The sequence below is a fragment of the Xanthomonas sp. F4 genome (assembly GCF_011761895.1).
On sequence record NZ_JAASQX010000005.1, the window covers coordinates 55,726 to 286,411 of the forward strand.

Here is a 230,686-nt window from a genome sequence, read left to right on the forward strand (position 1 = left end):
CTGCGCACCCGAGCGGAATGCGGCCGGCGGATACTTCGGCGGATTCATGTTCTTCGACGAGATATCGACGCTGGCGCCGATGTCGGTCGGCTGCGACGGCGGCGCGGGCGGCGACGGCGGGGTGGCCACGTCGTTCGGACGCGGTTCCGGCACGTCGATCACCGGGGCTTCCGGCGGCGGCGGCAGCGGGGTCGGCTTCGGCGGCGCCAGGTTCTTCACCGGCGGCGGCGGCGTTTCCGGCGGCTTCGGCGGCGGCGGCGGCGGCGGGGGAGGCGGCGGCGGTGCGTCCACCAGGGTGACCATGATGTTGCGTTCCTTCTCCGCCACTGCCTTGGGCGCAACGGCTGGAATCAGCAGCAACATCAGCGCTGCAAGGTGCAGCGCGATTACGAAGGCAATACCGATGATGCGCGGCCAGCTGAGGCCGGAGGCGTCATCTTTGTCGTAATGCCGATGGATGACCAGTTGTTCCGTCATGCGCCAATGACTCGATTAATGGGGGGCGGATTTCGCTGTGGAGCGGAACCCAAGTTCACGCGGGGATGACACCGCAGGAACCTCCAAGCTTATACCAATCCCTGTTACCTGCACTACTTTCAGCACTGGTCGTCGGGGGCTTTTTTTGCGTGCTACTTCAGGTTGATGATCTTCTTGGCGTCTTCCGGCTTTTTGACGCCCTTGGCCAGTGCCTGCTGCGCGGCCTGCTTGGCTTCGGCAATGCGGCCTTCCGAATGCAGCACCTTGGCCAGGTTCAGATAGGTTTCGCCGTCCTTGGACAGCGGCGCGGCCTTCTGCCAGTTCTCGATCGCCTGCGGCAGCTGGTCGGTGTAGTAGTACGACTGCGCCAGGGCGAGGTAGGTCTGGTAGTCCGGCTTCAGAATGCCCTTCTGCATGCCTTCGTTGATGACCCCGATGACGTCCTTTTCGTGGCCCTCAGTGTTGGCGTAGATCGAGTACAGCTGCTTGTATTCCTTCTCGTCGGTCAGCTGACCGGCGGCACGCAGCTTGTCCATCACCGCTGCGGCCTTGTCCATCTGGTCGGCCTGCATGTACATGCTGGCCAGGTTGAGCTGGGTCTTCTTGTCGTTGGGCGACTTGGCGGCCAGCGCCTCGGCGGCCTTGACCGCCTCACCGGTCTGGCCGGCTTCGGCGTAGGACGCCATCAGCAGCTGGTTCCAGCTGTCCTTCGGCTCCGGCGAGGCGGCGATCGCCTGCTTCAGCACGGGGATCGCTTCCTGGTAGCGCTGCGCCTGGTACAGGGCCTGGCCCTTGAGGATCAGGTCCTCCGGACGGGTCGACTTGGACTCGGCGAGGAACTTGTCCAGCGAGGCCAGGCCTTCGGCGGTCTGGTCGTCCTGCAGCTGCAACTGCGCCAGCATCAGCATCGACTGGAAGTGGCCGTTGTTGTCCAGGCCGTTGAACTGGATCGCCTGCTTCAGGTACGCCTGCGCCGCCTTGCTGTCGTCGAGGTTGTAGGCGGCCTGCGCGGCCAGCTGCGCGGCCAGCGACTTGTCGTACTCGTTGGCGCCGCTGTTGGCCAGGATCTCATCGGCCTGGGTGCGCACCGATGCGTAGTCCTCGCCCTTGTTGTAGGTGTCGATCAGCTTCTGCAGCTTGCTGCCGAGCTTGGACGACGGCTTGCCGTTGGGCTCCTTGCGCTCGGCGTTGGGGAACAGCACCGCCGCCTTCTCGGTCTTCGCGTTGCGCGAGGAGCGGTGGTCGGAGCGATCGCTCTGCGCTGCGGCATCGGTCACCACCGCGCCACCGAGGGCACCTGCGATCACCAGGGACAACAACGCTTGCTTGCGGATGCGGAATTTCATGGGTCACCTCGGTGGAAACCGCCCGGAGCGGCACGGAAGACGGAGCGGCCATTCCTCGGCCGAGCCAGCAAACCTATCAGAAACCTGTACGCCGTGAAAACGTTTTTAGATGCGTTTTCCGTGACAGGCGCGGGGACGACGACCGACTCAGCCGCACTTGGGCGTCCTGCCGGCGCTGCGCGCCTGCGCATACACCGGCTCGAGCGCGGCGACGTCGCGCTGCAGCTCGCCGATGCGTGCACTGGGATCGGGGTGGGTGGAGAGCCATTGCGGCGGACGGTCGCCGCCGGCGGCCATCATGTTCTTCCACAGATCCACCGCTTGCGCCGGATCGAACCCGGCCTGCGCCATCAGGCGCTGGCCGACGATGTCCGCCTCGGTTTCCTGCTGGCGCGAGCCCGGCAGCAGGAACAGCGTCTGTGCCGTCATGCCGCCGACCTGGCCGACGGTGTCGGCCGCGCCCTGGCCGTAGCGCGCGCCGGCCAGCGCGCCGATCACGCTCAGGCCCGCCTGCGCGCCGAGCTGGCGGGTGATGCGTTCTTCGTGGTGGCGCGAGATGACGTGGCCGATCTCGTGGCCGAGCACGGCGGCGAGCTGGTCCTGGTTCTTGGCCACGCTGAAGATGCCGCTGTTGACCCCGACCTTGCCGCCGGGCAGGGCGAACGCGTTGGGTTCCTTGTCGTTGAACAGCGCGGTTTCCCAGCCGGTGCCACGCCATTCGGCGGGCAACTGCGCGACCAGCGTGTTGACCACGCAGCGCACGTAGGCGTTGCGCTTGGGATCGGTGTCCAGCTGTTCCTTGGCCTTGGCTTCGGCGAACGCCTGCGCGCCCATCTGGTCGAGTTGTTGTTGCGAGATGCCGCCCACGACCTGGGTCCGCCCGGTTGGCGATGTCGTCGTCGCACACGCTGCCAGCAGCATCGCAAGCGACGCGCCAAGTACCACTTGCTTCATACGGTCCCCCCTCCTAACACGCGTCGCAGTGTGGGGGCCCGTGTCTTAACATTTCGTCAAACAAACCTTCAGGTTGCGCCAAACCAATAGAGGCCGGCGACCGCGAGGGCGTTGTTGAGCCCGTGCGCGGCGATCGGCGCCCACAAGGTGCCGGTGCGCTTGTACAGCCAGGCGAACGCCGCGCCCATGCCGCCATAGACCAGCCACAGCTGTGCGGTTGCGGCCAGGCTGTTGCCGGTGGTCCCCGGCACCTCGTGCACCAGGGCGAAGGCGGCGCCGCTGAGCAGCATGCCCAGCCGCGGCCGGCCGGCATCCCACAGCCGCCCGAACAGCACGCGACGGAACAGCAGTTCTTCGTAGGCTGGAGCGATCACCACCGCGAACACGATCAGGAACAACGGCATCTGCGCCATCGCCTCCTGCATCAGCGGCAGGTTGGTCGGCACCGGCTTGATGCCGATCTGCGCGGCCAGCGCGGAGATCACCGCGCTGCCGAAGAACACCCCGGCCGCGACCAGCAGCACCCAGCCCCAGGTCGACGGGAGGCGCGCGGCCTGCCACGAGGCGCGACGCTCGGCGGCGTTGGCCGGCCGCCGCAGGAAGTACAGCAGCAGCGCCGCGGACAGGGTGCTGACCAGGGCGATCAACAGCTGCGCCAGCGCGCCCGGCTGGCCGACCTGCTGCGCCACCAGCGCAGCCAGGCGATCGGCAGGGATGCCCTGCGCCTTCAACTCCATGGCCAGCTGGGCGCCGCGGATCACGCCCCACACCAGGCCGCACAGCACGCTCACCGCCAGCAGCACCACCGCCGCCAGCAGCACGTCGAGGAAAAAACCGAGAATCGGCCGGCGCGGGCGGGCCGGCGGCGTGGAAGGCAACGGCAGCGGGGGGACGGGCAACGGCGGTGCGGTCATCGCGATCCAGGGCGGAAGCGGGCGGAAGGCACAACGGGACGCCCGCCCCGGCGCAGGCCAGGGGCGGGAACCGCCGCGGTCAGATGTCGAGGTTGGCGACCTTCAGCGCGTTTTCCTCGATGAAGTCGCGGCGCGGTTCGACCACATCGCCCATCAAGGTGCTGAAGATCTGGTCGGCGGCGACCGCGTCCTCGATGCGCACCTGCAGCAGGCGGCGCGTGTCGGGGTTCACCGTGGTCTCCCACAGCTGCTCGGCGTTCATTTCGCCCAGGCCCTTGAAGCGCTGGATCTGGCGGCCCTTCTTGGCTTCTTCGAACAGCCAGGCATGCGCCTGGGCGAAGCTGCTGATGGCCTGGGCCTTGTTGCCGCGCACGATCTGCGCGCCCTCGCGCACCAGCCCATGTAGGGCCAGCGCGACCTCGCGCAGAGCCCGCAGTTCGCCGCTCTCGAAGGCGGCCATCGGCACCCAGCTGGTGAGTTCTTCGCCCATGTGGCGACGGATCACCTTCAACATCGCCGGCTTCTGCTCGTTGCCGCGTTCGAAGTGCAGCGCGTAGCGCGCCGAGCCCAGGCTGCCGCGGTTGAGCACCGCCTGCAGCGCGTCCAGGCTCGGATGCGCCTCGCCCTCGGCCTCAAGCTGGGCCACGTCCAGCGGCGGCAGGTCGATCAGCGCGGTCAGCAGCGCCGGGTCGTAGCGGTGCGCATTGCGCGCCACCGCTTCGTTGGCGCTGGCGAACAGCAGCAGCAACTTTTCCAGCGCCGCACCGGTGATCGGCGGCTCGTTGTTGGCCGGGACCAGCGCCGCGCCTTCGACCGCACTGCTGGCCAGATAGGCGTTGAGCGCGTTGTCGTCCTTCAGGTACAGCTCCTGCTTGCCCTGCTTGAGCCGGTACAGCGGCGGCAGGCCGATGTAGACGTAGCCGCGCTCGATCAGCTCCGGCATCTGCCGGTAGAAGAAGGTCAGCAGCAGGGTGCGGATGTGTGCGCCGTCGACGTCGGCGTCGGTCATGATGATGATGCGGTGGTAGCGCAGCTTGTCCGGGTTGTACTCGTCGCGGCCGATGCCGGTGCCCAGCGCGGTGATCAGCGTGCCGACCTGGTCGGAGGACAGCATGCGGTCGAAGCGCGCGCGCTCGACGTTGAGGATCTTGCCGCGCAGCGGCAGCACCGCCTGGTTCTTGCGGTTGCGGCCCTGCTTGGCCGAGCCGCCTGCCGAGTCGCCCTCGACGATGAACAGCTCCGACAGCGCCGGATCCTTTTCCTGGCAGTCGGCCAGCTTGCCGGGCAGGCCGGCGATGTCCAGCGCGCCCTTGCGACGGGTGAGGTCTCTTGCCTTGCGCGCGGCCTCGCGGGCGCGGGCGGCATCGACGATCTTGCCGGCGATGGCCTTGGCCTCGTTGGGGTTCTCCTGCAGGAACTCCTCCAGACGCGCACCGAAGGCGTTTTCCACCGCCGGGCGCACGTCGGAGCTGACCAGCTTTTCCTTGGTCTGGCTGGAGAAGCTCGGATCCGGCACCTTCACCGACAGCACCGCGATCATGCCTTCGCGCATGTCGTCGCCGGTCAGGTTGATCTTGGCCTGCTTGGCGATGCCGTTCTGCTCGATGTAGGTGTTGAGCACGCGGGTCAGCGCGCCGCGGAAGCCGGCCAGGTGGGTACCGCCGTCCTTCTGCGGGATGTTGTTGGTGAAGCAGTACATCGTCTCCTGGTAGGAGTCGGTCCACTGCAGCGCCACGTCCACGGTGATGCCGTTGTGCTCGCCGGTGACCGAGATCACGTTCGGGTGCAGCGGGGTCTTCAGCTGCGCCAGGTGCTCGACGAAACTGCGGATGCCGCCCTCGTAGTGGAAATCGTCGCGGCGGCCCTCTCCGCGCTCGTCGGCGAGCACGATCTTGACCCCGGAATTGAGGAAGGACAGCTCGCGCAGGCGCCGGGCCAGGATGTCGTAGTGGTACTCCACGTTGTTGTGGAAGGCCACCACCGAGGGCCAGAAGCGCACGGTGGTGCCGCGCTTGCTGGTTTCGCCCAGTTTCGCCAGCGGGGCCACGGCCGCGCCGTTGCTGAATTCCTGCTGGTAGTGGAAGCCACCCTGGAACACGTCCAACAGCAGCTTCTCCGACAGCGCATTGACCACGCTGACGCCCACGCCGTGCAGGCCGCCGGACACCTTGTAGCTGTTGTCGTCGAACTTGCCGCCGGCGTGCAGGACAGTCATCACCACCTCGGCGGCGGAGACCTCGCGGCCGAGCTTGGCGCTCATCTGCGCGTGCTTGCCGACCGGGATGCCGCGGCCATTGTCGGACACCGACACCGAACCGTCGGCGTGGATGGTCACCGCGACATGGTCGGCATGCCCGGCCAGGGCTTCGTCGATCGAGTTGTCGACGACCTCGAACACCATGTGATGCAGACCGGTGCCGTCATGGACGTCGCCGATGTACATGCCGGGCCGCTTGCGGACCGCCTCCAGGCCTTCCAGGGCGGTGATGCTGTTGGCGTCGTAGTTGCCGTTGCTGGGCGGGGTGTTCTGTTCGTCGGTCATGCGGGTGCCGTAGGCTCCACGAGGCGGCGAAGAGAGGCCGGGGCCGGTTCGCGCCGCTGGATAGGGGATTGGTGGAAATTATAGCAGCCCGGGCGGCTGCCCCCGTGGCGGCCTAGGAGGGAACCAGGATTTGTCCATGTTCCACGTGGAACCGCGCAATCGGCAGTCCGGCATCGGCCAGCGCTTGCGGGGTTTCGGTGGCGGTGACGAAGACCTGGGCGGGTCCGGCCCGCAGACGCTCCAGCACACGCCCCTGGTGGTGCCGGTCCAGTTCCGAAGCCAGATCGTCCAGGGCGATCACCGGCCATTCGCCGCGTTGCGCGGCATAGTCCTCGGCCTGCGCCAGCAGGCAGGCCAGCGCGGTGAGCTTGGCCTGGCCGCGGGAGAGGGCGTCGCGGCCGGGGATCTCGGAGAAGCTCAGACTCCAGTCGGCGCGGTGCGGGCCGGCCGAGGTGTAGCCGAGCTGCCGGTCGCGCTCGCGGTTGAGCAGCAGGGCATCGGCAAGCGAGACGTCCTGGCGGCGCCAGCCGGGCGCGAACTGCAGATGTGCGATTCCCAGCGTCGGCGCCAGCTCAGGGGCGAGGGCGAGCAGGCGCTGCAGCAGCCGGTCCAGGTAGTCCTGGCGGCGCGAGGTCAGCGGCTCGCCCGACTCGGCCAGTTCGTGGTCCCAGGCATCGAGCGCCGCGCCGCTGCCGCCGCTCTTGAGCAGGGCGTTGCGCTGCTTGAGCGCTCGCGCGTAGCGCCGCCACAGCGACAGGAAGTCAGGTTCCACGTGGAACAAGCCCCAATCGACGAAGCGGCGCCGCGGCTCGCCCCCCCCGCTGACCAGCAGATGGCTGCCCGGCTCGAAGGTGACCACCGCCAGCGCTGCGCACAACGTGCCGAGGTGGGCGATGTCCTGGCCGTCGAGGCGGCCACGCCACTCCTGACCGCTGTGACGCAGTCCGGCGCGGCGCCGACGTGTCGCACCGGCCTCGCCCGACTGCTCCTGCCATTCGACGAAGACGTCCAGCGCTTCCTGGCCTTGGCTGACCAGTCCGTCGCGCACCCGGCCACGGAAGCTCCGCCCATAGGCCATCAGGTGCATCGCCTCGAGAACCGTGGTCTTGCCGGCGCCGTTGTCGCCGGTGATCAGGTTCAGCCCGGGCGCAGGCGCCAGCTCGAGCGTCGCGAACCTGCGCAGATGGTGAAAATCGAGGCGGGAGACGTGCATGCGGGAATGGAGGCGAAAGCGCTCGCGCCGGGCGCACGCAGATCGGGGTCAGGGGGAGGGCGGCAGCATACCCAAAACGGCTGGTTGGCGTTGTGCAGCCGGTGCGCCGGGCACCAGCTCGCAGTGCGATGGACCGGAATGCTTCGGGCTGACGCCGGAGACTTGTCGGCCGAACTGCGGAAGGGAGATCGAGCAGGGCGCAATTGGAGCAGGCGAAAACGTCGCTATTCGCTCTGTTTGCCGGCGGACCGACAAAGGAGCTTGCTTCCCATGTCGGCGCAGTTGGTCCTGAGCTCGCGCAGCCAGGCGTAGCAGCGCCTCCGTACCTGCCGCCACGATGAGGGGGCCGCACGTCAGGTTGCGTCGATGTGTGATCTCGGCGCTCGGACCCATCCGCCCACAGAAAAAGAAAACCCGGCACAAGGCCGGGTCGCTTTCCGCGCGTGTTCCACGTGGAACACGAAGCGAAACGTCAGAGACGCAGCGGCATCACCACGTGACGCGAGCGGGCACTGCTGGCTTCGCGCACCAGCGCGGACGAGTTGGCGTCGCGCAGCTGGATCACCACGAACTCCTCGCGCAGTGCGGACAGGGCATCGAGCAGGTAGTTCACGTTGAAGCCGATCGCCAGGTCGCTGACCTTGGTGTCGGCTTCGACTTCTTCCTGCGCTTCTTCCTGTTCGGGGTTATGCGCGCTGATCTTCAGCTGGCCCGGCGAGACTTCCACGCGCACGCCGCGGTACTTCTCGTTGGACAGGATCGCCGCACGCTGCAGCGCCGCGCGCAGGATCTCGCGATCCAGCTTGACCTCGCGGTCGGCACCGATCGGAATCACCGCTTCGTAATCGGGGAAGCGGCCGTCGATCAGCTTGGAGGTGAACGTGACATCGTCGCGCTTGACCCGTACGTGTGCGCGGCCGACTTCCAGCTCGACTTCGCGCTCGCCGCCTTCCAGCAGGCGCTGCAGTTCGGTCACGCCCTTGCGCGGCACGATGATCTGGCGCTTGGCGCCGCCGGCGTTCTCCAGTTCGGTCTCGCACAGCGCCAGGCGATGGCCATCGGTGGCCACACAGCGCAGGGTCTGGTTGTGCAGGTCGAACAGTAGGCCGTTGAGGTAGTAGCGCACGTCCTGCTGCGCCATCGCGAACGCGGTGCGCTCGATCAGTTCCTTCAACGCCGCTTCCGGCACCACCACTCGTTCGGTGGCTTCCACTTCGTCGACCGACGGGAAGTCGTTGGCAGGCAGCGTGGCCAGGGTGAAGCGGCTACGCCCGGCCTGCACGGTGATCTTGTCGCCGGATTGGGACACGGTGACCTTACTGCCGTCGGGCAGGGCGCGCACGATCTCGAACAGCTTGCGCGCCGGGATCGTGGTTTCGCCGTCCTGGGCATCGTCGACCGCAATGCGCGAGACCATTTCCACTTCCAGATCGGTACCGGTCAGCGACAGCTGCCCGCCCTGCACCTGCACCAGGAAGTTGGCCAGAACCGGCAAGGTCTGGCGGCGTTCGACCACATTGACGACTTGCGCCAATGGCTTGAGGAAGGCTTCGCGCTGCAGTGTGAAACGCATGTGGTTCCGTGCCCCTATGCTTTAAAAGATGTGGAATAAATCAAAAGCTTGGTGGTGATGGTAGAGCGAAATTCGGTGCAAATGTAGCTCAACCCACTGAAAACAAAAGATTTTTCACGCCCTCAATCCCGTGTACTACTGCCCCGGAACTGGTGGGGAAACCTGTGGGTAGTTTTGCCGTCGCCGCCGCGTCGCGCTTTATCCACAGTTTCTCCCGGATTTGTCGCGAAGTCATGCACCGATTTATCAAGCGGCCCCCCGGTAGTCCCGCCTGGGCTCACTCGCTGAGCTTGCGGATCAGCTTGTCCCAGTCCTCGCGCAGCTTGCCGTCGGTCTCCATCAGGTGCTTGATCTGCCGGCAGGCGTGCAGCACGGTGGTGTGGTCGCGCCCGGCGAACGCGTCGCCGATCTCCGGCAGGCTGTGTTCGGTCAGTTCCTTGGTCAGCGCCATCGCCACCTGCCGCGGCCGCGCCAGCGAGCGCGTGCGCCGCTTGGACAGCAGATCCTTGATCTGCAGGCCGTAGTAGTCGGCCACGGTCTTCTGGATGTTGGGGATGCCGATCGCATGCTGCTGCGCGCGCAGCAGGTCGCGCAGGGTCTCCTGGGCGAACTCGGTGGTGATCGCGCGGCCAGTGAAATTGGCGCGCGCCGCCAGCGTGTTGAGCGCGCCTTCCAGATCGCGCACGTTCGAGCGCATCTTCTTGGCGATCAGGAACGCCACGTCGTCGGGGATCTCCGCGCCGCGCTCGCGCGCCTTGGCCAGCACGATCGCCGCGCGGGTCTCGAAATCGGGCGGATCGATCGCCACCGACAGGCCCCAGGCCAGGCGCGACTTCAGCCGCGGCTCCAGCCCTTCGACCTCGCGCGGATAGCGGTCGCAGGTCAGGATGATCTGCTGGCGGCCATCGAACAACGCGTTGAAGGTGTGGAAGAACTCTTCCTGGGTGCGGTCCTTGCCGGCGAAGAACTGGATGTCGTCGATCAGCAGCGCGTCCACCTGCTGGAACTGGCGCTTGAACTGGTCCATGGTCTTGTCCTGCAGCGCGCGGATCATCGCGCTGAAGAACTGTTCCGAGCGCAGGTACATCACCCGCGCATTCGGATTCTGCTCGCGCATGGCGTTGCCGGCGGCGAACATCAGGTGGGTCTTGCCCAGGCCGGTGCCGCCGTACAGCAGCAGCGGGTTGTGTGCGCGGTCGCCGGGCTTCTGCGCGGCCTGCACCGCCGCGGCCAGGCCGAGCTGGTTGCTGCGCCCTTCGACGAAGTTGGCGAAGGTGTAGTGCGAATCGAGGTTGCCGGCGAACGGCTCCAGCAACGGAGGTGCCGGCGTGCGTGCGGCCGCGCTCTCGCTGGGCGGTGCGGCAGCCGGTTCCGGCGCGCGCGGGCGCGAACCGACCTGCAACAGCACCTCGCCGCTGCCGGCGAAATAGGTCAGCAGCTCGCGGATGCGCGGCAGGTAGCGCTCGCGCACCTGCTCGACGATGAAGGCGTTCGGGGCGTACAGCACCATGCTGTTGTCATGGCGCTGTTCGGCTTGCAGCGGTTTCAACCAAGTGTGAACGTCCTCGGCTGGAAATTCGGCTTCCAGACGTTCCAGGCAACGGGGCCAAGCATCCATCAGATCTAAATTCGTCGATAGACCGGGCATGAAGGGCGCGCTCGGGCGCGGCGCATTCGGCCGGTGGGAGAGGAAAGCGGATGGATCAGACTACCACCGGCGCGCAGGGTCGGGAATGGTTTTCCCACGGCTATTCACAGATCCATCCACAGGCCGGGTGCTGCCGTCCTCTCCCGCGGTCAATACAGGGAGTTGACCGCGGCGTGAGTGGTCCTATAGAATTTCCGGTTCTTTCCGCCCCATTCAGATCAGAGCGCCCCGATGGCCACCAAGCGCACCTTCCAGCCCAGCAACCTCAAGCGCAAGCGCGACCACGGCTTCCGTGCCCGTATGGCCACCGCCGACGGCCGCAAGATCCTGGCCCGTCGCCGCGCCAAGGGCCGCAAGCGCCTGAGCGCTTGATTGCTTCGCCGCCCCAGGCGGCGCCTGCAATCCGGACCGTGAATCATCCCGACCCGCGTAGGCGATTTCCTCGCTCTGCGCGGGTTCGCACGTCTGCGGAATACCGCGTCGTGTTCGATGCCGCGCGCCGCTGTTCCGAGCCGCTGATGAGCCTGCACTGGCGCAGTGCGCCGCACCCGGCGCGGCTGGGTCTTGCAGTGTCGCGCAAGGTCGACAAGCGCGCGGTCGTGCGCAATCGCATCAAGCGCGTGCTGCGCGAGGCCACGCGGCAGCTGTTGCCGTGGCTGGCGCCTGGCGATTACGTGGTGGTGGCGCGCAGCGCCGCCGCCCAGGCCAGCGGCGATCAACTGCGCCAGGCCTATCTCCGCCTGCTGCGTCGCGCCGGCGCATTGCCGGCCCCGGCCGCGGACGGCACAATGCCGCCGCCCGATCGTCCTTCTTCCCCCACATCCACGTCAGAACCTGCTTCTGGCTGAGCCGAGCTTGCCTGTCCGATGAACCAGACCCGCCTTTTCCTGATTTTCGCCTGGCTGATGGTCGCGGCGCTGTTGTGGATGGAATGGAACAAGGAACACGCGCCGAACGCCAACGCGGCGACGGTCGCGGCGGCGACCACGGTGCCGCCGGCGCAGGACGCCGATGCCGGCGCCACGCATGCGCCGGCCGTTCCGCAGGCCACGGTGCCCGGCACCGCGCCGGCCAGCACCACGCCCGAGACCGCTGCCGCCAGCGCCGCGCCGCGGGTCACCGTCACCACCGACGTGCTGCGTCTGACCCTGGACGGCCGCAGCGTGTTCGACGCCGACCTGCTGCTGTTCCCGCAGACCAAGCAGCCCGGCAGCCCGCCGGTGCAGCTGCTGACCGAGGATGCGGCGCATCCGTACACCGCCACCAGCGGCTGGGTCGGCGAGCGCAATTCGCCGTCGCCGGGCCCGGGCGGTTTCCGCCCCGAGCAGCCGGGCAAGGACTACGTGCTGGCCAAGGGCCAGGACAGCCTGCAGGTGCCGTTCGTGTGGAACGGCCCGGACGGCGTCACGATCCGTCGCATCTACACCCTGCAGCGCGGCCACTACGCCGTGCAGGTGCGCGACGAGGTCGTCAACCACGGCAGCAAGCCCTGGCAGGGCTACGTGTTCCGCAAGCTGAGCCGGGTGCCGACCATCGTCAGCCGCGGCATGACCAATCCGGATTCCTTCAGCTTCAACGGCGCCACCTGGTTCAGCCCGGCTGATGGCTACCAGCGTCGTGCGTTCAAGGACTACCTGGAAGACGGCCCGCTCAACCAGACCATCTCCGGTGGCTGGATCGCGCTGCTGCAGCACCACTTCTTCACCGGCTGGATTCCGCAGGCCGACCAGCAGGCGCTGTACGTGCTGTCCAACGACGGCCCGCGGCATGTGATCGAAGCGCGCGGCCCGGGCTTCACCGTGGCGCCGGGCGCCACCGCCAGCACCGAGGCGCGGCTGTGGGTCGGCCCGAAGCTGGTCAGCCAGATCGCCAAGGAGAACGTGCGCGGCCTCGACCGCGTGGTCGACTACAGCCGTTTCTCGCTGATGGCGCTGCTCGGCCAGGGTCTGTTCTGGATCCTCAGCCACCTGCACAACCTGCTCGGCAACTGGGGCTGGTCGATCGTCGGTCTGGTGGTGCTGCTGAAGCTGATGCTGTACCCGCTGTCGGCCGCGCAGTACAAGAGCATGGCCAAGATGCGCAAGTTCCAGCCGCGCATCCAGCAGCTCAAGGAGCGCTACGGCGACGACAAGCAGAAGTTCCAGACGGCGATGATGGAGCTGTACAAGAAGGAGAAGATCAACCCGATGGGCGGCTGCCTGCCGGTGCTGATCCAGATGCCGATCTTCTTCGCGCTGTACTGGGTGCTGGTGGAGTCGGTGGAACTGCGTCAGGCGCCGTGGTTCGCCTGGATCCAGGACCTGACCGCGCGCGATCCGTACTTCATCCTGCCGGTGATCAACGTGGCGGTGATGTGGCTGACGCAGAAGCTGACGCCGTCGCCGGGCATGGATCCGGTGCAGGCCAAGATGATGCAGTTCATGCCGCTGGTGTTCGGCGTGATGATGGCCTTCGTGCCGTCGGGTCTGGTGCTGTACTGGGTCACCAACGGTTCGCTGGGTCTGCTGCAGCAGTGGTGGATGACCAAGCGCCACGGCGAACCGGCGACCGCCGGCGGTGGTGGCGGTGGCGGCGGTGGCGGCAAGCCAACGGTCAAGACGAAGAAGTAAACACGACAACGCCCGCCTTCCGGCGGGCGTTGCGCATGCGGCCGGGGAAGGCGCCGGCACATGCGTTTTCCGCATCGCCTTGCTCGCGAGTCCGTGGTCATGCGCAAGCGCCGTCGTCCGTTGTCGCCGTCCATGGCCGTGATCGGCCTGCTCGTGTTGGCCCTGGCCGCCTGCCAGCGCCAGCCTGCGAGCAGCGAGGCCACTGCCGCCAAGCCCGCGGCGCCCGCCCCGACGATCGCCATCCCCGGCTCGCCGGCGTTGCAGTCCCAGGCGACGGCGCTGCTGCAAGGCCTGCAGGCGCAGCTGGCGGCGCAGCGCAAGATCATCGTGCTGCTGGCCGACGAGGCCAAGCAGTCGCCGGCCGACCGGCAAACCTCCAGCAGCGTCGGCCAGCAGCTGTTCCACGAGGGCCTGGAGCGCCGCGAGGCGCTGGCCAAGCAGTTCGATGCGCTGCTGGCGCTGCCGAACCCGCAGCGCTTCGCCGCGGTCGGCAGCCTGCTGGACTACGTCGAATCGGCGCCGGACCTGTACGACGCCGACCGCCTGGCGTTCCGCGAGGTCCTCGCCGACTGGCAGCTGCGCATCGGCAAGGACTCCTCGCTGCCGGCGATCAAGCTGCACCAGCGCATCGGCGAGGACCTGGAAGCGCTCGACGAGATCGAGCGCACCTACAACCGCGAGATCACCGCGATCTTCAGCCGCTTCGACCGCACCCGCGCGATCGTGCAGAAGCGCGAGAAGTGGGAGGACTACGTCGCCCACCTCGGCACGCTGTACACGCGCGAGGCGATCCTGCGCGACTACGGCGTGATCACCCCGTATCCGATGTCGATGAAGGACAGCGACCGCGAGGTGTTCGGCCGCGACCTGCCGCCCAAGACCGTGGTGCTGAGTTTCGACGACGGCCCGCATCGCGAGTACACCGACGAGATCGTGGCCATCCTCAAGCGCTACGACGTGCCGGCCACGTTCTTCGAAGTCGGCCGCAACCTGGGCAAGCTCGAAGCGGACGGCAAGGTCGATCTGTCGCCGCTGGCCAGCGTCAGCCGCAGCCTGATGGAGCAGGGCTACACCGTCGGCAACCACAGCCTGACCCACGCGCAACTGTCCAAGGAAACCGGCGCCGCGCTGCGCAGCCAGATCCTCGACACCGACCGCATGCTGCGCGCGGTCGACGCCAAGCGTGCGCCGCTGTTCCGCTTCCCCTACGGCGCGCGCAACGCCGAGGGCATGCAGATCCTCGGCGAGGCCGGCCTGAAGTCGGTGATGTGGAACGTGGATTCGCTGGACTGGGCCGATCCGGTGCCCGAATCCATCGTGCAGCGCGTGCTCGAGCAGGTCGGTCGCGAGCAGCGCGGCATCCTGCTGTTCCACGACATCCACGAACGCACGGTCAAGGCGCTGCCGCAGATCCTGGACCGGCTCAGCGCCGACGGCTACCAGTTCGCCGCCTGGAACGGGCGCGACTTCAGCGTGGCGCGCGCGGCCAGCAACGCCGCCGCACCGGCGGTGACCAGCGGCTACGACAAGTCCTGGGCCATCGTGATCGGCATCGACGACTACGCGCACTGGCCCAAGCTGCAATACGCGGCCAACGACGCGCAGGCCATCGCGCAGACGCTGACCGGCAGCTTCGGTTTCCCGTCGTCGCAGGTGATCGTGCTGAAGAACCAGGAGGCCACCCGCAACAACATCCTGGCCGCCTTCCATGACCGCCTGGCGCATGGCGGCGTTGGCAAGAACGACCGCGTGTTCGTGTTCTTCGCCGGCCATGGCGCAACGCGCAAGCTGGCCTCCGGACGCGACCTCGGCTACATCGTGCCCGCCGACTCGGATCCGGCGCAGTTCGCCACCGACGCGATTCCGATGACCGAGATCCAGGACATCGCCGAAAGCCTGGAAGCCAAGCACGTGCTGTTCGTGATGGACGCGTGCTACAGCGGCCTGGGCCTGACCCGCGGCGGTGGCACCAGCGCCTACCTGCGCGAGAACGCGCGGCGCATCGCCCGGCAGATGCTCACCGCCGGCGGCGCCGACCAGCAGGTCGCCGATAGCGGCCCCAACGGCCATTCGGTGTTCACCTGGGTGCTGCTGCAGGCGCTGTCGGGCAAGGCCGACCTCAACGGCGATGGCCTGATCACCGGCACCGAACTGGCCGCGTACGTGGCGCCGGCGGTGTCGAGCATCTCGCAGCAGACGCCCGCGTTCGGCAGCCTGCCCGGTTCGCAGGGCGGCGAGTTCGTGCTGCAGGTGCCGGAGGGCGAAGAGTTCCTCACCTCCAGCACGCAGCAACTGTCCTCGGCGGCGATCGCGATGAACGATCGCGTCGATGCGGCCGCGCCGGCGTCGACCGCGACGCCGAACGCCAGCACCAGCAGCGCCGCCGCGCCGGCCGCCCCGTCCAAGCCGGCAGTGGTGGTCAAGGACCTGCAGGGCGGCGAACGGCCGCTGGCGGTGCCGGTGGCGGCCGGTCCAGTGTCAGATCGGCAGCGTGCGCAGCGCGCCAACGACCGCGGCCTGCAGCTGTACAAGGAGAAGCGCTACGACGAGGCCGAAGCGCAGTTCACCGAGGCGCTGAAGCTGCGCCCGGACTTCGCGCTGGCGGCCAACAATCTCGGCTTCATCTACTATCGCCAGGGCAAGTTCGCGCAGGCCGTGCGCTGGCTGGAGAACACGCTGAAGATCGATCCCTCGCGCGCGGTGGCCTACGTCAACCTGGGCGACGCCTACCGCCAGTTGGGCGATGCGACCAAGGCCAAGCGCGCCTTCGAGACCTACCTGGAACTGCAACCCAACGGCGCGTCGGCGGCTTACGTGCGCGGCCAGTTGCAGACGCTGTAATCCACCGCGCTATCGACCTGCTGCCTCCGCCATGCCGTCTCCCGCCATCGCCACCATCGCCGCCATCGCCACCGCTCCTGGTGCGGGCGGTGTCGGCGTGGTCCGCGTGTCCGGTCCGGCGGCCGCGGCCATCGCCGATGGGCTTGGCCTGGGCGCCTTGATGCCACGCAGCGCGCGCTACGCGCGCTTTCGCGACGCGCACGGCGAGATCGTGGACGACGGCATCGCGCTGTGGTTTCCGGGGCCGCGCAGCTTCACCGGCGAAGACGTGCTGGAACTGCAGGCGCACGGCAGCCCGGTGCTGCTGCGGCACCTGGTGGCGCGCTGCTGCGAACTCGGCGCGCGGCCAGCGCGCCCAGGCGAGTTCAGCGAGCGCGCCTTCCTCAACCGCAAGCTCGACCTGGCCCAGGCCGAGGCGATCGCCGACCTGATCGCTGCCGGCGACCTGCGTGCGGCACGCGCGGCACGACGCTCGCTGGACGGGGTGTTCTCGCGTCGCGTCGACGAGCTGGCCGAACAGCTGATCCGCCTGCGTATCCACATCGAGGCGGCGATCGATTTCGCCGACGAGGCGCTGGACACGCTGGGCGGCGAGCAGGTCCGCGCCGGCCTGGCGCAGGCGCGCGCGGACCTGGCGCAACTGCGTGCCGACGCCGAACGCGGCCGGCGCCTGCGCGATGGCCTGCACGCGGTGCTGGTCGGCCCGCCGAACGCCGGCAAGAGTTCCCTGCTCAACGCGCTGGCCGGCAGCGATCGCGCCATCGTCACCGACATCGCCGGCACGACCCGCGACACCTTGCACGAGACCGTGCGCCTGGACGGCGTGGAACTGACCCTGGTCGACACCGCCGGCCTGCGCGAGGGTGGCGATGCGATCGAGCGCGAGGGCATGCGCCGCGCGCGCCAGGAACTGCAGCGCGCCGACCTGGCGCTGATCGTGCTCGATGCGCGCGAGGCCGAGGCCGGCCATGCGGCGATCGCCGACGCCATCGCCGACGTGCCGCAGCGCCTGTGGATCCACAACAAGAGCGACCTGCTCGCCACCGTGCCCGTGGCCAGCGCCGAGCGCGTCTATGTCTCCGCCGCGACCGGGAGCGGCCTGGAGCAACTGCATGCGCAGCTGCGTGCGATCGCCGGCGCCGTGGCCGGCGAGGGCAGCGACGGCGAGTTCTCCGCGCGCGCCCGCCACGTCGATGCGCTGCAGCGTGCCGCGACTCATGCCGATGCGGCGGCGGCCGAACTGCAGCACGAACGCCTGGAACTGGCCGCCGAGGAACTGCGCCTGGCCCATGCCGCGCTCGGCGAGATCGTCGGCACGCTCAGCGCCGACGACCTGCTCGGGCGGATCTTCTCCAGCTTCTGCATCGGCAAGTAGCGCGCACCTGCGTGCGCGCGCCGCCGAATTCGCTTACGGCTTCAACGCCGCCAATTGCGTCCGCTGATCCTGCAGCCACTGTTCGAACGGCAGCGGCGCCTGCCCGGTCAGCGCCTGGTAGTCGCCGGTGACGGTGGCGACGCGACCGGCGGCGGTGTTGGTGTCGAACGAGGCATAGATGCGTGCGACCGGCTCGGGCAGGCCGGCGCCGACCATGCCCTGCACCAGGCCCTCGACCGGTACCGGCACCACCTGGATCTGTACGTCCAGCACCTGCGCGACCAGCGCGGCGATGTCGGCGGTGGTGTAGGCGCGCGCACCGCTGAGGGTGAGCGTGCGCTTGCCGTCGCCGCTGGCCAGGGCGACCGCGGCGGCGCGGGCCAGGTCGTCGCGGGCGATGTGGGCGATGCCGCCGTCGCCGGCCGCGCTGTACCAGTGGCCCGAGGCCAGCACCGGCGGCAGGCTCATGAACAGGTTCTCGAAGTACCAGTGGTTGCGCAGTACGGTCCAGGCGGGCAGGGCGCTGGCGGCCAGGCTGTCCTCGGTGCCGGCGTGATCGGCAGCCAGCAGCAGCGGCGAGTCGTGCGGTTCCGGGCACGACGTGTAGACCAGGTGGCCGACGCCGGCGCGTTCGGCGGCGGCGATCGCGGCCTGGTGCTGCTGCAGGCGGTGGCCGGCGCGGTCGAGCGCGTCGGTGCTGATCAGCAACACACGGCCGGCGCCACGGAACGCGGTGTCGAGCGAGGTGGCGTCGTCGAAATCGCCGTGGCGCACGTCGACGCCGCGCGCGGCCCAGGCGGCCAGGCGTTCGGGCTGGCGGGTCATCGCCACGACCCGCGACGGCGCCACCTTGAGGGTGTCGAGCAGGTGCGCGAGCACGCGCTGGCCGAACTGGCCGCCAGCGCCGGTGACGAGCAGGGAATCGGAAGATGCGGACATGACAGGTCTCCTGAGGAAAGGGAGGCGTCGCAGGACGCCATGGTCTGGAAAAGGAACCTGGTCTATCCTAGAGACCTTGGCCGGGCTGTAAAGACGGCACTTTTTCCGCCCCTGATTACCTCGAGGTAACCACCATGGATCGCGTCTTGCCGTCGGTCGCCGCCGTCGACGGATTGATGAGCCAGCAACTGCAGGACCACCAGCGCGCCGGCATGGCCATCGACCAGTGCCCGGTGCGCGACGTGCTGGCGCAGATCGGCGACAAGTGGAGCACCCTGTTCGTGATGCTGCTGGCCGAACGCCCGCACCGCTTTGGCGAACTGCGCCGCGCGGTGCCGGACATCTCCCAGCGCATGCTCACTCAGACCCTGCGCGACCTGCAGCGCGAAGGGCTGGTCGCTCGCGAGGTGCTGCCGACGGTGCCGCCTGGGGTGGAGTATCGGCTTACCCCGCTAGGGCAGTCGCTGAGCGTGGTGCTGGCGCCGCTGGTGCGTTGGGCCGCCGACCATCACGCGCAGATCCGCGGCGCGCGCGCCGCGTTCGAAGCAGACGCACCGGCGCGAGGATCGAGCGCGGCGTTTGCCTGAGCGCATTCGGCACGGTTACCGGAACTCCCGATGACGGTGGACGTCCCGCGTGTGGAAGCGGCTTCGGGGCGGCTCTAACCAACGACGAAAGGCCATCTGTAGGAGCGGCTTCAGCCGCGACGGGCATTCCCGGTAACGCCTGTCGCGGCTGAAGCCGCTCCTACAGACATTCCCGCATCACCTGCGACATTGCGCAGACCGCAAGCCCGCGGCCCCGAGGGTTCGTGGGCTTGCGCGGATCAGCCCTCCGCAACCACCCGCGCGCTATAGCTGTCGCCATCGCGCTGCACCCGCACCGGTCCGCCGAACACCGCCGACAGCGGCGCATCGGCCAGAAGTTCCTCGCGCGTGCCGTCGGCGTACACCTGGCCCTCGCGCAGCAGGATCACCCGCGCGATCTCCGGCACGATCTCCTCGATGTGGTGGGTGACCAGCACCAGGGTGATGCCCTGGCGGGCGAGGTCGCGCATCGTTGCCAGCAGGTGCTCGCGTGCGATCAGATCCAGGCCGGTGCTGGGTTCGTCCAGCAGCAACGCCTGCGGCCGGTTGACCAGGGCGCGCGCGATCAGCACGCGGCGGGTCTCGCCGGCCGACAGCTCGGCGTAGGCGCGCCGCAACAGCGGCAGCGCGTGCGCGGCCTGCAGCGCCTCGCGCGCCCGCGCCCGCATCGCGTCGGTCACCTCGCGGTGCGGCGGCACCACATAGCTGGCGAAGAATCCGGACAGCACCGCACTTTCTACGTCCAACCCGGGCATGTCGGCGAGATTGACGCTGAGGTCGCCGCTGACGATGCCCAACTGGCTGCGCAGCCGATCCACCTGCCAGCGGCTCTGCCCGAGCACCCGCACCGCCGGTTCTTCGCCGGCGCGGGCTAGCGGGTACAGCTCGCGGGTGATCAGTTTGATGAACGAGGATTTGCCGCAGCCGTTCGGGCCGAGGATGGCGGTGTGCTGGCCGAGCGCGATGCGCAGGCTCAGCGCGTGCAGCACGCGGACCTGGCCGCGGATCACGCTGGCGCGGTCCAGTTCGATCAACGGCGCGGCCGCTGGCACGGGGGTTGCTTGGGAAGAGGCGGCTGACATGGAACCGACACCGTTCTGTGACCGGAAGCGCTTGGCGGCTGAATACCATACGCGAGCGCCGGGTGAAGTTTGCCCGCACAACCCCCATCATGTCGTCATCCCCTCACGCCGTCTTACGCTCTGGAGCTTCTGGCAATGTTCGACGCGATCCTCGACTTCCTTGGCAACGGCCTGCTCGGCGTCGGCTGGTGGGGCATGCTCGCCGTGCTGCTGCTGTTCACCCAGCTCACCATCTTCGCGGTGACCCTGTACCTGCACCGCAGCCAGGCGCATCGCGGCGTGGATTTCCATCCGCTGCTGTCGCACTTCTTCCGCTTCTGGACCTGGTTCACCACCTCGATGATCACCAAGGAGTGGGTGGCGATCCATCGCAAGCACCACGCCAAGGTCGAGACCGAGGAAGACCCGCACAGCCCGCAGACCAAGGGCATCGCCCGCGTGTTCTGGCGCGGCGTGGAGCTGTACCGCGAAGCGCGCACCCAGCGCGGCGACATCGAGCAGTACGGCAAGGGCGCGCCGGACGACTGGATCGAGCGGCACCTGTACACCCCGTACGCCAATCTGGGGCCGGTGGCGCTGTTCGCGTTCAACTTCGCGCTGTTCGGCCTGCCCGGCATCGCGCTGTGGGCGCTGCAGATGGCCTGGATTCCGTTCTGGGCCGCTGGCGTGATCAATGGCCTGGGCCACTGGTGGGGCTACCGCAACTTCGAGTCCGCCGACACCTCGACCAATCTCACGCCGTGGGCGCTGTGGATCGGCGGCGAAGAACTGCACAACAACCACCATGCCTTCCCGAGCTCGGCGCGCTTCTCGATGCGTCGCTGGGAACTGGACATCGGCTGGATCGCGATCCGCGCACTGGCCGCCTTGCGCCTGGCCAAGATCCTGCGCGTGGCGCCGACCCTGGACGTGCGCCCGAACATCGCCGTGCCCGACGCCGACACCCTGCGCGCGCTGCTGTCGCACCGCTTCCAGGCGATGACCGATTACCAGCGCAACGTGTTCACCCCCGCGCTGAAGGAAGAAGCCGCGCAGGCCGGCGCCAAGCTGCGCAAGCTGCTGCCGCGGCGCCTGCGCAAGGGCCTGGTCGACGACGGCCGCTGGCTCAAGCCCGACGCCCGCGAACAACTGCAGCACTGGGTGGCGCAGCGCCCGCGCATGCGCACGCTGGTCGAGCACCGCGCACGCCTGGCGGCCCTGCTGGAAGCCCGCACCCACGACGCCAGCGAACGCCTCAAGCACTTGCAGGCTTGGTGCCACGACGCCGAAGCCAGCGGCATCGCCGCGCTGCAGGCGTACGCGGCGCGACTGAAGGGCTACGCCCTGGCATGAGTCGCGGCGCAATGCCTACTCAGCCGAACGAACGCCGCCTCGCGCGGCGTTCGTCGTTGAGGGCCGGGCTGGCGGCGGGCATCGCCTGCGTCCTCTTCGCCGGCAGCGTCGCCAACGCCGAGGCGCAGGCCATCGACAGTACCGCCAGCTACCTGCAGCGCATGGACCGTGACGGCGACGGCCGCGTCAGCCTGGACGAATACCTGGCCTGGATGAGCTACGCCTTCGACGCGCGCGACCTCGACCACGACGGCGTGCTCAGCCCCGCCGAACTGCCCGGCGGCCGCGGCCCGCCGATCACCCGCGCGCAACACATCGCCACCCTGACCGCCCGTTTCCGCAAGCAGGACACCAACGGCGATGGCTACCTCAGCGCGCGGGAGCTGGCGGCGCCGCCGCAGTGAGCAAGGCCGTGTCGCCACACGCGCTGTGCGTTCCGTCGCGCAGCGCGCGGAGTGTCTGCTCAACAATCCCCAGCTTCAGCAGAAGCGCACCTCGCGCCCGCTAAGCTTGTCCATCTACCTGCGACATTCGACGAACCCATGCCCGAACTCCCCGAAGTCGAAACCACCCGGCGCGGCCTGGAGCCGCATCTGTCGGGGCGGCGCATCCATGGGGTGATCCTGCGGCGGCCGGATCTGCGCTGGCCGATTCCACCGGAGGTGGCGGAGCAGTTGCCGGGGCAGCGCATCGACGGCATTCGCCGGCGTGCCAAGTATCTGTTGCTGGATACCGCGGTCGGCAGTGCGCTGCTGCATCTGGGCATGTCCGGCAGCCTGCGCGTGCTGCCCGGCGACACGCCACCGCGGGCGCACGACCACGTCGACATCAGCCTGGAAGACGGCCGCGTGCTGCGCTTCAACGACCCGCGCCGGTTCGGCTGCCTGCTGTGGCAGGCGCCGGGCGAGACCCATCCCTTGCTCGCCGAACTGGGGCCGGAGCCGCTGTCGGATGCGTTCGACGGCGATCATCTGTTCCGGCTCAGCCGCGGCCGCACCGCGCCGGTCAAGACCTTCCTGATGGATCAGCGCATCGTGGTCGGGGTGGGCAACATCTACGCCGCCGAGAGCCTGTTCCAGGCCGGCATCAGTCCGCTGCGCGAAGCCGGCGAGGTCTCGCGTGCCCGCTATGCGCGTCTTGCCGAGGCCGCCAAGGCGATCCTGGGCTATGCGATCCAGCGCGGCGGCACCACCCTGCGCGATTTCATCAGCCCGGACGGGGCGCCGGGCTACTTCGAGCAGGAACTGTCGGTCTATGGCCGCGAGGGCGAGGCCTGCAAGCGCTGCGGGCGCACGCTGCGCCATGCCAGCATCGGTCAGCGCGCCAGTGTCTGGTGCAGCCACTGCCAGCGCTGAGCGATGAGCCTGACGCAGGCGGTTCGGCGCCTGCGGAGCACCTCCAACAACGCGGTTTTGTGGCGGCGCAGCGAGCCATGCCGTCGCGACCGTGAGGGCGATTTCGGCCACGACATACATTCGCGGTAACGCGTCGGCTCAAGCGCCTCTATCAGTGGCTTTCTCGCGTTAGTAGACGCTCCCCTAGACGCCTTGCCCGCTCCCCGCGTTGTCGCCGCCGACGCGGTTGGGTGGGAAAGCTATATCGCCAGCAGCAGTGCGTCGGCTCCGGCGCGTCTGCGCCTGGGATGCATCCGGTGAGCCCATCACCGCCGCCTTCGGCGCCGCTTGTCTATCATGGGCATCCTCTTTCGTTTCGGTCCGGCCATGCAACGACGCGATTTCCTCAAGAACGCCGCCGCCGCCTTCGCCGCCATGGGCTTGCCGGCGATGCCGATGCTCGGCCAGGCCGCTCCTGCGGTGGGCCTGCGCCGCCTGGGCAAGCCGCAACCGTTCGACTACGCCTGGCTCAAGGGCCACGCGCGGGCCATGGCCGATGCGCCGTACCAGAGCCACAAGCGGGTGCTGCCGGCGCCGGTGGAGGCGTTGACCTGGGACCAGTACCAGTCGATCCGCTACCGCCAGGACCACGCGCTGTGGGCGGCCGACCAAGGCCCGAAGTTCCAGGCCAAGTTCTTCCACCTGGGGCTTTACTTCAAGACGCCGGTGCACATGTTCGACCTGGTCGACGGGCAGGCGCAGGAACTGGCCTACGACAGCGCGGCGTTCGACTACGGCAGCAGCGGGCTGAAGGGCGCGCACCTGCCCAAGGAACTGGGCTTCGCCGGTTTCCGCCTCAACACCAAGCAGGACACCGAGCGCGACTTCGCCGCGTTCCTCGGCGCCAGCTACTTCCGCGCGGTGGGCAAGGAGGGCCAGTACGGGCAGTCGGCGCGCGGGCTGGCGATCGATACCGGTACCGGCGGCCCGGAGGAATTCCCGGATTTCATCGCCTACTGGCTCGAGCAGCCCCAGGCCGGGTCGGACACGGTGGTGGTGTACGCGCTGCTGGATTCGCCCAGCGTCGCCGGCGCCTACCGCTTCGCCATCACCAACGGCGACGTGCTGCTGATGGACATCGACAGCGCGCTGTATCCGCGCAAGACCATCGAGCGCCTGGGCCTGGGTCCGTGCACCAGCATGTACCAGGTCGGCGAGAACGACCGCCGCATGGATTGGGACTGGCGCCCGGAGATCCACGACACCGATGGCCTGGCGATGTGGACCGGCGGCGGCGAGTGGATCTGGCGGCCGCTGTGCAATCCGCCGCACCTGCGCTTCAACATGTTCGTCGACGACAATCCACGCGGCTTCGGCCTGCTGCAGCGCGACCGCAACTTCGATCACTACCAGGACGACGGCGTGTTCTACGAGAAGCGCCCGTGTCTGTGGGTGGAGCCGAAGCAGGGTTGGGGCAAGGGTTCGGTGCAACTGGTGGAGATCCCCACCGTCGACGAGACCTTCGACAACATCGTCGCGTTCTGGAATCCGCAGGACAAGCCGCAACCGGGCCAGGAGCTGCTGTTCGGCTACCGCCTGTACTGGGGCGCGCAGCCGCCGGCGTCCTCGCCGCTGGCGCATTGCGTGGCCACCCGCACCGGCCTGGGCGGCGTGGTCGGGCAGAAGCGCCACTACTTCTCCTGGCGCTTCGCGGTGGATTTCGCCGGTGGCGAACTGGCCAAGCTGGGCAAGGAGAAGGACGCCAAGGTCGAGGTGGTGCTGCAGCTCAACCGCGGTCGCACCGAAATCGTCTCGGCCCGGCCGCTGCATGAGATTGCCGGCTACCGCGCGATGTTCGACGTGGTGCCGCCGGACGACGGCAGCGAGCAGATCGACATTCGCCTGTACCTGCGCAGCGGCGAGCGCCCGCTGACCGAGACCTGGCTGTATCAGTGGACGCCGCCGCCGGTGGCCGAGCGCAAGTTGTACTGAGGAGGCGCGCGTACGTGGTGCCGAGGCTTGGCATCGGCGCGTGGACGTTCATCCCGGGAGGCGCGGCGATGCGATGTCGTCGCGCTTTGCTCGTCGGGACTGAAGTCCCTCCCACAAGGGGGATTGCACTCGGTCGAGAGAAACGCGCAGCCGCGCCTGCAAAGCAGGGCGATACACCGAACGCCTCCCGTGGGAGGGACTTCGGTCCCGACGCTGTCCGCCTCGCACTCAGTGCTTGGCCGGTTCCTGCGGCGGTGGCGGCGCGCCTTGCGTGCTGATGTCCTCGACATCGCCGATGTCGACCCGGCCCGGTGTGCGGCCGTCCCACACCTGGTCCTGCAGCTTCCAGTACGCGCTCGGTTCCCAGAACTGCTTGGCGTAGAACACTTCCGGATCGATGCTGCCGCCGCGCGGGCCGTTGATCGACAGCGGGCCGGCCGCGCCGGAGTGGCCGAGCAGGCCGCCGGTGCTGCGCATCGCTTCGCGCCGCAGCACCGCTTCCTGGCGCGGCTTGGCGACCTGGTCGCCGTACTCGGCCAGCATCGACTTGTCGAGCTTGGCCGCGCGCTTGCGCTCGTCCGGGGTCAGCTGATTCCAGTACTCCATCTTGCGCGCGCCGAACTGGTCGTAGCCGCGCTCGGCGGCCAGCGCCATCCACAGGAAGCCCATCGTGTGGTCGGCGGCGCCGCCCTGGCCTTCCCAGTACATCTCGCCCAGCCGTGCCTGCGACGGCTTGTCGGCATAGCGCGCGGCCAACTGGTACTGCTTCCTGGCCTCGGCGTAGTCGCCCTTCTTGTCGGCGCGGATGCCGGCGCGACGATAGAACAGATCCAGGTGCGCCTCGAGGAAGCCGTCGGTCAGCACCTGCGCCGGGATGTCCTGGAAGGTGTGGTCGCCCGGGGCCGCTGCGGCCTGGCCGGGCAGGGCGAGCAGCAGGGCACAGGCCAATGCGGTGCCGCTGCCGGCAAAAAATCCTTTCAACGAAAGCATATTCCTCATCCCATGAGTGCGATCGGCGCGATTCTAGGCATGCCGCCGGGGCGCGCTCCATAGACTGATGGCATAGGAACAGAAGCGGGTACGGTACGCGTCAGCCACGGTTCATTGCATGCGGACGCGATGCACCAGCGCGGTGCGTCAGTGGTGACATTCGGGTTACAGCGGCAGGGCGATCTGCAGCGGATCGATGCGGCCTTCGCCGCGCATGATCTTCTTGAACTCGGGGCGGCTGACCGACACGTAGCGCTCGTTGCCGCCGATCTCCACCTGCGGGCCGTCCTGCACCGCATGGCCGTTCTCGTCCACGCGCACGGTCATCGTCGCCTTGCTGCCGGTGTGGCAGATGGTCTTGATCTCCTGCAATTCGTCGGCCCAGGCCAGCAGGTACTGGCTGCCCTCGAACAGCTCGCCGCGGAAATCGGTGCGCAGGCCGTAGCACAGCACCGGGATGCGCAGCCGGTCGACCACTTCGCTGAGCTGCCAGACCTGCGCGCGGCTGAGGAACTGCGCCTCGTCCACCAGCACGCAATGCAGCGGGCCGTGGCTGGCGATGTCGGCTTCGATGGTGGCCAGCAGATCGGTCTCGGCGCCGAAGCCCATGCCGTCGGCGCGCAGGCCGATGCGCGAGGCGACCACGCCGGTGCCGGCGCGGTGGTCCAGCCGCGGCGTCAGGATCGCCGTGCGCATGCCGCGCTCGCGGTAGTTGTGCGCCGACTGCAGCAGCGTGGTGGTCTTGCCGGCGTTCATCGCCGAATAGTAGAAGTACAGTTTCGCCATGCCACAGATTCTAGCGCGGCGGCCGCGCACCCCGGCCGCCAGGCGGATCGCGAACCGGTTCAGCGCCGGCGCGGCGGTGGGGCGTCGGCGCCGGCCGGCGCCCGTTACAATGCGCGGCCAAGGGAAGTCTTCATGCACGGTCTCAATCCTCCCCAACGCGCCGCGGTCCTGCATTGCGAGGGTCCGTTGCTGGTGCTGGCCGGCGCCGGCAGCGGCAAGACCCGCGTGATCGTGGAAAAGATCGCGCATCTGATCGCCAGCGGCCGCTATCCGGCCAAGCGCATCGCCGCCATCACCTTCACCAACAAGTCGGCCAAGGAAATGCGCGAACGCGTGGCCAAGCGCATCCGCAGCGAGGCCGCCGACGGCCTGACCATCTGCACCTTCCACGCCCTGGGGCTGAAGTTCCTGCAGATCGAACACGCCGCGGTGGGGTTGAAGCGCGGCTTCTCGATCTTCGACGCCGACGATGCCGCCGCGCAGATCAAGGACCTGATGCCGGGGGCCAAGCCCGATGCCATCGAGGACGCCAAGAACCTGATCTCGCGCGCCAAGAACGCCGGGCTGTCGCCGGAGCAGGCAATGGCGGCGGCGCGCAGCAACCGCGAGCAGGAAGCGGCCAGCCTGTACGAGCGCTACCAGGCGCGGTTGAGCACCTTCAACGCGGTGGACTTCGACGACCTGATCCGCCTGCCGGTGCAGGTGCTGGAGGAGAACGAGGACATCGTGATGGCCTGGCGAGAACGCATCGGCTACCTGCTGGTGGACGAAAGCCAGGACACCAATGACGCGCAGTACCGGCTGCTGAAGATGCTGGCCGGCCCGCGCGGCAACTTCACCTGCGTGGGCGACGATGACCAGAGCATCTACGCCTGGCGCGGCGCCAACCCGGAAAACCTGATGCAGATGGGCCGCGACTATCCGGCCCTGCAGATCATCAAGCTGGAACAGAACTACCGCTGCTCCAACCGCGTGCTGCGCGCGGCCAATGCGTTGATCGCGCACAACCCGCACGAGCACCTGAAGACGCTATGGAGCGACCAGGCCGACGGCGAGCGCATCCGCGTGTGGGAGTGCCGCGACAGCGAGCACGAGGCGGAGAAGGTGGCCGCCGAGATCGCCTACCTGGGCACCGCCAAGCAGGTGCCGTGGAGCGACTTCTGCATCCTGTTCCGCGGCAATTTCCAGTCGCGGCCGCTGGAAAAGGCGCTGCAGATCGCCGGCGTGCCGTACCACATCACCGGCGGCACCGCGTTCCTGGAGCGGCAGGAGGTCAAGGACGTGCTGTCCTGGCTGCGCCTGTTGGTCAATCCCGACGACGACGCGGCGTTCCTGCGCGCGGTGCAGGCGCCCAAGCGCGAGGTCGGCGCGACTTCGCTGGCCAAGCTGGCCGAGCTGGCCTCGGCCAAGCACCTGCCGATGTCGCGCGCGGCCGAGTCGGTGGGCGCGCTGCAGCAGTTGCCGCCGCGCGCGGCCAACGGCCTGAGCGATTTCGTCGACATCCTGCACGAATTGCGCGCGGCCTCGACCACGCTGTCCTCGGCCGACGTGGTGCGCCAGCTCGCCGAGCAATCCGGGCTGATCCGCGAACTGCGCCATCAGTGCAAGGACGAAGCGAGTTTCCAACGCCGCCGCGGCAACCTGGAGGAACTGGCCAAGTGGTTCGAGGGCGGCCCGCGCGGCGCCACCGTCGGCGACCTGGCCGCGCAGCTAGCGCTGCTGTCGCGCAACGACAAGGACGACGGCGGCAACCAGGTGCGGATGATGACCATGCACGCGTCCAAGGGCCTGGAGTTCCGCTACGTGTTCATCGTCGGCTGCGAGGACGGCGTGCTGCCGCACGAGGTCAGCCTCGAAGAGGGCAACCTGCAGGAAGAGCGACGCCTGCTGTACGTGGGCATCACCCGCGCCAAGGAGCAGCTGTGGATGAGCTACAGCAAGCTCACCCGCAAGTTCGGCGAGCACATCCGGCTCAAGCCCAGCCGCTTCTTCGACGAGATCCCGGCCGAGGAAATGCAGCGCGACGGCGCCGACCCGGTGGCCGATGCGGCGCGCAAGAAGGAGCGCGCCAATGCGGGGTTGGCGGCGATCCAGGCGTTGTTTGATTGAGAGCCGGGATTGGGGAATCGGGATTGGGGATTCGTAACGGCGGTGTTGCGTTGCGCTGCGGCCGCCGCGGTTGGAATGTGCTCCGCGGGTAGGACACCCTGTTGCCTTCTCCCACTGGGACCACGGCCCCCTTTTCGGGGGAAGGTGCCCCGCAGGGGCGGATGAGGGTACGGGCGAAGCCTCGTGCACTCGCACGCTGCGGGTCGCTTCGCGACGTACCCTCACCCCAACCCCTCTCCCGGGGGGAGAGGGGCTCGATTGCGGGCGCTCGCATACTGTCCGTGGTGTGCAGGGTTGCGGGCCTCCTGCCAAGCGCGTTCTCCCTGCCGTGGGATTGCTTGTTTCTTTCGTCGCGGCAGAAACACGCGCGGCTCCTGCCGAGGCTTGCGGAGCACATGGTCAACCCACTTGTGGGAGGGACTTCAGTCCCGACGCAGTGCGGTGTGCCGTAGCCAGTCGCGCCGCATCGCGGCGGCAGCCATCTCGATGAAACGAGAACGGGCCGCGCTAGGCGGCCCGTCTCTCGTTACGGCGGCGCTGACGCTTACGCCGACAGGTGTTCGATCGCCGCGACGCTGCCGAGGCGGTCGCCCAGACGCTTGAGCAGGGCCAGGCGGTTGCGGCGTAGCGCCGGGTCGTCGGCGTTGACCATCACGCCGTCGAAGAACGCGTCCACCTGCGGACGCAGCCGCGCCAGGAAGTTCAGTACGGTGACGTAGTCGTGTTGGCGCAGCGCGCCGTCCGTCTCCACGATCGCCGCTTCCACCGCCTCGGCCAGCGCGCTTTCGGCCGGCTCGCGCAGCAGGGTCGGGTCGATCTGCCCCGGAATCTCGCCCTCGGCCTTGCGCAGGATGTTGCGGATGCGCTTGTTGGCCGCGGCCAGCGCCTCGGCTTCCGGCAAGGCGGCGAAGGTGCCGATCGCGTCGATGCGGCGGTCGAAGTCGTAGAGCGAACCGAACGCCGCGGTTGCGGTTGCTCCTGCAGCGCCCGCAGTGCCACCTGTAGGAGCGGCTTCAGCCGCGACCGAGAACAACGCGGCCACTGCATTGAACTGCGTCGCCGGCACGCCCTTGTCGGCGTAGTAGCCACGCAGGCGGTCGAGGATGAAGTCGAAGACCTCCTCGATCTCCGCAAGCGAGGTACCACCCGACTGCGGAACAGCGTGAGCGTCGGCACCCACGGCGCGCGCTTTCGCTGCGGCACTTTCGGCTTGCTTGGTCTTTTGCTCAGTCTTTGCGAAAGCAACTGCGTCCTGCGCTTTATCGAGCAGTTTCCGCAGATCTAGATCAAACCCACTCTCAATCACCGTCCGCGCCAACCCCAGCGCATTGCGCCGCAGCGCGAACGGATCCTTGTTGCCGGTGGGCTTCAAGCCGGCGGCGAACCCACCGGCCAGCGTGTCCAGGCGCTCGGCAATCGCCAGCACCTTGCCCAGCGGCGACAGGGCGATGTCGTCGCCGGCGAAACGCGGCTGGTAGGCCTCGTCGATCGCCAGGGCGATCTCGCTGGGCTCGCCGGCGGCGACGGCGTAGTGGCGGCCGGCGATACCCTGCAGTTCCGGGAACTCGTTGACCATGCGCGACTGCAGGTCGTTCTTGCTCAGTTCGGCGGCGCGGCGCGCCTGCGCCGGGTCCACGCCGACCTGCGCGGCGATCGCTTCGGCCAGCGCGGCCACGCGCTGCACCTTGTCGGCGATGCTGCCGAGCTTGGCCTGGTAGGTGACGCTGGCCAGGCCGGCGCCCATCGCTTCCAGGCCCTGCTTGAGGTCTTCGTCGAAGAAGAACTTGGCGTCGGCGAAGCGCGGACGGATCACCCGCTCGTAGCCCTTGGCCACTTCGGCGACGTCGCGCGAGACGATGTTGGCGATGCCGATGAAATGCTCGGTGAGCTTGCCGCCGTCATCCAGCACCGGGAAGAATTTCTGGTTGCTCTCCATGGTCTCGATCAGTGCTTCCTGCGGCACCGCCAGGAACGCCGGCTCGAACTTGCAAAGCACCGCCGACGGCCATTCGACCAGGTTCACCACCTGCTCCAGGTTGTCCTCGGCGATGCGCGCGCTGCCGCCGGCCTCGCGCGCTGCCTGCTCGACCTCGGCGACGATGCGCGCGCGGCGCACGTCCGGGTCCACCAGCACCTGCGCGGCCTGCAGGGCGGCCACGTAGTCGCCCGGCTGCGCCAGCGGCACCGGCGCGTCGTGCAGGAAGCGGTGGCCGCGGCTGTCGCGGCCCGCCTCCACGCCGAACAGCGGCATGGGCACCACCTCGCTGCCGAACAGCAGTACCAGCCACTGCACCGGCCGCGCGAAGCCGTAGTCGTGATCGCCCCAGCGCATCGGCTTGGGGATCGGCATCGCCGCGATCGCCTCGCGCAGGATCTCTGGCAGCAGCGTCGCGGTGCGCGCACCCGGGTTCACCGCACGGTGCACGAAGCGCTCGCCCTTGGCGTCGCTGGCGCGCTCCAGCGCGGTCCAGTCGATCCCGGCCTTGGCGGCGAAGCCCTGCAGCGCCTTGGTCGGCTGGCCATCCGCGTCCAGCGCGATGTTGACGTAGGGACCGAGCACTTCCGCGCGCTGCTCCGGTTGCTCGACGGCCACGCCCGGCAGCAGCACCGCCAGCCGGCGCGGCGTGGACAGCGGCTTGGCGTCGCCGCGCTCGACTGCGATGCCGCGCTTCTCCAGCCCGGCGATCACGCCGTCGAACAGCGCCTGGGCCAGGCCCGGCAATGCCTTGACAGGCAGTTCCTCGGTGCCCAGTTCGATCAGCAGGGGAAGGTGTTGGCTCATGTGTCAGACCTTGCTTAGCGGTTCCTTCTCCCTGTGGGAGAAGGTGCCCCGAAGGGGCGGATGAGGGTGCGGGCGCCTGGGGGGCGGAGTAGCCGGCCTTGCGTGCCGGCGTACCCTCACCCCAACCCCTCTCCCGGGGGGAGAGGGGCTTGCATCACTTCTTGACGCCGGGGAAGCCCAGCTTCTCGCGCTGCGCGTAGTAGGCCTTGGCCACCGCTTGTGCCAGCGCGCGCACGCGCAGGATGTAGCGCTGGCGCTCGGTCACCGAGATCGCGCGGCGTGCGTCGAGCAGGTTGAAGGCGTGGCTGGCCTTGGTCACCTGTTCGTAGGCCGGCAGCGGCAGCCCGACCTCGACCAGCGCCTGCGCTTCCTGCTCGCACGCGTCGAAGCGGTGGAACAGTTCGGCCACGTTGGCGTGTTCGAAGTTGTACGCGCTCTGCTCCACCTCGTTCTGGTGGTAGACGTCGCCATAGGTGACCGGCGTGCCATCGGGGCCGTAGGTCCACACCAGGTCGTAGACGTTGTCGCAGTTCTGCAGATACATGCACAGGCGCTCGAGACCGTAGGTGATCTCGCCCAGCACCGGCTTGCACTCCAGGCCGCCGGCCTGCTGGAAGTAGGTGAACTGGGTGACTTCCATGCCGTTGAGCCACACTTCCCAGCCCAGGCCCCAGGCACCGAGCGTAGGCGATTCCCAGTTGTCCTCGACGAAGCGCAGGTCGTGCACCAGCGGATCGATGCCCAGCGCCTTGAGCGAATCCAGGTACAACTGCTGGATGTTGTCCGGGTTCGGCTTCATCGCCACCTGGTACTGGTAGTAGCGCTGCAGGCGGTTCGGATTCTCGCCGTAGCGGCCGTCGGTGGGGCGGCGGCTGGGCTGCACGTAGGCCGCATTCCACGGCTCCGGTCCGAGCGCACGCAGGAACGTGGACGGATGGAAGGTGCCGGCGCCCACTTCCAGGTCCAGCGATTGGATCAGCACGCAGCCGTGCTGCGCCCAGAACTGGTTGAGGGTCTGGATCAGACCCTGGAACGTGATCGGTACGGACCGGATGACGGACATCTAGCAGGGGCCGGTTGAGGGGTGCGCTAGTATAGCGACCGACTCGCGGGGACTTCCGCGCACCGGACCTGGACCATGGATTCGCGCCCTGCCGCGCCCCCCGCGTCGTTGCCCGCCGAGCCCGCCGTGGCATTGCCGCCGGGCCGGTTGAGCTTCGAGCGCGTGGCCGCCGCACTGCTCGCCGACGGCCTGGTCGCGCCGGCCGAACGTGGTCGCGTGCAGTTCTCGGCGCAGACCGCGCGCACCGTCAGCGACGTGCATCCGCTGGTGCTGCTGTCCAATCTGAAACTGGCCGCGACCCGTCCGCCGGGCAGCGAGCTGAGCCTGGAACGGCTGACCGAATGGCTGGCGCAGCGCTGCGGCCTGCGCTACCTGCGCATCGATCCCACCCGGGTCGACGTGGCCGCGGTCACCGGCGTGGTCTCGCACGCCTACGCGCGCCGCCACCGCATCCTGCCGCTGGCCCTGCAGCCCGAGCGCCTGCTGGTGGCGACCAGCGAACCGCTGGCGCTGGACTGGCTGGGCGACGTGCAGCACCTGGCGCGGCGCCGCATCGAAGTGGTGGTGGTCAACCCGCTGGACCTGCATCGCTACACGATGGAGTTCTTCGGTGTGACCCGCTCGGTGCGCGGCGCCAAGGACGGGCGCACCGAACAGAGCAGCGGCCTGCCCAGTTTCGAGCAACTGGTGGAACTGGGCCGCGGCGGCGACGTCAACGCCGACGACCACCACATCGTGCACATCGTCGACTGGCTGCTGCAGTACGCCTACGAGCAGCGGGCCAGCGACATCCACCTGGAGCCGCGGCGCGAAGCCGGGCGCATGCGCTTCCGCATCGACGGCGTGCTGCACAAGGTGCTGGAAGTGCCGCCGGCGGTGATGACCGCCATCGTCAGCCGCATCAAGGTGCTCGGGCGCATGGACCTGGCCGAGCGGCGGCGGCCGCAGGACGGCCGCATCAAGACCCGCTCGCCGGGCGGGCGCGAGACCGAGATGCGCCTGTCGACCATGCCCACCGCCTTCGGCGAGAAGTGCGTGATGCGCATCTTCGATCCTGATGCCGCGTTCAAGAGCGTGGACCAGCTCGGCTTCAGTCCGCAGGAAGCGGCCGGCTGGAACGCGCTGGTGGAACGCCCGCACGGCATCGTGCTGGTCACCGGCCCCACCGGCTCGGGCAAGACCACCACGCTGTACTCCACGCTCAAGCGCCTGGCCACGCCGGACGTGAACGTGTGCAGCGTGGAGGACCCGATCGAGATGATCGCCACCGAGTTCAACCAGATGCAGGTGCAGACCAACATCGACCTGGATTTCGCTAGCGGCGTGCGCACCCTGCTGCGGCAGGACCCGGACATCATCATGATCGGCGAGATCCGCGACCTGGAAACCGCACAGATGGCGGTGCAGGCCTCGCTGACCGGACACCTGGTGCTGTCGACCCTGCACACCAACGATGCGCCCTCGGCAATCACCCGCCTGCTCGACCTGGGCGTGCCGCACTACCTGGTCGCCTCCACCCTCAACGGCGTGCTGGCGCAGCGCCTGGTGCGCACCCTGTGCGGCCACTGCAAGCGCCCGCACACGCTGGAGCCGCACGAGTGGGACGCGCTGCGCGAGCCGGGCGAGGCCTTGCCCGAGCCGCTGCAACCCTACGCCCCGGTCGGCTGCCTGGAGTGCCGCCGCACCGGCTACCTGGGCCGGGTGGGCCTGTACGAACTGCTGCCGGTGACCCCGCGCCTGCGCACCCTGATCCGCGCCGACATGGACCTGGCCGGCTTCAGCCGCGCCGCCCAGGACGAGGGCGTGCGCACGTTGCGCCGCGCCGGCCTGGAAAAAGTGGCTGCAGGGCTGACCACCATCGAGGAAGTGCTGTCGGTGTTGCCGCCGCGGGAGTGAGCGGGCGGGGCGGCGTGGTCGGCATGGGTCTCCTCGCGCGCTGGTCTGCCGCACACGATGCGCTTGCGGGAGCGCCTCGCCAAGCCGCGACCAAAGAGAGTGAGGCGCGCCGCCCACATGTCGGATGAGACGCCGTCCGCAGCGCCGTGATTCGTGCCGCCGTTATTTCTTCCCGGCCATCGGCGTGAGGCCGCTCTCCGCGATGGCCTTGGCCGCCGCAGGAGACGCCAGGTAATCCAGCAGCGCCTGCGCCGCCTGCGGCTGCGTGCTGGCGGTGGCGACGGCGCCGGAGTACAGCGTCATCTGCTGTGCCTGCTTGGGGATCAGGCCGACGATGGCGATGCCCGGAACCGGCTTGAGTTCGCTCAGTTGCTGGAAACCGAGTTGCGCTTCGCCGCGCGCGACCACTGCGCCGACCGGCTCGGCGGGAATCATCCGCGCCTTGGCGGCGAAGCCGGCGCCGAGCCGCATCCGCGGGAACAGCGTGCGCGACAGATAGACGCCGCTGGCGCTGTCGGAATAGGCCACCGATTGGCTGTCGAGCAAGGTCTTGCGGAAGGCCTCCATCGTGGAGATGTCCGGTTTCGGTGCGCCCTGTTTGACTGCCATGGCGATGTAGGACTCGCCCAGGTCCACGCGGCTGGCGGGGCGCGCCTGGCCGTTGGCCACCAACTTGTCGAGCGCCGCGCCGACCATCAGCAGCACGTCCGCCGGCTCGTGCCGGGCGAGGCGGTTGGGAATGGCCTGCCGCGTGTCGCCCATCGACGGCGCCGCCTCGATGTGCAGCGTGACGCCCGTGGCGCATTCGTAATCGGGCGCGACGGCGCGGATCGCGCCCATGATGCCGCCGGAACTGAGCACCGTCAGCGTCGTGGGCTGGGCGGGACGGCCGGACTCCGGCGCCGCCGCCACCGATGCGGACACGCTCAGCAGCGTGGCCAGGACCAAGGAAATCAGCGGACTGCGCATATCGAACCTGCCAGGAAGGAAGAGCGACAGCCTGCGCGCGCCGCGCTGAAGCGGATGGGAAGCCGTGGCCGCGCACCGACCCGACCGCATGCCCCGCCGGATCGCTTGTGCGCCACCGCGCTGCCATCCCACCGCGGCTCCGTCATGCCGGGGATCAGGCCCGGCCGCGTCGCGGCCGCCTCCCCTTGCTCGCAGTTATATGCTTATGCCATCGGCTGCATCGGTGCTTGAAAAAAGCCGCGCGCTGCCGTCTAGAATCCCACCATGCCGTTGGCTTCTCCCGTCCGTCGCCGTGCTGCGCCCTTCCTGATCCTCGAAACCGGCGAACCGGTGGCGACGATGCGGCGCTACGGCCGCTTTCCGCACTGGATTCGTGTCGCCGCCGGCCTGGCCGAGCGCGAGACGGTGGTGGCCAATGTCGCCGCCGGGGAGGACTTGCCGGCGCGGGGCGACTTCGCTGGGGTGATCGTCACCGGCTCGGCGGCGTTCGTCACCGACCGGGCCGACTGGAGCGAGCGCTCGGCGGCCTGGCTGCGCGAGGCCGCCGAGGACGGCACGCCGCTGCTGGGCATCTGCTACGGCCACCAGCTGCTGGCGCACGCGCTGGGCGGGGAGGTCGCCTACAACCCGGCCGGGCGCGAATCGGGCACGGTGCACATCGAACTGCATCCCCCCGCCGCCGAGGATCCGTTGTTCGCCGGCCTGCCGGCGCGGTTCCCTGCGCATGCCACGCATCTGCAGACGGTGTTGCGCGCGCCGGCCGGCGCCACGGTGCTGGCGCGCTCGGCGCAGGACCAGTGCCACGCCTTCCGCTGGGGCGAGGCGACCTGGGGCCTGCAGTTCCATCCGGAGTTCGCCACCCACCACATGCGCGGCTACGTGCAGGCGCGTGCCGACTGTCTACGCAGCGCCGGACGCTGCGCCCGTACCATCGCCCGCGAGGTCAGCGCCGCACCGCTGGCACGCAAACTGTTGCGGCGCTTCGTTCAGCACGCACGCGGGCAGCACAGCAGCGGCCAGGCAAAACCGCGATAATCTGTGCAGTCGCCGCGCTGTACGGCGTCCCCCACTTCGGATTGGCAATGATCGAGATTCGCAAGCTGCCGGCCTCGGCCGGCGCGGAATGGCTGTTGGCCGGCATGTCCCTGCTGCGACGGGCGCCGTGGGCGTTGGGCCGGCTCGGACTGGTCTGGGGCCTGGCGGCGCTGATCGCGCTGTTCCTGGGCGTGCTCAACCCCACCCTGGGCATGTTGGCGCAACTGCTGATGGGCTTGGCCGGGCCGCTGCTGTTCGGCGGGCTGGTGTGGGCCGTGCGCGAGGTCGACCAGGGCCGCAGCGCCGAGCCGGCGCACCTGCTGCAGGGCCTGCAGGGCGGGCGCACGCCGAACCTGCTGGTGGCGCTGCTGCCGCAGGTGGTGGTCGGGCTGGCGCTGGCGCTGCTGGCCGTGGTGGTGATCGGTCCAGGCGGGCTCGAACAGCTGACCACGGTGATGAACAAGCTCAACGAGTTGGGCCAGTCCGGCGCGCAGCCGGATCCGCTGCAGGTGGAGCAACTGGTCGCGACCCTGCCGGCGCTGCGCATCCTGCTGTGGCTGATGCTGGTGGCGGTCGGCTTCGTGGCGGTGGCGCTGACCCTGTTCCTGTTCGCGCCGCAGGTGATGTTCGACGGCCGCAACGGCATCGCCGCGATCGGTCACGGCCTGCGCGCCTGCCTGCACAACCTGCCGGCGATGCTGGTGTTCTTCGTCCTCGCCTTCCTGGCCATGTTCGCGTTCTATTTCGCGCTGACCGTGGTGATGCTGGTGCTGCAGTTCCTGGTTGGCACCGCGGTGGCGGCCCTGGTCGCGCAGTTGCTGCTGATGGCGCTGCTGATGCCGGTCCTGGCCGGGATCGTGTACGCGGCCTGGAAGCAGATGTTCGTGCACGCCGGCGATGCCGCGCCGGCGGTGCCGCCGCCGCCTTCGAACGTCTTTGTGGCTTGAGGGCTGGGATTCGGGAGTGGGGATTCGGGATTCGTAGAGCGACAGCAACAGCAAAAACGGCCCCTCGGGGCCGTTTTGCTGTGTGCAGGCGAGCGCTATCTGGTCCTAGGATGCGTCAGACGCAGCGAACCGCTCCTACGAATCCCTACTCCCGAATCTCCACTCCCGGCTTCTTGGTCACCGCCGCCGCGGCGATGATGCCCAGCTCGTACAGCAGGCACATCGGGATCGCCAGCATCAGCTGCGAGACCACGTCCGGCGGGGTCAGGATCGCCGCCAGGACGAAGATGCCGACCACCGCGTAGCCGCGGCCCTCGCGCAGTTGCTGCGGGGTCACCCAGCCGAGCAGGGCCAGGATCACCAGCGCCACCGGCAGTTCGAAGCTGGCGCCGAAGGCGAAGAAGATCGCCAGGACGAAGTCCAGGTAGGCGCCGGCATCGGGAGTGAGCTGGATCACGTCCGGCTTGAACGTGGTCAGGAAGTGGAACACCGCCGGCAGCACCAGGAAGTAGGCGAAGCCGCAGCCGAGGTAGAACAGCAGCACCGCCGAGGCCAGCAGCGGCAGCGCCAGGCGCTTCTCGCGCTGGTACAGGCCAGGGGCGACGAAGGCCCAGGCCTGGTACAGCAGCCACGGCGCGGACACGAACAGGGCCAGGAAGAACGCCAGCTTGAGCGGGGCGATGACCGCGCCGGCCGGGTGCGTGGCGATCACGCTCTGGCCCACCGGCAACTGCGCCAGCATCGGCTCGGCCAGCCAGGAGTACAGGCGCTTGGAGAAGGGCAGCACCACCACCACCACCACGCCCAGGCCGATCAGCGCGCGCATCAGCCGCGCGCGCAGTTCGATCAGGTGTTCGATCAGGCTGCTTTCGGCTTCGACGTTCATCGTGGTGCCTCCGGCTCACTGGAGGGCGGCTGGACGCTGCCCGTCGCCGTGGCGGAGGGCGCCGGATGTGGCGCGGCGGCACCGCGCGCGGCGGCCGGCACGGCGGACGCTGCTGGTGCCGTCGACGGTGGCAGTGGCGTGGCCGAATCGACAACGCGCGGCGTCGAAGTGTCGGTTGCGGCGGCAGCCGCTGGCGGCACGGCCGCCGAAGCGCTGTCGGCAGGCGGCACCGGCGGGTGCGGGTCGATCTCGCGGCGCAGCGCCTCGGTCTGCCGCTGCAGTTCCTCGCTGCCGTCGCGAAACTGGGTCTCGGCCTGGCGCAGCGAACTGTGCACGTCGTGCAGGCTGCGCTTGAGTTCCTCGGCTTCCAGTTCGCGTTCCAGTTCCTGCTTCACCGAGTCCCACTGCGCGCGGGCACGGCGCACCCACAACCCGGCGAAGCGCGCGGCCTTGGGCAGGCGCTCGGGGCCGAGCACCACCAGGGCCACCACCGCGATCACCAGCAGTTCGCTGAATCCGATATCGAACACGCCGGCGGTGTCCCGTCAGTGCGCGTCGCGGTCGCGCTCGGCCTGGGTCTGGCGGGACGGCTCGCTGCTGCTGCGCGTCTCGTCGCCGAGCTGGCCGGCGGGCTTGTCCTCGTCGCGCATGCCTTTCTTGAATTCCTTGACCGCGTTGCCCAGATCCTTGGCGCCGCTCGTCAGCCGCTTGGTGCCGAACACCAGCAGCACGATCACCAGCACGACCAGCCAGTGCCAGATGCTAAGACTGCCCATGATCCGCTCGCAGAAAAGTCGTAAGGAACCCGCAGGATAACGCACCGCGCCGTGCCGCGTTACCTTTCCCGGCCGTGCAGGCATGCCTGCACGGCGGGATGGACAGGTGGCGTTGGGAACGACGCTCAGCGATCGCCGTCGAGCTTCTCGGTACGGATCTCGCCGTCGGACACCGGCTGGAAGCCCTGCTGCGCCGGTTGTGCCTGGCCCTGCAGGGGGACGGTGCTGGCGGCGGCGTCGGGTGCGGCGGTCGGTTCCGGCGCGGCCTGCGGTGCCGGCATGGCCGGTGCCGGGGCTGCGGTCGAATCGCCGCTGCTGTCGGTGCCGCGGCTCTGCCGCGCGGCGTAGGTGGCTTCCTCGAGCTTGTCGCGGAAGGCGACGATGTCGTTGGACGGCCGGTTCGTGGTGCGGCCTTCGAAGATCATCCGCGGGGTGGTGTTGGGGCCGTAGGCGTTGAGGTCGGCGGCATCGTCGATCTGCAGCGCGGCGCCGTCGAGGGCGACGCCGGCGAACAGGCCGCGGGCGCGCGACCACGACCAGATCTCGGCCTTGAGCTGGCCGTCGGTGGCCGCGGCGGCGTTGCGCCCGACCGGGCCGGCGGCGACGCCGGCATCGGCGCCGAGGGTGAACTTGCCGTTGACGATGTTGTCCAGGCTGCGGTCGTTGCGGAACACCAGCACCACGTCGGAGGACTGCACGCCGACCTGGAAGCCGATGCTGCCGCCGGTGAGCTTGACGAACACCGGATTGGACCAGGTGCCATCGGGGCGCTTGACCGACATCAGGCCATGGCCGCGACGCCCGCCGATCACCAGGCCGGCCTTGAGCGTGTCCGGGATCACCACGATGGCGCGGCCCTCGTCGAGCAGCTTGTCGGGGATGGACTGTTCGGGGATCTTCTGGATGTCGGTCAGCACGCGCAGCGCATTGCGGGCGCGCTCGTCCTCTTCCGGACCGGCCACGGCGTGGCCAGCGAACAACACGGTGCTCATCAACAGGGCGAGGCGCGGCAGGAGGGGCATGGCGGGCTCCGAAGTAGGTCCGCAGCAAGATACTGCAAGTGCTTGAACTTAGTCACAGGGCAATGAATCGGCAATGAGTGGTGCCGGCGCCATGCACAGGCGCCATCGATCGCCGCGATCGAGCGGATCGACACGCCGCGACGCGCGCGCTCTGCCACAATGCGCGCATGTCCGACGCACCCGAGACCGCCATCCTGGTGGTGAATCTAGGCACGCCCGAGGCGCCGACCGCGCCTGCGGTCGCCCGTTATCTGGCCGAGTTCCTCGGCGACAAGCGCGTAGTCGCGATCCCGCGGCTGTTCTGGTGGCCGCTGCTGCACTGGGTGATCCTGCCGCGGCGCTCGCCCAAGTCGGCGGAGAAGTACGCGCAGGTGTGGCTGGCCGACGGCTCGCCGCTGGCGGTGTACACCCGGCGCCTGGCCGAGGGCATGCAGCGCGAACTGCCCGGGCACCGCGTGGCCTGGGCGATGCGCTACGGCACGCCGGCGTTGGCGCCGGCCCTGGACGCGCTGCGCGAGGCAGGCGCGCGCCGGATCGTGGTGCTGCCGCTGTACCCGCAGTATTCGACCACCACCACCGCCTCGATCGAGGACGTGGTGCAGGCCTGGCAGGCGCGCCATCCGCAGCTGCCGGTGCACCTGATCGAGGACTACCCGACCGATCCGGCCTGGGTCGCCGCGGTGGCGGACAGCGTGCGCGCGCACTGGGCGCAGCACGGCCGCGGCGAGCGCCTGTTCTTCTCGTTCCATGGACTGCCGCAGCGCGTGGCCAACAACGGCGATCCCTACCCGCAGCGCTGCGAAGCCAGCGCGCAGGCGATCGCCACCGCGCTGGGCCTGGAGGCCGGGGAATGGGAGCTCGGCTATCAGTCGCGCTTCGGCGCCGAGCGCTGGCTGCGCCCCTACGCCGAACCGCGGCTGTGGGACCTGGCCGCGCAGGGGGTCAAGCAGGTGGACGTGATCTGTCCCGGCTTCGCCACCGATTGCCTGGAAACCCTGGAAGAAGTGGCGATGGGCTTCGTCGAGACCTGCGCCGAACGCGGCATGCAGGTGCGCTACATCCCCTGCCTCAACGACGCCCCGGCGCACGCGCGCGCACTGGCACAGCTGGCGGCCCGCGCCGCATGAGTTTGCGTCCCTTCGCCTGCCCGTCGCGGGTGGGCGCGCTGGCCGGGCTGCGCAGCGGCAATCCGGATGGACCCAAGGCGCTGGCCTTGCACGGCTGGCTCGACAACGCCGCCAGCTTCGTGCCGCTGAGCCGGCACCTGCCGCAGTTGGACCTGGTGATGCTGGACCTGCCCGGCCATGGCCACAGCAGCGCCTTGCCCGAGGGCGCCGAGTACCTGCTGGCCAGTGCCCTGCATCCGGTGCTGGACGCGGCCGATGCGCTGGGCTGGGAGCGCTTCGTGCTGATCGGCCATTCGATGGGCGCGGCCATCGCCAGCCTGCTGGCCGCCGCGGCGCCGCAGCGCATCGAGAAGCTGGTGGCGATCGAGATGCTGGGCGGCCTGGCCGAGAGCGAGGACGGCGCGGTGGCACGGCTGCGCAACAGCGTCGCCAGCACTCGCCGCGCCAACGCCGCACCGTTGCGCGTCTTCCCCGACCTCGCCGCGCCGGTGCGCGCGCGGATGCTGGCCAACCAGCTCAGCGAGCCGGCGGCACGGTTGCTGGTGGAACGCGGCGTGCGCGCGGTGGACGGCGGCTACGTGTGGCGCAGCGACCGCCGCCTGACCTTGCCGACGGCGATCCGTTCGACCGAGACACAGATGCAGGCGCTGCTGGCCGGCATCGAGTGCCCGACCGCGGTGGTGTTCGCCGATCCGGCGCAGGACATGCTGCCCGAGCCGCTGCGCCTGCAGCGCGCGGCGTGCCTGCGCGACGGCCGCGTGCACACGCTGCCCGGCACCCATCATCTGCACATGGAACAACCGGCGGCGGTGGCCGCGTTGCTGCACGACTTCCTCTGAGGCGGCCGCGGCGGCGCGCGCTCGCCTGGGCACGCGTGGAGCGCCGCGCGCGCTGCACGGCCATGCTGCCGGACAGCGCGCACGCATCCTGCGACGCAGTGACCGCTAGCGCTGCGCAATACGCCGCGGTCGTCCTCCTCCCGGCGTCACAGTTCGGCATGTTGTCGCCGTGCCGTCGCGTTTCGGAAAACTTCGGCGCACAGCGTAGCGGGCACCCTTCGCCCTGACGCCGCACTTCCGATGATCCGCCTCCTTCGCCGCTACCGGGTCGGCCCGCGCCTGACCTTCGCCTTCGCCGCCCTGCTGTCGATCTGCGGCGCCCTGATCGTGGCCAGCCTGGCGTCGATGGCGCTGGCGCGGCATCAGCTCGACGACATCGCCCTGGACAAGATGGAGAAGATCCGCCTGTCCAACGCGATGGTCGCGGCGCAGGCGCGGCTGGAGATCGGCTTGCTCAACGATGTCATCCTGACCAATCCCGACGAGAAGCAGGCGGTGGTACGCGCCATCGGCGCGGCCCAGCAGGACTACGCGCAGGCGCGGCGCAAGTTGTTCGCGATGCGCCTGGACCCGGCCGACCGCACCGGCGCGCAGTTGCGCGCGGCGATCGACAAGGCCTATGCGCAGGTGCAGCCGTTCCAGTCGCAGGTGCTGGCACTGGCCGCCGACAATCAGAACCTGGATGCGCAGACCCTGCACCTGTACACCCTGCAGCCGCTGCTGGCGCAGTGGCAGCACGCGATCCAGCGCAATGCCACGCACCTGCGCACGCTCAGCGACGGTTCCTATGCGCAGGCGGTGACCACCATGGCCCATGCGCGCTGGCTGCTGCTGCTCGGCGGCGGCCTGTTGCTGGCGGTCAGCGCCTGGCTGGGCTGGTGCATCACCCAGAGCCTGGTGCGGCCGCTGCGCGAGGGCACCCGCGTCGCCGCGGCCATCGCCGCCGGCCAGCTCGACGCGGTGGTGCCGGCACAGGGCAACGACGAGGCCGCCGACCTGCTGCGCAGCATGCAGACCATGCAGACGCAGCTGCGCGCGGTGCTGGCCGAGCAGCGGCAGATGGCGCAACAGCATGCCGACGGCGCCATCGCCTGCCGCGGCGACGCGGCGGCGTTCCCCGGCGACTACGGGCAGCTGCTGCGCGACGCCAATGCGCTGGTCGACCTGCACGTGGGCACCGCGCAGTCGATGGTGGCGCTGATGCGGCGCTACGCCATCGGCGATCTCAGCGAGGACATGCCGCGCCTGCCCGGCGAGCAGGCGGCGATCTCCGAGGCGATGGATGCGATCAAGGCCAACCTCGGCACGCTCAGCCGCGACATCTGGCACCTGGCCGAGGCCGCCGCGGCCGGCGACTTCAGCGCACGCGCCGACGTGGGCGCGCACCAGCACGATTTCCGCATCATGCTCGAGAGCCTCAATCAGTTGATGGCGACGGTGGACGGCAACCTGGGCGAGTTGTCCGGGTTGCTGCGCGCCATCGCCAGCGGCGACCTCGGCGTGCGCATGCGCGGCGACTTCCGCGGCGTGTTCGCCGACATGCGCGACGACGCCAACGCCAGCGCCGACCAGCTGGCGGCGATCGTGGCCGGCATCCAGCACGCGGCCGCGGCGATCGACGCCGAAGCCGGCGCCATCGCCGGCGGCCATCAGGACCTGTCGCAGCGCAGCGCCGAACAGGCCGGCACGCTTGAACGCACCGTCCGTGCGGCGGCGCGCCTGACCGAGACCGTCCGCCAGAACGCCGCCCATGCGCACCACGCCAACGAGCTGGCCGACGCGGCAGCGACGGTCGCCGGTCATGGCGGTGCGTCGATCGACGCAGCGGTCGGTGCGATGCAGGGCGTGGAAGTGGCCTCGCGCAAGATCGGCGAGATCATTGGGGTGATCGACGGCATCGCCTTCCAGACCAACATCCTGGCGCTCAACGCCGCGGTCGAAGCCGCACGCGCCGGCGAGCAGGGCCGCGGCTTCGCCGTGGTCGCCAGCGAGGTGCGCGCGCTGGCGCAGCGCTCGGCCGATGCGGCCAAGGAGATCAAGCGCCTGATCGAGGCATCGGTGAACCAGGTCGCGGTGGCGTCGGCGCAGGTGCACGATGCCGGCAGCACCATGGGCCGCGTGCTCGCGTCGGTGAGCGAGGTCAATGCGCTCATGGCGGGCATCGCGGCGGCCTCGCAGGAGCAGGCCGCCGGCATCGACGAAGTCGGCCAGGCGATGGCGCAGATGGACCGCAGCACCCAGCAGAACCTGGCGCTGGTGGAACAGGCCACCGCGGCCTCGCGTGCGTTGGAGCAGCAGGCCGGCAGCCTGAGCGAGGCGGTGGCGGTGTTCCGGTTGGCCGACGCGGCAACGCCGGTGCCGCACGCGGAGGAACCGATGCTGGCGATCCAGCCTGCGCCCGTCGGTTTCGAGTACGCGCGCAGCGCCTGACCGAAGGCGGCTGTCGGGCGGATCGGGCGCCATGCGCGCAGCGCCGGCGGTGCCGTGTGTCTTCCGCCGCCATGCCGAATGCGTGGCTGTCAATGCGTGGCTGTCAGGGGCCTGCGGACAGCGGTGTAGGTGTGCTCCCTACACACTCAAAGTGAAGCTTGTGTGTAGAAAAATTTTCGCTTAAGTTGCGCCCACGCCTGCCGTCAACAGGCGTAGACGCGATACGTCCTGTGTACGCGGCTCGATCCCGGCGTCCTGACATGCCGGCGTAGCGCCGCACGGACCGTACCGCCTCGCTGGCGCCGGAGGACGCGCCTGATTCGCGGTAGGCGGGAGGAGAGGGGGCCTGCCGGGCGCTGCATGGAGTTCTGCTTCCGCAGCGCTGGGGTGACACATCGCGATGCGACCGCATCGGCGCCCACTCGCACGCTCATCCCTCTTGTTCGCATCTCCGCTTGCGCGCCATGTCGTGCCGCAGCGCAGCATGTGTGCCCGATTCGCTCCCCAACCACACCCTCACCGCTCACGCCGATCACATCGCGTTGTTCGGCGTTCAGTCGCGGGCCGGGCGCAACCGCCGCAGCGTCTTCCGTGCCCTTCGAAGAACGTGCTTTCGCCCAAGCCGACGTGTGCAGCCGCTGCTACGGCGCGTTTGCCACCGTTCGTGGATGCGCGCTTCAGTCGCGATCCGGACGCAGCAGCCAGCGCAGATGCGCCTTGAGCTGGCGGCCGTGCTGGTGGAACCAGGTGCGCTCGGCGCGCCAGTCCGGGAAGCGTGTTTCCACCTCGTGCCAGAACGCCGGCGAGTGATTGGCCTGGATCAGGTGACAGAGCTCGTGCACCAGCACGTACTCGAACGCCGAGGGCCGCCCCAGCACCAGCGCCAGGTCCAGCGCCATGCTGCCGTCGGGCGCCAGCGAGCCCCACTGCGAGGACATGACCTTGTAGCGCACCGCGCGCGGGGCGCGCGGCAGCGATGGCAGGTATTGCGGCAACCAGCGGCCGACGTCGGCGCGGGCCTGGGCTTCGTAGAAATCGCGCAGCGCCCGGCGCAGCGCCGCATCGCCGCCGCGCGGCGGCAGGTGCAGGTGGGCCACGCCGTCGGCGACCTCGATGCGCGCGTAGCGCGCGTCGTGCCAGGCTACCGGCAGCGACTGCCCGCGCAGCGGCAGTTCGCCCGCTTCGCCCGGCCGCAGCGGCGTCAGCGTCTCGGCAGCGACATAGCGCGAGAGCTGCTGCGCCAGCCACTGCCGGTTCTCCAGCAGGAAGCGTTCGCCGGCGATCAGGCTGGCGCGCAGCGGCAGGGTCAGCCGCGCGCCGCGTTCGTCCACGCTGAGCTTGATGCGCCGTGCGCGCGGGTCGCGCACGCGCAGCACCTCGACTTCGCGCTCGTCCAGGCGGAAGCGGACGAGGTCGCGTTCGACGGCCGCCGGGGGCGGCGCGATCAGGCGACGGAGCAGATCGGGCATGGGCACAGCATACCGCCGGCGCGGGGGCGCACGGTGACAGCCGCGTGCGGCTGCCTCCGCCGCATCAGTCGGCCTTGCTCAGCTTCAGCGCCTCTTCCAGCAGCAGGAACAGGCGCCGCACCTCGGCGCTCATCAGCGCGAAGCGCGCGTCCAGCTCGGCGCGCACGCCGTCCTGGTCGGCATGCTCGAGCTGGTCCAGCGCGCCGTCGAGGAACTTCAGCTTGCGGATCACCAGATCGTCGCCGAGCACGAAGGACACGTGGTCGTCGAGCACCAGCGCCAGCTTGGTGACCTGCTTGCCGGCTTCCAGGTGCTTGTCGATCTCGTCGCAACGCAGTTCCTGGTGCTGGCACTTGACCACCGCGCCGCCTTCGATCGGGTCCTTCATCTCGCACTCTTCGCCCAGGCTCAGGCCTTCGGGCAAAGGCTCGCCGGCGATCCAGCCGGTGAGGATCGAGCGCGGCGCCACTTCCGCGTTCAGCGGCAGCGCCGGGAAGCTGCCGAGCAGGCCGCGGATCTCCGACATCACGTTTTCGCCGGTCTTGCGGCTGGAGGTGTCCACCGCGACGTAGCCGTGCTGCAGGTCGAGCATGGCGTCGGTGCGCGAGGACTTGACGAAGGCGCGCGGCAGCAGCTCGTGGATCAGGTCGTCCTTGAGGCGCTTGCGCGCGCGGCCGCCGGGGCGCCGGCCTTCCTTCTCCTCGATCTCGGCGACCTTGCGCGCGAGCAGGTCGTTGACCACCGAGCCGGGCAGGATCTTGTCCTCGCCGCCGACGGTCAACCACAGGAAGTCGGCGATGCGGTGCGAGAGCGCTTCCTGCTCGTCGCGACCGAACGGGGAGATGAAGCCGCGCGAACTCATTTCCAGCGGGCCGACCGATTTGAGCTGGGCCTCCGGCAGGAGCTTTTCGACCTCGGAAAAATCGAGCGTGGTGGGGAAGCGGAACAGGGTCAGATTGCGAAAGAACATCGAGCATCCAGCTGAAGGAAACGGAACGGTCCGGCGGCACGCGCCGGGGAGCGGCGGCCATTGTCGCATCGCGCCCGCCCGGGCACCGCATCGGGCGGTTCAGCGAGGGGCCTCAGCCCGGCGCGTCGTCCGCCCAGGCGGCAGCCGGGGCGCTCGCCGCGCCGCCGAGCGCGGCGAAGTCGAACAGTGCACGGTCGGCCAACTGCGCCGGATGCACGTTGCCCAGGGCGCGGGCGATCTGCTCCACCCGCCCCGGATGCTCCCGGTCCCACTGTTGCAACAGTTGCCCGACCTGGCGGCGCTGCAGCGTCTCCTGGCTGCCGCACAGCGTGCAGGGGATCAGCGGGAACGCCTGCGCCTGCGCGTAGGCGGCGATGTCGTCCTCGCGCACATAGGCCAGTGGCCGGATCACCACGTGACGGCCGTCGTCGCTGCGCAGCACCGGCGCCATCGCCGCCAGCTTGGCGTGGAAGAACAGGTTCATGAAGAAGGTGGCGACGATGTCGTCGCGGTGGTGGCCCAGCGCGATCTTGGTGAAGCCCTGCTCGGCGGCGTAGCGGTACAGCGCGCCGCGGCGCAGCCGCGAGCACAGCGAACACAGGGTCTTGCCTTCCGGCACCACCCGGGTGACCACCGAGTAGGTGTCCTGTTCGATCACATGCCAGGGCACGCCGCGCTGGCGCAGGTAGGTCGGCAGCACGTCGGCGGGAAAGCCGGGTTGCTTCTGGTCCAGGTTCACCGCCACCAGTTCGAACGGCACCGGCGCCTTGCGCTGCAGTTGCAGCAGGATGTCCAGCAGGGTGTAGCTGTCCTTGCCGCCGGACAGGCACACCATCACCTTGTCGCCGGCGCCGATCATGCCGAAATCGGCGATGGCCTGGCCGACCTGCCGGCACAGGCGCTTGCCCAGCGCCGCGGCGTTGCGCGCGCTGGGCGGTGCGGGATCGGCGAGCGGTTGCAGCGGCGGCAGGGGCAGGGACGAGGTCATCGGCGGTAGTGTAGTCGGCGCGGCACGCGCGGCGGCGTTGCGGGTCACTCCAGTCCCGCCACCGCGACCGTCCTGAACGTGCCGGTCAGGCCGGCAATGACGGTGCCGAGGCCGCGCAGCTCCTCGCTGTTGTTCGCGCAGAAGGACAGGCCGTCCGCGGTGCATTGCATCACCGCGGACTGTATCGGCCGCGCTGGCGCCGAGGCAGTGCCGTCTTCCGCGAAGGACGCGCATCCGGCGCGGTCCGTCCTCCGCCGTCATGCCGCACCGGGACCGGCCCGCTACACTCGCCGCTGGCCACGCACGCAGGGTCCTCGCATGTTCAAAAACCTCATTCCCAAGATCTTCTACGAGCGCCTGCAGGACGGACTGGCGTTCTTCGTCGATGGCCTGGGCTTCCAGGTGCTGTATCAGGACGAGACGATGGCGGTGATCGCGCGCGACGGCGCCAAGGCCTACCTGGTGGAAAACGCGGAATGGGCGGCGAAGGATCGGCCGGAACTGGGCATCGAAACCGACCGCATCGACGCGATCCATGCGGAGTTGTCCGCACGCGCACCGCAGTGGCTGCATCCCAACGGCCGCACCGTCGCGCTCAAGCCCTGGGGCGCGCGCGAATTCGCGATGCTGGACCCCACCACGGTCTGTGTCGTGTTCCGCGAGTGGCCGGCGCAGGAGTGACGGCGCCAGGTGCGCTCATCGTACGGGCGCGTGATAGACCTCGGAGAGGAAGGTCTTGTACTCGGCGATCGGCGGCAGGCCCATCGTCGCCCGGCGCGCATCCAGGCCATCGACGTCCTGGGTCCGGTCCAGGACCATCGTGCCGTCCGGCTCGGTTCTGAACTGCGTCCCGTAAAGCTGCGGCTTGCCCTGGTGCAGCAGCACGCGATCCTGCAGCATCGCAACGTCGGAAGGATCCGCTTCCTTCTGCGCCAGGGCGGACTGCATCAACGCGAGCACCTGCTCCTGGAAGCCCGGGTCCAGCGTGGCGTGTTGGGCGATCAGGAACGCTGCCTTGGATCCGTCTTCGCCCACCGATGTGCGCGTCGGCCATCCGTTCTTCGTCACCACCGTCTTAAGCCAGGCGGTGTTGGCCCGGTCAACCGCCACCGTCCGTTGCCATGACGCGGGGGTGTTTCCCTCGTCGATGGCCTTCTGTCGGACGGCCTGGTCCTTCTGCACACGTGCCAGCAACTCCTGCCGCAGCGGCTGGTCGACGCGTGCCTGGCGCGTCGCATCGAGCGTCTTGGCACGTGCGAGCAGCGACGGCCACGTCGGCAAGCTGCGCAACCGGTTGAGACCGGGCCGATCCTTGTGCATGAGCTCCTCTACATCGATGCGGCCTTGCGCCAACCGCGTGTCGAGCACCTTCAGGGCCGCCTCGGTCCTGCCGGCGGCGGCCAGGCATTCGACGTAGAACAGATCCGCCCCGCTCGGCAGGCCGGCCGGCGCCCCGTCGATTCGCGCCAAGGTGTCGGCGCAGGTGCCGTAGTCCTTCGCGTCGTACGCCGCAACCGCGTCCGTGATGCGAGCAGGCTCCGCAGCCGAGACCGGCGCCGCGCTCGCGGCCAGCAATGCAACAAACAGCACGTATCCCCGGTGCATAACGGACCCACTCTGTCGTGATCGCGCGGCGCGCAGCGTGGGCGGACAGTAGCGCAGTCCGGTCTCAATGGCGGCATCTGGTCGCCGTTGCGCTCTGCCCGCAGCAGAGTGTCTCGCCAAGGGACAGCGGGGCACACTATGCATACGCCGGTTGTCGGCCCCGGCCACGCCGGTCCATCCCACACCGCCCGGGGACCGAGGATGCGCAAGAAACACGAGTTGCCGGAAAAGCCCTGCCTGCATTGCGGCTGGCCGTTCCGCTGGCGCAAGAAGTGGGAAAAGGTCTGGGACGATGTGAAGTACTGTTCCGACCGCTGCCGTGGCGAGCGCAAGCGCGTGTCCGTGCCGGGGTCGCCATGAGCCGCAGCATGGCGCGCCGCCGCGGTGCGTGGTCGCACGCCGGCCACGCTGCATGAGTCCGATGCAGCCCACCGCCCACACCTTGCGCCTGGTGCTGGGCGACCAGCTCGATCCCGAACACCCGTGGTTCGACGTGCGCGATCCCGGCGTGGTCTACGTGCTGATGGAAGTGCGGCAGGAGACCGACTACGTCCTGCACCATGCACAGAAGATCCTCGCCATCTTCGCCGCCATGCGCGCATTCGCCGCCCAGCTGCGCGCGGCGGGCCACCGCGTGCGCTATGTGGCGATCGACGACGCCAGCAACCGCCAGTCCATCCCCGCCAATCTCGCTGCGCTGATGGCGCACTACGGTGCGCAGCGCCTGCAGTACCAGGACCCCGACGAATGGCGCCTGGACCAGCAACTGCGGCAGTGGGGCGCGACGCAGGCCTTCGCCACCGAAGCGGTGGACAGCGCGCACTTCTACACTCGCCGCGGCGAACTGGCGGAGTTTTTCCGTGGGCGTCCGCAGTGGCTGATGGAGCACTTCTACCGGCACATGCGCAAGCGCCACCGGATCCTGCTGGTGGCCGACGGCACGCCCGAGGGCGGGCAGTGGAACTACGACCACGATAATCGCCAGCCCTGGCCCGGTGATCCGCCGCCGCCGCCGGATGCGCGCCCAGTCCACGATCACAGCGCGCTGTGGGCAACCATCCAGGCGGCCGGCGTGGACAGCTTCGGCCAGCCGCAGGCAGATGCGGTGCGCTGGCCGCTGAACCGCGCCGAGGCGCTGGCCTGCCTCGATCGCTTCATCGCCGACGGCCTGCCGCACTTCGGCCGTTACGAAGATGCGATGAGCACGCGCAGTCCGCGCCTGTTCCATTCGCAGCTCTCCTTCGCCCTCAACACCAAGATGCTGCGGCCGCAGGAAGTGGTGCAGCGCGCGCTGGCGGCCTACGACGCCGGCACCGCGCCACTGGCGGCGGTCGAGGGCTTCGTTCGGCAGATCCTGGGCTGGCGCGAGTACGTGCGCGGCATCTACTGGGCGCACATGCCCGACTACGCCGCACGCAACGCGCTCGGCCACGACACGCCGCTGCCGGCCTGGTTCTGGACCGGCGACACGCACATGCGCTGCCTGCACCACGCCATCGGCCAGTCCCTGCACGACGCCTACGCCCACCATATCCAGCGGCTGATGGTCATTGGCAACTTCGCTTTGCTGGCCGGCCTGGATCCGGCTGCGGTGCACCGCTGGTACCTGGGCGTCTACATCGACGCGTTTGAATGGGTCGAGCTGCCCAACACGGTGGGCATGAGCCAGTTCGCCGACGGCGGCCTGCTCGCGACCAAGCCCTACGTCAGCAGCGCCGCCTACATCGACCGCATGAGCGACTACTGCCAGGGATGCCGCTACGACCGCAAGCAGAAGACCGGCGCGCGTGCATGTCCATACAACGCACTGTACTGGGACTTCTTCGCGCGGCACCAGGACACGCTGGGGCGCAATCGCCGCCTGGACATGGTCTACCGCCAGCTCGGCAAGCTGCCGGCCGCGCAACTGCAGGCCTTGCGCACGCATGCGCAACACCTGCGCGGACGCCTGGACACGCTGTAGCGCGGGCCAGGCGCTTCGCGCGCACGTACAGCAACCGGATGCGCTGCCGGAACGGGCCCTGCAACGCACCCAAACCGTGCCACGCGCCGCGCATCGTCGCGCTGTCGCATGTGGTGTGTGCGCAATCGCGCGATCTGCTACCTGCGTTCTGGTCGATCGACACGCGTTCAAGCACCCTATGCCGCCGGTCGGCCCGGCGGCCGTCCTGCACTCGAGGTGTCAGCGACATGCATGACAGTCGAATGACTGTCGCGTGTCGCGTTGTTCCCCCGCAACCCTATCGAGCACGATCATGACCACGACGCGTTCCCTGAAAGCCAGCGCGCATGCTGCTGGCGTTATCGCCCTGATGACCGCCGCCACGGCGATCGCCGCCGTCCCCGCGGCGCCACAATGCAGCGTGCCGCAGGCTTGGGCGCTCCCGACCGCGGCCACGGTGGTCGGCAACGGCACGCAGGCCAGCTGCACCGCCAGCGCGCTGGCCGCCGCCGTCGCACAAGGCGGCTACATCACCTTCAACTGCGGCACCAAGCCGACCAGCATCGCGATCGACCGCTCGATCACCATCGCGGCGACCACGCCCACCGTGATCGATGGCCAGGGCAAGATCACCCTGGATGGCGGTCAGTCCACCCGAATCCTGCTGGTCAATGCCGGCAGCGCGCTGTCGGTGCGCAACCTGAAACTGCAGAACGGCAGTTCGGTGCAGCCGGCATCGAACCAGGCCTACGACCCGGGCACCTGGGGCGGTGGTGCGATCAAGGTCGGCTACCGCGGCAAGCTGGAAGCCATCAACAGCCAGTTCCTGGCCAACCGCAGCAGCATTGGCGGCGGCGCGATCTTCGCCGGAAGCGACGCCGAGGTGACCATCGTCCGCAGCGGCTTCTACAAGAACACCGCCTGGCTCGGCGGCGCGCTGTATACCCAGCTCAGCCGGCTGACCATCGTCGGCTCGGAGTTCGCCAACAACCAGGCGATCAATGCGCCGCAAGGTTTCCCCGATGCCGGCAACTTCGGTGGCGGCGGGGCGATCGACACCGACGGTGCGTCGCTGGCCGGCTATCTCAAGGGCGGCGTCGGCAGCGGCGGCACGCTGGCGATGTGCGGCACCGTGGTCCGCAACAACGTCGCCGCCAACGGGTCCGGCGGTGCCACGCTGTGGGCGTATGCGCCGGACACCATCGACGTGAAGTACTCCACCTTCGCCAACAACGTCGCCACCGGTGGCCCGGGCGGCGGTGCGCGCATCAGCATGGGCTTCACCGATACCTCGCATGCCGGCACCGCCATCACCACGCCGGGCACCATCAACATTGCCGAGACCAGCTTCCTGTCCAACACCGCCGAACAGGGCAACGCCGGCGCGCTGTACCTGGATTGCTACGGCGCCTGCGATGTCAGCAACAGCACCTTCCACGGCAACTCCGCCAAGGGCGTGGGCGCGGCCATCCAGCATGTCGGCTGGCAGCCGGCCAACGGCGACCAGGGCAGCCCCAGCGTGCGCTTCAACAACGTCACCTTCGCCGAGAACACGCCGTGGGTGACGCTGTTCGGCGACAAGTTCGACATCCGCAACAGCATCCTGTACTCCAAGACCGAGCGCGTGTTCTGCAACAACCAGAGCAACACCGGCAACAATCTCATCGAGTACTCGGCCAAGGGCGCGGTCTGGCCGAACGCCTGCCTGGCGACGGGCAACGTGAAAGCGGCCGATCCGCTGCTGTCCGCCCCTGCGAACAATGGCGGACCGACGCTTACCCAGCTGCCTGCGGCCAACAGCCCCGCGCTGAACGCCGGCGCCGGCTGTACCGCCATCGACCAGCGCGGCAATCCGCGCAATACCGCGGTGTGCGATCTGGGCGCGGTGGAGATCAAGTAAGCCGATCTGCCGTCGTTAGCCGCAGGGCAGTGCGCGGTCGCGCCGGCTTGGCCGATGCGACCGCGCGTCCGTCGCCGGGATGCGGAGAGCGTGCGATGACGCCGCTTCCCGCGCAGATGCGCCGATGCTTAGATCCGGCAATGCGGCACCGGGCGGCGCGACGGTGCCGTGCCGCACCGCGCTGGTGTCGGGTCGCAGACCAGTCCGCTGCATGCGGCCCCCGCGCCGAGCGATCGCGCCGCGACCGTGCGCTCGACATACGCCGCACCCTGTCCGGTGCGCCTGCCAACGTCTGTCAGGCGGCGGCCGACGCCGTGCAGACCTCACCACCGCTGCAGACATGACCGCGCGTTGCAGTGCGCGCCAACAACGCCATTCGAGCCTGCCGCGCGCGCCGCGGGCAATACGGTGGCGTATCTTCTTTCGTGGGCATCGGCGGTGCCGCGCGATGGCGCGGCGCCGGCGACGCCTGTGCCTGCGACTTTCCGGATTTGGGACCTGGGTCGCTCGCAGAGGGTCAAGTTCGCGATGCAGATACCGATAAAGGTACCCCCCTCGCGAGTCCCCCCCGATGCATTTCTTTCACTCCTTCAAGGTGAGTCAGCGCCTTGCGCTGTCGTTCGGCCTGCTGATCGTGCTGCTTGGCGCTTCCTCTACCTTGGCGCTCTACCAGTTCCACAACGTGCGCCAGGCGGTCGACAAGATCGTCCACGAAAACAATCAGAAGACCGGACTGCTGTACACCATGCTGCGCAACAATATGAGCGCGGAGCGCTACCTGCGCGACATGATGCTGTCGCCGGCCGACAAGCGTCCGGCGATCGCCGCCAAGATCCAGGAGATCCGCGCCGACAACGACCGCCTTCGCCAGGCCCTCGACGCCCTGCCAGGCACGGCGGCAGGTCTGGCCATGCGTAAGGAGATTCATGCTGCGCAGGCGGCGGCGCGGTCGGTCAACAGCCGGGTACTGGCGCTGGCCAGTTCCGGCGAGATCGAGGCGGCCAGGCAACTGCTGTACGGTGAAGCCGCGCCGTTGCTGGCGCGGCGCGTGGAGGTGATCCAGAACGCGGTCGATCTGCAGATCCGGCAGAACGCGCTCAGCTCCGAGCAGATCCAGGCGGCCCTGCTCTTCAGCAATCGTGCCTTGATCGGGTTCGGCCTGCTGGCGGCGGTGCTCGGCGCGACCTTGAGCGTGCTGATCACCCGCAGCCTGGCCGGACCGCTCGGGCGCGCGACCGAAATCGCCGAATCCATCGCTCAGGGCCGGCTGGACCATCGCATCCCGCCGCAGCCCAAGGATGAGACCGGCCGCCTGCTGACCAGCATGGACCGCATGCAGGCGCAGCTGCAGGCGGTGATGGCGGCGCAGTCGCAGATGGCCAGGCACCACGAGCGCGGCGACGTCAGCCAGCGCATGGACGAGCACGCGTTTCCCGGCGAGTACGCGCGCATGGTGCGGGAGAGCAATGCGTTGCTCGACATGCACGTGAGCCTCCAGCAGCGCTTGCTCGAGATCATGGGACGCTATGCGATCGGCGACCTGTCGCAGGACATGGATCGCCTGCCCGGCGAGCAGGCCGCGCTCACCGAGACCATGGACCAGGTCAAGCGCAATCTGTCGGCGATGAATGCCGAGATCGGGCAACTGGTCGACGCCGCGGCCGCCGGCGACTTCGCCGTGCGCGGCGACAGCGCGCGCTTCCAGTACGACTTCCGCGACATGGTCGAGGGGTTGAACCAGTTGATGGCGACCACCGACGGCAACCTGCAGGCGTTGTCCAAGCTGCTGCAGGACATCGCGAGCGGCGACCTGACCACGCGCATGGAGGGGCAGTTCCAGGGCGTGTTCGCGCAGATGCGCGAGGATGCCGATGCCACCGTGGCCCAGCTGACCGGGATCGTCGGCCGCATCCAGCATGCGTCCGGGCAGATCACCGGCGCCGCCGGCGAGATCGCCGCCGGCAACGCCGATCTCTCGCGCCGCACGGAGCAGCAGGCCGCCAGCCTGGAGGAAACCGCCGCCTCGATGGAGGAACTGACCTCCACCGTGCGCCAAAATGCCGAACGCGCCAGCCAGGCCAATCAGCTGGCCATCGGCGCGACCGCGGTGGCCTCGCAAGGCGGCGCGGTGGTGGCCCAGGTCATCGACACGATGAACGGCATCCAGACCTCGTCCCGGCGGATCGCCGACATCATCAGCGTGATCGACGGCATCGCCTTCCAGACCAACATCCTGGCGCTCAACGCCGCGGTGGAGGCTGCGCGCGCCGGCGAGCAGGGCCGCGGTTTTGCCGTGGTCGCCAGCGAAGTGCGGGTGCTGGCGCAACGCTCGGCCGAGGCCGCCAAGGAGATCAAGCAGCTGATCGACGACTCGGTGAGCAAGGTGGACGCCGGCTCCCTGCTGGTCAACAGCGCCGGCAGCACCATGCACGAGATCGTCGTCAGCGTGCAGCGCGTGACCGACTTCATGACCGAGATCTCGGTCGCCTCGCAGGAGCAGTCGAGCGGCATCGAGCAGGTCACCCAGACCATCACCCACATGGATCAGGCCACGCAGCAGAACGCCGCCCTGGTGGAAGAAGCGGCGGCGGCGGCCCAGTCAATGGAGGAGCAGGCGATCCAGCTCAGCGACGCGGTGAAGGTGTTCGTCCTGTCCGGCAGCAACGGGGACCTGACGGCGCGGCGCCAGGCCAAGCCCTTGGGCACGGCCGGTACCTCGACCTCCCGGCGTGGTCCGCGTCAGGTGGCGCCGTTGCTGGTCGAACAAGCCTGCTAGGAACGCCGAGATGGCGCGCGCTGCTGGCCGCAGCGCGCTCGCCACGGCTCTTCCCGGTTCCCCCGGGAGAATGGTACACGGCGTGCGTTCGCAGGAGCGCGGCCCATGGTCGCGGATGATGTTCATGGTCCCGCCAGTTTCCGTCGGCTCGGCCGCCTGCTGTTCCGTCGTGGAGCAGCGTTGCGCGTGCGTCAGGCGGACATGCAAGACGAGGCTAGGCAGGCGTCTCGCAGCAGGGACGCGCCGGCGTCAACAGTCAGCCAGTGCGTCGGCTCCCGCTCCTGCCGGCGTCTGCAAAGCAGGGGGGCGATGCGGGGATCTGCTACGACGCAGAGACCTCCTGCGACCCATCCCGAGGCGCTGCAGCGACGGCTGACGTGTGGAATCATGGATGGTCCCGAAAGCCCGCAGGCGCTGCCATGAACGAATCCGATGCCTACGTGTACGACGCGATCCGCAAATGGGTCTGGTCGGGGTTCTACTCCCAGGACGAGATCCAGGAGATGATCGAGGACATCCTCGAAGAGGACTGCGACGAGGCGATGCTGCGCGCCTCGGTCGCCAGCCAGTGGCAGGCCAAGCAGCAGGCCGAGCAGACCTGGCCGGCGCAGACCGATTGCGACCGGCTCGATGCGTTGTTCGAGCGGCTGCACGAGACCGGCATCTGCGCCCTGGCCAATGCCGGCTACACCATGTCCGACGGCCACGTCGAAGTGAACCAGGCGGTGGCCGACACGCCGGACCGGCGCTACCACGGCTACTGCTTCTATCACGGCCAGGACATGGAGCGGGCGATCGACGGCGGCGGGCTGATGCTGGCATTCGGCGATCTGGACGGGCGCGAGGACGCGGACCTGGCGGTCGGCCAGCAGGTCGCCGCAGCGTTGCGCGCGGCAGGCTTCACCGTGGACTGGGACGGCACGCCGCGCAAGCGCATCGACCTGCCCGGCTTCGTCTGGCAGCGCCGCGCCGATTGGGATTGACGCAGCGGCGCAGCCCTGGGCTGCCAGACGTCGACGCCCTGGCTACAATCGCACGCTCATGCCCGACCGCGTCCCGATGCGCGGAAGGCGTTTGACGGAGAGGCGTTTCATGGAGCGGATGTTGTATCGCAATCGCCGCAGCGCGCGGCACGCAGCCGGCACGCGCCCGGCGCTGCGCGCGGCCTTGGTGCTGGCCACCACGTTGCTGGCCGCCTGTGCCGGCGCGCATTCCTCTTCCCCCTCGATCACCCCTGCAGACAAGGAGCGGGCCATGGCGGAGATGTCGCCAGAGCAACTGACACAAGGCGTAGTACGGCTGATCCTGGCGATCGGCGGCAAGCAGGATCTGGTCGCCACCCAGGTCGCCGCGCAGACCGGCGTGCAGGTCGAGGACGAGGGCGGTCACGCGTTCAGCGCGTCCGGCACGCTCGCCGGCGGTGGCGGCTACACCCTGGAATCGGTCGCCGATGCCGACGATGCACCGCCGTCGCGGCTGGACCTGCGCTTCACGCCCGCGCCGGGCGCGGCGCCGGCGCAGTGCGCGCAGTCGCTGGCGGGATATCGCCAGGCGCTGGTCGCCGCGGGCTTCGTCCCGCACTGGATCGCGCCGCCGCGCCAGGGCAGCGCCGGCCGCTGGCATTTCGAACGCGGCGCGGTCGCCGTGTACGCCTTCCTCGGCAAGGACGCTGGCGAACACGACGCGCAGGCGTGCGTGGAGATGCTGCAGATCCTGGTCGACGCATAAGGGAGAGCGGAGATGGCACACGACGACGAACGCCTGAAGGGCATGGTCGACACCTTCGCGCAGGCGCATCCGAGGGAAGGCCAGGCGCTGCGGCAGATGCTGGACAACACGCCGGAGCTGCGCTCGCGCGTGGAACAGGCGATCGGGCAACAGCAGCTGTCCGGCTTCGCGCCCAGCCCCGAGGCGGGCACCGGCTCGTACAGCCCGCGCACCGGGCAGATCGAGCTGCCGATGGACGTGCTGGCCACGGCCAAGATGAACGCGCCGCGCGACGATTCGGCCAACACCGCCCGCATCGTGCTGGGCCACGAGATCGGCCATGCGATCAACAAGGCCGCCATCGACCGCAGCGACGCCGCGTTCGCCGCCAAGGTCGACGGCCTCGCCGCCTCGCCCTCGCCGCACGACTACACCGCCACGCTTCAGGCCTACGGGCAGGAACAGCGCACCCGCGAGGCCAAGGACGAGATCGCCGGGGTCAACACCCTGGCCGACTACGTCACCCGCAACAACCCCAAGGCCACGCTCAAGGACCTGTACAACGCCAGCAGCGAGATGGCGAGCTACATCGACAAGCAGGGCGTGGGCAGCAAGGCCACCTACACCGCCAGGGACGGGCTGAGCTTCGGCAAGGATCTGAAGATCGACGCCGACAACCCCCGCAACGTGGAGGCGATGGGCAAGCTGTTCTACGACGCGCGCGGTTATCCGCAGAACTATGGCGAGCGCGCGCTGGCGCAGATCGCCAACGCCGAGGACCGGGCGCAGGCGCAGCACCCCGAGCGCACGCCGCCGGCGGTGCATGCCGACCTGAAGGCGGTCGGCATCGATGCCGCGCAGGTGCCGCGCGACCTGTTGCCGGCGGGATTTCGCGACGGTCCCGCACCGGCGCCGGCGCCGGCACAGCAGCCCGAGCCGCAAGCGCAACCACCCGCGCCGCGTGCCGGCGAGCCAGCTGGCGCTCCGGGCGCCGCCGACCGCGCCCTGCATGACCGGGTCCGCAGCGGCGTGGCCCAGGCCGAACAGGCGATCGGCAAGGGCTGGGACGACAACAGCGAGCGCATGACCGCCAGCCTGACCTTGCTGGCCAGGCAGAGCGGCTTCAGCGAGCGCGATCAGCTGTCGGTGGGCTTCAACCGGCCCACTGCCTCCCACCAGGGCGGCGAACTGGCGTTCGTGTACCGCAGCGGCGGCGATGTCTCGCCGGATCCCTATGCCAATCGCGCGCACATGCCGACCAGCGAGGCGATCGCGCGGCCGGCGCAGGAGACCTACCAGCAGCTGCAGCAACTGGGGGCGCAGCAGGGCCAGGCACAGCGCCAGGTGCAGGAGCAGGAACAGGCGCTGCAGGCGTTGCAACAAGGCCCGACGCGGACCGAGCCGCCGCAGGTGTTGAGTCGCTGATTGCAGCGGGCGGCGGCGCGCCGCGCCGCATTCCCGGTGCGCCATGGTCGCGGCAGGCCGCGGCCATGGCGCACGGTTCGCGCCGCCTCCGCCGGATCGGGAGCGCGGCGCTATGGCGCGCAGTGACGCGCCGGGATTACGGCTGCCAGACCAGGTTCTGGGTCTTCGGATCGGCGGTGACCTTGTCGACCTTGCCGGCACCGTCGAAGGACACCTGGAACTCGTTGAAGCTGTCGAGCCAGTAGCGCCACAGCGGCGCGTCCAGGCTCGGGTTCTCGCTGCTGATCGGATAGCCCAGCGCCATCAGCACCTGCTCGCGGGTCATGCCCTTGGTCACGCGGTTGGCGGCGATCGCCTCGCGGATCTTCGGCGGGTAGGCGGCCAGCTTCAGCTTGGGATCCTGCGCGACTACGTAGCGCTGGGCGAAGGCCTCGTTGCCCAGGTCGCGGCTGTAGTCGTTGCCGATGGACTGCTTCTTGCCGTCGATCAACACATTGACGCGGTAGCGGCCATAGCCGGTCACCTGCACCGGGGTGCCGGCCGGGATCACCCGCTTGCCGTCTTCGGCGTAGTTGCTGTCGCTGATCCAGCTGCCGTCGCTGCGCATGTTGCAGCACAGGAAGCCGGAGAACTTGGTATCGGCCGCCGCGGCCAGTTGCGGCAGGGCTGCCGCCAGGGCGAGGGCGAGAACGAACGGGGAACGGAACGAACGCATGCTGACTCCTTTCGGCGCGGCGATCCTGCCGCGGGTGGCACGAGGGTGGGAGGGTGCCGCCTCCGCCGCGGCGCCCATGCGCATTGTGCAGGCTGGCCCGCGCCCGGGATAGCGGCGCGCTGCACGGTGACGACGGACCGGTGGCCTGTGTATGCTCGAACCTCGTGGACACCCTGACGCCCCCCGAGATCTCCCTGCGCATCGACGCCCTGCGTCGCGAGCACCGTGCGCTCGACGAACAGCTGCAGCGCATCCCGGCCAATCTGGACGACGAGTTGGAAGCCAAGCGGCTGAAGAAGCGCAAGCTGCAACTGAAGGACTGCATCCTGCGCCTGGAGCATCTGCTGATCCCCGACGAACCGGCGTGAGCGCGGCGACCTTCTTCAGCGTCGGCCATTCCACGCGCAGCCTGGAGACCTTCCTGCAGATCCTGCAGGGCGCGGGCGTCACCCACCTGGCCGACGTGCGCGCGTTTCCGTATTCGCGGCGGTTCCCGCAGTTCGACGGCAGCGCGCTGGCGCCGGCGCTGGCTGCCGCGGGCGTCGCCTACCGGCATTTCCGCGCCCTGGGTGGGCGCCGCGGCAAGCAGCCGGGCGTCGATCCGCAACGCAACGGCTACTGGCGCAGCGTCAGCTTCCACAACTACGCCGACTACGCGCTGGGCAGCGAATTCGCCGAGGCCTTGGCGGAGTTGCAGGCCTTCGGCAATGACGGCGCCTGCGCGGTCATGTGTGCCGAGGCCTACTGGCGCCAGTGCCACCGCCAGATCATCTGCGACCACCTGCTGCACCATGGCCACCCGGTCGTGCATCTGATCGATGTCGGCCGCCAGGAGCCGGCGGTCCCCAACCCGGCCGCACGCGTCGGTGCGCAGGGGCAACTGACGTACCCGCCCGATGCGGCCGATCCCGGGCCGCGCACTGGGGATCTGTTCGAGGCCTGAGCCGCGCCTCGGTAGCAGGGACCAGGGTGTTTGGCACGTCGTTTCAGGAGTCCACCGCGGATCGCGACACGCGCTGCAGCGCCGGACTCACTTCTGTGGGACCGGCGGCACCGCGACCGCGTTGCCGCGCGGCGCATCGATGCTGGTGACGCTGGTGGTGCCGGGCCCGGTCACGCCGTCCTGAGTCGCCACGAGCAGGCGCAGCGGCTGGCCGTGATAGCGGTACTCCAGCGCCTGCTGCAACTGATCCAGGTGCGCGACCCGCGTGCACAGCGCCGCAGCCTTGGCTTCGACGCGCTTGCTGCGCGCATCGAGGCGGGCGTCGACGGTGGCGTCCATGCCGTCGGCGCGCTTGTCGATGGCCTCGGCGCGGCCGGTGACGATCTGCCACATCATGTGGCGGGCGATGCTGCCGGAGAAACTCTCGGCCTGGGTCTGAACATAGCGTTCGAAATTGCTGTCGAATGCGGTCTGGTCCCAACGCCCCATGCCAAGCGTTCCGTCGACGTACGCATTGGCCTGCTTGCGTAACCGCTCGATCTTGCGCGCGTTGCCGGCGCTGCCGGTCAGCACGTCGACGATGACGCCGAGCACGTCGTAGCTGAGGTCGACCGTTTCGTGCGAGAGATCGGCCACTTCCGGCATCAGCGCGCGGGTCTCGCGCTCCATCTCCAGCAGCCGTTGCGCATCGGCCTGGCCGATCTGCTGCACCCGATGATCCACGCTCAGTTCGCCGGCGTGGAAGAAGACCTCGCGCGGCCCCTCGCCGCCGTCGCGGGTGAGCCAGATGCCGCCGCTGTCGGCCAGCACGTTGAACGGCGTGCTTAGGCCGCACTGGCGCGAGGACACCTGCGGCCGATGGTCGTGCTTGCCATCGGGTTCGCCCTGATCGGCCCACGCGGGTCCGCTGGAGGCGGCAAGCAGCAACAGGACGAAGAGGGGAGCTGTGCGCATTGCCGGAATCCGCAGCAGGGAGTCTGGAGCATGCTCGCGGCGGCACCGGCCCGCGGTCGCGTGTCGGAAGTCACTGTGCCGCGCCGCAGCGATAGCGGGTCGCCCTTGTGTTTGACGCGTCGCCACGCGCCGCGCCGCAGTGATAGACGGGCGCCCTCGTGTTTGACGCGTCGCCACTCGCCCGGATCCCACCGCGTCACGACTGGACGTGCGGCAACCGCCGCCTCAGTCCTGCGGCACCGGCGGCTCCTCCACCTTCGCCGCTTCCGGGCTGACCCGCTCGATGGTGTGGCGCAGCTCGCGGCCAAGAATGAACTTCGCATCCTTGGCCCACGCGTCCAGCCGCTCGTCGAACACCAGCTTGCTGTTCTCGTCCGGCCACACCAGCTTCAGTTCGCGCAGCTTCTGGATGAAGCCGCGGAACAGAGTCTTGTCGAAGAACTCCGGCGCGGCCGGTGCGTACAGCAGGCTCAGGCGTTGCGCGGCCTGCTGGCACAGGCTCTCCAGTTCGCCGGCGCCGAGCTTGCCCGGGCCGTTCTTCACCAGCACCGAGATGGCGATGTAATAGCGCTCGAACGCCTGTTGCAGCGAGTGGCCGATGGCGCGCAGACGGAACACCTCGTCGGTCTGGCCGGTGTTGCGCGCCAGCACGCTGCCGTCGTCCTCGTTGAGCTGCAGCAGCAGGCCTTCGCGCACGAACACCTCGATGGTGCGTTCGATGCGCTCGGCGAACTGGTCCTCGCTCCATGGCAGGAACAGTTCCGACTGCAGGAACGGGTATACGGTGCGGCCCAGCCGCAGCAGGCCGGCGCGGCTCATGCGGCGGTTGTTCTGGAAGCAGCATGCCACCCACGAGGAGGCGGTGAACAGGTGCAGCACGTTGTTGCGGAAATAGCTCAGCAACACCGCGTTGTCGCCGTTGACGCTGAGCACGTCGCCGAGCGGATGCGGCGTGCGGGTGAGCACGTTGATCTCTTCGGCGTGGGCGATGATGCGCTCGGGCGAGTGCGGGGTCACCGTGACCCGGTCCGAGTACGGCAGTTCCGCCAGCAGCTTCTTGCACAGTTCGATCTGCGCGATCAGGTCGGCCTCGCCCATGGCGTGCTTGGGCGTGGACAGCAGCGCCAGCGCCAGCAGGTTGACCGGATTGACGTCGGCGGCGGCGTTGATGTGGACCTGGATCTGCTGCGCCAGCGCATCGACGGTGCCGTTCAACCAGGCCGGCTTCTCGTCCTCGCCCAGCGGCCGGCCATCCCATTCCGGCGCGCGCTGCGCCAGCACCTGGCTCAGCGGGATCGGCTCGCCGAAGTTCACCACCACCTGGCCGTAGTTCTGCTTGAGCACCTTGGGGATGCCCCACAGCAGCGCCCAGATCGATTCCTTTTCCTTGGGCCGGCCGCTGAGTTCGTCGAGGTAGCTGTTGCCCTCCATCAGCTTCTCGTAGCCGACGTAGATCGGCTGGAACAGCACCGGCTTGCGCGGCTGGCGCAGGAACGCGCGCAGGGTCATCGCGATCATGCCGCCCTTGGGCTGCAGCAGCCGGCCGGTGCGCGAGCGTCCGCCTTCGACGAAGTATTCGATCGAATAGCCGCCGGCCACCAGCTGCGCCACGTACTCGCTGAGCACCGCCGAGTACAGCGCGTTGCCCTTGATCGAGCGACGGATGAAGAACGCGCCGCCCTTGCGCAGCAGCGTGCCGACCACCGGCAGGTTGAGGTTGATGCCGGCCACGATGTGCGGCGGCACGATGCCGCGTTCGTACAGCAGGTAGCTCAGCAGCAGGTAGTCCATGTGGCTGCGGTGGCTGGGCACGTAGATCACTTCGTGCCCGGGTGCGGCGTCCTTGAGCTTGTCCAGGTGGTGGACCAGCACGCCGGCATAGATGCGGTTCCACACGTGGGTCAGCAGGAAGCTGGCCGAGCGCACTACCGGGCTGGAATAGTCGGCGGCGATCTCCCAGGCGTAGGCGTGGGCCTTGCGCCAGGCATCCACCGGCTTGCTGTTGTCGCGCTTGGCCTGCGAGGCGATCGCCTCGCGCACCGGCTCGGCGGCCAGCACCTGGTCCACCAGCAGGCGCCGGGTCGACAGGTCCGGGCCGATCACCGCCTCGCGGATGCGCCGGAAGTGCGTGCGCAACACGCGCTGCAGCTTGCGCACGGTGCGCTCGGGCGGCAGCCCTTCCTCCACCGTCTGCCGCATCGACACCGGCGGGGCGAAGCGCACGATGGTGCTGCGGCCGTTGAGCAGCACGCCGAGCAGGCGTCGGAAGCTGCCCACCAGCGCCCAGTTTTCCGAGAACAGCACGGCGAACCAGCCGCTCTGTTTGTCCGGGGCGCGGCCGACGAAGATCGACACCGGCACCAAGTGGATGTCCAGGTCCGGGCGCAGGCGGTGCGCCTGCAGCAGCTTGGCCAGCGAATCGGAGTGGGTCTTGGCGCCGCGCTGCTCCGGCAGCAGCGCGTGGTTGCTGCTGCGCCGGGACAGCGCCAGGTAGGCGCGCTTGCGGCCCAGCGGGTCGCCGGGCAGCGGCACCAGCGGCGAGGGCAGGCCGGATTCGCGGCAGGCCTTGTCCAGGATCAGCGCGTTGGACAGGCCGTAGTCCTCCAGCACGTACACCACCGGGCGGCCGTCGTTGTACTGGCCGGGCTCGGCCGGTTCGATCTTCAGCCCCAGCCAGGGGTCGGCCAGGCGGCCGAGCAGGCGCGCCCACAGCGGCCCCTTGGCCTGGCGTGGGGCGGTCGCCGCCACCGGCAGGGCAGCGGCAGTCGAAGCGGGGGAGGCGCCGGGGTCGGCCGGGGAGGCGTCGGCGGGCGCACGTGCCGCGTCGGCCGCGCGTGCAGCCGCGGCGTCGTCGGGGAACGGAAGGGGGTTTTGTTCTGGCATCGGGGCCATTATCGCTTAGCCGGCGGGGCGGGGTCGGCGGCGGGTGCCGTGGCCGTGTCGGCGGTGCCGGCGCTGGCCGCCAGCACTGCATCCGCCTCGCTCAGGGTGTCGCGCAGGTACCAGTGCCCGTCGCGGCGCACCAGCACCGCGGTGGTGTCGATCTGTTCGCCGTCCAGCGGGTACTGGATGCGCACCACGGCCTGGTCGCCCTGCTGGTTCACCAGGCCGGTGCGCAGCGCACCGGCGCTGGCGTCCAGGTCCAGGCCGTAGTCGGCCAGCACCGCCTTGAGGTCGGCCAGGAACGGGCCCAGCCGGCGCAGGCTCTCGTCCATGCCCAGCTGGCGCAGGTCGGCATCGCTGCGCACGCCGGTGCGGCGCGCGGCGGCGCACAGCCGGGCGATCGCCGCCTGGGCGCGCTTGCGCTCGGACAGCGGCGCGCGCGCTGCCCACGCGCTCAGCGCCTGCACCAACTGCACGTAGTGGCCGCGCTGCTCGGGCGTGTAGTGGCCCTGATTGCGCAGGAACTGCACGCCGAACAGGCCCAGCGAGTGCGCCGCCTGCTTCAGGCTCGCCGCCTGGCCGCCGAACTGCGCATCGAAGGCACGTTGCAGCTGGCGCTCGGCGTCCGGCGCGGCGAGCGTGTCGAGCACCTCGGGCAGGCGTTCGGCCAGCGGCAGTTCGGTCAGCGGCCAGCGGCTGCGGTCCTCGCTCCAGGCCTGCTGCAGGCGCTGGTACTGGGCCGGCGGCACCGCGGCCTGGGCGTAACCGAGCAGGTCGTTGCGCTGCAGCGCGTGCGCCAGCGTGCGCACCGCCGCGGCAGGCTCGGCGCTGGCGCCGGGCAGTTCGGCGGGCGTGCGCTTGCATCCGCCCACGGCCAGGGCGAGCATCGCCAGCAGCAGGATGCACAGCGCGCGCGAGGAGATGACCCGGGTCGGGCAGGACGACATACGGTACGGGCTCGTTCCCCAAAACGTCCCGCATCTTGCTGGGCGCGGGCGATTCCGGCAAGCCGGACGGTACGGCAGTGCGGAGGCGACCCGGCAGGCATCCAGGGGGCGGGGCTGTCGCGGCAGGACATTTCATGACCCGGCCTGGGACTGCCGGGACAGACATGTCGGCGGATCGCCCGATGTGCCAGGGGATTGCACATGTTGCAACGCATCATGTAACCGCTTGCAGTTGCTGCTAACGTCCGCCCACCTCGATTGAGGCGGTGCTGGCCGGGGGACCCAGTGCGATATTCGTCAGAGATCATCCGAGTGCTCGGTCACGGTGGCGCGCGCCGCTGCGGCTGGGTGTTGTCTGCAGTCCGGTGCGGACTTGCGATGACGCCCCCAGCGCAGGCGCAGGACTGCCACTTGCCGCCGCGTGCGCAATGGCCGGCGGCACGTTCGTCCCGTGCGCTCAGAGGTACCCATACCGCGTCCGTCGCTCCGCGCCTGTCTGCCGACCTGCGCGTCGCCACGCGCAGGTCCGACCGGACCCTGGAGGCACGCTGGTGAGCCCGCCCCCCGTTCCGGCGCCGGATCCGCGCGCCAACATCACCATCAAGGACGTGGCGCGCCTGGCCAACGTGTCGGTCGCCACCGTGTCGCGCACGATGAACGGCCATCAGCACGTGGCCGAAACCGTGCGCGCGCGGGTGCTGGAAGCCGCGCGCACCCTGCACTACGTGCCGCACCATGCCGCGCGCAGCCTGAGCAGCCGCCGTACCCACACCATCGGCGTGGTGCTGCCAGACCTGCACGGCGAGTTCTTCTCCGAGCTGATTCGCGGCATCGACACGGTGGCGCGAGAGCGCGGCCTGCACCTGCTGGTGTCCAGCTACCACGGCGAACCCGAGCAGCAGCGGCTGGCGGTGCGGCGCATGCCCGGGCGCGTCGATGGCCTGCTGATCATGTCGCCATACCTGGCCAACGATGCCGAGGACCCGGCCGACCTGCTGCCCGGCACGCTGCCGGCGGTGCTGATGAACTGCGCCGAGCGCCTCGGCGAGGCGCAGGTGCTCAACGTCGACAACTACGGTGGCGCGCGCGCCATGACCCGCCATCTGCTGGACGTGGGTCATCGCCGTATCGCCTTCATCGCCGGGCCGGACGACAACTTCGACGCGCGCGAGCGCCTGCGCGGCTACCGCGACGAACTGCGCGAGCGCTGCCCGCAGGAGGCGCCCCTGGTGCTGCCCGGCGCCTTCGACGAGGCCTCCGGCTACCGTGCCGGCGAAGCCCTGCTGCAGGGCCAGCGGCCGGACGTGGTGTTCGCCGCCAACGACATGATGGCGCTGGGCTGCCTGTTCGCCTTCACCCATGCCGGGCTGCGCGTGCCCGAGGACATCGCCCTGGCCGGCTTCGACGACGTGCCGATGGCACGTTACGTGCATCCGGCCCTGACGACCATGCGCGTGGACATCGCCGGCTTCGGCGCCCGCGCCATGCAACTGCTGCTCGCCGCGCTGGAACCGCATGCCGCTCCGGCGGCATCGGCAGCATCGGCCAGCGCGATCGCCCCGCAACTCATCGTTCGTGCTTCCAGTGCTCAGCGAGGGACCGCCATGGACTGACACCGACGCATGCCGCACCGATGTCGTTTTTTGCAGCACCTAGAAGAACACAACAATGATCCCGTTTACCGCCCTGGGAGGGCTTCTGTCATGAAGAAACCGCGTTCCGCTTCCAACCTGCCCGCACGCAGTCTGCTGTGCTGCGCGCTGGCCACCTGCCTGTTCGCCACGATGCCGGCGATGGCCCAGTCCAGCAACGCGACCCTGCGCGGTCAGGTCGCCGCCGCCCAGGCCGGCACCGAAGTCACCGTCACCAACATCGCCACCGGCTCGGTGCGCCGCGCGCCGGTCGCCGCCAATGGCAGCTATACCGTGGTCGGCCTGCAGCCGGGCACCTACAAGGTCGAGGCCAATGGCGTCACCAAGACGGTGACCCTGCAGGTGGCGTCCTCGTCCACCGTCGATCTCGACGCCGGTACCACCGCCGCCGGCGGCAACGCGACCACGCTGGATACCGTCACCGTCAGCGCGCCGCTGCTGAAGGACGTCAAGACCTCGGAAGTGGGCAACGTGGTGTCGCTGCACCAGATCCAGCAGCTGCCGCAGGCCACCCGCAACTTCCTGGAGTTCGCCGACACCGTGCCGGGCATGGTGTTCCAGGTCGATGGCAACGGAAACACCAAGCTGCGCGGCGGTGCGTCCAACGCCAGCGCCGGCAACCTGTACATCGACGGCGTTGGCCAGAAGAGCTACGTCAAGGGCGGCGGCATCGCCGGCCAGAGCGACACCCAGGGCAACCCGTTCCCGCAGCTGGCGATCGGCGAGTACAAGGTCATCACCTCCAACTACAAGGCGGAGTACGGCCAGATCAGCGGCGCGGCTATTACTGCAGCCACCAAGTCGGGCACCAACGAGTTCCACGGCGAGGCCTTCTACCGTTACACCGACCAGGATCTGCGCGACAAGCGTCCTGACGAGGAAAAGAACGGCAAGATCGATTCGCAGACCAAGGAATACGGCTTCGCCCTGGGCGGCCCGATCATCCAGGACCGCATGCACTTCTTCGTCGCCTACGAGGGCAAGGAGAACGTGGTGCCCAAGAGCGTGCAGGCCGACGCCAACGCGCAGCCTTACCTCGGCCTGCTGCCGTCGAATATTTCCAGCCAGTACGGCGCAGCCAACATGCCGTTCAGCGAGGATCTGTATTTCGGCAAGATCGATTTCGAGCCGACCGATCGCGACCGCATCGAACTGAGCGGCCAGTACCGCGACGAGACCCAGACCGGCAATGTGGGCGGTACCAGTGCGCCGGATCACGGCACCAACAAGATCAACAAGGACAAGCGCGCCAACATCCGTTGGCAGCACAGCGCCGACAACTGGTTCAACGAGTTGATCGTCGGCACCGAGGACTCGGAGAACAATCCGAATCCGAAGAGCATCGGCAACGGTGTCGTCTACAAGTACCTCAACTATAACGATCCCAACATCGGCGAATACACGTTCCTGGAAACCGGCTCCGCCGGTGGCCTGAACGTGCAGCGCAAGAGCCAGAAGGGCTGGTTCCTGCAGAACGACCTGACCTTCACCAGCTTCCAGTGGCATGGCGAACACACCATCAAGATGGGCGTCAGCTACAAGGACATCAAGCTGACCTCGCAGGACGCGGCAGCCTTGAATCCGCAGTTCAGCTACTCGATCGATGCCAACGGCATCGCCGCCATTCCCTATCGCGTGGATTTCGTCGCGCCGTATAACACGCCCGGCCAGAAGGCCACGGTGGAGTCGCCGTCCAAGCAGTACGGCATCTACATCCAGGACGATTGGGCGGCGACCGACAAGCTGATGATCAACGTCGGCGTGCGTTGGGACTACGAAGACAGCCCGGCCTACACCGACTTCGTCACCTCGCAGGCCTTCGTCAACGCGCTTTACTCCGACGATCCGGCCAATCCTGGCCAACCGTGGGCCAATCGCCTGCTGCCCAGCGGCATCAATGTTGCCGATTACATCAGTACCGGCCATAACCGCAAGAACTTCAAGGATGGCTGGGCGCCGCGGCTGGGCTTCTCCTATGACTTCTTCGGCGACGAGCGTGCGGTGTTGCATGGTGGCGCCGGTCGGTCCTACGATCGCAACCTGTTCGAGCAATTAGCGCTGGAAACCAGCAAAGCGGCGTTGTCTCCTGTAGCTGTCTACTTCAAGAACTCTCCCACCAGTTCTTGCTACAAGGATGATCGGACCTGTGCTGTTTGGGACCCGCGTTACCTCAATGGCGTAGATCAGTTGAATACGATTCCGGGTGTCAATGGCAGCGCGGAGTTGTTCATGTTCAACAATAAGTTGAAGACTCCGTACAGCGACCAGTACAGCCTCGGCATCACCAATCAAGTAGGGGACTGGCAGACCGACGTGACCTTCCAGCGCGTGCTCAGCTACGATGGCTTCGCCATGTCGTTGATCAATCGCTACCCGAACGGAGCCTATTTCGATTCAGTGGGTAGCGCGCCTTGGGGTCAGCCGGTGCCGGGCTACCAGAACACGATCCTGGGCATGAACGGCCTTGAGCAGCGCAGCAGCCAGGTGCTGCTGTCGGCCGACAAGCCGTACACCAAGGAATCGGGCTGGGGCCTGACCCTGTCCTACACCCACACCAGCGCGCGTCAGAACCGCAACATCGACGAGCCGTACTCGTTCGACAAGGCGACCATCCACGACTATCCGTTCGTGAAGTCCGATGCGGTGTCGGCGCATCGCTTCGTCGCCTCCGGCTCGATCGACGGTCCGTGGGGCCTGACCTTCGGCGCCAAGCTGGTACTGGCCACGCCCGAGCCGGTCAACACCATTGCGTGCTACGGCAAGACCGATCCCGATGGGGCGACCTGCCAGCAGATCGGCTTCGTGCCTCCTGGCAGCGGCAAGTTCCTGGTCGGCGGCAAGATCTGGGGCTACCGTACGGTCGACTTCCAGGCGACGAAGGACTTCACCGTGTACAACGACTTCAAGTTGACGGCGCGCGTGAACCTGCTCAACGCGTTCAACTTCAAGAACTACTCGAGCTACATCTACGGCGGTCCCGACGGCACCGGCAATTACTTCGGTACCGGCGGACGCCTGGATACGAGCTATGTCGGCTTGAACACCACCGGCGACATCAACTACGTGCCGCGCACCGTGACCTTCGAGATCGGCGCCAAGTTCTGATCCACGGCATGACCCACGCGCGTGCCCGACCGGCGCGCGTGGGGTTTCAACGGACGGGGCCAGGTGGCCCCGTCCGCGTTTGCGGTCGCCCCTTTCCTCGGTACAGGACCACGCACGCATGATCGCCGCCCCTCTTCGCAACCTGGTCATCGTCGGCGGCGGTACTGCCGGCTGGATGGCCGCTGCCGCGCTGGCGCGTGTGCTGGGTCCGGACTACCGCATCACCTTGATCGAATCCGAGCAGATCGGCATCGTCGGCGTCGGCGAGGCCACCGTGCCGCACATCAAGGCCTTCAACAACCTGCTCGGCATCAACGAGGCCGAGTTCGTGCGCCACACCCAGGGCAGCTTCAAGCTCGGCATCGAATTCGCCGACTGGCAGCGCCCGGGTACCTCCTACGTGCATGGCTTCGGCACCGAGATCGGGCATCCGCTCGGGCTGCTGCCGTTCCAGCAGTACTGGTTCAAGCAGGCGCTTGCCGGCAAGGCCAGGCCGCTGGGCGCCTACACGCTCAACACCGTCGCCGCCAAGCGCGACCGGTTCATGACCTCGGCCACCGACGTGCCGCCGAATTCGCCGTTGGCCAACATCGCCTACGCCTACCATTTCGACGCGGCGCTGTACGCGGGTTTCCTGCGCCGCTACGCCGAGCAGCGCGGGGTGACCCGGTGCGAGGGCATCGTCGAGGAGGTGCTGCTGCATCCGGAATCGGGCGACGTGAGCGCGGTGCGCCTGGCCTCGGGTGAGGCGATCGCCGGCGACCTGTTCATCGATTGCTCCGGCTTCCGCGGCCTGCTGATCGAGCAGGCGCTGCACACCGGCTACCACGATTTCAGCCATTGGCTGCCCTGCGACCGCGCGCTGGCGGTGCCCTGCGCCAAGGTCGGCCCGCCCACGCCCTACACCCGCGCCACCGCGCGCGCGGCCGGCTGGCAGTGGCGCATCCCGCTGCAGCACCGCACCGGCAACGGCTACGTCTACTGCAGTGCGCACATCAGCGACGACGAGGCTGCGGCCACGCTGCTGGCCAACCTCGACGGCCCGGCCCTGGCCGATCCGCGACCGCTGCGCTTCGTCACCGGCCGCCGCAAGCAGGTGTGGAACCGCAACGTGATCGCGCTGGGCCTGGCCAGTGGCTTCATGGAGCCGCTGGAATCGACCAGCATCCACCTGATCCAGTCCGGCATCTCCAAGCTGCTGGAACTGTTCCCGCGCGAAGGCATCAGCCCGGTGCTGGTGCGGCGCTACAACGAGCGTATCGCCTTCGAGTTCGACCGCATCCGCGACTTCCTGCTGCTGCACTACCACGCCACCGAGCGCGACGACAGCGCGTTCTGGCGGCACTGCCGCAGCATGCCGATCACCCCGGAGCTGCAGGAGACGCTGGACCTGTTCCGCGACAGTGGCCGCTTCTACCGGAACGGCGATGAGATGTTCGCCGAGATCAGCTGGGTGCAGGTGATGGTCGGGCAGGGCATCCTGCCGCGCGCCTATCATCCGCTGGTGGACCAGGTCCCGCAGGCCGACCTGGAGCGCTTCATGGCCAGCGTCGAGCAGACCATTGGCCATTGCGCCGACGCGATGCCACCGCATCAGGCCTTCATCGACCGCTACTGCGCGGCCAAGGCTGCGTAAGCACCGCCCACGCCACGCGGGCACAAAAAAAGAGGCCACGCGCACCAGGCGCGGGCCTCTTCAAATCCGACCGAAGCCGGAGAACGGTATGGCACATCTCCGGCAGAGCCGGACGCTGGGCATGCTACCGGCATGCCGAAGCTAAAGCAATGCTTTAGGATCCGTCATCTAAGTTATTGATTTAAAATCGGTGTTGCTGGCCAGCGTCGCCGCAATCTCCCGCTGGATGGCCTCCGCCGCGGCGCGCGGGTCGCTGGCCTGGCGAATCGGCCGGCCGACCACGATCGCATCGGCGCCGTCGGCAAAGGCCTGGGCCACGCCCACCGTGCGCTGCTGGTCGTCGCCGACCGGGCCGCCGGGGCGGATGCCCGGGCAGACGATGGAGAAACCGGCGCCGGTGGCGCGGCGGATCGGCGCCGCTTCCTGGCCGGAGGCGATCACGCCGTCGATGCCCGCGGCCTGCGCGGCCAGCGCGCGTTCCACCACCACGTCTTCCGGCGCGCGGTCGATGCCCATCGACGCCAGGTCGGCGCGGCCCATCGAGGTCAGCACGGTCACCGCCAGCAGGCGCATGTCGCTGCCGTTGGCCTCGGCCGCGGCCTGCATCATCGGCGGGTGCCAGCCGTGGATGGTGCAGTAGTCCACCGGCCACTGCGACAGCCGCCGGATCACCCCGCCCACGGTGGCCGGGATGTCGAAGAACTTCAGGTCCACGAACACGCGCTTGCCGCGTCCGGCCAGCGTGTCCAGCACGTCGAAGTACTCGCCCGAGGCCAGCAGTTCCATGCCGATCTTGTAGAACGCCACCGCATCGCCGAGCCGCTCGATCCACTCCAGCGCCTCGCTGCGCCCGGGCACGTCGAGGGCGAAGATCAGCCGCTCGTGCGGCGCCAGCGGCAGCGGCGCACGGCTCACTGCGCCAACTCCAGCGCCTGCACCTTGGCCTGGTGGCGCGCCGCCCGCGACTGGGTGAAGTCGTTGTTGAACAGCGCCGGCTCCCAGGAACCGTAGCTGGGGTTGGGCAACATCCACCAGCGCTCGCCGAACCAGTCGTGGTACTGCTGCAGCAACTGCGCGCGGCCTTCCGGGGTATTGGACACCACCTGGGCGAAATCGCCGAGCTGGTCGCCGAACTGCATCAGCACGCGGTACTGCTGGCCGACCAGCTTGCGCCGGCAGTTCTTCTCCGAGCCGTTCTGCTCGCAATCCTTGACCACCGTCCCCAGGCCCAGCAGCACGCTGTTGTCGGCCACCGGCAGGCCGGCGCTGCGCAGGTTGGCCAGGGTCGCGTCGGTCAGGTGCACGGCGCGGTTGGTCACGTACAGCACGGTGATGCCCTTGGCGTCGGCGGCCTTGGCGAAATCGACCACGCCCGGAATCGGCTTGGCCTTCTTCTCGGCCACCCACTGGTCCCAGCTGACCTCGTCGTACTCCTTGCCGTTGCGGATCAGCCGCGCCTGGTACGGCGAGTTGTCCAGCACGGTTTCGTCCACGTCCATCACCACCGCCGGCTTCAATCCGGCGGCGGCGTTGCCGCGCTCCTCCGGCACCAGCGCGTCCCAGTTCGGCTCCTTCAGCGCCGCATCCAGGCGGTCGGCGGCAGCGCGATAGGTCTGCTCGGCCAGGGCCTGGTACTCGGCCGAGCGCTGCATCCACAGCACCGCGTTGAGGTTGTCGTCGGCGGCGCCCGGCGCGGCGGCAGACGCGTCAGCGGATGCAGTGGTGGCCGGCTTGGCGGCCGGGTCGGCGACCTGCGTCTGCGGCTTGCAGGCGGACAGGGCGAGCACGGCGCAGGCCAGTGCGGTGCGGGCGATCGGAGTCATCGGGCGCAGGAACCTAGGCAAATGAACCGAGGATTTTAGCTGGTTGCGATGACAGGTGCGGCGCAACGCAGGCGGGCCGCCACGCTCAGGGCACGAACGTCAGTGCGCGCAGATCCGGGGCGAGCACCGCCTCGACGTGGGCGTCGCTGTCGTGGCCGGCATAGGTGCTGAAGCGGATGCGCAGGCGGCCATCGCGCACGGTGTAGGGCGTCAGGTCATCGAGGTCGGGCGCGTCCAGATCGATGTTGTCCAGGCAACTGGACACCGGCACGCGTGCCAGGATCGTGGGCGTGCCGTGCAGGTCGATCACGGTCAGCGCCATCTCCGCCCCGGCGCCGCAGTAGCCGTGTCCGTCCCCGGGCGAAGACCGGCGCACGGACAGGTACAGCAGGCGGTCGCGCGCCAGATACGGCTGCAACCGGGTCGGCAACAGGCGGATGGCGTGCTCGGTGCCGATCCGTTCCGGTGCGTAGGCGCGCGGGATGGTCTCCAGCACGGTCGGCGCGCGTCCCGGCACCTGCAGCACGACGCGACCGGCACGATAGGCCAGTTGCAGCATGCCGCGGCGTGGATCGCAGACGTCGGCATCGCTCAGGGCGCCCGGCGCAGCGGGGCATTCCGTCGGCGTTGGCGCTGCGGCGGTGTGGGCCGGTGCGGCGCCGAGGGCGGCAGGCGAGGCCAGGGCCAGCAGGAGGGTGAGCGGCAGCATGCGAGGCCCGCGAGGTGGTGGGCCGTGAGTGTGGCAGCGGCTGCGGATCGCGGCCAGATGTGACGAACGTCTTTTCAGAAGGTGACGAAACTCACGTAAATGTTTGTTTTGCAGGGAATTTCCTGACAGCACGTCAGGAGCGTCCGGATGCCGCAGCGCTGTGATTTGCACCACACTTCTCCGTACGGAAAACCGCAAGATGCGGCGCCTCGCGCGCTGCAGCGCGATCGCGCCTGCATATGCAGGCAACCGCCGGAAGCGTCACAGGGGACGTTGCAGTGGATAGTTGGAGAAAAGGAGCTTCTCTCGTCGTACTGGCCGTGTGCGCGCTGGCGGCTGCGCGGTCGGCGCACGCGCAGGAACCCACCACGCTCGACCGCCAGGAACAGTTGCGCCAGGCCGAGCAGGTGCAGCGGCAGCAGGAACAGGACCGGCAGGCGCCGTTCGTGGGTCCGCGCGAGGCCGAAGCGCCGGCGGACATGCGCAGCACCGCCTTGCCGACCGAAGCGCTGTGCTTTCCGATCCGGCGCATCCGCCTCGGTGGCGGCGGCCCCGACGCGGCACGTTTTTCCTGGCTGTGGCAGTCGCTGCGCCGCTACGAGGGCCGCTGCATCGGCACGGCCGGCATCGACCTGATCCGACGCCGCGCGCTGGACCAACTGGTCGCGCGCGGCTTCGTCACCACCCGCCTCGGCGTGCCGGCGCAGGACCTGTCCAGCGGTGAACTGCGCTTCGAACTGTTGCCCGGGCGCCTGCGCCAGGTGCGCGTGCAGTCGGCGGACGGCCGCGTGTTCTGGCGCGGGGCGCTGCCGCTGCGCCCGGGCGACGTGCTCGACCTGCGCGCGATCGAGCAGGGCGTGGAGCAGTTCAAGCGGGTGCCCTCGCAGGACGCCAAGATCGACATCGCCCCGGGCGAGCAGCCGGGCGAGTCGGACCTGCTGATCACCGTGCAGCGCAGCAAGCGCTGGCGCGCGGTGCTCAACGCCGACGACTCGGGCGTGCAGGCGACCGGCCGCTACCAGGGCGGCATCGACTTCGCCCTGGATGCGCCGCTGGGCATCAACGACCTGCTCTCGATCGGCTACAACCACGACCTCGTCGACGACGGCGCCGCCCGCGGCACGCGCGGCAACAGCCTGTCCTATAGCGTGCCGTGGGGCTGGTGGACGGCCTCGCTGTCGCTGTCGTCCTATCGCTACCACCAGCAGGTGGACGGCTTCCGCCAGAGCTTCCAGTCCAGCGGCAGCTCGAACAGCGCGCAACTGGATCTGCAGCGGGTGATCCACCGCACCGGCACCAGCAAGACCACGCTCGGCGTGGTGGTGGCCAAGCGGGCAGCGCGCAGCTACCTGGACGGGGTGGAGATCGGCATCCAGCGCCGCCACACCACCAGCGCCGAGTTCTACCTCAGCCATCGCCACTACCTGGGCAAGCTGCAGCTGGACACGCGCCTGGGTCACCGCCGCGGCACGCCGTGGTTCGACGGGCAGTGGACCGGCTACGACCCGGCGGTGGGCTTCCCCGGCTACCGCTACGGCGTCACCACGCTCGACGTCAGCGCCGGCCTGCCGTTCGCGCTGGGTCCGGTGGCGCTGAGCTGGGACAGCAGCCTGCATGCGCAGACCTCACCGCAGCTGCTGCTGGGGTCGGAATTCATCACTCTGGGCGGGCGCTACAGCGTGCGCGGCTTCGATGGCGAACGCACCCTGGGTGCCGAACGCGGCGCGTATTGGCGCAACACCCTCAACCTGCCGGTGCAGCGCCTGGGCATCACCCCATACCTGGGCGTGGATGCCGGCCGCATCGCCGGGCCGAGCGCTTCGGCGCAGGCCGGGCGCAGCCTGGTCGGCGGCTTCGTCGGCGTGCGCGGTGCGCGCGGCGGGCTCAGCTGGGATGGCTTCGCCGGCTGGGACCTGCACGCGCCGCGCGACTTCCACAGCGCGCAGCCGGCCTATGGCGTGCGCCTGATCTACCAGTTCTGACATCACTGCCGCCATTGGCGGCAGGCAACGCAATGGATTTGCCGCCTTGGGCGGCACGAGAGAGACGACGATGCACATGGACCGTACCGACCGCCGCCACCGCCTGCTCGAGCCGCTCAAGCGCGGCCTCGCCGCCCTGCTGTGCTGCACCGTCACCTGGACCTCGCTGCCGCTGTACGCGCAAGTCGCGCCGGTCGCCAATCCGGACGGGCGCCAGCCCGGGCAGCAGGCCGCGGCCAACGGCGTGCCGGTGGTGGACATCGTCGCTCCCAACGCGCGTGGCGTCTCGCACAATCGCTATTCGCGCTTCGACGTCGGCAGCAACGGCCTGATCCTCAACAACAGCGCGCAGATCTCCAAGACCGAGCTCGGCGGCTACATCGCCGGCAACGACAACCTGAAGAACAGCGGCGCGGCCACGCTGATCCTCAACGAAGTCACCTCCACGACCAGCCGCCTGCAGGGCTATACCGAAATCGCCGGGGCCAAGGCGCAGTTGGTGATCGCCAATCCCAACGGCATCGTCTGCGACGGCTGCGGCTTCCTCAACACCTCGCGCGTCACCCTGGCCACCGGCGTCCCGCTGCTCGGCGCCGATGGCGCCCTGAACGGCTTCTCCATCACCGGCGGCGCGCTGAGCGTCGGCAGCAACGGCCTGGACGCCTACAACGTCGATCGCCTGGACCTGCTGTCGCGACAGTTGAGCGTGGGCGGGTCGGTGTGGGCCAAAGATCTGCTGGCCAGTGCCGGTGCGCAGCGCATCGGCTACGACGGCATGTTGCTGGAGGTGCTGCCGGGCAGCGACGGCGCACCGCCGGCGATCGGCATCGACGTGGCGTACCTGGGCGGCATGTACGCCGACCGCATCCGCCTGATCGCCACCGAGGCCGGTGTGGGCGTGGTCAGCCGCGGCACCCTGTCTGCGCAGAGCGGCAGCCTGCAGATCGACAGCGCCGGGCAGCTCAGTCTCGCCGGCACTGCGGTGGCCCGCGACGATGTCGAGCTGCACGCGGCGGGTGCGCTGAGCCAGCAGGGCGTGCTCGGCTCGCAGCAGGCCGGCGTGCGCCTGCGCGCCGCGCAACTGACGATGAGTGGCGACACCATCGCCCATGGCCTGCTCGATGCGGCCGCCAGTGGCGCGCTGGCGCACAGTGGGCGCAGCAGCGCCGGTGCCATCACCCTGTTCGGTTCGGAACTGGACGCCGGCGGCAGCCTCTACAGCGGCGGCGATCTGTCGCTGAGCGCCAGTGGCGAGTTGCGCAGCAGCGGCAGCGCCTATGCTGGCGGCGCGGCGCAACTGCAGGCCGGAGCGGCCTGGCTGCAGCGCGGCGGTACCGTGCAGAGCGCCGGTCGCCTCGCGGTGCAGGCGGCGCGGATCGATGCCGCCGGCGCGCTCGACGCCGGTGCGGGCCTCAACTTGCGCAGCGATGCCGAGATGCGCCTGTCCGGGTTGGCGCAATCCTGGCAGGACGCCAGCGTGCAGGCCGGCGGACGCCTGGACACGCTCGGTCAGCTCAGCGCCGGCGGGCGCCTGGACCTGGGCGCGGCGGCGATCGGCAATGCGGCCGGTGCGGTGGTCTCGGCCGGCGGCGACATTGCGTTGGCAACGCCAGGCACGCTCGACAACGCCGGCACGCTGTATGCCGGACGCGATCTGCGCATCGACGCGGCCAGCGTCGGCAACAGCGGCGGCAGCTACGCCGGCCGCAACGCGACGCTCGCCACGACTGCGGCGCTGAGCAACAGCGGCAGCCTGGTTGCCGGCGCGGCGCTGAGCGTGGACGCGGCGCAACTGCTCAGCAGCGGCGAACTCGGCAGCCAGGGTGGCGACGTCGCCTTGCGCAGCCGCGGCGACCTGGCCCTGGCCGGGCAGGTGGCGGCGAAAGGCGCGCTGACCGCGCAGGCCGGCGGCATCTTGCTGCAATCGGGCACCTTGCGCGCGGGCAGCGCGCAGCTGCAGACCACCGGCGACGCCGCGCTGGACGGCGTGATCCGCACCGATGGCGACCTGCAGTTGAGCGCCGACGGCCAGTTGCGCAGCAGCGCCACCTTGGCCGCCGGCGGCAACGCCACGCTGCACGCGCAGGGCGCGTTGCTGCAGAGCGGACAGGTGCAGACCGGCGGCGCACTGGCACTGGACGGCGCCAGCATCGCCCAGGCCGGCGTGCTGGATGCCGGCACGACCCTGGCGCTGCGCAGCGCCGGCGACCTGTCGCTGGCCGGCACCGCGCAGTCGCGTAGCGACCTCACCCTGACCGGTGCCGGGGTGCTGCAGAACCAGGCCCAGGTCGTGGCTGGCGGCGCACTCAGCGCCAGCGCCGGCAGTCTCAGCAACGCTGCCGGCGCCAGTCTGTCGGCCCTGGGCGACGCCAGCCTGAGCAGCGCCAGCGCGCTGTCCAACGACGGCCACCTGTACGCCGGTGGCGCGCTCGGCCTACGCGCCGGCAGCCTCGCGCAGACCGGCTCGGCCAATGCCGGCACCACGCTGACCCTGACCGTCGATGGCGCCGTCGCCAACCAGGGCGATCTGGTCGGCGGTAGCGATGTGCAGATCGACGCCGGCAGTCTCGCCAGCAGCGGCCAGCTCGGCAGCCAGCACGGCCAGGTCGTGCTGAACAGCCGCGGCGACGTGCAACTCGATGGCGTGGTCGCGGCCGCCGGTGCCTTGAACGCGCAGGAGCTGGGCGATCTGCAGCAGCGCGGCAGCCTACGTGCGGCCGGCGTGCAGCTCGCTGCCGCGGGCGACCTGGGCGTGGCCGGCACCGTGCAGAGCACCGACACCCTGCAACTGCAGGCGCAACGCGCGCTGCGCGTGGACGGCCAGGCCAGCGCGAACGGCGCGATCGGCGTCAATGCCGCCAGCGTTGCACTCGGCACCGGCGCAATTCTGCAGAGCGCAACCGCCCTGCAGGTGGAGACGGCGGCGCTGGATAGCCAGGGCGCGCTGGACGCGGGCACCGATCTGCGGCTGCACAGTACGGGCGACATCCACCTGGCCGGCATCGCCCAGGCCGGGCGCGACGTTGCGGTGCTGGCCGACGGCAACCTCGACAACCAGTCCAAGGTGTTCGCCGGCCGCGCACTGCAGCTCACCGCCGCCAGTGCCAGCAACCAGGCGCAAGGCCAGTTGCTCGCACAGACGACACTCGACGCCACCGTGCAGGGCAACTTCGACAATGCCGGCCTGGTGCAGGCCGGCCAGGCCGCGAGCTTGCGCGTCGGCAGCCTGCAACAGAGTGGCCGTGCCTACGCCGGCGACACGTTGACCGTGCAGGCGGCGACCGCACTCGGCAACACCGGCGATCTGATCGGCAAGCACGACGTGGCGATCAGCGCCGGCAGCGTCGCCAGCAGTGGCCAGCTCGGCAGTCAGGACGGCCAACTGAGCGTGACCAGCGCCGGCGACCTGCAACTCGCCGGCACCCAGGTCGCCGGTACCGCGCTGCACCTGCAGGCGGCGGGCGATCTGCTGCACGGCGGAACCAGCAAGGCGCAGTCCGTGCAGTTGGATGCCGGGCGCGACCTGACTCTCGCCGGCACCACGCAGAGCGCCAGCACCCTGCAGGCGCAGGCGCAACGCGCGCTGCAACTGGACGGGCAGGCACTGGCTGGCGGCAGCGTGCACCTGCGTGGCGCCAGCGTCGGCACTGGCAGCGCCGCGGTGTTGCAGAGCGTGGCGGACATCGCCGTGGATGGCGGCAGCATCGACAGCCAAGGTGCGCTCGACGCCGGCACCGACCTGACCCTGCATAGCCAGGCCGTGCTGCACCTGGCCGGCATCGCCCAGGGCGGTGGCGACGTGCTGCTGACGGCTGCGGGTGCGTTCGACAGCAGCGCCCGGGTTGTGGCCGGGCGCGATCTGCAGCTGCAGGCGGCGAGTGCGGTCAACCGCGCCGCCGGCACGCTGGCCGCCGGTCGCGGACTGGACCTGCACGTCGATGGACTGCTCGACAACGCCGGCCTGCTGCGCGGCGAACAATCGCTGCAACTGCAGGCCGGCAGCCTGCAGCACAGCGGCACACTCTCCACCGGCCAGGCATTGACCCTGCGCAGCAGCGGCGCGGTGGACAACCGCGGCAACGTGATCGCCGGCGGCGATCTGTTGGTGGACGTGGGCAGCCTCAGCAACAGCGGCCAACTCGGCAGCCAGAACGGCCAGGTCACGCTCACCAGCCAGGGCGACCTGCAACTGGGCGGCAGCGTGATCGCCGCGCAGGCGCTCAGCGCCACCGCGCAGGGCGACCTGCGCCTGGACGGCGTGGCAAAGGCGCGCGCGATCGCCCTGAGCGGGCGCGATGTCGGCCTCGCCGGTGGGTTGCAGAGCGCGACCAACGCGACGCTGCAGGCGCAGCGCGCCCTGAGCGTTGATGGCCAGGCCCTGACCACCGGCGACCTGCATTTGAAGGGTGCAAGCGTCGCCACCGGCAACGCCGCGGTCCTGCAGAGCACGGCGGGCGCGATCACCCTGCAGGGCGGCAGCATCGACAGCCGCGGCACGCTCGACGCCGCCACCGATCTTGGCCTGCGCAGCGACGGCACGTTGGCCGTGGCCGGCGTGGCCCAGGCCGGGCGCGATGTCGTGCTCACCGCCGGCACCCAGTTGACCAATGCCGCGCAGGTGCTGGCCGGGCGCGATCTCACCGTCACCGCTGCCGGCATCGCCAACGCCACCGGCGCCAGCCTCGGCGCGCGCGGTGCGCTGGCCCTGACCACGGGCGGTACCCTCGCCAACGCCGGCACCCTGCAGTCCGGCCAGGCCATGACCTTGCAGGTCGGCAACCTGCAGCACAGCGGCCAGGCCTACGCCGGCGACGCGCTGACCCTGCACGCCACCGGCGCCGTCGACAGCCAGGGCGACCTGATCGCCAAGCGCGACCTGCAACTCGACGCCGCGCGCATCGCCAGCACCGGCCAACTCGGCAGCCAGAGCGGCCAGGTGGCGCTCACCAGCCAGGGCGACCTGCAACTGGGCGGCAGCATCGTCGCTGCACAGGCGTTGAGCGCCACCGCGCTAGGCGATCTGCGGCTGGATGGTGTCGCCAAGGCCGGGGCCGTCGCCCTGACCGGGCGCGACGTCGGCATTGCCGGTGCGTTGCAAAGCGGCTCCACGGCGACGCTGCAGGCGCAGCGCGCCCTGAGCGTCGATGGCCAAGCCCTGACCGTCGGCGACCTGCAGTTGCAGGGTGCCAGCGTGGCCACCGGCAACGCCGCGGTCCTGCAGAGCACGGCCGGCGCGATCACCCTGCAAGGCGGCAGCATCGACAGCCGCGGCACGCTCGACGCCGCCACCGATCTGGGCCTGCGCAGCGACGGCACGCTGGCCGTGGCCGGCGTGGCCCAGGCCGGGCGCGATGTCGTGCTCACCGCCGGCACCCAACTGACCAATGCCGCGCAGGTGCTGGCCGGGCGCGATCTCACCGTCACCGCTGCCGGCATCGCCAACGCCACCGGCGCCAGCCTCGGCGCGCGCGGCGCGCTGGCCCTGACCACGGGCGGCACCCTCGCCAACGCCGGCACCCTGCAGTCCGGCCAGGCCATGACCTTGCAGGTCGGTAACCTGCAGCACAGCGGCCAGGCCTACGCCGGCGATGCGCTGACCCTGCACGCCACCGGCGCCGTCGACAGCCAGGGCGACCTGATCGCCAAGCGCGACCTGCAACTCGACGCCGCGCGCATCGCCAGCACCGGCCAACTCGGCAGCCAGAGCGGCCAGGTGGTGCTGACCAGCCAGGGCGACCTGCAGTTGGGCGGCACCGTCGCCGCCGCCACCCAACTCAGCGCCCAAGCGCAGGGCGATCTGCTGCAGGCCGACACGCTCAGCGCGCAGGCGCTGGATCTGCGCGCCGGCCGCGACCTGACCCTGGGCGGCCAGCTCGCCACCACGCAGGGACTGCAGGCGCAGGCGCAGCGCGACCTGCAAGTGAACGGCAGCCTCAGCGCCGGCCAGGACGCCACGCTGCAAGCCGGCGGCACCCTGCGCAGTGGCAGCCAGAGCGTGCTGCACAGCACCGGCGCACTGCGTCTGAGCGGCGCGGCCATCGACAGTCAGGGCACCGCCGATGCTGGCACCACCCTGGCGATGACCAGCACGGGCGACCTCGCCCTCGGTGGCTTGGTGCAGTCCGCTTCGACGCTCGACCTGCGCGCCACTGGCGCGCTCAACAACGCCGCCCAGGTCGTCGCCGGCACCGATCTGAGCCTCACCGCCGCCAGCGCTACCAACAGCGCCAGCGGCATGCTCGCTGCCCTGGGCAATGGCACGTTCACCGTCAGCGGCCTGCTCAGCAACGCCGGCGCGCTGCGTGCGCGCCAGCGTCTGCAGCTGGACGTGGGCTCGCTGCAGCAGACCGGGCGCAGCTACGGCGTGCAGCGCCTGGCGCTCACCGCCAACGGTGCGGTCGACAACCGCGGCGACCTGATCGGCGGCAACGCCCTGCGCGTGCAGGCCGCCAGCGTCGCCAGCAGCGGCCAGCTCGGCAGCGAGAGCGGCGATGTCGCCTTGGTCAGCCAGGGCGATCTGACTCTGGGCGGCACCCTGGCGTCTGCCGGTGCATTCAGCGCGCAGGCCGGCGGTGCACTGAACCAGAGCGGCGCGCTCAGTGCCGCGACCACCCTGCAACTGCAATCACACGGCGACCTGACCGTGGCCGGCACGCTCAGCGCCAACCAGGTCGTGCTCGGCAGCGACGCCGGCGTGCTCCAGCACGGCACCGTCAACGGCGCCGACATCGCGCTGCAGGGCCAGCGCATCGACAACGCCGGGCAGACCCTGTCCAGCGGCAACCTGCGCCTGAGCGGCGGCGATGTCGCCATCGGCGGCGTGGCCGCGTCTGGCGTGCGCAGCGACGGCAGCCTCGGCAACAGCGGCGCGCTGACCCTGCATGCCGACGGCACGCTCAGCGCCAGCGGCCGCCTGATCGCCGCCGGTAATCTCACCGCAGACGCCACGCAACTCGCGCTGGCCGGCAGCACCACCCGTGTCGGCGGCAACGCCGCGCTGACCGCGAGCGGCGACGTGGACCATCGCGGCGCCGACCTGCTCGCCGGCGGCCAGCTCACCGTGCGTGCCGGTGGCGCGCTGGACAACAGCGCGCTCAACGGCGTCGGTGGCACGCTGCAGGCGGCGGGCCTGGACCTGGGCGCGAGCACGCTGCGCAACGGCAGCGGCAGCCTGGTGCAGAGTGGCACCGGCATCACCCGCATCGCCGTCACCGGCGCGTTCGACAACGGCAGCGGCCGCCTGGTCAGCAACGGCAGCGACCTGCAACTGGGCGCGGCGTCGATCAACAACGCGCAAGGGCGCATCGAACACGCCGGTAGCGGCACCCTCACGGTGAGCAGCGCTGGTGCCCTCGGCAATGCCGGCGGTCGCATCCTCACCCAGGGCCAGCTGCAGCTCAGCGCCGGCAACACGCTCGACAACCAGGGCGGCGCCATTGCCGCGGCCGGCGATGCCAGTGTCACCGCGGCCGGCCTGGGCAACATCGGCGGCAGCGTGTCCGGGCGCGGCTTGAACCTGCAACTGGGCAGCGGTGCGCTCGACAACCGCCTGGGCGTGGTGCAGGCCACCGGCGGCAGCCTGGTACTGCGCGCCGACAGCCTCGAAAACCGCGGCGGCACCATACAGGCGCTGAGCAGTGGCGGTGCCGGTGGCGACCTGCGCGTGGATCTGGCGCATACGTTGAACAACGACTCCGGCGTGATCGGTGCCAGCACCGATCTGACCCTGGGCGCAGAGAACGTCAGTAACAGCGCCGGCACCCTGCAGGCCGGCCGCGACCTGGCACTGACCGCGCGTGGCCAGCTCGACAACCACCAGAGCGGCCGCATCGGCGCCGCGCGCGATCTCACCGTCGCCGTCAATGGTGCGCTGCTCAACAGCGGCGGCCAGCTCGACAGCGGCAACGCCATGACCCTGTCCGGCGGCCGCATCGACAACAGCCAGGGCAGCATCGTCAACAACGGCGGCGGCCTGACCCGGCTCACCACCGGTGGGGACCTGCGCAATGTCGGCGGCAGCCTGGGCGGGCGCGGCAGTGTGGTGCTCGACGCGGCCAGCATCGCCAACGGCAGCGGGCAACTGGTGGCCGGCGGCGATCTGATCGCCAACACCAACGCGCTCGACAACCAGGGCGGCAGCGTCTACGCCGGCGCCAGCATGCTGCTGCAACGCAACGGCGCCACGCTCGACAACCGCAACGGCAAGATCAAGGCCGAACAGGCGGTGCGCCTGGCCCTGCAGAACCTGAGCAACAGCGGCGGCCAGATCGGCGCCGGCAGCAGCGCCGGCGGTGCGGGCGACGTGGTCATCGACACTGTCGGCTTCGACGGCGGCGGCAGCATCCTCGGCCAGAACCTGCTCGACCTGACCATCCGCAGCGACTACACCCATCGCGCCGGTGCCGACATCACCAGCAACGGCGATTTCCGCCTGGCAGTGGGCGGCAACTTCGTCAATGCCTCGGCGCTGCAGGCCGGGCGCAGCCTCGGCATCAACGCCAGCAACATCAGCAACCTTGCCGGCGCCAGCATGCGCTCGGGCAACGTGCAGTTGAACACCGGCGGCAGCGTCGGCAACGCCGGCGACATTTCCGCCAGCGGCAACCTGCAGGTCACTGCTGGGTCGGTGAGCAACACCGGCAGCCTGGTCGGCGGCAACGTGCTGGTGGACACCGGCACCCTGATCAACGGCGCCGATCTGGGCGGCGCCACCGACAACGCCGCCTACGGCAGCGCGCTGATCGGCGCCACCAGCGGCATGACCCTGCTGGTGCGCGACCAGTTGGTCAACCGCGACGCGAAGATCTTCAGCCTCGGCAACATCGCCATCGGCGCCGCGCGCGACAGCAGCGGCACGCTCATCGCACGCACCGGCACGCTGGACAACGTGTCCGGCAGCATCGAGGCCGATGGCAGCATCCTGATCGCAGCCAATCAGATCAATAACCGGCGGCGCGTGGTCAATGCCAGAACCACGCCGTTGTCGGACTCCGAGCGCGAGGCAATCAACGCCACGACGCCTTCTGAAGTGCTGTACGTCGGCCAGCCGATGCCCGAACAGAATGGCCCGAACGTCGGCGACAGGGTCAGCCTTGGTACGACCCGATACTACGATGTCATCAGTCGTGACCAACTCATTTCCGCCAGCGCGGAAGGGCGCATCGCTGCCGGGGGAAACATCGCGATCTCTGGGAGCGTGAACAACAACGCGTCCACGATTGCAGCCGCCGGTCAGCTGTTGGTTAATCGCTTTGGCACCAATGGATTGAGTGACGCTCTCATCAATGGGCGGGAGGTAGTGCAGAACAACGCGCTCGCGTTGAGTCAGAAGACCAAGTACACCGATATCGAGCGCGTCGCAGTCTTGGATGATGGCGACTGTGCTCGAGGAATTCGAGGAACGGGATGTACCTACAGTGTCGAGGAAAACGAAGTCAACTCCGGGACATCGGATAGTGGCTACATCGCCCTCGCCGCCAACATGACCGGCGGGCAGGGCGTGGCGATCAGCGGCGCCACCATCAGCAACGGCGCGGTCGGCAGCGATGGCCGCAGCATCGGCGGCGCTTCCTTCAACGCCACCCAGGGCGGAGGCCTGAACCGGTACGGCACCAAGAGCGCCGACGGTGCTGGCGGTATCGCCGTGCAGGCGCAGACCGCTGCCGCCACGGGCGGCGCCAGTGTCGGCAACCGCATTGCAGCCGCCGGATTCGGCCAGATCCGTGTCGATGACGGTCGCGGCAGCCTCGTCGGCACCACCGACGCGACTGCGGTCGACGTCCATGCGCAGGGGGTCCAGACCGCTCTGAACGGCAGCAGCGCCGTCAATGCCTCCAATGTCCAGGCCACCGGCGTGCAGGCCCAGCTCGGCGGCGCCGGCAACGGCAGCCGCAGTCAGGTTCAGGCCAACGGCGCGCAGGCGGTGCTGACCGGCGGAACGGTGCCCGGCCAGTACCAGCAGATCGACCCGGGCACCGGCCAGGTCCCGCAGGTAGTCGGTGGCGTCGGCGCGCCGCTGGGCAACATCGTGCTGCCGATGGGCGGGCTGTACCGCCTGGTCGGCAGCAACGGCGCCAATCCCAACGCGCTGGGCCGCGCCGCCAACGGCCTGGGCGGGGTCAAGGCCAACAACGGCGCCCCCGGTCGCCGCTACCTGATCGAGACCGATCCGCGCTTCGTCGACTACAACAACTTCATCAGCAGCGACTACCTGCTGGACAAGCTCGGCGTGGATCCGCAGTGGACCCAGACCCGCCTGGGCGATGGTTTCTACGAACAGCGCCTGGTGCTGGACCAGATCACCCAGCTCACCGGCCGCCGCTACCTGGGCAACTACGCCGATGGCGTGGCCCAGTACCGCGCCCTGCTCGATGGCGGCGTGGCCGAGGCCGGCACGCTGCACCTGAGCGTGGGCGTGGCGCTGACCGCCGCGCAGGTCGCCGCGCTGACCCACGACATCGTGTGGATGGTCGAACAGGAGTACCAGGGCCAGAAGGTGCTGGTGCCCGTGGTCTACCTGTCGTCCAAGACCGCGCTGACCCTGCGCAGCGATGGCGCGCTGCTGGCCAGCGACAACGGCGACGTCTCGCTCAACGCCACCGCCGGCCTGAGCAACACCGGCACCATCAGCGGCGCCAACGTCAGCGCCAACGTCGGCAACCTGCTCAACCAGGGCCGGATTGTGTCCAGTGGCACCGTGGCGTTGCAGGCCAATCAGGACCTGCTCAACCTCGGCGGCCAGATCACCGGCCGCGACGTGTTGCTGAGTGCTGGCCGCGACCTGACCAGTACCACCCGCGACGCCGTCGCTGGCGGCGACCTGCGTTCGGGCATCAGCGCCGGCAACAACCTGCTGCTGCAGGCCGGTCGTGACCTCAGCCTCACTGGCACGACCCTGCAGGTCGGCAACAATGCCGCGTTGCAGGCAGGCAGCAACCTGCTGCTGCAACCCACGGCACTGCGTGATGAGTCCGGCCTGATGCGCGGCGGTGACACGTCCAGCCTCATTGTCGGTGGCAATCTGCAATTGGCCGCCGGCAACGACCTCACCATCCGCCAGGCGCAGGTGAAGACCGGCGGCGATCTGATCGCCGCAGCAGGCCACAACCTCGACGTGACTTCGGTGCTAGGCGACAGCCATACCGTTACCGACGAGACCCGACAGGGCAAGACCAAGCTCGTCACCGCCACCACTACCCAGGACCTGGAACAGCAGGCGCTCACCGCTGGCGGCAACCTGGTGCTCAGCGCCGGCCACGACGTCAACCTGACAGCGGCCAAGCTCGACGCCGGCAATGGCCTGGCCGTGGTCGCCGGCAACGACCTCAACAGCACCACGCTGACCACGGTCGACAGCAGCAACACCCTGGAGACGCGCAAGCGCTTCAAGCAGACCACCAGCACCCGCGACGAGACCGTCCACGGCAGCGAGTTCACCGCAGGCGGCGACATCGCCCTGCAGTCCGGCCACGACGTGAACTTGACCGCTGCCCAGGTGTTCACCGACAAGGGCGCTCTCGCCGTGTCCGCTGGCAACGACGTCAACCTGCTCGCCGCACAAGAGCAGCACGACGCCGTGCAGGACATGCAGAAGAAGAAAAAAGGCTTCCTGTCCAGCAAGACCACCACCACGCACGACGAGTGGCACGACAGCACCGCGGTCGCCACCACGCTCAGCGGCGACACCGTGCAGATCGCCGCCGGCCACGACCTGCTGTCGCAGGGCGCGCAGGTCGCCGGCACCGGCAACGTGGTGGTGGCCGCCGGCAACGACCTGACGCTGGAGACGGCGCAGAACACGCATAGCGAAGAGCACGAGAAGAAAACGAAGAAGTCCGGCATGTTCGGCAGCGGCGGTATCGGCGTGACCTTCGGCACGCAGAAGATCCAGAACAATGCCGACACCGCTGATGTCACGCATGTGGGCAGCACGGTCGGCAGCGTGGAGGGCGACGTCACGCTGGTCGCGGGTAATCGTTACGCGCAGACTGGCAGCGATGTTCTGGCGAATGCCGGCGACATCACTGTGAAGGCAAAGGACATCGCCATCACCGAGGTCCACGACACCACCGATGCCGAGCAGCGCAGCAAGTTCAGCCAAGGCGGCCTGTCGATCACGCTTAGCTCTGCGGCGCTGAGCCTGGCCCAGTCCGCTTACGACACGGGCAAGGCCGGCTCGAAGGTCAGTGGCGATGCGCGCATGCAGGCACTGGCGGCCGGTTCTGCGGCCTACAGCGCCTATGGCGCGGCCAGTTCGCTGAGCCAGACGGGAAGCGCGCTGGCCAGTGGCAATGCGGCAAGCGCGGCGCAAGGCGCGAACATCAGCATCGCCGTGACGGTGGGCGGTAGCAAGAGCGAGAGCAAGAGTACCCAGTCGGCGGACCAGGCCAAGGGCTCCAAGCTACAGGCGGGTGGCGACGTCAACCTCATCGCCACTGGAGGCGGCGATGCCAGCAACCTGCTGGTAAGCGGCAGCGACATCACCGCGGGCCGCAACCTGCTGTTGGCGGCTGATCACGATGTCACCATCGAGGCTGCGAAGAACACCGCCGAACAGCACAGCACCAGCAAGAGCAGCAGCGCCGCCGTCGGCGTTGCAGTCACCTACGGTGCGGATGGGTTCGCCGCAGGCGTGACGTTGAGCGCCAGCGGAGCGCGTGGCAAGGCCAATGGCGAGGATGTCAGCTATGCAAACAGCCATGTGACTGCGGGCAACAATGCCACGATCATCAGCGGCAACGACACCACCCTCAAGGGTGCCCAGGTCTCCGCAGACAAGGTGATCGCTGACGTCGGCGGCAACCTCAACATCGAGAGCCTGCAGGACACCAGCACGTATGCCAGCAAGGACAAGTCGGTCGGTGGCAGCGTCACGTTCGGCATGGGGTTCAGTGCCAGCGCCAGCTACAGCAGCAACAAAGTCAATGGCGACTACGCCAGCGTCACCGAGCAGAGCGGCATCCAGGCCGGCAAGGGCGGGTTCGACATCACCGTGGGCGGCAACACCGACCTGAAGGGCGCGGTGATCGCCAGCAGCCAGGAAGCGATCGACCAAGGCAAGAACCGCCTGAGTACCGGCACGCTCACGTACAGCGACATCGCTAACGCCAGTAGCTATGACGCCAAAGGCATCAGCCTGTCGGGCGGCTACAGCGTCGGCACCGGCGACGATCAGGCCAAGGGCAGTGAGGGCCAGACACCTTCCACCACCAACAATGGCAGCAAGTGGTCCTGGCAGAACTACAACACCGGGGCCAACGGCAGCGCGGCCGGCTACGGCCATGAGAGCGGCGATGCGCAATCCACCACGCACAGCGGCATCAGTGGGGGGGCGCTGGTCATCACCGACGAAGCGGGACAGCAAGCCAAGACCGGCAAGAGCGTGGCCGACACGCTGGCGGGCCTGAAGCGGGATGTCGTGACCGGTGATGACGTCAATGGCCTGACCAAGCAATGGGATGGGCAGAAGCTGCAGGAACAGGTGGCGGCGCAGGCACAGATCACGGCGACATTCGGGCAGCAGGCCACGCATGTGATCGGCGACTACGCCGAGAAGAAGATGACGGAGGCGGCAGACCTACGTCGGCAGGCCAATGACACGACCGATCCGGACCAGAAGGCCCAGCTCACCGCACAGGCCGACCAACTGGAAAGCCAGTGGGGCAACAACGGCAGCTTGCGTGTGCTGGCGCACACGGTGGTCGGAGGACTCACAGGTGGGCTAGAGGGTGCGACCGGCGCCGCTGCAGGCACGCTCGCTGCGCCCGCCGTGGCAACCGCGCTGCGGGATGCAGGCGTCACCGGGCCGTTGGCGGACACATTGACCGCCTTGGCGTCGACGGCGGCGGGTGCGGTGGCCGGCGGCACCGCGGGTGCTGCGACGGCCAGCAACGAGGTGGTGAACAACTATCTGAGTCATCCGCAACGCGATGAAAAGGCGCGTGAACTCAGCAAGTGCAAGACAGAAGAATGCCGAGAAAATGTAGAGCGGAAGTGGGATGACGTCAGTCTTGCGCAGAGCCGCGAGATGAAGGATCGGTACTTCGACTACCTGACTCCGGAGCAGCAAGCAGAATTAATGAATCTTAAGCCAGGGACGAAGGAATATGACGCGATACTTGCAGCGGGCGTATCTCAATACGCTTCAAAAACTACGACCGGCGTTGGATCGTCTTACAGTCTTGACTATCAGCTACTGACGGAGAGGGATTGGAATGGGCCGCAAGTTAAAGCGCTGATTGGTGGGAGTTCGCTTGAAGACAGGAACCGGTTAGATACAGCGGTTTTGGGGATCTTTGGGTCTCCAGCGAGATTGACAGCCCTCTTTGGCGGTAGCCCGGAGCAAGTCGCTGCGGCAAATAATTTCGGCGCCAGCATGTACGATGTGATGGGAGCGGTTGAGGTCTTAGCTCCGCGCAGTACGAGGTCAGGCGATGGGCCGCCCGCATTTGAGCTTTTGGTAAAGAAAGACAATGTGGTGGAAGTTGGCTTTAATAAGGGTGAGATTCCGACCTTAGACGCGATTAAAGTCGTAGCTGATAAGCCACGGTCCAACTCAGTTGATGTCACGGAGACATTTAATTATTCATCAAGAACTTCTGCTCCAGACGGATATTCTGTCCCAATATTAAGGGAAATTTTAGCGAGTTCGAAGCAGCTTGACAAAAAGTTTAAACACGCATCCGATTTTGGTGTTGGGACGAGCAAAAAAAATCCTCAAACGCTGGAGCAATTTAAATTAGAATTAGAGAGGCATATGAAAGCCCAAGCTACGGTGGAGCATGGGACTTATGGTTTTGTAAAAGATTCAAGGGTCTTTTTTAACCCGGATACAAATAACGTAGTTGTTGTTGATGCAAAGGGAAATTTTGTAACAGGTTTTAAGCTTGATCCTGGAAGCCTTCAGTTTGAGAATTTCATTAAAAACGGTGTGCTGCGATGAGTATAGTTCTTTTTGATTTTGCAAAATCTTTTGCGTTAGGTCGAATGGATGCGCGCGTTTTTTCTGAAGCTTATATGGAGCTTTGGAAAATAGAGCGCGACAGAGGAATTTTGCGGGAAGATGCGGCTCCGTTAAGTGAGTGTTTATCTAGTATTTTTTGTTCCGCTGACATGTATAGTGAAGATGCTGACGAAAGGCAATATTTCGAATTAGATGAGGCTGGTTTGCTTAGTAAAGTTTGCGAAGAAATAAATAGGGTTGAAAAAGGCTCTCTCTGACCATTTGTTTAATGCTGTGCGATGGCGCAGGCACTAGCGGGCAACAACCTGTCCTGTAGGCCGGCCACGACCTGTCGCTGACCCCGGTCACCGATGTCAACGGCAAGGCCACGGTGAGCACCAGCATCGCCACCGGCGGCAGCCTGCAGCTGGCCGCCGGCAACGACCTCACCATCCGACAGGCGCAGGTCACCGCCGGCGGCAACCTGATCGCCGCGGCCGGACACGATCTCAATGTCACCTCGGTGCTGGGCGACAGCCGCACCGTCACCGACCAGACCCGCCAGGGCAAGACCAAGGTCGTCACGACGACGACCACTCAGGACATCGACCAGCAGGCGCTCACCGCCGGCGGCAACCTGGTGCTCAGCGCCGGCCACGATGTCAACCTGACCGCCGCCAAGCTCGACGCCGGCAATGGCCTGGCGGTTGTTGCTGGCAACGACCTCAACAGCACCACCCTGACCACGGGCGACAGCAGCAATACCCTCGAGACGCGCAAGCGCTTCAAGCAGACCACCAGCACCCGCGACGAGACCGTCCACGGCAGCGAGTTCACCGCCGCCGGCGACATCGCCCTGCAGTCCGGCCACGACGTGAACTTGACCGCGGCCCAGGTGTTCACCGACAAGGGCGCTCTCGCCGTGTCCGCTGGCAACGACGTCAACCTGCTCGCCGCACAAGAGCAGCACGATGCCGTGCAGGACATGCAGAAGAAGAAAAAGGGCTTCCTGTCCAGCAAGACCACGACCACGCACGACGAGTGGCACGACAGCACGGCAGTGGCGACAACGCTCAGCGGCGACACCGTGCAGATCGCCGCCGGCCACGACCTGGTCTCTCAGGGCGCGCAGGTCGCCGGCACCGGCAACGTGGTGGTGGCCGCCGGCAACGACCTGACGCTGGAGACGGCGCAGAACACGCATAGCGAGGAGCACGACAAGAAGGTCAAGAAGACCGGCCTCTACAGCGGCGGCGGCTTCAGCGTCACCCTGGGCGCGAGCAAGCAGACCAACACGCTCGACACCACTGAAGTGAGCCAGAGCGGCAGCCTGGTGGGCAGTACCGACGGGTCGGTCACGCTCACCGCCGGCAATGCCGTGGGCATCACCGGCAGTGACGTGCTGAGCAAGACCGGCACCGCCATCGTCGGCAAGGACGTGACTATCGCTGCGGTCGAGAACCGCGTGGATACAGTGCAGACGTCCAAGCAGCAGAGTGCCGGGATTACCCTGGGCCTGACCGGCGCGGTTGTGCAGGCGGCCGAAGCGGCATATGGCGCCACCAAGCGCGGCAGTGAAGTCGAAGATAGTCGGCTGCAGGCATTGTATGCGGCAAAGGCCGGTTACGCAGTCAAGGACAGCGTCATACGCCGGCAAGGGCAGTGCCAAGGGCAATAGCGAACTGCATACCGAAAGTGTGGTCACGGCCAAGGACACGCTGATCCTGGCCAGTGGCAACGACACAACGATCAAAGGCGCACAGGCGATCGGCGACAAGGTACTGGCCAAGGTCGGCGGCGATCTGCTGATCCAGAGCGAGCAGGATACCAACGACTACAAGAGCAAGCAGCAGCAGGCAGGCGTGCAATTGGTCTACGGCTATAGCACCGGGGGCAACGCCAGCGGCTATTACAGTCAGCAGAAGATCGACAGCAGCTACACCAGCGTCAAGGAGCAGAGCGGCATCCAGGCTGGTAACGGTGGGTTTGACGTTACCGTTGGCGGCGACACGCACCTGATCGGCGGCGCCATCGCCAGCACGGCCGATGCCGAGAAGAACCGCCTGACCACCAATAGCCTGACGGTCCAGGACGTGCAGAACAAGGCGGAGTACCAAGCCAGCAGCGTCGGTGTTAGCTCGGACATGGCGTCCAGTGCGACGAAGGCAGCGCTTGGAGCCGCCCTGAGTCTGGCTGGAGGTCAGAACGGCAACACCACCAGCGTCACCAAGAGCAGCGTCTCCGCAGGGACGATCGAAGTTCGCAACGGAGACGACTCGGCGGTCGCAAACCTGGATCGTAACGCGACTGAGCTGCAGCAGTCGGGTCTGAAGCAGATCTTCGACGAACGTAAAGTCCAAGATCAAATGGAGATGGCCAAGGTCGCGGGGGAGGTTGGCTTCCGCACGGTTGGAGCCATTGGAGATGCGCTGACCAGCAAATACAAGGACGCCGCACTCGTTGCGGATGGCGCTGAAAGGCAATTGAAGCGTGACGATCTGACTCCGGAGCAGCGTGCCCTAATCCAGCAGAACCTGGACACTGCCAAAGCCACCATGGCGGCGTACCAGGAGCAAAACGATCTCTGGAAGGACGGCGGAACCGGCAAGACGCTGATGCACGCCGTGGCGGGTGCGGTCGCTGCGAGCCTTGGTGGCGGAAACGCGATGCAAGGCGCGCTAGGTGCGGGCGCCGCAGAACTTGCGCGCCCTCTTACCGAGGGTGAATCGAAACTTGTGCAGAACCTGGTCAGCGCGTTGGTCGGCGGAGTCGCCGGTGGCGAGACTGGTGCCGGCGTTGCTGTGGATGGCGAGAACTTCAACCGGCAGCTGCATCCGGACGAGCTGAAGAAGATCAATGCCAATGCTGCCACGTTCGCAGCGATGGAATGTGGCGATGCATGCACACCACAACAGGTGGAAGCCGCGCGGCAGCGCCTGATCGTCCAGGCCATGCGTCAAACGGACAGCCGTTGGGACAGTATCCTAGGTATGGGGGGACTAGTCGCCCAGGACGGAAATGCACAGAGTTTCCTGTCATCAATCACACAGACCAAGGGCAATTACACAGACTTTGGCGCCGACTGGGCCCAGTACAACGATCACTCGATGTTCGCCGACGCCTTGCGTGGCACACCAGCGCTTGATCAGGTGTACGGCAGCAGTGCTGCGCACCGCAACGAGTCAGGACGACCAGCGCCACTTGCTGCAGGCGCTGAACCGCACGGATGCTGGCTGGACCGATGACTATGTCCATGGCGTCTTGAACCGAGACGCATGGGCCATCGGGACGACCTTCACTGGCGATGTTGGGTTCGTCGCGGATGTAACGCACAAGCTGGCGACGGGCGATGCGAAGGGTGCTCTCAGTGCGGTCGCTGGTGCCGTGGTGCTGTCCAAGGTCGGTGAGTTGGGGGGAATCGTCGCCGGCAAGGCTGTCACCATCATCAAAGAAGCGTTGAGTTCAACCAAGGGCGCTTCTGATTCAGTGCTGCCGTTGGTGGTGAAGGAGACAGCAACGACTGGCACCGCGGGGGATGTACTCACTGAAGTGCCGTTGTTGAAGCCAGAGGCACCTAACCCGAGCAGTGTGGTTGATGTGCCTAGAGGCAATGAAATCGATACATCTGGCTTGGCGGGCATCCCTGAGATGCCTCCTGGCTATAGCCGGTTGAAGTCGGGAGGAGCATCTGCAAATGAGACAGGTGGGTTGCCAGAGGGATATCGTCGGCTAGTAAGTAACGATGGTGAAAATGTTATCCAGGGGCCTGCGGGAGAGATCTATGGAAGTGAAGAACTGCTCACGCAGGCCTTAAAGTCCGACGTAAAATTTATTCCCTCGAATCAGGTTAAAGTCTCAGATGCCCACAGTGTTAACACGATAACGGAGGACACTAGATTCGGCGGCGGAAATCGTACGGTCCCCAAGACTGTTGCCAAAGGAGACGTGAATCTTCAGATGGACATTGATGAGATTAGTGCAGGCAAAGCGAAGTTGCTTGAAAATGGCGATGTCTTAACATCATCTGGGCGCGTATACGGAACACATCCGGGAAGTTCAACGGTATTTCCTAAGAGCGGCCCCGGATTAATTCAATTATCGCAAGCAGAGTTTGGAATTTACAAAGAGATGCTAAAAAGCGGCGGCTTGCAAAACAGTGCAATCAAGCGTTTGGAGGCCCTTTTGAAAGCTGGGAACAAGGGGGTTGATGAATTTTCTGAAGAAAAGCTTGTTGAATTATTTGGGAGTAAGAAATGAGTATTTCCCTTTTTGAAATTTCCCTAAGAGAAATATTTAATCTTACGGAAGTGGCCTCCGTGGTATTGGACTGCATGGGCGGAAGCGTAAAATCCACGGTCGATTATGATTCTTTTTTTTCTCTTTCCCTGGAGGAGCAGGAAATTTCAGTTGGGCTTGAGATTATATATTCTAGCATTGGTTACAAAACTTTAATTAACGGCGTCTCCTGTGTTGATTTGTACGGCGAGTCACTTGGGGAGTTCGCCTCTCGCATTTCTAGTGCTCTAAAAACAGAAGTCGTAATTGGGGACTACATTATGGATGTTGAAATGGCTACGGGTCGCTATCTCGTATATTATCCGGATGGATCATTTAGGCATGCTTATGAAATAAAAAATGGTGATGGTATATTTGATGTAACTGTCGAAGATTAGGGGCGGTATCTGTAAAGGCCACGGATCCGGGTGTGGCTGATTAACACATCAGTAGATTGGCGTACTTCTCCTCATTTTTGATCGCTTTAGGTCCTGAAGCGATCAAAAATCCATTTTAAATGCGCGCGCACTTTATCGCTGTTATTGATGTCTTCTCGGTTTTAGGTAGCACAGTGCTTTAGAGGTGCTAGACGAAAGCCGCACCGTCGCCGACCAGACCCGCCAGGCAAGACCAAGGTCGTCACGACCACCACGACCCAGGACATCGACCAGCAGACGCTTACCGCCGGCGGCAACCTGGTGCTCAGCGCCGGCCACGACGTCAACTTGCTCGCCGCACAAGAGCAGCACGATGCCGTGCAGGACATGCAGAAGAAGAAAAAGGGCTTCCTGTCCAGCAAGACCACGACCACGCACGATGAGTGGCACTACAGCTTGGCCGTTGGTACTTCGCTCGACGCCGGCAGTGTGCAGATCAAGGCGGGCAACGACATCGCCGTGGTCGGCTCGACCTTGCTGGCGCAGCAGGACGCGCGCCTGGTGGCCGGCAACGATGTGGCCATCGTCGCGGCGCAGGACCAGCAGCGAGGCGCACAGCAGCGCCCAGAAAAAGTCCGGCTTCAGCGCCAGCTTCTCCGGCGGCGTGGCCAGCCTCGGCTATGGCAAGTCGCGCAGCAGCAACGACAGCAGCACCGAGAGCACCACTGAGGTTGCCTCGGCAGTCGGTGCCAAGAACGGCAATCTGCTGATCAATGCCGGCGATCAGCTGACCATCGGTGCATCCGACGTTGCAGCCGGCAAGGACCTGACCCTGGCGGCCAAGGACATCGACCTGCTTGCGGGCCAGGACACCGTGGACAATCAGTCCAACCAGTCGAGCAAGTCCAGCGGCTTCTCCATCGGCGTGACCTACGACCCGGCCGCGGCGTATCGCAGCGCACGCGATTCGGCGACCAGCAACATGCCTGACAGCGGCTCGACCATGGGCAAGCTCAGTCGTCGGGCTGAAGGCGACATGGCCGGCACCGCGGCGGCGCTGACGCCGGTGGTGATCCAGGCCGGGTCGCACCGCTCCACTGCCGGTCAGAACGACAGCACCAGCACCGCGCGGGTTAGCCAGGTCAGCGCCGGCGGCAACCTGACCCTGCTCGCCAGCGACGGCTCGATCACCAGCCCAGTCCAGCGACAACGACAACCGCGGTAAGGGCTGGAGCTTCGCCAACAACAAAAATAAAGTGACCATGGTCGACGGCACAGGCGGTCGGCAAGCGCTGCAAGGACAGTGCACCATGCATGGGTGGCCATCGGCCTTCAGAGTCGAGACTATCAAGCAGTATGCTTCGCCCCTGACCAGCAAGAGCAGCCCACACGATGACCGACACCACCACCGTTCCCGCTCTCTCCGCCATCGAAGCCCGCGCGCTCGGCTGCCTGATAGAGAAGGAGGCGACCACGCCGGATGCGTATCCGCTCACGGTCAATGCGACGGTGGTGGCGGCCAATCAGAAGACGTCGCGCGAGCCGGTGATGACGTTGAGTCCGGGCGATGTGCAACACGCGCTGCGACAACTGGAGGGGCGCGGCCTGGTGCGGCAGCAGTTCTCTTCGCGCGCCGAGCGCTACGAGCATCGGCTGGCGTCGGCGCTGGATCTGACCCAGCAGCAGGTGGCCTTGCTCGGCCTGCTGCTGTTGCGTGGCCCGCAGACGGTCAATGAGTTGCTGACGCGTGCCGAGCGCATGGCGCGCTTCGCCGATGCGGACGACGTGCGCCATCAGTTGGAACGACTAGCGCAGCGCCAGTTGGCGGTGCAGTTGCCGCGTACCAGCGGGCAGCGCGAGGACCGTTACATGCACTTGCTCGCCGGTCCGGTGGACGCGGAGGCGCTGGCGGCCACGTTCAAGGCGCGGCCGACCGCCTCGGGCCAAGACGAGTTGGAAGGCCGGGTGCAGGCGCTGGAGGCCGAGGTGGCGGAGTTGCGCGAGATCGTGGCGCAGTTGCAGGCGCAGCGCGTGCCGGATTGAGGCGTCGCGCGCCTCCGAGAATCTTGAGCCTGCAGTAACAACGGAAGCCTCGCCTGCCTGTAGGAGCAGCTCTTCTCCTTATTGGGATCAGCCGCGACAGGTACTCCAGGTAAAGCCCATCGCGGCTGAAGCCGCTCCTACGAGGGCAATGACGGTCCGGCTGAGCCGCGGCGACGCGAGTGATGAGAGGTGCACCGCATCGTTCACCGATCGTCGCTGGCCTGCGGTTGCACCAGTCAGTCCATCTCCACCTGCGGAATCACCACCAGCATGTCGGTCACACCGACATCGACACCCGCCTGGCTGAGCAGGGTGGTGGCTTGGCCGCGGTGATGCGTTTGGTGGTTGAAGAAGTGCAGCAGCAGGTCGCCGAAGCGCCGGCCGTGCGATTCGCCACGGGTGTTGCGATAGCGCAGCGGCACATCGAGGTCGTCGGCATGCAGTTGCGACATCCACTCGGCGATCGTCGCATCCAGGGACTCGCGTTGTGTCCGCAGGTCCGCCAGGCAGTCGGCCTGCGGCGCATCCAGGGCGGTGGGGATCGGCGTGGCGGCGATGGCCTGCAGCGCCGGATAGCGTGCCGGATGCTGGGCGAAGCGCTGCAGCCAGATCGTGTCGGCCACCACCAGGTGGTTGAGCGTGCCCAACAGCGAACCGAAGAAGGCGCCGCGCGGCTCGGCGATGGCGTCGTCCGGGAGGGTCGCGGCCGCGGCGTAGAGACGCTGGTTCATCCATTGGCTGTAGTTGGCGAACAGCCGCAGTGTGTGCAAGGTATCCATGCTCAGGTGCGCTCCTGGGGCGCATGTAGTTCGCAACGATGCAGTTCGACCTCGGCCGCCTCCGGGCTCAGGCGCACGCGCCCCTGGGCGACGAAGCCCAGCGCGGCGAGCAGGCGCAGCGAGCGCGCATTGCCTGGGGCCACAATGGCGTAGACGCGCGGCAGCGCCAGCACGGTGCGCGCGTAGTCCAGCACCGCGCGCGCCGCTTCGCTGGCGTAGCCCTGGCCCGCGTAGGGTTGCAGCAAGGCATAGCCCAGGTCGGGCGCGGGCAGGGTCGGTCGCAGCACCAGCCCGGCCACGCCGAGCCAGGCGCCATCGTCGCGGCGCTCCACCGCATACAGGCCGAAGCCGTGTTCGGCGTAGCTGCGCACCGAGCCGTCGGCGAGGTAGCGGCTGGCCTGTGTTTCGTCGCGCACGCCGCGGTCGCCGATGTGCGCCAGGAAGTCGGGGTCGTTGAGCAGGGCCAGCATCGGCGCGGCGTCGCGCGCGGGGTCCAGTCGGCGCAGTACGAGGCGCGCGGTCTCGATCACGGTGGACATGCGGCGCTCCTGCGGGTCGGGGGCGCCAGCGTGGCGCCGTCGCCACGGCTTGGCAAGCGGCACCGCCGGACCTGCGTTTCGTGGCGTAGACGCCCCGATGCAGTAGGTCCGGGAAGCGCGAAATCCTCTGTGCAGAGGCCGTCGCGTCCGACATCCCGGTCACGCATAACAAACGTCTAGTTAACAGCTTCACATGGGGTGCCGGTATTCTGACGCCCATGCGACCCATCCCCCGTCTCGCCATCGTCCTGTCCCTGCTCTCCCTGGCCGGTCTCGCCGAGGCCCGCGGCGTCATCGAAAAGGTGCAGATCCAGGGCCTGAACAAGGACGACGACGCGGCGATGATCGAGAACATCCAGGTCTCGCTGTCGCTGTACGACGCCATCGGCAAGGACCAGGGCGAGTCGCGCCTGGAGTACCTGCTGAGCCAGGCCGAACGGCAGACCCGGCAGGCGCTGGAGCCGTTTGGCTACTTCACACCCACCATCACCGTCGAGGCGCCGCGCCAGGACGACAAGCTGACCGTGGTGGTGCACGTGGACAAGGGCGAGCCGATCCGGGTGCGCAATTTCCATGTGGGCATCACCGGCCCGGCCGAGGACGACCGCTACCTGGGCGACGACCTGAAGAACTTCCGTCCGCGCAAGGGAGACATCTTCGTCAGCAGCGTCTATGAGACCAGCAAGGTCACCATCACCCGGCGCCTGGCCGAGCGCGGCTACTTCGATGCCGACTTCACCCAGCGCAAGGTGGAGGTGACCCGCGCCGACCACGCCGCCGACATCGACCTGAGCTGGGACAGCGGCCGCCGCTACAACATGGGCCCGATCCGCTTCCACCAGGACTACTTCAACCAGAAGCTGTTCGATCCGCTGGTGTACTGGAAGGAAGGCAGCTACTACCACGAAGGCAAGCTCGACCGCCTGCGCGAGTCGCTGGTCAAGCTCGACTATTTCAGTGTGATCGACCTCCAGCCCAAGCCGGAAGAAGCCGACGCCAACGGCGACGTGCCGGTGGACGTCAACCTCACCCGCGCCAAGCGCAGCATCTACACCGCCGGCCTCAGCTACGGCAGCGAGAGCGGCGCCGGCGTGCGCCTGGGCGTGGACCGCCGCTACGTCAATGCGCGCGGGCACAAGCTCAGCACGCAGCTGGATTACGCGCAGAAGCGCAAGAGCTTCATCACCAGTTACCGAATCCCGGCGTTCCGCTGGCTCGACGGCTGGTACACCACCTCGCTGCGCGTCTACGACGAGCAGACCGATTACATCGACCTGCGCAACGTCAAGCTCACCGGCAGCCGCAGCGGCCAGATCAACGAGCACTGGACCGCGATCGCCTCGATCAATGCGCTGCGCGAGCGCTGGCGCTACTCGACCGACGAGGTCTTCGACGGCGCGCTGTACCAGACCTCCACGCTGTTCTATCCGCAGATCGAAGCCGATTACGTCGGCGTGGACGACAAGGTGTTTCCGCGCAAGGGCTTCAGCGGCAACATCAGCCTGCGCGGCGGCGCCGAGGGCGTGGGGTCGGACGCCAGCTTCGTGCAGGCGCACATGCGGGTGAACTGGTTCCACGGCATCGGCGACAACGACCGCCTGATCCTGCGCGGCGAAGCCGGCAGCACCTGGACCGACGCGCTGGTGGCGATGCCGCCGAGCTTGCGTTTCTTCGCTGGCGGCGACAACAGCATCCGCGGCTATGCGTTCCGCGAGGTCGGCCCGCGCACGCCGCGGCCGGACCGTTTCGCGCTCGGCGCCAAGCACGTGCTCACCGGCAGCGCCGAGTACGAGCACTACTTCAAGGGCGGGCCATGGGGCGGCGCGGTGTTCGTCGATAGCGGCAGCGCGTTCGACGACACGCCCGACTGGCACACCGGCGTCGGCTTCGGCCTGCGCTGGCGTTCGCCGGTCGGCCCGGTGCGGGTAGACATCGCCCATGGCTTGAACGACCCGGATTCGCAGTTCCAGCTCTATCTCAACATCGGAGCCAATCTGTGAGCGCGCCGCTGGAGCCGACGTCGCCCGCCGCGCCGCCGCCGCCGCGCCCGCGCTTCTACCGGCGCAAGCGCTTCTGGTGGGGTTCGGCGCTGACCATTGCCGGCCTGTTGTTGCTTGCCGTGATCGCGCTGTACTGGCTGCTGCAGACCGTGGCCGGGCGCGACGTGCTGCTGGCGCAGGTAGTGGCGCGGCTGCCGGCCGGCTCGACGCTGACCTGGGAGCGCGCCGAGGGGCCGCTGGCCGGCCCGCTGACCCTGCACAACCTGGATTTCCACTACAACGAGATCCACTTCACCGCCGAGCGCGCCTACCTGGATCCGGACATCCGTCCGCTACTCGGGCGCAAGCTGCAACTGGATGCGCTTGAACTGACCAACGCCACGCTCAACCTGGCCAAGAGCGACGAACCGTTCGAACTGCCGCGCTGGCCGCAGTCGCTGCCGCAGATCGAAGTACCGCTGGCCCTGCAGGCCGACCGCATCGCCATCGACGGCCTGCGCATCACCCAGGCGCAGCAGCCGATGATCGACATCCGCACGCTGCGCGGCGGCGTGGAAGTGGCCAACGGCGAGTTCCGCGCCACCCAGGTGGTGGTCAACAGTGACCGCGGCGATTTCCGCGTCAATGGTGACTACCTGCCGGGCCAGGACTACAAAGCCGACCTCACCGCCAGCGCGGTGCTGCCGGCTGCGCGCGGGCGCACCCCGGCGCGCCTGGGCCTGGTCGCACGCGGCGACCTGGACAAGATGGAAGTGGCCATCGCCGGCAACGCACCGGCGCCGCTGCGCGCCACTTTGGTGTTCACCGGTCGCACCGATCCGGTGTGGCAATTCGCCGCCAGCAGCAAGGCGCTGGATCCGTCGCTGCTGGTACCGCCGGCCGACGACGCGCCGGCGGCCGTGCCGCTGGCCTTCGACCTGCATGCGAACGGCAAGGGCGGCAATGCCGACCTGCAGGGCGAGCTGTCGCGCGACGGGCAAAAGCTCGTGCTCGATCCCTCGCACCTGAGCCTGGACAACCAGGTGCTCACGGTCGCGCCGCTGCAACTGCGTGCGTTCGACGGGCAGCTGCGCCTGCGCGGCACCGCCGATCTGCGCGACCCGAATAACACGCAGCTGCGCTTCGCGGTCAACGCCAGCGGCATGAGCTTCGCCAGCGCGCCGGATCCGTCCACCCCGAACGCGCCGGCCGTGCCGATCAAGCTGGTCGAGGCCAACCTCGGCGTGGCCGGCACGATGAAGCAGTGGGCCACCTACGGCGAGGCCACCGTCGCCCGCGGCAAGGACAGCGCCAAGTTGCAGCTGGACGTGCGCGGCGACGATCGCCAGGCGCAGCTGAAGCAGGTGCGCGCGACCATGCCCAGCGGCACCCTCGACCTGGGCGGCAACGTGGCCTGGGTGCCGGAATTGAACTGGGACGTGCAGGGCACGCTGGCCGGGTTCGACCCGGGCTACTTCGCACCGGGCTGGGACGGCAAGCTGTCCGGCACCTTCGCTTCGCAGGGCAAGCAGTTGCCGGCGCGGCCGGACGGCAGCGCCGCCGGCTACCAGGCCACGCTCGATATTCCACGCGTGAACGGAAACCTGCGCAGTCGTCCTCTCGACGCCAACGCCAAGCTCGCCCTGCAGGGCAGCCAGGGCGAGGGCAAGCTGCAACTGAGCCTGGGCGACAGCCGCCTGCAGGCGCAGGGCAAGGTCGGCGACCAGCTCGACATCGACGCGCAACTGCAGCCGCTGCAACTGGCCGACCTGCTGCCGGGCGGTGCCGGCAGCCTGCGCGGCAGCGTGCAGATCAAGGGACGCCGCGACGCCCCCGACCTCACCGCCGACCTCACCGGCAGCGGCCTGAAGTGGGACAGCTACGGCGCCGACAGCCTCAGCCTGCGCGGGCGCCTGCCGTGGCGCGGCAACGGCGGCGAACTCGCCCTGCGCGGTAGTGCACTCAATGCCGGCGTGCTGCTGCAGACGCTGAGCGTGGATGCGCGCGGCGCGGTCGAGAACCTGCAACTCGACGCCAAGACCCAGAACGACATGGGCGCATTGGCCCTGGCCGGGCAGGTGCGCCGCGACGGCGCGCGCTGGCAGGGCGCCTTGAACACGTTGCGCATCGCCCCGGCCAAGGGCGAACCGTGGCAGCTGCGGCAGGCGGCCAATTTCAGCGTGGCCGGCAGCGCCTTCAGCCTGTCCGAGAGCTGCCTGGCCCCGGGAAGCGGTGGTGCGCTGTGCGTGTCCGCCGACTGGCCGAAGCAGGGCCTGACCTTGCGCGGCGATGCCTTGCCGCTGGCCCTGGTGCAGCCGTGGCTGCCACCCAACAGCGGCCGCAAGATGTACCTGCGCGGCGACCTGTCCATCGACGGCAGCTTCAAGCCGGCCGGCAATGCCTGGCAGGGCTCGCTGCGCCTGGCCTCGCGCGAGGGCGGCCTGCGCCTGGGCGACAATGCCCGCGGCGAACTGCTGCGCTACGACCAGTTCAGTTTCGTCACCGATTTCAGCGCCCAGCACATCCACTCCAAGCTCGGCATCGGCTTCCAGGGCGACGGCTTCGTCGACGCCACCGTCGACACCGGCTGGGACGCGTATGCGCCGTTAAACGGCGAGATCTACATGAACATGTCGAAGCTGTATTGGCTCGAACTGTTCTCGCCCGACCTGGTCCGGCCCAAGGGCCTGGTCGAAGGCCACGTCAGCCTGCGCGGCACCCGCTCGCAGCCGGCGATGGGCGGCGACGCCACGCTTAGCAACTTCACCGGCGAACTGCCGGCGCTGGGCCTGACCCTGAGCGAAGGCAAGGGCCGCTTCGACGCGCAGCCGGACGGCTCGGCGCGCATCGTCGCCTCGGTGAAGTCCGGCGAAGGCACGCTCAATGTCGATGGCGGCTTGTCCTGGTACGGCGACAGCACGCCGCTGCAGTTGAACATCCGCGGCACCAACGTGCTGGTGTCCAACACTGCCGAACTGCGCGCGGTGGCCAATCCCGACCTGCAGTTCGGCATCGCCAACAAGACCATGATGCTGAGCGGCCAGGTCACCGTGCCATCGGCCGACATCGACCTGGAACGGCTGGACCGCGGCACCTCGCTGTCCGAGGACGTGGTGGTGCTCGACCCGGCCGACCCCGAGGCCGCGCCGAGTTCGCCGCTGGAGATGGACCTGCGGGTGACCCTGGGCGATCAGGTCAAGATGGCCGGCTTCGGCCTCAAGGGCGCGCTGACCGGCGCCATGCAGGTGCGCTCGCGGCAGGGCCGCGAAATGACCGCCACCGGCGGGCTGGACGTCAGCGGCAAGTACAAGGCGTACGGGCAGGACCTGACCATCACCCGCGGCCAGCTCACCTGGAGCAACAACATCGTCTCCGACCCGCGCATCAACATCCGCGCGCAGCGTCAGGTCGCCGACGTCACTGCGGGCATCGACGTCACCGGCCGCGCCACCGCCCCGCATGCGGACGTGTGGTCGGACCCGTCGATGTCGCAATCCGAAGCGATGTCTTACCTGGTGCTGGGCCGCAGCCTCAGCAACACCAGCAGCGCCGAAGCCGACCAGGTCACCGCCGCGGCCAGCGCACTGTCGGCCGGCAGCGGCCTGCTCGCCTCGCAGCTCGGCGCCAAGCTCGGCTTCGACGACGCCGGCGTCAGCCAGTCGCGCGCCCTTGGCGGCTCGGTGGTGGGCTTCGGCAAATACCTCTCGCCGAAACTCTATGTCAGCTACGGCGTGTCGCTGATCGGCAGCGGCTCGGTATTGACGCTGAAATACCTGCTCGGCCGCGGCTTCGACGCCGAGGTGGAATCGAGCACGGTGGAGAACCGTGGGTCGGTGAATTGGCGGAAGGAAAAGTAGTGCCACTTCCTTCAACGGATCTATCGACTTCCTGTGAATCCTCAAAGCCGCGCGCATAGAATTTTGCGCACACTAGAAAACTTCGTTATATCGAAGGAAAGTTGTTCTGTCCCCGAAGAGTTCAGAGACGTATCGCTTGGTAACTTTCTCGGGCTCTATGAAAATAGAGCAGAGCATGTTGGAGATATCGCGTTCTTCTCGGAGGGGGTGGCATGGCGCGAAAACATGGAAGTGCTTCAAGTCAAGTATAGGGAAATACTCTCTAACTCGCTTCCTCATGAGAAGAAGAGTCTATGTTTGCTCATTCGACTTTCCTCTGAGAGGGAAGTGCTGATGCCTGTCACAGGCGTCAAGGACGGTAGATTCTTTGACTCACTGCAGGTCACAAGGTTTTTAAACAGAGTTGTAGAGAATCTTCAGAAAAAAAGATGACCTTCTAACAGCGACGAACGCACCGTGTACCTACCAAACGGGCTCCGGTAGCGCTTCGATGGGAGGGAGTTGGTGAGTGTTCCCAGGATGCGACCTGGGCTGGTTGGCACAAGCCGCATGCTAAGGTCTGGTCCTGTCTTGTTCCCGAACCGTTCCATGCCCATTCCTGCCAAGCTCGCCGCCTCACTCACCTTAAGCCTTGCCCTGACCGCCACCGCCCAAGCCGACGAGGGCATGTGGATGCCGTCGCAGATGCCGGAGCTAGCCGAGCCGCTGCACGCGGCTGGCTTCCAGGGCGATCCACAGGCGCTGGCCGAGGTGACGCAACCGCCGTTAAGTGCGGTGGTGAAGGTTGGTGGCGGGACCGGGGCGTTCGTGTCGGGGAATGGGCTGCTGTTGACCAATCACCACGTCGCCCACGGGGTAATCCAATACAACACCTCGGCCAAGGAGAACCTGATCGAGAACGGGTTCATCGCGCTGGATCGCGCCGACGAGCGCGCGGCCAATCCGGATTTCCGGGTGCTGGTGACGGTGGGCTTCGACAAGGTCACCGATCAGGTGCTGGGGCCGGCGAAGGGTAAGACCGGGCGGGCCTACTACGATGCGGTGGATGCCGCGAGCAAGCGCATCGTCGCCGACTGCGAGCGCGAGGCCGGGGTGCGTTGCAGTGTCGCCAACATGTATTACGGCACCGATTTCTACCGGATCCGTCAGTTGGAACTGCGCGATGTGCGACTGGTCTACGCGCCGCCGCGGGCGATCGGCAATTACGGCGACGAGATCGACAACTTCATGTGGCCGCGGCACAGCGGCGATTTCACCTTGCTGCGCGCCTACGTGGGCAAGGACGGTAAGCCGGCGGACTACAGCGCGGACAACGTGCCCTACCAGCCGCTGGCGCATCTGCAGATCGCCACCGAAGGGCCGAAGGCCGGCGATTTTGCGATGCTGGCCGGGTATCCGGGCATCACCTACCGGCATCGCACGGCGGCCGAGTTCGCCGAGCAGGTGGAGGCGACGTTGCCGCAGCGGGTCGCGGTACTGGACCAGTTGATCGGGGTGATCGAGGCGTCGGGCAAGGCTGATGCGGAGGCGCGTACGCGCTACGCGTCGCAGCTGCAGTCGCTGAAGAACAACCGCAAGCGGGCCGCCGGCGAACTGGAAGGGCTGCAGCGCAGCGATGCGGTGCGACTGCGCGCGGAGGATGAGCGCGGCATGCTCGCGGCCACGCATGGCTCCGACGCGCGCGACATCGCCGCGCTGCAGAAGCTGCTCGGCCAGGCTTCGGCGCTGCGCGAGCGCGACCTGTTGCTGGGGTTGGTCGCCACGCAGACCCAGGCGTTGCGTTCGGCATTGACCCTGGAGCAGCTGCGGCTGGAGGCGGCAAAGCCGGACGATCGGCGCGAGAGCGGCTATCAGCAGCGCGACCTGGCGCTGATCGAGGGCATGCTCAAGCAGATGCAGCGTCGTTATTCGCCGGCCGTGGAGAAGGCGCTGCTGACGACGCTGCTGACCCGCTATCAGCAGTTGCCGGAGGCGCAGCGGGTGCCGGAGTTCGATGCGGCGTTCGGGCGAACCCCGGCGCAATTGCAGGCGGCACTCGACAAGGCCTATGCCGACACCGCGCTGGGCACCGAGGCCGAGCGCCTGTCGCGCTTCGCGGCGGCGCGCGCGGGTAAGGTGCCCGCGGCCGATCCGTTGCTGGCGCTGGCCGCCATGCTGGTGCCGGCGCAGTTGCGGCTGGACGACGAGCGCAAGGCGCGCGAGGGCGAGCAGTTGCGGTTGCGCCCGGCCTACATGCATGCGCTGTTCGCCTGGCGCAAGCAGCAGGGCCGTGCGGTGTATCCGGATGCCAACAGCACGCTGCGGATCAGCTATGGCCGCGTCGAGCCGCTGGCGCCGCGCGATGCGGTCAGCTTCGCGCCGCTGACGACGGTGGCCGGCATCGTCGAGAAGAACACCGGCAAGGAGCCGTTCGATGCGCCCAAGCCGCTGCTGGCAGCGATCGCCAAGGGCGACTTCGGCAGCACCGCCGATCCGCAGACGAAAACGCAGCCGGTGAACTTCCTGACCAACCTGGACACCACCGGCGGCAACTCCGGTTCGCCTGTGCTCAATGCGCGAGGCGAACTGATCGGGTTGAACTTCGACAGTAACTGGGAAGCGGTCAGCGCCAGTTGGTGGTACGACCCGCGCTACAAGCGCGCGATCCATGTGGACATGCGCTACCTGCGCTGGTTGATGGCCAAGGTGTATCCGGCACCGCAATTGCTGAAGGAGTTGAACGTTCCGCAGGAGTGAGTGGGCAGGTTGGGCGCGAGTGTCGTTTGGCGTTCCCTGGAGCAAAACGGGGCAGGGCATGCAATGTGCCCTGCGCGCTCGTGCGACGGCGCAGGGTATTGGTGCTGCCCGATCCTTTTGCGACGGCCGAGTACGCCCCGTGACCCAGCCATGCCTCAGAAGATGCAGCCATCACTGATTATCGCGATGCGTTGCGCCATCGGAGAGTAGGAAGACGACCGCGATTCTGGACAGCTCGATGCGTCGGGACTGAAGTCTCTCCCACAAACGGCATGCGATGCGGGTGGATTAGCCGATCGCGCGTTTCGCGAAAAGCCACAGAAAGGATAGCCATCATCATCCACGCGACGCGTTGTGCCATCGGAGAGCGGGAAGAAGATCGCGATCCTGGACGTTCCAGGCGTCGGGACTGAAGTCCCTCCCAAAACGGGCGGCATGCGGTGCGTTGGGAAGACTGATGGACTCGGTTTGAACCGTGGGTCTCGAAGCGCGCCGGTCGTGGCTCACTCTGCGACTTCGATGCAGCACTTAGACTAATCCGATGGACTTTCCTACCGCCATGCCATTGCCGCGCGCGTTCTACGCGCGCGATGCGCGCGAGGTCGCGCCGCAGCTTCTGAATACCTTGCTCATTACGGCCGACGGCCGTTGCGGGCGTATCGTCGAGGTGGAGGCCTACTGCGGTGCAGAGGATCCGGCGGCGCATTCGTTCCGCGGCATGACCCCGCGCACGCGAGTGATGTTCGGTCCGCCCGGGCATCTGTACGTGTACTTCATCTACGGCATGCACTGGGCGCTCAACGCGGTGTGCGGCGGTGCGCCGGGGCATGCGGTGCTGATTCGCGCGCTGGCGCCGGTGGCCGGGATCGAGGCGATGCAGTTGGCACGCGGCGCGGTGCGCGCGGCCGATCTCACCCGTGGGCCGGGGCGCCTGGCCAAGGCGCTGGGTGTATCCGGTGCGGACAATGGGCTGGACCTGACCACGCGACAGTCGCGCCTGTGGCTAGGCCAGGACGGGACGCCGCCGCCGGCCGCGCCGGTCGTCACCAAGCGCGTGGGTATCACCAAGGCGATGGACATGCCGTGGCGCTGGCATGTGCCCGACGAGGCGAACGTGTCGCGCTTCGTGGCAGGTCGGACGAAGCGCCGCGGGTAGTGTGGCGCTTTTAGGCATCGTCGTCCTACAAGCTGCGGGAAGGCCGGCGCCTTGCCAGACGTCACAAGCCAAAGACACGCAATGCGGTTGTGACGGAAGGCGCGTCGGTTCGGCTAGGAAAGCATGTCTCAGGTGCCTTCGCTTCGTTTCGTCGCGGCTGAAGCCACTCCTACGACGGGCAGCTTGCGTCATCACCGCCACAAACCCGGCGTGCATGGTTGAGGATGTACCGACGAGGAACGCGCTAGGCGATGGCGGCGCTTGCATCCAGTTGTGCGATGGCATCGGCCACGACCGTGGCGAACGGTGCGTCCACGTCCACCGAAATGACGTCGGGCTCGTCCAGCGGGAGCTCCAAGGTGTCGAGCTGGCTCTGCAGCAGCGTCGGTGGCATAAAGTGGCCGTGACGCGCGGCCAGGCGCTCGGCGATCACGTGCGCGGCCGCGTGCAGGAACACGAAGCGCATCGGCACGCCTGTATCGCGCAACTGTTGCCGATGCGCTTTGCGCAGCCCGGAGAAGGCCAGCACGACGCTCTGTCCGGCATCGACCGACGCGCGCAGGCGCTGCGCCAGGGCCGCGACCCAGGGCGCGCGTTGCGCGTCGCTGAGCGGGATACCGTGCGCCATCTGCGCCTTGGCGGCGGCGCTGTGGAAATCGTCGGCGTCCAGGAAGGTCAGCCGGTAGTGTGCCGCCAGCGCCTGGGCAACGCTGGTCTTGCCGCTGCCGGACACGCCCATCACGACGATGGCTTCGGCGTGCGGGGGCAGGGACGAGGCGGGTTGGGTCACGTGATGCGGTCCTGTCGGGTCCCACGCATGATGCCAGCGTGGACGTTGTGTCGACGTGCAGCGCAGCTGTCACCAGGTCGTGCGCCTTTCGCGCCCCAACCCTGGCAGCTGCTGTTGGTGGGTGCGCCGCGGAAACCGGATTCTGTCTGGACCTTGGCGTCGGGGCTGAAGCCCCTCCCACAGGCAGTCCAGCCGGCGCTCCTGGTGATGCACCAGCGCATCTTCCGGCCCGGTGTTTACGTCGCCGCACTCGCCGTCTCGACCAGATCATCCCACTGCAGCCGCGTACCGGAGGCGTCGTCGCTGTCCTGCAAGGCACGGCGGACGGCGCGGCGCATGGCGCGGCTGATCCAGTTCTGCAAGTCGCGACCGGAGTGGCCTTCGCTGCGATCGGCGATCCAGGCCGCCGCCGCGTCGGCGTCGAGATCCAGCGGCTTGCCGTGCAGCAGGCGCGCGACGATGGCGGTACGCGCCGCGTGGTCGGGCAAGGCGATGGCGATCTGCCGGTCCAGTCGCGACAGTAGCGCCGGGTCGATCGCGGCGGCATGGTTGCTGGCGGCGAGCAGGAACACCTGGCCTGCGTGGCTGGCGACGCCATCGAGTTCCTGCAGCAACTGGCCGACGATCTCGCGGGTGAAGGCGTCGTCGCCGTCGGCACCGCGCGCCGGCGCGACGATGTCCAGTTCGTCGACGAACACGATGCACGGTGCCTGCGCCCGCGCACGCTCGAACGCGGCCTGCACGCGCTGGCCGGATTGGCCGAGGTAGCCGGCCTTGAGGTCGGCGCTGCTCAGGGCGATGAACGCCAGGCCCGACTGGCTGGCGAGGATGCGCGCGACCTGGGTCTTGCCGGTGCCCGGCGGGCCGACCATCAGGATGCCGCGCGGCACCGGCACGCCGAGCGTGGCCAGGGTCTCGGCATTGCGCAGTTCCTTGCCCAGGCCGACGAACTCCTCGACGGTGGCGGCCGGCAGCACGATGTCGTCCCACCCGAGCGTGGCGACGGCGGTGGAACCCTTGCCACGCAGCGCGCGCAGCTGCGCCAGCAGGGTGGCGTTGTCGAGCGTGCCGTCGACGCACTCGGCGGCGACCCGCGCGACCAGTGTGTGCAGGTCGCGGCCGGAGAGGCCACTGCTGTCGGCGATCACCTGCGTATCCGGCTCCAGGGCGAAACCGGCCCGCCGCAGTTCGGCGCCGAGGATGCGGGCACGCGCCGCGGCGTCGGGCAGGCCGATGGCGATGCTGGCGGTGAAGCGCGACAGGATCGCGTCGTCCAGCAGCGCCGGGCGGTTGGTCGCGCCGATCACCAGCACCTGCCCATGCGCGGCATGGAAGCCGTCCCATTCGGCGAGGAAGGTCTGCACCAGCTCGGCGCCGAAGCTGTCGCTGTCGGCGCCGCCGCGGCGCGCGAACACGCTTTCGCATTCGTCGATGAACAGGATCGCCGGCGCGTGCTCGCGGCAGCGCTGCCAGATCGCCTGCACCTTGGGACCGGTGTGGCCGATGTGCGCGGCCTTCAGGTCGGCCACGCCCAGCGCCTCGAAATGGCAGCCGGCATGGCGCGCCAGCTTGCGTGCGATCAGGGTCTTGCCGGTGCCCGGGGGCCCATGCAGGAGCATGCCTTTCGGCGCCGGGGCGCGTCCGGACACGAACAGGTCCACCAGTTTCAGGATCTGGTCGAGCGTGGCGTCGGGCAGGGCGATGTCGGCCCAGTGTCGCTGCACCGCGTCCAGGCTCTGCAGCCGCTGCTGCAGCGCGCGTTGTTGGCCGCGCGCGGTCTCCCAGGCCTGCACGTGATCGTGCAGCGCGGCGATCGGGGCCGCATCCTCCACGGCGTCCTGCGCGAGCGCGAGCGCCATGGCGTGCAGCGCCTGCGGCGCGGTCTCGGTCGCGGCGTGGTCGAGGACGATGCAAGCCGCGGCGTGGTCGGTGCCGGGCAGTACGATCAAGGCGAGCAGGCGCGGTTCGGCAGCGCCGTCATGCAATGCCAGCAGGCGCGCGCCGGACAGATCGCCATGCAGGGCGGGAATGGACCAGCGGCCATGCAAGGCACGCTGCGGCCATGGTGCGCGGGTGACCGTGTACATGGAGGCCGCATCGCGTTGCGCCGCGTCGACCACCTGCACCAGCGCCAGCGGCATGCGTGCGAACGCGTGCAGCGCGCGCCGCTCGGCATGGCTGTGGTGCCAGGCCAGCAACTGTGCGCCGGCGACGACCAGCAGGCCGTATGCCAGCAGCGAGGGCAGCAGGCTCTGCAGCAGCAGTCCGACATCGCCGTGCAGGCCGACCTGGCGCCACCAGTCCAGGAAGCCGCGCGTCTCGCCCAGCCAGTGCGCGCTCGTCCACGGCAGGACTAGCACCAGTAAGCCGAGCAGGGCAGTGCGCCAACGCCAGTCCGGCAGCAGCGGCCGCAGTAGCAGCGCCGATCCCCAGGCGCGGCGGCGTTCGCGCCGCACCGCCGTCCGCGCCGCCGCCCGGGCATGGGCAATGAAGCGGCGCCGGATCGTGGCCACCGCCTGCTCCACGGCCGGCAGGTGCCGCTCCACTTCCACCTCGGCTTGCGCCTGGCGCGCCTGCGCCTGCTGCACCTGCGTGTGCAGGCGCTGCGTCTGCTGTTGCAGCGACGGCGGGGGCGTCGGCGAGGCGGCCGGGATGCAGGACATCAGCGAGGGCGGGCGCAGGTGGTCACCGCGCGCATCTTAGCCCGAGCGCCGGTCGCGCTGCGGTGGCTGGTGGCGGATGGGATATTGCCTGGGTTGGACACGGCACGCCGGCGCGTGAGGCGAGTGCTGCCATGGGAGGAGCGCATTTTTTGGAGAGGGATAGGGCACAAGGTACGACGTGGCGCGTGGGTCTAGAGACCATCGTGGCTTCGTTCGTCGCGGCGGAAGCCGCTCCTACGCAGGGCTTGCAGCCCATGATGGCTATTGCCGTTGCCGTTGCCGTTGCCGTTGCCGTTGCCGTTGTTTTGGCCGTTGCTTTTGACTTACCGGGTTCCCTTCCGAAGCAGCGGCCAGCCCGGGGAAAAACCCCGAAGGGGCGGCGCACAGGGACGTGCGCCGTCCGCGGCAGGGGCAGGGCTCGCCGGAAAAAGGCGAAGCACTGCTTCGCCCCGGCGGGCGGGCTGGCGCCGTGAGGCGACTGCCCCGGACTTGGCTGCGAAGCAGACAAGCCCCTTCCGCGGATCCCCGGGCTGGACGCGGACCCGGAGCGCGCAGCGTGGAGGGCGCGTAGGCAGGGCGCGCTTGACCAGCCTTCGGCTGTGGTAAAGCGCTTCTTTTGGTTACCTTTTCTTTGCTTGTGCAAAGAAAAGTAACCAAAAGAGCAAAAGGCGATAAGCGCCATGCCTGCGGGAGGGAGCGCGGTCAGGTGTACGGCCGCCACCGCCACACCTGCCTCGGGCCAACCGGCCCGGTGCACGCGCAGCCCGGGCGAAACGCAGCGAGCCGCACACCCGACTACGCCGAAACCCAGCGCACGCTCTAGACTGCACGCATCGTCGTGGGGGCTCGCCTTTGGTTTCCAGTTGGATCCTGCTGCTGGTGTCGGTCGGCTATGCGGCGCTGCTGTTCGCGGTGGCGTGGTGGGGCGACCGCCGTCCGCTGTACCCGGAGCGGCCATGGTTGCGGCCGGCGGTGTACAGCCTGGCGCTGGCCGTGTACTGCTCGTCGTGGACGTTCTACGGCGCAGTCGGCAGCGCAGTGCGCAACGGCGCCGGCTACCTGCCGATCTATCTGGGCCCGCTGCTGATGCTGCTGTTCGGCTGGCGCATCGTCGAGCGCCTGGCGCTGATCGCGCGCAGCGAGAACACGGTGTCCATCGCCGACTTCATCTCCTCGCGCTTCGGCCGCTCGCGGCGCCTGGCCGCGCTGGTGGCGGTGATCGCCCTGGTCGGCGTGGTGCCGTATCTGGCGCTGCAGTACAAGGCGGTGGCGATGAGCCTGCAGGTGCTCAGCGGCCAGTCCAGCGCCGGTGCGGCGTTCTACGCCGACCCGGCGTTGTACGTGGCGTTGGGGATGGCGCTGTTCGCCACCTTGTTCGGCACCCGCCAGGTCGATGCCACCGAGCACCACCACGGCATGATGCTGGCGATCGCGCTGGAGTCGGTGGTGAAGCTGCTGGCGATGGTGGCGGTGGGCGTGTTCGCCTACGTGTGGCTGTCCGCGCGCGACGGCGGCCAGGTGCTGCAGTCGGCGCGCACGCTGTTCCAGAACACCCCGCCGGTGGGCTTCATCTCGCAGACCCTGCTCAGCTTCCTGGCGCTGGTGTGCCTGCCGCGGCAGTTCCACGTGGCGGTGGTGGAGTGCAGCGACGTCGGCGACATCCGCAAGGCGCGCTGGCTGTTCGGCCTGTACCTGGTGCTGATCTCGGCGATGGTGGTGCCGATCGCCGCGGCCGGCATCGCGCTGTTCGGCGGCGGCGACGTGGCCGACGACAGCATCGTGCTGGCGCTGCCGCTGGCCGAAAGCCGCACCGCGCTGGCCCTGGTTGCCTACGTGGGCGGGTTCTCCGCCGCCACCGGCATGGTCATCGTCTCCAGCATCGCGCTGGCGACGATGATCAGCAACGACCTGGTGATGCCGGTGCTGCTGCGCCGCCGCGGGCACCAGGCGGCCGGTGCCGACGTGGCCTCGAAGGTGCTGTGGATCCGCCGCCTGGCGATCCTGCTGCTGGCGCTGATCGCCTACGGCTACTACCGCAGCAGCAGCAACGACACGACGCTGGCCTCGTACGGGCTGATGGCCTTCGCCGCGGTGGCGCAGTTCGCGCCGGGGGTGATCGGCGGCCTGTACTGGCGCGGCGCCAGCCGCAAGGGCGTGGAGACCGGCATGGTGCTGGGCTTCGCTACCTGGATCTACACGCTGCTGCTGCCGGCGCTGACCCAGGCCGGTTGGCTGGCACCGGCCTGGCTGCTGGACGGGCCGTTCGGCATCTCCTGGCTGCGCCCGCAGCAGCTGTTCGGCATGAGCGGCTGGGACCCGCTGGCGCACGGGACGTTCTGGTCGCTGCTGGTCAACGTCGGCACGATGATGCTGGTGTCGGCACGCTGGCGGCCGGGCCTGGACGAGCGCCTGCGCGCGGCGCCGTTCCTGGAGCCGTACTCGCAGCGCCCGGCGGTGGCCGGCGACTGGCTCGGGCAGGTGCGCGTGGTCGATCTGCAGGCGCTGGCCGAGCGCATGGTCGGCGAACGCCACGCCCGCCGCGCCTTCGCCGAGCAGGCGCAACTGCTCGGCCGCGAGCCGCAACCCAATGCCGTGGCCGACCGCGCCTGGGTGCAGTTCACCGAGCGCCTGCTCGCCGCCTCGATCGGCGCGGCCTCCGCGCGCCTGGTGCTGACCAGCCTGCTGCGCGGCTCGGGCATGGATCTGGGCGAGGTGGTGGCGGTGCTCGACGAGGCCGGGCAGGAGCTGCGCTTCAACCGCGAGATCCTCTCCACCACGCTGGAGAACATCAGCGCCGGGGTCAGCGTGGTCGATCCGGCGATGCGCCTGACCGCATGGAACCGCCGCTACCAGCAGATGTTCGGCTACCCCGACGGCATGCTCTACGTCGGCCGGCCGGTCGCCGACCTGATCCGCTACAACGCCGAGCGCGGCGAACTCGGCGGCGGCGAGGTCGAGGACCAGATCGCCCGCCGCATCGCGCACATGCGCGCCGGCACCCCGCACGTGTTCGAACGCACCCGCAGCGACGGCAAGGTGATCGAGATGCGCGGCCAGCCGCTGCCCGGCGGCGGCTACGTCACCAGCTACAACGACATCACCGACTACAAGCGCGCCGAACAGGCGCTGCTCGAAGCCAACGAGACCCTGGAGCAGCGCGTGGCCGACCGTTCGCGCGAGGCCGAGCTGGCGCAGCAGTCCAAGACCCGCTTCCTGGCCGCGATCAGCCACGACGTGTTGCAGCCGCTCAACGCCGCGCGCCTGTTCGCCTCGGCCTTGCGCGATGCGCATCAGAGCGAGGAGCAGCGGCACCTGGCCGAGCGCGTGGACGCCTCGCTGCGCGCGGCCGAGGAACTGCTCGACGGCCTGCTCGACGTGTCGCGGCTGGACGCCGGCGGCCTGCGCCCGACCATCGAGGACGTGGATGCCGGCCTGCTGCTGCGCGAACTGGCGGCGCAGTACAGCCCGATCGCCGCCGGCCGCGGCCTGCGCCTGCACGTATACGCGCGGCCGCTGTGGGTGCGCAGCGATCGCCGGCTGCTGCGCCGGGTGCTGCAGAACTTCCTCGCCAACGCGCTGCGCTACACCCGCCAGGGCCGCATCGTGCTGGGCATGCGCCGCCGCGGCGCGGCGCTGGAACTGCAGGTCTGGGATACCGGCCCCGGCATCCCGCCGCACCACATGCAGCAGATCTTCGACGAGTTCCAGCGCTACCAGCAGCCGTTCGACTGGGGCGAGCAGGGGCTGGGCCTTGGCCTGTCGATCTGCCAGCGCATCTCGCGCCTGCTCGGCCACGACCTGGATGCGCGCAGCCGCGTCGGCCACGGCAGCATGTTCTCCATCAGCGTGCCGCGGGCGGCGCCGCCAGCGCAGGCGCAGCAACGCGCGCCACGCGCGGCGGCCGCGGCCGACTCGCTGACCGGACTGCGCGTGCTGTGCGTGGACAACGACCAGGAGATCCTCGACGGCATGCGCGCGCTGCTCGGCCGCTGGCAGGTGGAGGTGATCTGCGCCAGCACCGTCGACGAGGCGCTGGCGCAGGCTGCGCGCGCGCCGCACGTGATGCTGGTCGATTACCACCTGCACGACCGGCTCGACGGCCTGGAGACGCTGGACGCGCTACGCGCGGCGATGCCCGGGCCGGTGGCCGGCGCGCTGCTCACCGCCGACGGCCGCGACGAACTGAAGCTGCAGGCCCGCGAGCGCGGCTACCGGCTGCTGACCAAGCCGGTCAAGCCGGCCTCGCTGCGTGCCTTCCTCACCGCCTATCACGATCCGATCTAGGGACCGTCGTGTGTTTTGTAACGGCAATGTATGCGCTGTGTGGCAGGTGGCGGCGCGGCCGGCGTGGCGCACGGCGCGGGCCGGCGGCTAAGGTGGTGGACCGCCCATCACCCGCCTGCGCATGACCTCCCTGGACGACACCGCGATGCCTTCGCTCCCGGACCTGCTGGCGGCGCTGGAGGCCGGCCAGGCGCAGACGCTCGAACACGGTGCCCGCGCCTATCTGCGGCAGCGCCCCGACGATGTCCTGGCCAGCAGCCTGCTGGCGATGAGCCTGCAGATGCAGGGCCAGCCGGCGCCGGCCGCCGCCGTGTACCGCGCGCTGGCCGAGCGCGAGCCGCACGAAGTGGCGCACTGGAACAACCTGGGCACGGCGCTGCGCGAGGCCGGCGAACCCGGCCCGGCGCGCGAGGCCTATCTGCGCGCCCGCGCGCTGGCACCGGACGATCCGCTGCCGCACCACAACCTGGGCCTGCTGGCGATGGACGCCGGCGACTACGCCGCTGCCCGCGAACACCTGCTCGATGCGCATGCGCTGGCGCCGCAGGCCCCGCCGCTGTGCGTGCACGCGGCGATGGCCTGCCACGAATGCGGCGACTTCCAGCGCGTGCAGGCGCTGATCGCCGACTGGCGGCAGTGGCCGCCGCTGGGTCCGGACACCACCGTGGAACTGGCCTGGCTGCTGTCGCAGGGCGGCGCGACCGATGTCGCCTGCACGCTGCTGCGCGCCTGCGCCGAAGGACCGATGGCGCAGCCGGCGCGGGCCTGGTCGCGGCTGGTGCTGGTGCTCGAACGCGCCAATCGCCTGCCGCAGGCGCGCGAGGCCGCCGCGCAGCTGCCGCCGCCGGAGCGGATCGACGACCCCGACGTGCGCCAGGACGCTGCCAACGCGCTGGCGGTGCTGGCCATGCGCGAGGGCCACTGGCAACAGGCGCAGGCGCTGCTGCGCGGGCTGCTGGCCGACGGCAGTGCGGTCGACCGGCGCAAGCAGAGCAATCTGTTCTTCGCCCTGGCGCGGGTCTGCGACCGCCTGGGCCTGCATGATGAAGCACTGGACGCCTGCGCGCAGGGCCATGCCGGCCAGGTCGAGGGTCTGGCCGCGCTGGTGCCGGAACTGGCGGCGGCGGATGCGCCGCCGTTGCCGGTCGCGTGTTCTCGCTGGGACCCGGCGCGCCATGCCGCGGCACGGCCGGTGAAGGCGCCGGCGATGGCGGACTCGCCGATCTTCGTGGTCGGCTTCCCGCGCTCGGGTACCACCTTGCTGGAACAGATGCTCGACGCCCATCCGCAGTTGGTCGCGATGGACGAGCGGCCGTTCCTGCAGGGACTGGCCGATCGCCTGGAGGCCCGCGGGGTCGTCTGGCCGGACGGGCTGGGCGAGCTCGACGATGCCGCCTGCGCCGAGTTGCGCGCCGAATACTGGCAGGCGGTGCGCGGGGTGGTGCAGCTGCAGCCGGACCAGCGCCTGGTCGACAAGAACCCGTTGAACCTGCTGCGCCTGCCGCTGATCCGGCGGCTGTTCCCGGAGGCCCCGGTGATCCTGGCGTTGCGCCATCCCTGCGATGTGCTGCTGAGCTGCTACATGCAGGCGTTCCGCTCGCCGGCCTTCGCCCTGCTGTGTTCCAGCCTGCCGCGGTTGGCCCGCGGCTATGCCGATGCGATGGAGTTCTGGCTGTATCACGCCGCCTTGCTGCAGCCGCGCGCGCTGGAACTGCGTTACGAGGACCTGGTGGCCGACCCGCAGGCGCAGGTGGCGCGGTTGGGGCAGTTCCTGCAACTGGAGCAGCCGGAACGCCTGCTGGAGTTCCAGCGGCATGCGCAGGGCAAGGGCTTCATCAGCACGCCGAGCTACGCGCAGGTGGTGGAGGGCATCAACCGCAAGGCCCTGGACCGCTGGCGTGCCTACCAGGATGCCTTCGCCCCGGTGCTGCCGGTACTGCAGCCGTTCCTGCAGCGCTGGGATTACCGCGGCGCTTGAGTCCCACGCGGTTGCCTGAATCGTTCCCGTCTGCCGGTTGAACGGCAAGGACGCCGCGTGCGCTGCAGCCGGTTGCAGTGGCGTTTTTGTCAGGCCCTGGCGCACGTTGGCACACCGAAACAACACCCCTCTTATAAAAAACTAACAAGTGCCTGACGGTCCTGTAATGGACCGCAGGCCCGAGGCATCCATTCCACCCGCCGCGCAGCCGCGCGTTCGGGACGCTTCGCGCCTGCGTGCAGCGCTGGCGCTTGTCGCACATCACATGAGGTCTTCCCGATGTCCGTAGCAAAGAACAGACTCGCCCACGCCGTTTGCCTGGCCATGGCGACGCTTCCCGCCACGCTCTATGCGCAGAGCGCCGCGCCGGCGGCGACCGCGTCCGGCGATGCGCCGGTGACCCTGGACAAGCTCACCGTCACCGGTTCGCTGGTGCGTCGCGTGGACGTGGAGACCGCCAGCCCGGTCGCCGTGGTCGATCGCCAGCAGATCCAGCAGAGCGGCAAGCAGACCCTGGGCGATCTGCTGCAGGCGCTGCCCGGCATCGCCGGTGCCGCCACCAACCCGCAGGTCAACAACGGCGGCGGCGACGGCGCCTCGACCATCTCGCTGCGCGGCCTCGGCGACGAGCGCACGCTGATCCTGATCGACGGCCACCGCATCCAGAACAACGACGTCAACTCGATCCCGGCCAACATGATCGACCACGTCGAAGTGCTGAAGGTCGGCGCCTCGGCGATGTACGGCTCCGACGCCATCGGCGGCGTGGTCAACTTCATCCTGCGCAAGAACTTTGAAGGCGGCGAAGTCTCGGCCAACTATGGCCAGACCAGCCGCGGCGACGGCGCGCGCCAGGGCGGCAGCTTCACCTTCGGCAAGACCTGGGACCGCGGCAACGTCGTGGTCGGCCTGGACTACAACAAGCAGAAGGAGGTCTCCACCGCCAACCGCGCGTTCTCCAAGTACGCGATGTACCTGTCCAGCGGCAGCGTCTACAAGGGCGGTTCCGCGCGCACGCCGACCGGCTACTACAAGCTGCCGGCGGCGACCCTGGCGGCCAACGGCTGCGCCGCCGACGGCGCGCTGACCGGTAACGGCAGCGGTGGCTACAAGTGCTACAGCTCCTCGGCCGATTCCTACAACTACGAGGCGCAGAACCTGCTGCTGACCCCGCAGCAGCGCGTCGGCGGCTTCGTGCTCGGCAGCTTCAACATCACCGACTCGATGCAGGCGTACGTCAACGCCTACCACAACCACACCATGTCCAACTTTGCGATCGCGCCGCTGCCGCTCGACGCGCAGAACGACGGCATCACCATCGCCGCCAACAATCCGTACAACCCGTTCGGTGTGGAGTTCGGCCCCAACGGCTACGAGTATCAGACGCGCTTCACCTCGCTCGGCCAGCGCGAAGGCTTCTACGACACCGCCACCGATCAGGACGTGATCGGCCTGAAGGGCGGCATCGGCGACAGCAGCTGGGTGTGGGACGCCAACTTCAACTACGGCCACTACCGCCAGCGCAACTGGAGCCACGGCTACGTCGATTACGCCGCGCTGCAGAACGCCATCAACGCCGGGCAGGTCAACATCCTCGACCAGGGCAGCCCGACCACGGTCGCCTGGCTGCAGAGCAACGAGTCGATCCCGCGCCAGGAAACCACCACCATCATGCGCCAGTGGGAAGCCAGCGCCAACGGCAGCCTGTGGGACATGCCGGCCGGCGCCGCGCAGCTGGCCGTCGGTGCGCTGTACCGCAAGGAGAGCCTGAGCTCCAGCGTGTCGGCCAACGCGCTGATCAACAGCGACAACACCTGTGCGGTTTCCTCCGAAGCCTGCGCCTCGCCGCTGAGCGGCAGCTTCAACGTCAAGGAAGCCTACGCGCAGTTGTTCATGCCGGTGCTGGAGCAGTCCTCGCCGATCGGCGCGCTCAACCTGACGCTGAGCGACCGCTACTCCGACTACAGCAGCGTGCGGTCGGGCAACAACAGCGCCTCGTTCCAGGTGGAATGGCGGCCGATCCACGACCTGATGGTGCGTGGCACCGCGGCGCAGGTGTTCCGCGCGCCGACCATCACCGACATCTACCAGGGCCCGACCGCCGACGCGCCGAACTTCATCGATCCGTGCGTCGGCTATAGCGGCAGCGGCCATGACAACGCCTGCGCCGGCGTGCCGGCCGGCTTCAGCGGCACGGGCCTTTCGCAGACCAACGCGATCAAGTCCGGTGCCACCTATGTCGGCTACCAGCTCAAGCCGGAGAAGGGCACCTCGTTCGACTACGGCCTGGTCTACAGCCCCGAGTACGTGCCGGGCCTGTCGGTCAACCTCGACTGGTGGAAGGTCAAGCTCAATGATCTGATCCAGCCGATCTCCGCGCAGACCGTGGCCGACCTCTGCTACAACGACAACAACAGCCCGTACTGCAGCTACATCCACCGCTATCCCGCCAGCAGCGTCAGCGCCGGCAACATCGACTACATCCAGACGCCGGTGGTGAACATCGGCAAGCTCAATACCCAGGGCATCGACCTGGGCGCGAGCTACGCGCTGCCCGCCACCGACTACGGCAAGTTCACCGTGACCGTGGACAGCACCTACCTGCACCGCTACGACATCGACACCGGGGACACGGTGGTGCACATGGCCGGCCGCTACAACTCGTCCTACGGCAACTACGCGCACTGGCGCGCGCATGCCCTGCTCGGCTGGAAGCTGGGCAACTGGGATGCGAGCTGGACCACGCGCTGGATCGGCAAGATGCAGGTCGGCAGCGGCGACCTGACCCAGAACATGTCCGCCGACGCGCAGTTCAAGGGCGTGGTGCTGGACTACGGCAGCTACATGTACCACGCGCTGCAGGTGGGTTACGACATGGCCGGGGCGAACCTGCGCCTGGATCTGGGCGTGGACAACCTGACCAACAAGCAGCCGCCGATGATGTATCAGAACAACGTGTTGAACGCGAACACCGACGTGAGCACCTACGACACGCTGGGCCGTTACTACTGGATGCGTGCCACGTACAAGTTCTAATGCGCAGCAAGGTGTTGCGAAGTAAATGGCATCGGCGCCTCTTCATGGGGCGCTGATTCCAAGTGGGTAATGCCTGGTTGTCGGTTTGGTGCTGGTGAGGATTTCCCGAACACGCCATCAATTTCAACGGCAAGTTATGGATTCTTCCCGCAGAACTCATGATGTTGGTCGCGCAGCGCCACCCAACTCCCTGGGTGGCGCTGCGCAGTGCCATCACTGCATCCTGTCCACCTACCTGAACTTCACTGACAGGCCGGCCTGACCGAAGGCGCCGGCATGGCGGGATGGGCGCGCACCGTCGCCGCACATCCCCAATCCCGAATCCCCAATCCCGGCCGAAACAGGCGCCGCGGCGCTCACCCCGCGCCGTGCAGATGCTCGAACAGGATGGTGCTGCCGATCGCGATCAGCAGGGCGCCGCCGACGATCTCCGCCCGCTTGCCGGCCAGCGCGCCGAGCGCGCGGCCGAGCATGATGCCCAGGGTGACCATGGTCAGCGTGCACAGGCCGATGATCGCCGCGACCTCGACGATGTTCACGTCCAGGAAGGCCAGGCCGACGCCGACCGCCATCGCGTCGATGCTGGTGGCGAACCCGGTGGCGGCCAGGCTCCAGAAGCCGTGACGCTTGGGCGCGGCCTCGTCGGGCGCGTCGGACTCCGGCTTGAGGCCGGCGACGATCATGTGCACGCCCAGCGCGCCGAGCAGGCCGAAGGCGATCCAGTGGTCGAAGGCGACCACGTACTTGGACGCGGCCTGGCCCAGCACCCAGCCCAGCGCCGGGGTCAGCGCCTCGATGCAGCCGAAGATCAGGCCGGCGCGCAGCGCGTCGGCCCAGCGCGGACGTTGCATCGCCGCGCCCTTGCCAACCGCGGCGGCGAAGGCGTCGGTCGACATGGCGATGCCGAGCAGGAGAATCGAAAGAAACGACATGGGGAACCGTACCGGGACAGGCGACAACGACGAGCGCGCGCGCCCGGCCTTCGCCTTGCGCACTCGCCGCTGGTCTCGCCAACCGAACTGGCTGCCCGTACCACGGCGCATCGGCCGAGTGTGTTGACACGGGCGCTGTCCGCGCAGGTCGGACAGCAGGCTACTCCCCAAGGGGACGCGCAGTCTAACAGCCGTCAATTGCGGCGAACATACCTGGAACGCACGCGAACCTGCAGCTTCTCTTCTTAGCATCGGCTATAGCGGCGCGTGCAGGCCGGCGTTCCGCGTGGGGTGCTGCGATGGCCCGCAGCGCCCGTGATCACTGCAGCGCATTCGGTTGATCGCTGCAGGGAATCCGGTGTCGCCGCTGCGGCGCTGTGCATGCTGGTGATACGCGCCGCCTGCTGAGGCGAACGCGGCTGTGTGCGGTCGGCAATGGCGGCGCTGCGTGCCGACGCCAACACCGCGCGCTGCGCTGCAGCGTGTTGCCGTCGCCGCGGCGCGACTACACTGGCCACGCTTCAGGTGCCTGGTCGTCGCAAGACGCACCGGGTGAAACGGGAAGCCGGTCCGATGCCGGCGCTGCCCCCGCAACGGTAGGCGAGAACACCCGACAACAGACCACTGCGCAAGCGGGAAGGTGTCGGGGTGATGCGGTCGCGCATTGCTCGCAAGCCCGGAGACCGGCCTGACGTGGACGTCCTGCGACGTTCTTTCTCGGGTGTTGCGGTGGGCAACCTGACGAGCGGAACGACGTCGGGGCCCTTGCGCCGCGCGTTCGCTTGTCCTGTCCATCGCCGCCCGCCCGGTGGTGATGCGATGAGGAGACAGGACCCGTGAACCAGATGACCCGGACCGGCGCCGACGTGGCGACCGTCAAGCTCTTGATCGACGGTGCGTTCGTCGAATCCAGCAGCAGCCAATGGCGCGAGGTCGTCGATCCGGCGACCCAGGACGTGCTCGCGCGCGTGCCGTTCGCCACGGCCGCGGAAGTGGATGCCGCCGTGGCCGCCGCGCAACGCGCGTTCGCGAGTTGGCGCAAGACGCCGATCGGCACCCGCGCGCGGATCTTCCTGGCCTATCAGCAACTGATCCGTGCGCACATGGGCGAGCTGGCGGCGATCCTCACCCGCGAGCAGGGCAAGACCCTGGCGGACGCGGAAGGCGACGTGTTCCGCGGCCTGGAAGTGGTGGAACAGGCCGCGGCGATCGGCAACCTGCAGCTCGGCGAACTGGCCAACAACGTCGCCAACGGCGTGGATACCTACACGCTCTTGCAGCCGTTGGGCGTGTGCGCCGGCATCACCCCGTTCAACTTCCCGGCGATGATCCCGCTGTGGATGTTCCCGATGGCCATCGCCACCGGCAACACCTTCGTGCTCAAGCCATCCGAGCAGGATCCGCTGGTGACCATGCGCCTGGTCGAACTGGCGGTGCAGGCGGGCGTGCCCAAGGGCGTGCTGAACGTCGTGCATGGCGGCGCCGAGGTGGTCGATGCGCTGTGCGACCACGCCGACATCAAGGCGCTGTCGTTCGTCGGCTCCACCAAGGTCGGCACCCACGTCTACCGGCGTGCGGCGCTGGCCGGCAAACGCGTGCAATGCATGATGGGCGCGAAGAACCATGCGGTGGTGTTGCCGGATGCGGCGCGCGAGCAGACCCTCGACGCGTTGGTGGGGGCGGCCTTCGGCGCCGCCGGCCAGCGCTGCATGGCCGCTTCGACGCTGGTGCTGGTCGGCGAGGCGCGGCAGTGGATTCCGGCGCTGGTGGCCAAGGCGCAGACGCTCAAGGTCAACGCCGGCAGCGAACCCGGCACCGATCTGGGGCCGGTGATCTCGCGCAGTGCGCGCGAGCGCATCGAAGCGCTGATCGCCACCGGCATCGCCGAGGGCGCGACGCTGGAACTGGACGGACGCAACCCGACGGTGCCCGGATTCGCTCATGGCAACTTCGTCGGCCCGACGATCTTCTCCGGGGTCGCGCCGGGCATGCGCATCTACGACGAGGAGATCTTCGGCCCGGTGCTGGTGATCCTGGAGGCGGCTACGCTGGAAGATGCGATCGCCCTGGTCAACGTCAATCCGAACGGCAACGGCACGGCGCTGTTCACCCAGTCCGGCGCCGCCGCACGCAAGTTCCAGGAGGAGATCGATGTCGGCCAGGTCGGCATCAACGTGCCGATTCCGGTGCCGGTGCCGCTGTTCTCGTTCACCGGTTCGCGTGCCTCCAAGCTCGGCGACCTCGGCCCCTACGGCAAGCAGGCGGTGCAGTTCTACACGCAGACCAAGACCGTCACTGCGCGCTGGTTCGACGATGCCGGCGCCGGGCAGGGCGTCAACACCACGATCCGCCTGTCGTGATGGCCGCGGCGATGCAGTGGCCGCTGGAGCAGTCGGCCGATGTCGGGCTGGACGAGGCGCAGCGCGCCTATCGCGAGGCCGCGCGCGGCTTCGCCCAGGCCGAACTGGCGCCGCACGCGGCGCGCTGGGACGCGGACGGGATCTTTCCGCGCGAGGCGATCGGCAAGGCCGGCGAACTCGGCTTCTGCGGCCTGTACGTGGACGAGCACGCCGGCGGCAGCGGGCTGTCGCGCCTGGATGCGGCGATCGTGTTCGAGGAACTGGCCGCGGTCGATCCGTCCACCGCGGCCTTCATCAGCATCCACAACATGGCCACCTGGATGCTGACCCGTTTCGCCACGCCGGCCGTGTGCAGGGACTGGGGCGCGGCGTTGGCCAGTGGCGCCAAGCTCGCCTCGTACTGCCTGACCGAACCCGGTGCCGGCTCCGACGCGGCCGCGCTGAAGACCCGGGCGGTGCGCGATGGTGACGGCTACCGCATCGACGGCAGCAAGGCGTTCATTTCCGGCGCCGGCGCGACCGACCTGCTGGTGGTGATGGCGCGCACCGGCGAGGACGGCCCGCGCGGCATCAGCGCGTTCGCTGTGCCGGCCGATGCGGCGGGCATCGCCTATGGGCGCAACGAGGACAAGCTGGGCTGGCACAGCCAGCCGACCCGCGCGGTGAGTTTCGACGGCGTGCGCGTGCCGCTCGCGCATCGCCTGGGCGAAGAGGGCGAGGGCTTCCGCATCGCGATGCGCGGCCTCGATGGCGGCCGCCTCAACATCGCTGCGTGCTCGCTGGGCGCGGGGCAGGGCGCCCTGGACGCGGCGCGGCGCTATCTGGGCGAGCGCCGCCAGTTCGGCAAGAAGCTCGCCGAGTTCCAGGCCCTGCAGTTCACCCTGGCCGACATGGCCACGCAACTGGTCGCCGCGCGGCAGATGGTGCACACCGCCGCACGCAAGCTCGACGCCGGCGCGCGCGATGCGACGGTGTGGTGCGCGATGGCCAAGCGCTTCGCCACCGATGCGGGCTTTTCGATCTGCAACGACGCGCTGCAGTTGCACGGCGGCTACGGCTACATCCGCGAGTACCCGGTCGAACGCCTGCTGCGCGACAGCCGGGTGCATCAGATCCTGGAAGGCACCAACGAAATCATGCGCGTGATCGTCGCGCGCCACCTGTTGAACACCGAAGAGGAATTGCGATGAGCGCCGCCGACACCTCCTACCGCCGCCGGGACTGGACCGGGCTGGCCCTGCAGATCGACGGCCACACTGCCGTGGTCACCCTGTCCAATCCGCCGGCCAACACCTGGACGGTGCACAGCCTGCGTGCGCTGGGCGAACTGGTCGGCGCGCTGGACGCCGATCGCGACATCTATGCGCTGGTGCTCGTGGGCGCCGGCGAGAAGTTCTTCAGCGCGGGTGCCGACCTCAAGCAGTTCGCCGACGGCGACAAGGCGCTCGCGCGCGAAGCGGCACGGCGCTTCGGCGAGGCCTTCGAGGCGCTGAGCCGATTCCGCGGGGTCAGCATCGCCGCGATCAACGGCTATGCGATGGGCGGCGGGCTCGAAGCGGCGCTGGCCTGCGACCTGCGCATCGCCGAGGCGCAGGCGCAGATGGCCTTGCCCGAAGCGACGGTCGGCCTGCTGCCCTGCGCCGGCGGCACCCAGAACCTGCCGCGGCTGGTTGGCGAAGGCTGGGCCAAGCGCATGATCCTGCTCGGCGAACGGGTCGACGCCGAGACCGCGCTGCGGATCGGCCTGGTCGAGGAAATCGTGCCGACCGGGCAGGCGCTGGCGCGCGCGCTGGACTGGGCGGCCAAGGCGGCGCGGCAGAGTCCGATCAGCGTGGCCGCGGCCAAGCGCCTGGTGCAGGCCACCCGCATGCAGTCGCATGCGAGCGCGCTGGTCAGCGAGCGCGAGGCGTTCGTGGATCTGTTCGACAGCGCCGACCAGGCCGAGGGCGTCAACGCCTTCCTCGGCAAGCGTGCGCCTGTATGGAGGAACGCGTGAGCGCGCTCGCCACCGACGCCGCCGCGGTGCTGTTCGAGACGCGTGCCGCTGGCGACGGCCGCCGCATTGGCATCGCCACGCTCAACGCGCCGCGCACCCTCAATGGCCTATCGCTGGAGATGGCGCGCCTGCTGGATGCGCAGCTGACGCAGTGGGCGCAGGACGCGACGGTGGCACTGGTGGTGCTGCAGGGCGCGGGCGAGAAGGCGTTCTGCGCCGGCGGCGATCTGCATGGCCTGTATCGCGGGATGCGCGAGCGCGTGGCGCACGGCGTTGACACGCAGGCGGACCCGCGCGGCGATGCGCATGCCGAGGCCTTTTTCGAAACCGAGTACCGCCTCGACTACCGCATCCATACCTTCCCCAAGCCGGTGCTGTGCTGGGGCCACGGCATCGTGATGGGCGGCGGGATCGGGCTGATGGCGGGCGCCAGCCACCGCGTGGTCGGCGAACGGTCCCGGCTCGCCTTCCCCGAGATCACGGTTGGCCTGTTTCCCGACGTCGGCGGCAGTTGGCTGTTGTCGCGGGTGCCGGCGCATGCGGGCCTGTTCCTGGCCTTGACCGGCGCACCGCTCGGTGCCGGCGATGCGATCTATGCCGGCATGGCCGATGTGCACGTGCCGGAGGCGGCGCGTGCGGAGGTGCTGGCCGCGCTGCAGGCGACGTCCTGGCCGGCTGCCGCGCAAGACACCTCGCGCGCGCTGGACGCGCTGCTGGCCCGTTTCGCCACGCCTGCGCCGGCCGGTCCGTTGCAACGGCACGCCGCGGCGATCGCCAGCGCCTGTGCGCACCCCACGCTGGACGCGGTGGTGGCGGCGATCGCCGGCCTCGATGCCACCGATCCGTGGATGGCGACGGCGCAGGCGACGTTGGCGGCCGGCGCGCCAGGCTCGGCACGGCTGGCCTTCGAGCTGCAGCAGCGCGCCGCATCGCTGTCGTTGGCCGAGGTGTTCCGGCTGGAGTACACCGTCGCCTTGCACTGCGCCGCGCATGGCGATTTCGCCGAAGGCATCCGCGCGCTGCTGATCGACAAGGACCGCGCCCCGCACTGGCAGCCGGCCACCCTCGAGGCCGCGTCCGCCGCGTGGGCGCGCGATTTCTTCCACGCGCCCTGGCCGCCGCAGGCCCACCCCCTGGCCGATCTCGGCCGCCACACGGAGACCCGCGCATGAGCCGGATCGCTTTCATCGGTTTGGGCAACATGGGCGGCCCGATGGCCGTCAACCTGGTCAAGGCCGGGCACGTGGTCCGCGTGTTCGACCTCAACCCCACTGCCCTCGCGGCTGCCGCCGCCGCTGGCGCACATGCCGCCGACAGCGCGGTGGCCGCGGTCGCCGAGGCCGAGGTGGTGATCTCGATGCTGCCGGCCAGCCGTCATGTCGAAGACCTGTTCCTCGGTGCGCAGGGGCTGCTCGCGCACATTCCCGCAGGCGCGCTGCTCATCGACAGCAGCACGATCGCTCCCGCCTCCGCACGCGCGCTGGCCGCTGCGGCCGAGGCCCGCGGCCTGCAGCCGCTGGATGCGCCGGTGTCCGGCGGCACCGCCGGCGCCGCTGCCGGGACCTTGACCTTCATCGTCGGCGGCCCGGCCGCGACCCTGGAGCGCGCGCGGCCGGTACTGGAGGCGATGGGCCGCAATATCTTCCACATGGGCGAGGCCGGCGCCGGGCAGGTGGCCAAGCTGTGCAACAACATGGCGTTGGGGGTGATCATGGCCGCGACCGGCGAAGCGCTCGCGCTGGGCGCCGCGCATGGGCTGGATCCGGCGGCGCTGTCGCGGATGATGGCGGTCAGCACCGGCCGCAGCTGGGCCACCGAGGTCTGCAACCCGTGGCCGGGCGTGCTGGAACAGGCGCCGGCCTCGCGCGGCTACAGCGGCGGCTTCGGCAGCGACCTGATGCTCAAGGACCTGGGCCTGGCCGCGGAGGCGGCGATGGCCACCGGCGCGGCGATCCCGCTCGGCGAACTGGCGCGCAACCTGTACGCGCTGAACCGCCGCCAGGGCCGCGGCGGCCTGGACTTCTCCAGCGTCGTGCAACTGTTGGCGGATTCGCCATGAGCAATGTCCGCGAGCGCCTGACCCTGCCCGGCGACGGTGGACGCCTGCTGCTGCACTCGTGTTGCGCGCCGTGTTCCGGCGAGTTGATGGAGGCCTTCGTCGAGTCCGGTATCGACTACACGGTGTTCTTCTACAACCCCAACATCCACCCGGCCAGGGAATACGAGCTGCGCAAGCAGGAGAACATCCGCTTCGCCGAACAGCATGGCGTGCCTTTCGTCGATGCCGACTACGACACCGACAACTGGTTCGCCCGCGCCCGGGGCATGGAGAACGAGCCCGAACGCGGCATCCGCTGCACGATGTGCTTCGACATGCGCTTCGAGCGCACCGCGCTGTACGCGCACGAGCATGGCTATGCGGTGATGACCAGTTCGCTGGGCATTTCGCGCTGGAAGGACATGCGCCAGATCACCGACAGCGGCATCCGCGCGGCGTCCCCGTACCCGGCGCTGACCTACTGGGACTACAACTGGCGCAAGCACGGCGGCGCCGCGCGCATGGTCGAGATCAGCAAGCGCGAGCGCTTCTACCAGCAGGAATACTGCGGCTGCGTGTATTCGCTGCGCGACACCAATCGCCACCGCCGCGCGCAGGGCCGCGAGCGGATCAAGCTCGGCGTGCTGTTCTATGGCGACGAAGACGGGACATCGGGCTGAGCGTGGCCTGCAGGCCGGGGCGTGCGCGCTCCCGGCGGCGGCTCAGTCCTCTTCCGGCGGCAGCACGATGGCGTCGCTGTCGATGGCCAGCTTGCCGGCCAGCAGCACCGCCTGGGTGCGGTTGGTGACGCCGAGCTTGCGCAGGATCGCGGTGACGTGGGCCTTGATGGTGGCCTCGGACACGCCCAGGTCGTAAGCGATCTGCTTGTTGAGGCTGCCGGCGCCGAGCATCTGCAGCACCCGGAACTGCTGCGGGGTCAGTTCGCGCAGGCGCTGCCCGACCTCGCGCTCGGCGCGGTCGGTGGGCGGCACGTTGTGCGCCTCCGGCGGCGCCCAGTGTTCGCCGTCCAGCACCGTACCCAGGGCCAGGCCGATGGTGTCCGAGTCGGCCGACTTGGGAATGAAGCCGAACGCGCCGTGGTCCAGCGCGCGCCGCATCACCGTCGGCTCCTCGCGTGCGGACACCACCACCACCGGCAACTGCGGATGCAGCGCGCGCATGTGCACCAGCGCGCTGAAGCCCTGCGCGCCGGGCATGTTGAGATCCATCAGCAGCAGATCGGCATCGGCGTGGCGATCGGCCAGCGCGTACAGCGCCTCCACGCTGTCGGCCTCGTACAACTGCACCCCCGGCATCACCCGCTGCACCGCCCCACGCAGCGCCTCGCGGAACAGGGGATGGTCGTCGGCGATCAGCAGGGTGGGCATGGGGCGGGGATTCGGGATTTGGGATTGGGGATTCGTAGAGCAACAGCAACAGCGGAGCGTGACGTCGTCAGGAGATTGGACACGGACAGGGGACCGCTTTGGCGAATCCCCAATCCCGACTCCCGAATCCCGGCGCGCCTCAGCGCGCCAGCCGTTCGTTCACCAACGAATCCACCACCGACGGATCGGCCAAGGTCGAGGTGTCGCCGAGTTGGTCGGGGGCGTTCTCGGCGATCTTGCGCAGGATGCGGCGCATGATCTTGCCCGAGCGGGTCTTGGGCAGGCCCGGCGCCCACTGCAGGTGGTCGGGGGCGGCGATCGGGCCGATCTCCTTGCGTACCCAGGCCACCAGTTCCTTGTGCAGGGCCTCGCTCGGCTGCTCCTCGGCGACCAGGGTCACGTAGGCGTAGATGCCCTGGCCCTTGATGTCGTGCGGGAAGCCGACCACCGCCGCTTCCGCCACCTTGGGGTGGGAGACCAGCGCGCTCTCCACCTCGGCGGTGCCGATGCGGTGGCCGGAGACATTGATGACATCGTCGACGCGGCCGGTGATCCAGTAGTAGCCGTCTTCGTCGCGGCGGCAGCCGTCGCCGGTGAAGTAGCTGCCCGGGTAGGTGCGGAAATAGGTGTCGATGAAGCGCTGGTGGTCGCCGTAGACGGTGCGCATCTGTCCCGGCCAGGAGTCGCGCAGCACCAGGTTGCCCTCGGTGGCGCCTTCCAGGATCTCGCCGTCGGCGCTGACCAGCGCCGGCTGCACGCCGAAGAACGGCAGCGTCGCCGAGCCGGGCTTGAGGTCGATGGCGCCGGCCAGCGGGGTGATCAGGATGCCGCCGGTCTCGGTCTGCCACCAGGTGTCCACGATCGGGCAGCGGCCGTCGCCGACCACGTCGTAGTACCAGCGCCAGGCCTCGGGATTGATCGGCTCGCCGACGCTGCCGAGCAGGCGCAGGCTCGTGCGCGCCGTCTTCTTCACCGGCGCCTCGCCTTCGCGCATCAGCGCGCGGATCGCGGTCGGGGCGGTGTAGAAGATCGTCACCTGGTGCTTGTCGATGACTTCCCAGAAGCGCGACACGCTCGGGTAGTTGGGCACGCCTTCGAACATCAGCGCGGTGGCGCCGTTGGCCAGCGGCCCGTAGACGATGTAGCTGTGGCCGGTGACCCAGCCGACGTCGGCGGTGCACCAGTAGATGTCGTCCTCGCGCAGGTCGAACACGGTCTCGTGGGTGTAGGCGGCGTACAGCAGGTAGCCGGCGGTGGTGTGCAGCACGCCCTTGGGCTTGCCGGTGGAGCCGGAGGTGTAGAGGATGAACAGCGGATCCTCGGCGTTCATGCGTTCCGGCTCGCACTCGGCCGGCTGGGTGTCGACCACGTCGTGGAACCAGCGGTCGCGCGGGGCCTGCATGTCCACCGCACCACCGGTGTGGCGCACCACCAGCACGGTTTCCACGCTGGTGGTGCCGGGCAGCTTCAGCGCCGCGTCCACGTTCGCCTTCAGCGGGATCTTCTTGCCGCCGCGCAGGCCCTCGTCGGCGGTGATGATCAGCTTGCTGCCGCAGTCGATCACGCGGTCGGCGATCGAGTTGGGCGCAAAGCCCCCGAACACCACCGAGTGGATCGCGCCGATGCGCGCGCAGGCCAGCATCGCCACCGCCGCGTCGGGGATCATCGGCAGGTAGATGGTGACGCGGTCGCCCTTCTGTACGCCGAGCGCGCGCAGCGCGTTGCCGAGCCGGCACACGCGTTCGTACAGCTCGCGATAGGTGACGCGGTAGGACGGCGCGTCCGGGCTGTCCGGCTCGAACAGCAGCGCGGTCTTGTCGCCGCGGGTGGCCAGTTGCCGGTCCAGGCAGTTGACGCTGGCGTTGAGTTCGCCGTCGTCGAACCAGCGGATATGGAAGTCGTCCAGGGCGAAGCTGACGTCCTTGATCCGGGTCGGCTTCTTGAACCAGTCCAGGCGCTCGGCCACCTTGCCCCAGAACGCCTCCGGCTGTTCCACCGATGCCTTGTACTGGGTCTGGTACTGGGTCTTGTCGACCCGCGCCCGGGCGGCGAACTGCGGATCGACGGGATAGAGATCGGCCATGGTTCCCTCTGCAATGAACGGGGCGCCGCATGCGGCGGCGCGTCAATGCGAAGTGTGCCGCATCCGGCGTTAAGCGCACACGCGCCGGGCCTTAGACGATGGTCGTAACTCAGCCGACGTTCGACTAATGGCCAATAGGCGCTGCCATCGCGGTCGCGCACGCTGCGGTTCGGCCGCGCCTGTGCGTGCGGCGATCCATTATTCGGGAGGGAGTAATGAGCAACCGCATCGCATCCTTGGCGCGTCGCCCGTTGGCGGCCGCGCTGTTGGTGGCCCTGGTCGCGCCTGGCGCGGCCTTCGCCCAAGGCAAACCCTCGGCGCGCGAACAGGCGCTGGAGACCCGCGTGGCCGAGCTGGAGCGGCAGGTACAGCAACTGCTGTCCGCGCAGCAACAGCAGCAGGGGCAGATCGCGCAGACCCAGACCGAGGTCGCCGCGGTCCGCTCGACCCAGGCCGCGCCGCCGCCGGCACCCCCGGCGCCGTCGGCCGGCAAGGCGCCGATCCAGGTCACCACCATCACCCCGGGGGCCACGCCCGGCACCACCTTCAAGGTCGGTGGCTTCATCAAGGCCGACTTCCTGGCCACCCGCACCGGCGACGGCCAGCTCGCCGACGACGCCACCGGCCGCGCGCTGTACCTGCCCGGGCAGACGCCGGTGGGCGGCGCCAAGTCCGGCACCGACTACAACGCCCACGCCAAGTTCTCGCGGATCAACTTCGGCGTGGACAGCGTCACCGACGGCGGCAACAAGGCCGGCGCGCTGGTGGAGCTGGATTTCTTCGGCAATTCCCTGGGAACCCAGACCGCCACCAACACCTACGGCGCCACCCTGCGCCATGCCTACATGTACTGGAACCACTGGCTGGCCGGCCAGACCTGGTCCAACTTCATGGACCCGGCGGCGCTGCCGGAAGCGGCCGACTTCATCGGCCCCACCGACGGCGTGGTGTTCGTGCGGCAGGCGCAGGTGCGCTACACCAACGGCGGCTTCAGCATCGCCCTGGAGAACCCGGAAACCACCCTGTACACGCGCAGCGTGGCCGGCGTGGTCAGCACCACCAGCTCCGACCGCGGCGCGCTGCCGGACCTGACCGTGCGCTACGGCTGGAAGGGCGACTGGGGTAGCTTCGGCGTCGCCGGCGTGGTCGGCCAGCAGAAGATCGACAACCGCGCCACCGGCGCCGACGCCAGCAAGGCCTCCGGCGGCCTGACCCTGGGCGGCAAGTGGGTGGCCAGCGACAGCGACAGCCTGTTCTACCAGCTTACCGGCGGCGAAGGCATCGGCCGCTACATCGGCCTGGGCATCGCCCAGAACGCGGTGTACGACGCTGCCGACCGCGACCTGGACACGGTCGGGGTGGTCGCCGGCTATGTCGGCTGGCGCCACGCGTTCTCGCCCAAGCTGCGCACCAACCTGATCTATGCGCGCAGCGACTACGACAACGACACCGCGCGCACCGGCCTGGGCGTGACCAAGAGCGTGCAGAGCATCCGCGGCAACGTCTTCTACTCGCCGCTGCCCAAGGTCGATATCGGCGCCGAGCTGATGTACGGCAAGCGCGAGATCGAAAGCGGCGCCAAGGGCGACATCACCCGCCTGCAGTTCACCACCAAATACAGCTTCTGATCCGCGCCGCGGCCACTTTCCGGAGTCACCACATGACCCTCTCCAACGACGCGCTGATCGCCAAGATCGACGCCAATCCGAAGTATCACGCGCTCAAGCGCCAGCGCAACGCACTGGGCTGGACGCTGACCATCCTGATGTTGCTGGCCTACTTCGGCTTCATCGGCCTGATCGCCTTCGACAAGGCGTTCCTGGCCCAGCCGATGGGCAGCGGCGTCACCACCATCGGCATTCCGATCGCGATCGGGGTGATGGTCTTCACCATCGCCATCACCGCGATCTACGTGCGTCGCGCCAACACCGTGTACGACCAGCTGACCGCCGACATCCTCGAGGACGCCCGCCAATGAGCAAGCACCTGCGCTTCCTTCTGCTGCTGCTGGCCGCGCTGCTGCCGGCCGGCGCGGCCCTGGCCGCGGGCGGCGATGTCGGCCAGACCGACAAGCAGCCGACCAACTGGGTGGCGATCGGAATGTTCGCCTTCTTCGTCGCCGGCACGCTGTGGATCACCAAATGGGCGGCGAAGAAGACCCGCTCGGCATCCGACTTCTACACCGCCGGCGGCGGCATCACCGGCTTCCAGAACGGCCTGGCGATCGCCGGCGACTACATGTCGGCGGCCTCGTTCCTGGGCATCACCGCGGCGGTGATGACCAATGGCTACGACGGCCTGATCTACGCCATCGGCTTTTTGGTCGGCTGGCCGATCCTGACCTTCCTGATGGCCGAGCGCCTGCGCAACCTCGGCAAGTACACCTTCGCCGACGTGGCCGGCTACCGCTTCGCGCCGACCGCGATCCGCAGCTTCGCCGCCTCCGGCACGCTGGTGGTGGTGCTGTTCTACCTGATCGCGCAGATGGTCGGCGCCGGCGCGCTGATCAAGCTGCTGTTCGGCCTGGACTACTGGGTGGCGGTGAGCCTGGTCGGCGTGCTGATGATGGTCTACGTGCTGTTCGGCGGCATGACCGCCACCACCTGGGTGCAGATCATCAAGGCGGTGCTGCTGCTGACCGGCGTGACCTTCATGGCCGTGGCGATCATGTGGCACTTCAACTTCAGCTTCGAGGCGCTGTTCGCCGAGGGCGTGCGGGTGAAGTCCGCGGTGGCGGCCAACGGCGGCGCCTCGCCGGAAGAGGCGGCCAGTGCCGGCCTGTCGATCATGGGCCCGGGCGGCTTCGTCAAGGATCCGATCTCGGCGATCTCCTTCGGCATGGCGCTGATGTTCGGCACCGCCGGCCTGCCGCACATCCTGATGCGCTTCTTCACCGTCCCCGACGCCAAGCAGGCGCGCAAGTCGGTGCTGTGGGCCACCACCTGGATCGGCTACTTCTACATCCTGATCTTTATCATCGGCTTCGGCGCCATCGCCCTGGTGCTGACCAACCCGCAGTTCGCCGACGTCGCCACCGGCACCATCCACGGCGGCAAGGGCGCGGCCAACATGGCGGCGGTGCTGGTCGGCAACGCGGTGGGCGGCAACGTGTTCATGGGCTTCATCTCCGCGGTGGCCTTCGCCACCATCCTGGCGGTGGTCGCCGGCCTGACCCTGTCCGGCGCCTCGGCGGTGTCCCACGACCTGTACGCCACGGTGATCAAGAAGGGCAATCCGGCCCCGGGCTCGGAGCTGAAGGTGTCGCGCGTCACCACCATCGCGCTGGGCATCATCGCGGTGTTGCTGGGCATCGTGTTCGAGAAGCAGAACGTGGCCTTCATGGTGTCGCTGGCCTTCGCCATCGCCGCCTCGGCCAACTTCCCGGTGCTGATCCTGTCCTTGCTGTGGAAGGACTGCACCACCCGCGGCGCGGTGATCGGCGGCTTCCTGGGCCTGATCTCCTCGCTGGTGCTGACGGTGCTGTCGCCGTCGGTGTGGGTGGACACGCTGGGCAACCCGACCGGCTCGGCGCCGTTCCCGTACACCTCGCCGGCGTTGTTCTCGGTGACGATCGGCTTCGTCGGCATCTGGCTGTTCTCGGTGCTGGACCGCAGCGCGCAGGCCGGCAAGGAACGCGCCGCGTTCAAGGCGCAGCAGATCCGCGCCGAGACCGGGCTGGGCGCCTCGCGCGGGTCGGGTCACTGAGCCATCGACACGGCGGTCATCGACAGAACGCCGGCCTCGTGCCGGCGTTCTGCGTTGGAGCGACCGTGACTTTTTGGCATCAGCATCTGCGCCTGCTGATCTGAGGCGCTGACCGAGTGCCGGCTCGCGCTGGTCGCCGCACGCTTGCGTCACGGCCATGTGGCCGATGACGAGGCAGAACGATGACACGCCCATTGAATCCGCAGGAATTCCAGGTCGCCGACAAAGCGCTGGCAAACGCCGTGGCCCTCTGCAACCACGTCCTCGGGCTGTCCGATCAGGCGCTCGCCGGCCTGGTCGGCAAGCACTTCGACAGCCGCGGCACCCCCGCACATCTGGACGGCTACCGTCGAGACTACCGACAGATCGTCGAGGCACTGCAGCGGCTGGACCGCAAGGCCGCGTTCGAGTTCGACGAGCACGAGGCCGAGGACACGATCGCGTACGTGTGGCCGAACAATCCGCAGCGGATCTACCTGTGCGCGGCGTACTTCACCCTGGATGCGGTGGAGCAGGCGGGGACCCTGGTTCACGAGGCGTCGCATTGGGCGGTGGTGCGGGGCACCGACGACCATGCCTATGGCGAGCGGCAGGTCCGGGCGCTGTCCTATACGCTCAAGCGCAACACCGCCGATGCCTACGAGTTGCTGGTCGAGGACCTGGCACGGACGGGCGGATGACGGCGCCAGGCGGCAGCGTGGTACTGAGTTGCCGCACACACGACGCCGGCCCTCGGGCCGGCGTCGTCGTCTGCACGGCGGGGCGGCGCTACCATGAGCGCCCGCCGCCTTCGTCGTGCCGCCACATGCGCTACCGCTGGATCCTGTTCGACGCCGACGACACCCTGTTCCACTTCGACGCCTTCGCCGGCCTGCAGCGCATGTTCGCCGGCTACGGCGTGCAGTTCGGCGAAGCCGAGTACGCCGCCTATACCGCCTGCAATCGACCGCTGTGGGTGCAGTACCAGAACGGCGCGATCACCGCGCTGCAATTGCAGCAGCGCCGTTTCGCCGATTGGGCGCAGCGCCTGCAGACTGAGCCGGAGACCTTGAACACGGCGTTCCTGGCGGCGATGGCCGAACTGTGCACGCCGCTGGACGGGGCGGTGGCCTTGCTCGACGCCTTGCGCGGGCGCGCGCGTCTGGGCTTGGTCACCAATGGCTTCGGCGCACTGCAGAACGCGCGCCTGCAACGCACCGGCCTGCACGATCGCTTCGAGGTCATCGCCATTTCCGAGGTGGTGGGCGTGGCCAAGCCGCACCCGGGGATCTTCGCACACGCGCTGGCGCAGCTGGGCGATCCGCCGCCGGCGCAGGTGCTGATGGTCGGCGACAACCCGCAGGCGGACATCGGCGGCGGCCTGGCCGCGGGCCTGCACACCTGCTGGTTCAATGCGCACGGCGCCGCGGCGCCGGAGGGCATCGTGCCGCACCATGAAGTCGCCTCGCTGGCGCAGTTGCAGGCGTGGTTGCTGGAAGAACCGGCGTAGCTGTGTGGATGCGCGGGAGCGCCTGAGTTTATCGGGCCGGGACTGAAGTCCCTCCCACAGGTGGCACTTCAGTCCGCGGCGATGCTGGCGCGCCCCTTGTGGGAGGGACTTCAGTCCCGACGCGACCCGCTGTGAAACCCCAGGGTCTCGGTCGTGCCGCTGCCCTGCGACTGACGCGCACGACACCCGCAACCGCCATCGTATAGTGCGCCCATGCCGACCCCCGTTGCCGATGCCGCTTCCGCCGACACGCCGCTGGCCGCCCTGCCAGTCACCCTGCAGCGCCTGCGCGCGGCCTGGCAATCGGCCAAGCCGGAGCGGACGCAGCGCCGCGAGGACCTGCTGCGGCTGCGCGCGGCGCTGAAGCGGCGGCTGCCGGAGATGGCCGATGCCATCGCCGCCGATTTCGGCCACCGTTCGCGCCACGAATCGCTGCTCGCCGACGGCATGACCGTGCTTGGCGAGATCGACCACCTGCTGCGCCACCTCAAGCGCTGGATGCGCCCGCAGCGGGTCGGCGCCGGCTGGCGGCTGTGGCCGGCACGCGCGGAAGTGCGGCCGGTGCCGGTCGGCGTGGTCGGGGTGATCGCGCCCTGGAACTACCCGGTCAACCTGGCGCTGATCCCGCTGGCCACCGCCATCGCCGCCGGCAACCACGTCTACCTGAAACCCTCCGAACACACCCCGCGCAGCGCGCAGTTCCTGCAGTCGCTGCTGGCCGAGGTGTTCCCGCCGCAGCGGGTGGCGGTGGCTTTGGGCGGCGCCGAGGTGGCATCGGCGTTCGCCGCGCTGCCGCTGGACCATCTGGTGTTCACCGGCTCCACCGCGGTCGGGCGCAAGGTGATGGCCGCCGCCGCCGCCAACCTGACCCCGCTGACCCTGGAACTGGGCGGCAAGTCGCCGGCCATCGTCTGCGCCGACTACCCACTGGAACAGGCCGCCGCGCGCCTGGCCACCGGCAAGTGGTTCAACGCCGGGCAGACCTGCATCGCCCCGGACTACGTGCTGATCGACGCCGGCCGCGAGGCGACGCTGGTGCAGGCGCTGCGTGCGCAGGTGCTGGCGCGCTACGGCGATTTCGCCAGCGCCGAGGACTACACCCGCATCGTCAACGAGGGCCAGTACCGGCGCCTGCGCAACTATCTGGACGATGCCCGTGCGCGCGGTCTGGAGGTCATCGAACTGGCCACGGTGGAGCGCGAACGTGCCGAGCGCGAGCGGTTGATCGTGCCCACGCTGGTGCTGCAGCCGGGCGACGACGCGCTGCTGATGCAGGAGGAGATCTTCGGCCCGATCCTGCCGGTGCGCAGCTACCGCTCCCTGGATGCGGCCATCGCCGAGATCAACAGCCGCGACCGGCCGCTGGCGCTGTATCCCTTCAGCCACGACCGCGCGCGGATCGAGACCATCCTGCACGCCACGATCGCCGGCGGCGTCACCGTCAACGACAGCCTGCTGCATTTCGCCGCCAACGCGCTGCCGTTCGGCGGCATCGGCCCCAGCGGCATGGGCGCCTATCACGGTCGTGCCGGCTTCGACGCCTTCAGCAAGGCGCTGCCGATCCTGTGGCAGTCGCGCCGCGCCGGCAGCGACCTGCTGAAGCCGCCGTATGCGCGGATCGCGCGCATGCTCTCGTTCCTGGTGCGGTGAGCGGGGCGCAGCCGACGTCCAGGTGCGGGTGCAGGGCGGGGCGATAGGGCACGTGCGCGCGGGTTTGGCTTCACCGCGACAGCCTGGCCGGTAACGCCTCGTCACGGCTGAAGCCGCTCCCACAACGTAACCACGTGTCTCGCCATGTCGCGGCAACAGCGGCGATGACTGGAGGCGTGCTTCAGCCGCGACCGGCACGTCCTCGATGCAGCTAGCGCGCTCCCGACGGCAGCGCTCGCCCGCCGCGGCCACAAGGCGGTGTCCGAACTCCCGCCACCAGGGCCCATCGCGCGACCAAAACTGCCCCAAATCGGGGCGCAGTCCACAGTCCCACACCGGGTCGTACCCCGGAAATAAATAATTCACAGTAAGTTATTAGGTTCTCGCCCGACGCCGCCGCCGATCACGGCGGCTCAGGCTCCTGCGCGAGACGTCCGTGCGGAGCGCAACACACGAGATGCCGCCATGCGTCGACCTGACCGGCGCTCGTCCCCCCCGTGTCTCCCCCTTTCCTTCAGAACCGGACGCAGCCCAATGAAGATCGCATTCGTTCCCTCGCCCCTGGCACGCGCCTGCCGCGTGCTCGGCGCCCTGGTGACCCTGGCCGTCGTGCCGCAGCTGGCGATGGCCAACTGCAACGACACCGTCGGTACCAAGATGAGCAACATCCTGTTCGGCGACAGCAGCGGCGACAGCGTCGTGCTGGCCCACCGCGGTCTGTGGGGCAAGTACGGCAACTTCCCCGACATGCCGGAAAACTCGCGCGGTGCGCTGCAGCTGGCCAACGACCAGTGCATGGACGGCGTGGAGCTGGACATCAAGATGACCAGCGACGGCGTGCCGGTGGTGCTGCACGACTGGAACCTCGGTCGCACCACCAACGTGTGGACCAGCCGTGCCGGCGAAACCAAGTACGACCCGATGAGCAACCAGGGCTACAACCCGTCGATCACCGTGACCCCGTGGTCGGTGGTCAGCGGCCTGTTCCTGCTGACCCCCGACCGCCGCACCACTACCGGCTACCACGTGCCGCGCGTGGACGAGCTGTTCTCCTACTTCAAGCAGCACGGCCTGAAGACCCCGATCGTGTTCGACATCAAGGACGCCGCCTCGGTGCGTGCGGTGTCGCGTGCGGCCGATGCCGCGTTCTCGGTGGGTGCGTCCAACTTCGTCGCGGCCAAGGTCAATGCCACCCTGTACCCGAGCCGCTCGGCGTTCCGCGCCGACACCACCAGCATGGTCGGCATTCCGGTGTTCACCACCAACATGCTGACCAAGATCAATGTCGACAACGCCATCTCGGCCTGGAGCGATACCAAGGAGGCGATGGAGATCAACGTCAAGCAGCTCGGCGGCCTGTTGCAGGGCCAGGCCGATCGCGTGCGCGAGCGCGGCGTGCGCGTGGGCGTGTTCCAGGCGATTCCGGACAGCCCGCGCGCCGGGGAGTTCTACCAGAACAGCGGCGCCTGCTGCTATCGCCTGTCGGACCTGTACTTCTCCTACTCCGGCGGCCGCGATACCGCCGACAACCGTGGCGATCTCAACTTCATCGTCAACCAGGAGGCGTTCAGCCTGATCACCACCGACGATCCGAAGGCGGCGATCGCCTACCTCAAGGCGCGCGGCAAGCACGACTGAGTCCTGGCACGTCCTGGCGGCCGACCCTACGTCGGCCGCCTCGTTGCGGCCGCGGCGCTTCGGCGCCACGCGCCCCCCTTTTCCTGGAGAAGCGCATGTCCCTGTCTTTCGCCAAGTCCGTCGCCAGGTCCGCCACCCTGGCCACCTGCGCGCTGGCCGCCTTCGCTGCCCTGGCCGCGCCGGCCGCCGAGACGGCCACCGCCGATCCGGTGGTGCTGCGCGTCGGTGCGCAGCAGTTCACCGCCAGCGAATACCGCGCCCTGGCCGGCGACGCCACGCGCGGCGACGCCGGCATCGACGACGCCTCCGTGGTGCGCCGCTTCGCCGACCGCGCCATCCTGCTCGACCAGGCCCGGCAACAGCATCTGCAGGACGACCCGGTGGTGGCCGCGCGCCTGCGCCGCGCCGCCGACGCGATCCTGGCCGAGGCCGCGCAGGCGCGGCTCAGCGCCGACGCGCACATCGACGAGGCGATGCTGCGCCGGCAGTTCGCCGCGCATCCGGACGACTACACCGAGTACCACCTGCGCCACCTGTTCGTCGCCATGCACCCGCAGGGCGGGCCGCGCAGCGGGCACATCCTGACCGAGGCACAGGCGTTGCAGCGGGCCGAGGCGCTCAAGCGCCAGCTCGATGGCGGCGCCGACTTCGCCACCCTGGCGATGCACGAGTCCGACGACACCGCCACCGCCGGCGAGGGCGGGCAGCTGTCGCCGACCTTCGGCCGCTATCTGGCCGATGCGTTCGATGCGCCGATCCGCCGGCTGGCGGTGGAGCAGGTCTCCGCGCCGGTGCGCGGACCCGACGGCTATCACCTGATCCGCCTGGATGCGAAGACCGCGGCGCGCTTCGAGGCGGTGCGCGGGCAGATCGACCTGCAGTTGCGCGAGCAGGCCGCGGCCGACGCCATGCAGCGCCTGCGCCAGGCGCAGCCGATGGCGTTCGACCGCGACGCCTACACGGCGGCGGCGCACTGAGCATGGCGGCGATGCGGCGTGCGCTGCTTTGGTTCGGCGGCGCGGTGGTGGTGGGGGTGGCCGCGCTCGCGCTCGCGGCGAAGCTGATGCAGCCGACGGCCGCGCCGGCCGTCGCCGCGAACAAGGCGCAAGCGCCGGCGCTGCCGCGGTCTGCAGCATCGTCGCCGCTGCCGACGTCCGCGACCACGCCGCCCGGTACGGCACTGGCGGCCGGCACCAGCGAGGCGCAGCGCCTGTCCGCCATCGCGCTGCTGGCGCTGGATTGCCGGCAACGCGCGCAGGCGCCGCCGTCCCGTCCGGCATTGCTGCCGGGCGCAGACGCCGAGGACGCCGCGGCCGCTGCGGCGAGACGGGCGGCCGAGCGGCAACGTCTCGCCGCCTGCCGTGGCGTTGCCGGGCTCGATGCCGCGCAGGTCGAGGCGATGCTGCGCAGCGCCGCGGCGCGCGGCGATGCCGATGCGCAACGCCAGTTGCTGGCGCAGCGGGTGGCGCAACTGCTCGCGCGCGCCGGCAGCGTCGATGCGGACGGGCACCGCACGCCGCTGTCGGCCGCCGACGAGCACGATGCCGAGGACGTGGTGACGCAACTGGAAGATCGCGCGCTGCATGGCGACCGCACGTCGATCGACGCCTTGGCGCAACTGCTGCGCGCGCCCTGGCTGGCGGTGGCCGATCCGCCGTACGCCGCGGCCTGGCAACTGGCCGCGCGGCAGGCGCCGGAGCGGCCGTTCCCGCCGCCGGACCAGGCGCTCGGCGCCGAAGAACTGCTCGACGGCCTGAACGAGGCGCAGCGCCAGCAGGCCTTGAGCCTGGCGCCGGCGCTGTTCGCCCAGTGCTGCGCACGGCGCTGAACGGCCTGGTGCCCGCGGTTTGGCCGGCGCCGCGGCTACGGTCAGAATAGCGGCCGGCTTCCCCGTCCCGGATTTCCCTTGAAGATCGCCAGCTGGAACGTCAACTCGCTCAACGTGCGCCTGCCGCACCTGCAACAGTGGCTGGCCGCGTTCGCGCCGGACGTGGTCGGGATCCAGGAGACCAAGCTGGAAGACCACAAGTTTCCCGACACCGCGCTGGCCGAGGCCGGCTACCGCAGCGTGTTCGCCGGGCAGAAGACCTACAACGGCGTGGCGATCCTGTCGCGCCTGCCGATCAGCGACATACAGATCGGCGTGCCGGGCCTGGAGGACGAGCAGAAGCGCGCCATCGCCGCCACCGTCGGCGACCTGCGCATCGTCAATCTGTACGTGGTCAACGGCCAGGACGTGGGCACCGACAAGTACGCCTACAAGCTGCGCTGGCTGGAAGCGGTACATGCCTGGCTGGCCGACGAACTGCAGCGGCATCCGCGGCTGGTGGTGCTGGGCGATTTCAACATCGCCCCGGACGCGCGCGACGTGCACGACCCGCTGGTGTGGAGCGACAACCACATCCTCACCTCCACCGCCGAGCGCGGTGCCCTGCACAAGCTGCTCGCGCTCGGCCTGCACGACGGCTTCCGCCTGCACCACCCCGACGGCGGCATCTTCAGCTGGTGGGATTACCGCCAGGCCGGTTTCCGTCGCGACCTGGGCCTGCGCATCGACCTGACCCTGGTGTCCGATTCGCTGAAGGCGCACACCCGTGGCGCTGGCATCGACCGCGAGCCGCGCAGCTGGGACCGTCCCAGCGACCACGCGCCGGCCTGGGTCGAGCTGGAGCCGGCGGCATGAGCGAGCGCCATGTGCGCCGCTGCATCGACAAGGTCGGCGATACCGCGATCGCGCCGCTGCATCGGCTCAGCTGCCACTGCGGTGCGGTGCAGATCGACCTGGAACTGCCGCACGGCATCGTCGACCCGCGCCGCTGCAACTGCTCGCTGTGCCGGCGCCGCGGCGCCATCGTCGCCTCGGTGCCGCTGGCGGCCCTGCATATCCGCCAGGGCGAGCAGGCGCTGCGCCTGTACCAGTTCCACACCCACACCGCGCAGCATTACTTCTGCGGCACCTGCGGGATCTACACGCATCATCGGCGCCGTTCCGATCCCAGCCTGTACGGCTATAACGTCGGCTGCCTGGAGGGCGTGGACCCATACGCGCTGACCATCGCGGTGCCGGTCGAGGACGGCGTGCGGCATCCGGCCGACCGCGCTGCGCCGTGAGCCGGGCCGAAAACGCAAAACGCCCGGCGAACCGGGCGTTTGCGCAAGCGGCGAGGGCGCTGCGTCAGCGCGCGCGGCCGCGGGTGAACAGGTTGACGATCGCCAGCAGGATGATGGCGCCGATCAACGAGTACAGGAACGTCCACAGGGTGATCGCCTGGTTGATGCCGCCGCCGAACAGCCAGCCGGCGATCAGCGCGCCGACGATGCCGACCACGATATTCAGGATGATGCCCTGCTGTGCGTCACGGCGCATGATGATGCTGGCCAGCCAGCCCACGATGCCGCCGACGATCAACCAGATGATGATGCCCATGCGTCAGACTCCTCGGTTCGGTCCGCACCAGAAGCGGTGGGGTGGGCGCCATTTAAGGAGCGCCGCCGTGAAGCGGCCGTATAACGCCGGCAGCACCGCGCAGTGGCCATTACAGTTTGTGGCGACGGCGTGAGCGAGTCCGCACCCCCGCCTGTCGCCGTTGCCGCCGAAGCACCGGACTGGCGTTTCGGCCCGGTGGCGCTGTGGCTGCGTCCGCATCCGCCGCGCACCTCCGGCGAGGCGCAGGCGCGGCGCCTGCTGGCCGGGGAGCTGGCGGTGCCGGCGGCGCAGTTGCCGCTGCGCCGCGACGCCCGCGGCCGGCCCGGGCTGCACGCACCGCTGGCGCACGTGGACACCGGCTGGAGCCACAGCGGCGATTATCTGCTGGTGGCGGTCGCCACGCACGCGCGGCTGGGCGTGGACATCGAGCGCCAGCGGCCGCGGCCGCGCCTGCTGGAACTGGCGCAGCGCTTCTTCCACCCGGAGGAGGTCGCGCTGCTGGCCGCGCTGGCGGCGCCGGCACGCGAGGCGGTGTTTTTCCGCCTGTGGTGCGCCAAGGAGGCGCTGCTCAAGGCGCACGGCCATGGCATCGCCTTCGGCCTGCATCGGCTGCGCTTTGCCGAGGACGCCAGCGGCGCGCTGCGCCTGGTCTGGTGCGACCCGGGGCTGGGCGCGGCCGAGGCCTGGCACCTGTACGAATGGGAGGCCGCGCCCGGCTATCGGGCTGCGCTGGCCTGGTGCGCTGAGGTGCCGGTCGAGACCGCGTCCTAGCGCAGCGCGCGTCTCGGGCAGCGGCGCCACCTGCGATAATCCGCCGATGACCGATGCCCCTCTTCCCGATTCCGTCCGTGTCGCGCTCGAGCAGGGCCTGCACGCGCAAGGCCTGGACGCCGCCGCGCTGGCGCCACCGCTGCTGGCCTACCTGGCGCTGCTGACGCGCTGGAACCGCACCTACAACCTGACCGCGATCCGCGACCCGCACGAGATGGTGACCCGCCATCTGCTGGATTCGCTGGCCATGCAGCCGTTCGCCCAGGAGGGCGCGCTGGCCGACCTGGGTACCGGTCCCGGACTGCCCGGGATCCCGCTGGCGATCGCGCGGCCGCAGCTGCGGGTGACCCTGGTGGAGAGCAACGGCAAGAAGGCGCGGTTCCTGCGCGAGGCGGTGCGCCAGCTGCGCCTGGACAACGCGCGGGTGGCCGAGTCGCGCGCCGAGGCGCTGGACGAGCCCGGCGCCTACGACCTGCTGACCGCGCGCGCGCTGGATACGCTGGCCGGCATCGTCGCCGTCGGCGGCCACCTGCTGCGCCCGGGCGGGCGCCTGCTGGCGATGAAGGGCGTACGCCCGGACGAGGAGATCGCCGCGCTGCCACCGGGCTGGGTGGCGCCGACGGTGCACCCGCTGCAGGTCCCCGGCCTGGGCGCCGACCGCCACCTGGTGGTGGTCGAGCGCGGTTGAGCGGCGGCCGCGGCCGGCCCCGATTTCCGCCATGGGGGGCTGTGACCGCATAATGCCCGGTCCCACCCCATCGCCGACGAGGCTCCCGCATGGCCCGCATCATCGCCATCGCCAACCAGAAGGGCGGCGTCGGCAAGACCACCACCGCGGTCAACCTGGCCGCGTCGCTGGCGCGGCAGTCGCAGCGCGTCCTGCTGGTGGACCTGGACTCGCAGGGCAATGCGACGATGGGCAGCGGCATCGACAAGCGCGAGCTGGCTGCCTCCACCTGCGACGTGCTGCTCGGCGAGAGCAGCGCCGAACAGATCCGGGTGACCGCGCCGGAAGGCTTCGACCTGCTGCCGGGCAACATCGATCTCACCGCCGCCGAGATCCAGCTGATGGACCAGCCGGCGCGCGAGCAGCGGCTGAAGACCGCGCTGGCGCCGCTGCGCGAGGCCTACGACTTCATCCTGATCGACTGCCCGCCGGCGCTGTCGCTGCTGACCCTGAACGCGCTGACCGCCGCCGATTCGGTGATCGTGCCGATGCAGTGCGAGTACTACGCGCTGGAAGGGCTGACCGCGCTGCTGGAAACCATCGAGGCCCTGCGCGCCGAACTGAATCCGGCGCTGGAGATCGAAGGCGTGCTGCGGACCATGTTCGACGTGCGCAACAACCTGGCCAACGCGGTGTCGGCGGAGCTGACCAACCACTTCGGCGACAAGGTGTTCCGCACCATCGTGCCGCGCAACGTGCGCCTGGCCGAGGCGCCCAGCCATGGCCAGAGCATCGTCGGCTACGACCGCACCTCGCGCGGCGGCGTCGCCTACCTGGGACTGGCCGGCGAGATCGTGCGCCGCCGCAACGAACGCAATCGGCCGGTGCCGGCCATGGAGACGTACTGATGAGTGCCAAGCCCCCCGCCCTCGGAGCGAAGAAGCGCGGCCTCGGCCGTGGCCTGGAAGCGCTGCTGGGGCCGAAGGGCGCGGCCGCGCCGGCGCCCACCGCCGAGCTGCAGCCGGGCGAGAGCCTGCGCCGCCTGCCGGTTGGGCAACTGCAGCCGGGCAAGTACCAGCCGCGCCAGGAAATGGACGAGGCCAAGCTGCAGGAGCTGGCCGAGTCGATCAAGGCGCAGGGCGTGATCCAGCCGATCGTCGCCCGCGAACTGGCGCCGGGCAGCTTCGAGATCGTCGCCGGCGAGCGTCGCTGGCGCGCCTCGCAGCTGGCTGGCCTCAGCGACGTGCCGGTGGTGGTGCGCGAGCTCGACGACCGCACCGTCATCGCCATGGCGCTGATCGAGAACATCCAGCGCGAGGACCTCAATCCGCTGGAAGAGGCGCAGGCGCTGCAGCGGCTGATCGACGAATTCTCGCTGACCCACGCCGAGGCCGCCGAGGCCGTCGGCCGCTCGCGCGCCTCGGTGTCCAACCTGCTGCGCCTGCTGGAACTGCCGCCGGCGATCCGCGCGCTGCTGGAAGCGCGGCGCCTGGAGATGGGCCATGCGCGTGCCTTGCTGACGCTGTCGCCGGAGCTGGCCAGTCGCCTGGCCTCCGACGCCGCCGACCAGGGCTGGTCGGTGCGCGAGGTCGAGCACCGCGCGCAGCAGTTCGCCGCCGGCAAGGTGCCGAGCAACCGCAAGGCCAAGCCGGCGCGCACCGCGCCGCAGGCCGACATCGCCTCGCTGGAGACCGAGCTGTCCGAGTCGCTGGGCACCAAGGTGTCCATCGCTCACGGCCGCGGCGGCAAGGGCAAGCTGGTGATCCACTACACCGACCTGGACACGCTGGACGGCGTGCTCGAGAAACTGCGTCCGCGGCAGGCCTGAGCGCCGCCGCCCGCGTCCGCCAGGACCGCCTTCGCCATGCATCCCAGTAAGGTCGACCGCCACCATCTGCTGCGCCTGACCGACCTGCCCAACGTCGGGCCGGCCTGCGAGAAGGACCTGCGCCTGATCGGCATCCGCGTGCCCGCGCACCTGCAGGGCCGCGATCCCTACGATATGTACGCGCAGTTGTGCCTGCGCACCGGCGTGGTCCACGACCACTGCGTGATCGACGTGTTCCTGTCGATCGTGCGCTTCATGCAGGGCGAGACGCCGCGCCCGTGGTGGGAATTCAGCAAGGAGCGCAAGGCGGCGCTGGCCAAAGACGCGCCGCTGACCTTGCGCTGAGGCCGCGCGCCGCGGCGCGGGCCAGCAACCGGAGCATTGCATGAGCAACGAGGATACGCAGATCAGCCCGGGCGGTAGCCCGATCCTGCAGCATCGCGAGGAAAAGCCGTTCGCACCGGCGCGCGGCGACTCCTGCATCGAGCAGATCGGCGCGCACATCGAACGCCACCTGGGGCCGGTCGCCGGTGTGCTGCACGAGATCATCTCCGACACCGTGCACCTGGACGTGCACGTGGTGCCGGCGACGGCGGAAGCGCCGTACCTGCGGCTGGTGACCTCGGGCATGAGCGACCTGCCGATGGTCCTGCCCGAGGGCGTGGAGGCGCCGCGCTTCATGGAGCTGATGCTGACCTTGCCGCCCGACTGGCCGATCACCCAGGACGACTTCCAGGACGAGCGCCACTACTGGCCGGTGCGCCTGCTCAAGACCCTGGCGCGACTGCCGCACAAGTACGACACCTGGCTGGGGTTCGGCCACACCGTGCCCAATGGTGACCCGGCCGAGCCGTACGCGCCCGGCGTCGGCTTCGACGGCGCGATCGTGCTGCCGCCGGTGAGCACCCCGGAGGCGTTTGCGGAGCTGGTCATCGATGCCGACAAGACCATCGCGTTCATGACCCTGGTGCCGCTGTATCCGGAGGAAATGGCGCTCAAGCTGAAGAAGGGCGCCGAGGCGCTGCTGGACCGCTTCGACGCCAAGGGGCTGCAGGACGTGATCGACCCCGCCCGGCCCAATGTCGCGCGCAAGCGCTTCGGGCTGTTCTGACCCGCTGCTCCGCCCCGCGCCCCGCGCACGCCGTTCCACGCTTTCCAGGACCTCCGCCATGCCCATTCTCGTCACCGGCGCTGCCGGCTTCATCGGCGCCCATACCGTTCGCGCGCTGCGTGCCGCCGGGCAACTGGTGGTGGGCCTGGACAACTACAACGACTACTACGACCCGCAGCTCAAGCGCGACCGCGTTGCCGCGCTGTGCGCGAACGCGGACATCCGCACCCTGGACCTGACCGATCGCGACGGCCTGGCCGCGCTGTTCGACGAGGTGCAGCCGACCCGCGTGGTGCACCTGGCCGCGCAGGCCGGAGTGCGCTATTCGCTGCAGAACCCCTACGCCTATGTCGACAGCAATCTGGTCGGCTTCGTCAACATGCTGGAGCTGTGCCGGCATCGTGGTGTGGAGCACCTGGTCTATGCGTCCAGCAGCTCGGTGTACGGCGATTCGGCGACGCCGCCGTTCTCCGAGGACCAGCGCATCGACCAGCCGCGCTCGCTGTACGCGGCGACCAAGGCCGCCAACGAGCTGATGGCGCACACCTATGCGCAGCTGTACGGCCTGCGCGCCACCGGGCTGCGCTTCTTCACCGTGTACGGCCCCTGGGGCCGCCCGGACATGGCGCCGCTGCTGTTCAGCCGTGCGGTACTGGCCGGGCGCCCGATCGAGGTGTTCAACCATGGCCGCATGCGCCGCGACTTCACCTTCGTCGCCGACATCGTCGCCGGCGTGCTCGGCGCCCTCGAACACCCCTCCACCGAGCCGGTGCCGCACCGCGTGTTCAACCTCGGCAATCACACCCCGGTGGAACTGGAGCACTTCATCGCGGTGATCGAGGCCGCCGCCGGGCGCAGCGCCCAAAAACAGTACCGACCGATGCAGCCGGGCGACATGATCGAGACGATGGCCGATACTGCACGGGCCCAGGCCGCGTTCGGCTTCGATCCGAGCACCCCGATCGAGGTCGGCCTGCCGCAGGTGGTGGCCTGGTGCCGGGAGTACTTCGGCGCCGCCGCCTGACGCTTCATCCGCGGATCATCGGTCCGCGGCACAATGCCTGCCGCTTTTTCCCCCACGCGCGCCCCGCGCCCAGCCCTGCCGAATCCATGAGCCAGCTCTCCCTCTCCGTCGTCGTCCCGGTGTTCAACGAGCGCGACAACGTGCCGCCGCTGGTCGCCGAGATCGTCGCCGCGCTGCGTGGCACGATCGATTTCGAGATCGTCTACGTCGACGATCATTCGCGCGACGACACCCTGGCGGTGCTCGAAGGGCTGAAGGCCTCCACGCCGGAGTTGCGCGTGCTGCACCACGTCAGCCAGAGCGGGCAGAGCACGGCGGTGCGCAACGGCGTCAAGGCCGCGCGCGGGCTGTGGATCGCCACCCTCGACGGCGACGGCCAGAACGACCCGGCCGACATTCCCAAGCTGCTGGCCGCGCGCCAGGCAGCCGAGCCGCTGGTCAAGCTGTTCGCCGGCTGGCGGGTGTCGCGGCAGGATTCGGGCAGCAAGCGCTGGGCGTCGAAGTGGGCCAACGCGATCCGCGCACGCATGCTGCGCGACGACACCCCTGACACCGGCTGCGGCATCAAGCTGTTCGAGCGCGAGGCGTTCCTGGACCTGCCGTACTTCGACCACATGCACCGCTACCTGCCGGCACTGATGCAGCGCGCCGGCTGGCAGACCCTGAGCGTGCCGGTGAACCATCGCCACCGCACCTCGGGCGTGTCCAAGTACAACAACCTCAACCGCGCCCTGGTCGGCATCCGCGATCTGCGCGGCGTGGCCTGGCTGATCGCCCGCAGCCGCCGCACCGCAGTGCAGGAGCGCTGAGATGGACGCGCATTTCCTCAACGAACCGATCCAGGCGCTGTACTGGACCGGGCTGCACGTCACCGGCTGGAAGCTGATCGGCTACGTCGGCGCGCTGATGTTCGGCGGCCGCTGGCTGGTGCAGTTCGTCGCCTCCAAGCGCGCCGGCAAGCCGGTGATCCCGCGCCTGTTCTGGTACATGAGCGTGGTCGGCAGCCTGATGACGCTGAGCTACTTCATGTTCTCGGCCAAACAGGACTCGGTCGGCGTGCTGCAGAACCTGTTCCCCGCCTTCACCGCGTTCTACAGCCTGTACCTGGACATCAAGCACCGCGGCTGGCGCCGCGACCGCGCCTCGCATTGAGCGCGGCGCGCCGGCGCGGGATCGCAGACGGCGCGTAACACCTTCCGATCGCGACCTTGCAACTGTGGGAGGGACTTCAGTCCCGACGCATGACTCCTCCACGTCTCGGTAGTCCTGCCCGCCACTGCATCCGGTAGCGAGTACCGGATTTCTGACGCTGCGCCCGCGCGTTTTCCCACGCCTACACCGGTCGATTTCCGATGGTGTGGACTGAGCCACCCTGTAACCCTGGTGCCATGCACACCAGACTTCCAAAAGGCTACCGCGCGCTGCGTGCAGGGCGCTGGAGCGAGACCGGACGCATCTACCTGGTCACCACCGTGACCTGGCAGCGCCAGCGCCTGTTCGAGGACTGGCGCTGCGCCTGGGCGGTCGCATCCTGCCTGGGCCATGCCGATACCTGGGCCGGCGCGCAGCTTCTGTGCTGGGTGTTGATGCCCGATCACTGGCATGGCCTGATCGTGCTCGAGCGCGCTGCCGCGCTGCCGACCGTCATGCGCGACGCCAAGGGCCGCGCCGCGAGGGCGGCCAATCATGCGCGTGGCCGCGGCGGCGCCGTATGGATGGATGGGTTTCACGATCGTGCACTGCGCGACGAGCGGCAGTTGCTGCCGGCAGCGCGCTACATCGTCGCCAACCCGTTGCGCGCCGGTCTGGTGCGCCGGGTCGGCGACTATCCGTATTGGGATGCGGTTTGGCTGTGTTCGCCCGCAAGCGCTGCCGCACCGTGCGCGGCATCCTGTTCTGATGCATGTGCGACGGCTTGATGCCGTGCACACAGGTGTTGAGGACTGCGGTTGCATGGTCGATGTGCGCACTAACAGGACTGCGACCTTTGCAATGGCTGCAGGTTGCTGCTGGGGGCTGTCGCAGGCGGAGCGATCGCGCGTCGGGACTGAAGTCCCTCCCACATGGGAAGCCATTCTGCGCAGCCGCAGCCGACCATAGCTAGAGCTGTCATAGCCTAGCTAGACCAGCACCGCCGTCCCTGCGGCTGCAGCACGGTCCAACTGCGATGAGGCGCATTTCCGTTCCTTGCCTCGCCCACACAGGACTTCCGGCCCACCCGCCAAGCAGGGTGGGGATGCGATGATCGACGATCCGTTCCTGCCGTGTGCCGCCCATGCCGATGTTCGCCAAGACCCCACTGGCCGCTTCCCTGCTGCTCGCGCTCGCCGTCGCTGCGCCCGCGCTGGCCGCACCGCCGGCGTCGCCGACGTCCGGCGCAGCGCCGGCCACGGCTGCTGCCAGCGCCGCCGATGCACGCTTCCAGGCCATCTACGAGAAGGAGTGGGCCTGGCGCCAGGCGCAGCTCGGCCAGGCCGACGAGGACAGCGACAGCAGCGGCGACAACCGTCGTCTGCCCGACGTCGGCGCCGCCGCGCAGGCAGCGCGCTTGCAGGTGTGGGAGGACGTGCTGCGGCAGTTGGACATGCTCGATGCGGCCCAGCTTTCGCCGGAGAACCAGGTGAACCTGGCGGTGTACCGGCCGCAGGTGGAGAACCTGGCCGCCTCGGTGCGGCTGCGCGCCTACGAGATGCCGTTCAACTCCGACAGCGCGTTCTGGTCGGACCTGGCGTTCATGGCCCGGCGCAACCTGCGCACTGCAGACGAGTACCGCGCCTATATCGCGCGGCTGGAGGACGTGCCGCGCTACTTCGCGCAGCAGACCGACAACATGCGCGCCGGGCTCAAGCGCGGCTTCAGCGTGCCGCGTGCGGTGCTCGATGGCCGCGACGGCGCCATCGCCAATGTGGCCGAACTGAAGGATCCGACCGCGGCGGTGCTGTACACGCCGTTCAAGCAGATGCCGGCGCAGATTCCCGCCGCCGAGCAGGCGCAACTGCGCGCGCAGGCGCAGGCGGCGCTGCGCGACAAGGTGATCCCGGCCTACGCGCAGCTGCTGACCTTCTATCGCCAGGAGTACATGCCGCAGGCGCGCACCACGCTGGCCGCCGAAGCCCTGCCCGACGGCAAGGCCTTCTACCGGCAGCAGATCCGCGAGTACACCACGCTGGACATGGATCCCGAGCAGATCCATCAGCTCGGCCTGCGCGAGGTGGCGCGGATCCAGAAGGAGATGGACGCGATCATCCAGCAGGTCGGCTTCCAGGCGCCGGCCGGGCAGAAGACCTTCCCGGCGTTCCTGCAGTTCCTGCGCACCGATCCGCAGTTCTACGTGAAGACCCCGCAGGAGCTGCTCGATCGCGCCGCGTGGATCGCCAAGCGGGTGGATGGCGAGGTCGGCAAGTTCATCGGCACGCTGCCGCGCGGGCGCTTCACCATCGTGCCGGTGCCGGCGGACATCGCGCCGTTCTGGACCGCCGGCCGCGGTGGTGTCGGCACCTACTGGCTCAACACCTACGACCTGCCGTCGCGGCCGCTGTACAACCTGCCGGCGCTGACCCTGCACGAATCCTCGCCGGGCCATTCGCTGCAGGGCGCGCTGGCCGAGGAACAGGGCGCGCAGCCGGCGTTCCGCCGCGAGAACTACATCTCCGCCTACGGCGAGGGCTGGGCGCTGTACACCGAGAAGCTGGGCAAGGAGATGGGCATCTACGCCACGCCCTACGAGGACTTCGGCCGGCTCAGCTACGAGATGTGGCGCGCCTGCCGCCTGGTGATCGATACCGGCGTGCACCACAAGGGCTGGACCCGCGCGCAGGCGCAGGCCTATCTGCGCGAGCGCACCGCGCTCAGCGAGCACGAGGTCACCACCGAGGTCGACCGCTACATCTCCTGGCCGGGCCAGGCGCTGAGCTACAAGCTCGGCGAGCTGACCATCCTCGACCTGCGCGCCGAGGCCGAGCGCGAACTCGGCCCGGACTTCGACATCAAGTCCTTCCACGACGCGGTGCTGCAGCAGGGTTCGGTGCCGCTGCCGGTGTTGCAGCAGCAGATCCGCGCCTACATCGCCGCGCGTAAGAAGAAGGCCTGACGTCCGCCGCACCGGCCGGCGCCGCTTCCCGCGGGAAGCGCGCCGGACTGTGCGGGATCAGCCGGCCACGCGCGGACCGGCGATGCGCGCGGCGAACGTCGGCAGCACCAGCAGGGTCAGCGCGGTGGCGGTGAGCAGCCCGCCGATCACCACCGTTGCCAGCGGTTTCTGCACCTCCGCCCCGGCGCCGCTGGCGATGGCCATCGGCAGGAAGCCGACGATCGCCACCAGCGCGGTGGTCAGCACCGCGCGCAGGCGGCTGGCCGCGCCGTCGATCGCGGCCTGCCACGGCGCCTCGCCAGCCTGGCGGCGCTCGCCGATGGCCTGCATCAACACCAGCCCGTTCAAGGTCGCCACGCCGGACACGGCAATGAAGCCGACCGCCGCCGAGACCGAGAACGGCATGCCGCGCAGCAGCAGGGCGAGGATGCCGCCGACCAGCGCCAGCGGCACGCAGCCGAACACCAGCAACGCTTCCCTGGCGTTGCGCAGGGCCATGAACAGCAGGCTGCCGATCAGCAGGAACACCACCGGCACCACCATCGCCAGGCGCCGTTCGGCACGCTGCAGGTTCTCGAACTGCCCGCCCCAGCGCAGGTAGGCGCCCGGCGGCAGCGCTACTTCGGCCACCGCCGCCTGCGCTGCGGCGACGAAGCCGCCCAGGTCGCGACCGCGCACGTTGGCCTGCACCACCACGCGGCGGCTGCCGTTGTCGCGGCTGATCTGGTTCGGTCCTTCGCTGACGTCGATCCGCGCCACCGAGGACAACGGAATCACCTGCCCGGCCGGCGTGGCGATCGGCAGTGCGGCCAGTTGGTCCGGATCGTTGCGCGCGGCATCGTCCAGCCGCACCACCACGTCGAAGCGGCGGTCGCCCTCGAAGATGCGCCCGGCCGCGGCGCCGCCGATGCCGGTACTCACCGCCTCGCTGACGTCGGCCGCGGTCAGCCCGAGTTGCGCGGCCGCGACGTGGTCGATGCGCACGTTGAGCGTGGGCAGGCCGGCGACCTGTTCCACCCGCACGTCGGCGGCGCCGGGCACCGCGCGCAGTTTCAGCGCCACCTGGTCGGCGGTGGCGCGCAGGCGCTGCATGTCGTCGCCGAACACCATCACCGCCAGGTCGGTACGCACGCCGGAGATCAACTCGTTGAAACGCAGCTCGATCGGTTGGCTGAACTCCACGCCGTTGCCCAGCTGCTGCCCGGCCAGTTGTTCCAGGCGTTCCACCAGCGCTTCCTTGTGCAATGCCGGATCGGGCCACTGCGCGCGTGGCTTCAGCATGATCACGCTGTCGGAGATGTTGGTCGGCATCGGGTCGATCGCCGCCTCGGCGGTGCCGGTGCGCGAGAACACCGCCGCCACCTCAGGCTGCCGGGCGATGGCCGTCTCCAGTGCCAGCTGCATCGCCAGCGACTGCTCCAGCGAGGTCGAGGGCACGCGCAACGCCTGCATCGCCACGTTGCCTTCGTCCAGCGTCGGCATGAACTCGCGGCCCAGCAGCGTGAATGCGCCCACGCCGAGCACGCCCATCAGCGCCACGCCAGCGGCCACCGTGCGCGGACGCGCGACCGCGCCGCCGATCAGCGGTTGCAGGCGCCGCCGCAGCCGGCCGATCAGCCAGGTCTCGTGCTCGCCGGCGTGGTCCGGGGTCGCATCGGCGCGCGGCGCCGGCTCGCGCACCAGTAGCGCGGCCATCGCCGGCACGAAGGTGAAGGAGAACAGGAACGCGCCGACCAGGGCCAGCATGAAGGTCGCCGCCATCGGCTGGAACGTTTTGCCCTCCACACCCTCCAGGGTGAGGATCGGCGCGAACACCAGCAGGATGATCAACTGCCCGAACGCCGCCGGCCGCGCCATCTTGCGTGCCGCCTCGGCCGCCACGCCCAGGCGCTCGGCCGCGGTGAGGGCGCGGCCCAGCGCGGCGCGGCGCTGGCCCAACAGCAGCAGCGTCGACTCGACCACGATCACCGCGCCGTCGACCAGGATGCCGAAGTCCAGCGCGCCCAGGCTCATCAGGTTGCCGCTGATGCCGAAGCGCTGCATGCCGATCACCGCGAACAGGAACGACAACGGGATCACCAGCGCGGCGATCGCCGCCGCGCGCAGGTTGCCCAGCAGCAGGAACAGCACCACCACCACCAGCAACGCGCCTTCGGTGAGGTTCTTGGCCACCGTGCGGATGGTGGCGTTGACCAGCACGCTGCGGTCCAGCACCGGCATGGCGACGATGTCCGGCGGCAGCGTGGCGTTGACCTGCTGCAAGCGTGCGGCCGCGGCCTGCGCCACGGTGCGGCTGTTGTCGCCGGCGAGCATCAGCGCCGTGCCCAGCACCGCCTCGTGACCGTTGCGGCTGGCCGCGCCTAGGCGCGGCGCGCGGCCGGTCGCGACCTCGGCCACGTCGGCCACACGGATCACCACGCCATTGCGGGTGGCCACCGGTGCCTGTGCGAGATCGTCGGCACCCAGCGCCAGGCCGTCGGCACGCACCACCAGGCCTTCGCCGGCGCGCTGCACGAAGCCGGCGCCGGCCTGCACGTTGGCGCGCTGCAGGGCCGTCACCAGATCGGCCAGGCCCAGGCCATGTGCGGCCAGCCGCGCGGTGTCCGGATGCACGGCGTATTCCTTGACGTAGCCGCCGATCGTGTCGACCCCGGCCAGGCCCGGGCTGGAGCGCATCTGTGGCGCGATGATCCAGTCCTGCACGGTGCGCAGGTAGGTGGCGCGTTCCTGTGGCGTACGCAGCAGTTCGCCTTCCGGCGTGCGGTAGACCGCGCCGGCCTGCCAGCCCGCCGCGCCCGGCCGCGCCAGCCGGGCCGGGTCGAACGCGGTGAAGTCCACCGTCCACATCAGCACCTCGCCCAGGCCGGTGGTCACCGGCGACAGCCGCGGCGTCACGCCGTCGGGCAGATCCTCGGCCGCCTCGCGCATGCGCTCGGCCACCTGCTGGCGGGCGAAGTACAGGTCGGTGGCGTCGCTGAAGATCGCGGTGACCTGCGAGAAGCCGTTGCGCGACAGCGAGCGCGTGGTGACCAGGCCGGGAATGCCGGCCAGCGCCGTCTCCAGCGGATAGGTCACCTGGCGTTCGATCTGCTCGGGGGTCAGCGCCGGGGCGACGGTGTTGAGCTGCACCTGGCGGTTGGTGATGTCCGGGACCGCGTCGATCGGCAGCCGGCCCAACTGGTACAGGCCCCAGCCGGCGATCAGCGCGGCCAGGAACAGCACCAGCCAGCGCAGGCGCACCGCGGTGTCGATGATGAGAGTGAACATGGTCGCCTCCTCAGTGGCCGTGCTCGGCGTCGCCCTTGGCCAGTTCGGCCTTGAGCAGGAAGGCGTTGCGGCCGGCGATGCGTTCGCTGCCGCGCAACCCGTCGAGGATCTCGATGCGGTCGCCGGCGCGGCGTCCGGTCAGCACCGGCTGGGCGCGGAAGCCCTCGGCGACGGCGACGAACACCGCGCTGCGGCCTTCCACGGTCTGCACCGCGTCGGCCGGCACGCTCAGCGCGGTGTCCTGGCCTTCGGTGACGACCACCGCCGACACCGGCGACCCGGCCGGCGGCAGCGGCGCGGCGACCGGCATGGCGCGGATCACCGCGGCACCGCCCGGGGCGCGCAGGTCGGCGGTCGCCGCAGTGACCGTGGCGGCGAAACTGGCGCCTGGCGCGCTCACCTCCAGCGTCGTCCCCGGCGCGACCTGCGCCGCCAGTGCCGGCGGCGCGGCGAACACCAGTTCGTTCATGGCCGGATCGGTGACCTCGGCCACCACGCTGCCGGCCGCGACCACGCTGCCCGGGGTGACCTGCACCGCGCCAACCCGCCCGTCCAGCGGGCTGACGATGCGCACGCGGCCGCTGGCGTCGGGCGCGCCGTTGGCCGCAGCCTGCGCCTGTGCCGCCGCGGCCTGCGCACGCGCCGCCACGGCCCGCGCATGCGAGCTTTCCAGCTCCTGGCGGGCGACCACGCCCTGCGCGACCAGGGTCTGGTCGCGCGCATGCGCCAGCCGCGCGGCCTCGGCCTCGGCGCTGGCGGCCAGCGCATTGGCGCGGAACACCGCGGCCTCGCCGCTGACCACGATCGCCAGCGGCTGCCCGCGGCGCACCGTGCTGCCGGGCGCGACCAGCACGCGCTCGACGCGGCCGGTGATGCTCGCGGCCACCGCGGCGCGTGCACCCACCGCCGGTTCGACCCGGCCGGCCAGGCGAGTCGATGCGCCACCGCCGCGGCCGACCGCGACCACCTCGATCCCGGATGCGGCGCGTTGCTGCGGGGTCAGCCGTACCGTGTCGCCGGCATCGGCATCGGTATCGGACGTGTCGGCGCGCTCGCGCATGGCGTCCTCGCGTTCAGTGCCATGGCCGTGGGCATCGTCGGCCGCCGGGGCGGCCTGCTTGTCGCCGGCGCACGCGGCCAGCAGCAGTGCCAGCAGGAGCCCCAGCAGCAGGCAGCCGGCGCGGAAGATCGGACGGGACAGGTTCATTGGACCTCCATGAACGGCGCGCGCCCTTCCAGGCGGGCCAGCTCGATTTCTGCCGTGACCCGCGCCAGGCGGGCGTCCACGGCGATGCTGCGGGCGGCGATGAGCGCAGCACGGGTGCTGCGCAGTTCCAGTTGTGCGATGCGCCCGGCATCGAAGCCGATGCGGGCCAGGCGATAGGCCTCCTCCGCGGCCGCCACGCCGTCGTCGGCCGCGCGCGTGCGGCTACCGGCGGCCTTCAGCGTGGCGAGCGCGGCCAGGCGGTCGGCGGCGCTGGCGCGGCGTTGCTGGTCCAGCCGCGCCTCGGCCGCGCGCTGTTCGGCGCTGGCGGCACGGATGCCGCCGCGGTTGCGGTCGAACAGCGGCACGCTGAGGCTGACGCCGAGCGTGTAGGCGTGGGCGCGGTCCTCGCGGAAGCGGGTCTGCCCGGCGGTCAGGCTCAGGTCGGGCAGGGCGCGCTTGCGCTCCACCTCGACCAGGCGTGCGGCGGCCTCGGCCTCGGCGCTGGCGATGCGCACCGGCAGCGCCGCCGCCTCACGCGCGCGCGGCAGTGGGGGCGCGCGGTCGAGCAGGCCGGCGTCGATGGACTGCACCGGCGTCTCCAGCAGGGCGATCGCGGCCAGGCGCGCCAGCGCCGCGTCGCGGAATGCCTGCGCCTCGTCCACGGCGGCGCTGGCATCGGCCACCTCGCTGCGCGCCTGCACCGCACGCAGTTGCGGCTCGCGGCCCTGCGCGACCATCGCGGCCATCGCCGCCGCATCGTCGCGGGTCAGCGCCAGCGCCTGTTCGGCCAGGGCGGCGCGGCGCAACGCGGCCTCCGCCTGCGCGTAGGCCAGCGCCAGTTCGCCGGCGGCATCGCTGCGGCTCTGCGCGCCGCGCAACGCAGCGCTGTCGGCCTCGGCGCGTGCCGCGCGCACGCGTGCGCCGCGCTGGCCCCAGAGCTCCAGCGGCTGCGACAGGCTGAGCGTGGTTTCGGCCCGGCCCGTGCCGGCATAGGCGCCGGTGCCCCAGGCGTTTTCGGTGGAGTAGGACAGCGACGGGTTGGGCAGCGCACGGGCCTGTTCGGCGCGTGCGTCTGCGGCCTCGGCCAGCGCCGCGCCCACGCGGGTGCCGGGCAACTGGTCGAGGCGTTCGAGCAAGGTGTCGTAGGAAGGGGCGGTCTGCGCCATCGCCAGCGCGGCCGGGGCCAGGCCCAGCAGCACGGCGACGACCCGCCCGGCCGCGCGCGGCGGCCGACGTGTCGGAGTCGACATGAAGAAATTCCAGAGGTGAGGGAAACGGAAACCCGCGATCGCGGGACACGCTCAACTCACGCCCGGGGAGGTCGCTTCAATCCGTCCTGGACGAGACCGTCGGGTGCGGCCTCGCCGGCCTGCATCCAGCGCGCCGGTCGTGGCGCGCCGAGCATGGCGAGGGTGCTCGCCGGCAGGCTCAGATTCGAGTGGTGGCAATGATTGTGGCTGCAGCTGCCGGCGTGCTTGCCGTCGCTGTCGTCGCCATCGGCATGCGCCGCGGCGGGCGTGTGCACGGCGTCGGCGGACTCCGGCTCCAGCGCGCAGGCCAGCGCATCGGCCACCGGCACGACCACGAATGCCGCCAGCAGCAGCATCAGCAGGGAGGTACGCAGTGGTCGGAACAGGCGGCGCATGACCGGGGCAGGCTAGCAAGCCGATTCGGCCGGATACAATAGCAACGCCTGCCTGGTCCAGCGGCCCGGACCCGCACACCGTGCCCGGCCCCTGTGGACAACTTGCACAAGTGCTTGATCGCCTGCATAATGCGCGGCTCGCTGTGCCCGGCTCCGGTCGGAACGGCGGCCGGATGCGCGATCTCCGGCCGGCCTCTTGCAGCGTAACCGCTTGATTTCCCACGTCGCGTGGTGGCCGCAGGGCTGCCGGGGCCGCCGTCTCCCAGGCTATGGGCGACTCAAACTACTATCGAGGTGCGCAATGTCCCGCGTATGCCAAGTGTCCGGCAAGCGTGTGCAGACGGGTAACAACGTCTCCCACGCCAACAACAGAACCCGTCGTCGCTTCCTGCCCAACCTGCACGAGCGCCGCTTCTGGGTCGCCAGCGAGAACCGCTGGGTCAAGCTGAAGGTTTCCGCGCACGCGCTGCGCACCATCGACAAGAACGGCATCGACAGCGTTCTGGCTGAGCTGCGTGCGCGCGGCGAAAAGGTCTGAGGAGTAGAGCATCATGGCAGGCAAGCGCGATAAGGTCCGTATGATTTCCTCGGCCGGTACTGGCCACTTCTACACCACGGACAAGAACAAGAAGAACACCCCGGGGAAGATGGAATTCCTCAAGTACGATCCGGTCGTGCGCAAGCACGTCCTGTACAAGGAAGGCAAGATCAAGTGATCGGCTGATCCTCGGATCGCTGCTCACGCTGGACACGGAACCCGCCGCAAGGCGGGTTCCGTGCGTCTGGGGCATGGAAAACCCCGCCGTTGATGCGGCCATGGTTGCGTTTGTCGGCGCAGTCCGCAGAATCGGGCGACCTGGGTTGCGAGGATCGCGATGCTGCCGGTCTGGTTGGAAGGCACGTGGCTGCTGGCGCTGGACTGGTTGATCCGGCTGGTGGCGCTGTTGTGGATCCCCACCCGCACCACGCCGGGCGCGGCGCGCAGCTGGCTGCTGCTGGTGGGCTTCGTGCCGTTGCTGGGGCTGCCGCTGTACCTGTTGCTCGGCCACCCCTGGCTGTCGCGCGAGCGCATCCGCCGCCAGGCGCTGGCCTCGCAGGTCATCCGCGAGCAGCAGGTGCCGCTGACCGCGCTGCGCTGGGCGCCGCCGGCCGACACCGTGGTCGCCGAGGTGGTGCCGCTGGTCGAGCGCCAGGGCGACTTCATGCCGACCCACGGCAACAGCGTCGAGCTGCTCGACCGCTATGCGTCCTCGCTGCAGGCGCTGATCGACGACATCGACGCGGCGGTCGAGCGCGTGCACCTGCTGTACTACCTGATGTTCGACGACGCGGTCGGCGATGCGGTGAGCGCCGCGTTGCTGCGCGCCGCCGCGCGTGGCGTGCACTGCCGGTTGCTGCTGGATGCGCGCGGCGGCCGTCGTGGCCTGTGCCGCTACCGCAGGCGCCTGCACGCGGCCGGGGTCGAGGTGCAGGCGCTGTTGCCGGGCGGGCTGCGCTGGCGCCGCAGCGGCCGCATGGATCTGCGCAACCATCGCAAGATCGCGGTGATCGACAACCGCGTCGGCTACATCGGTTCGCAGAACCTGGCCGAGCCGCAGTTCGTCCCCGGCCATCCCAATCGCGAACTGGTGGCGCGGGTGCAGGGGCCGGTGGTGGCGCATCTGGAAGCGGTGTTCGCCAGCGACTGGTTCATCGAGACCGGGCAGCGCCTGAGCGTGGTCGCCCCGGCCTCCATCCACGGCGGCGGCGTCGCCACGCAGCTGTTGCCCAGCGGGCCGGCGTACCCGTTCGAGAACGCGCGCGACACGGTCAACGCGCTGATCCACCTGGCGCGGCGGCGCATCGTCATGGTCACGCCGTACTTCGTGCCGGACGAGGCCACGCTCAGCGCGCTGCGCATCGCCGCGCTGTCCGGGGTGGACGTGCAATTGATCGTGTCCGAGAGCAACAACCAGCGGCTCACCGCCTGGGCGCAGGAGGCCTATTACGACGAGTTGCTGCGCAGCGGGGTCAAGATCGCGCTGTACCGGCCGTGCTTCCTGCACGCCAAGCACCTGAGCGTGGACGAGGGCATCGCCCTGGTCGGGTCGATCAACCTGGACATCCGCTCGTTCGCGCTGAACGCCGAGGTCGGCATGCTCTGCTACAGCGCCGCGGTAGTGCAGCGGTTGCGCGCGGTGGAAGCCGACTACCTGGCCGATGCGCGGGTGCTGACGCTGCAGGACTGGCGCAAGCGGCCGGCCTGGCGACGCAGCCGCGAAGGTATCGCGCGCCTGGCCGATGCGCTGATGTGAAGCGCATGCCGATGACAGGCGCATGACGCGCTCATGCGCGATCGGTGCCGGCACATGCGCGACGGTTCTCAGCCACGGGCCGGGCCGGTGGGGGCTTCCCTTACAATCGCCGCATGAATGAGCTTGTGCCCAGCGAACCGGCCGACGCCGACTGCGATATCGCCATCGTCGGCGGCGGCGCGGCCGGTGTACTGGTCGCGTTGCAGTTGCTGCGCCGGGCCGGCACCGCGCTGCGCGTGCAACTGATCGAGTCGCAGCCGGCGCTGGCGCAGGGCGTGGCCTATGCGACGCCCTGCGCCGAGCACCTGCTGAACGTGACGGCCGGGCGCATGAGCGCCTTCGTCGAGGCGCCCGACGATTTCCTCGACTGGCTGCAGCAGCAGGCGCTGTATCCGCAGCTGTCGCGCGCCGCACTGGCCGAGGCCTACGTGCAGCGCCGCCATTACGCCGCCTATCTGCGCGCGCGCCTGCTGCAGGCGCAGGCCGCCGGGCCGGCGCGTCTGCAATGGCGCCAGGCGCGGGTGCTGGCGTTGCACCCGCAGCCGACGGGCGGACAACGCCTGCAGTTGCACGAGGGTGGCCAGTTGCATGCCGGCGCCACCGTGCTGGCGTTGGGCAACAGCCTGCGCCCGCTGCCGGCGCGCGGCGCCCCCAGTCTCGATGCGCCGGCGCGAGTGGAGGCGTGGGATTACGCGCAGTTGCAGGCGATTCCGCGTGAGGCGACGGTGTGCATCGTCGGCTCCGGGCTGAGCATGGCCGACAGCGTGCTGACCCTGCTGGCCAACGCGCACCGTGGCCCGGTGCACGTGGTGTCGCGGCATGCGTTGCTGCCGTTACCGCACGCTGCGCATGGCGCGCCAGCCGACTTCGATGCGCAGGCGCTGCTGGCGATGCCGCTGCGCCAGCGGATGCGCGCGCTGCGCCGCCACGCCGCCGCGGCGCAGGCGCAGTGCCAGCCCTGGCAGAGCGTGATGGACCGGGTGCGGCCGCTGAGCCAGGCGCTGTGGCAGTCGCTGTCGGTGGCCGAGCAGCGCCGCTTCCTGCGCCACGTGGTGCGCTACTGGGACGTGCACCGTCATCGCATCGCCGCACCGGTCTTCGCGCAACTGCAGGCGATGCGCCGGGTCGGCCAGTTGCGCCTGCACCGCGCGCGGCTGGACACGGTGTTCCCGGTCGGCGCCTGCGTGCAGGTCAACGGCACGGGCGCCGATGGCGTGCCGCTGCAGCTCGATGCGCACTGCGTGATCAACGCCACCGGCGTCGAACTGCGCGCGCAGACCATGCGTAATCCGCTGCTGCATCAGTTGCTCGGCTGCGGCCATGCGCAGCCGGGGCCGCACGGCATCGGCGTGGGCAGCGCCGCCGACGGGGCGCTGCTCGACGCCGACGGCCGCGCCACGCCGCGTATCCGCGTGCTCGGCAGCCTGCGCATCGGCAGCCTGTGGGAAAGCCTGGCGATCCCCGAGCTGCGGGCGCAGGCGCAGCAGACCGCGCAAGCCTTGCTGACGTTGGAGTTGCCGGTCGCCGCCGTGCATTGAGCGCCGCGGCGCATGCCGGCCGCGGTTGCGCGCGGCGCAGCCGCGACCTCCTTTTGTAGGAGCGGCTTCAGCCGCGACCCGGGATTTCGGGAAAGCCCGTCGCGGCTGAAGCCGCTCCTACAGGGACAGGACCTTCGCGTCGTTTCTAGCCGCGACCGGCATTGCCGGTCCTGCAGGCGGGGCTCCTATCGCGATCAGCGGCTTCCCTCCACCGCGTCCTGCGGCGTGCGCCCGAGCAGCCCGCAGATCGCGATCGCCGCCAGCGCGGTGATCGCCGCCAGCACCCGGGTGAGCGTGCCGAAGGCCGCGGCGTAGGCCAAGCGCAGTTGCGCTGCGGACAACGCGCCTTCCTGTAAGGATGCCGGTAGATCGCCGGCGACCAGCCGCTGTGCGGTGTCCGCCAGGGCCGCGTGCGGCAGCAGCGGCGCAAGCGCGGCCAGCCGCACGTGCAGCAACGCCGCCAGCAAGGCCGCCACGCTGGCCAGGGCGATGCCTTCGCCGGCCACGCGCAAGGTGCCGAACAGGCCGGCGGCCATGCCGGCGCGTTCGGTCGGCACCACGCTGACCGACAGTGCATCCATCAGGCCCCAGGGCAGGGCGGTGCCGGCACCGATCAACAGCAGCGCCGGCAGCGCCTGCGCCGGTGGCCGCGCGCCCAGCCAGCACAGGCCGGCCGCGGCCACCGCCAACCCGGCCGCGGACAGCCAGGCCGGGGCGATGCGCTGCGCCAGTGCGGCGGCCAGGCTCGGCACCAGCAGCATCGGCGCCGACAGCGCCAACAACGTCAGGCCGGCGCTGGCGGCCGGCGCGCCGTCCACGCCGATCATGCGCAGCGGCAGCAGCACCAACAGCACCACGTAGCTGTAGCAGGTGGCGACCGGCAGCAGCTGCACGCCGACGAAGCGCCGGTAGCGGAACAGGCTCAAGTCCAGCAGCGGATGGCGGCGGCGCCGTTCGATCCGCACGAAAGCGAGCAGCAGCAGCGCGGCGGCACCGAGCAGGGCCAGCGCCGCGGCGCTGCCCCAGCCGCTGTGCGGCCCCTGGATCAGGCCGGCGGTGAACAGCGCCAGCGCCGCGCTGAAACACAGCGCGCCGGCACGGTCCGGCGGGCCCGCGACCGAAGCGCGCGAGGCCGGCAGCCAACGCGCGGCCAGTGCCCACGCCAGCGCCGCGACCGCGGCCACGCCGAAGAAGATCGCGCGCCAGCCCAGCCGTTCGCTCAGGGCGCCGGCGGCCAGCGGGCCGAACGCCAGGCCGGTGCCGAAGGTGGTGCCAAGCAGGCTGAACGCGCGCGTGCGCGCCGCGCCGGTGTACAGCTGCGCCAGCGCCGCGGTGCCGGCGGCGAGCGCGGCGGCGGCACCGACGCCTTGCAGCGCCCGCCACAGGTCGATCGCCGCGACCGAGCCGGCCATGGCCACGCCCAGGCTGGCCGTGGCGAACAGCGCCAGGCCGCCGAGGAACACCCGGCGCCGCCCATGCCGATCGGCGAGCGCGCCGGCGGCCAGCAGCAGGCTGCCGAAGCTGAGCATGAACGCGTTGGTGATCCAGGCCAGGGCCAGCGCGCTGCCGCCCAGGGCCGCGCCGATCGCCGGGGTGGCGACGGCGCCGCCGGAGAAGTTCAGCGGCAGTGCCAGGGCGGCCAGGCACACCGCGGCCAGGGCGGCGCCGCGGCGCGGCATGGGAGTGGAGCGGGAGGTCGAAGCGGAGGCTGAAGCGGAGGTCATCGGAGCGACTCTTGCGACGAGATCGGGACGCCACTAGAGATACCGATGCGGCAATCCGCGAAAAAGGCCGCAATCCTCCGCGCTTTGCGGAATGGAACGCTCTAATATCCCGGCATGGACCGCCTCACCGGCATCGTTGCCTTCGTCCGCACCGCCGAACAGCGCAGTTTCGTCGGCGCCGGCCGCGTGCTCGGCATCTCGGCCTCGGCGGTGGGCAAGAGCGTGGCCGCGCTGGAGCGCGCGCTCGGTGTGCGCCTGCTGCAGCGGACCACCCGACGCATCGCGTTGACCGCCGAGGGCGCGCTGTTCCTGGAGCATTGCCAGCGCGTGCTGGCCGACCTGCGCGAGGCCGAGGATGCGCTGGCGCAGACCCGGCAGGCGCCGCGCGGACGGCTGCGGGTCGGCCTGCCGACCATCGGCTACCGCTTCCTGGTGCCGCTGCTGCCCGAGTTCCGCCAGCGCTATCCGGACGTGGAACTGGACCTGGCGTTCGACGACCGCGTGGTCGACCTGCTCGAACACGGCCTGGACGCGGTGATCCGCAGCGGCGTGCAGGCCGACTCGCGGCTGCTGGCGCGGCGCCTGGGGCCGTTCCGTTTCTGTCTGTGCGCCGCGCCGGACTACCTGCGCCGCCGCGGCGTACCGCAGACCCCGGCGCAGCTGGCCGCGCACGACGGCGTGCTGTTCCGCGTTCCCGGCACCGGCAAGCCGCAGGACTGGCCGCTGGCGGAACCGGCGCCGCTGCCGCCGGCGGTGCTCACCTGCAACAACATGGAAGCGGTGCGCGCGGCGGCGATCGCCGGCATGGGCATCGCCTGCATGCCGGCGTTCCTTGCGCAAGATGCACTGGCCGACGGCCGCCTGCAGTCGGTCCTGGACGCGCACCTGGCCGACGGGGGCGCGTTCTTCGTGGTGTGGCCCTCGAGCCGGCAGCTGTCGCCGAAGCTGCGCGTGTTCGTGGATTTCCTCGCCGATCGGCTGTTCCGCGCCGACTGAGGCGATGCCGCACGCCGATCGGCGCGCGCTGTCGCAGCCGCTGCGCCGCCGCACCGGCTAAAATGCGCGGGTGGATGTCTCTCATTTGCTCGACGATCTGAACCCCGCCCAGCGCGAGGCCGTTTCCGCACCGCCCGGCCATTACCTGGTCCTGGCCGGCGCCGGGTCCGGCAAGACGCGCGTGCTCATTCACCGCATCGCCTGGCTCAACGAAGTCCAGCGCGTGCCGGTGCACGGCATCTTTGCGGTCACCTTCACCAACAAAGCGGCCGGCGAGATGCGCCAGCGCACCGACCTGCAATTGCGCAACGGCAGCCGCGGCATGTGGATCGGCACCTTCCACGGCCTGGCGCACCGGCTGCTGCGCCTGCACTGGCAGGACGCGAAGCTGCCCGAGAGCTTCCAGGTGCTCGATTCGGATGACCAGCTGCGGCTGGTCAAGCGCGTGGTGCAGCAGCTGGAGCTGGACGAGGGCAAGTTCCCGCCCAAGCAGATCGTGTGGTGGATCAACCAGCAGAAGGACGAGGGCCGCCGCGCCCAGCACATCCAGCCGGAGCCGCGCGACGAGTGGGTCACCACCCTGCGCAGCGCCTATGCGCTGTACCAGGAGCGCTGCGACCGCGCCGGCCTGGTCGACTTCGCCGAACTGCTGCTGCGCGCGCACGAACTGCTGCGCGACACCCCGGCGCTGCTGGCGCACTACCGCGCCCGCTTCGGCGAGATCCTGGTCGACGAGTTCCAGGACACCAACGCCATCCAGTACGCGTTCGTGCGCGTGCTCGCCGGCGACAGCGGCCACGTGTTCGTGGTCGGCGACGACGACCAGGCGATCTATGGCTGGCGCGGGGCCAAGGTCGAGAACGTGCAGCGCTTCCTCACCGATTTCCCGAGCGCGCAGACCATCCGCCTGGAGCAGAACTACCGCTCCAGCGCCAACATCCTCAACGCCGCTAACGCGGTGATCGCGCACAACCCCGACCGCATCGGCAAGCAGCTGTGGACCGATTCGGGCGATGGCGAGCCGATCGACCTGTACGCGGCCTACAACGAGGTGGACGAGGCGCGTTACGTGGTCGAGCGCGTGCGCCAGTGGGTACGCGACGGCGGCAGCTACAGCGAGGCGGCGGTGCTCTACCGCAGCAACGCGCAGTCGCGCGCGTTCGAAGAGGCGCTGATCGCCGAACAGGTGCCGTACCGCGTCTATGGCGGCATGCGCTTCTTCGAGCGCGCCGAAATCAAGGACACCCTGGCCTACCTGCGCCTGGTCGCCAACCGTGCCGACGATGCGGCGTTCGAGCGCGCGGTGAACACGCCGGCGCGCGGCATCGGCGATCGCACGCTCGACGAGGTGCGGCGGCTGGCGCGCGCGCAGTCGCTGTCGCTGTGGGCGGCGGCGCAACAGGCCGCGCAGCAGGGCGGCGAACTGGCCGCACGCGCGCGCAACGCGCTGGGCCAGTTCCTGGGCCTGATCGAGCAACTGGCCGCGGAAGTGGCAGGGCTACCGCTGCCCGAGCAGATCGACCAGGTGCTGGCGCGCTCCACCCTGCGCGAGCACTGGAGCAAGGAGAGCCGCGGCGGGCTGGATTCGGAATCGCGCACCGACAACCTCGACGAACTGGTGTCGGTGGCCTCGCGCTTCGTCCGCGCCGACGGCGACGAGGACGCCGACGAAGGCCGCCAGGCGATGACCGAACTGGTCGCGTTCCTGGCCTACGCCTCGCTGGAGGCCGGCGAAGGCCAGGCCCAGGCCGGCGAGGAGGGCGTGCAGCTGATGACCCTGCACTCGGCCAAGGGCCTGGAATTCCCGATCGTGTTCCTGGCCGGCATGGAAGACGGCCTGTTCCCCAGTGCGCGTTCGCTGGAAGAGAGCGGGCGCCTGGAGGAAGAGCGGCGCCTGGCCTACGTCGGCATCACCCGCGCCCGCCACAAGCTGGTGCTGAGCTATGCCGAATCGCGGCGCATCCACGGCCAGGACAACTACAACGTGCCCTCGCGCTTCCTGCGCGAGATCCCGCGCGAGCTGCTGCACGAAGTACGGCCGAAGGTGCAGGTCTCGCGCAGCGCATCGCTGGGCGCGCCGCGCAGCATGGGGCATGGCGTGATCGAGGCGCCGGCGGTCAAGCTCGGTGCCAACGTGCAGCATCCCAAGTTCGGCGGCGGCGTGGTCATCGACTACGAAGGCAGCGGCGCCCACGCCCGCGTGCAGGTGCAGTTCGACGAGGCCGGCGCCAAGTGGCTGGTGATGGCGTACGCCAATCTGACGGTGCTGTAGGCCGCGGCGATGGTGGTATGCCGGGGGGCGGCGTGGTGCGCAGGTCGCCCGCCGACCGCTCCGGCGCGGACTGCATCATCCCAACGTCGCGGCAGCCACCACGAACTGCGGTGCAGTCTCGAACTGCGCGATGTGGTCGGAAAGGTGCAGATGATCGTAATCGGCACCCACGCGCTCCATCTCCGCGGCACAGTCGAGAAGGAACTGCGCGATCGCCTTCAGCTCGCCGGGGCCGCCGCTAACGCGATTGGCCGCAGCCGTGTCAGTCGGTGCCCGCTGCGTGTGGTGGCGCCTGAGCGCCGCGCCGGCGCCGCGCCTCCAGCACCGCATAGCCGGCACAGGCGAGCAGCAACGGGCCGAGGTAGTAGAAGGCGCGGTAGGCCAGCAACGCCGCCAGCAGTTCCGCTTGCGGCGCCTGCGACCCCAGCAGCGGCAGCACCACCGCTTCCAGCACGCCGATACCGGCCGGCACATGCGCGATGGCGGTGGCCACGGCCGCCGCCAGCAGTGCGCCGAGCACCGAGGTATAGCCGACGCCGGCCGGCATCAGCACGTACAGCAGGGCGCCCATCAGCGCCCAGTTGCCGGTGCCCAGACCGAGTTGCAGCAGGGCCAGCGGCAACGGCGGCAGGTGCAGGACATGGCCGCGCACCTGCAGGGTGTGGCCATGCGCACGCTGGCAGCCGATCAGATACGCCAGCACCGCGGCCAGCATCGCCGCGCCGATCCACGGCAGCGCCGCACCACTCAGTGACCACTGCGCTGGCATGCGCAGGCGGCCACTGACTAGCAGCACACCAGTCAGCAGCAGATAGCCCATCCAGTTGGTGGCGATGGCGAAGCCGATGACGCGACTGATCGTCGCCAGGCCCAACCCGGCGCGGCCGTACAGGCGGTAGCGGATCGCGGTGCCGCCGATCAGCGCACCGATGTTCAGGCTGAAGGCGTAGGCGATGTCTGCGATCGCCATGACCCGCGGCGTCGCCACCGCATGCGCCGCGTAGCGACGCGCGGCCAGGTCGTAGCCGCCGTACAGCAGGTAGCTGGCCAGGCTCAGTCCGGCCGCGGCGGCCAGGGTGCCGGTACCGTAGCCGGCCAGGGTGGTGCCGACTTGCGCCCAGTCCACGGTGCGCGCCGCGCGGACCAGCAATACCGTCACCAGCACCAGGAAGGCCAGATAGGCGAAGCGGCGCAGCATGCGCCAGCGCGGACGCGCACGGCTCATGGTGCGTGCCGATTGCGTCGCAGCACCGCGGTGCGCGGCGTGCGTGCCGGCAAGCGGCTGGCCCACTGCGGCACGTTGCGCAGCACGTGGAACAGCAGCGGCCGCAGCAGCGGTTGCCAGAAGCGCCCGCGCGGTACCTGTGCCGGCACGACTTGCCGGCAATGCCGCTGCATCAGCCGCTGCAGGCGCCCATGCAGGTCGCGCGCAAAGGTGGCGTCGCGGATCACCAGGTTGGCTTCCAGGTTCAGCGCCAGGCTCAGCGGATCCAGGTTGCTCGATCCCACCGTGCTCCAGTGGCCGTCGATCACCGCGACCTTGCCGTGGAACGGGCGCTCGCAGTATTCGAAGATCTGCACGCCGGCGTCGACCAGATGCCGGTACAGCGCGCGTGCGGCGAACAGCGCCAGCGGCGTGTCCGGTTGTCCCTGGAAGATCAGCTTCACCGCCACCCCGCGGCGCGCGGCGGCGCACAGGTCGCGCAGGAAGCCGTAGCCGGGGAAGAAGTACGCATTGGCGACCACGATCTCCTGCCGGGCGCCGCGGAACGCCTGCCGGTAGGCGCGCTCGATGCTGCGCGAGCGGCCGGCATTGTCGCGCGGCAGGAAGCACACTTCGGCCTCGCCAGCGGGCGGCACATCGACCTGCGCCTGCGGCACCCAGCCCGCGCCGGTGCCGTGCGTGTCCTGGGTCCGGCGCACGAACGCGACCATGTCCGCCACCACCGGGCCGTGCACCTCCACCGCGTAGTCCTGCTTGGCCTCCGGTCCGAAATCGGCCAGGTGATCGGCCGACCAGTTGATGCCGCCGATCATGCCGATCCGCCCGTCCACCACCAGCAGCTTGCGGTGCATGCGCCGGAACACATTCAGGCGCACGCCGAGCAGGGTCGGCTGATGGTCGAACAGGCGCAGCTCGGCGCCGGCTTCGGTCAGTTCGCGCACGAACCCGGGCGAGAGATCCGGCGAGCCGAACGCGTCCACCAGCAGGTGCACGCGCACGCCGCGGCGTGCGGCGGCGACCAGGTGGTCCTTCAGCGCCAGGCCGACCTTGTCCTCGAACCAGATGAAGGTCTCCAGCAACACCTCGCGCCGGGCCGCGTCGATCGCGGCGAAGGCGCGCGGGAAATACGCATCGCCGTTCTCCAGCAACTGCAGGCGGTGGCCCTGGCGCCAGCACGTGTCGCGGTTCGCCGCGCGGTTCACAGCACGATCCTGGCATGCAGTGGGGCGTGGTCGGACAGGTGCGACCACGGGCGGCCGGTCAGCACCCGCGCGGCCTCGATGCGCACATTGCGCAGGTAGATGCGGTCCAGCGGCAGCAGCGGCCAACGCGCCGGGAAGCTGCGCGCCACGCGTCCGTGCAGGTGCGCGAAGGCCTCGGTCAGGCCATGCCGCTGCAGCAGCGGATGCCCGCGCTGGCGCCAGTCGTTGAAGTCGCCGGCGACGATCAGCGGCGCCTGTGCTGGCAGTTCGGCGATCAGCGCGCCGAGCAGGCCGATCTGCCGCCGCCGGTGCGCCTCGCGCAGGCCCAGGTGCACGCAGATCGCATGCAGCGCCACGGCATGCCCGGGGATTTCCAGCACTGCATGCAGCAGCCCGCGGTGCTCGTGGCCGGCGATGGAGACATCGCGGTTGACGAAGGAGGCGATCGGGAAGCGCGACAGCAGCGCGTTGCCGTGGTGCCCGTGCGGATACACCGCATTGCGGCCGTAGGCGAACTGCGGCCACAGCGTATCGGCGAGGAATTCGTACTGGCTCTGCGCCGGCCAGTCGGCGTGGCGGCCGGCATGCACCTGATGCTCGCCCAGCACTTCCTGCAGGAACACCAGGTCCGCGGGCAGGGCACGGATCGCCGCGCGCAACTCCGGCAGCATGAAGCGCTGCTTCAGCACGCTGAAGCCCATGTGCGCATTGATGGTCAGCAACTCGATCGCAGGCATGTCGGGGCAGGACGGAAATTACGCCTGCCATTGTCGCCAGCGTCCGCGTGCGGCGTGTGACGGTGTCATCTCGCGCACCTGCCGCCGCTGCATTGCCAGCAGCGGCGGCGAGCGTGGGCTCAGCGCCGTGCGGCGATGATCTTGCTCAGGTAGTCCGGCGTGCCCTCGACCCGCACCAGGTGCGGATACTGCAGGCCGTCGTGATAGTTCACCGGCACGTCGCGCACGCCGCCCTGGTACTTGAGCGTCAGCACGATCGGCGCGCTGCCGCCCTTGGCGTCGGCGATGGCCTGCTTGAGCGTGTCGCGCGAGTAGTCCTGGCCGTTGACCGCGAGCACCGTGGCGCCACTGCTGACCCCGGCCTTGAACGCCGGGCCGTCCCACAGCACGTCGTTGATGCTGGCGTCGTCGTTCATCACCAGGCCGATCGACCAGGCGAAGTTGTAGCGGTGCCGCGCCGACTGGTGGCGGCCGTCGTACTGCTTCTCGAATGCGCTGGGCTGGTCGGTGTACACCAGCTTCCAGCCGCTGGCCTGCAGGCCTTCCAGCAGCGGCGGATCCACCTGGTACACGCGCCGGTTGATGTAGTCGGCCCAGTCGTAGTGGACCACGCCGTCGAGCGCGGCGACGACGTCGTCGAAGGTATAGGTCTTGACCGCGAAGCTGCCGTCGTCGACGCCGAAGAACGCCTTGGCCACGTCGTCCAGCGACTTGCGCCCGCCGCTCATCGCACGCAGCTTGGCATCCACCGCCAGCCACACCATCTGCCCGCCGCTGTAGTAGTCCTCGCTCATCTGCCAGCTGCGGTAGGGCAGCGGCGCGCGGTGCGCGGCGGTGGGATCGTTGGTGGTGTCCTCCAGCGAGCGCCAGCGGAAGCCGGCGCGGTTGCGGTCGTAGTTGGCCGCGGTCATCGCCAGCGCGTCGCGGAACTGCTGCGGCGTCCACATCCCGGCGCGCGCGGTCAGCACATAGCCCCAGTATTGGGTCTGGCCCTCGTACACCCACAGCAGCGAGTCGCCCATCGGCACGTTGAAGGTGGGCGTCCACAGGTCGGCCGGGCGCCGGAACTTGCCGTTCCACGAGTGCGTGTACTCGTGCGCCAGCAGGTCGCGGTCGGGTGCGTTCTCGTCCCAGGCGCTGAAGTAATCGGCGCCCAGCCCGTTCTCGCTGGACTGGTGGTGCTCCAGGCCGTTGCCGCCGAGCACGTCGGACAGCGAGAACAGGAAGTCGTAATGCGCGTAGTGGTGCGAGCCGAACAGCTTGATCGCCTGCACCGGCAGGTTGCGGTGCACCTGCAGCTGCTCGGCGCTGATGTCCAGGAACCGCGGCGCGTCGGCGACCACGTCCAGATGCACCGGCGCACCGCCGGCCGGGGTCAGGTCCACGCGCTTGAAGTAGTGCCCGGCGTAGATCGGCGAGTCGACCAGCGTGGTGAAGTCCACCGGCTTGAAGGTGGTGGTGGCGCCGTCGCGGCTGGCGGTCTCCAGCGCCGTGCCGAACTCCCAGCCGGCCGGCAGGGTCACGCTGGGCGTCACGGTGATGCCGCGGGTGTCGTGGCCGGCCGGGTACAGCGCCACCTTGTTCCACTCCAGCTGCAGCATCTTGTCGGTCATCTCGAAACCGTCGTCGCGCGGCGACAGATACTGGAAGCTGGCGTCGATCGCGCTCACGCCCTGCGGCACGTCGACGTGGAAGCTGTACACGTCGAAGGTGTCGCGGCGCCACGGCAGGGGCTTGCCGTTGGCGGTGAGGGTGAGGCCGGCCAGCATCGCCACCGGCCCACTCGGCGAATGATCGCCGGGGATCCACTGCGGGTACTGCAGGGTCAGCCGCCCGGCGCTGACCGGGATGGTCTCGTGCACGCGGTAGATGCCCTGGCGCACGTCGCCGGCGTCCACCTGCAAGGTCAGGGTGCCGGGGTAGGGCGTGTCCTCCGGCGCCGGCACGTCGGGCGCGCGCACCACCTGCGCCTGCGCGGCGCCGGCGAGCGCCAGGCCGATGCCGAGGACCAGCGCCCGATGGGCGCGACGGGAGGCGGGGAAAGCGGTGGCGGACATGCGCGGCTCCGAGGCAACATGAGGTACGGAAGCGCGGAACGTTAGCACTTGCCGGCATCGCCGGCGTACCGGGTCTGCCTGGCCGCGCAAGCGCCAGGCGATGCCGTTCATGCGGGCACCGGGTGGGCTGATGGCGGTCGGGGCGCGGGGTGCAAAATGACCTCGGCGACCTGTTGCATCGCCTGCGGCTGAGTTGTTCTTGGTCCGCGGCGGCCACAGCGGTGCCTGCGGGCGATCGGTCGCCCGGATCGCGCAGACCGGGAAGGCGTCCGCCATGCCGACCGTGGTCTTGTGGGAACGGCTGCAGCCGCGACGCGGGGTGATTGAACCTGCGATCACGCGCTCAGCGATCACACCCTCAATGGAACCGGCGTTTTGCTCGAGGACACAGGCATGCCCCGGCAAGGGCATGCGTTCGATGCCAGGCGGCGCGGTCGATCGTCTGTACGCCGTCGTGTCCGTGTCGCCGCGCGACTAGTCCTTCAGTGCCCCGTCGCTCGGATCGCTGGCGGCATAGGTCGAGGTCGGCAGTTCCGCAGCGTGCGGATGCCGCAGCGCCTCGCGCAGCGGCGCCGGCAGATGTTCGACCGCCAGGATCACCTTGCCGAAATGCACGTCGCGCACCGCGCTCGAGGGCACCACGAAATCGCCGCCATTCTCGATGTTGATGACGAACGTCGCACCGCCGTCGCGCACTTCGCGCACCGCGCCCACACCGACCTCGCCGTCGGCGACGAAGACCATCTGACCTGCTTCCACACGCTCGGACATCGCGCACCGCCTTGTCTGGGAGAGAGCCCGCGCGGCCAGGCATGGGCGGCACGGTCGTTCGATGATCGGCTGCGTGTGTGTTGCTGGACGGTGAATGCCGCGTGGCCTGCAGGTCACGACGTCGCCGCGCCGCCCGCGTCGTGACCAGGCTACGCGCCGTTACGCAGCGCGATGCGATCATGCCGGCTCGACCGATGCCTGGGAGGGCAGGATGCGAAGCGAGAAAGAGAAGATGCTGGCCGGCGAGGCCTATCGGCCTAACGACGCGCAGCTGCAGGCCGAGCAGGACGCGGCCAGTGCCTGGATGCTGCGCTACAACGCGGCGCTGGCCCAGCCGCCGGCGCGTCGGCACGCGCTGCTGGTCGAGGGACTGGGTTCGGTCGGACACGGCGCGGTGGTCCGGCCACCGTTCCATTGCGACTACGGCTACAACATCCATCTCGGCGAGGACGTGTTCCTCAACTTCAACTGCGTGATCCTGGACGTGGCGCCGGTGCACATCGGTGCCGGCACCCAGATCGGGCCGGCGGTGCAACTCTATGCCGCCGATCACCCGCGCGATGCCGCGCAGCGCGCCGAGGGGCTGGAACTGGGGCGGCCGCTGACGATCGGGCGCAACGTCTGGATCGGCGGCGGCGCGATCGTGCTGCCGGGGGTGACCATCGGCGACGACGCGGTGATCGGCGCCGGCAGCGTGGTCACCCGCGACGTGCCCGCCGGCGCGCGCGTGGCCGGCAATCCGGCACGCCTGCTGAAGCCGCACAGCGACTGAATTTGATCCGGGTCAAGGAAGGCGCTGCGCATCGGGTGTGCAATGCTCTCCCAGCCGCCGCGCGCGGCGTCACCGGAGCACCCCATGTACCAGCGCATCCTGATCGCCATCGATGGTTCCGAGTTGTCCGCCAAGGGCTTGCAGCAGGGACTGGCGCTCGCCGCCACGCTCGGCGCGCAGGTGGATATCGTCACCGTGTCCGAGCCGTGGGCGATGGGCATGTACGACGCCATGGGCTGGAGCGTGGGCTACGAGGCCAGCCCCGAATACCGCCAGGACCGCGAAGCCGGCGCGCAGAAGATCCTGGCGCCGGCGCTGGCCGCCGCGGCGGCCAGCGGGGTGACCGCGCACGGCCGCCACGTGCTCGACCGCTACGCCGCCGAGGGCATCATCGAGATGGCCATGGCCTGCAACAGCGAGCTGATCGTGATGACCTCGCACGGCCGCCGCGGCATGAGCCGGGTGCTGCTCGGCAGCCAGACTGCGGAAGTGCTCGCCAACAGCCAGGTGCCGGTGCTGGTGATCCGCTGAGGCGTTGACCAGCCCACGCCGGGGGCGGCGCGGGCGCTGAAAGTTCGAGGCCCGCGTTCGGTGGTTGCCGGCACGGCGCGCTGCGGCGCCGTCGCGCACCGTGCACAGCGATCAGGTGGTGGTTGACCAGGCCGGCGACCGCTACCGCGAATGACGCCTCGCGGCGCGGCGCAAGCCGCCGCGATGCAATTGCCCACGCATGGCTTCCGCCGCGTCCGGCCTCCTGTCGTCGCCGAGCACCGATCGCGTTGCTTCCGGCGCCCATCATGCTGCTGCCCAGGGGCGTCGATTGCGTGCGTCGCAGCCATGGCGCGACCGCGACCCGTTCGCGCCGTAGCGCGACTTCTCTCGGCCGCGTTTCCCTGCGAGCGCGTGTCATCGCGCCCTCCCCGCAGGATCAGGCTTGCGCCGATGGTCCGCTGTGCCGCGCGCGGCGACGCTGTTCCTGCCGGTTCCGCCGCGACCATTCACAGGCCTGGATCCGCACGCGTTCGAAGAGAAGCGTGGCGGTTGTCATGCGCCCACGAACGCGGCGGACGACGGCGCATGGATCGGCGCGGCGCCGCCGGCGCTCATCACACACGACTGAGGAGAACGTGCATGACCATCAACACCGAAGGCTATTACGTCAACGGCGGCAAGTGGAAACTCGGCGCCGAAGGCCAGATCACCGGCCAGGGCAAGCAGCAGCACTCGGAGATCGGCGTCTACAACGCGCTCGGCAAGAAGGCCGCCGCGGGCCCGTACCTGATCGTGCAGGATGCCTTTCCCTGCGCCGTCTGCGATGCCACCTTCAAGAAGCAGGCGCTGCCGGTGCTGGTCAAGGTGACCGCGAACAACGGTTCCTACTCGGCCGACCAGGGCCTGGGCCTGAGCCCGCCGGCCAGCATCTATCCGTACTACCTCTGGTACCACAAGGGCACAAAGACCGCCGGCACCGCGACCGCACCGGCCGGGTTCCCGGCGATTCCGGCCTTCGCCGACGTCTAGGAGGCGGCTGTTGGGTTGCGGCCAGCGCATATGCCTGGCCGCGCCGGGTTTGGGCAGGTCGGCGGGCTTGCGACGTGCGGCTGGCATCCGGCCGTTCGTCGGATGCGCACGCATGCCGCAGCGCGCTGCCGTTCCGCAGCGCGCTTGGCATGTGTCACCAGCTGTAGAGCTTCCAGTACACCGGCGATACGTTGTCCTTGCTGCCGTCCACTTCCATATGGCCGTCGCCGTTGCGGTCGTACAGGTAATAGGCCGGGCCGCGCGCCGGCGTCACCTTGACCATGCGCAACTGGCCGCCCACCCGGTACTCGTCGACGGTGTCGCCGTTCTCCATCTTGCGTTGGGTCGTCTCCGCGCCGCGCACGTCCACCGGCGCACCGTCCGGGCCAAGGCCAGTGGAGGCGCAGCCCGCCAGCAGCAACAACGGGACCAGGATCAGGGCTTTCATGACGGTGTTCTCCACGGGTAGGGCATGACGCAGAGTATGCGCCGAGTAGTCGCATGCGGTGTGCGAATGGCAAGGGCGGATGGCAACTCGTGGACCAAGTCAGCGCGTCGCTTCGCGCCGACCCTCACCCCAACCCCTCTCCCGGTGGGAGAGGGGCTTTGGCTTGTCCTTCTCCCCTCGGGAGAAGGTGCCCCGCAGGGGCGGATGAGGGTACGGGCGCAGCCGCGTGGACCAAGTCAGCGAGTCGCTTCGCGCCGACCCTCACCCCAACCCCTCTCCCGGCGGGAGAGGGGCAATGGCTTGTCCTTCTCCCCTCGGGAGAAGGTGCCCCGAAGGGGCGGATGAGGGTACGGGCGCAGCCGCGTGGACCAAGTCAGAGCATCGCTTCGCGCCGGACCCTCACCCCAACCCCTCTCCCGGTGGGAGAGGGGCTCTGGCTCTCCCTTCTCCCGTCGGGAGAAGGTGCCCCGCAGGGGCGGATGAGGGTACGGGCGCAGCCGCGTGGAGCAAGTCAGCGCGTCGCTTCGCGCCGACCCTCACCCCAACCCCTCTCCCGGTGGGAGAGGGGCTAACCGCCGTGCACCGCTGCCCCGGGGGCGGTACTCATTGCGGGGCCGCGAACCCACCCAGCGTAGAATTGGCCGATGAGCCGATTAGTCCTGATCGACGGGTCCAGTTACCTGTATCGCGCGTTCCACGCGCTTCCGCCGCTGACCAATGCCGCCGGCGAGCCCACCGGCGCGCTGTTCGGCGTGGTCAACATGTTGCGCGCCACCCTCAAGGAGCGCCCCGAGTACGTGGCCTTCGTGGTCGATGCGCCGGGCAAGACCTTCCGCGACGACCTGTACCCGCTGTACAAGGCCAACCGGCCGCCGATGCCCGACGAACTGCGCGCGCAGGTGGAGCCGATGTGCCAGATCGTGCATGCGCTGGGTATCACCATCCTGCGCCAGGACGGGGTCGAGGCCGACGACGTGATCGGCACGTTGGCCCTGCAGGGCGCCGGCGACGGCCTGGACGTCACCATCTCCACCGGCGACAAGGATTTCGCCCAGCTGGTGCGCCCCGGCGTGCAACTGGTCAACACCATGAGCGGCAGCCGCATGGATTCGGACGCGGCGGTGATGGAGAAGTTCGGGGTCTGGCCGCACCAGATCGTCGACCTGCTGGCACTGATGGGCGATGCCATCGACAACGTGCCCGGGGTGGAGAAGTGCGGCCCCAAGACCGCCGCCAAGTGGCTGGCCGAATACGGCTCGCTGGACGGGGTGATCGCCCATGCCGACAGCATCAAGGGCAAGATCGGCGACAACCTGCGCGCGGCGCTGGAGCGCCTGCCGCTGAACCGCGAACTGGTCACCATCAAGACCGACGTGGCGCTGGCCGGCGGGCCGCGCACCCTGGGCCTGCGCGAACAGGAGCCGGAGCAGCTGCGCGGCCTGTACCAGCGTTACGGCTTCACCCAGGCGCTGCGCGACCTGGACGGCGGCGTGGCCGCGCCGGAAGCCGCCAGCGAGGCCACGCCCAGCCTGCGCGGCACTGCCGCCGGCTATGCCCGGGCCGCGGCGCCGGCCGCCGATACGGCGCTGGACCCGGCATTGGCCGCCAAGGGCGACTACACCGCGGTGACCACTCCCGAGCAGTTCGAGGAACTGCTGGTGCGCCTGCGCGCCGCCGACGGCTTCGCCTTCGACACCGAGACCGACGCGCTGGACGCGATGCGCGCCAACCTGGTCGGCCTCAGCTTCGCCACCGAGCCGGGCCGCGCCGACTACCTGCCGCTGGGCCACGACTATCCCGGTGCGCCGGTGCAACTGGACCGCGCGCTGGCGCTGGCGCTGCTCAAGCCGCTGCTGGAAGACCCGGCCAAGGCCAAGGTCGGCCAGCACGGCAAGTACGACCTGCACGTGCTGCGTCGCCACGGCGTGGAGGTGCGCGGCTATGCCGACGACACCATGCTGGAGAGCTTCGTGCTCAATTCCACCGCCAGCCGCCACGACATGGACTCGCTGGCCAGGCGCTACCTGGGCTACGACACGGTCAAGTACGAGGACGTGGCCGGCAAGGGGGCCAAGCAGATCGCCTTCTCGCAGGTGGCCATCGACGATGCCACCCGCTACGCCGCCGAGGACGCCGACATCACCCTGCGCCTGCACCGCACCCTGTCGGCACAACTGGACGCCGAGCCGGCGCTGGCGCAGGTCTACCGCGAGATCGAGATGCCGCTGGTGCCGGTGCTGGCGCGGGTCGAGGCCAACGGCGTGTGCGTGGACATCGCCGAGCTGCGCAAGCAGAGCCAGGACCTGAGCCAGCGCATGCTGGCCGCGCAGCAGAAGGCCACCGCGCTGGCCGGGCGCAGCTTCAACATGGATTCGCCCAAGCAGCTGCAGGCGGTGCTGTTCGACGAACTGAAGCTGCCGGCGGTGTTGAAGACCCCCAAGGGCCAGCCCAGCACCAACGAGGAGGCGCTGGAGGCGATCGCCGACCAGCACGAGCTGCCGCGGGTGATCCTGGAGTACCGCGGCCTGGCCAAGCTGCGCAGCACCTACACCGACAAGCTGCCGGAGATGCTCAATCCCGACACCGGCCGCGTGCACACCAGCTACCACCAGGCCGGCGCCGCCACCGGACGGCTGTCCTCCTCCGATCCCAACCTGCAGAACATCCCGATCCGCACCGATGACGGCCGCCGCATCCGCCGCGCCTTCGTCGCCCCGCCCGGGCGCAAGCTGATCGCCTGCGACTATTCGCAGATCGAGCTGCGGATCATGGCCCACCTGTCCGAGGACCCGGGCCTGCTGCGCGCCTTCGGCAGCGGCGTGGACGTGCACCGCGCCACCGCCGCCGAGGTGTTCGGGCGCAAGCTGGAGGAGGTCACCGGCAACGAGCGCCGCGCCGCCAAGGCGATCAACTTCGGCCTGATGTACGGCATGAGCGCGTTCGGCCTGGCCCGCAACCTGGGCATCGGCCGCGGCGAGGCCCAGGACTACGTGGCGCTGTACTTCAGCCGCTACCCGGGTGTGCGCGACTTCATGGAGCGCATGCGCGAGCAGGCCCGCACCCAGGGCTACGTGGAGACCCTGTTCGGCCGCCGCCTGTACCTGAACGACATCAACGCCCGCCAGCAAGGCCTGCGCGCCGGTGCCGAGCGCGCCGCGATCAACGCGCCGATGCAGGGTACCGCCGCCGACATCATCAAGCGCGCCATGGTCGGCGTGGACGCCTGGCTGCAGGACCACCGCGACCGCGCGCTGATGATCCTGCAGGTGCACGACGAACTGGTGTTCGAAGCCGATGCCGACTTCGTCGACACCTTGCTGCCGGAAGTGACGGGGCGGATGTCCGCCGCGGCGGAGCTGAAGGTCCCGCTGGTGGTGGACAGCGGCGTGGGCGACAACTGGGACGAGGCGCATTGACCGCCCGGGTCCTGGAGATGGCTCCAGGGCCCGGCCTGGTGTTGCGGTGTGTTGCGTAGACAGCACGCGCGTTGCCCGCTGCGAATGGAATCCGGTTTTCGGGCGGATTATCCCGCCAGTGATTTTCGCTTTCCCATTCGCGCTGTTTTTTTGACCCGATCGCGCGCTGAAAGCCCTGAAATGCCAACTGGCGTCACACCCTGAAACACCCGGCACTACAGCGTTTGAACGGAATTTTGACGCGGTGTATTTCGGGCGAAGTTTTGGGAATGAATCCGTCCTTAATCTGACAAATTTTTAACTTAAATCTTCACGAACGAGCAAGGTGGGAAATGTTCTTATATCCCTCGACAGGCGCAATACCTGTCGCGGATCTCCTCCCATCCCCTGGAGCAGATCCAGGAACGGCGACTCCTCCCCAAGTCTCCGTTCCCTGGCCCCGCCGACCTCCCCCTGGTCCGCGGGGCTTTTTTATGCCTGCAGTTTTATTGACGCCGCGCCGGCGGCGTGCGCTGCCGTGCTCAGCGGCGCGCGTCGGTGGGCTGCTGCAATTGGTAGAGCGCGTCGTCCAGGGTATCCAGCTGCGTGGCCAGCAGCGCGCGGGCATCGTGCAGGCCGCGGTTGTAGTAATGCGCGCCGATGCGCTCGGCGACGAAGTCGAGCAGGAATTCGGCCTCGAACGCGCCGACCTGCTGCTGCAGCTCGGTGCGCAGGTAGGCCTGCAGCTGTTCGGCGATGGCGCGCTTGTCCTCGCGGCCCAAAACGGCAGTGCGCGCTGGCGTGCTCATGCCAGCCAGTCGCGCGGCACCAGGTACTCGGCCAGGCGCGCCTCCGCGCTGCCCGGTTCGGGCTGGAAGCCGTATTCCCAGCGCACCCGCGGCGGCAGGCTCATCAGGATGCTTTCGCTGCGGCCGCCGCTCTGCAGGCCGAACAGGGTCCCGCGGTCGTAGACCAGGTTGAATTCGACGTAGCGGCCGCGCCGGTACAGCTGGAACTCGCGCTCGCGCTCGCCCCAGGGCAGGCCGCGGCGGCGTTCGACGATCGGCAGGTAGGCGTCGAGGAAGCCGTCGCCGACCGCGCGCTGGTAGGCGAAGTCGCGCTCGAAATCGGCATGCAGGTCGTCGAAGAACAGGCCGCCGACGCCGCGGGTCTCGTTGCGGTGCTTGAGGAAGAAGTACTCGTCGCACCAGCGCTTGTGCGCCGGATAGCGGTCTTCGCCGAAGGGCGCGCACAGGTCGTGCGCGGTCTGGTGCCAGTGGCGGGCGTCTTCGTCGAACGGGTAGTACGGGGTCAGGTCGAAGCCGCCGCCGAACCACCAGGCCACGGTGGCGCCGTCGCGCTGCGCCTCGAAGTAGCGCACGTTGGCGTGGGTGGTGGGGATGTACGGGCTGAGCGGATGGAACACCAGCGACACCCCGACCGCGCGCCAGGAGGCGCCGGCCAGTTCCGGGCGGTTGGCGCTGGCCGAGGGCGGCAGGCGGGTGCCGGCGACGTCGGAGAAGCCGATGCCGGCCTGCTCGAACAGCGCGCCATCGCGCAGGATGCGGGTGCGGCCGCCGCCGCCCTCCGCGCGCTGCCACAGGTCTTCGGCGAAACGGGCCTGGCCGTCGGCGGCCTCGACCGCCGCGCAGATGCGGTCTTGCAGGTCAGTGAGATAGTCGCGGACACGGTCGAAGGTATGCATGCCGCCATTCTAGAAGCTGCCTGTGTCAGGCGTCAGCGCCGGGCTGCGCGGACCGCGCAGGCCGGTCGGCGTGCGTCAGCGGTGGAACTCGGCGCGGATCGCGGGGCGGCACAACTGGTAGACCAGCCAGCCGTGCAAGCCGGCGAAGACCAGCGCGGTCAGCGCGCCGCTGACCATGAGGGTGATGCGGCTCAGGGCCAGGTCGTGCTGGAGCTGTTGCGGGTCGAAGGCGTGCTGCGGCGCCCAGGCCTGCAGCAGGTCGAGCAGTTGCCACAGCAGCGGCAGCACCGCGAAGTTGGCTGCGGCGGTGACCACCAGGAACACGATGAAGGCCCGCCGCGCCCAGTCGCGCCGCTGCAGCAGCGCCCACGACGCCGCACACAGGCCCGCCGACAGCAGCGCCGACAGCCAGGACAGCGCCAGCGCATGGGCCACGCACCATTGCAGCAGCGGCGGCAACGGCAGGCCGGCCTGGCGCAGCACGCCCTCGATCGCTCCGTCCGGCAACGCCATCAGCAGCAGCGCCTGGCCCAGCGAATACAACAGCGACAGCACCCCCAGCAGCAGCGAGAGCTTGGCCATCGCATCGATGGTCTGGTTGCGGGCGGCGGTCAGGGGCAGCGGCGGGGGCGGCATCGGCGGTCCTTCGGGGAGGGGCGGCGCTGGTGCCATCGCGCCGGCGGCCGTCCGGCAAGGATAGGGACGACGGACCAGGGCGCAAGCCGGGTGGTGCGCGAGGGGGGCACGCCTGTGCCGGTGCGCGGCCTCTGGTCAGGGCACGGCCGATGCGGTGTCGCCAGGAGCGGGGCGACGCGAAGGTCGTGCCGATGCCATCCGCGTGCGGACGGCCTGGCTGCGAGCGCTCGCGTAGCAGCGGCTTCAGCCGCGACGGGCCTTACCGGGAAGGCCTCGTCGCGACTGAAGTCGCGCCCACAGGGGCGTGCGGCGAGTCCGCCGGGTGCACGGTGGGAGGGACTTCAGTCCCGACGCATTGCGCCATCGGAAGGCTCACCACGTCGCGCGTCGCGGCTGCATGGCAGTTGACCCCTACGGAACGGCGCGATGCGTGACGGACACCGGTGGTCGGCGCTGTCCCGCAGGCGCCCCGCGGGACAGCGCCTGCCGCACGTCGACGGCAAGCGCCCGGCGTGCGGCCGGCTCAGCGCAGCTCGCGCTCGAACAGCTTGAGGATGCGCTTGTATTCGTCCAGCCAGGAATCGGCGCGGGTGAAGCCATGCTTCTCCAGCGGGTACGGCGCGATCTCCCAGTTGTCCTTGTGCAGCTCGATCAGCTTCTGGGTCATGTCCACCGAGTCCTTGAAGAACACGTTGTCGTCGACCATGCCGTGGGCGATCAGCAGGTGGTCGCGCAGCCCACTGGCGTACTCGATCGGCGAGGAGGTGCGGTAGGCCTCCGGGTCCAGGTCCGGGGTGTTGAGGATGTTGGAGGTGTACTCGTGGTTGTACTGGCTCCAGTCGGCCACCGGGCGCAGCGCGGCGCCGGCCTTGAACGTGCCGGGGCTGCGGAACAGCGCCATGTAGGTCATGAAGCCGCCGTAGGAGCCGCCGTAGATGCCGGCGCGGCCGCGGTCGCCCTGCTTGCTGTCGACCAGCCAGTCCAGGCCGTCCAGGTAGTCCTCCAGCTCCGGATGGCCCATGTCGCGGTAGATCGCGGTGCGCCAGTCGCGGCCGTAGCCGGCGCTGGCGCGGTAGTCCAGGTCCAGCACGATGTAGCCCTTCTGCACCAGCAGGTTGTGGAACATCTGCTCGCGGAAGTACGGGGTGTAGCGCGACGACACGTTCTGCAGGTAGCCGGCGCCGTGCACGAACATCACCACCGGATAGCGCTTGCCCGGCTCCGGCTGCGTCGGACCGTAGTACTTGCCCCAGACGGTGCCGGCGCCGTGCTTGGACGGCACCTGCACGAACTGCGGCTGCACCCACTGGCGTGCCTTGAACGCCGCGCTGCGGGTGTCGGTGAGCACGCGCGCGTTGCCGCCGGCGGCCGGCAGCACCGCCAGTTGCGGCGGCAGGTAGGGGCCGGAGTAGTGCACCAGCAGCTGCTGGCCGTCCGGCGACAGCGCGAAGTCTTCCACGCCGTCCAGCGACGTCAGCTCGGCGACGCTGTCGTTGCGCAGGTCGAGCTTGCACACCTCGTAGTCGCCCGGCCACTTGCGGTTGCACAGGAACAGGAAGCCCTGGCCATCGGCGCTGACCACCGGCGCGGACACTTCCCACTTGCCGGAGGTGCGCTGGCGCGGCTTCTCGTTGCCGCGCTGGGTGTACAGGTGCGAATAGCCGGACTGCTCGGACAGCAGCCACAGCGTCTGGTTGTCCGGCATCCAGCCGAAATCGTTGAAGCTCCAGTTGATCCAGGCCGGGTCGGTCAGGCGATGGCGCGGCTGCAGCACCGCCTTGTCCAGGTCGACGCTGGCGATCCAGCGGTCCTTGTTGTCCACCGCGCGCAGCAGCACCGCGACGTTGCGGCCGTCTTCGCTCCAGTGCATCGAGGCGCCGCTGCCGTCGCCGTCGGTTTCCACGCGCACCGCGCGCGGGCCCTGCAGCGGCTCCTGCTTGGCCGCCTTGCGCAGCGCCGCCAGCGGATCGGTGCCGATGCCGGGCAGCACCGACAGGTCGAGCTTACGCGCGCTGCCGGCCACCGCATCGACCAGCCACAGGGTCTGCGCCACCGGCGAATTACGCCCGACCAGGGTGCGCGCTTCCTGGAACTCGGCGTAGCCGGATTCGGTCACGTAGCGCGGCATCTTGCTGTCGCGGCCCTCCTCGGCGCCTTTGGCGTGGGTGACCACCAGCAGGTGGCGGCCGTCCGGCGACAGCGCGCTGTCGTCGACCACCACGTCGTCGCCCAGGTACACCGGCGCCGGCGCGCGGCTGCTGTCGGCGCGGCGCCAGGCCTGCTCCTGCTGGCGCAGCAGTTCGCGCTGCGCGCGATCGCGGGCCAGGGTCTCCAGGGTGCGCAGCTGCTGGTCGCGCAGCACGTCGGGCTTGGGTGCAGCGTCGGGATCGCGCTCGGCCTTGAGCACCGCGGCCTGCTGCACGCCGCCGCCGGGGCTCCAGCGGTACCAGTCGTTGCCGACCCGCCACAGCGCACCGCCATCGGTGGTGAACTGCGGCCGCGCCGCGGCCTGGTTGCTGCGGGTCAGCTGGGTCAGCGCGCCGCTGCGCAGGTCGCGCAGGAACACGTCGCCGTTGCGCACGAACAGCATGCGCTGGCGGCGTGCGTCGTAGACCGGATTGGCCGCGTCCAGGGTGCTGCGCTGCGCGTCCTCGACCCGCTGCGCGGCGCCGCCGTCGACGCCCTGGCGGTAGGTGTCGCGCACCGGGCTGCCGGTGCGCTTGAGCTGGTACTGCACCTGGTGCCCGTCCCAGGCCCACCAGGCGTCCTCGACCGGCGGCCCGATCCAGTCCGGATCGGCCATGGCCTGCTCGATGGTCAGCGGGGCGGGGGCATCCTGGGCCGCGGCCAGCGGCGGCAGGCAGGACAGGGACAGCAACGCAACAGCGCTCAGGGCGAGACGACGCATCTGGAATTCCGGGCGAACGGCAAACCGCAAGCGTAGCAGCCACCAGGGCGGCGGCGATTGCGCCATCGGTCATGGGCGGGTTGCGGCAGGGCGATCCGGGCGCGTCGCTGCCGTGTATCGCAATCCGGCCATGGCAGCGCCAATTCAGGGAGCGGCGCCTGCTCGAGGTCGCCGATTATGCTGTCGGCACTGCCGGCTTGCGCTGGCAGTCCTGCCGCAACTGCATCGGTGTGATGCAGACGCGGTCCGCAATTCGCAGCGCGTTGCACGCACGTTTCTGCCACGTGCGCCGCTACGCTGGATCGGCGCCGTTGGCGTCCGCCCGATCGCGTGAGTGTCGTTGTGCTGGACGTGCCTGGGTGCATGCGCAATCCCGCACCGCAGCGGCTGCAACAAGACGCCGCTGCGACAAACCGTCACATCCCATTTCGCCGCGCCGCACCAACAATAGGCATCGTTTCCGCTGCCTCAGGCGCTACTCATGGACGCCCTGCTGCTGTCGCGCATCCAGTTCGGATTCGTCATCAGTTTCCACGTGCTGTTCCCGGCCTTCACCATCGGCCTGTCGAGCTGGCTGGCGTTCCTGGAATGGCGCTGGCTGCGCACCCGCGACACGGTGTGGCGCGATCTGTACTTCTTCTGGCTGAAGATCTTCGCCGTGTCCTTCGGCATGGGCGTGGTCAGCGGCATCGTGATGAGCTTCCAGTTCGGCACCAACTGGGCGGTGCTCAGCGAACGCGCCGGCAACATCCTCGGCCCGCTGCTCAGCTACGAGGTGCTGACCGCGTTCTTCCTGGAGGCCTCTTTCCTGGGGGTGATGCTGTTCGGCTGGCACAAGGTGCCGGAGAAGCTGCACTTCCTGGCCACCTGCCTGGTCGCGATCGGCACGCTGATCTCCACGTTCTGGATCCTGTCGGCCAACAGCTGGCTGCAGACGCCGGCCGGCTACGCCGTGGTCGAGGGCGTGTTCCAGCCGGCCAACTGGCGCGAGGTGATCTTCAACCCGTCGTTCCCGTACCGGCTCACGCACATGGTGCTGGCCGCGTTCATCACCACCTGCTTCGTGATCGGCGGCGTCAGCGGCTGGTACCTGCGCCGCGGCGAGCATCTGGACGCGGCCGGGCGCATGCTCAAGCTGGCGGTGGCCTTCGCCGCGATCGCGCTGCCGCTGCAGATCGCCGCTGGCGATGCGCATGGCCTGAACACGCTCGAGCACCAGCCCATCAAGGTGGCGGCGATGGAAGGGCACTGGCACGGCGAGGCGCCGGGGCAGGGCGTGCCGCTGGTGGTGTTCGCGGTACCCAACGAGGCCGCCGAGCGCAACGACTACGAAGTCGCCATTCCGCGCCTGGGCAGCGTGATCCTGACCCATACGCTGGATGGCGAGATCGCCCCGCTGACCTCCGTGCCGGCCGACGAGCGGCCGCCGGTGAAGCCGGTGTTCTACGCGTTCCGGGTGATGGTCGGGCTGGGCATGGCGATGTTGCTGCTGGCACTGGTGTCGCTGTTCTTCTGGTGGCGCGGCACGCTGCTGCGCCGGCGCGTCCTGCACCTGGCCTGGAACGCAATGCTGCCGGCCGGGTTCGTGGCGCTGGTCGCCGGCTGGTTCGTCACCGAGATCGGGCGCCAGCCGTACGTGATCTACGGCCTGCTGCATACCCGCGACGCGGTCAGCCCGGTCAGCCCGGCGATGGTGTGGATCTCGCTGAGTGTGTACGTGCTCGCCTATGCGCTGGTGTTCGGGTTCGGCAGTTGGTACATCCTGCGCATGCTGCGCCACGGGCCGCTGCCGCACGAGCCGGCGCCGCGCATGCAGGAGGGCGACAAGACCCCGGCGCGGCCGCTGTCGGCGGCCGACGACGACATCGAGGAGACCCGCTGATGGACATGGCGACCGTATTGCCGGTGATCTGGTTCGGCGTGATCGGTTTCGGCGTGCTGATGTACGTGCTGCTGGACGGCTTCGTGCTCGGCCTGGGCATCCTGGCGCCGTTCGCCGAGGACGAGGACCAGCTCGACCTGATGATGAATACCGCCGCGCCGATCTGGGACGGTAACGAGACCTGGCTGGTGCTGGGTGGCGCCGGCCTGCTGGCGGCGTTCCCGAAGGCCTATGCGATCGTGCTGTCGGCGCTGTACCTGCCGGTGCTGATGATGCTGATCGCGCTGGTGTTCCGCGGCGTGGCCTTCGAGTTCCGCTTCAAGGCGCGCAGTTCCAAGTACCTGTGGGGCTGGGCGTTCGCGCTGGGCTCGCTGTGCGCGGCGTTCTGGCAGGGGGTGATCCTGGGCGCGCTGGTGGAAGGCATGCCGTTGCAGGACGGCAAGTACCTGGGCGGGGTGCTGGCCTGGTTCAGCCCGTTCTCGATGCTCACCGGCGCGGCGGTGGTGTTCGGCTACGCGCTGCTCGGCGGCAGCTGGCTGATCCTCAAGACCGAGGGCGCGATGCAGCACATCGCCCGCACCCTGACCCGGCCGCTGGTGCTGGTGGTGGTGGTGTTCATGGGCCTGGTCAGCGCCTGGCTGCCGTTCCTGGACTCGCGGATCATGGCGCGCTGGTTCCACGACGGGAACTTCTGGTGGCTGTCGCCGGTGCCGCTGCTGGTGCTGGTCAACGCGGTGGCGCTGTGGCGCGCGGCGATGGCGCAGGGCCGCGATGCGCGCCCGTTCGTGCTGACCCTGTGCTTCTTCGTGCTCGGCTTCTTCGGCCTGGTATTGGGTATCTGGCCGAACATCGTGCCGCCCGGGCTGACCATCTGGGAAGCGGCCTCGCCGCCGTCCTCGCAGGGTTTCGTGCTGGTCGGGCTGGCGGTGCTGCTGCCGGTGATCCTGGGCTACACCGCGTGGTCGTACCGGGTGTTCCGCGGCAAGATCACCGCCGACACCGGCTACCACCACTGACGGCGGCCGCTGCGGCGGCCGGCCGGCTTGCCAGCGGCGGCGGTGGCGGCCAAGCTACCGGCTTCCCGCGCCGTGCGGGTCATCGCCCGCCCGAGCCGCCGCCCCGCATGTCCGCCGTTTCCTCCGAGATTCCCGCCGCGCCCCTGCTGCACCCGCTCGCCGTCGGCGACGCGCACCGTCCGCTGGCCTTCGCCAACGGCGAGCACATCGACCTGGCCACCTTCCTTGGCCACGTGCGCGGCCTGGCCGCGGTGCTGCCGGCCGGCCGGCACGCGCTGAACCTGTGCGAGGACCGCTACCGTTTCATGGTCGCGTTCTGTGCGGTGGCGCTGCGCGGGCAGACCTCGCTGCTGCCGTCCTCGCGCGCGCCGGCGGTGGTGGCCGAGGTGCAGCGCACCCATGCCGACTGCTATTGCCTGGGCGACCTGGCGCTGGCCGAGCCGCCGCCGCGCTACTGGCAGTTGCCGGACGTCTTGCCGTCGCTGGACGGGCCGATGCCGCAGCTGGCCGACGATGCGCTGGTCGCGATCGGCTTCACCTCCGGCAGCACCGGCGCGCCCAAGCCCAATCCCAAGACCTGGGGCAGCTTCCTCACCAGCACCCGCCAGGACCTGCTGGCGCTGGTCGGGCTGTGGCCGGACACGGCGGTGCCGCAGGTGGTGGCGACGGTGCCGCCGCAGCACATGTACGGCATGGAGCTGTCGATCCTGCTGCCGCTGGTGACGCCGCTGGCGGTGCACGCCGGGCGCCCGTTCTTTCCCGAGGACGTGGCCCGCGCGCTGGCGCAACTGCCGGCGCCGCGGCTGCTGGTGACCACGCCGGTGCATCTGCGCGCGCTGGTCGAATCCGGCGTCGCCCTGCCGCCGCTGGCCGGCATCGTCTCGGCCACCGCGCCGCTGGCGCAGGAGCTGGCCGCCGCCGCCGAGGCGCGCTTCGGCGGGCAGGTGCGCGAGATGTTCGGCTCCACCGAGACCTGCGTGTTCGCCAGCCGCCGCACCGCCTGCGAAGTGCCGTGGACGCCGTTGCCCGGCGTGCGCGTTGCGCCGCAGCCGGACGGCACCCTGGTGCACGCGCCGCATCTGCCGCAGCCGGTGCTGCTGGCCGACCTGATGGAAGTGGACGCCGACGGCCGGTTCCAGGTGCGCGGCCGCCAGGCCGACCTGCTGGAGATCGCCGGCAAGCGCGCCTCGCTGGCCGACCTCACCCGGCGCCTGCTGGCCCTGCCGGGCGTGGTCGACGGCGCGATGCTGCAGCTGGAGCCGGAACCCGGCCAGGCGGTCGGCCGCATCGCCGCGGTGGTGGTCGCGCCGACCCTGGACGAAGCCAAGATCCTGGCCGCGCTGCGCCGCGAACTGGACCCGGTGTTCCTGCCGCGCCGGCTGCGCCTGCTCGACGCCCTGCCGCGCAACGAGACCGGCAAGCTGCCGCGCGATCGGATGCTGGCGCTGTTGGCTGGAGAGCGCGACGCCTGAGGCGCAGGCAGGTTGCACCGGTCACCAGGCCGATCGGATTGTCGACCCGTTAGGACGGGCTGCGCATGATGGAGCCTGTGTGTGCCCGGCGTCGCTCGCGTTCGAAGCGACGGCTCGCTTTACTCGGACAAGCGGTTCGACACCTCGGCGACGAGGCGCTCCACGTCCACCGGCATGCGCGTATCCACCGCGACCACGGCTCCTAGTCCGACCGGTCCGGCGTACTCGGCGAGCATGTCCGGCGGCAGTGCTTTCAACGGATGCGCTGCGTGATGCGTGCTGGCCGCCGCGCGCTCCCGAAAACGTCGGGCGGTTTCGTCGGGGCCGCAGTCGCAGTGCACTTCGACGATGACGGCGTCCAGGCTGACCAGTTTGTCGCGTTCGTACGCGCTGCGCGGCCGGAAGTTGGCTTCCAGCACCGCCTGCGGCGCATGGCGCGCCAGCGACCAGAGCAGTTCCATCGCCGCGCCGCCGATCCGGCGCGATGCGGCCAGATCGCCGCCGCTGTCGCCGAGGGCGTCGGTCAGGGTTTCCTTGATGACATCCTTGCAGAACAGCGGAAATCCGAGCCGTTTGGCGAGCGGGACCGCCAAGGTGGTTTTCCCTGCGCCAGGCGCACCGGACACGATCACGATCTTGCGGCGACTGTCGGACATGGCATGCCAGTGCAAAAGGTCTGGAACGGGCGCCACCGATCATCCGGCGACGTGACTTGGAAATCGGTGCGCGTCTTTGCAAGCGGCGAACCGCGGCAGCAGTGATGGCCTAACACCCCGCAGCGTTCGACGCCTGATCGAGCCAACCGCAGCGCCGGCGCGGCGATGGCGAGCTCGCGCACGCAGCGACGCGCTGCCTCAGCCGTGCACCCCGTCGATCTCCACCGCCAGTTCGTCGCGGCAGATCACCGCGTGCAGCAGCAGGCGCGGCACGTGGTCGCCGAAGCGGGTGTCGAGGGCATTGGCGACCAGCGGCAGGTCGGCGGCTTCGCGCACGTAGACCTTCAGGCGGGTGCCGTCGCCGAACTGCGGCGGCAGGTCCGGGGCGTGGCTGCGGGCGGCCGCCAGCAGGGCGTCGAAGTTGGCGAAGGTCTCTTCCAGCTGCGCCAGCAACTGGCCCTGGTGCATGGAGGCGTGGCCGACCACGCTGGCGGTGCCCGACAGCAGCAGCGGCATGTCGCTGCCGGCCGGCGGCAGCATCGCGCGGGCGAAACTGGGCGGCTGCGGGCCGTACTGGCGCGGGTAGCGGTAGGCGCTGACCTGGCGCGGGTTCTCCAGCGGGGTGCCGGCCTGCGCGGCGGCCAGCCAGTAGATCTGCATCACCCGCGCGTCGTCGCAGCGGCCGACCGCGGTCGCCGCGGGCAGCTGGGTGGCGTCGAAATCGCCCAGCCCGCGCGCGCGGCCGACGCAGAAGCGCCGGTAGCGCTCGCGGTCGCCGCTGCCCAGGGTGATCGCGTCGAGGTAGTTCCAGATGCGCAGCAGGCGCGGGGTGGCGCTGCCGGACACGAAGGCGGTGATCTGCGCGTAGGCGAGCGCGGCGGCTTCCTCGATGTCCAGGTCGACCTGGCGTTCGTCGATCTCGATGACGCCGAACTGCAGGCGGCCGTCGCTGGCCCAGGCGATGTCGCCGTCGCGGCCGCTGTGCACCGGGGCGTCGGTACGCCATACCTCGAGCATGCGCTGACCGTGCGGCTGCAACGGCACGCGCAGGTAGCGCGGGTCGTCGTGATAGGGCGCAGTCTCGCCGAAGCCGAACACCGCCAGCACCCGGTCCTCGCCCAGCAACGGGCTCGGGTCGGTCTCGGCGATGTAGTCCACCTGCAACTGCGGATGGCCCTGCGTGTGGTGCGGAAACTGCAGGTGCGGGCGGCTCATGGGGTGTCTCCGTGCAAGGTGTCGCCGTGGAACGATTCGCGGGCCTGGCGGCGGCGGTGGCGCCAGGCGCGCCACGCCCGCGGCAGCATCGCCACCGCGGACAGCGCATAGATGGCGCGGAACACGCGCAGGCGGCGCAGCACCGCGCGGTTGTCGAAAACGTCGCCGGCGAGCATCGCCACCACGGCCTGTTCCACCTGCAGCACGTTGCGCGGCTGCGCGAACAGCTCGCGCATGGTCGGCGAGGTGAAGCGGTAGATGAACCACTTGAACTCGTCCAGGCCACCGCGCAGGTGCCGTTCCAGGCGCCGCTGCAGCCGCGCCTCGCTGGCCGGCTCGCGCAGCACCGCGTCGACCATGGCCGCGCCGCGCTCGGCGCTGTGCATGGCCAGGTACACGCCGGAGGAGAACATCGGATCGACGAAGGCGTAGGCGTCGCCGAGCATCAGCCAGCGCGGCCCGCTCATGCGCGTGCATTCGTAGGCGTAGTTGCCCGTGGCGTGCACCGGCGCCACGCGCTGCGCGCCGGCCATCCGCTCCACCACGTCCGGATTCAGCGCCAGGGTGCGCAGCAGGAACGCCTCGCTGTCGCAGCCCTGGCGGGTCTTCATGTACTCCGGGTCGCACACCGCGCCGACGCTCATCACATCGTCGGGCAGCGGGATCAGCCACATCCAGCCGTGCGCGTGGCGGTAGATGCTGATGTTGCCGGCGTCCTCGCCCGGGCGCCGCGCCACGCCGCGGAAATGGCTGAAAAGCGCCGCCGACTGGTGCCGCGGGTTGGACCGCTTGAGCTTGAGCTTGTTGCCGAGGAAGGTGTCGCGGCCGCTGGCGTCGATCAGGTAGCGCGGCCGGTAGTGGCGCACGCCGTCGGCGCTGCGCGCCTGTACCGTCGGCGTGTCGCCGTCCAACTGCACTGCCTCGACCCGGACGCCCTCGTGCACGTCGGCGCCGACTGCGCGCGCCTGCGCGAACAGCACCCGGTCGAAGTCGGCGCGCGGCACCTGCAGCGCGAAGTCGGACTGCGCGCCCAGCGCGTGGGCGAAACGGAAGGTGTTGTAGCCGCCGGCATCGTTGGGGAAGTCCGCGCCGAGCTTGAGCACGCCGATCGCCCGCACCTGCTCGAGCACGCCCAGCCGCTGCAGGATCGGCATGTTCATCGGCAGCAGCGATTCGCCGATGTGGAAGCGCGGGTGGTGGTCCTTTTCCAGCACCGTCACCCGCCAGCCGCGCTGCGCCAGGACGATCGCCGCCGCGCAGCCGGCCGGCCCCCCGCCGATCACCAGCACGTCGGGCGTGTCTGCCGCGGCGGCGTTTGCGGTGGGGGGAAGGGAAGCAACAGCGGGGGACGTCATCCTGAGGGAACCTGCGGGCGCAACGGCGGGGCGAAACGGCATGATAGCGTGCTGTTCGCGGGCCGATGGTTGCGCCGCAGCGCCTGATGCACCATCTTGTCGCACCCGTCCTTTCGCCTGGAAGCCCCTGGATGTCTTCGCAAACCGCCGCCGAACGTGAACTGGCCGAGCTGCTGGTCGAGAGCCTGAACCTGGAAGACGTCCAGCCCGGCGACATCGATCCGGAGGCACCGCTGTTCAATACCGGCCTGGGGCTGGACTCGATCGACGCTCTGGAACTGGCGCTGGCGATCAGCAAGCGCTACGGCTTCCAACTGCGCTCGGACAACGACGAGAACCGCCGCATCTTCGCCTCGCTGCGCGCGCTGTCGGCGCATGTCGAAGCCAACAAGACCAGCTGAGCCGGCCGACGCCGCGCCCTGGGCGCTGGCCCTGGGCGTGCTGCTGGCGCTGGCCTACTCGCCGCTGGCGCACTGGGCCAACGCCGCGCACCGCCCGGACTTGGCGGTGCTGGCCGGGGCGGCGCTGGTGCTGATGGTGCTGGTGGAGCCGATGGCGCGCTGGCGGCCCTGGGCCTGGGCGTTGGCCATCGCCGCGACGGCGGCGCTGGTGCCGCTGTGGCGCTCGCCGCACGCCCTGCTGCTGCTGGCCGCGCCGCCGGTGCTGTTCACCGCCTGGGTGGCCTGGTTCTTCGGGCGCAGCCTGCAGCGCGGGCGCACGCCGCTGATCACCCGCATCGTCGAGGCCCTGTACCGGCAGGCCGGCATGCCGATCACCCCGGAGCAGTTGCGCTACACCCGCCGCCTGACCTTGGCCTGGACCCTGCTGCTGGTGGGGCTGACCCTGCTCAACCTGCTGCTGGCGCTGTGCGCCCAGCCCAGCGGGGTGCTGGCGCAGTTGGGCCTGGCCGCGCCGCTGCCGATCAGCGATGCGCGCGCCTCGCTGTTCGCCAACCTGCTGGGCTACGGGGTCATCGGCGGCTTCTTCGTCGGCGAGTACCTGATGCGCGGGCGCTGGTTTCCGCAGCGTCCCTACCGTAATCTGCCCGACTTCCTGCACCAGCTGGCGCGGCTGGGGCCGGTTTTTTGGCGCGATCTATTGCGCTGACGCGCGAAGTGCAGGGGACGCTAGGTCGTGCAGATCATCAAGGAAAACACCAAGTTGCCGCAGGCAGGGATGCCCTCGCGCATGGCCTGGGCCGTGTGGAACGCCCTGCAGCTGGTATTCACCCTGGCGTTCACCGCGCTGGGCATCGTCGTCGCGCTGGTCCTGCTATGGCTGACCGGGCCGCGCCTGCCGCTGCGCATGGGCGCGCGGTTCTGGGCGCCGGTGCTGCTGTTCGGCGCCGGGGCGCGGCTGCAGGTGGAGGGCCAGGAGCGGGTGGACTGGTCGCGCAATCACCTGTTCGTCAGCAACCACCAGTCGATCATCGACATCTGCGCGCTGTTCATGGCGCTGCCGGTGCCGCTGCGCTTCCTGCTCAAGGACGAGATGCTGAAGGTGCCGTTCGTGAACTGGTATGCGCGTGCGACCGGCATGCTGTTCCTGGACCGCGACAGCCGCCGCGCCGGGGCGATGATGCGGCGCGAGGCGGCGGCGCTGCTGCGCCGTGGCGAGGATCTGTGCCTGTTCCCGGAAGGCACCCGCAGCCGCAACGGCGCGCTGGCCGACTTCAAGGCCGGGCTGCTGCAGGCCGCGATCGACGCGGGGGTGGATGTGGTGCCGGTGGCGCTGGACGGGGCGGGCAAGGTGCTGCCGCCGACCAGCCTGTTCCGGGTCCGGCCCGGCGTCATCCGGGTGCGGATCGGCGTGCCGATCCGGGTGAACGGCGAGGACGGCCCGCTGAACCGCCAGGAATTGACCCAGCGCGCGCACCAGGCCGTCCGTGCGATGCTCGAACCCAGGATATGAGTCGCCCGTATGCAATTCGTCGTACCGCATGATCATCCCAGCCTGCCCGGCCACTTCCCGGGCCGCCCGGTGGTGCCCGGCGTCGTGGTGCTGGACCACGTGCTGCAGGCCGTCGAGGCGGCGCACGGCGCGCGCGCGCCGCTGCGCCTGCCGCAGGTGAAGTTCGTGCAGCCGCTGTTTCCCGGCCAGCCGGCGCGGGTGGAACTGGACGGCGCCGCGCCGCGCTGGCGCTTCCGCGTGCTGCGCGGCGAGGACCTGCTGGTCAGTGGCGAACTGAACGCCGAGGCGGCGCCGTGAGCGCCGGCTGGAAGCAGCGCCCGGAAGGCGGCGGCCGCTTCGCCCTGTGGCTGATCCGCAGCATCGCCCGCTACGGCGGCCGTGCCGTCGGGCGCCTGCTGCTGTATCCGATCACCCTGTACTTCCTGCTGGTGCGCGGCCCGGAGCGGCGCGATTCGCGGCACTACCTCAGCCGCGTGTTCGACCGCCCGGCCACCTTGCTGGAAGTGGCGCGGCACATCCACACCTTCGCCTCGACCATCCTCGACCGGGTGTTCATGCTGTGCGGGCAGATGCACCGGTTCCGGGTGGACATCCGCGGCCTGGACCAGTTGCACACGCAGATGGACCGCGGCCGCGGCGTGCTGATCTTCGGTTCGCACCTGGGCAGCTTCGACGCGCTGCGGGTGCTGGCCACCGAGCGTCCGGACGTGCAGGTCAAGGTGGTGCTGGACAAGGCGCACAATCCGGCGATGACCGACCTGCTGGGCGCGCTGAACCCGCAGCTGGCCGCCAACATCATCGACGCCGGCATGGACAGCACCTCGATCGTCATGGCGATCAAGCAGGCCGCAGACGAGGGCGCGCTGGTCGCGCTGCTGGTAGACCGGCCGCGCCCGGAGGATCCGGCGTTGCCGGCCGCGTTCATCGGCCAGGGCGCGCTGTTCCCGACCTCGCCGTGGCTGATCGCCGCCGCGCTCAAGGTGCCGGTGGTGCTGGCGTTCGGCCTGTACCGCGGCGGCAACCGCTACGAGCTGGTGTTCGAGACCTTCAGCGAAGGCCTGGACCTGCCGCGCCGGCAGCGCGCGCCGGTGCTGGCCGCGCTCATCCGCGATTACGCCGCCAGGCTGGAGCATTACACCCGCTCCGCGCCCTACAACTGGTTCAACTTCTACGACTTCTGGAACAACCGCCATGCCGATGCGCCGCACCTTGCCGTGGATGCTGATACTGCTGTGCAGCGCCGCACCGCTGTGCGCCGCATCGCCTGAGGCGCCGGACGCCGACTGGATCCTGCAGAAGCTGGCGCGGCCGGCGCCGGTCAGCACCGCCTTCGTCGAACTGCGCGGCTCGGCGCTGCTGAAGACGCCGCTGCGCGTGCAGGGCGAGTACCGTCGCCCGGATGCGCAGACCCTGGTGCGCGAGGTCACCGCGCCGTACCACGAGACCACCACCCTGCGCGGCGGCGAAGCCACGCTGGAGCGCGACGGCAAGCCGCCGCGGCGCTTCTCGCTGGCGCGCGTGCCGGAACTGGCAGGCCTGCAGAGCGGCTTCGGCGCGCTGCTGTCCGGCGACCGCGCGTTGCTGCAGCAGCAGTACACCATCAGCAGCACCGGCACCCGCGAGCGCTGGCAACTGGAGCTGCAGCCCAAGGATCCGGCGGTGGCCGCGCACGTGCGCAGCCTGCGCCTGTACGGCCGTGGCGCCGAACTGCGCTGCATCGAGACCACCCCGGCCAGGGGCGATGTCCAGCGCACCCTGCTGGCCGGTGCTGCGCAGGCTGCCGGTACACTCGTCGACGGGGCTGCACTGACCGCGCTGTGCCACGGCGACGCGGCGTGAACCACGCATCAGGTGATGGGCGCCGGCAGCGCGCTGCCGGGCTGACGGCTGCGTGTGCCGCCGCTGATCGCGCAGGGCAGGCATGCATGGGAACGCGGCAATGAAGCGTGCCCTCAGTTCGAAGATGCGCATCTCGCTGGCGCTGCTGTGGCTGGCGCTGCTGACCGTGGCCGGGATCTGGCTGGGCAATGCGCTGCAGGTGTCGGGGGACTTGCGCAAGTTCATGCCGGAAGCCCGCACCCCCGCGCAAAAACTCCTGCTCGACGAACTCGGCGAAGGCCCTGGCTCGCGGCTGCTGCTGATGTCGCTGTCCGGGGCCGATCCGGCCACGCTGGCGCAGCAATCGCAGGCGCTGCACGCCGAACTGGTCGCGCAACACGATGTGTTCGAACTGGTCGCCAATGGCGCCGATGCCGGCCTGGACGCGATCCCCGCGCGCCTGCTGCCGTACCGCTACCTGCTCAGCGACAGCTTCGACGCCAGGCCGCTGGATGCGCCGACCCTGCGCGATGCGCTGCAGGCGCGGCTGCAGGACCTGGGCTCGCCGGCGGCGGCGATGGTGGAGCCGCTGCTGCCGCGCGACCCGACCCTGGAGGTGCTGCACCTGGCCGAGAGCCTGCAGCCGGCCGGCGGCCCGCAGCAGCGCGAGGGCGTCTGGTTCGACCGCGCCGGCAAGGACGCGCTGCTGGTGGCGCAGACCCGCGCCGCCGGCTTCGATCCCACCGGCCAGCAGCGTGCGGTGGACGCGATCCATGCCGCCTTCGCCAAGGTCTCCGCGGGTAGCGCGAGCAAGCTGACCGTGACCGGTCCGGGCGCGTTCTCGGTGGAGATCGGCGGGCGCACCCAGAACGAGGCGCAGTGGATCGGCACCCTGGATACGGTGGGGCTGATCGTGCTGCTGCTGGTCGCCTACCGCAGCTGGAAGATCCCGGTGCTGGGCGTGCTGCCGCTGGCCAGCGCCGGCCTGGCCGGGCTCGGTGCGGTGGCGCTGCTGTTCGATGGCGTGCACGGCATCACCGTGGCGTTCGGCTTCACCCTGATCGGCGTGGTCCAGGACTATCCGATCCACCTGTTCAGCCACCAGCGCCCGGGCCTGGATCCGCGCGAGAACGCGCGCCATCTGTGGCCGACCCTGGCCACCGGTGTGGTCTCCACCTGCATCGCCTACGTCACCTTCCTGTTCTCCGGCGTGGACGGCCTGCGCCAGCTGGCGGTGTTCACCATCGCCGGCCTGCTGGTGGCGGCGCTGACCACGCGCCTGCTGCTGCCGGCGCTGATCGATCCCTCGCCGCGCGACCATGCCGACTCGCCGATGCTGGAGCGGCTGTGGCGCGGCATCGCGCGGCTGCCGCGGCCGCGCTGGTCGTTGCTGCCGATGGCCCTGCTGGCGGCCGCGATCATCGTGTTCGCGCCGGGGCCGTTCTGGCAGAACGACCTGTCCAAGCTGACCCCGGTGCCGGCCGATGGCCTGGCCCGCGACGCGCACCTGCGCCAGGAACTGGGCGCGCCCGACGTGCGCTATGTGCTGGCCCTGCCGGCCGCGTCCGCCGACGCGGCGCTGGTCGCCTCCGAACGCCTGCGCCCGCGTCTGGACGCATTGGTGGCGCAGGGCGAGCTGGCCGGCTACGACATGGCCGCGCGCTACCTGCCCAGCGCCGCCACACAGCGCCGGCGCCAGGCCGCCTTGCCCGATCCGGCGCAGGCGCAGGCGATCACCGCCGCCGCGGTGGCCGCCACGCCGTTCCGCGCCGACGCCTTCGCGCCGTTCCTGGCCGACCTGCAGGTCGCGCGCACGGCGCCGCTGCTGACCGCGCGCGCGCTGCATGGCACGCCGCTGGCGACCCCCGTCGGTGGCCTGCTGCTGGAGCGACCGGACCGCACCACCGCACTGGTGTCGCTGACCGGGCTGCGCGATCCGGCGCAGCTGGCGCGCGCGGTGCAGGGCAGCGGTGCGCAACTGCTGGACCTGAAGGATGCCTCCGAATCGCTGGTCGCCGCCTACCGCGGCCGTGTGCTGGCCGCGCTGGGCGTGGCCGCGGTGCTGCTGGCGCTGACCGTGGCGATCGCCTTGCGCACGCCGCGGCGGATCGTGCGCGTGCTGCTGCCGATGGCGCTGACCACGCTGCTGATTCTGGCGATCCTGCGCGGCTGCGGGGTCGAACTGAACCTGTTCCACCTGATCGCGCTGATCCTGGCCGCCGGGCTGGGCCTGGACTACGCGCTGTTCTTCGACCACGCCGGCGACGATCGCGCCGACCAGTTGCGCACCCTGCATGCGCTGATCGTGTGCAGCCTGATGACTCTGCTGGTGTTTGCGCTGCTGGCCGCCTCGAGCATCCCGGTGCTGCGCGCAATCGGCAGCACCGTGGCGCTGGGCGTGCTGTTCAATTTCGTGCTGGCGCTGCTGATTTCGCGCGAGACCGCCAGCGAAGCCGAGGAGACCCGCCATGCACACTGAGCCATTGCACGGACGCGACGCCATCGCCGCCCTGGTCCCGCACCAGGGGCTGATGTGCCTGTGGGAAGAGGTGGTGGCCTGGGACGCGCAGCGCGTGCGGCTGCGCAGCGACGCGCATCGCCAGGCCACGCATCCGCTGCGCAACGGCGAACGCCTGCGCGCGCTGCACCTGTGCGAGTACGGCGCGCAGGCGATGGCGGTGCACGGCGGCCTGCTCGGCCGTGCCGCCGGCACGCCGGTGCGGCCGGGCATGCTGGTGGCGCTGCGCGGGGTGCAGTTACACGTCAGCGAACTGCAGGACCTGGCCGGACCGATCGAAGGCGAGGCCGAGGTGTTGCTGCAGGCCGACGACAGCCAGCAGTACGCCTTCCGCATCACCCATGCCGGGCAACTGCTGGCCGAGGGCCGCGCCACGGTGGTGCTGGGCGCGGCCGGCTGAGCCGGCGCCTGCCGCCGGCGTCAGGGCGCCGCAGCGCGGGTGTGGCAAGGTAGCGCCACGTCGATCGCGACGGGATGGGAACAACGGAGCTTGTTGATGCGGTCCATCGAAACCTTCCATGCCGCCGCGTTCCTGGACACGGTGGTCAGCCTGGTGGCGGCGTTCCTGCTCGGCACCCTGATCGGCGCCGAACGCCAGTACCGCCAGCGCACCGCCGGCCTGCGCACCAACGTGCTGGTGGCGCTGGGTGCGGCGGCCTTCGTCGATCTGGGCATGAGCATCGCCGGCAGCGCCGAGGCGGTGCGGGTGATCTCCTACGTGGTCTCCGGCATCGGCTTCCTGGGCGCCGGCGTGATCATGAAGGAAGGCATGAACGTGCGCGGGCTCAACACCGCCGCCACGCTGTGGTGCTCGGGCGCGGTCGGCTGCTGCGCCGGCGCGGACATGCTGGCCGAGGCCGCGCTGCTCACGGTCATGGTGATCGGCGGCAACACCTTGTTGCGGCCGCTGGTCAACGCGATCAACCGCATCCCAATCACCGCCCAAGCCACCGAGATGCACTATGCGGTGCGGCTCACCGTGGCGACGTCCGCCGTGCCCGAACTGCGCGAGCGCCTGGTCGAGGAACTGGAGGCGGCCCACTACCCGGTGAGCGCGGTGGACCTGATCGAGCGCGGCGACGAGCAGACCGAGCTGGTGGCTTCGCTGGTCAGCAGTGCGGCGCACCCGGACGAACTGGATGTGGTGATCGCGCGGCTGGAACGCAAGGGCGAGGTCGTGCACGGCACCTGGGAAACCAGCACCCGCGACTGAGTCGAACGGCCGCGGGGCGGCCGCAGGCGCTGGCTGTACCGGTGCGATATCGCGATCGATGCGCGCAGCGCCGCTGTCGGCTGCGGCAGCGAGTCCGCATGGCGCAACGCGTCCGGGTTTGCTCTACGATGGCGGCCCCTTGTCTGCGGCCGCCGCCGGTCGCCAGCGGAGCCTTGCCGATGACAGCTTCCTCTTCTTCGCGTCGTGCCCTGGTCACCGGCGGCAGCGGCGATCTCGGTGGCGCGATCTGCCACGCCCTGGCCGCGCAGGGCCTGCACGTGATCGTGCACGCCAATGCCAACGTCGCGCGGGCCGCGGCGGTGGTGGAGGCGATCGTCGCCGCCGGCGGCAGCGCCGAGGCGGTGGCGTTCGACGTGGCCGACGCGCAGGCCAGCGCGCAGGCGCTGGCGACGTTGCTGGAGGCCGGGCCGATCCAGGTGCTGGTCAACAACGCCGGCATCCACGACGACGCGCCGATGGCGGGCATGACCGCGGCGCAGTGGCACACCGTCATCGACGTGTCGTTGCACGGCTTCTTCCACGTCACCCAGCCGCTGCTGCTGCCGATGGCGCGCACGCGTTGGGGCCGCATCGTCAGCGTGTCCTCGGTGGCGGCGGTGCTGGGCAACCGCGGGCAGACCAACTACGCCGCGGCCAAGGCCGCGCTGCACGGCGCCAGCATGTCGCTGGCGCGGGAAATGGCCAGCCGCGGGATCAGCGTCAACGTGGTCGCGCCGGGCGTGATCCAGGGCGCGATGGCCGAGAGCGCGTTCCCGCCGGAGACGATCAAGCAGATGGTCCCGGCCGGGCGCACCGGCAAGCCGGAGGAAGTGGCCGCGCTGGTCGCCTTCCTGTGCTCGGACGCGGCCGCCTACATCAACGGCCAGGTCATCGGCATCAACGGCGGCATGGGCTGACCGCGCCAAAGACGACGCGGCTGTCGCGCCGCCACGCCGGCGGCGCAACGGCGATCCGCGCTCAGCGGCAGACGAAGCTGGACGCTGCCTCCACGTCGCCGCCGACGTAGCGCGCCACCTGCGGATACGGGCACAGCGGCCGGCTGCGCTGGCTGCTCCAGCTGGCCGGCACCTCGTTGTTGGGCGCGGCGCTGCCGCTGCCGCGTGCGTTGGCGACGATCGCGGCCGGCGCCTGGCCCTGCTCGACCCAGGCCACCAGCGGGGTCAGCGCATCGAACTGGTCGGTGGCCGGTCCGCCGGCGCAATGGGCCATGGCCGGCACCGCGAACAGGCGCGCGTAGCTGGCGGCATCGGCGTCGGCCGCGCGCAGGCGGTCGTACCAGGCCGCGGTGTCGGCGAAGGAGAAGATGCCGTCGCCGGTGCCGTGGTAGACCAGCAGCTTGCCGCCGCGCGCCTTCAGCGCACCCAGCTGGGTCTCGTTGGGCGGGGTCATGAACGACCAGGCGGATTCGCGGTAGGCGCCGGACGTGGCGAAGATCTTCGGCGCGTCGCGGTCCATGTCGAACTGCAGCGCGTACCGCTTCAGGTCTTGCAGCATCGCCGGGTCCTCCGGCGGGGTGACGAAGCCGAAGGCCACCGATCCGGGCACCAGGGTCAGCGAGGCGTCCTGCCGCCAGCCGGCCCAGTCGCCGCTGGCGATGCCCGGGTCGTAGGGGAAGGGTGCGTACAGCGGCGTTCCGGCGCTGTTGCGCACGCCGGCGTGGATGGCGACCAGCGCGCGCTTCTGCGCCGGAGTCAGGCATTGGCCGGTGCGCCCGGCGCTGCCGCAGGTGGCGACGTCGCGGTTCAGGTCGAAGCGGCGCTGGCAGGCGAGCACGTCCTGCACCATGCCGTCGCGCACGCCGTCCAGCGCATCGCAGGTGGCGACGATGCGCTCGGCCACCAGGCTGCGCTCGGCCGCGTTTAGGCCGCTGCGCGTGTCGCTGCCGCCGGCCAGCGCCGCCAATTGTTGGGCCGCGGCCAGGTCCGCGATCGCCGCCTTGGGCAGGTGGAAACCGGGGTCGCCGACCAGGATGCCGTCGTAGTCCTGCGCATCGCGCGCGGCGGCGACCATGCCGTGGCGGCCGCCGTTGGAGCAGCCGCCGAAGTAGCTGTAGTCCGGCGCCTTGCCGTAGGCGATCTGCACCACGCGCTTGGCCATCGGGGTCAGCGCCTGCACCGCCTGGTAGCCGTAGTCCAGCCGCGCCTGCGGATCGCGGCCGAACAGCGGGTTCTGCGCATTGCTGTGCCCGGCGTCGGAACTGATGACCGCAAAGCCCATGCGCAGCGGGTTGTCGCGCTGGCCGCCGCCGCCGATGTCGCCGAGCGCGGGGACCACGTTGCCGTCCATGCCGCCGTTGGCCTGGTAGAAGAAACGCCCGTTCCATGCCGCCGGCAGGCGCATCTCGAAGCCGATCGCATAGGACTGGCCGTCGCTGCCGACGCGTTCGTGCATCAGGCCGGTGATCTGGCAGTGCGCGCCGATCGGCTGGCCGGCCACCTGCAGGGCGCCGGCGGCCACGCTGCGCACCGCGGTGAAGCGGGTGCCGGGATAGGCGAGCCGGCTCGCCAGCGCGTCGCACGACTGTTGCAGCGGTGCCGGCGACGCCGGAGCACGCTCGGTCGTCTGCGCGTGTGCGGTGGAAGCGGTGGTCAGAGCGGCCAGGGGCAGGGCCAAGGCGAGCAGCGTGGAGCGCATGCGGTTCTCTCCTGAAAGGCGCGGGCGCGGCGGGCCTGTGTCGCGCCGCCGGCACGGGGCGTCAACCGCGTAGCGTGCGAAAACACGAATGCGCGGGCGATATTCGCCCTGTGTGACGTAGGCCCGCGTAATTGCGGTGCACCCTGGCGCTTCGCGGCGCTGTGCGGAGCGCGCGTTGTTGCAGGGCGGCACGGCCCTGCGCGTGGATCAGGCGGCGTCCGCGTACCAGTCCGGCGACAGCACCGGCAGCGGCGTCTGCGCCTCGCGGCAGGCGTCCAGCAGGCCGTGGTCGGCCAGCGCCGGATGCTGCTGGCGGGCGCGGGCCAGGATCTCCCCGGCCAGCTCCGCCATGCGCGCGACATTGCCATGCAGGCGGGCGACGAAGGCGGCGTCGTCCAGCCGGTCGCTCAGGGCGCGGTTGAGTTCGTGGAACCAGCCGATCAGGTACTGGTCCAGCAGGCGCCCGTCGGCCACCGCCGCGGCCTGCGCGCGATTGGCCGCGCCCCAGTCGCGCAGCAGCGCCTGCACGCCCAGGTTGAGCGCGCTGGCGTGCTGCAGCGCCGGGCGCAGCCGGCCCAGCACCGCCAGGTCGGCGATGCGGTCGGTGCAGTACAGCGGCGCCAGCAGCGACCAGTAATAGGTGTAGTCCCAGATCACCTTGACCGGCATCACCTGGGCGTCGCCGAACAGCGGGTACTGGTCCTGGTAGAGGGTCAGGGTGTTCTCGTAGAACGAGAAGTACAGCTGTTGGTACAGCTCGGCGTAGGGCGCGATGTCGCGCCCGGCACGCTCGCGCCCGATCAGCTCGCAGATATAAGTATTGCTGATGGCGATGAAGTCGCTGCCCGGCGAATAGAACGGGTCCAGGAACACGCCGGCTTCGCCGGTCAGCGCCCAGCGCTGCGCCGAGAACACCTGCTTGCAGCCGTAGGAGAAGTCGCGCAGGAACAGGAAGTCCTGCACCGTGTGCTCGCTGCGCTCCAGCGTGCTGGCCACCTGCGGCTGGTGCGTGCGCAGCCAGTCCATCGCCTTGGCATGGGTGTTCATGGTCTCCAGCGGATGCATGGCGGCATCGCAGACGATGCCCAGCGAATGCGCGCCGGAGGACAGCGGGATCAGCCAGAACCAGTAGCCGGGGCCGCACATGTGATTGGTCGAGCGCCAGCGGTCCGGCGGCGTGCAGCGCTGCAGCCAGGCGCTGTCCTGCGACCAGCCGTTGGGATCGACCAGCCCGTCCACCCGCCACCACACCGCATTGGCCTGGTGCGCGTTGTCCTGCGCCAGGCCGAGCTTGCGCTTGAGCAGGCCGGCGCGGCCGCTGGCGTCGATCACCCAGCGCGCCTGCAGGCGGGTCTCGGCGCCGTCGCGGCCGTAGCGCACGCAGTGCTCGCCGTCGTCCTCGGCCAGGTCGACGCCGCGCACCGTGCTGCCGTCGAGGAACTCCACCCCCAGGGCACGTGCGCGTTCGCCGAGGAAGTTCTCGAAGCGGCCGCGGTCGATCTGCCACGACGGGGTAGGCAGCAACTGGCTCACCCCCAGCTCGGTGCACTGGTCGATGTCGGCGCGCCCGTCGGAGAAGAAGAAGCGGAAGCCGAACTTGCGGATCTGTTCGGCGTCCAGGTGCTCGCGCAGGCCCAGCACCTCGGCGAAGTAGTGCGCGCCGATCTCCACCGAGGATTCGCCGACCTTGAAGGCGGCCTCGCGCACGGGATGCGCGCGCCGTTCCAGCACGTGGATGCGCAGCTGCGGGTCGCGCTGGCGCAACTGCAGCGCCAGGGTCAGTCCGGCCAGTCCGCCGCCCAGAATCGCCACATCCGCCTGCGCTGCATTCATGTCGTCTTTTCCTTGCCGACGGCCAGGGGGGCCGTGTCGAGGGTGCCGTCGACGTCGTCGATCAGCACCGGGTTGGCGCGGGTGCGCCGGTACTCGCGCACCACGTGCCCGTAGGTCCACACCTGCACGATCACGTGCGAGGTGATCTTCCACAGATCGCGCACCAGCCGGAAGTGGCTCTTGCGGAACGTGCCGGGAGTCTGGCTGGCGTAGCGGGTCTCGATCGGCACCGCCACCACCCGCGCGCCGGCCTGGCGCGCGGCCGAGATCAGCAGCTGCGCCTCGAACACGAAGCCTTCGCCGGGCACGTCGGGCAGGGTGTAGACCGACTGCGGGTACAGGCGCTGGCCGCTCTGGCTGTCGACCAGGCGGAAGCCGCAGCCCCAGGCGATGCCCCAGTCGCCGAAGTCGTTGCCGATGCGGCGGATCGGCGGTTGGCTGGCGCGCTTGCGCAGGCGCGCACCGACGATCACGCAACCGGGGTGGCGGTTGGCCGCGGCCAGCAGCCGCGGGAAGTCGGCGGCGCTGTGCTGGCCGTCGCCGTCCATGGTCATCACCGCGCGCGCGCCCTGGCGCTGCGCCTCGGCGAAACCGCTGCGCAGCGCCGCGCCCTTGCCGCGGCGCTGCGGGTGGCGCAGCAGGGTCACCGGCAGGTCGGCGATGCAGTCGCTGGTGCCGTCGTCGGAGCCGTCGTCGACCACGATCACCCGCGGGCAGTGCGCCAGCGCGTCGTTGACCACCTCGCGGATGCGCAGCCGTTCGTTGAGGGCCGGAATCAGGATCGCGGCGTCGGCGGCGGTCAGTGGCGTGCGGCTCATGCGCGCAGCTCCACTTGCAGGCAGCGGCCGCCGCCGGCATCGAGCACGCAGCCGCTGCCACCCAGCGCCAGCGCGTCGAACAGCGGCAGCATCGGTGCCATCGCATTGCCCGCGGCATGCCGTGCCAGCGGGCCGTCGCCGATCGGTGCGGTGCCGTCGCGCAGTTGCACCTGCAGCTGCGGCTTGTCGTCGCGCGTGCCGGCGCTCAGCACCAGCGCGCCGCCGAGCAGGCCCTCGCTGCGCGCGATGCGGCCCAGCGCGCCCACCGAGCGGCTGTCGTAGCCGACCAGCAGCACCGCGTCTTCGCCCGCGGCCAGCTGCGACAGCGCTTCCAGCAGGCCCTGCGCGAAGCTGCCGCTGTGCGCGCTGATCGCGGTCGCCGCGGCGGTGGCGCCGGCGCCGATGGTCCAGTAGCCGGCGGCGGCGTTGTGCACCGAGTTGTGGAACTTGGTCGGCGAGATCGCCAGCGGCTCGCTGGCCAGGGTGGTGCACATGTAGTCGGTGATCGCCAGGTCGCCGTGGGTGGAGGTGAACACCGACGGCAGCGTGGCCGGGTCGCGGCCGGCGTCCTGGCAGGCGGCCAGCGCCGCGTCCAGCGACACCGCCACCGTGTCCGGCGCGCGGCGGCGCTCGTTGGGCGCCAGCAACTGCGGCGACGGCCGTGCCGGCGTCTCCAGCAGCGCGCCGTCGCCGCGCGCGAACGCCTGCGCCAGCGCCCACCCGGGCAGCCCGGGCGCCCAGAAACCGATGCCTTCGATCGTCGCGCGCAGCATGGGCGTGCTCATGCGCGGCCGAACAGCAGCGAGCAGTTGTTGCCGCCGAAGCCGAAGGAGTTGTTCATCGCGTAGCGGACCTGTGCATGGGCGGTGGCGAAGCGGATCTGCGGGCCGCAGGCGGGATCGGGCAGTTCGCTGTTGAGGGTGCCGGGCAGCAGGCCGTCGCGCAGCGCCAGCAGCGCGAACACCGACTCGACGATGCCGGCGGCGCCGAGCGTGTGCCCGGTCCAGGCCTTGGTCGAACTGGCGTGCAGGGTGGGCGGGAACAGCGCCGCCACCGCGGCGGCCTCGACGCTGTCGTTGGCCGGGGTCGCGGTGCCGTGCAGGTTGAGATAGCCGACTTCGGCCGGGTCCACCCCGGCGCGCTGCAGCGCACCGCGCATCGCCAGGCCGGCGCCCAGCCCCTGCGGATGCGGCGCGGACATGTGGTGGGCATCGCTGGATTCGCCGTAGCCGCACAGCAGCGCCTGCGCCGGCGGCGCATCGGCGGCATCGGCGCGTTCCAGCAGTGCGTAGCCGCCGGCCTCGCCCAGCGACAGCCCGACCCGGCGCACGTCGAATGGCCGGCACGGTTCCGGCGACACCACCTGCAACGAGTTGAAGCCGAACAGCACGCTGCCGCACAGCGTGTCCACACCACCGACCAGCGCCGCGTCGACCACGCCGGCGGCGATCAGCCGTGCCGCCTGGGCGAATACCTTGGCGCTGGACGAGCAGGCGGTGGCGACGGTGATGCACGGCCCGCGCAGGCCGGTGGCGGCGCGCACGAAATCGCCGAGCGAATGCGGGGTGTGCACGATCGGCCGGTCCAGGTCGGCAGGCAGGCGCGGGCCGTCCGCGTCGTGCTCGAGCCGGGTATAGGCCTCCTCGCTGGCACCGATGCTCGAAGTGGAGGTGCCCATCACCACCGCCACCCGTTCGGCGCTATGCCGCTGCGCCGCGGCGGCCACGGCGGCGGCCATGCCGTCCTGCTGCAGGGCCAGCCAGGCCAGGCGGTTGTTGCGGCATTCCCACGCGGCCAGGGCGTCCGGCAGCGCGGCGGTTTCCAGCCCGTCCACCCGGCCGATCCAGCATTCCAGCGGTTGCGGACCGAAGTCGTTGCGGCGCAGCCCGCTGCGGCCCTCGCGCAGCGCCGCGGCCTGGGCCTGCAGTCCACTGCCGAGCGCGTTGGTCGCGGTGTAGGCACGGATGGCCACGGGAGCCATGCGGGGCGACGGGGACGCTTCGGTCACGCGGTATTCCATACAAGGTCAATCACCGGAGTATATCGACGCATTCGGTCATGCCGTGAAACGCCCGCAATGCGAACGTGAATAGCGCTCCTGCCCGGATCCGTTCAGCGCAGGGCCGGCGTGCGCTTTCGCCGCTGGCGCATTTCCTCCACAATCGCTTGCCTTTCCACGCCAGGCGCACGCCACGGGCATGCAAGCCTACGTCTACAAAAGCCAACGCAAGCCGGACACCTATCTGTATCTCGCCGCCCGCGACGACTTCGGCCGTCTGCCGTCGGACCTGCTGGCGTCGCTGCAGCCGCTGGCGTTCGTGCTCGAGGTGGCCTTGACCGCCGAGCGCACGCTGGCCCGCGCCGATCCGGCCGCGGTGCGCGCCAACCTCGCCGGCTGCGGCTTCCATCTGCAATTGCCGCCGCGACTGCCCGGCACCACCGATCGACACGATGACTGACTCCTTTCTCCGCGCGCGTGCGCCGATGCTCGCCGCCGCGCTCGGCGCGGTGCTGGCGCTGGCCGCCGGATTCGGCCCGCTGGCCGCCGCGCTGGGCGCATGGCTGGCGCAGCCGGCGTTCGCGCTGGCGCTGTCCTGGCACCGCGGCAGCCGGCCGCGTCCGCGCGCGGCGCGCGAGCTGATCGGCGCGGCGGCGCCGCTGCTGGTGCTGTGGGCCGGCGGCATGGCGCTGGTCGCGGTGCTGGTGGCCTGGCCGCTGGCGGCGCTGCACGACAGCGGCAGCCTGGCTGCGGCGCTGGCGCTGAGCGTGGCCGCCAGTGCCGCGTTGCTCGGGCTGTGGCGGACCTGGCCGCTGTGGCACGGCAGCGACAGCGAGGGCGGCCCGCTGGGCGCGCGCTGGCACGCGCTGGCGCAGCAGGACTTGCAGGCCTGGCGCGGGCTGGCAGTGGCCGCGCTGGTGCTGGTGCTGGCCGGGCTCGGCGTGGTGCTGGCCTGGCCGGGACTGCTTGCCGAGGCCGCGCGCTGGCCGCTGGCGCTGGCCTATGCGCTGCTGTCGCCGTTGCTGCATGCCGGCCTGCAACGGGTGGCGCCGCCGCAGGCGCTGACCCCGCCGGTGTCCTCCGCCGACCTGTTCGCCGAACTCAGCGCCACCGCCGCGCCGCGCGCGGACGAGCCGCCGCCGGCGCAGGACGAACTGCATGCGGCGCTGTACGACGCCGCCCGCGGTGGCCGCGTCGATCGCGCGCTGCAGTTGCTGCAGGCCGGTGCCGATCCGCACGCGCTGCCCGCCGCCGAGTGGCGCGACCAGCGCAGCCTGCCGGTGCTGGCCGCGGTGCTGCCGGACCTGCGCCTGCTGCGCGAACTGATCGTGCGCGGCGTCGACGTCAATCGCCCGCACCTGGGCATGACGCCGCTGCTGGCCGCCACCCGCGACAGCTGGCATGGCCGCCCGGAGGCGGTGATGACCCTGCTCGCCAACGGCGCCGACCCGCGCGCCAGCGACGGCGATGGCAACACCCCCCTGCATCACGCCGCGCGCAGTTCCGATCCGGGCGTGGCCGCGCTGCTGCGCGACGCCGCCGCCGAACTGGACGCGGCCAACCGCGACGGCCTGACCCCGCTGGCGGTGGCCTGTCAGGTCGGCAACTGGCGCATGGCCAAGTTTCTGCTCGAGCGCGGGGCCAAGCCCGAACCGGCCGAGGCCAGCCCGGTACTGCTGGCCGCGGCCGGCACCGAGGAAGACGATCCGGCCGGCGTGCAGTTGTTGCTCAAGCACAAGGCGCGGGTCGACGCGCGCGACCGCCAGCGCCGCAGCGCGCTGCACGAGGCCGCGCAGGCCGGCCACGTGGAGATCGTGCAGGCCCTGCTCGGTGCCGGCGCCAACCTGGAAGCGCGCGACGCGCTGGGCCGCACGCCGTGGCTGGAAGCCGCCCGCCACGGTCGTGTGGCGGTGCTGGAACGGCTGTTGCCGCACAAGCCCGACCTCACTGCGGTCGATGGCGACGGCCGCAACGCGATCCTGCTGGCCTGCACTGCCGACCACGTCGCCCCCGGCCTGATCCGCCGCCTGCTCGACCTGGGCGTGGCGCCGGCGCAGCCGGACCAGAGCGGCCGCCGCGCGGTCGACCTGGCCGCCGAGGCCGGGCGCTGGGCGATCGTCTCCGCGCTGGACCCGGACTACCCGCTGCCGGCCGCGGTCAGCGACGGCCAGGGCGAGACCGGCCCGGCCGGCCTGCCCGACCGGCCGCCGCTGGAACTGTTGCGCGAGGGCCTGCAACTGGGCCAGCCGCGCGACGGCCTGGCCGCGCTGGCGCGACTGTGCGCGGCCGAGGAACTGGGCGCGCTGCTGCACGATGCGCCGCTGGCGCTGAACGCGCAGGCGGTTGACTGGCTGCTGGCGCACGGCGCCGAGCCGGAAGTCCTCGATGCCTGCGGCGACACCCCGATGTTCGCGCTGCTCTCGCGCGGCGTGGAGGCGGTGCCCAGCCTGCAGGCGATGCTGCGCCACGGCGTGTCGCCGGCCGGCCGCGGCGGCCTGACCCGGCTGCTCGCCGCCTGCGCCCAGCACGATCACGCCTCGCGCGCGCTGGAACAGTTCGCCCTGGAACTGCTCGAGCGCGGCGCCGATCCGTTCGCGCCATCGCCGGCCGGCGACCCGCCGCTGTCGCTGGCGGTGCGGCTGGGCTGGCTGCGCCTGCAGTTGCAGTTGCTCGAACGCGGCGCCGACCGCGAGGCGCGCGACAGCCACGGCATGACCGCACTGCACCTGGCCGCCGCGCTGGGCCGTGAGGCCTCGCTGAAACTGCTGATCCAGCAGGGTGCCTCGCCGGACGCGCGCGCCGCCGACGGCCAGACCCCGCTCGGCGTGGCCCTGGCCAGTGGCCGCCGCGACCTGGCCGACTGGCTGGACTGGCGCACCTGGCCGCTGCCGCGGCGTCCGCTGCGCGAGGCCGACGTGCCGGCCGCGGCGATGGTCGGCGACGCCGAGGCGATCCGCCGGCTGATCGATCTGGGTCTGCCGGTGGATGCGGTGGACGCGCAGGGCTGCACCGCGCTGCTGCGTGCGGCCGGCGGTGGCCATGCCGCGGCCGTGAAGCTGCTGCTGTCGCGCGGCGCCGATCTGCAGCACGCTGCGGCCAGCGGCGCCACGCCGCTGTCGGCGGCGGTGAGCATGCGCCAGACCGAGATCGTCGCCGCCCTGCTGCAGGCCGGCGCGCAGATCGAACACCGCCTGCCGGGCGGCGTCACCGTGCTGATGCTGGCCTGCGCGCTGGGCCTGCCGGACATCGCCGCGCGGCTGCTGGCCGCCGGCGCCGACGTGCATGCCGGCGACGCGCAGCAACTGGCGCCGCTGCACTGCGCCGCGCTGTACGGCTTCACCGCGCGCGACAAGACACGCCTGCTGGCCCTGCTGGACACGCTGCTGCTGGCCGGTGCCGAGGCCGACCGCGGCTCCGCCGGCGGGGTGACGCCGCTGCTGTTGCTGCTGGGCGCGCGCGCCGAGCCGGGCACGGCCTGCGAGGAGCCGGTGGTGCTGGCCGGCGTCGAGCGCCTGCTCGACGAGGAGGTCAGCCTGGAGGTGCAGGATCCGCGCGGCTTCGGCCCGCTGCACCTGGCCGCGCTGCACGGCCTGCCGCTGCTGGTGCAGCGCCTGCTGCGCGCCGGTGCCGATCCGGAACTGCGCGATACCTTGAACCGCACCCCGCGCGAGATCGCGGTGATGCGCGGCTTCGTCGACGTCGCCGGGCAGTTCCAGCCGGCGCTGCCGGGGGTGTCGTCGATGGCCCGCTTCCTGCGCGAAAGCCGCTAGCGCTCTTCCTTCTCCCACCGGGAGAAGGTGGCCCGAAGGGCCGGATGAGGGTAGGGCGTCGCCTCGTGTCGCCCTTGCACCGCGCCTTGTGCCGCACCCTCACCCCAACCCGGAGAGGGGCTTGCGGCATCGCGCGGCATCGGCGTGCGCCACCAAGCAAAAAAATGCCCGCCGGAGGGCGGGCGAATTGCGTCATGGTGGGCACGTCGCTGCTTTCGGAACCGCTGCGGGAGGATGTCCTCCCGCGCACGGTGCGCGGCGGCGAACGGCGCCGCCGCGCGATCGGGCCTTACTGCCGGCCGACCACGGTCAGGCCGCTGTAGCTGCCGCTCAGGCGCACGTAGTAGGTCGTGGCGCTGGACGGGGTGAGGCGGACCGTCTGGGTGGTGGTGCCGGGGCGGGTGGAGCGGGCGTCGGCGCTGCTGCTGGTCGGCACCTTGCCGGCCGACACGTACATCGCCACGTTGCCGGTGCCGCCGAAGGTCATGAAGCTGACCGTGCTCCCGGCCGCGGCCTGGAAGCTGTACAGCGCGTCGCCGCCCTGGCTGCTGAGGCCGCGCATCTCGACCTTGTTGGTCATCGTCTTGGTCGGCGGCACGCAGCTGCTGTCCGACGGATCGCACGGCGGGTTGGTGACCATCTGCAGCAGCATGTCCACGTCCAGGATGCCGGTGCCGATGGGGGTATTGGTGGCGATGGCGACCGGGAACGGCCGCGCACTGGCGCGCAGCAGCTCGCGCATGCCGGTCCAGGTGAACGGGGTCTTGGCGATGCTCTGCACCAGCGCCACCGCCGCGGCCACGTGCGGGGAGGCCATCGAGGTGCCGGCCATGCCGCCGATCTGCCAGTCGCTGGTCGGGCTCTGCGTGCCGCCGTTGATCACCTGGAAGATGTAGCCGCCGGGGTTGCCGTCGACGTCGCCGCCGCCGCCCGGCGCGGCGAGGTCCACGCGGGTGCCGTAGTTGGAGTAGCTGGCGCGGCCGCCGTTGATGCGCGAGGCGCCGACGCTGATGACGCCGCTGCACGAGGACATGGTGTAGGTGCCGGCATCGGCATTGGAGTTGCCTGCGGCGACCACGATGATGGTGCCCTTGGCGTTGATCTTGTCGATGGCGTCCTGGTAGAGCTGCGGGCAGCTGTCCGGGCCGCTGCTGCCCAGGCTCATGTTGATCACTTCGGCCGGGTTCGGGTTGGTCGGCAGGCCGTCCACCGGCAGGCCGGCGGCCCACAGCATGCCGTCGGCGATGTCGCTGCCGAAGCCGCCGCAGGAACCGAGCACGCGCACCGGCAGGATCTTGGCGTCGTAGGCCAGGCCGGCGGTGGCCAGGTTGTTGTTGGTGACCTGGGCGATGGTGCCGGAGACGTGGCTGCCGTGCCAGGAGCTGTTTTCCGGCGCATTGCCGCTGGCGCCCAGCGGGACGCAGTAGTCGGCCTCCACCCAGTCGCCCAGGTCGTCGCCGCCGGGCGCGCGGCCATCGGTGGCGCGGCGCGAGACGCGGTGGTCGGTGATCATGTCGTAGCCCGGCAGCACGTTGGCGGCCAGGTCGGGGTTGTTCTTGACCACGCCGGTGTCGACCACCGCCACCACCACGCCCTTGCCGGTGGAGCGGGTCCAGCCCTGCTCGGCGTTGACCCCGCCGACCGCGTTGTTGAAGTTCCACTGCAGTTTGGCGTAGGCCGGATCGTTGGGGGTGGTGGAGGCGGCGGCGGCGACGGCCGGCCCGCGCACGCTGGCTTCGTCCAGGCGCTGGTACAGGCGGTCGACCTGTACCGATTCCACCGACGGGTCGGCCTTGAGTTCGTTGATGAAGGCGGCGCGCTCGCTGTCGCTGAGGTGGCGCGAGGTCTGCACCACGTGCCAGCCCGGTACCGCCATGTCACGCAGCACCTTGGCGCTGACCGCGCTGCGCAGGGTCAGGCCATTGCTGCTGATCTGGGCGCGCTGCATGCCGCTGCGCGCCACCGCGCTGCTCAGGGTGGTGGCGAGCATGCTGCGTGCCTGGGTGCCGCCATCGCGGGTCTTGACGATGAAGCGCTGGCCCAGGTCGTTGGCGCTGGCCGATTGCGGCACCGGGCCCTGCACGCCGCCCAGGGGGATGGTGGGAGTGGCCGCCTGCGCGCCACCGGCGAACAGGATGGCGGCGAGGGCAGCGGCGAGGGTGTTGGAAGACATCATCTGCGGATCCTGGAAGAGAGAGGAGAGAAGGAGAAAACCGCGGCGCACGCGGCGCCGCGGTACGTCACAGATCGATACCCACGCCGATGCCGGCCGAGGACTCGCCGCTGCTGAAGGCGCCGCCCAGGCTGAACGAGGCGCGCTCGCCGATCTTGCGGGCGTAGCCGACCGACAGCGCCTGCTGCCCGCCCTGGAAGCCGGCACCGACCGACACGCGCCCGCGCGGGCTCTGCGTGCCGGCGGCGTTGACCGCCATGTTGAGCATCGCCGCGCTCATCGCGCCGAGCTTGTCCATGCGCCGGTCCATGCCGTCCAGGCGGTGCTCGGTGTCGGTGCGCAGCTGGTTGAAGCTGTCGTCCAGCGCGGTGATGCGGGTGTTGGTGTAGGCGTTGGCGCTGCTCAGGGTGGCGTTGTTGCCGGCGCGCATCTGCGCCACGTTGACCGCGTCGGTGTCGGCGCTGCCGGCGGCGACGTTGGCGACCTGGCGCTCGTTGCCGGCGCTGCCCACCGACACCGTGTTGGCGCGGTCGGCGACCGAGCCCTGGCCCAGTGCCACGGAGTTGGCGGCACTGGCCGAGGCGCCCTGGCCGAGCGCGGTGGCCGAGGCGGCCGAGGCACTGGCGCTCTCGCCGACCGCCACCGCATTGGTCGCCACCGCGGCGACGCGGGCGTTGGCGCCGACCGCGGTGCTGCCGTCGGCATTGACCTGGGCATTGCCGCCGATGGCGGTGTCGTTGGGGCCGTAGGCCAGGGCCTGCGCGCCCATCGCCAGGCCGTTGTTGCCGTTGGCGGTGGCTCCGGAGCCCACGGCCACGGCGTTGGTGCCGGCACCGGTGCTGGGGGCGCTGGCCGCCCCGCCGCCGTCGCCGATGCTGATGCCGCCCGACCCGCCGATGGTGTTGAGGCGGTTGCCGAAGCCGGTCAGGGCGGTGTCGAGCGCGCCCATCGCCGAGCCCAGGTCGGTGTAGTGGCTGCCCTGCACCAGGTAGTTGCCGCCGATCAGGTTGCCGTTGGCATCGACCACGCTGCCGGCGCCGAACGCGGCGGCGACGTTGCGCAGCTGCGCCAGGTTGACCGCATCGGTGTCCATGGTGCCGGCGGCCAGGTTGGTGAGCTGGCGCTCGCTGCCCGCCGCGCCGATGGACACGGTGTTGTCGCGTTCGGTGATCGAGCCGGCGCCCAGCGCCACGCTGTTGTTGGTGATGGTCAGCTTGCCGTCGACGAACTGCGAGTTGCCCACGCGCGCGCCGGCACCGATCGCGATCGAGCGGTCGCCGAACACGTCGGCGTTGGTGCCCATGGCGATGCTGTCGTAGAACAGCACCGGCGTATCGAGGAAGAAGTTGCCGTTCCACACCGTCGCCGCGCCGAGCGCCAGGCTGCGGGTGCCACCGGCCCAGGAGCCGTTGCCGAGCGCGGTGGAGCCGGTGCCGAGGGCTAACGCGGCCGGCCCGACCGCGGTGGCGTCGTCGTTCTGCGCGAACGCGCTGGGGCCGAGGGCCACGCTGTGGGTGCCCCAGGCGCGGGCGGCGTTGCCGAAGGCGGTCGCCCACTCGGCGGTGGCCTGGCTCTGCGCGCCCACTGCCACGGCGGCGTACTGGTTGGCCAGCGCGGTGGAGCCCACGGCGAGGGTGCGGTTCGCGCTGGCCTCGGCCAGTGCGCCGACTGCGGTCGCGTTGTAGGCGGTGGCCAGCGCGCCGCCGCCCAGCGCGGTGGACAGCGGACCGGTGGCCTGGGTGGCCTGCAACTGCATGCCTTCACTGCTCAAGCTGTCTTCGCCCACGTCGACGATGCCGCCGACGGCGACGCTGGAGCGGTCGCTGGCGATCGCGCCGGCGCCGGCGGCCACGTTGAACTTGCCGCTGGCCTGGGCGCCCGCGCCCAGCGCGGTGGCGGCCATGCCGGTGGCGGAGGTCTGCTGCAGGATCTTCACGCCGCCGGACAGGTACGAGTAGTCCACGTCGAGCATGCCGCCGACGGCGGTGGTGGAGATCTCGGTGGCCAGGCTGTTGTGGCCAACCGCCAGCGCGTGGTCGGCATAGCCGACCGCACCGCCGCCCAGCGCCATGGCGCCGGTGCCAACCGCCGAAGCGGATTCGCCGGCGGCCAGCGCTTCGTCGCCTTCGGCGTCGGCGCCGGCATTGCTGTTGGCGCTGCCGGTGGCCTTGAAGTAGACGCTGGGGTCGTAGGTGTCCGCGGTCGGGGTCGCGTTGGCGTCGGTGGCCGTGGCGTCGGTGCCGGTGGTGGTGGCGGGCTGGGCGGTGCCGGCCGCCGCGGTCGCCGCGGCGGTGGGCGTCTGCGCCATGGCCGTCGAGGTCAGGCACAGCGCGCAGGCCAGGGCCAGGGTGCTGTAGGCGCGGGGAATCGGATGACGGGCGGCGGTGCCAAGGGGGGAAGTACAATCGTTCATGGCGATCTCGGGCTGGGAAACGGCAGGGCAGAAGGCGACGTCGGCGGCGCGTGTGCGCCTCCGTATCGGTCAGGAGTGGTCTGGATGTCGCGCCGTCGTCCCCGGGCGCGCTCCGTCATACGAACTTAGGCCCGCCGTCACCGGCTTGTCACCCGCAAGTTCTCGCATGATCATCACAGGATTCTCACTGAACGGGCTGGGCACCGCGGCATGAAGGCGTTCTGGAACTGGTTGGGCCGCGCGCCGCTGCTGGACGAGGTGGATCGGCGTAATGCGCGGGTGATCCAGCTGCTGCTGTTGTTCCTGGCGGTGACCATTCCCGCCACGATCGCGGTCGCGGTGGTCCTGGCCTGGCCGCAGTTGCGCGGGCAGCCGCTGCCGCCGGGCATGGTGGTGTCGCTGGGCATGAGTCTGTTGATCGGCGTGTGCGCGGCCATCGGCTTCGTGCGCGTGCGCCACGGCGCCTTGCGTGGCGGGGTGCGGCTGGCGCTGGGGGCGATGCTCGGCTCGCTGCTGGTCAACGCCGCGATCCACGGCTTCCAGAACCAGTTGCCGGACCAGTTGGCGCAGATGCTGGTCCTGATCCTGGCCGGTCTGGTGCTCGGGCGCCGCGCGTTGTGGGTGACGTTCGTCGCCTTGCTGCTGATGCTCGGCGTCGGCGTCTGGCGCGATGTTCTGGTGGACTTCGCCGACGAGCCGGCACGCGCGTTCTACAACGTGCCGCCGGTGCTGTTCAGCTACCTGCTGGTGGCACTGCTGCTGGACCGCACCACCGAGGCGCTGCGCGAAAGCCTGCGCGAGTCCAACGCGCGCGGCCAGCGCCTGCAGCAGGAAATGCAGGAGCGCGAACGCGCGCAGACCCAGCTGATCCACGCGCAGAAGCGCGAGATCACCGAGCGCATGGCCAGCGGCCTGGCCCACGACTTCAACAACATCCTGGCGGTGATGTCCGGCTTCGCCGCCGCGCGCCACGACGACGACCTCGCCAGCGACGCGCAGCGCATCGCGCAACTGGAGGACAGCCTGGCCGCGGTGGAGACATCGGCCGAGCGTGGCATGACCATCGTGCGCCGGCTGCTGCGCTTCAGCCGCCGCGATGCCGAGCATGTCGAACGCTTCGACGCGGCGGTGGCGGTGGAGGCCCTGCAGCCGATGCTGCGGCAGTTGCTGGAAGCGCGGATCGTGCTGCGCTGTGCGCTACCGGCGACGCCGGCGCCGATCCGCTTCGAGCGCAGCCAGTTCGATTTGATGCTGTTGAACCTGGCGTCCAACAGCCGCGATGCGATCGCCGACCGTGGTCATTTCGACATCGCTGTGTCCAGCGAGGACGACACCACCGTCATCGAGGTCGCCGACGACGGCCACGGTATGCCGGCGGAGGTGGCCGCGCAGGTGTTCGAGCCGTTCTACAGCACCAAGCCTGCCGACAGCGGCACCGGCCTGGGCCTGGCGGTGGTGCGCGACCTGGTGGTGCGCGCTGGCGGCCACATCCAGGTCGACAGCACGGTGGGCGTGGGCACGCGTTTCCGCATCGTGCTGCCGCACGCCGATGCGGCGTCGGCGTAGCACCTGGCTCGACTGTCCGTGCAGCGTGGCGCGCGCCAGCGAGGGCGCGCGCTAACCGGCGGGATCGAAGATGTAGCCCTTGCCGTGCACCGCCGCCAGCGGCAGCGGCTCGCCGCAGCGGCGCTGCACCTTGCTGCGCAGGCGGTGCACCATCGAATCCAGGCGGTGCGCGTCGAAGTCGTAGACGCGGTCCGTCAGGGCGGCGATCAATGCCTCGCGCGCCACCAATAGCCCAGGTTGCTCGAGCAGGCGCAGGCACAGCCGGCGTTCGCTGCCGGTCAGCGCCGCGGCGGCGCCGGCCGGCGACAGCAGGCACCAGCCGTCTTCACTCACCTGCCAGCGCCCGCGCGCCGGCGCCGTGGGCGGGCGCCCGCTCACGCGCCGCGCCAGGCTGTGCAGGGTCGCGGCCAGCAGGTCGATTTCCACCGGTTTGGACAGGTAGGCATCGGCGCCGCCGGTCAGGCCGCGGATGCGGTCCTCGGTCTGGCCGAGGCTGGTCAGCATGACGATGCCGATGTCCGGGTACTGCTGGCGCAGCGCGCCGGCCAGGGTGAAGCCATCGGTGTCGGGCAGGCCGACATCCAGCACCACGATCTCGGCGCCGTCGCGCTGCACCCGCTGCTGCAGTTCCGCGCCGGTGCCGCAGCCATCGGCGGCGAAGCCGAAGCGGCGCAGGCCCGGCACCAGGATGCGATCGCGCAGTATCGGATCATCCTCCAGGACCAGAGTGCGCAAGGCGGCGGCAGCGGGATCGGAAGTCATGCGCAGGCGCAGTGTAGCGGCAGCCGGCTGCTTGCGCGCGCCTGAACGGCACCGCGCGGCGATTACGTAACGCAAACACCGGCGCTGGCAGACTCGCCGCTCCCCCGTCCCGGCGCCCACGATGGCCTCGCGAATCGAAGACTACGCCATGCTCGGCAATTGCCGCAGCGCGGCCCTGGTGGACCGTTGCGGCTCGATCGACTGGCTGTGTCTGCCGCGCTTCGATTCCGATGCCCTGTTCGCCGCCCTGCTCGGCGAACCCGACCACGGCCGTTGGGCGATCGCGCCACAGGGCGCCTTCACCAGCACCCGCGCCTACCGCGACGGCAGCCTGGTGCTGGAGACGCGGTTCGAGACCGACACCGGTGCGGTGGCGCTGCTCGACTTCATGGTCGCCAGCCACGACGAGGTGACGCACAACCACGTGGTGCGGATCGTGCGCGGCCTGCATGGCAAGGTGCCGCTGCGCATGCAGCTGCAGCTGCGCTTCAACTACGGCCGCACCATCCCCTGGGTCTCGCAGATCGACGGCGGCCTGCAGGCGGTGGCCGGGCCGGACCAGATCGCGTTGCGCAGCCCACAGACCATGCAAGGCCACGGCTTCGCCACCGAGTCCGAGTTCGTGCTGGAGGCCGGCGAGAGCACCTGGTTCGTGCTCAGCCACGGCGCCTCGCACCTGGAACTGCCGCCGTTGCTGGAACCGGAACAGGCGCTGGCGCAGACCGAGGCGTTCTGGCATGGCTGGTCGCACCGCTGCCTGGATGCCGGCCCGTGGACCGAGGCAGTGCGGCGCTCGCTGGTGGTGCTGAAGGGCCTGAGCTACCTGCCCACCGGCGCGATCGTCGCCGCGCCGACCACTTCGCTGCCCGAACGCCTGGGTGGCGAGCGCAACTGGGACTACCGTTTCTGCTGGCTGCGCGATGCGGTGTTCACCCTGACCGCCTTGCGCGCGGCCGGCTACTTCGACGAAGCCGCCGCCTTCCATGGCTGGCTGCAGCGCACCGTGGCCGGGTCGCCGGACCAGTTGCAGGCGCTGTACGGCATCGGCGGCGAGCGGCGCATGTCCGAATGGGAGGTGGATTGGCTGCCCGGTTATGAAGGCGCCTCGCCGGTGCGTGTGGGCAATGCCGCGGTCGGCCAGTTCCAGCTCGACGTCTATGGCGAGGTGATCGCCGCGTTCCACCGCGGTCACCACGAGGGCATGGCCTCGGCGGTGCATGGCCGCTCGCTGGCGCGGCAACTGCTGGAGGTGCTGGAAGAGCGCTGGCGAGATCCGGACGAAGGCATCTGGGAAATCCGCGACAAGCGCCAGGACTTCGTGCATTCCAAGGTGATGGCGTGGCTGGCCTTCGACTGCGGCGCGCGCGATGGCGTCACCGACGCCGATGCCGCGCAACGCGCGCACTGGCGCGCGCTGGCCGACGAGATCCATGCGCAGGTGCTGGCGCAGGGCGTGCACCGCGACGGCTATTTCGTGCAGAGCTACGGCAGCGAGCGCCTGGACGCGGCGACCCTGCTGATCCCGCTGGTCGGCTTCCTGCCGCCGGACGATCCGCGCGTGGCCGCCACCGCCGACGCCATCGCCGAACGCCTGAGCATCGACGGCCTGGTCGAACGCTACCGCGCCGATGACGACAGCGGCGACGGCCTGCCGGCCGGCGAGGGCACCTTCATCGCCTGCAGTTTCTGGCTGGTGGAGAACTATGCGCTGCTCGGCCGCCGCGAGCAGGCGCAGACGCTGTTCGAACGCTTGCTCGGCCTGTGCAACGACGTCGGCCTGCTGGCCGAGGAGTACGACCCGCGCAGCGGCCGCATGCTCGGCAATTTCCCGCAGGGCTATTCGCACGTGGCGCTGGTCCACGCGGCGCTGCGCCTGCATGGCTTGATCGGCGAACAGGACACCCATCCATGAGCGATGCTTCCCAGACCACTCCTCCCTGCCTGATCGTGGTGTTCGGCGCCCGCGGCGACCTGACCCGCCGCCTGGTGCTGCCGGCGCTGTACAACCTGCGCCACAGCGGCGCGTTGCCCGAGGAGTTCGCGGTGATCGGCGTGGACCACGGCGCGGTCAGCGAAGTGGCGTGGCGGCGCATGCTCGGCGATGCGATGCGCGGCCTGATGGCCGACCGCGACGCCGAGTTCAAGGCCGACGGCCTGGACGAGGAGGTATGGGGCTGGCTGCGTTCGCGCCTGCACTACCTGCGCGGCGACTTCAACGATGCCGGCACCTACCGCTCGCTGGGCGCGTTGCTGGACAAGATCGGTGCGCAGTACCGCACCGGCGGTAACGTGCTGTTCTACCTGGCCACCGCAGCGCGCTTCTTCGCCCCGGTGATCGAGCAACTGGGCGCGGCCGGGCTGGTCAAGCAGAGCGCCACCGGCGGCTGGCGCCGGGTGATCGTGGAGAAGCCGTTCGGCCACGACCTGCAGAGCGCGCGCGAGCTCAACGCCATCGTCGGCCGCGTGCTCGACGAGGACCAGGTGTTCCGCATCGATCATTTCCTGGGCAAGGAAACGGTGCAGAACATCCTCGCGTTCCGCTTCGCCAACGGCCTGTTCGAGCCGGTGTGGAACCGCGACCGCATCGACCACGTGCAGATCACCGCGGCCGAGACCATCGGCGTGGAAGGCCGCGGCGGTTTCTACGATCCCACCGGCTGCCTGCGCGACATGGTGCCCAACCACCTGTTCCAACTGTTGGCGATGATCGCGATGGAACCGCCGGCAGCGTTCACCCCCGCCGCGATGCTGCGTAGGCGTGCCGAGGTGATCGAGGCGGTACGGCCACTGAGTCCTGCCGACGTGGTGCGTGGCCAGTACGCCGCCGGCGCGATCGGCCGCAACGCCGTGCCTGGCTACCGCGAGGAGGACACGGTGCCGCCCGATTCCAATACCGAGACCTACGTGGCGATGAAGCTGCAGGTCGATACCTGGCGCTGGGCCGGCGTGCCGTTCTACCTGCGCACCGGCAAGCGCCTGCGCGAGCGCACCACCGAGATCGCGATCCGCTTCAAGCCGGCACCGCTGGCGCCGCTGCGCAGCGCCGAGATCGGCGGCTATGGCCCCGACTGGCTGGTGCTGCACATCCAGCCCGACGAGGGCATCTCGCTGCAGTTCGACGTCAAGCGTCCGGGCGCGCGGGTCAGCCTGGCGCCGGTGCGCATGGATTTCCGCTACCGCGACTGGTTCCCCAAGGAATACACGGTGGGCTACGAGCGCCTGCTGCAGGACTGCATGCACGGCGAGGCCGGCTTGTTCCAGGACGCGACCATGGTCGAGGCGGCCTGGACCATCGTGCAGCCCATCCTCGACGCGTGGCAGACCTCGGCCGACGAGACCCCGCAGTACCCGGCCGGCAGCGCCGGCCCGGCTGCGGCCGATGCGCTGCTGGCGCTCAACGGCGGCCACACCTGGCGCACCCTGACCGCCGGGCGCCGCCCACCGCCGCGTCGCCCGCCGGAGGCCGGCGCCACCACCGAAACCCGGCCGGTAACGCCGGCGCCGAAGCGCAGCGCGGCCAAGCCGGCCAGTGCCTCAGCCTCTGCTGCGCCGCGCAAGGCGAGCAGGAGCAAGGCCGCCTCGGCGCCTGCGAAGAAGGTGGCCAAGAAGGCCGCGAAGAAAGTTGCAAAAAAAGCCGTCAAGCGCGCGGCCAGCAGCACCGCGCAGCGTCCGGCGCGCAAGCGTTGAGGCGGTGCCCCGGGCGCTGGCGTGAGCGCCAGTGCTCGGGGATGCCTCCATCTCAGCAGGAGCGGCACAGCGACGGCGGCTGGAGCCTGCAGTCGGGGCTGAAGCCCCTCCCACAAGGGAAGGATTGGTGGCGTGCGGACACAGCGCGCTTACCGAGCATTGGCCTTGGCGAACCGGCATACCTGCCTGGTCCTAGCGTCCCTGTTGTCGCCAGCAAAGGCGTCACCGCGGCGGACGCGTTCGACTGTCATTGTGGGAGGGGCTTCAGCCCCGATGCGACCATGCCGGATGACGCCCGCATCATGTCGCGATCCGGGTGCAGCTTGGCGGTTGGCCAGTGTCCCCATCGCGACCCGGTCGCTCACCAACATCAACCGCGCGGCTGCCCCGCGCCGGTCGCATCCGCCGGCCCGGCCGTGGGATCGTTGACGTCGGCCTCGAACAGCTTGGTGAGGTCGGCGCGCGCCGCGCGTGCGGTCTGCACCAACGCGGCATCGTCGTCGTAGACCAGGTGCTGGGCGCGCAGCAGTTGCGTGTCGTGCTCGCGGAAGCGGGCGATGCGGTCGCGCGCGGTCGCCGGGTCCAGGCCGAGACCGAGCAGCACCTGCTCGCTCAGTTCCAGACTGGAGGCGAACACTTCGCGGAACGGTTCGGCGCCCAGGTCCATCAGCCGCCAGGCGTGCTGGCGGTTGCGCGCGCGCGCCAGCACCTTGGCGGTGGGGTAGAGCCGGCGGATCAGTCGGGTGGTCTTGATGTTGGTCTCCGGGTCGTCCATCGCCACCACGAAGATGCGGATGCCGTCGCTGCCGGCCGCGCGCAGCAGGTCCGCGCGGCTGGGGTCGCCGTAGTAGATCTTGTTGCCGAAGCGGCGCAGGTCCTCCACCGTGTCCGGATTGTGTTCCAGCGCCACGAACGGGATGCGCTGCGCGGTCAGCAGGCGCGCCACGATCTGGCCGAAGCGGCCCATGCCGGCGATCAGCACCTGCGCGCGCTGCGCATCCACGGTGTCGTACTGCTCCGCCGGTAGCTGCGGACGCTTGCCCTTGCCGGCCTCGCTGGCGCCGAGCAGGCGCTGCATGCCGATCAGCAGCAGCGGCGTCAGCGCCATCGACACGCCGACCACCGCGACCAGGCGGTCGTGGGTGGCGTCGTCGAGCAGGCGCACCCGCTGCGCCTCGGTGAACACCACGAAGGCGAACTCGCCGCCCAGCCACAGCAGGCTGCCCAGCAGCAGCGCGCTGCGCCAGGGCAGGCGCAGCACGCGGGCGATACCGGCCAGCAGCGCGAACTTGACCAGCAGCAGCGTGGCCACCGCCCCGGCGATCAGCCACGGCTCGGCGACGATGCGGTCCAGGTCGATGCCCATGCCCACGGCGATGAAGAACACGCCCAGCAGCAGGCCCTGGAACGGCTCGATCTGTGCCTCCAGTTCGTGGCGGAACTCCGAATCGGCCAGCAGCACGCCGGCCAGGAACGCCCCCAGGCTGGGGCTGAGCCCGGCCTTCTGCAGGAACCAGGCATTGCCCAGCACCACCAGCAGCGCGCTGGCGGTGAACACCTCGGGCATGCGCGTGCGCGCCACCGTGCGGAACAGGTGGCGCAGCACGAAGCGCCCGCACAGCACCACCACCGCCAGCGCGCCCAGCGCCTGGCCCACTTCCGACCAGGTCAGGGTGTCGTTCTTGGCGCCGCCGAGCAGCGGCACCGCCGCCAGCAGCGGGATCGCGATCAGGTCCTGGAACAGCAGGATGGCGAAGCCGAGCCGGCCGTAGTCGCTGTTGAGCGCCTTGCGCTCGGCCAGCAGCTGCAGGCCCACCGCCGTGGACGACAGCGCCAGCGCCAGGCCGATCACCAGCGCGCTCTTCCAGTTCAGACCCATGCACAGCGCCAGCGCGCCCAGCGGCAGCGCGGTCAGCGCGACCTGGGCGCTGCCGGCGCCGAACACCGCATGCCGCATCAGCTTCAATCGCGCCGGCGACAGCTCCAGGCCGATCAGGAACAGCAGCATCACCACGCCGATTTCCGCCGCGTTGAGGATGCGCTCGGTGTCCTGCACGAAGCCCAGCCCGTCCGGCCCCAGCACCACGCCCGCGGCCAGGTAGGCCAGCACCGCGCCCAGGCCCAGGCGCTTGAACACCGGCACCGCGATCACCGCGGCCAGCAGCAGCACCAGCGCCAGTTCCAGGCCGCCGCTATGCACGAGTCGTCTCCATCGCCGCATTATGCGGCCGCCAATGCGACCGTCTGCTGACCCGGGCTGCGTGCGGGGTGCCCGATGGGCTCTGCGGATCCTTGGAGGTCGAGGCCGGGTGAGTGACGGTGCTGCGGGCCTTCCTGTGGGGGAGGGGATCGCCGCCGATCAGGGCGCTGCGCTTGCGCGATCGCGTCGCCTGTGGCTCGGTCGCGTCGCGACTGAAGGGCGCCTCGAGCAAGCACAAACGCACACGCGTAGGAGCGGCTTCAGCCGCGACCGTGTCTTACCGGTAGAGCCTCGTCGCGGCTGAAGCCGCTCCTACGAGACAGCGCGATGCGCCGCAGAAACGGTGATTCGAGGTGTCCTGAAACGCTCCCCCCAAGGAGGTCTGCTGCCGGCGGTGCCGCTCCTGATCCAGCAGCACACGCGAGCCATGAGCACCGGGCGGCCGACCGGAGTCCTTGTGGGAGGGGCTTCAGCCCCGACGCGCGAACGCCGGAATCGCGACGGTGCGCACTGTCGCCGACCGCGCGGTACGGTGCGCCGCAAGACCCGGATCATCCCCGCGCCGCGGCCAGCCGTGTACCGTTAGCGCATTCGCTCGCCTCTGCCGCCGCCATGAGCACCTATCACCTGCAGTCCGTGTTCCGCCCCGCCTCGGTCGCCATCGTCGGCGGCAGCCCGCGCGAGCGCTCCGCCGGGCGCGCGGTGGTGCGCAGCCTGCGCGCGGCCGGGTTTCCCGGGCAGATCGGCTGGGTCAGCCCGCGCTATCGCGAGATCGACGGCGTGCCCACGGTGCGCCGCCTCACCGACCTGCCATGGGTGCCGGACCTGGTGGTGATCACCGCACCGGCGCGGATGGTGCCGCGCATCGTGTCGATCGCCGCCCGGCGCGGTGTGGCCGCGGCGATCATCCTCACCGCCGGGCTCGGCAGCGGACCGGGGTCGGCCGCGGCGCGGGTGGAAAGCGCCGCGCGCGCCAAGGGCCTGCGCATCCTCGGCCCGCACTGCCTGGGCGTGATCGCGCCGCATGCGCGGCTCAACGCCAGCATCGCCGCGCACTGCCCGCAGCCAGGCGACCTGGCGCTGATCTCCGAATCCAGCGCCATCGCCGCGGCGCTGGTGGAATGGGGCGTGGCGCGCGCGGTCGGCTTCTCCGCGGTGGTCTCGCTGGGCGACGCGCTGGACGTGGACTTCGCCGACCTGCTCGACTACTTCGCCACCGACTACCGCACCCGCGCGATCCTGCTCTACGTCGAACACATCCGCGACGCGCGCAAGTTCATGTCCGCCGCGCGTGCCGCCGCGCGCGCCAAACCCGTCGTCGTGGTGAAGTCGGGCCGGCAGTTGCGCATCGATCCCAACGCCGACACCCACGTGCAGGCGCTGGCCAGTTCCGATGCGGTATACGGCGCCGCGTTCGCCCGCGCCGGCCTGCTGCGGGTGCGCGCGCTGGACGAACTGTTCGCCGCAGCGGAGACGCTGGGCCGGCTCAGCACCTTTCCGGGGCGACGCCTGGCCATCCTCAGCAACGGCGGCGGCGTCGGCCGCCTGGCGGTGGATACGCTGTCCGATCTCGGCGGCACCCTGGCGGCGCTGTCGGCGCCCACCCAGCAGCGGCTGGAGCAGGCACTGCCGCAGGAGTGGTCGCACAGCAACCCGGTGGACATCGTGGTGGACGCCGACGGCGAGCGCTACGCCGCTGCCGCCGGCGCGCTGCTGGACGATCCGGAGAACGACGCGGTGCTGGTGGTCAACGTGCCGACCGCGTTCACCTCCTCCGCCGACGCGGCGCAGGCGCTGACCCGCATCCTCGGCCAGCGCCCGCGCCATCATCGCGACAAGCCGGTGTTCGCGGTATGGCTGGGCAACGACGAGAGCGCCACCGCCACGCTCAATGCCGCGCGCATCCCCACCTACGCCACCGAGGCCGACGCGGTGCGCGGCTTCATGCACCTGGTGCGCTACCGCGAGGCGCAGGCGGCGCTGATGGAAACGCCGCCGAGCCTGCCCGACGACTTCGCCTTCGACGCCGCGTCCGCGCGCGGCATCGTCGACGCCGCGCTGGCCGCCGGGCAGACCTGGCTGGATCCGTTGGCGACCACGCGGCTGCTGGCCGCCTACGGCATTCCCACCGCGGCGGTGGCGCACGCCGCCGACGCCGAGGCCGCGGCGCAGGTGGCCGCACCGATGCTGGCGCAGGGCTCGGCGGTGGCGGTGAAGATCCATTCGGCCGACATTCCGCACAAGTCCGACGTGGACGGCGTGCGCCTGAACCTGGTGAGCGTGGAGGCGGTGCGCGACGCGGCCGAGGGCATCCTCGCCCGCGCGCGCGCCGCGCGGCCGGAGGCGCGCATCGATGGCGTGCTGGTGCAGCCCTCGCTGCTGCGGCCGAAGGCGCGCGAGCTGATCGCCGGCATCGCCGACGATCCCACCTTCGGCCCGGTGATCGTGTTCGGCCGCGGCGGCACCGCGGTGGAGGTGATCGACGACAAGGCGCTGGCGCTGCCGCCGCTGGACCTGCGCCTGGCCCACGAACTGATCGGCCGCACCCGCGTCAGCCGCATCCTCAAGGCCTACCGCGACGTACCCGCCGCCGACGAACGCGCGGTGGCGATGGTGCTGGTGAAACTGGCGCAACTGGCCGCCGATCTGCCGGAGATCCGCGAACTGGACATCAACCCGCTGCTGGCCGACCGCGATGGCGTGATCGCGGTCGACGCGCGGGTGGCGGTGGCGCCGTCGCGGCGCCTGCACAAGGGCCGCGGCCATCCGCGCTTCGCGATCTTCCCGTACCCCAAGGAGTGGGAGCGGCGCATCGTGCTCAACGACGGCAGCGCCGCGCTCGTGCGCCCGGTGCGGCCGGAGGACGACGCGCTGTTCCGCAGCTTCTTCGCCCGCGTCACCGACGAGGACCTGCGCCTGCGCTTCTTCCAGGCGGTCAAGCATTTCAGCCACGAATTCATCGCGCGCCTGACCCAGCTCGACTATGCGCGCTCGATCGCGCTGGTGGCGATCGAACCGCGCAGCGGCGACATGCTCGGCGCGGTGCGCCTGCATGCCGACGCCGATTACGACCGCGGCGAGTACGGCATCCTGATCCGCTCCGACCTCAAGGGCCACGGCATCGGCTGGCAGCTGATGCGGATCATGATCGAGTACGCCGGCTGGCTGGGCCTGAAGATGGTCGAAGGCCAGGTGCTGCGCGAGAACCGCACCATGTTGGCGATGTGCCAGCAACTCGGTTTCAAGGCCACCCCGGATCCGGACGACGCCACGCTGATGGACGTGGCGTTGCCGGTGACGCAACACTGAAGGGCGGCACTGCGATGTCGACGTTCTCGCCCAGCCTCCTGAAGCCGCGCCACGCGATCCTGTCCGGCCTGCCGGATGCCGCCTCGCTGGAGATCCTGCTGCACCCGTTCCTGCATGCCGGCGAAATCGTGGACACGTCGATCCGCCTGGACGGCATCGCGCTGCCCTCGCTCAGGCTCGGCGACCTGGCCGGCAAGCGCTTCGACTTCCCGCGCAACCCGCAGGACGGCTATATCGATGGCTCGCTCTACCTGGCGGGCGCGCACCACCCCGTCGACGTCGAGACGCTGACCTTCAACCTCGCGCGCGACGGGCAACTGACGCTCGTGGTCAAGGGCATGTACGCGTTCGACGTCGAAGGCCTGGATGACCTGGGCGCGGTGCCCTTTACCCTGGCGGCACGGGTGAGTTCGTGCGCGTTGTGAGTGGGCCTGCACGCGCCTGTACAGCTTCGTCCTGATATCACCGCCCATCGCATGAAACGCTTCATCGCCGAAAGCATTGGTCCCCGTCCGATAGCCAATCTCAGGAGCCTTCCATGTCGTTCAAGCCAGAACGCTACACCTCGGTCTCGCCGTATCTCATCGTCGACGGCGCGCAGCGGACCATCGATTTCCTGGTCGCGGTGTTCGATGCCGAACCGTTACGGCAGATTCCTGGCGAGGGAGGTCGCCTCGCTCACGGCGAGGTGCGCATCGACGACACCGTGGTGATGTTCTGCGATGCGGTGGACGGTTGGCCGCCGGTGCCGGCACATGTGCACGTCTACGTGCGCGACGTCGACGCGACCTACCAGCGTGCGCTGGCCGCCGGTGCCACGGCGGTGCAGGCGCCGATGCAGAAGGACGATCCCGACCGGCGCGGCGGTTTCCGCGACGCCGGCGGCACGACCTGGTGGGTCGGGCAGCAGATCGACTGAGCGAGCGTGACGCGCCAGGACGAGGTCGCTCGCAGTGCGCGCACTCCGCCGCGTGCGGTCAGCCCCTCGGCACGCCATCGCCATGAGCGCACCGCGTTGCTCTGTTTGTTCTGCTATTGCATGCTGCTGTGATCACCGATCGCAGGCGCCGCGTTGGTGCCCAGGGAGTCCACCATGAACCATCTGCGACGCGCCATCGTCTACATCACCTTCGTGTTACTGGTGATGGTCAATTTCCATGCGTATTCGTCGTCGATGTTCCTGTACAAGGGCATCAACCACTTTCTCCAGCGGGACGCGGTGATCGTGTACGAGACGCGGGATCAGTCCAGTGGCGACGCGGTCCCAGTGCTGGACCGGCGTGGTTCGCCTACGGGCCGGGCCGTGGAAGTCCTGGTGCACAACAGTGCCTACGACTCCCTGCGCTCGCTGCCGATCCTCAATGTGCAGGTGGTGCTGGCGGCGTTCCTGGCCTATGGCCTGATCGATGCGGTGACCTGGTGGCGCAGGCAGCAGAGCGCCTGACGCCCGTCCATCGGTACCAGTTTTGTCGCGTTCGGTGAAGGCCTTGCCTGCCGGCGCCGTGGGCGGGTGCGCGGCAGGCAGGGCATTGCCGTGCTTATTCCTGGTCCTGGTTGCTCGGCCCGCGCTCGACCGGGTACACCGTCGGCGGCGGCGTGGTGGACTGCATCAGCTTCAGCGGCGTCTTGCTCTGCTCGCACAGGTTGCCGCCGCGGACGAACACGCCGTCCTGGGTGCATTTCCATTCATAGAAGTTGGCGATGCCGCCGGCCAGCTGCAGGCTGTAGTCGGTGCTCTTCGCCGCCGCGTCGAACGGCTGCCCGGCCGGAATGTTCTGGAACCAGCGCATCCATTCCTTGGAGCCGACCGGCGGGATCTTTTTCTGGTCGGTCTGGAAGGTCGGGTTCATCGGCGAGAGTTGCGGCGACTCGGCGGTCATGTGGCAGCTCATGCAGGAACTGACCGGATTGTCCACCGGGCCGTTGAGGCGGCCGTTCCAGCCCAGGTG

Annotated in this window: 175 protein-coding genes, 1 pseudogene and 1 riboswitch (2 of these 177 running past the window's edge); of the genes and pseudogenes, 107 read left to right on the forward strand and 69 right to left on the reverse strand. The window is 69.6% G+C overall.

Annotated elements, in window-relative coordinates; translation table 11 throughout:
• The 8 genes from FHR66_RS16070 to dnaA all read right to left on the reverse strand — a co-directional run.
• On the reverse strand, positions 1-477 hold the 5' portion of the coding sequence (locus tag FHR66_RS16070; protein ID WP_167087946.1) for an energy transducer TonB. Its footprint begins 198 nt before the window's first position; only the first 477 of its 675 coding nucleotides appear in the window; the start codon lies at positions 475-477; its stop codon lies off the left edge, out of view.
• Positions 478-629: 152 nt separating this feature from the next.
• Positions 630-1,823 (reverse strand): tetratricopeptide repeat protein, encoded by a 1,194-nt coding sequence (locus FHR66_RS16075; RefSeq protein ID WP_160967172.1) that lies wholly within the window; start codon positions 1,821-1,823, stop codon positions 630-632.
• 147 nt (positions 1,824-1,970) lie between these two features.
• On the reverse strand, positions 1,971-2,777 hold the full coding sequence (locus FHR66_RS16080; RefSeq protein ID WP_160967171.1) for a M48 family metallopeptidase: 807 nt from the start codon (positions 2,775-2,777) through the stop codon (positions 1,971-1,973).
• Positions 2,778-2,845: 68 nt separating this feature from the next.
• Entirely contained in the window at positions 2,846-3,691 is an 846-nt protein-coding gene (locus FHR66_RS16085; protein ID WP_167087948.1) for a CPBP family intramembrane glutamic endopeptidase, read from the reverse strand.
• Between the two features lie 79 nt (positions 3,692-3,770).
• Positions 3,771-6,233, reverse strand: coding sequence for a DNA topoisomerase (ATP-hydrolyzing) subunit B (gene gyrB / locus FHR66_RS16090; protein WP_160967169.1), 2,463 nt, complete (start codon positions 6,231-6,233; stop codon positions 3,771-3,773).
• A gap of 112 nt (positions 6,234-6,345) precedes the next feature.
• Positions 6,346-7,446 (reverse strand): DNA replication/repair protein RecF, encoded by a 1,101-nt coding sequence (recF, locus tag FHR66_RS16095; RefSeq protein ID WP_160967167.1) that lies wholly within the window; start codon positions 7,444-7,446, stop codon positions 6,346-6,348.
• Positions 7,447-7,918: 472 nt separating this feature from the next.
• Entirely contained in the window at positions 7,919-9,019 is a 1,101-nt protein-coding gene (gene dnaN / locus FHR66_RS16100) for a DNA polymerase III subunit beta (protein WP_160967165.1), read from the reverse strand.
• A 277-nt stretch (positions 9,020-9,296) separates the two neighbouring features.
• Positions 9,297-10,637 (reverse strand): chromosomal replication initiator protein DnaA, encoded by a 1,341-nt coding sequence (gene dnaA, locus FHR66_RS16105; protein WP_160967163.1) that lies wholly within the window; start codon positions 10,635-10,637, stop codon positions 9,297-9,299.
• Between the two features lie 261 nt (positions 10,638-10,898).
• On the opposite strand from dnaA, the gene rpmH reads away from it, so the two are divergent.
• The 5 genes from rpmH (at position 10,899) to mnmE (ending at position 17,492) form a co-directional block, all read left to right on the forward strand.
• Positions 10,899-11,039: a 50S ribosomal protein L34 gene (rpmH, locus tag FHR66_RS16110; RefSeq protein ID WP_003469983.1), complete on the forward strand. Its 141-nt coding sequence runs from the start codon at positions 10,899-10,901 to the stop codon at positions 11,037-11,039.
• A 38-nt stretch (positions 11,040-11,077) separates the two neighbouring features.
• A complete protein-coding gene (gene rnpA, locus FHR66_RS16115) occupies positions 11,078-11,515 on the forward strand; it encodes a ribonuclease P protein component (protein ID WP_160967161.1) in 438 nt (145 codons plus the stop codon).
• 18 nt (positions 11,516-11,533) lie between these two features.
• Complete coding sequence (gene yidC, locus FHR66_RS16120) at positions 11,534-13,276, forward strand: membrane protein insertase YidC (RefSeq protein WP_160967159.1); 1,743 nt, start codon at positions 11,534-11,536, stop codon at positions 13,274-13,276.
• A gap of 99 nt (positions 13,277-13,375) precedes the next feature.
• Positions 13,376-16,117 carry a polysaccharide deacetylase family protein gene (locus FHR66_RS16125; protein WP_160967157.1) on the forward strand — a complete coding sequence of 914 codons (2,742 nt, stop codon included), beginning with the start codon at positions 13,376-13,378 and terminating at the stop codon, positions 16,115-16,117.
• Positions 16,118-16,148: 31 nt separating this feature from the next.
• On the forward strand, positions 16,149-17,492 hold the full coding sequence (gene mnmE / locus FHR66_RS16130; protein ID WP_160967155.1) for a tRNA uridine-5-carboxymethylaminomethyl(34) synthesis GTPase MnmE: 1,344 nt from the start codon (positions 16,149-16,151) through the stop codon (positions 17,490-17,492).
• Positions 17,493-17,525: 33 nt separating this feature from the next.
• Here mnmE and FHR66_RS16135 read toward each other — a convergent pair whose 3' ends face one another.
• Complete coding sequence (locus FHR66_RS16135; RefSeq protein WP_160967153.1) at positions 17,526-18,431, reverse strand: NmrA family NAD(P)-binding protein; 906 nt, start codon at positions 18,429-18,431, stop codon at positions 17,526-17,528.
• A gap of 176 nt (positions 18,432-18,607) precedes the next feature.
• On the opposite strand from FHR66_RS16135, the gene FHR66_RS16140 reads away from it, so the two are divergent.
• Positions 18,608-19,018, forward strand: a complete 411-nt coding sequence (locus FHR66_RS16140; RefSeq protein WP_456361775.1) for a winged helix-turn-helix transcriptional regulator — start codon at positions 18,608-18,610, stop codon at positions 19,016-19,018.
• Between the two features lie 239 nt (positions 19,019-19,257).
• On the opposite strand, the gene FHR66_RS16145 is transcribed toward FHR66_RS16140, so the two are convergent.
• On the reverse strand, positions 19,258-20,100 hold the full coding sequence (locus tag FHR66_RS16145) for an ABC transporter ATP-binding protein (protein WP_160967149.1): 843 nt from the start codon (positions 20,098-20,100) through the stop codon (positions 19,258-19,260).
• Positions 20,101-20,235: 135 nt separating this feature from the next.
• Here FHR66_RS16145 and FHR66_RS16150 point away from each other — a divergent pair, with 135 nt between their 5' ends.
• The 4 genes from FHR66_RS16150 (at position 20,236) to FHR66_RS16165 (ending at position 24,758) form a co-directional block, all read left to right on the forward strand.
• A complete protein-coding gene (locus FHR66_RS16150) occupies positions 20,236-21,432 on the forward strand; it encodes a DesA family fatty acid desaturase (RefSeq protein ID WP_160967147.1) in 1,197 nt (398 codons plus the stop codon).
• Positions 21,433-21,443: 11 nt separating this feature from the next.
• Complete coding sequence (locus tag FHR66_RS16155; RefSeq protein ID WP_237475321.1) at positions 21,444-21,836, forward strand: EF-hand domain-containing protein; 393 nt, start codon at positions 21,444-21,446, stop codon at positions 21,834-21,836.
• Between the two features lie 138 nt (positions 21,837-21,974).
• Positions 21,975-22,787, forward strand: coding sequence for a bifunctional DNA-formamidopyrimidine glycosylase/DNA-(apurinic or apyrimidinic site) lyase (mutM, locus tag FHR66_RS16160; RefSeq protein ID WP_160967145.1), 813 nt, complete (start codon positions 21,975-21,977; stop codon positions 22,785-22,787).
• A 366-nt stretch (positions 22,788-23,153) separates the two neighbouring features.
• Positions 23,154-24,758, forward strand: a complete 1,605-nt coding sequence (locus tag FHR66_RS16165) for a glucan biosynthesis protein (RefSeq protein WP_160967144.1) — start codon at positions 23,154-23,156, stop codon at positions 24,756-24,758.
• A 228-nt stretch (positions 24,759-24,986) separates the two neighbouring features.
• Here the strand turns inward: FHR66_RS16165 and FHR66_RS16170 are convergent, their stop codons facing one another.
• Positions 24,987-25,748, reverse strand: coding sequence for a sel1 repeat family protein (locus FHR66_RS16170; RefSeq protein ID WP_160967142.1), 762 nt, complete (start codon positions 25,746-25,748; stop codon positions 24,987-24,989).
• A 165-nt stretch (positions 25,749-25,913) separates the two neighbouring features.
• Positions 25,914-26,534, reverse strand: a complete 621-nt coding sequence (locus FHR66_RS16175; protein ID WP_160967140.1) for a thymidine kinase — start codon at positions 26,532-26,534, stop codon at positions 25,914-25,916.
• Between the two features lie 132 nt (positions 26,535-26,666).
• Here FHR66_RS16175 and rep point away from each other — a divergent pair, with 132 nt between their 5' ends.
• Positions 26,667-28,643 (forward strand): DNA helicase Rep, encoded by a 1,977-nt coding sequence (gene rep, locus FHR66_RS16180; RefSeq protein ID WP_160967138.1) that lies wholly within the window; start codon positions 26,667-26,669, stop codon positions 28,641-28,643.
• Between the two features lie 544 nt (positions 28,644-29,187).
• Here rep and glyS read toward each other — a convergent pair.
• Positions 29,188-31,425, reverse strand: coding sequence for a glycine--tRNA ligase subunit beta (gene glyS, locus FHR66_RS16185; protein ID WP_167087950.1), 2,238 nt, complete (start codon positions 31,423-31,425; stop codon positions 29,188-29,190).
• 154 nt (positions 31,426-31,579) lie between these two features.
• A complete protein-coding gene (gene glyQ, locus FHR66_RS16190; protein ID WP_160967134.1) occupies positions 31,580-32,488 on the reverse strand; it encodes a glycine--tRNA ligase subunit alpha in 909 nt (302 codons plus the stop codon).
• Positions 32,489-32,563: 75 nt separating this feature from the next.
• On the opposite strand from glyQ, the gene FHR66_RS16195 reads away from it, so the two are divergent.
• A complete protein-coding gene (locus tag FHR66_RS16195) occupies positions 32,564-34,384 on the forward strand; it encodes a GspE/PulE family protein (protein ID WP_160967132.1) in 1,821 nt (606 codons plus the stop codon).
• Positions 34,385-34,546: 162 nt separating this feature from the next.
• Here the strand turns inward: FHR66_RS16195 and FHR66_RS16200 are convergent, their stop codons facing one another.
• Positions 34,547-35,485 (reverse strand): substrate-binding domain-containing protein, encoded by a 939-nt coding sequence (locus FHR66_RS16200; RefSeq protein WP_456361772.1) that lies wholly within the window; start codon positions 35,483-35,485, stop codon positions 34,547-34,549.
• 132 nt (positions 35,486-35,617) lie between these two features.
• On the opposite strand from FHR66_RS16200, the gene FHR66_RS16205 reads away from it, so the two are divergent.
• Complete coding sequence (locus FHR66_RS16205) at positions 35,618-36,388, forward strand: glutamine amidotransferase (protein ID WP_160967130.1); 771 nt, start codon at positions 35,618-35,620, stop codon at positions 36,386-36,388.
• Between the two features lie 47 nt (positions 36,389-36,435).
• The gene (locus tag FHR66_RS16210; protein WP_160967128.1) at positions 36,436-37,335 is read left to right on the forward strand and encodes a BPSS1780 family membrane protein; all 900 of its coding nucleotides are present in this window, start codon (positions 36,436-36,438) and stop codon (positions 37,333-37,335) included.
• A 145-nt stretch (positions 37,336-37,480) separates the two neighbouring features.
• Here the strand turns inward: FHR66_RS16210 and tatC are convergent, their stop codons facing one another.
• The 4 genes from tatC to FHR66_RS16230 form a co-directional block, all read right to left on the reverse strand.
• Entirely contained in the window at positions 37,481-38,221 is a 741-nt protein-coding gene (gene tatC / locus FHR66_RS16215) for a twin-arginine translocase subunit TatC (protein ID WP_160967126.1), read from the reverse strand.
• Positions 38,218-38,751, reverse strand: a complete 534-nt coding sequence (gene tatB, locus FHR66_RS16220) for a Sec-independent protein translocase protein TatB (protein WP_160967124.1) — start codon at positions 38,749-38,751, stop codon at positions 38,218-38,220. Before tatB ends, tatC begins: the two co-directional genes overlap by 4 nt.
• 15 nt (positions 38,752-38,766) lie before the next feature.
• Positions 38,767-38,997 carry a Sec-independent protein translocase subunit TatA gene (tatA, locus tag FHR66_RS16225; protein WP_019798768.1) on the reverse strand — a complete coding sequence of 77 codons (231 nt, stop codon included), beginning with the start codon at positions 38,995-38,997 and terminating at the stop codon, positions 38,767-38,769.
• A gap of 125 nt (positions 38,998-39,122) precedes the next feature.
• Positions 39,123-40,019, reverse strand: coding sequence for a lipid-binding SYLF domain-containing protein (locus tag FHR66_RS16230; RefSeq protein WP_160967122.1), 897 nt, complete (start codon positions 40,017-40,019; stop codon positions 39,123-39,125).
• 167 nt (positions 40,020-40,186) lie between these two features.
• Between FHR66_RS16230 and hemH the strand changes: the two genes are divergently transcribed.
• From hemH to FHR66_RS16245, 3 genes are all read left to right on the forward strand, one after another.
• Entirely contained in the window at positions 40,187-41,146 is a 960-nt protein-coding gene (gene hemH, locus FHR66_RS16235; protein ID WP_160967120.1) for a ferrochelatase, read from the forward strand.
• Entirely contained in the window at positions 41,143-41,985 is an 843-nt protein-coding gene (locus FHR66_RS16240; RefSeq protein WP_160967118.1) for an alpha/beta fold hydrolase, read from the forward strand. The genes hemH and FHR66_RS16240 overlap by 4 nt, the downstream gene beginning before the upstream one ends.
• Positions 41,986-42,225: 240 nt before the next feature.
• On the forward strand, positions 42,226-44,415 hold the full coding sequence (locus tag FHR66_RS16245; RefSeq protein WP_160967116.1) for a methyl-accepting chemotaxis protein: 2,190 nt from the start codon (positions 42,226-42,228) through the stop codon (positions 44,413-44,415).
• Between the two features lie 677 nt (positions 44,416-45,092).
• Here the strand turns inward: FHR66_RS16245 and FHR66_RS16250 are convergent.
• The 4 genes from FHR66_RS16250 to FHR66_RS21145 all read right to left on the reverse strand — a co-directional run bounded on the left by FHR66_RS16250 (position 45,093) and on the right by FHR66_RS21145 (position 48,012).
• Entirely contained in the window at positions 45,093-45,884 is a 792-nt protein-coding gene (locus tag FHR66_RS16250) for a M48 family metallopeptidase (RefSeq protein ID WP_160967114.1), read from the reverse strand.
• 64 nt (positions 45,885-45,948) lie between these two features.
• Entirely contained in the window at positions 45,949-46,854 is a 906-nt protein-coding gene (locus tag FHR66_RS16255; RefSeq protein WP_160967112.1) for a recombination-associated protein RdgC, read from the reverse strand.
• A 112-nt stretch (positions 46,855-46,966) separates the two neighbouring features.
• Positions 46,967-47,842 carry a tRNA 2-thiocytidine(32) synthetase TtcA gene (gene ttcA, locus FHR66_RS16260; RefSeq protein WP_160967110.1) on the reverse strand — a complete coding sequence of 292 codons (876 nt, stop codon included), beginning with the start codon at positions 47,840-47,842 and terminating at the stop codon, positions 46,967-46,969.
• Positions 47,843-47,886: 44 nt separating this feature from the next.
• Positions 47,887-48,012, reverse strand: coding sequence for a hypothetical protein (locus FHR66_RS21145; protein ID WP_255419573.1), 126 nt, complete (start codon positions 48,010-48,012; stop codon positions 47,887-47,889).
• 148 nt (positions 48,013-48,160) lie between these two features.
• Between FHR66_RS21145 and FHR66_RS16265 the strand changes: the two genes are divergently transcribed.
• Positions 48,161-48,523: a VOC family protein gene (locus tag FHR66_RS16265; RefSeq protein WP_160967108.1), complete on the forward strand. Its 363-nt coding sequence runs from the start codon at positions 48,161-48,163 to the stop codon at positions 48,521-48,523.
• Positions 48,524-48,538: 15 nt separating this feature from the next.
• On the opposite strand, the gene FHR66_RS16270 is transcribed toward FHR66_RS16265, so the two are convergent.
• Complete coding sequence (locus tag FHR66_RS16270; RefSeq protein WP_237475320.1) at positions 48,539-49,447, reverse strand: DUF6624 domain-containing protein; 909 nt, start codon at positions 49,445-49,447, stop codon at positions 48,539-48,541.
• Between the two features lie 201 nt (positions 49,448-49,648).
• Here FHR66_RS16270 and FHR66_RS16275 point away from each other — a divergent pair, with 201 nt between their 5' ends.
• The 5 genes from FHR66_RS16275 (at position 49,649) to FHR66_RS16295 (ending at position 57,048) form a co-directional block, all read left to right on the forward strand.
• Positions 49,649-49,807 carry a DUF2256 domain-containing protein gene (locus FHR66_RS16275; RefSeq protein ID WP_160967106.1) on the forward strand — a complete coding sequence of 53 codons (159 nt, stop codon included), beginning with the start codon at positions 49,649-49,651 and terminating at the stop codon, positions 49,805-49,807.
• A 52-nt stretch (positions 49,808-49,859) separates the two neighbouring features.
• Positions 49,860-51,410 (forward strand): cryptochrome/photolyase family protein, encoded by a 1,551-nt coding sequence (locus FHR66_RS16280; RefSeq protein ID WP_160967104.1) that lies wholly within the window; start codon positions 49,860-49,862, stop codon positions 51,408-51,410.
• A gap of 292 nt (positions 51,411-51,702) precedes the next feature.
• On the forward strand, positions 51,703-53,289 hold the full coding sequence (locus tag FHR66_RS16285) for a choice-of-anchor Q domain-containing protein (RefSeq protein ID WP_160967102.1): 1,587 nt from the start codon (positions 51,703-51,705) through the stop codon (positions 53,287-53,289).
• 571 nt (positions 53,290-53,860) lie between these two features.
• Positions 53,861-56,065 (forward strand): methyl-accepting chemotaxis protein, encoded by a 2,205-nt coding sequence (locus FHR66_RS16290; protein WP_160967100.1) that lies wholly within the window; start codon positions 53,861-53,863, stop codon positions 56,063-56,065.
• Positions 56,066-56,484: 419 nt separating this feature from the next.
• Positions 56,485-57,048, forward strand: a complete 564-nt coding sequence (locus FHR66_RS16295) for a DUF6891 domain-containing protein (protein WP_160967098.1) — start codon at positions 56,485-56,487, stop codon at positions 57,046-57,048.
• Between the two features lie 42 nt (positions 57,049-57,090).
• Here the strand turns inward: FHR66_RS16295 and FHR66_RS21150 are convergent, their stop codons facing one another.
• Positions 57,091-57,321, reverse strand: coding sequence for a hypothetical protein (locus FHR66_RS21150; RefSeq protein ID WP_456361773.1), 231 nt, complete (start codon positions 57,319-57,321; stop codon positions 57,091-57,093).
• Between FHR66_RS21150 and FHR66_RS16300 the strand changes: the two genes are divergently transcribed.
• Positions 57,320-57,793, forward strand: coding sequence for a hypothetical protein (locus FHR66_RS16300; protein ID WP_456361774.1), 474 nt, complete (start codon positions 57,320-57,322; stop codon positions 57,791-57,793). The two genes, FHR66_RS21150 and FHR66_RS16300, sit on opposite strands and share 2 nt — an antisense overlap.
• A gap of 12 nt (positions 57,794-57,805) precedes the next feature.
• Positions 57,806-59,197, forward strand: a complete 1,392-nt coding sequence (locus FHR66_RS16305; protein WP_160967094.1) for an XVIPCD domain-containing protein — start codon at positions 57,806-57,808, stop codon at positions 59,195-59,197.
• A 136-nt stretch (positions 59,198-59,333) separates the two neighbouring features.
• On the opposite strand, the gene bamE is transcribed toward FHR66_RS16305, so the two are convergent.
• The gene (gene bamE / locus FHR66_RS16310) at positions 59,334-59,912 is read right to left on the reverse strand and encodes an outer membrane protein assembly factor BamE domain-containing protein (RefSeq protein WP_160967092.1); all 579 of its coding nucleotides are present in this window, start codon (positions 59,910-59,912) and stop codon (positions 59,334-59,336) included.
• A gap of 164 nt (positions 59,913-60,076) precedes the next feature.
• On the opposite strand from bamE, the gene FHR66_RS16315 reads away from it, so the two are divergent.
• A complete protein-coding gene (locus FHR66_RS16315) occupies positions 60,077-60,280 on the forward strand; it encodes a DUF465 domain-containing protein (RefSeq protein WP_160967091.1) in 204 nt (67 codons plus the stop codon).
• The gene (locus tag FHR66_RS16320; protein WP_160967089.1) at positions 60,277-60,855 is read left to right on the forward strand and encodes a DUF488 domain-containing protein; all 579 of its coding nucleotides are present in this window, start codon (positions 60,277-60,279) and stop codon (positions 60,853-60,855) included. The genes FHR66_RS16315 and FHR66_RS16320 overlap by 4 nt, the downstream gene beginning before the upstream one ends.
• 87 nt (positions 60,856-60,942) lie before the next feature.
• Here the strand turns inward: FHR66_RS16320 and FHR66_RS16325 are convergent, their stop codons facing one another.
• The 3 genes from FHR66_RS16325 to FHR66_RS16335 all read right to left on the reverse strand — a co-directional run bounded on the left by FHR66_RS16325 (position 60,943) and on the right by FHR66_RS16335 (position 65,639).
• Positions 60,943-61,809, reverse strand: coding sequence for a DUF2884 family protein (locus FHR66_RS16325; RefSeq protein WP_184448868.1), 867 nt, complete (start codon positions 61,807-61,809; stop codon positions 60,943-60,945).
• A 225-nt stretch (positions 61,810-62,034) separates the two neighbouring features.
• A complete protein-coding gene (gene plsB, locus FHR66_RS16330) occupies positions 62,035-64,701 on the reverse strand; it encodes a glycerol-3-phosphate 1-O-acyltransferase PlsB (protein ID WP_167087952.1) in 2,667 nt (888 codons plus the stop codon).
• Positions 64,701-65,639, reverse strand: coding sequence for a hypothetical protein (locus FHR66_RS16335; protein WP_160969188.1), 939 nt, complete (start codon positions 65,637-65,639; stop codon positions 64,701-64,703). The genes plsB and FHR66_RS16335 overlap by 1 nt, the downstream gene beginning before the upstream one ends.
• 551 nt (positions 65,640-66,190) lie before the next feature.
• Between FHR66_RS16335 and FHR66_RS16340 the strand changes: the two genes are divergently transcribed.
• From FHR66_RS16340 to FHR66_RS16350, 3 genes are all read left to right on the forward strand, one after another.
• Complete coding sequence (locus tag FHR66_RS16340) at positions 66,191-67,252, forward strand: substrate-binding domain-containing protein (protein WP_160969186.1); 1,062 nt, start codon at positions 66,191-66,193, stop codon at positions 67,250-67,252.
• Positions 67,253-67,342: 90 nt separating this feature from the next.
• Positions 67,343-70,396, forward strand: coding sequence for a TonB-dependent receptor (locus tag FHR66_RS16345; RefSeq protein WP_160969184.1), 3,054 nt, complete (start codon positions 67,343-67,345; stop codon positions 70,394-70,396).
• 118 nt (positions 70,397-70,514) lie between these two features.
• A complete protein-coding gene (locus FHR66_RS16350) occupies positions 70,515-72,032 on the forward strand; it encodes a tryptophan halogenase family protein (protein WP_160969182.1) in 1,518 nt (505 codons plus the stop codon).
• A gap of 168 nt (positions 72,033-72,200) precedes the next feature.
• Here the strand turns inward: FHR66_RS16350 and pyrF are convergent, their stop codons facing one another.
• The 3 genes from pyrF to FHR66_RS16365 form a co-directional block, all read right to left on the reverse strand.
• The gene (pyrF, locus tag FHR66_RS16355) at positions 72,201-72,947 is read right to left on the reverse strand and encodes an orotidine-5'-phosphate decarboxylase (RefSeq protein ID WP_160969180.1); all 747 of its coding nucleotides are present in this window, start codon (positions 72,945-72,947) and stop codon (positions 72,201-72,203) included.
• Entirely contained in the window at positions 72,944-73,855 is a 912-nt protein-coding gene (locus FHR66_RS16360) for a 5'-nucleotidase, lipoprotein e(P4) family (RefSeq protein WP_160969178.1), read from the reverse strand. The genes pyrF and FHR66_RS16360 overlap by 4 nt, the downstream gene beginning before the upstream one ends.
• Before the next feature lie 85 nt (positions 73,856-73,940).
• Positions 73,941-74,564, reverse strand: coding sequence for a hypothetical protein (locus tag FHR66_RS16365; RefSeq protein WP_160969176.1), 624 nt, complete (start codon positions 74,562-74,564; stop codon positions 73,941-73,943).
• A gap of 239 nt (positions 74,565-74,803) precedes the next feature.
• Between FHR66_RS16365 and FHR66_RS16370 the strand changes: the two genes are divergently transcribed.
• The 9 genes and pseudogenes from FHR66_RS16370 to FHR66_RS16420 all read left to right on the forward strand — a co-directional run bounded on the left by FHR66_RS16370 (position 74,804) and on the right by FHR66_RS16420 (position 98,182).
• Entirely contained in the window at positions 74,804-76,546 is a 1,743-nt protein-coding gene (locus tag FHR66_RS16370; protein ID WP_202394897.1) for a ShlB/FhaC/HecB family hemolysin secretion/activation protein, read from the forward strand.
• 76 nt (positions 76,547-76,622) lie between these two features.
• The gene (locus FHR66_RS16385; RefSeq protein ID WP_160969174.1) at positions 76,623-91,487 is read left to right on the forward strand and encodes a hemagglutinin repeat-containing protein; all 14,865 of its coding nucleotides are present in this window, start codon (positions 76,623-76,625) and stop codon (positions 91,485-91,487) included.
• On the forward strand, positions 91,484-91,765 hold the full coding sequence (locus FHR66_RS16395) for a colicin immunity domain-containing protein (RefSeq protein ID WP_160969172.1): 282 nt from the start codon (positions 91,484-91,486) through the stop codon (positions 91,763-91,765). Before FHR66_RS16385 ends, FHR66_RS16395 begins: the two co-directional genes overlap by 4 nt.
• A 59-nt stretch (positions 91,766-91,824) precedes the next feature.
• Positions 91,825-94,732: pseudogene (locus FHR66_RS16400) on the forward strand (hemagglutinin repeat-containing protein); the annotation flags it as partial.
• Positions 94,689-95,744: a hypothetical protein gene (locus FHR66_RS16405; RefSeq protein ID WP_160969170.1), complete on the forward strand. Its 1,056-nt coding sequence runs from the start codon at positions 94,689-94,691 to the stop codon at positions 95,742-95,744. The pseudogene FHR66_RS16400 and the gene FHR66_RS16405, both read left to right, overlap by 44 nt.
• Positions 95,741-96,160, forward strand: coding sequence for a hypothetical protein (locus tag FHR66_RS16410; RefSeq protein ID WP_160969168.1), 420 nt, complete (start codon positions 95,741-95,743; stop codon positions 96,158-96,160). Before FHR66_RS16405 ends, FHR66_RS16410 begins: the two co-directional genes overlap by 4 nt.
• 300 nt (positions 96,161-96,460) lie before the next feature.
• A complete protein-coding gene (locus FHR66_RS20955; RefSeq protein WP_202394896.1) occupies positions 96,461-96,868 on the forward strand; it encodes a hemagglutinin repeat-containing protein in 408 nt (135 codons plus the stop codon).
• A complete protein-coding gene (locus FHR66_RS20960; protein WP_202394895.1) occupies positions 96,804-97,364 on the forward strand; it encodes a hemagglutinin repeat-containing protein in 561 nt (186 codons plus the stop codon). Before FHR66_RS20955 ends, FHR66_RS20960 begins: the two co-directional genes overlap by 65 nt.
• Before the next feature lie 167 nt (positions 97,365-97,531).
• Positions 97,532-98,182 carry a YceH family protein gene (locus FHR66_RS16420; protein ID WP_160969166.1) on the forward strand — a complete coding sequence of 217 codons (651 nt, stop codon included), beginning with the start codon at positions 97,532-97,534 and terminating at the stop codon, positions 98,180-98,182.
• A gap of 236 nt (positions 98,183-98,418) precedes the next feature.
• Here FHR66_RS16420 and FHR66_RS16425 read toward each other — a convergent pair whose 3' ends face one another.
• On the reverse strand, positions 98,419-98,961 hold the full coding sequence (locus tag FHR66_RS16425) for a DinB family protein (RefSeq protein ID WP_160969164.1): 543 nt from the start codon (positions 98,959-98,961) through the stop codon (positions 98,419-98,421).
• Between the two features lie 2 nt (positions 98,962-98,963).
• On the reverse strand, positions 98,964-99,500 hold the full coding sequence (locus FHR66_RS16430) for a GNAT family N-acetyltransferase (protein ID WP_160969162.1): 537 nt from the start codon (positions 99,498-99,500) through the stop codon (positions 98,964-98,966).
• Positions 99,501-99,718: 218 nt separating this feature from the next.
• Here FHR66_RS16430 and FHR66_RS16435 point away from each other — a divergent pair, with 218 nt between their 5' ends.
• From FHR66_RS16435 to FHR66_RS16455, 5 genes are all read left to right on the forward strand, one after another.
• A complete protein-coding gene (locus tag FHR66_RS16435; protein ID WP_160969160.1) occupies positions 99,719-101,500 on the forward strand; it encodes an autotransporter assembly complex protein TamA in 1,782 nt (593 codons plus the stop codon).
• Positions 101,497-105,336, forward strand: coding sequence for a translocation/assembly module TamB domain-containing protein (locus FHR66_RS16440; RefSeq protein WP_160969158.1), 3,840 nt, complete (start codon positions 101,497-101,499; stop codon positions 105,334-105,336). The genes FHR66_RS16435 and FHR66_RS16440 overlap by 4 nt, the downstream gene beginning before the upstream one ends.
• Before the next feature lie 63 nt (positions 105,337-105,399).
• Complete coding sequence (locus FHR66_RS16445) at positions 105,400-105,768, forward strand: hypothetical protein (RefSeq protein WP_160969156.1); 369 nt, start codon at positions 105,400-105,402, stop codon at positions 105,766-105,768.
• 156 nt (positions 105,769-105,924) lie between these two features.
• On the forward strand, positions 105,925-108,072 hold the full coding sequence (locus tag FHR66_RS16450) for a S46 family peptidase (RefSeq protein ID WP_160969154.1): 2,148 nt from the start codon (positions 105,925-105,927) through the stop codon (positions 108,070-108,072).
• A gap of 559 nt (positions 108,073-108,631) precedes the next feature.
• Positions 108,632-109,228, forward strand: coding sequence for a DNA-3-methyladenine glycosylase (locus FHR66_RS16455; RefSeq protein ID WP_160969194.1), 597 nt, complete (start codon positions 108,632-108,634; stop codon positions 109,226-109,228).
• Positions 109,229-109,472: 244 nt separating this feature from the next.
• On the opposite strand, the gene FHR66_RS16460 is transcribed toward FHR66_RS16455, so the two are convergent.
• A complete protein-coding gene (locus FHR66_RS16460) occupies positions 109,473-110,018 on the reverse strand; it encodes a gluconokinase (RefSeq protein WP_343160686.1) in 546 nt (181 codons plus the stop codon).
• 236 nt (positions 110,019-110,254) lie between these two features.
• Complete coding sequence (locus FHR66_RS16465) at positions 110,255-112,681, reverse strand: AAA family ATPase (RefSeq protein ID WP_160969152.1); 2,427 nt, start codon at positions 112,679-112,681, stop codon at positions 110,255-110,257.
• Between the two features lie 852 nt (positions 112,682-113,533).
• On the opposite strand from FHR66_RS16465, the gene FHR66_RS16470 reads away from it, so the two are divergent.
• The 3 genes from FHR66_RS16470 (at position 113,534) to FHR66_RS16480 (ending at position 121,979) form a co-directional block, all read left to right on the forward strand.
• Positions 113,534-116,965 carry a hybrid sensor histidine kinase/response regulator gene (locus tag FHR66_RS16470; protein ID WP_160969150.1) on the forward strand — a complete coding sequence of 1,144 codons (3,432 nt, stop codon included), beginning with the start codon at positions 113,534-113,536 and terminating at the stop codon, positions 116,963-116,965.
• A 145-nt stretch (positions 116,966-117,110) separates the two neighbouring features.
• Positions 117,111-118,943 (forward strand): tetratricopeptide repeat-containing sulfotransferase family protein, encoded by a 1,833-nt coding sequence (locus tag FHR66_RS16475; RefSeq protein WP_237475407.1) that lies wholly within the window; start codon positions 117,111-117,113, stop codon positions 118,941-118,943.
• Positions 118,944-119,267: 324 nt separating this feature from the next.
• The gene (locus FHR66_RS16480; protein WP_160969146.1) at positions 119,268-121,979 is read left to right on the forward strand and encodes a TonB-dependent receptor; all 2,712 of its coding nucleotides are present in this window, start codon (positions 119,268-119,270) and stop codon (positions 121,977-121,979) included.
• Between the two features lie 356 nt (positions 121,980-122,335).
• On the opposite strand, the gene mntP is transcribed toward FHR66_RS16480, so the two are convergent.
• A complete protein-coding gene (gene mntP / locus FHR66_RS16485; RefSeq protein ID WP_160969144.1) occupies positions 122,336-122,911 on the reverse strand; it encodes a manganese efflux pump MntP in 576 nt (191 codons plus the stop codon).
• Between the two features lie 506 nt (positions 122,912-123,417).
• Positions 123,418-123,617, forward strand: a riboswitch (cobalamin riboswitch).
• Positions 123,618-123,756: 139 nt separating this feature from the next.
• Here mntP and FHR66_RS16490 point away from each other — a divergent pair.
• The 6 genes from FHR66_RS16490 to FHR66_RS16515 are packed head-to-tail and all read left to right on the forward strand — an operon-like array spanning position 123,757 to position 129,985.
• A complete protein-coding gene (locus tag FHR66_RS16490; protein WP_160969190.1) occupies positions 123,757-125,271 on the forward strand; it encodes a CoA-acylating methylmalonate-semialdehyde dehydrogenase in 1,515 nt (504 codons plus the stop codon).
• Positions 125,271-126,461, forward strand: coding sequence for an acyl-CoA dehydrogenase family protein (locus FHR66_RS16495; protein WP_160969142.1), 1,191 nt, complete (start codon positions 125,271-125,273; stop codon positions 126,459-126,461). The genes FHR66_RS16490 and FHR66_RS16495 overlap by 1 nt, the downstream gene beginning before the upstream one ends.
• On the forward strand, positions 126,458-127,267 hold the full coding sequence (locus tag FHR66_RS16500; RefSeq protein ID WP_160969140.1) for an enoyl-CoA hydratase: 810 nt from the start codon (positions 126,458-126,460) through the stop codon (positions 127,265-127,267). The genes FHR66_RS16495 and FHR66_RS16500 overlap by 4 nt, the downstream gene beginning before the upstream one ends.
• The gene (locus FHR66_RS16505; protein WP_343160685.1) at positions 127,264-128,439 is read left to right on the forward strand and encodes an enoyl-CoA hydratase/isomerase family protein; all 1,176 of its coding nucleotides are present in this window, start codon (positions 127,264-127,266) and stop codon (positions 128,437-128,439) included. Before FHR66_RS16500 ends, FHR66_RS16505 begins: the two co-directional genes overlap by 4 nt.
• Entirely contained in the window at positions 128,436-129,326 is an 891-nt protein-coding gene (gene mmsB / locus FHR66_RS16510) for a 3-hydroxyisobutyrate dehydrogenase (RefSeq protein WP_160969136.1), read from the forward strand. The genes FHR66_RS16505 and mmsB overlap by 4 nt, the downstream gene beginning before the upstream one ends.
• Positions 129,323-129,985 carry an epoxyqueuosine reductase QueH gene (locus FHR66_RS16515; protein WP_160969134.1) on the forward strand — a complete coding sequence of 221 codons (663 nt, stop codon included), beginning with the start codon at positions 129,323-129,325 and terminating at the stop codon, positions 129,983-129,985. Before mmsB ends, FHR66_RS16515 begins: the two co-directional genes overlap by 4 nt.
• Before the next feature lie 42 nt (positions 129,986-130,027).
• Here FHR66_RS16515 and FHR66_RS16520 read toward each other — a convergent pair whose 3' ends face one another.
• The gene (locus tag FHR66_RS16520) at positions 130,028-130,693 is read right to left on the reverse strand and encodes a response regulator transcription factor (protein WP_010342764.1); all 666 of its coding nucleotides are present in this window, start codon (positions 130,691-130,693) and stop codon (positions 130,028-130,030) included.
• Between the two features lie 139 nt (positions 130,694-130,832).
• On the reverse strand, positions 130,833-132,776 hold the full coding sequence (gene acs, locus FHR66_RS16525) for an acetate--CoA ligase (protein ID WP_160969552.1): 1,944 nt from the start codon (positions 132,774-132,776) through the stop codon (positions 130,833-130,835).
• A 215-nt stretch (positions 132,777-132,991) separates the two neighbouring features.
• Here acs and FHR66_RS16530 point away from each other — a divergent pair, with 215 nt between their 5' ends.
• From FHR66_RS16530 to FHR66_RS16580, 11 genes are all read left to right on the forward strand, one after another.
• Positions 132,992-134,404 (forward strand): DcaP family trimeric outer membrane transporter, encoded by a 1,413-nt coding sequence (locus FHR66_RS16530; protein WP_160969550.1) that lies wholly within the window; start codon positions 132,992-132,994, stop codon positions 134,402-134,404.
• A 32-nt stretch (positions 134,405-134,436) separates the two neighbouring features.
• Complete coding sequence (locus FHR66_RS16535) at positions 134,437-134,754, forward strand: DUF485 domain-containing protein (protein ID WP_160969548.1); 318 nt, start codon at positions 134,437-134,439, stop codon at positions 134,752-134,754.
• Complete coding sequence (locus FHR66_RS16540) at positions 134,751-136,481, forward strand: cation acetate symporter (protein WP_160969546.1); 1,731 nt, start codon at positions 134,751-134,753, stop codon at positions 136,479-136,481. Before FHR66_RS16535 ends, FHR66_RS16540 begins: the two co-directional genes overlap by 4 nt.
• Before the next feature lie 182 nt (positions 136,482-136,663).
• Positions 136,664-137,161 (forward strand): M35 family metallo-endopeptidase, encoded by a 498-nt coding sequence (locus FHR66_RS16545; RefSeq protein ID WP_160969544.1) that lies wholly within the window; start codon positions 136,664-136,666, stop codon positions 137,159-137,161.
• A gap of 125 nt (positions 137,162-137,286) precedes the next feature.
• Complete coding sequence (gene yjjG / locus FHR66_RS16550; protein ID WP_160969542.1) at positions 137,287-137,970, forward strand: pyrimidine 5'-nucleotidase; 684 nt, start codon at positions 137,287-137,289, stop codon at positions 137,968-137,970.
• A 213-nt stretch (positions 137,971-138,183) separates the two neighbouring features.
• Positions 138,184-139,620 (forward strand): coniferyl aldehyde dehydrogenase, encoded by a 1,437-nt coding sequence (locus tag FHR66_RS16555; protein WP_160969540.1) that lies wholly within the window; start codon positions 138,184-138,186, stop codon positions 139,618-139,620.
• Positions 139,621-140,154: 534 nt separating this feature from the next.
• Positions 140,155-141,258 carry a glycerophosphodiester phosphodiesterase family protein gene (locus tag FHR66_RS16560; RefSeq protein WP_160969538.1) on the forward strand — a complete coding sequence of 368 codons (1,104 nt, stop codon included), beginning with the start codon at positions 140,155-140,157 and terminating at the stop codon, positions 141,256-141,258.
• Positions 141,259-141,353: 95 nt separating this feature from the next.
• Complete coding sequence (locus FHR66_RS16565; protein WP_160969536.1) at positions 141,354-142,235, forward strand: peptidylprolyl isomerase; 882 nt, start codon at positions 141,354-141,356, stop codon at positions 142,233-142,235.
• A 2-nt stretch (positions 142,236-142,237) separates the two neighbouring features.
• The gene (locus tag FHR66_RS16570) at positions 142,238-143,086 is read left to right on the forward strand and encodes a hypothetical protein (protein ID WP_160969534.1); all 849 of its coding nucleotides are present in this window, start codon (positions 142,238-142,240) and stop codon (positions 143,084-143,086) included.
• Positions 143,087-143,164: 78 nt separating this feature from the next.
• Complete coding sequence (gene xth, locus FHR66_RS16575) at positions 143,165-143,941, forward strand: exodeoxyribonuclease III (RefSeq protein WP_160969532.1); 777 nt, start codon at positions 143,165-143,167, stop codon at positions 143,939-143,941.
• Positions 143,938-144,369 carry a GFA family protein gene (locus FHR66_RS16580; protein WP_160969530.1) on the forward strand — a complete coding sequence of 144 codons (432 nt, stop codon included), beginning with the start codon at positions 143,938-143,940 and terminating at the stop codon, positions 144,367-144,369. The genes xth and FHR66_RS16580 overlap by 4 nt, the downstream gene beginning before the upstream one ends.
• Positions 144,370-144,433: 64 nt before the next feature.
• Here FHR66_RS16580 and FHR66_RS16585 read toward each other — a convergent pair whose 3' ends face one another.
• The gene (locus FHR66_RS16585; RefSeq protein ID WP_017908994.1) at positions 144,434-144,685 is read right to left on the reverse strand and encodes a GlsB/YeaQ/YmgE family stress response membrane protein; all 252 of its coding nucleotides are present in this window, start codon (positions 144,683-144,685) and stop codon (positions 144,434-144,436) included.
• A 129-nt stretch (positions 144,686-144,814) separates the two neighbouring features.
• On the opposite strand from FHR66_RS16585, the gene FHR66_RS16590 reads away from it, so the two are divergent.
• From FHR66_RS16590 to FHR66_RS16640, 11 genes are all read left to right on the forward strand, one after another.
• Complete coding sequence (locus tag FHR66_RS16590; RefSeq protein WP_160969528.1) at positions 144,815-145,456, forward strand: 4'-phosphopantetheinyl transferase superfamily protein; 642 nt, start codon at positions 144,815-144,817, stop codon at positions 145,454-145,456.
• Between the two features lie 46 nt (positions 145,457-145,502).
• Positions 145,503-146,144: a 16S rRNA (guanine(527)-N(7))-methyltransferase RsmG gene (rsmG, locus tag FHR66_RS16595; RefSeq protein ID WP_160969527.1), complete on the forward strand. Its 642-nt coding sequence runs from the start codon at positions 145,503-145,505 to the stop codon at positions 146,142-146,144.
• Positions 146,145-146,233: 89 nt separating this feature from the next.
• Complete coding sequence (locus FHR66_RS16600; RefSeq protein WP_160969525.1) at positions 146,234-147,031, forward strand: ParA family protein; 798 nt, start codon at positions 146,234-146,236, stop codon at positions 147,029-147,031.
• Complete coding sequence (locus FHR66_RS16605; protein ID WP_160969523.1) at positions 147,031-147,951, forward strand: ParB/RepB/Spo0J family partition protein; 921 nt, start codon at positions 147,031-147,033, stop codon at positions 147,949-147,951. The genes FHR66_RS16600 and FHR66_RS16605 overlap by 1 nt, the downstream gene beginning before the upstream one ends.
• Before the next feature lie 36 nt (positions 147,952-147,987).
• Positions 147,988-148,296, forward strand: coding sequence for a helix-hairpin-helix domain-containing protein (locus FHR66_RS16610; RefSeq protein ID WP_017908743.1), 309 nt, complete (start codon positions 147,988-147,990; stop codon positions 148,294-148,296).
• A 40-nt stretch (positions 148,297-148,336) separates the two neighbouring features.
• Entirely contained in the window at positions 148,337-149,062 is a 726-nt protein-coding gene (locus FHR66_RS16615) for a suppressor of fused domain protein (protein WP_160969521.1), read from the forward strand.
• Between the two features lie 58 nt (positions 149,063-149,120).
• Entirely contained in the window at positions 149,121-150,086 is a 966-nt protein-coding gene (locus FHR66_RS16620) for an NAD-dependent epimerase/dehydratase family protein (protein WP_160969519.1), read from the forward strand.
• Between the two features lie 86 nt (positions 150,087-150,172).
• Positions 150,173-150,895 (forward strand): glycosyltransferase family 2 protein, encoded by a 723-nt coding sequence (locus tag FHR66_RS16625; protein WP_010342743.1) that lies wholly within the window; start codon positions 150,173-150,175, stop codon positions 150,893-150,895.
• 1 nt (position 150,896) lies between these two features.
• Positions 150,897-151,238, forward strand: coding sequence for a lipid-A-disaccharide synthase N-terminal domain-containing protein (locus tag FHR66_RS16630; protein ID WP_048491144.1), 342 nt, complete (start codon positions 150,897-150,899; stop codon positions 151,236-151,238).
• Between the two features lie 236 nt (positions 151,239-151,474).
• Complete coding sequence (locus FHR66_RS16635) at positions 151,475-152,005, forward strand: REP-associated tyrosine transposase (RefSeq protein WP_237475421.1); 531 nt, start codon at positions 151,475-151,477, stop codon at positions 152,003-152,005.
• A 356-nt stretch (positions 152,006-152,361) separates the two neighbouring features.
• On the forward strand, positions 152,362-154,176 hold the full coding sequence (locus FHR66_RS16640; protein WP_202394915.1) for a DUF885 domain-containing protein: 1,815 nt from the start codon (positions 152,362-152,364) through the stop codon (positions 154,174-154,176).
• Positions 154,177-154,233: 57 nt separating this feature from the next.
• On the opposite strand, the gene FHR66_RS16645 is transcribed toward FHR66_RS16640, so the two are convergent.
• From FHR66_RS16645 to FHR66_RS16660, 4 genes are read right to left on the reverse strand one after another with little or no spacing between them, the layout of a single operon-like run.
• Positions 154,234-157,443 carry an efflux RND transporter permease subunit gene (locus tag FHR66_RS16645; RefSeq protein ID WP_160969517.1) on the reverse strand — a complete coding sequence of 1,070 codons (3,210 nt, stop codon included), beginning with the start codon at positions 157,441-157,443 and terminating at the stop codon, positions 154,234-154,236.
• A 10-nt stretch (positions 157,444-157,453) separates the two neighbouring features.
• Positions 157,454-158,650 carry an efflux RND transporter periplasmic adaptor subunit gene (locus FHR66_RS16650; RefSeq protein ID WP_160969515.1) on the reverse strand — a complete coding sequence of 399 codons (1,197 nt, stop codon included), beginning with the start codon at positions 158,648-158,650 and terminating at the stop codon, positions 157,454-157,456.
• Positions 158,647-159,900, reverse strand: a complete 1,254-nt coding sequence (locus tag FHR66_RS16655) for a TolC family protein (RefSeq protein ID WP_160969513.1) — start codon at positions 159,898-159,900, stop codon at positions 158,647-158,649. The genes FHR66_RS16650 and FHR66_RS16655 overlap by 4 nt, the downstream gene beginning before the upstream one ends.
• A 56-nt stretch (positions 159,901-159,956) precedes the next feature.
• On the reverse strand, positions 159,957-160,295 hold the full coding sequence (locus FHR66_RS16660) for a hypothetical protein (protein WP_160969511.1): 339 nt from the start codon (positions 160,293-160,295) through the stop codon (positions 159,957-159,959).
• Positions 160,296-160,596: 301 nt separating this feature from the next.
• Here FHR66_RS16660 and rpmB point away from each other — a divergent pair, with 301 nt between their 5' ends.
• From rpmB to FHR66_RS16680, 4 genes are all read left to right on the forward strand, one after another.
• Positions 160,597-160,833, forward strand: coding sequence for a 50S ribosomal protein L28 (rpmB, locus tag FHR66_RS16665; RefSeq protein ID WP_160969509.1), 237 nt, complete (start codon positions 160,597-160,599; stop codon positions 160,831-160,833).
• Positions 160,834-160,843: 10 nt separating this feature from the next.
• A complete protein-coding gene (gene rpmG / locus FHR66_RS16670; RefSeq protein ID WP_169411268.1) occupies positions 160,844-161,011 on the forward strand; it encodes a 50S ribosomal protein L33 in 168 nt (55 codons plus the stop codon).
• A 159-nt stretch (positions 161,012-161,170) separates the two neighbouring features.
• Positions 161,171-162,589 (forward strand): cardiolipin synthase, encoded by a 1,419-nt coding sequence (cls, locus tag FHR66_RS16675; protein WP_160969507.1) that lies wholly within the window; start codon positions 161,171-161,173, stop codon positions 162,587-162,589.
• A 113-nt stretch (positions 162,590-162,702) separates the two neighbouring features.
• The gene (locus FHR66_RS16680; protein WP_160969505.1) at positions 162,703-164,127 is read left to right on the forward strand and encodes an FAD/NAD(P)-binding protein; all 1,425 of its coding nucleotides are present in this window, start codon (positions 162,703-162,705) and stop codon (positions 164,125-164,127) included.
• Positions 164,128-164,321: 194 nt separating this feature from the next.
• Here FHR66_RS16680 and FHR66_RS16685 read toward each other — a convergent pair whose 3' ends face one another.
• Positions 164,322-165,806, reverse strand: a complete 1,485-nt coding sequence (locus FHR66_RS16685; RefSeq protein WP_167087955.1) for an MFS transporter — start codon at positions 165,804-165,806, stop codon at positions 164,322-164,324.
• 159 nt (positions 165,807-165,965) lie between these two features.
• Between FHR66_RS16685 and FHR66_RS16690 the strand changes: the two genes are divergently transcribed.
• The gene (locus FHR66_RS16690; RefSeq protein ID WP_160969501.1) at positions 165,966-166,847 is read left to right on the forward strand and encodes a LysR substrate-binding domain-containing protein; all 882 of its coding nucleotides are present in this window, start codon (positions 165,966-165,968) and stop codon (positions 166,845-166,847) included.
• Between the two features lie 70 nt (positions 166,848-166,917).
• Positions 166,918-169,119, forward strand: a complete 2,202-nt coding sequence (gene uvrD, locus FHR66_RS16695; RefSeq protein ID WP_160969499.1) for a DNA helicase II — start codon at positions 166,918-166,920, stop codon at positions 169,117-169,119.
• 75 nt (positions 169,120-169,194) lie between these two features.
• Here the strand turns inward: uvrD and FHR66_RS21155 are convergent, their stop codons facing one another.
• The 6 genes from FHR66_RS21155 to FHR66_RS16720 all read right to left on the reverse strand — a co-directional run bounded on the left by FHR66_RS21155 (position 169,195) and on the right by FHR66_RS16720 (position 175,111).
• On the reverse strand, positions 169,195-169,449 hold the full coding sequence (locus FHR66_RS21155; RefSeq protein WP_425612888.1) for an Imm32 family immunity protein: 255 nt from the start codon (positions 169,447-169,449) through the stop codon (positions 169,195-169,197).
• Complete coding sequence (locus FHR66_RS16700; RefSeq protein WP_202394914.1) at positions 169,382-170,344, reverse strand: UPF0104 family protein; 963 nt, start codon at positions 170,342-170,344, stop codon at positions 169,382-169,384. The genes FHR66_RS21155 and FHR66_RS16700 overlap by 68 nt, the downstream gene beginning before the upstream one ends.
• A complete protein-coding gene (gene clsB, locus FHR66_RS16705; protein WP_160969495.1) occupies positions 170,341-171,546 on the reverse strand; it encodes a cardiolipin synthase ClsB in 1,206 nt (401 codons plus the stop codon). The genes FHR66_RS16700 and clsB overlap by 4 nt, the downstream gene beginning before the upstream one ends.
• Positions 171,543-172,283 (reverse strand): endonuclease/exonuclease/phosphatase family protein, encoded by a 741-nt coding sequence (locus tag FHR66_RS16710; RefSeq protein ID WP_160969493.1) that lies wholly within the window; start codon positions 172,281-172,283, stop codon positions 171,543-171,545. Before FHR66_RS16710 ends, clsB begins: the two co-directional genes overlap by 4 nt.
• Positions 172,284-172,402: 119 nt before the next feature.
• Positions 172,403-174,340, reverse strand: a complete 1,938-nt coding sequence (locus FHR66_RS16715; protein WP_160969491.1) for a M61 family metallopeptidase — start codon at positions 174,338-174,340, stop codon at positions 172,403-172,405.
• Positions 174,341-174,814: 474 nt separating this feature from the next.
• Positions 174,815-175,111 (reverse strand): hypothetical protein, encoded by a 297-nt coding sequence (locus FHR66_RS16720; protein WP_237475420.1) that lies wholly within the window; start codon positions 175,109-175,111, stop codon positions 174,815-174,817.
• 211 nt (positions 175,112-175,322) lie between these two features.
• Here FHR66_RS16720 and FHR66_RS16725 point away from each other — a divergent pair, with 211 nt between their 5' ends.
• The 3 genes from FHR66_RS16725 to FHR66_RS16735 all read left to right on the forward strand — a co-directional run bounded on the left by FHR66_RS16725 (position 175,323) and on the right by FHR66_RS16735 (position 177,404).
• Entirely contained in the window at positions 175,323-175,883 is a 561-nt protein-coding gene (locus FHR66_RS16725) for a sugar O-acetyltransferase (RefSeq protein ID WP_160969489.1), read from the forward strand.
• An 84-nt stretch (positions 175,884-175,967) separates the two neighbouring features.
• Positions 175,968-176,414, forward strand: a complete 447-nt coding sequence (locus FHR66_RS16730; protein WP_160969487.1) for a universal stress protein — start codon at positions 175,968-175,970, stop codon at positions 176,412-176,414.
• A 600-nt stretch (positions 176,415-177,014) separates the two neighbouring features.
• Entirely contained in the window at positions 177,015-177,404 is a 390-nt protein-coding gene (locus FHR66_RS16735) for a hypothetical protein (protein ID WP_160969485.1), read from the forward strand.
• A gap of 154 nt (positions 177,405-177,558) precedes the next feature.
• On the opposite strand, the gene FHR66_RS16740 is transcribed toward FHR66_RS16735, so the two are convergent.
• A complete protein-coding gene (locus FHR66_RS16740; RefSeq protein WP_160946949.1) occupies positions 177,559-177,852 on the reverse strand; it encodes a DUF2782 domain-containing protein in 294 nt (97 codons plus the stop codon).
• Positions 177,853-178,496: 644 nt separating this feature from the next.
• Between FHR66_RS16740 and polA the strand changes: the two genes are divergently transcribed.
• A complete protein-coding gene (polA, locus tag FHR66_RS16745; RefSeq protein WP_160969483.1) occupies positions 178,497-181,268 on the forward strand; it encodes a DNA polymerase I in 2,772 nt (923 codons plus the stop codon).
• Positions 181,269-181,789: 521 nt separating this feature from the next.
• Here polA and FHR66_RS16750 read toward each other — a convergent pair.
• The 4 genes from FHR66_RS16750 to FHR66_RS16765 form a co-directional block, all read right to left on the reverse strand.
• The gene (locus FHR66_RS16750; protein WP_160969481.1) at positions 181,790-182,056 is read right to left on the reverse strand and encodes a DUF2164 domain-containing protein; all 267 of its coding nucleotides are present in this window, start codon (positions 182,054-182,056) and stop codon (positions 181,790-181,792) included.
• The gene (gene hemF, locus FHR66_RS16755) at positions 182,053-182,952 is read right to left on the reverse strand and encodes an oxygen-dependent coproporphyrinogen oxidase (protein ID WP_160969479.1); all 900 of its coding nucleotides are present in this window, start codon (positions 182,950-182,952) and stop codon (positions 182,053-182,055) included. Before hemF ends, FHR66_RS16750 begins: the two co-directional genes overlap by 4 nt.
• 75 nt (positions 182,953-183,027) lie before the next feature.
• A complete protein-coding gene (locus tag FHR66_RS16760) occupies positions 183,028-183,588 on the reverse strand; it encodes a hypothetical protein (protein WP_167087957.1) in 561 nt (186 codons plus the stop codon).
• Positions 183,589-184,111: 523 nt separating this feature from the next.
• Positions 184,112-186,496 (reverse strand): S9 family peptidase, encoded by a 2,385-nt coding sequence (locus FHR66_RS16765; RefSeq protein ID WP_160970491.1) that lies wholly within the window; start codon positions 186,494-186,496, stop codon positions 184,112-184,114.
• Between the two features lie 481 nt (positions 186,497-186,977).
• Here FHR66_RS16765 and FHR66_RS16770 point away from each other — a divergent pair, with 481 nt between their 5' ends.
• From FHR66_RS16770 to FHR66_RS16780, 3 genes are all read left to right on the forward strand, one after another.
• Positions 186,978-188,378, forward strand: a complete 1,401-nt coding sequence (locus FHR66_RS16770; RefSeq protein WP_160970493.1) for a cytochrome ubiquinol oxidase subunit I — start codon at positions 186,978-186,980, stop codon at positions 188,376-188,378.
• On the forward strand, positions 188,378-189,394 hold the full coding sequence (gene cydB, locus FHR66_RS16775) for a cytochrome d ubiquinol oxidase subunit II (RefSeq protein ID WP_160970495.1): 1,017 nt from the start codon (positions 188,378-188,380) through the stop codon (positions 189,392-189,394). The genes FHR66_RS16770 and cydB overlap by 1 nt, the downstream gene beginning before the upstream one ends.
• 107 nt (positions 189,395-189,501) lie before the next feature.
• A complete protein-coding gene (locus FHR66_RS16780; protein ID WP_160970497.1) occupies positions 189,502-190,866 on the forward strand; it encodes an AMP-binding protein in 1,365 nt (454 codons plus the stop codon).
• Between the two features lie 119 nt (positions 190,867-190,985).
• Here the strand turns inward: FHR66_RS16780 and FHR66_RS16785 are convergent, their stop codons facing one another.
• From FHR66_RS16785 to FHR66_RS16795, 3 genes are all read right to left on the reverse strand, one after another.
• Entirely contained in the window at positions 190,986-191,522 is a 537-nt protein-coding gene (locus FHR66_RS16785; protein WP_160970499.1) for an AAA family ATPase, read from the reverse strand.
• Between the two features lie 198 nt (positions 191,523-191,720).
• A complete protein-coding gene (locus FHR66_RS16790) occupies positions 191,721-192,737 on the reverse strand; it encodes a chorismate transformation enzyme, FkbO/Hyg5 family (RefSeq protein ID WP_160970501.1) in 1,017 nt (338 codons plus the stop codon).
• Positions 192,734-194,092: an NAD(P)/FAD-dependent oxidoreductase gene (locus FHR66_RS16795; protein WP_202394979.1), complete on the reverse strand. Its 1,359-nt coding sequence runs from the start codon at positions 194,090-194,092 to the stop codon at positions 192,734-192,736. The genes FHR66_RS16790 and FHR66_RS16795 overlap by 4 nt, the downstream gene beginning before the upstream one ends.
• 131 nt (positions 194,093-194,223) lie before the next feature.
• On the opposite strand from FHR66_RS16795, the gene xanC reads away from it, so the two are divergent.
• The 10 genes from xanC to fabG all read left to right on the forward strand — a co-directional run bounded on the left by xanC (position 194,224) and on the right by fabG (position 202,469).
• Positions 194,224-194,493 carry a xanthomonadin biosynthesis acyl carrier protein XanC gene (xanC, locus tag FHR66_RS16800; protein WP_003470209.1) on the forward strand — a complete coding sequence of 90 codons (270 nt, stop codon included), beginning with the start codon at positions 194,224-194,226 and terminating at the stop codon, positions 194,491-194,493.
• Positions 194,468-195,199, forward strand: coding sequence for a COG4648 family protein (locus tag FHR66_RS16805; protein WP_160970503.1), 732 nt, complete (start codon positions 194,468-194,470; stop codon positions 195,197-195,199). Before xanC ends, FHR66_RS16805 begins: the two co-directional genes overlap by 26 nt.
• A gap of 54 nt (positions 195,200-195,253) precedes the next feature.
• A complete protein-coding gene (locus FHR66_RS16810) occupies positions 195,254-196,003 on the forward strand; it encodes a lysophospholipid acyltransferase family protein (protein WP_167087972.1) in 750 nt (249 codons plus the stop codon).
• 9 nt (positions 196,004-196,012) lie between these two features.
• The gene (locus tag FHR66_RS16815; RefSeq protein WP_017914445.1) at positions 196,013-196,300 is read left to right on the forward strand and encodes a hypothetical protein; all 288 of its coding nucleotides are present in this window, start codon (positions 196,013-196,015) and stop codon (positions 196,298-196,300) included.
• Positions 196,297-197,271, forward strand: coding sequence for an LpxL/LpxP family acyltransferase (locus FHR66_RS16820; RefSeq protein ID WP_160970505.1), 975 nt, complete (start codon positions 196,297-196,299; stop codon positions 197,269-197,271). The genes FHR66_RS16815 and FHR66_RS16820 overlap by 4 nt, the downstream gene beginning before the upstream one ends.
• Positions 197,195-197,842: a LolA-related protein gene (locus FHR66_RS16825; protein WP_167087959.1), complete on the forward strand. Its 648-nt coding sequence runs from the start codon at positions 197,195-197,197 to the stop codon at positions 197,840-197,842. The genes FHR66_RS16820 and FHR66_RS16825 overlap by 77 nt, the downstream gene beginning before the upstream one ends.
• A gap of 100 nt (positions 197,843-197,942) precedes the next feature.
• Complete coding sequence (locus FHR66_RS16830) at positions 197,943-200,300, forward strand: MMPL family transporter (RefSeq protein WP_160970507.1); 2,358 nt, start codon at positions 197,943-197,945, stop codon at positions 200,298-200,300.
• A gap of 4 nt (positions 200,301-200,304) precedes the next feature.
• Complete coding sequence (locus tag FHR66_RS16835; protein ID WP_160970531.1) at positions 200,305-200,739, forward strand: phosphotransferase; 435 nt, start codon at positions 200,305-200,307, stop codon at positions 200,737-200,739.
• A 96-nt stretch (positions 200,740-200,835) separates the two neighbouring features.
• Positions 200,836-201,552 carry an MgtC/SapB family protein gene (locus FHR66_RS16840; RefSeq protein ID WP_160970509.1) on the forward strand — a complete coding sequence of 239 codons (717 nt, stop codon included), beginning with the start codon at positions 200,836-200,838 and terminating at the stop codon, positions 201,550-201,552.
• A gap of 179 nt (positions 201,553-201,731) precedes the next feature.
• Positions 201,732-202,469, forward strand: coding sequence for a 3-oxoacyl-ACP reductase FabG (gene fabG / locus FHR66_RS16845; protein WP_160970511.1), 738 nt, complete (start codon positions 201,732-201,734; stop codon positions 202,467-202,469).
• A 61-nt stretch (positions 202,470-202,530) separates the two neighbouring features.
• Here fabG and FHR66_RS16850 read toward each other — a convergent pair whose 3' ends face one another.
• The 5 genes from FHR66_RS16850 to FHR66_RS16870 all read right to left on the reverse strand — a co-directional run bounded on the left by FHR66_RS16850 (position 202,531) and on the right by FHR66_RS16870 (position 208,839).
• A complete protein-coding gene (locus FHR66_RS16850; protein ID WP_167087961.1) occupies positions 202,531-204,207 on the reverse strand; it encodes a tannase/feruloyl esterase family alpha/beta hydrolase in 1,677 nt (558 codons plus the stop codon).
• A 207-nt stretch (positions 204,208-204,414) separates the two neighbouring features.
• Positions 204,415-206,040, reverse strand: a complete 1,626-nt coding sequence (locus FHR66_RS16855; protein WP_160970515.1) for an NAD(P)/FAD-dependent oxidoreductase — start codon at positions 206,038-206,040, stop codon at positions 204,415-204,417.
• Entirely contained in the window at positions 206,037-206,858 is an 822-nt protein-coding gene (locus tag FHR66_RS16860; protein WP_160970517.1) for a glycosyltransferase family 2 protein, read from the reverse strand. The genes FHR66_RS16855 and FHR66_RS16860 overlap by 4 nt, the downstream gene beginning before the upstream one ends.
• Positions 206,855-207,631 carry a beta-ketoacyl synthase chain length factor gene (locus FHR66_RS16865; protein WP_160970534.1) on the reverse strand — a complete coding sequence of 259 codons (777 nt, stop codon included), beginning with the start codon at positions 207,629-207,631 and terminating at the stop codon, positions 206,855-206,857. Before FHR66_RS16865 ends, FHR66_RS16860 begins: the two co-directional genes overlap by 4 nt.
• 8 nt (positions 207,632-207,639) lie before the next feature.
• Positions 207,640-208,839, reverse strand: a complete 1,200-nt coding sequence (locus FHR66_RS16870; RefSeq protein ID WP_160970519.1) for a beta-ketoacyl-[acyl-carrier-protein] synthase family protein — start codon at positions 208,837-208,839, stop codon at positions 207,640-207,642.
• 217 nt (positions 208,840-209,056) lie between these two features.
• On the opposite strand from FHR66_RS16870, the gene FHR66_RS16875 reads away from it, so the two are divergent.
• Together FHR66_RS16875 and FHR66_RS16880 are read left to right on the forward strand one after the other, a co-directional pair.
• Positions 209,057-209,317: a YcgL domain-containing protein gene (locus FHR66_RS16875; RefSeq protein WP_160970521.1), complete on the forward strand. Its 261-nt coding sequence runs from the start codon at positions 209,057-209,059 to the stop codon at positions 209,315-209,317.
• On the forward strand, positions 209,310-212,627 hold the full coding sequence (locus FHR66_RS16880) for an ankyrin repeat domain-containing protein (protein WP_160970523.1): 3,318 nt from the start codon (positions 209,310-209,312) through the stop codon (positions 212,625-212,627). Before FHR66_RS16875 ends, FHR66_RS16880 begins: the two co-directional genes overlap by 8 nt.
• 289 nt (positions 212,628-212,916) lie before the next feature.
• On the opposite strand, the gene FHR66_RS16885 is transcribed toward FHR66_RS16880, so the two are convergent.
• On the reverse strand, positions 212,917-214,803 hold the full coding sequence (locus FHR66_RS16885; protein WP_167087963.1) for a S8 family peptidase: 1,887 nt from the start codon (positions 214,801-214,803) through the stop codon (positions 212,917-212,919).
• Positions 214,804-214,867: 64 nt separating this feature from the next.
• On the reverse strand, positions 214,868-217,213 hold the full coding sequence (locus tag FHR66_RS16890; protein WP_167087965.1) for a YadA-like family protein: 2,346 nt from the start codon (positions 217,211-217,213) through the stop codon (positions 214,868-214,870).
• A gap of 210 nt (positions 217,214-217,423) precedes the next feature.
• On the opposite strand from FHR66_RS16890, the gene FHR66_RS16895 reads away from it, so the two are divergent.
• Positions 217,424-218,779, forward strand: a complete 1,356-nt coding sequence (locus FHR66_RS16895; protein ID WP_160968387.1) for a sensor histidine kinase — start codon at positions 217,424-217,426, stop codon at positions 218,777-218,779.
• 51 nt (positions 218,780-218,830) lie between these two features.
• Here the strand turns inward: FHR66_RS16895 and FHR66_RS16900 are convergent, their stop codons facing one another.
• A complete protein-coding gene (locus FHR66_RS16900) occupies positions 218,831-219,541 on the reverse strand; it encodes a response regulator transcription factor (RefSeq protein WP_160968389.1) in 711 nt (236 codons plus the stop codon).
• A 121-nt stretch (positions 219,542-219,662) separates the two neighbouring features.
• Here FHR66_RS16900 and FHR66_RS16905 point away from each other — a divergent pair, with 121 nt between their 5' ends.
• Positions 219,663-221,453, forward strand: coding sequence for a glycoside hydrolase family 15 protein (locus tag FHR66_RS16905; protein ID WP_160968391.1), 1,791 nt, complete (start codon positions 219,663-219,665; stop codon positions 221,451-221,453).
• A complete protein-coding gene (zwf, locus tag FHR66_RS16910) occupies positions 221,450-223,228 on the forward strand; it encodes a glucose-6-phosphate dehydrogenase (protein WP_160968393.1) in 1,779 nt (592 codons plus the stop codon). Before FHR66_RS16905 ends, zwf begins: the two co-directional genes overlap by 4 nt.
• Positions 223,229-223,598: 370 nt before the next feature.
• Here zwf and FHR66_RS16915 read toward each other — a convergent pair whose 3' ends face one another.
• Positions 223,599-225,428: a monovalent cation:proton antiporter-2 (CPA2) family protein gene (locus FHR66_RS16915; protein ID WP_160968395.1), complete on the reverse strand. Its 1,830-nt coding sequence runs from the start codon at positions 225,426-225,428 to the stop codon at positions 223,599-223,601.
• A 612-nt stretch (positions 225,429-226,040) separates the two neighbouring features.
• Between FHR66_RS16915 and FHR66_RS16920 the strand changes: the two genes are divergently transcribed.
• The 4 genes from FHR66_RS16920 to FHR66_RS16935 all read left to right on the forward strand — a co-directional run bounded on the left by FHR66_RS16920 (position 226,041) and on the right by FHR66_RS16935 (position 230,181).
• Positions 226,041-228,737, forward strand: coding sequence for a bifunctional acetate--CoA ligase family protein/GNAT family N-acetyltransferase (locus tag FHR66_RS16920; protein ID WP_160968396.1), 2,697 nt, complete (start codon positions 226,041-226,043; stop codon positions 228,735-228,737).
• Between the two features lie 14 nt (positions 228,738-228,751).
• A complete protein-coding gene (locus FHR66_RS16925; protein WP_160968397.1) occupies positions 228,752-229,162 on the forward strand; it encodes a hypothetical protein in 411 nt (136 codons plus the stop codon).
• A 113-nt stretch (positions 229,163-229,275) separates the two neighbouring features.
• Positions 229,276-229,656, forward strand: coding sequence for a VOC family protein (locus FHR66_RS16930; RefSeq protein ID WP_160968398.1), 381 nt, complete (start codon positions 229,276-229,278; stop codon positions 229,654-229,656).
• Positions 229,657-229,830: 174 nt separating this feature from the next.
• Positions 229,831-230,181, forward strand: a complete 351-nt coding sequence (locus FHR66_RS16935; RefSeq protein WP_160968399.1) for a hypothetical protein — start codon at positions 229,831-229,833, stop codon at positions 230,179-230,181.
• A 94-nt stretch (positions 230,182-230,275) separates the two neighbouring features.
• On the opposite strand, the gene FHR66_RS16940 is transcribed toward FHR66_RS16935, so the two are convergent.
• Positions 230,276-230,686, reverse strand: partial view of a hypothetical protein gene (locus FHR66_RS16940; protein WP_160968400.1) — the final stretch only. The gene runs 936 nt beyond the window's last position; 411 of the gene's 1,347 nt are visible here — the last part of the coding sequence; the start codon falls outside the window, past its right edge — the gene reads right to left on this strand; its stop codon occupies positions 230,276-230,278.

Bases quoted from the DNA above. Each gene is read 5' to 3' on its own strand.
- yjjG (WP_160969542.1), top strand. From the start codon at position 137,287: ATGCGCTACCGCTGGATCCTGTTCGACGCCGACGACACCCTGTTCCAC.
- FHR66_RS16875 (WP_160970521.1), top strand. From the start codon at position 209,057: ATGCAAGCCTACGTCTACAAAAGCCAACGCAAGCCGGACACCTATCTG.
- FHR66_RS16275 (WP_160967106.1), top strand. From the start codon at position 49,649: ATGCGCAAGAAACACGAGTTGCCGGAAAAGCCCTGCCTGCATTGCGGC.
- zwf (WP_160968393.1), top strand. From the start codon at position 221,450: ATGAGCGATGCTTCCCAGACCACTCCTCCCTGCCTGATCGTGGTGTTC.
- FHR66_RS16690 (WP_160969501.1), top strand. From the start codon at position 165,966: ATGGACCGCCTCACCGGCATCGTTGCCTTCGTCCGCACCGCCGAACAG.
- dnaA (WP_160967163.1), bottom strand. From the start codon at position 10,637: ATGGATGCTTGGCCCCGTTGCCTGGAACGTCTGGAAGCCGAATTTCCA.
- FHR66_RS16245 (WP_160967116.1), top strand. From the start codon at position 42,226: ATGATCCGCCTCCTTCGCCGCTACCGGGTCGGCCCGCGCCTGACCTTC.
- FHR66_RS16425 (WP_160969164.1), bottom strand. From the start codon at position 98,961: ATGGATACCTTGCACACACTGCGGCTGTTCGCCAACTACAGCCAATGG.
- FHR66_RS16790 (WP_160970501.1), bottom strand. From the start codon at position 192,737: ATGAGCCGCCCGCACCTGCAGTTTCCGCACCACACGCAGGGCCATCCG.
- FHR66_RS16605 (WP_160969523.1), top strand. From the start codon at position 147,031: ATGAGTGCCAAGCCCCCCGCCCTCGGAGCGAAGAAGCGCGGCCTCGGC.
- FHR66_RS16785 (WP_160970499.1), bottom strand. From the start codon at position 191,522: ATGTCCGACAGTCGCCGCAAGATCGTGATCGTGTCCGGTGCGCCTGGC.
- FHR66_RS16435 (WP_160969160.1), top strand. From the start codon at position 99,719: ATGCGACCCATCCCCCGTCTCGCCATCGTCCTGTCCCTGCTCTCCCTG.
- acs (WP_160969552.1), bottom strand. From the start codon at position 132,776: ATGGCCGATCTCTATCCCGTCGATCCGCAGTTCGCCGCCCGGGCGCGG.
- mmsB (WP_160969136.1), top strand. From the start codon at position 128,436: ATGAGCCGGATCGCTTTCATCGGTTTGGGCAACATGGGCGGCCCGATG.
- FHR66_RS16895 (WP_160968387.1), top strand. From the start codon at position 217,424: ATGAAGGCGTTCTGGAACTGGTTGGGCCGCGCGCCGCTGCTGGACGAG.
- FHR66_RS16210 (WP_160967128.1), top strand. From the start codon at position 36,436: ATGATCGAGATTCGCAAGCTGCCGGCCTCGGCCGGCGCGGAATGGCTG.
- FHR66_RS16155 (WP_237475321.1), top strand. From the start codon at position 21,444: ATGCCTACTCAGCCGAACGAACGCCGCCTCGCGCGGCGTTCGTCGTTG.
- FHR66_RS16195 (WP_160967132.1), top strand. From the start codon at position 32,564: ATGGATTCGCGCCCTGCCGCGCCCCCCGCGTCGTTGCCCGCCGAGCCC.
- FHR66_RS16465 (WP_160969152.1), bottom strand. From the start codon at position 112,681: ATGTCCTGCATCCCGGCCGCCTCGCCGACGCCCCCGCCGTCGCTGCAA.
- FHR66_RS16285 (WP_160967102.1), top strand. From the start codon at position 51,703: ATGACCACGACGCGTTCCCTGAAAGCCAGCGCGCATGCTGCTGGCGTT.
- FHR66_RS16280 (WP_160967104.1), top strand. From the start codon at position 49,860: ATGAGTCCGATGCAGCCCACCGCCCACACCTTGCGCCTGGTGCTGGGC.
- FHR66_RS16795 (WP_202394979.1), bottom strand. From the start codon at position 194,092: ATGACGTCCCCCGCTGTTGCTTCCCTTCCCCCCACCGCAAACGCCGCC.
- FHR66_RS16495 (WP_160969142.1), top strand. From the start codon at position 125,271: ATGGCCGCGGCGATGCAGTGGCCGCTGGAGCAGTCGGCCGATGTCGGG.
- FHR66_RS16905 (WP_160968391.1), top strand. From the start codon at position 219,663: ATGGCCTCGCGAATCGAAGACTACGCCATGCTCGGCAATTGCCGCAGC.
- cydB (WP_160970495.1), top strand. From the start codon at position 188,378: ATGGACATGGCGACCGTATTGCCGGTGATCTGGTTCGGCGTGATCGGT.
- gyrB (WP_160967169.1), bottom strand. From the start codon at position 6,233: ATGACCGACGAACAGAACACCCCGCCCAGCAACGGCAACTACGACGCC.
- FHR66_RS16395 (WP_160969172.1), top strand. From the start codon at position 91,484: ATGAGTATAGTTCTTTTTGATTTTGCAAAATCTTTTGCGTTAGGTCGA.
- FHR66_RS16540 (WP_160969546.1), top strand. From the start codon at position 134,751: ATGAGCAAGCACCTGCGCTTCCTTCTGCTGCTGCTGGCCGCGCTGCTG.
- FHR66_RS16925 (WP_160968397.1), top strand. From the start codon at position 228,752: ATGTCGACGTTCTCGCCCAGCCTCCTGAAGCCGCGCCACGCGATCCTG.
- FHR66_RS16125 (WP_160967157.1), top strand. From the start codon at position 13,376: ATGCGCAAGCGCCGTCGTCCGTTGTCGCCGTCCATGGCCGTGATCGGC.
- rpmB (WP_160969509.1), top strand. From the start codon at position 160,597: ATGTCCCGCGTATGCCAAGTGTCCGGCAAGCGTGTGCAGACGGGTAAC.
- FHR66_RS16500 (WP_160969140.1), top strand. From the start codon at position 126,458: ATGAGCGCCGCCGACACCTCCTACCGCCGCCGGGACTGGACCGGGCTG.
- FHR66_RS16455 (WP_160969194.1), top strand. From the start codon at position 108,632: ATGCCATTGCCGCGCGCGTTCTACGCGCGCGATGCGCGCGAGGTCGCG.
- FHR66_RS16815 (WP_017914445.1), top strand. From the start codon at position 196,013: ATGCAATTCGTCGTACCGCATGATCATCCCAGCCTGCCCGGCCACTTC.
- mntP (WP_160969144.1), bottom strand. From the start codon at position 122,911: ATGTCGTTTCTTTCGATTCTCCTGCTCGGCATCGCCATGTCGACCGAC.
- FHR66_RS16880 (WP_160970523.1), top strand. From the start codon at position 209,310: ATGACTGACTCCTTTCTCCGCGCGCGTGCGCCGATGCTCGCCGCCGCG.
- FHR66_RS21150 (WP_456361773.1), bottom strand. From the start codon at position 57,321: ATGGCCCGCTCCTTGTCTGCAGGGGTGATCGAGGGGGAAGAGGAATGC.
- FHR66_RS16740 (WP_160946949.1), bottom strand. From the start codon at position 177,852: ATGAAAGCCCTGATCCTGGTCCCGTTGTTGCTGCTGGCGGGCTGCGCC.
- FHR66_RS16680 (WP_160969505.1), top strand. From the start codon at position 162,703: ATGAATGAGCTTGTGCCCAGCGAACCGGCCGACGCCGACTGCGATATC.
- ttcA (WP_160967110.1), bottom strand. From the start codon at position 47,842: ATGACCTCGTCCCTGCCCCTGCCGCCGCTGCAACCGCTCGCCGATCCC.
- FHR66_RS16840 (WP_160970509.1), top strand. From the start codon at position 200,836: ATGCGGTCCATCGAAACCTTCCATGCCGCCGCGTTCCTGGACACGGTG.
- FHR66_RS16805 (WP_160970503.1), top strand. From the start codon at position 194,468: ATGTCGAAGCCAACAAGACCAGCTGAGCCGGCCGACGCCGCGCCCTGG.
- recF (WP_160967167.1), bottom strand. From the start codon at position 7,446: ATGCACGTCTCCCGCCTCGATTTTCACCATCTGCGCAGGTTCGCGACG.
- FHR66_RS16560 (WP_160969538.1), top strand. From the start codon at position 140,155: ATGAAGATCGCATTCGTTCCCTCGCCCCTGGCACGCGCCTGCCGCGTG.
- FHR66_RS16295 (WP_160967098.1), top strand. From the start codon at position 56,485: ATGAACGAATCCGATGCCTACGTGTACGACGCGATCCGCAAATGGGTC.
- bamE (WP_160967092.1), bottom strand. From the start codon at position 59,912: ATGCGTTCGTTCCGTTCCCCGTTCGTTCTCGCCCTCGCCCTGGCGGCA.
- FHR66_RS16230 (WP_160967122.1), bottom strand. From the start codon at position 40,019: ATGCCCCTCCTGCCGCGCCTCGCCCTGTTGATGAGCACCGTGTTGTTC.
- hemH (WP_160967120.1), top strand. From the start codon at position 40,187: ATGTCCGACGCACCCGAGACCGCCATCCTGGTGGTGAATCTAGGCACG.
- FHR66_RS16535 (WP_160969548.1), top strand. From the start codon at position 134,437: ATGACCCTCTCCAACGACGCGCTGATCGCCAAGATCGACGCCAATCCG.
- glyQ (WP_160967134.1), bottom strand. From the start codon at position 32,488: ATGTCCGTCATCCGGTCCGTACCGATCACGTTCCAGGGTCTGATCCAG.
- FHR66_RS16370 (WP_202394897.1), top strand. From the start codon at position 74,804: ATGCAGGCAACCGCCGGAAGCGTCACAGGGGACGTTGCAGTGGATAGT.
- FHR66_RS21155 (WP_425612888.1), bottom strand. From the start codon at position 169,449: ATGCGGTGCTGGAGGCGCGGCGCCGGCGCGGCGCTCAGGCGCCACCAC.
- FHR66_RS16240 (WP_160967118.1), top strand. From the start codon at position 41,143: ATGAGTTTGCGTCCCTTCGCCTGCCCGTCGCGGGTGGGCGCGCTGGCC.
- FHR66_RS16890 (WP_167087965.1), bottom strand. From the start codon at position 217,213: ATGAACGATTGTACTTCCCCCCTTGGCACCGCCGCCCGTCATCCGATT.
- FHR66_RS16080 (WP_160967171.1), bottom strand. From the start codon at position 2,777: ATGAAGCAAGTGGTACTTGGCGCGTCGCTTGCGATGCTGCTGGCAGCG.
- FHR66_RS16610 (WP_017908743.1), top strand. From the start codon at position 147,988: ATGCATCCCAGTAAGGTCGACCGCCACCATCTGCTGCGCCTGACCGAC.
- FHR66_RS16645 (WP_160969517.1), bottom strand. From the start codon at position 157,443: ATGTTCACTCTCATCATCGACACCGCGGTGCGCCTGCGCTGGCTGGTG.
- FHR66_RS16350 (WP_160969182.1), top strand. From the start codon at position 70,515: ATGATCGCCGCCCCTCTTCGCAACCTGGTCATCGTCGGCGGCGGTACT.
- FHR66_RS16530 (WP_160969550.1), top strand. From the start codon at position 132,992: ATGAGCAACCGCATCGCATCCTTGGCGCGTCGCCCGTTGGCGGCCGCG.
- FHR66_RS16270 (WP_237475320.1), bottom strand. From the start codon at position 49,447: ATGCACCGGGGATACGTGCTGTTTGTTGCATTGCTGGCCGCGAGCGCG.
- FHR66_RS16430 (WP_160969162.1), bottom strand. From the start codon at position 99,500: ATGTCCACCGTGATCGAGACCGCGCGCCTCGTACTGCGCCGACTGGAC.
- tatA (WP_019798768.1), bottom strand. From the start codon at position 38,997: ATGGGCAGTCTTAGCATCTGGCACTGGCTGGTCGTGCTGGTGATCGTG.
- FHR66_RS16700 (WP_202394914.1), bottom strand. From the start codon at position 170,344: ATGAGCCGTGCGCGTCCGCGCTGGCGCATGCTGCGCCGCTTCGCCTAT.
- FHR66_RS16720 (WP_237475420.1), bottom strand. From the start codon at position 175,111: ATGTCCGAGCGTGTGGAAGCAGGTCAGATGGTCTTCGTCGCCGACGGC.
- fabG (WP_160970511.1), top strand. From the start codon at position 201,732: ATGACAGCTTCCTCTTCTTCGCGTCGTGCCCTGGTCACCGGCGGCAGC.
- FHR66_RS16830 (WP_160970507.1), top strand. From the start codon at position 197,943: ATGAAGCGTGCCCTCAGTTCGAAGATGCGCATCTCGCTGGCGCTGCTG.
- FHR66_RS16360 (WP_160969178.1), bottom strand. From the start codon at position 73,855: ATGACTCCGATCGCCCGCACCGCACTGGCCTGCGCCGTGCTCGCCCTG.
- FHR66_RS16855 (WP_160970515.1), bottom strand. From the start codon at position 206,040: ATGAATGCAGCGCAGGCGGATGTGGCGATTCTGGGCGGCGGACTGGCC.
- FHR66_RS16650 (WP_160969515.1), bottom strand. From the start codon at position 158,650: ATGAACCTGTCCCGTCCGATCTTCCGCGCCGGCTGCCTGCTGCTGGGG.
- FHR66_RS16750 (WP_160969481.1), bottom strand. From the start codon at position 182,056: ATGAGCACGCCAGCGCGCACTGCCGTTTTGGGCCGCGAGGACAAGCGC.
- FHR66_RS16175 (WP_160967140.1), bottom strand. From the start codon at position 26,534: ATGGCGAAACTGTACTTCTACTATTCGGCGATGAACGCCGGCAAGACC.
- FHR66_RS16290 (WP_160967100.1), top strand. From the start codon at position 53,861: ATGCATTTCTTTCACTCCTTCAAGGTGAGTCAGCGCCTTGCGCTGTCG.
- FHR66_RS16900 (WP_160968389.1), bottom strand. From the start codon at position 219,541: ATGACTTCCGATCCCGCTGCCGCCGCCTTGCGCACTCTGGTCCTGGAG.
- FHR66_RS16140 (WP_456361775.1), top strand. From the start codon at position 18,608: ATGAGCCAGCAACTGCAGGACCACCAGCGCGCCGGCATGGCCATCGAC.
- FHR66_RS16930 (WP_160968398.1), top strand. From the start codon at position 229,276: ATGTCGTTCAAGCCAGAACGCTACACCTCGGTCTCGCCGTATCTCATC.
- FHR66_RS16615 (WP_160969521.1), top strand. From the start codon at position 148,337: ATGAGCAACGAGGATACGCAGATCAGCCCGGGCGGTAGCCCGATCCTG.
- FHR66_RS16935 (WP_160968399.1), top strand. From the start codon at position 229,831: ATGAACCATCTGCGACGCGCCATCGTCTACATCACCTTCGTGTTACTG.
- FHR66_RS16640 (WP_202394915.1), top strand. From the start codon at position 152,362: ATGCCGATGTTCGCCAAGACCCCACTGGCCGCTTCCCTGCTGCTCGCG.
- FHR66_RS16555 (WP_160969540.1), top strand. From the start codon at position 138,184: ATGCCGACCCCCGTTGCCGATGCCGCTTCCGCCGACACGCCGCTGGCC.
- FHR66_RS16135 (WP_160967153.1), bottom strand. From the start codon at position 18,431: ATGTCCGCATCTTCCGATTCCCTGCTCGTCACCGGCGCTGGCGGCCAG.
- FHR66_RS16480 (WP_160969146.1), top strand. From the start codon at position 119,268: ATGGCGACGCTTCCCGCCACGCTCTATGCGCAGAGCGCCGCGCCGGCG.
- FHR66_RS16850 (WP_167087961.1), bottom strand. From the start codon at position 204,207: ATGCGCTCCACGCTGCTCGCCTTGGCCCTGCCCCTGGCCGCTCTGACC.
- FHR66_RS16760 (WP_167087957.1), bottom strand. From the start codon at position 183,588: ATGCCGCCCCCGCCGCTGCCCCTGACCGCCGCCCGCAACCAGACCATC.
- tatC (WP_160967126.1), bottom strand. From the start codon at position 38,221: ATGAACGTCGAAGCCGAAAGCAGCCTGATCGAACACCTGATCGAACTG.
- FHR66_RS16545 (WP_160969544.1), top strand. From the start codon at position 136,664: ATGACACGCCCATTGAATCCGCAGGAATTCCAGGTCGCCGACAAAGCG.
- polA (WP_160969483.1), top strand. From the start codon at position 178,497: ATGAGCCGATTAGTCCTGATCGACGGGTCCAGTTACCTGTATCGCGCG.
- FHR66_RS16585 (WP_017908994.1), bottom strand. From the start codon at position 144,685: ATGGGCATCATCATCTGGTTGATCGTCGGCGGCATCGTGGGCTGGCTG.
- plsB (WP_167087952.1), bottom strand. From the start codon at position 64,701: ATGGCCCCGATGCCAGAACAAAACCCCCTTCCGTTCCCCGACGACGCC.
- FHR66_RS16770 (WP_160970493.1), top strand. From the start codon at position 186,978: ATGGACGCCCTGCTGCTGTCGCGCATCCAGTTCGGATTCGTCATCAGT.
- FHR66_RS16735 (WP_160969485.1), top strand. From the start codon at position 177,015: ATGACCATCAACACCGAAGGCTATTACGTCAACGGCGGCAAGTGGAAA.
- rep (WP_160967138.1), top strand. From the start codon at position 26,667: ATGCACGGTCTCAATCCTCCCCAACGCGCCGCGGTCCTGCATTGCGAG.
- FHR66_RS16780 (WP_160970497.1), top strand. From the start codon at position 189,502: ATGTCCGCCGTTTCCTCCGAGATTCCCGCCGCGCCCCTGCTGCACCCG.
- FHR66_RS16450 (WP_160969154.1), top strand. From the start codon at position 105,925: ATGCCCATTCCTGCCAAGCTCGCCGCCTCACTCACCTTAAGCCTTGCC.
- FHR66_RS16860 (WP_160970517.1), bottom strand. From the start codon at position 206,858: ATGAGCCGCACGCCACTGACCGCCGCCGACGCCGCGATCCTGATTCCG.
- FHR66_RS21145 (WP_255419573.1), bottom strand. From the start codon at position 48,012: ATGCAATGCACCGCGGACGGCCTGTCCTTCTGCGCGAACAACAGCGAG.
- FHR66_RS16630 (WP_048491144.1), top strand. From the start codon at position 150,897: ATGGACGCGCATTTCCTCAACGAACCGATCCAGGCGCTGTACTGGACC.
- FHR66_RS16710 (WP_160969493.1), bottom strand. From the start codon at position 172,283: ATGCCTGCGATCGAGTTGCTGACCATCAATGCGCACATGGGCTTCAGC.
- FHR66_RS16305 (WP_160967094.1), top strand. From the start codon at position 57,806: ATGGCACACGACGACGAACGCCTGAAGGGCATGGTCGACACCTTCGCG.
- FHR66_RS16580 (WP_160969530.1), top strand. From the start codon at position 143,938: ATGAGCGAGCGCCATGTGCGCCGCTGCATCGACAAGGTCGGCGATACC.
- FHR66_RS16205 (WP_160967130.1), top strand. From the start codon at position 35,618: ATGCCGTTGGCTTCTCCCGTCCGTCGCCGTGCTGCGCCCTTCCTGATC.
- cls (WP_160969507.1), top strand. From the start codon at position 161,171: ATGCTGCCGGTCTGGTTGGAAGGCACGTGGCTGCTGGCGCTGGACTGG.
- dnaN (WP_160967165.1), bottom strand. From the start codon at position 9,019: ATGCGTTTCACACTGCAGCGCGAAGCCTTCCTCAAGCCATTGGCGCAA.
- FHR66_RS16885 (WP_167087963.1), bottom strand. From the start codon at position 214,803: ATGATGTCTTCCAACACCCTCGCCGCTGCCCTCGCCGCCATCCTGTTC.
- FHR66_RS16715 (WP_160969491.1), bottom strand. From the start codon at position 174,340: ATGTCCGCCACCGCTTTCCCCGCCTCCCGTCGCGCCCATCGGGCGCTG.
- FHR66_RS16475 (WP_237475407.1), top strand. From the start codon at position 117,111: ATGCCTTCGCTCCCGGACCTGCTGGCGGCGCTGGAGGCCGGCCAGGCG.
- FHR66_RS16165 (WP_160967144.1), top strand. From the start codon at position 23,154: ATGCAACGACGCGATTTCCTCAAGAACGCCGCCGCCGCCTTCGCCGCC.
- FHR66_RS16685 (WP_167087955.1), bottom strand. From the start codon at position 165,806: ATGCCGCGCCGCGGCGCCGCCCTGGCCGCGGTGTGCCTGGCCGCCCTG.
- FHR66_RS16265 (WP_160967108.1), top strand. From the start codon at position 48,161: ATGTTCAAAAACCTCATTCCCAAGATCTTCTACGAGCGCCTGCAGGAC.
- FHR66_RS16870 (WP_160970519.1), bottom strand. From the start codon at position 208,839: ATGGCTCCCGTGGCCATCCGTGCCTACACCGCGACCAACGCGCTCGGC.
- FHR66_RS16765 (WP_160970491.1), bottom strand. From the start codon at position 186,496: ATGCGTCGTCTCGCCCTGAGCGCTGTTGCGTTGCTGTCCCTGTCCTGC.
- FHR66_RS16620 (WP_160969519.1), top strand. From the start codon at position 149,121: ATGCCCATTCTCGTCACCGGCGCTGCCGGCTTCATCGGCGCCCATACC.
- FHR66_RS16385 (WP_160969174.1), top strand. From the start codon at position 76,623: ATGGACCGTACCGACCGCCGCCACCGCCTGCTCGAGCCGCTCAAGCGC.
- rpmH (WP_003469983.1), top strand. From the start codon at position 10,899: ATGGCCACCAAGCGCACCTTCCAGCCCAGCAACCTCAAGCGCAAGCGC.
- FHR66_RS16420 (WP_160969166.1), top strand. From the start codon at position 97,532: ATGACCGACACCACCACCGTTCCCGCTCTCTCCGCCATCGAAGCCCGC.
- FHR66_RS16920 (WP_160968396.1), top strand. From the start codon at position 226,041: ATGAGCACCTATCACCTGCAGTCCGTGTTCCGCCCCGCCTCGGTCGCC.
- rsmG (WP_160969527.1), top strand. From the start codon at position 145,503: ATGACCGATGCCCCTCTTCCCGATTCCGTCCGTGTCGCGCTCGAGCAG.
- FHR66_RS16145 (WP_160967149.1), bottom strand. From the start codon at position 20,100: ATGTCAGCCGCCTCTTCCCAAGCAACCCCCGTGCCAGCGGCCGCGCCG.
- FHR66_RS16170 (WP_160967142.1), bottom strand. From the start codon at position 25,748: ATGCTTTCGTTGAAAGGATTTTTTGCCGGCAGCGGCACCGCATTGGCC.
- mutM (WP_160967145.1), top strand. From the start codon at position 21,975: ATGCCCGAACTCCCCGAAGTCGAAACCACCCGGCGCGGCCTGGAGCCG.
- FHR66_RS16410 (WP_160969168.1), top strand. From the start codon at position 95,741: ATGAGTATTTCCCTTTTTGAAATTTCCCTAAGAGAAATATTTAATCTT.
- FHR66_RS16660 (WP_160969511.1), bottom strand. From the start codon at position 160,295: ATGCGCCGCCTGTTCCGACCACTGCGTACCTCCCTGCTGATGCTGCTG.
- glyS (WP_167087950.1), bottom strand. From the start codon at position 31,425: ATGAGCCAACACCTTCCCCTGCTGATCGAACTGGGCACCGAGGAACTG.
- xanC (WP_003470209.1), top strand. From the start codon at position 194,224: ATGTCTTCGCAAACCGCCGCCGAACGTGAACTGGCCGAGCTGCTGGTC.
- FHR66_RS16075 (WP_160967172.1), bottom strand. From the start codon at position 1,823: ATGAAATTCCGCATCCGCAAGCAAGCGTTGTTGTCCCTGGTGATCGCA.
- FHR66_RS16520 (WP_010342764.1), bottom strand. From the start codon at position 130,693: ATGCCCACCCTGCTGATCGCCGACGACCATCCCCTGTTCCGCGAGGCG.
- FHR66_RS16515 (WP_160969134.1), top strand. From the start codon at position 129,323: ATGAGCAATGTCCGCGAGCGCCTGACCCTGCCCGGCGACGGTGGACGC.
- FHR66_RS16655 (WP_160969513.1), bottom strand. From the start codon at position 159,900: ATGTCGACTCCGACACGTCGGCCGCCGCGCGCGGCCGGGCGGGTCGTC.
- FHR66_RS16325 (WP_184448868.1), bottom strand. From the start codon at position 61,809: ATGCGCACAGCTCCCCTCTTCGTCCTGTTGCTGCTTGCCGCCTCCAGC.
- yidC (WP_160967159.1), top strand. From the start codon at position 11,534: ATGAACCAGACCCGCCTTTTCCTGATTTTCGCCTGGCTGATGGTCGCG.
- FHR66_RS16490 (WP_160969190.1), top strand. From the start codon at position 123,757: ATGACCCGGACCGGCGCCGACGTGGCGACCGTCAAGCTCTTGATCGAC.
- FHR66_RS16565 (WP_160969536.1), top strand. From the start codon at position 141,354: ATGTCCCTGTCTTTCGCCAAGTCCGTCGCCAGGTCCGCCACCCTGGCC.
- FHR66_RS16345 (WP_160969184.1), top strand. From the start codon at position 67,343: ATGAAGAAACCGCGTTCCGCTTCCAACCTGCCCGCACGCAGTCTGCTG.
- FHR66_RS16365 (WP_160969176.1), bottom strand. From the start codon at position 74,564: ATGCTGCCGCTCACCCTCCTGCTGGCCCTGGCCTCGCCTGCCGCCCTC.
- hemF (WP_160969479.1), bottom strand. From the start codon at position 182,952: ATGCATACCTTCGACCGTGTCCGCGACTATCTCACTGACCTGCAAGAC.
- FHR66_RS16725 (WP_160969489.1), top strand. From the start codon at position 175,323: ATGCGAAGCGAGAAAGAGAAGATGCTGGCCGGCGAGGCCTATCGGCCT.
- FHR66_RS16085 (WP_167087948.1), bottom strand. From the start codon at position 3,691: ATGACCGCACCGCCGTTGCCCGTCCCCCCGCTGCCGTTGCCTTCCACG.
- FHR66_RS16825 (WP_167087959.1), top strand. From the start codon at position 197,195: ATGCCGATGCGCCGCACCTTGCCGTGGATGCTGATACTGCTGTGCAGC.
- FHR66_RS16255 (WP_160967112.1), bottom strand. From the start codon at position 46,854: ATGTTCTTTCGCAATCTGACCCTGTTCCGCTTCCCCACCACGCTCGAT.
- FHR66_RS16865 (WP_160970534.1), bottom strand. From the start codon at position 207,631: ATGCTGCGCGCGACGATCGAAGGCATCGGTTTCTGGGCGCCCGGGCTG.
- FHR66_RS16570 (WP_160969534.1), top strand. From the start codon at position 142,238: ATGGCGGCGATGCGGCGTGCGCTGCTTTGGTTCGGCGGCGCGGTGGTG.
- FHR66_RS16635 (WP_237475421.1), top strand. From the start codon at position 151,475: ATGCACACCAGACTTCCAAAAGGCTACCGCGCGCTGCGTGCAGGGCGC.
- FHR66_RS16150 (WP_160967147.1), top strand. From the start codon at position 20,236: ATGTTCGACGCGATCCTCGACTTCCTTGGCAACGGCCTGCTCGGCGTC.
- FHR66_RS16600 (WP_160969525.1), top strand. From the start codon at position 146,234: ATGGCCCGCATCATCGCCATCGCCAACCAGAAGGGCGGCGTCGGCAAG.
- FHR66_RS16730 (WP_160969487.1), top strand. From the start codon at position 175,968: ATGTACCAGCGCATCCTGATCGCCATCGATGGTTCCGAGTTGTCCGCC.
- FHR66_RS16335 (WP_160969188.1), bottom strand. From the start codon at position 65,639: ATGTCGTCCTGCCCGACCCGGGTCATCTCCTCGCGCGCGCTGTGCATC.
- mnmE (WP_160967155.1), top strand. From the start codon at position 16,149: ATGCCGTCTCCCGCCATCGCCACCATCGCCGCCATCGCCACCGCTCCT.
- FHR66_RS16625 (WP_010342743.1), top strand. From the start codon at position 150,173: ATGAGCCAGCTCTCCCTCTCCGTCGTCGTCCCGGTGTTCAACGAGCGC.
- FHR66_RS16250 (WP_160967114.1), bottom strand. From the start codon at position 45,884: ATGCCCGATCTGCTCCGTCGCCTGATCGCGCCGCCCCCGGCGGCCGTC.
- FHR66_RS16300 (WP_456361774.1), top strand. From the start codon at position 57,320: ATGGCGGAGATGTCGCCAGAGCAACTGACACAAGGCGTAGTACGGCTG.